Origin of the sequence: Enterobacter sp. Sphag1F (assembly GCF_014193275.1) — a bacterium.
GTDB lineage: Bacteria > Pseudomonadota > Gammaproteobacteria > Enterobacterales > Enterobacteriaceae > Pantoea > Pantoea symbiotica.
In genome coordinates this window covers 286171-480923 of sequence record NZ_JACHZD010000005.1, presented here as the reverse complement: position 1 = coordinate 480923, position 194753 = coordinate 286171, and the positions used below count along the sequence as shown (strand labels likewise).

The window sequence follows — 194753 nt, the reverse complement described above, 5'->3', positions numbered from 1 at the left end:
CGGCGGGTTTGGCTGTTGAGTAGCGCTGGACTGTGGCTGAGCTGTGGACACCGGGATGCAGAATGACGTCAGTAAAAACGTTGATGCGATCATGGCACAGATGTTTTTGGTATGCATAAGACTTCCTTGTTTACGCTAATCGGTATGAGAGTATCAGGCACCGCGCCCGGTCGCGAGTTGTGAATGCATTTGTATAATGGTCAGTCACCGACGGTAAGGTCCGCTTTTCGCTCATAACGGACCTTAACCGGATTGACCGTAACGTTGTAAGCCAGAAACTGACACCGATCAAAAAATGATAATCTAACTATTGTTTAGCTTGTGAATCCTCTTGATATTCATAGGCCTATCCCATAAACCAGATATGAGAGCTTCCCCTCTTAACATCTGAAGGATAGATATCATGGGTCTTAAACCTGGTCCAAAACCAATAGCTAAATCGACAGGAAAGCCTGATCAACGTCGACGTGATAACAAAGACACTCCCGGAAATACCCCAGGATTAAAACCGAGTAAATCAACTGGGAAATAATAATCTGGGATGGAGGTAAAAATATCCCCCTCCTATTCCATCATGGATGAACACACCCGCACTTTAAAACCTCCCCACTTACACCGCTCTTCACTAAGCCACGACATTCACTCTTCCCCAAAAAATTCTTAATCGCCTCCTCAATAACCCGCACACTCAACGCCTCAGAATCAACAATCATCCGTAACCCATGCCCATATGCGAACCCCGGCAGAAACTGATACCCACAAACAACCTTCGGCGGTTCATCATGTGCTATTTCCCGCTCACGCTTTTCGATAAACTGCCACAGCGTCAGCCCTCTAAAAATCGCATAGGTCTGTTTTTTTCGGTGTACAAGGGTATGGCTGATGATTTTGCCTGTGCTGTTTACGTTAGGTGTTGTTTCGTATCGCGCCTCTTCTTCTTGTTCGTGCTGACTAAGCATTGCCCAAGCTTCATTGAATGCCAGGTCGTGCACCGCATCCTGAAACGCCAGTTTGGCTGTGATGATTTCAGCGTTCCAGAGGTCGGCAGGATCGCAGCCAACAAAATAGATGTAACTCCATGCCCAAATGTGGTCGGGTTTATCTTCGAAGTGCTGGATATCGCAATCATCATGAAACACCCCGCCGCAGCGATGACGTTCACGATAAATACGGTTTTTGAGCTCGAGGACTTTTTTGCGACGCTGACGACGAGAAAGAGAAATGAAGGGTCGATGTTTGTTGAAAGAAGACATGTAAATTCCTGAACCGGCAACGCTAATGCGGCTGGAAGTAGTCCAGCCGCACAGCCTAACAAAAGCCGAGGCTAAGAAATAGTCGTTGTTGAGAGAACATATAATAGTTCGCCACCACAATTACACCCTTCGTCCGCATGCGATGCGACAGAGTTGCTACTGATCACCGCGAACTGCGCGTCCCTTGCTGCAGCCTCGTACTCGCATACAGCACTTTTGTGCCAAAGCAGACGCTTACAGTCTCAACCTTTTTTTAATTCATTGGGAACAGGTCGAATATGCAAGTTCATTCTGGTGAATACAGAGCCCCAGTCTGTTGAAAAACATTCAACAATGAATGTGCTGTAATCATGCTGTGAAGAACTTAAATGACAATAACAGTGAGAACCAGCATGTCTACACCAAAAAGAACCGTATTTGTTACTGGAGCAAACGGCTACATCGGCAACGCAATCGCCAAGGCATTTAACCGAGCAGGTTGGAAAACATATGGTCTTATCAGAAATGAAAAAGATGCACCCGACCTCGCCTTAAATGAAATACATCCAGTGATTGGTTCCCCTGCCGATCTAACGTTTCTGAAACAAACAGAGGGCGTGGTGTTCGATGTAATCATTTCCAATACCGAAGACTGGAGCGACATGAGCGGACACCTGAAACAGATCAAAACCATGATCGAAAAGATTGCTGAAATGAGCCACTCTGCCGGTGTCCGCTCCCTGGTCATGTTCACTAGTGGCTGTAAAGATTATGGAATGATGGATAAAAAGCATGGCGATGAGGGTCTGGCACCTCACACAGAAAGTAGCCCGATGAATACCCCCGCACAGCTGCTGCCTCGCGAACAATACGGTACTTACCTGCTTGAGCAAAAGAATGCCATTTATGATGCAGTCGTTCTTCGTCCCACCATTGTTTACGGCCACTCTTCCAGCCATTACGGCCCTTTATTTGAACTTGCATCCCAAAGTGAAAAAACGCTGAAGTTGATTGCCGATCCGAATGCCATCATGCACTCGTTACACGTTGATGACTGCGCTCAGGCTTACGTCATGCTAGCAGAGTATTCAGACCGTCGAAAAATCGCTCAACAAGCCTACAACATCTCAAATCAGCATTACGAAACCGCGCAACAGATTGGTGAGGCGCTTGCTGCATCCTATGGTCTTGAACTCGAATTTGAAGCACCGATAGAGGAAATTGATATCACTACCGTTCATGGTTTGGCTAATTTCTGGCAATGGGTAGGTTCAGATAAGATCCGTCAGGATGTGGGTTGGCAAGAAACAAAAACTACTTTCATTGACGGTATTAATGAATATCGTCTGGCATATGAAGCCCGTCAAATGCCATAAATCATTAAGTGGATAGACCAGGAAATTAATGTTAATGAAGATTGCGTAAAAGGATTATACGCAATCCCAACTGACTTTATATTTTCGCCTCAACAAGACTATCAATAAACAGCCTCACCTTTGGTGACATAAACTTTCTTGTTGGATAAAGCACCAAAACAGGCATCCATTCAGGTTCTGACTCCTCTAAAATCCTGACAAGTCTGCCGTCTTCAACAGCTTTTCTGAGGAGGAATTCGGGCAACTGAGCAATACCGAATCCGGCAACTGCGGCATCCCTAAGCGCTTCACCAGCATCAAATCTGACTCTGCAGGAAGTTTCCATTTGTATTTCCTCCCCCCTATCGTTTCTTAGTTGCCATGGGAGCAGTTTACCGTGTTGTGAGAAGTGGATCCCCTGGTGCTGTTTTATCTCTGCCAAGGTTCTGGGTATACCATTTTCTTCAAGGTACGATGGCGATGCACAGAGACTCAAACGCTGGCGTGCAATCACTCTGGAGACAAGATCTTCATTGATATTGTATCCCCCTAACCGTACTGCGAGGTCGAATCCGTCAGCGATTAAATCAATCGTACGATCGCTGAAACTGACCTCAGCATCCACCCTGGGCCAGCGATGAAGATACTTTGAGAGTACCGGCATGACCTCACTTCTGCCAAAAGCGGAAGGAAGCGTCATGCGTAATATACCCCTGGGCTCGTTTCGCCTTGAGGACATATCTTCAAGGGAATCTTCCAGGTATTCTATGGTTTTAGCGCACCGTTCAAGCAGTATACGACCTTCATCGGTCAGCACGATGGTTCGCGTTGTTCGCTGGAAAAGTCGGGTGTCTGTGCTCTGTTCGAGCCGGGCAATAGCCTTAGCAACAGCAGAACGCGTTAATTTGAGTCTGACCGCTGCTGCAGAAAAACTTCCAAGCTCAGCCGCTGCGATAAAAATTCTCAAGACATTCAGGTCAGTCATCGTTAAAAAACGCCTCACTATTGTTGAGTACCATTCTTCAATCATAACTTTTACCCACAATTGTGGATAATAAGTTCTACAGTATTGACCCGACGTGTTGACGATAATCAGCCAGCCACTTCTAACAGGAAGGGAAGTTTTTAGGCGAGGAGAGTCTGACTGGTATTCTGGTTTTATTTAGTGCCCGTAGATAAACCAGCCCACATGAACGCTTATGGTACTTTCTGCATTTAACTCTGCTGACATGGCGAAGAACTTCCGCCAAGTGCCAACAGAAAATTTTCCTATCATAAACATAGATTTGGTTAAAAAATAGTACCGCAATACTCGCAAACTAAGCCCTGATCATTCTTATAACCTGGCTAAGTGGCTTTATATTATTTTTGTATCGCAGTGTATCAACCTGCTGGACACATACACCCCGTTGCACAACCCGCAATTTTGAACATATCACCTGTACATTGCCGTGTTCTTCTTTACGCATCAAATAACTGCGTGGAGATATCCGATGTTAACCCGATTACTGATTTCATCATTGCTGATGGGCGCTTCGGCGACCTGTGCCTGGGCCGACAGGCTTGGCGACCTGAGCGCCAACGATGTTTTGGGGCCGGCTGCCGTCGCGCCGCTGGAAAACCCTCAGCCTCCGGCAAAATTGATTGTTGACGCGCCACTCGCTGGTCCGCTGCGCAAAGGGGCGGTTTTCATTCAGTACCGGGCAGAGAATCTGCGCATCGAGCCAGTATTTGGTCCCGATGCGCTGAAAATCACCCCGCGCATTGGGCATATTCACGTGATCGTTGATGACAATCCGTGGCACTGGGCAGATACGAGCGGTGAGCCCGTCATTCTGGTCGGGCTGCCCGCCGGAAAGCACAAGGTGACCCTTATTCTTGCCGATCCAACCCATAAACCACTCGACAGCAAAACCGTCACTTTCATCGTCCCCTTACAAGCCGGGCATCACTGACAGATTAAGGAACACTGCTATGAACTCATTAATTCGCAAGTCACTGCTTGCCGCACTGGCTATAAGCGTCGGAAGCTCAGCCTTCGCTGCCTCGTCAGAAACCAACTATGCCGCCGCATTCAGCCAAATTCATCAGGTAAAAGCCGGCGTGCTCAATGTGGGTTATGCAGATATTGGCCCACGCGATGGGCAAACAATTATTTTGCTGCACGGCTGGCCCTATGACATCCAGAGTTATGCCTCCGTGGCGCCGAAGCTGGCAGCCAGGGGCTATAGGGTTATCGTACCCTGGCTTCGTGGCTACGGCAGCACGCGCTTTTTGTCAGACAGCACCCCGCGCAACGGCCAGCCTTCGGCAATGGCTGCTGATGTGGTGGCGCTGATGGATGAGCTCAACATCAGACAGGCTGTTTTTGGCGGATTTGACTGGGGCGCACGAACGGCTGATATCGTCGCCGCACTGTGGCCAGAGCGGGTGAAATCACTTGTATCCGTCAGCGGCTACCTGATCAGTAGCCAGGAGCTGGGCAAAAAACCTCTGCCGCCGAAGGCGGAACTACAGTGGTGGTATCAATTCTATTTTGCCACCGAGCGGGGCCAGCAGGGCTATGCGCAAAACACGCATGATTTTGCCCGCCTGATTTGGCAGCAGGCTTCACCAGGCTGGAAATTCAGCGAGACGACCTTTAATCAGTCCGCTAAAGCGCTGGACAATCCAGATCAGGTTGCCATCACAATCAGCAATTATCGCTGGCGTATGGGTCTGGAAAAAGGCGAGCAAAAGTATGATGCTTATGAGAAAAAGCTGGCGACTCTGCCGGTAATTACTGTGCCAACGATTACCATCGAGGGCGATAATAACGGCGCGCCTCACCCCGCACCTGAAGCATACCGGGCAAAGTTCAGCGGAAAATATGAACACCGGACCTTCACCGGTAATATCGGACACAATCCACCGGCTGAAGATCCGGAGGACTTTGTCAAAGCGATCACGGATGCCGCAGCCATGTAACGGCGTCTTTATTCACGGGACCGGTTCTCACCAGCCGGTCTGTTTGCGTATATCGCAAGAAGGAGAATGCTTTGGAGCACACCGATCACATTCTGGTCGTCGACGATGACCGCGATATACGCGTTCTGGTCACCACTTACCTCGAAAAGTCCGGCTATCGCGCAACCGGTGCCGCTAACGGGCGTGAAATGCGCGCTGTGTTGACGTCGCAGCATATCGATTTAGTCGTGCTGGATATCATGATGCCCGGAGACGACGGCCTGACGCTGTGCCGCCAGTTACGCAGCGACACTCAGCGTAATCTGCCGGTGCTGATGCTGACCGCGCGCAGCGAGGACACCGATCGGATTCTCGGACTTGAGATGGGCGCGGATGACTATCTTGTTAAACCTTTTGTGGCGCGCGAACTACTGGCGCGTATTAAAGCGATCCTGCGGCGCACCCGGGCGCTGCCGCCAAATTTACAGATTACAGAAGCCGGACGCCTTATTGCCTTTGGCGAGTGGCAACTTGATACCTCTTCGCGCCATCTGATTGACAGCAGTGGCGTCATCGTGGCACTGAGCGGTGCCGAGTACCGCCTGCTACGCGTATTTCTTGACCATCCCCATCGCGTGCTCAACCGCGATCAGCTTCTCAATCTGACCCAGGGACGCGATGCCGAGCTCTTCGAACGTTCTATCGATCTGCTTGTCAGCCGACTGCGTCAGCGGCTGCGTGAGGATGCGCGCGAGCCGGCTTATATCAAAACAGTGCGCAGTGAAGGTTATGTGCTGGCCGCGCCGGTAGTAATAAAAGAGGCGTATGAATGAAGCTGTGGCCGCGATCGCTGCTGTCGCGCCTGCTGATTATTGTCCTTGGCGGACTGCTGCTGGCTAATACCTCCACGCTAATCAGCCTGATGATAGAACGCATGAGTAGTGCCAAAACCGTCATGCTGGGTAACCTTGAATATGATGTTGCGACCAGCGTGGCCATTCTGGATCGATTACCCGCAGCGGAGCGACCTCTGTGGCTGGCGAAGCTGGCACGCGCTAATTACCGATACGAGCTGTCGCCAGGCGAACCAGGCCCCTATCCCACCAGCTGGCGATCACTCGGCGCGGTACGCTCCTTGCAGGAGACACTTGCCGGACGTTACCAGATGAGCATCCACGCCATTCCAGGCACGCGCGAGCATATTCAGGTACATTTGACGCTGCATGATGGCGCACCGCTGACGCTCGACCTCTGGCCACGCATGCCTGCCATTGCACGCTGGCTGCCGCTGGTGCTGACAGGTCAGCTGCTGCTGCTACTTTTCTGCGCCTGGCTGGCTGTACGGCAGGTCGTGCGGCCTTTTGTGCGCTTCACGCAGGCAGTCAATGCGCTGAAGCCGACCGGCAGTACTCAGATGATGGCAGAGAGCGGGCCGGCGGAAGTGCAGCAAGCGGCACGCGCATTTAATGCCATGCAGACGCGAATTCAGGATCACCTTAAAGAGCGCGCGCAGATTCTTGCAGCAATTTCTCACGACCTGCAAACCCCCATCACCCGCATGAAGCTGCGCGTGGAAATGGCAGAACAGCTGGAACTGCGCGAAAAGTTGCTAAGCGATCTCGATAATATGAGCCAGCTGGTGCGCGAAGGTATCGCTTATGCGCGCTCTTCTGATGTACGGGAGGAGAAACGCCAGAAAGTCAGCCTGAATGCGTTTCTCGACAGCGTTGCCTGCGACTATCAGGATGTAGGAAAAATGGTTTCCTTTGTGCCCTGCAGTGGGCAGGACACCTTTGCCGTCCGGCCGCAGGCGTTGCACCGTGTCATGACCAACCTTATTGATAATGCCCTCAAATTCGGCAGCGAAGCGGAGATTCAGCTATGCGCCCCCCACGAGGAGAGCATCACCATTCACGTTCTGGATAACGGGCCTGGCATACCCGACGATGAACTGAAAGCGGTGCTGGAGCCTTTTTACCGCGTGGAAAGTTCGCGCAACCGTCACACCGGCGGAACCGGACTCGGGCTGGCAATTGCCAGCCAGCTGGTCGGCCAGATGTCCGGCACGCTAAATCTGAGCAATCGTCCAGAGGGTGGGCTTGACGCGTGCGTCACGCTGCGACAAACCGATTTGTAGCCTTTTGTATCCCACGGGCGGTTACACATACAATCCGACAAAACCGGTATTAGCGGAAACAGGCTGAACACATGCGGTGGGTTTAATGAAGGTACTGCCAGCAGGCAGATATTCATCCACCTTTGTGAAGTTTCCTATGAAAGCAATTGTCAGGTTTTTCTCTGTGGGCCTGCTGGCCCTCTCTGGCGCTCAGTTGGCATACGCCAGCGAACTCCACTCTGTCGTGCTTGTGCACGGCGCCTTTGCTGACGGTAGCAGCTGGGATCGCGTGATTCCGAAGCTTCAGGCCAAAAACTACGAGGTAATTGCCGTACAGCTGCCGCTGACGTCCCTGCAGGATGACATTGCCGCCACGCAGCGCGCAATAGCATGGGCCAAAGGCGATGTTGTGCTGGCTGGACATTCCTGGGGCGGCACCGTTATTACCGAAGCGGGCAACGATAAAAAGGTTAAAGCGCTGGTCTATGTCGCTGCTTTCGCGCCGGACAAGGGCCAGACGACCGCAGATCTCGCCGGCACTTATCCGGCTCCTCCGGGTAGCGCGAGTCTGGCAAAATCCGCTGATGGCTTTCTCTATCTGCCGCCAAAGGCGCTGGCCCATGATTTTGCGCCGGATGTGCCTCCCGCGCAGCAAAAGCTTATGTCGGTCACCCAGGGGCCGATCCGAGCCGCCGCATTTGGTGACAAGGTGACGCAGGCGGCCTGGTCGCAGAAGCCGAGCTGGTATCTGGTCAGCACGCAGGACCGGATGATCAATCCCGCTCTGGAACGCGCCATGGCGCACAAAATCCATGCGCATACGCGAGAGGTGACATCCAGCCACGTCTCAATGGTAAGCCATCCGGACGACGTGGCGCGCATCATCACTGCTGCCGTACAGGCTAAGTAAGGAGCTGACTATGTCACTGTTTATTGCTTTTCTGGCCGGCATGCTGACGCTGCTTAGTCCCTGCACCCTGCCGGTGATTCCGTTTGTGTTCGCCAGCGTGCGCGGTCGTAAAGGCCAGCTGCTGGCGCTGCTGAGCGGTATGGTCATTATGTTCACTGCTGTGGCGTTGCTGGCGGGAGTAGCCAGCCAGTGGGTCACCCGCGTAACCGCAACCGGACGCTGGGTTGCTCTGCTGTTTCTGACCCTGACAGCGCTGACGCTGCTTTCTTCACGCATAGCGCAGTTCATTACCCGACCATTTGTCGCGTTGGGTAACAACCTCAACAGCGCCAGCAACCGCAGCAGCGGCCTGTTCGCGGCCCTGCTGGCAGGTCTGGCAACCGGCCTGCTCTGGTCGCCATGTGCCGGACCGGTACTTGGTGCCATACTCAGTCTGGCCGTTGTGGCAAAAAATCCGGTATCGATTAGTCTGCTGCTTGCCGCCTACGGCAGCGGCGCAGCCGTCATGCTGGGGCTGATCTGGTTAGCCGGACGCAGTTTGGTCACGCGGCTTCGCCCCGGACTGGCCTTTACAGCACGTCTGCGTCAGGGAGCTGGCATTCTGATGTTGGCATCAGTCGCGCTGATCGGCAGTGGTTCCGTGAGCCTGCTGCAAAGCGCGCCAGCCTTTGCACAGAATCTTGAGCAGAAGATGAGTCATTGGATGACCAAACCGGAAACAATGGTTCGCCTGGAACCCGTGACGCTGCCGCAAACCAGCAGTGCTCTGCCCTCTCTGGATGGGGGAACTGCGTGGCTGAACGGCTCGCCGCTCACGCCTGAAAAACTGAGAGGCAAAGTGGTGCTGGTGGATTTCTGGACCTATGACTGCATCAACTGCCAGCACACGTTGCCGCATGTCCGCGACTGGGCGAACAAATATCAGGCACAGGGACTGGTGGTGATTGGCGTGCATACGCCAGAGTATCCTTGGGAGCGCAATGAGAAAGCCGTGAGTCGTGCTATCAGGCAGTGGCAGTTGCCATATCCCGTGGTGGCAGATAATGATTATGCTATCTGGAATCGCTTTGGTAACCAGTACTGGCCTGCGCACTATCTTTTCGATGCGCATGGTCAGCTGCGCTATACCAGCTTTGGCGAAGGAAACTACGCAGAGCAGGAGAAGGTTATTGAACAACTGCTGAAAGATGCCCGGGCATAGAGAGAGTGAAACCTCAGGCCTCCACGTTCTAAATGATCGGCGCTATGACAAAGGTCGCCATGAACGGCGACCTGTTTTCCATTGATTATAAAGATTTTTCTTTTTAAGCTGTTACGCCAGCGTCACGGCACGAGGTTCTAGAAAAGCGGTAATCCCCCACTGCCCCATTTCGCGGCCGATGCCCGAGTTCCGGAAGCCACCAAATGGCGCACGCGGCTCATGCGCCAGCGTATTAATCATGACGCGTCCGGCAAGTATCTGCTCGCCCACTTGCCGAGCATGACCCACATCCTGCCCAATCACCAGCGCTGAAAGACCGTAGTCAGTGTCATTAGCAATAGCAATCGCTTCCGCTTCATCCTGGTAAGCAATAATGGACAGCACCGGACCAAAAATCTCGTCACGGGCAATTTGCATATTGTTGGTCACATCGCTGAACAGCGTGGGTTTAACATACCAGCCATCGTGCAGACCTTCAGGACGTCCGGTGCCGCCTGCCAGCAGGCGCGCGCCCTCTTGTTCTCCCAGCGTGATATAGCGCTGCACGCGCTGCCATTGTTTCTCATTCACCATTGGACCAATAGAGGTGTCAGACTCAGCCGGATCGCCGGATCGATGTTTACTGACCGCTGCCGTCAGCGCCTGTTCAAACTCTGCTTTACGCTGCGCCGGTACAAGGATCCGCGTTCCGGCAATACAGGCCTGACCACTATTAATAAATCCGGCCTGAACGGCCAATTCAGCAGCAGTGGCCGCATCTGCATCCGGCAGGATGAGCGTAGGTGACTTTCCGCCCAGTTCCAGCGTGACGCGCTTGAAGGTTTCAGCCGCACTGCGCAGGATGGCCTTACCGCTGGCGGTTGAGCCGGTGAAAGAGATTTTCGCCACGTCTGGGCTGGTGCTGATAGCTTGCCCTGCCGTGTCTCCGCGACCGGTGACAATATTGAACACGCCGTCAGGCAGACCAGCCCGATGCAGCGCCCGGGCTAACACATCCGTCTGCAGGACGCTAAATTCGCTGGGCTTGATCACGGTGGTGCAGCCTGCCGCTACAGCCGTGGCCAGCTTGTGACAGATAAAACCAGCATTGCTGTTCCAGGGAGTGATCAATCCTGCCACGCCCAGCGGCAGCATCTGAACGGTGGCACGCCCCGCCTGCTGCGTAAACGGATATTTCTTTAATTCTTCGATGACATGTCGAATCACCTGTGCAGGGTAACTAGCCATCCATTGCGAGCGCGATGATGGGGCGCCATACTCGAGCAAAATTGCCTCGTGCAGCTCAGCCTCTGCCGCTTTCACAGACGCGTACATCTGTTCGAGCAGGGTGATTCGATCCGCTACATGGGTTTCGGCAAACGCTGGAAAGGCGGCATGAGCAGCGCATATGGCGCGTTCCGCGTCGCAGCTATTTGCGAGGCGAGCTTTCCCGATTACGCTGCCGTCGGCGGGATTGATAATATCGATCCATTCATTGCCATCAGGCGTGACGAAATTGCCGTTGATATAGATATGTTCGATGATGTGCACGGTTGAGCTCCTGAAAGGTTTGCGTTCAGGAAAAGTAACATGTCCCTCTGGTGGCGATAATCCGCCTTCCCCTGCAAGGGGTATTGCGTAAAACGGAATAATTCATGAGCCGTACAGGTATCACCGAACTGGAAATAGTGCTGTCTGTGGCGCGTCGCGGCACCTTCAAAGCGGCGGCCAGTGAACTTGAGATATCCCCTTCAGCTGTAACCAATGCCGTGGCAGGTTTGGAAAGAAAGCTGGGGGTACGCTTGTTTAACCGCACCACCCGCAGCGTGGCGCTTACTGAGCCGGGACGGCGCTATTTAGAACGAATAGCCCCGGCGCTGGAAATAATCCGCATTGCGGCAGACGAAATCAGCAGTGAAGCCAGTGATCCAGCGGGAGTACTGCGCCTTAACGTACCACCGGATAGTGGCTTGCTATGGTACGACGAGATACTGCTGCCATTTTTGCAGCGCTATCCGCGTATCCGCGCAGATATTTACAGTCAGAAAGAGCAGGTCGATATTGTCGCCGAGGGCTTCGACGCCGGCGTCCGGCTGACAGAAGATGTACCTGTCGATATGGTTGCGATCAAACTGACCCAGGCATTACGCATGATTGTGGTAGCCGCGCCGGATTACCTTGCGCAAACGCCATTGCCACTCACTCCTGATGCACTCAGTCAGCATCAGCTCCTGTGCATGCGCATGTCTGACGGCAGCATTTATCGCTGGGAGCTTATCTCCGGCGAGCACCGATACGTCTTGCAGGGCGAGCCGCGCTTCGCCGTCAGCGATGCAGCCTCTTTGCATAGCGCTGCACTCGCTGGCTTAGGCATTGCTTGTGTTGCAGAACGACACGTTGCTGAAGATGTGCGAGCGGGCAGACTGATACATCTGTTGCCTGAGTGGCAGGTGAATCTTGGGGAGTTATGCCTTTACTATCCCGGTCACCGACTTGTGCCACCAGCAATCAAGGCACTGACAGAGTTCGTTTGCAGACTTAGCAACGCTTAAACGGCGCCGCTGCGATCTTGGAGAGGCCATATATGAAATCTCAAAGCCGATAGAGTTAATAATTTATTGTTAGGGATAACTCATAAAATAAACAGCCTTTGATTCAATCATCTCTAATCATTATATCTTATCAAACCTCGGGAGTTGAATGATGCGTTTATATTTATGCTATTTAATCACCCCCTAACGATTAGATAATGAACATCTAAATTTATTCAAATATTATTTTTTAGAATTCCCCCCAGCATAACTTTAAACATTACCAGCGAAACGGCACCCAATGCAAAAACTTAAGAAAAAAATACTGTCTCACCCATTTTCACTACGACAAAACCTTTATCCTGCCCACCTGGATCCAGGTCTTCTTTGTGCCAAAAGCGGACGTTGCTGAAATTGTAGTTGTATATCCGATAATATTTTCAGATGCCACTTTTTTTCATAATAGTTTGTGCTCCAAAAATCATATAAAAGAACCAAAGCTGAAAATGACTACGCCTACCATTTAATGCGACGTCCAACAGTGCAAGAAAGACGCATTGGATCTGCTCGGTTAGAACGTAACCTTAATAAGTGGCTTACGAAGCGGCTTCCCTTCGAGATGAGCATAGCGTGGATCGGTTTTTGCTTCATCGGAGAGTCTGACCCAGCCCGTCTCAATTTGCATATGGCCTTTATCAAGAAGCTTGTGTAAATCTGCGGCAAGGCAGACGCCATTTTCTACTCTTGAAGAACCCCCACTCGCGTAGCTGATAATATGTGCCGCTTCAAGCGCGAGCCGTGTACCTGAAATCGCGCATTGATTTTCCCAGTTGGTCAGAACTGCGCACCTGAATCGTCCCTGAACTTGCCTAACTTCAGCTCGGGTATATTTTTTATGACCGGAATAATGAGGTACGTCGAGCTTTTCCCGCTCAAGTTCACTCTTGTACTCAAGCCAAATCTCGCCATCATCCATTTCGTCAAGTTCATCGTCCGTCCAGCCAGCGCTTTGCAGTTTCTTACGTGCAGCTGCGTAATCACTCACGGATTTATCAGAGAGATCCTTACGTCGCTCAAGCACAACGGTATATTTTCCTCTCTGGACGGGGAGTGTTCGATCGCCAATTTGCATCGACTCACCGCCTGAATTTGCGATTAAGTTCGCTCTCCAGGCGGCATGAAAGATGCGTTCACCTACGTGTTTGTTCGCTGCACCTGCACTGCTGAATCGCTCACCATCAACGTAAAACCAGTATCTTCTTTTACGCATCCTGTCGGCTTGTTCTGGTGTGTATCGCCGCGTCATAATGGTCTTCCTGAATAGTTAAAAGTTGGTATTGAGCTCACTATCTGGTCTAAATTTTTAGGGCAATGAACTGCCAATCAGTGAAGTATTTCGCAATACTACATCATCGAATAAACGTCCGCTCCTCGCTCATAGCTACTGGTCATAGCTGCTCAAAAACCAAGCTTAACGTAGGATTTTTTCCGTTTTCCAAGCGGGCCCCAGAAAGGCAAAGAAAATTGGGGCAAAGCCCCCCTATAGTTACGCAAATGATTCAACTAACGATAACTGAAACAATTGTTCGTATGAGACAATTTCCGCAAGAACATCTTCAGGTAGATCATCACGAGAATCTGGTACTACTCTCCAAGCCTCATATCTCATGTCCCATTGATGCGTAGACGCGTCCCAGTCGGCCAAAATGCGGTGATCCCAGTCAACAATGGCGTAGTAATACTCTTCTTCACCCTCAACACCTACCTAGAAGCGGGTAATCCAGAGTCGAGGATGTCCTACGACATGTAAAAAGCTGACTACATCTAAAGCTTTTTTGATGCTATTTTTTTGATTTTTCATAGTTCAATATCCATATTATTTTACATATTCACATCTAACTCCAGTCGGATGTGAGACACTTTACGTCGACAAGGACTGAGAACAATAAAGCTCTTTATCCTTATCTTCTTCAAGATGACCACAGCTAGAATAGAACAACAAAACTCTACGTTTCATTTGTTTAAAACAATTCAAGCATGGGGGGGATCTGCTTCCCATTAAACTCACTGCCAAAAGCGGACGTTGATGGCCAACTTAATGTGTTTCATCGCCTTGTATGAAAACGGCGATGGTCTGGCGATCAGTAAAATTCGATCACTTCACCGAAATGCCAATAAACATCTGATTAAGAAAATATTTAATTATTTATGCATCGATTTCTCGGTGGGTAAAATAGTGAAGGAAGCCTCAAAATCACAAAAAAGATCACATACCTTGATAAAGCTTCTACTCTTATCAAAAGAGTAAGTGACTACTATTCAATCAAGCCTCTCACTTAATGATTTCAGTTGAGGTCATTTATGCGTAACAATCAGATTTTCTTGAATATTTTTTTTAGTTTGAGTTTAGTTCCCACATGCCCTGTGCTAGCTGATGGGTTTGATGCATTCAATGCGCAACTAAAAAGCGTCACTTTTAATGATGTTATCAATGCAAAAAAATATAAAGAGCCAGAGGCAGGTAGAATATTTAAAGTAGAAACAATGGGTAAACTGACTGGCCCAAGATCTGACTTAAAAATATCAACCGAAGCTAAGAAACTTATTATTTATTTCGAAGTCACTGGGAAGAGTAATTATGATAAAAAACTCCAAAACCCAACCTGGCCGGGTGGAGCATCAGGTGCAACTGTAGGTTTCGGGTATGACATAGGATATAGCAGTGAAAAATCTATATATGACGCCTGGATTAATTACATTCCAGAGGAAACAATAAAAGGGCTTATGGCATGCGCAGGAAAAAAAGGGGAAGATGGAAGGCTATGCACTAATAAAATAAAAAAATTAACTATTAATTGGGATTCAGCCAGTAAACAATTTGAATACTACCTCCCATTTTTAATAGCTCAAACAAAATCAACATTTAAAAACTTTGAGTTACTGCCACCATCCGCTCGTGGCGCGTTAGCATCGCTAGTATATAATAGAGGTGCGGATACCAGCAACACACAGAGACGCAAAGAGATGTATAATATAGCTATTTTAATGAGCAAGAAGGAGTATTCAAAAATACCAGAGCAAATAGAGTCAATGAAAAAATTATGGCCCGAAACTAAAGGGCTATTAATAAGGAGGGAGCTCGAGGCTGAGTTATTTAGAATTGGAATAAAAAATAATGAATAGGATATTTATTGTATTTTTTATTCTGACTTCATCATTTAATCTCTTTCAAACATCAGCATCTTTCGCCACGCCAGGCAATGCATTTGTAATGAATGAAGGCTTTAGGCTTGAAAAGCTTAAAGATTTTGGCAGGGATAATAACTTTATAAAAGAGACTCCAGAAGAGTTGTTTGACTCATCTAGACTTAACAGTCCTTCAGGGAAATGGGGAGGGGGCTGTCCAACCTGCATTCCTTCAAACCCTGAGAAAGCATTAAATACCATGTTCAATAAAATAGAACCAAAAGATATTCCGGTATGCACTGCTTATCTCAGGGCCTTAATGATCGGCAAGCCAATGATAAATAAAGGAAAGGAGTGCGAACCCATATTGAAAGTAACATTAAGTAGTAAAGGTACATTAGATTCTCCATTAAAAAACAAAACTCACTTATGTAGTACTGCTGTTGACGCATTAAGAATTCCGAGAAAGTTTACAGGTGATACTTATTCATCCGGAAACTTTCTGAATTCATTTCAAAGTTTATGCATATCAAACTCCAAACAAAATGATAAGTCCATGGCGGCAAAATGTATAGAAACATATAACGACTATGTAAGTAGTTGCTTATCAGCATCAATTAAAGTGGTCGACCATCGAATAGTTGATAGAATAGGACTATTTTTATTTGCTAATGGTGATTCCAAGAGCACTCCAGCATGCACGGGGACAATAATAGATAAAAACTTAGTAATCACAGCCAGACATTGCTTTATGGCCCATAATTACAATGAAGATGGCAAATTACAATCAGGAAACAAATATCTTAAATTTGTTCCAAACATTCATTTACTATCAGGAGAAGATGCTGACAAATACGATGGAGAACTTTCAGGAGAGCTAACCCCAGACGGCATAAAGACCATAGAACTAATACATGAACAACCCTCATTAGGAGATGATGTCATAGTCGTTGTGTTGAAAAACCCAGTAATACTAGAAAACCCAGAATTGAAAGTTAAAATTGCCGAACACATTGACGCACAGACATATCTTACGATAATTGGATACCAGGATTTAGCAACAAGAAACGATTTGCTACATGGAATAATCAACAAAGAAGAAAAACCATATTATTACTTTAAAAACATAATGATGGACAACTCACTCTTATGTTTCAAAGGTGCAGATGAAGTTGGAGGATTTCAACATTACTGTCAAACAATGTCAGGGATGAGTGGAGCACCATTGTTCATAGGAAATTTAGAGGATGTCTCTTCAGTGGGATTTATAACTATTGCTGGTGTTTTATCTGGGGGTAATGATACTTCAGATGTTGATGTAGAAGAACAAGGTGCACCTAACAAAGCAGCTATGGTTAATGAACAGTTGCTAGATGCACTATATATGAACTCTAGAATAATGCCTTAGGCTTCCCCCACAAACACGCTCACCAATGAGATCATGTAATGCCCTGAACAGGTAAAAATCAAGAATTTCTGTCAGGTACGTCCTGACCTGCTCCCCGCCGATTCATACATAATGCTGTTAGTCATGTCCGCTTTTCGCTCTTAGCAGCTCTCCTGGCTCCCATGTTCACTAAAGGATCTGTTTTAATCATGGCTGTCTGATCATCCCCCATGAAACCCATCTGAAATTGCATAATCCATGCTGGTGGGGATTGTGAAATCCTGACGCCCTGAAGCGCGCTTAGCCTCTCTCTTCCGACCTTTCCCGATAAACCTGCCAGCTTCGTCCTCCACTAATTCTGGGTGTGAAGTGCGCAAATGCAAACATCGCATCAAGTGGTTAATGTTAGAACTTCCGATTAGTGCCAGGAGCGGACGTTTCCAGCACCTGCGAGCACTAATCGGTGGAGAGTAAATCTCACCACATAATAATTCAGATGCGCCGTTATCTTCATGGCCGTTTTTCAGGATTCTGGCCGGTAAAAAGGTGCCGGAAACGACCCGATCGCGTCAGGATCGCGCTGAGGGCGCGGCGGTGCAGGAAAGAAGTGTTATGGTATATGCTTGCTGGACACCTGAGCGCTACAGCTGACAGTCTGTAGTCTGGTAAACTGACAAACTACAGGGAGTGTTATGACAAGCAAAGCTATCTACGTTGTTCACAGTCCAAGCCCCATGCTGGGACGATCTCCGCTGCAAAGAGGTTATTTCCCGTTCACGCTTACCGAAAAGTTTATTAAATCCCTTCAACGGGAGCTGGATAAGTTCGGCGCGGATTACCGGGTTATTGCTGACGATACCGAGTCAGATATTGAGGTTCTGATAACGCGCGATCCTGTACTTCTCGTCTGCGCTCCGGGACTTCGTTATCAGTTTTACCATCAGGGCTTCGACAAACGAAAAATCGTCTGGTTAGGCGTCATGGAATATTGCTCGGCAGACCCCCGCTCTGTGCTCAGGGTGCTTGCGGAGCTGGCTTCTGCCGATTCATAACAGAGGTGTTATGTCTAATGTGGCAGAACTTCCCGGTCGCCATAATTTTAACGTCCGTTCTTCGCTCATAGCTGCCGTACGAGTTCCCATTTTTCATCAAGTAAAACCGGTTTACTCGCGGTTGTCTGATCATCCCCCATGAAACCCATGCGGGATGGCGTAATCCATGCTGGTTGGAATTGTAAAGTCCTGACGGCGTTTAGCATGCTTAGCCTCCCTCTTCCGCCCCTTTCCAATAAACCGTGCCAGCTTCGTCTCCCACTGCTTCTGAGTGTGCAGTGCGCCCTCTTCCATCCAGTAATTTACAAACTCGCTCAGCTCATAGATCGATGCGTCAGAATCAAGCTCGATGCCGATATGCCGGGCATGTTTGAGAAACTGGCTTGAGGTTGTCCAGTGTGGGTCAAGCCTGAATTTAGCCTGCTCAGTTGATTGTGCATTGCCTGCTGCCGTTGAGCCATGTGCGGCACGTTTGCGAGTTACACAAGTGGCGGAGTTTCCTGTTCTCAGGATCGTCACGCTCTGGGTCACGTTGTGCATGGCGTCGAAGGCACAACCGCTGGGCCGGGTTGTAAGTGGGGAGGACTTGCTCACCCAGGGGGCTGGGAAGTTAGTCAGCCAATCAGGGGTCAACGTGATTTTGCTGTTGGGGTCGAAGTTATCCACAGGCCATAAAATTTTCTCGCGCGCGATGTGTGTTGTTTTAGGTTTTGATTTTAAGGTTTTAGATCTTAAAAAACTAAAACGGGTGCGCGCGCGCGAAGGTTTAACACGCGTGAGCCCGCAAGGAACGTTTCGCGTTACGCCAGAATTACCAGGCGTTACGCTACTGGTGACGCTCTGAGTGACGCCAGAATCACCGGGCGTTACGCTACTGGTGACGCTCTGAGTGATGCCAGAATTACCGGGCGTTACGCTGCCGGTGACGCTCTGAGTGATGCCAGAATTACCGGGCGTTACGCTACTGGTGACGCTCTGAGTGATGCCAGAATTACCGGGCGTTACGCTGCCGGTGACGCTCTGCGTTACGCCAGAATCACCGGGCGTTACGCTACTGGTGATGCTTTGCGTTACGCCGGAATCACCGGGCGTTACGCTGCCGGTGACGCTCTGCGTTACGCCAGAATCAGCTGGCGTTACGCTACTGGTGACGCTCTGCGTTACGCCAGAATCACCGGGCGTTACGCTGTTGGTGACGCCCGGCTTATCACATGAATCACTGATCGATATGTCTGATGCCCAGGATGGCCGGCCATGCTTATCAGTTGTTTTATGTTGGGGATAGCAGTAACCAACGTGCGTCGTTTTGCCATCGACAGTAATTGAACCTAATTTCAGCAGCCTTCCCTCCTCGTCATAAACCTCATCATGCTTTATGACGACAGTCTGATTTTTAAAACGTGAGCTATTAGCAAGTTCAGCAGCAGCCCGCCTTCCCTCAACTATCCAGTTCCTGACCTTAAGCCTCATACGGTAGCGCTGCTGCCTCAATGCAGCCTGAGATTTTTTGCCTTCAATCTTTTGTTGCTCCCCTTTCATTTCCGGAAGCGCCAGGCAGTTTCTCCGCTTGTCATACTTAACCAAATTTACTTTCTGCATTGCCTGACCGAAACCGGGATGGTTCACGACAGCATCGATGTATGAGAGATCAGCATCAGGTATCACACCGTTTCGGGCATGATGTTTCGCAACAGACCAGAACTTAAGCAGACCAGCCACAGTGATATCGCGTTTATCACGAATACTGCCCTCCGGCTTTAAACGGTGAATGCCCTCACTTACTGAGCGAGGGGGAATCAGGAGATGCTGTGCCATCAAATGCACTTTGGGATGGGATGAGATAACTTCTGGCGACTTCATTTTTTTGGCGAACATTTCCTGACCCTTAACTCAAATCGCAGCCGTTTACTTGCACGGTTGCTGCTGACATAATTGGGATGGTTTCTGACGAAACTGTTCTGCATTAAACCCCGGTACTGTTAGCGCAGTCCGGGGTTTTCTCTTTTGTGCGCTCCAGTTCGCACTCGGCAAACTGTATGGCCACGGTGAGAAGCCATCGATACTGTTCCAGTGGCACTTTCATCTCTCCCCTCAACACGAAATCCTCCACCCCACTTGCTGCCAGCGTTTCCATGATTTCAGGGTATTTCTCTGTTCGTCTCAGCACTGTTGAATCGGCTACGTTAAGTCGTTTAGCAACCTCTGTTTGACGGGTTCGTAGCAAGGCTTTGTGAGCCTGGGCAAGAAGATGACGACCATGCACACTCAATCCATTTGATTTGCGTGTTTTTGTTAGTTCCATTGAATAATTTCCTTAGATATTGAGAATTTGGAGTTGGGCGCCCGATTGGTGCCCGGAAAATTTACTCAGCTAACAATTGAGCCTGACTTTCTGCCAATAATCGTTTGGCAGCAAATCGCCCTAAGGTAAGTTGCTCAATTTTTTCTGCATAGCTGGTCTTACCGTAAAATTCAGTTTTTGGAAGCGATCCTTTTTTCAGCCATTTGTAAACAGCCCTCGGACTAATACCGCAGGCGGCTGCAACTTCCGCTACTCCAGCTGACTTTATTGCATGATTAAGTTCAGACATAAAACCTCCATTTAGTACTTTAGGTTCACTTTAAGTTGAACTGTAAGTTTTATCAAGTCGGTTATTATCGTACTCATGGTACAAAGTGATAAAATTAGACAAGAGTTCTCTAAGAGACTCGTGCAAGCACTGAATGAAGCAAACTATCCGCCGCATGGACGGGGGATGAAGCTTGCCCGAGAGCTGGGCGTTTCTTCGAAAGCGGTAAGTAAATGGATGTCAGGCGAATCATTGCCACGACCAGCCATGATGCTTTCATTGGCTAAGGTTTTACGCGTTGACCCTTTATACCTACAGCACGGTGAAATGGCTCAGGCCGGTGAGTTAAGACTATATAAAGCCCTGACAAGAGGGAGTTTCCCTCTTATTGATTGGTCAGACATTGAAAACTTCAGGAATATTGACCAAACCGACTTCGTCAGATTTAGACGTTATGCAAGCGGTTCAATCTTGGATACTGATGAGGGGTATTGGCTAATAGTCGAGGATGATTCAATGACTTCGCCTGTAGGGCTTTGTGTACCTCAAGCTAGTATGATTCTGGTTGAAACTAAGAGAGAGCCAACTAATGGCGACCTCGTAATTGCTCAAATACCCGCTGCTAAGAAAGCAACATTCAAAAAACTTGTAATAGACGAAGGCACCAATCATAGATACCTCAAATCTCTGAATAGTAGCTATGGGGTCGTAGAAATAGATGATAGCTGCAAATTTTTAGGGGTGGTCGTTGAGAGCAGATTGAGCTTTGTCACTCCAGATCCTGCCGATGTCACTTACATTTGATTTCAACAAGTAGTAAAGCAAAAAAATAACCTTCGAATTATCATAATGTTGAACCGAAAATAGCTTAAATTTAAATACAAAGCCCACCTTTTGGTTGATTAATCTCGTACTTTTAGTTCATTATAATCTTATTCACTGAACGGCACAGTAAAGTCGGGCGGGAGGAGCACAGGAGTGCGATATCCCGAAGTGGCAAAACCCAACCTACTCGCAACAAACGAGATGGCGCTAGCCAGTGCCATGTCCTTTGTTGGAGAAGGAAGCATGAAACGCACTACCGTTGTATGCCCGCTTTGCAACAGACGCTTCGACCCTCGAACTCCATTAACCCACATCAAGACTTATCACCGGCATGCCAGTGATTTTGATCTGGCCAGGATTCGTGATGTTCGACGCAGCTGTTTCGGGCAAAGCAAACCTCTCAAGCAAAAATCATCCTGCCTTTCGATTTACGTGATGAAAACCGGCAAGCCTTGATTATTGCTAATCAAAAAAATCATTACAGAGGTGAGATGAAATAAACGAATGGATGAATTTTTTCAGTAAAACGAACAACGATTAGATTATAAATTCTACGTCAGGAAGTAATTCTGACTCCTCGTCTAGTCACTTCGCGGTTGCGATTTAGCCCAGTTTGCCGGGCGTGAGTTATCAGACCGCATACCTGCATTCCTTTGAACCTTTCCCGCCTTGTGCGGGAATTTTTTTATCCGGGTTAAACGAACTACCAGATTTGAAAACCACCCGCTGTTTCTGACAAGCGATATTTGTTAGTTATCCCCCCCGTTATCTGAGCCTGAACAGGCTTATCATCTAAGGAGCACCTATGAAACATCGTGAAGCAGCAGTCAGCATTAAACAAACCGTTTTAATGGTCGTACGTGAGATGAGTAGCTCAGCGGGTTATATTTATAAGTATGAAGCAGAAGGTAAAGTGACCAGGGAAGATTCGGAGGAGTACATGGAAAAAGTGCAGGCCGCGCTTGACTATATCATCAGTGAATTTCTTGAACCTGTTTATGCATTACACCCGGACTTACGTCCCAAATGCTGTGGGTGTGAAAAGTCGCCTGAGCCTGAATAAGAGCATTGCGTTTATTCAGGTTAATGAGCTCTGCTACTCGTTATAAATAACGTGCGATGTATTTCGCCTGGCATCTCACGATCTGAAAGTATCACAAACACCATTCAGTCCCATCGTATGGTAATAATAATCCTGAACACGTTTATCCCGCCATCGGCGGGATTTTTTTTGGGAAGAGTATCCGAACATGTTTCATTCGTACTTAATGGGGAAGCGGTCTTACATTCTGGTACAACTTGTGAAAGGGCACTTTCTGCATTTTGTATTCATTTTTACATTGAGGGCAGTAATGAATAAAAAAGCCGGCATGCTGGCTGCGCTCTGGCTTCGGCTGAAGTATCGATACCTTGCTGCTGCTGTAGCAGTGAGCACAAAGATAGTGATGCTGAACATCCTGGTCGGCAGGTTTCTTAGATCGATATACCGTCGTTCCTCCGTCCGTGGTGTGAAGTTCATAGCTGGCAGCCTGCAAAGCAAACATCTCGATTTTTTTATTTTCTTCGCGAAGTTCCATTGTGATTTGTCTCTTTGCCTGGTAAAGACCCGACAACTCTGCATTGAGCATCTGTAATTCAGTGATCTTATCAGATAGCTGGCCCAGCAACTCTCCCTGATCAGGTACGCGAGAATCACCTCGCCTGAAGTAGTGAAAAGCAGGCTCTTAAAAGCATCACCTCATCAATAACAACTGGAAAAGGTAAAGAGTATGGAAAGCATTATCATGAAAATAAAAGATAAGCATGTGCTGGCCAAGGACGCTCTTGGTTCCGGACAGATGCCGCTAAATAAACGAATGCAAATTGTGCAAATCTGGTGCGAGGTTGCCAGTCCGGAGAACGTGATGCGACTGATAAGCCATATTGAGAGTGGCGGCTATGTATCACCGCCAAATAATGATAATTGCCGTGAAGGTGGCAACTTACCTACTTAGTGGACAGATACCAGGATCGCTCCTTTGATTCAGTTACCAATACCCAGTTGCTCTGACTGATTGCACTCGCCACAACCCTTACTTCATCTCTTATCTGTGTGGCTGTATATGATTTTGACGCAACGTATTCTGCTGTGGGCAGGTTAAACCATTGTCCATCATCTGAGATAACCTCTCTGGAATAACCCCGAGCGCCCATTGATTCATGTAGCTTTTCATAATCATCAGATGTTGCGCCATGCAACTCCACGCGAACTGTAAATTCAGCCATATGCTCTTCCTTATTAACTGTGCAGGATGAATTTATCAATTTCCTTTGACTGTGCAAAGCAGGGAACCACCTCGCCTGATGTGGTTAAAAGCAGGCATTTATCCCCTTCCAGTACTTATCTCGCCCATCCGGAGTAAACAATGATTTATCAATACCGATATGGCTGGCACATTTTCACCGCCAGTTCTCTCAGGCGTACACTAGTCTTCGTCAGGTTCAGAGAAGGCATTCGCTGGGTGTTCATTCAGAAACTTGCGGCGTCATGCGCTGATGAATGGGTGGCCAACCATGAATAAACACAAGGTACCAGAACGCGTCAACATCCGGGCACGCTGTCTCCTCAGGCAATGGCGTCTGGGACAAATCAAACCAAGACGCACTATCCGGCATGGCTATCTTTCCATCTGCGTGACTCCTTCCTGGCGTCTTCTCTCCAAAAACGGAGGGAGAAAATGGTTATTACTGAGCCACGCCGATTATGACAAAGAAATCTGAGAAGGAATCAAACATGCATGACCTGTCAATTGTAACTCGTCCAGTAAAAACGCCTAAGAACTCAATGACAGAAGAGGAATTATTGGCGCTACTTCAGGAACATAACGTCTGGCTTCAGTCCGCAGGCGAAGAAGGAAAAAGGTTAGTACTTAGCCACAGTGACTTATCTGATCACAACTTTTATAACACCAACCTTGAGAAGAGTATCTTTAATAAATGCAATCTCAGCGACTGTAATTTCCGCCGGGCAAAACTACGTCATGCTGCAATGAATGGATGCAATCTGGAGAGATCTGATTTTACTCACGTAAAGTTTGATTACGCGTCATTGAGCCATTCCAGTTTATTTTGCACCGACTTTCATGATGCTAATTTACGCCTTGCTGATGTAACGGGAACAAAGCTGAAAGGCGCCCATTTATTCGGGACCCGCTTACCTGCAAATACATGGCTTATTATGGGTGAGGAATACAGTATTCAAATTACGCATGGCGTCACATTAAGTGCTGGCTGTCAGACGCACTCAATCGAAGACTGGCGACGATTCAGACAAAAAGAAATTGAATCGATGGACGGCGAACGTGCAATTAAATTCTATCCGAGACTCCTGGATATTCTGGACTTTTATACGGGAACAGGTGAAAGACCAGACTGGCTTTGATCCCCACCATCTATTCGCCCTGTTATTACACGGAGTTGACCCTGTGAAAATCACGTACATCACAAATGGCGAACAATCCATGCTCGTCATTAAATCCTGCATATTTTCTTTGCTTAAGCATGCGCGTGTAGCTAATGCAGCCCTCAACGCGGCATCCGAAGCAAACGTATCGACAACGGGTGTGTTTTGTCTGAAAACAATTATTTCTGGCAAAACATCATCCATCTATGAAGCCCGCGCGGCAGCAAGGCGGGAAGAGTTTAAATGAATGTTTTGCATCTATGTCTTACTTACCCTGAACAACCCGATGAACCTGCTGAGTCTTCATTACGTGGACACACTCCGCTCAGGCGCGCTGGTCAGTTCCGCTACACACACACCAGAACGCAGCCCCGTTAGCAAAGTTCTCATTCGCCCGTTCTCCTTTTACTCAGGAAGAACATGTCAGCCCATCACCTTTTACCCGTTAATCAATGGAGTAACACCATGAACCTTTCACAACTTGAAATCATACTGCGTGCCCACAAAATCTGGGTCCGCTCAGAGGGTCAGAAAGGAAAGCGTGCCGATCTGAGTTTTATGGACCTGAGAGGCGCGCCTCTCGATAACGCTGACCTGACCCGCGCCATTATGATTGGCGCAAATTTACAGGGAGCCAGTCTGAACAACACTCTGCTTTGCCGGGCTTTTATGCCGTTCGCTGACCTATCTGGCACTACTTTATTAAACACAGACTTCAGCCATGCAAAGTTAATGGCTGCCAATCTGCGTGATGCGGACATGCGTACAGCCAGGCTGGAAGGTGCTGATTTGCAGGGTGCTATGACCGGAGGAACCCGGTTACCGGACAGCAGTACGAAAGCCAGTCTGAAAATGGTCGTGATTGAAATCCTTGTTATCAGGCGCTAAGTGAAATCCAGAACTGACCTCTTTTAGCCTCGCTTAGCCTTTTCTCAGCAATACCTCTCTCCAGTCCCACTTACAGGAACCTCACCATGATGAACAAAAACATCAGGGGCGATGCCGCCTGCGCACGTCCTTTTCACCCCATCCATTCTGTCGAGTTCAGCCGAAAGAACATTCTGAGCAGTGCCAGCTTTAGCCGTCGTCCTCCCAAACCGCTACTGCAGGTTCTGACTGACAGACTGACCGAAATCATTCTTCAGGAGGGCAAGCCATGATGCCATTCATTGAGCTCGAGCGCAGAAAAGAACAGCTCGATGCGGAAGAACAGGATGCCATTCGAAAAGAGCAGTGGATAGACGACGAAGCCGCACGCCTTCTGACCTTCTTTCCTGACACGCTTGATGAATTCAGGGCTTCCCTGCTTCATCCACTCGCCAGCAAATGCTGTTTCGGCGGTAAAGCGAATGAAGAGTATCGGGACTTCATTCTTAACCTTGCTTACCACCAGGCAAATGAAAACTATGACCTGCAGGTATTACTGAAATGGGAGGAGCCATGCCAGTAAAACCCGGCGTGTATCACAACATCAGTAATGAAGACTACCACGCAGGCCCGGGGGTCAGTAAGTCGCAGCTTGATGATGTGGCGCTGAACCCTGCCATCTACAAATGGCGTAAGGATGCGCCTGTCGATCCTGAAAAAACAGCCGCACTGGATATGGGTAGCGCCCTGCATTGCATGCTGCTGGAACCCGGTGAATTTGATAAGCGCTATATCGTGGCCCCCGCTTTCAACCGCCGCACAAATCAGGGCAAGGCTGAAGAGCAGACATTCCTGGACGATGCCAGCAGGATGAATATGACCGTTCTGGATGCTGAACAGGGACGAAAGCTCCTGCTGATGCGAGACAGTGCAATGGCTCACCCCGCAGCCAGTTACTTTTTGAAAGACGAGGGGTATTGCGAATCTTCAATCTACTGGCGAGACAGTGAAACCGATGAGCTATGTCGAATCCGTCCCGACAAATATCTGGCCAACCGCGCTGTCATCCTTGATGTAAAGAAGGTCGCCGACATGTCTCGTTTTTCCCGTCACATCGAAGAATTCCGGTATCACGTGCAGGCCGCAATGTACTGCGAGGGTTTCTACCGTTGCTTCCAGGAATACCCTCAGTTCGTCTTTATTGCGGTGAGCGAAACCATCGATTGCGGGCGTTACCCCGTTCGGACGTTCGAACTGCATGACGATGATATGCATTCAGGCATGAAACTCTTTCGCCAGAATCTCGACACCTTCCACCACTGCCGCCTCAATGATTACTGGGGCGGCATTGAGACAATCCAGCGCCCGGTATGGGCACGCAGACAGGAGAATCAGTGATGCAGAATAAACCAGTGGACCCCACGTCAGAAAACACCAGCACGGCAGCCACAATTTTCAGCCCGGATGCACTGGATAAGCTTGTGCGTTTCGCCGAGATTATGGCCGGCAGCCGGGTGACTGTACCTGCGCACCTCGCCGGAAAAGCCTCAGACTGCCTCGCCGTCACAATGCAGGCGGTGCAGTGGCGCATGAACCCGTTTGCTGTGGCCCAGAAAACCTTCATGGTTAACGGCGTGCTGGGTTATGAAGCTCAGCTGGTTAACGCCGTCATCTCGACAATGGCCCCTACACGCGATCGGATTCAGTATGCCTGGTTTGGTCCGTGGGAAAAGGTCATCGGCAAATTCACTGAAAAAACGTCATCAAAGGGAAATAAGTACACGGCTCCCGGATGGACACTGGACGATGAATCCGGTTGTGGCGTTCGTGTCTGGGCAACGATGAAGAATGAGGAACAGCCACGCGAGCTGGAAATCCTTTTAACGCAGGCGCAGGTGCGCAACTCCACACTGTGGGCAAGTGACCCCAAACAACAACTGGCTTATCTCGCCGTCAAACGGTGGGCGCGACTGCATTGCCCCGATGTCATCCTGGGCGTTTATACAACCGATGAAATTGACACTGCTCCCACAGTTGAGCGAGATATTACTCCCGCTAAATCCACATTGACCGACTTGAACGCACTGATCAATCAGTCCAGGCAGCAAGCCGAGGCGTTAACTGAACACAGTGATGTTGAAGATAAAGCATCAGATGTTGACCAAAGCGCATCCGATACGCCAGCAACAGCGCCACCGCCCACCCCAGCTACACAGCATTCCGTAGTTACAGCTTCTGAGCAAAAATCAGCACAGTGTTCTGCCGGGAAAGCGAAAGTTTTCGACAACGATCAGGATGATCATCAACGGACTCCCGGTAAGCTGCTGACCGATTTCTGTGAGGCTGCGATGAACGCCAAGACCGTCAGTGCGCTGGCCCGGTGTTATGCCTATGCATCAAAGGTATTGGCTGCAACGCCCGAATTGCTGGAGAAAGCGACCGATGTCTTTCTGGTAAGGAAAGCAGAAATTGAAGAAGCAGCCAGTCTGAAATAACGTTGTGAACACAGGTGTAAAAATGAGCCAGGGAATGAGTGTAAAAAGAAATGTTCGTAACATCCGGTATTATTATGTCGCTGAAGCAGCAGCCATTGCGGAAAGTTTTGGTGAATATGAAAGAGCCGGGAAACTCTGGCTGAAAGCATCCCGGCTTTCCAGAAGGCAAATCAATGCTGAATGGTCAGAACATCGCAGCCAGTTTTGCCATAGCGTTTTACGTAATGGCTGGTCTTAAAAATGGTCTTATATTTCATTTTGCCAACACCAGGGAAAAATACAGTTTCAGAATTTATTCACTTTTCTGACTTCATCCATTATGAAATCAATGTTAAGTTCATCGCACCCAACATTAAGTACAAGATTAATAATATATGGAATATTTAAATCCCTGACTGGAAATAAAATCATTGGAGCTAAAATATTTTTGAGGCAAAAAGAAAACATGAATAAAAAAATCCTGCGTTATATTGATGACCATCTCAGTCATGCGTCATCCCCACCTGGAGAACAAATTGTATATGTTCTTGCAAAGCTCTCTTTAACATCATCTCCCGTTGCCTGGATGGTCAGGCACGTAAGGAATGAAAAGGATTTTCTTTTTACAACTCATCAGGCTGCGATGGAACATCTCGACATGCACGGTGATGGAAACGACTATATCAGTCCTTTATTTGCAACTGCCAGAGTAGATATGTGTAAAGGGGTGTTCCAGCACCTTCTGCTCACACCGCTATCGGAAAAAGAGGATTAATTAACCAGGGCAGCACTTTTTACCTGTTTTTTAACATTCACTTTTAGCACCCCTCTATTCATGACATCCATATAAGCACCATGGATTAACATATTAACTAGCTAAAGAGATAAAAATGAAAAACCGAATATTCATCACCTCGCTTCTTGCCTTTATAAATTTACCTGCACCTTCTTACGCAAGCTTTTGCATTGCTGACACTTGCTTTGAAGATCTCGCTGACCTCAAAAAGCAGTTTATAGCCCTACAGAAAACCATCATTAAGACCCATTCAGATGTACTTAATCACAATGAACAACTCCCTGTTATAAAGAAAGATATCAAGGGAAACAAGGAAGACATTAATAAAAACAGCTCAGATATAAAATCGATCAAAGATGACACATTCAAAAACAAGGCCACTAACGAACAAAACAAAAAAGAAATCCTGAACAACAAGAAAGGGGTATTGAACAACAAAGTTAAAATTGAAGAAGTTCATAGAGAAACTCAGAACAATTCGAATTCATTTAATCAGTTGACTGGCGAGATTGATGAGTTCAGGCAACTGACAAACAACAGATTTCAGAAGATTGATAAAACTGTCGCAAAAAATCATAAAAAGGCTATGGCTGGCATCAGTGCTGCAATGGCAATGAATGCCATACCTTTCGTTAATGGCAAGGATGTCAGCGTTGGAGTGGGATCTGGCTCTTATGGTGGCCAGGGCTCACTGGCTATAGGTTCTCAATTCCAAATGACCGAGATTATGAGAAGTAGCACCTATCTGAGTTATGACAGTAACAGGAATCTGGGCATTGCCGCCGGGATATCGATTGGCTGGTAAACGGAGACATAAATCAGCAGTCCTTCAGGAACACATTTCCCGGAGACATTTTCAAGCCAAAGGCCTCATCCTGAAATGAGGCCTTTGGCTTGAAAAATATAAAGGGGAGTGAAAATAAAAACCCCAAAATTGACAGCCATGTTTTGAACCCTACTAAAAAACGTCGACGCTGTAATCGAGCGCCTTATTACTTCTCAAAAAAATAACGACAATAAAACAATTCACCACCACACAATGTATTTTTTTAGCCGATCAGCCAGAAATCTGATAGCGAAAAACATCGCATTTTTTACCCCCCCCCCCTCTTCTCCTCGATCCTAAATAACAGAAGAAATCATTATGAAACCAAATCAATTACTAATGGTTTTAACAACAACCATGTTCATTTTTCCACCAGCACACGCCGATGTGAGAATTTTCCATCCCGGTAAACACAAGACAGATGTCAGTAGTATGAAAGAGGATATCGAACACAACCGTGACCAAATTTTCACTGATGGCATTAAGCTTAACTCTCTGGAATTGAAAGTTAATGATCAGGAGTTGAAAATAAATTATAACAAACAACAAATAGATGAACACAAACAGGGTATTGATAAAAACAAAAGTGACATTAATACCAACAAAGAAAAAATCGAAGAACAGCAAAAGATAATTAACAACAACGAATTGCACACCATCATTAATGACATAAAAATAAAATATGACGAGAAAAAAATACTCCTAAACACTGAAAAGATCACCAATAACAACAAAAGAATATCTGACGCATATGGCCTGATATCAGAAAATACAACGAAAATTAATCAACTCGACTTAAATCAACAACGGTTTGAAACGAAGACCGAACATAGATTTGCTGCCATGGATAAACGCATCGGTAACTACCATCACAAAGCAATGGCTGGTGTAAGTTCCGCTATGTCAATGTCGGCCATACCTTTCGTTGAGGGCAAACGTTTTAGTTTTGGTTTCGGGGCGGGTTCTTATGGTGGCCAGGGGGCAGTATCATTCGGATCACAATTCAGACTGAGTGAACAAATCAGGAGCAGCGCATATATGAGTTATGACAGCAATAAAAGCATTGGCGTCGCGGCAGGCATATCTTTTGGTTGGTAGTATCAGGCTCAAGTCAGAGAGATGCTCGACAAAATTCGTCAGAGCTCGATTCTAAATACAGGCTGTATGCTGCTTTAATAATTCGCACAATCACGCCACGGGATCATCTATCTCTTCCAATAGCTCATCTCCCTGATTATGGATATTCCCAACTTTCTTGCTAACCGGATGCCAGGAGAAATCCTTCTCCGGCACTGCAGCATCGGCAGCAATCTCCAGCGCGCGCTCGGGTGTAGTTTCTTGACTGAGCCATTCACGAACAGCATCAGTAGTAAGCACTAGCGGGCGCCGATCGTGAATGTCGACCATGCCCCTGTTGCTGGGTGACGTGACGATGACGAAGCCCTCTTTATCGTGACCTTTGCTATATGGCGCTTTACCAATGGCAGCGAAGAACAGCGGCGTTTTCTTCTTGTGGTAGATGAAATATGGCTGCTTATTGCTGCCGTCCTTTTTCCATTCATACCAGCCGTCAGCCGGCACAATGGCCCGGCCGTTATTCCAGAGTGGTTTAAACATACGGCCGGTAGCTGCGGTTTCGCCGCGTGCATTGATGAGCGGTTGTTTATCCCACCACTCTGGCCCGTAGCCCCAGTAGATCGGATCGAGATGCAGCTCTTCGTCACGTTCATTAAGCAACAGCACCTTCGTGCCAGGAGCGACGTTAAACCGCCCGATCGGTTCCGGGTCATACTGGATTTCGTCAGCCTTCAGGCCGAGCGATTCAAAGTATTCATCTCTGCTGCTGTACTGCGCAAATCGACCACACATAGGCACCTCCTTTTTAAGGATAGCGCGGTATAATCAAGTGAGGAGGACAACTGCATGTCTCAAAACCTGGCAACACGCAGCAGAGAAGAACGCGATCGTATCAACGTTGATTTAGCCGCGTCTGGCGTTGCATATAAAGAGCGCATGAACATGCCCGTAGTTCCACATGAAGCAGAAATGCAGCAACCTGCAGATTTGCGTGAGTACTTCAAAGAGCGCCTGCAGCATTACAGGAATGTCGCGCTACAGTTTCCGCGTGGCAGTGACCCGGTTTATCAGAAGGAGGACGGGCAAAAGTGAATGATATTATGTTATTCGGTGCCGGGCATCATGGAAAGAAAGAACAAGTCGCGCCCGGAGTGGAAAAGGTAACTTTTGGATCCAGTATAGAACCTCACCAATCCCAAGCTCGTTTATCTTTCAGTAGCTATAACGCTACATTTATTGTTAAAACTGTCTATCAAGAAAGGGGCGGTTATTTGATTGGTGTCTGTGGGGATGAGCCATCTGATGAAGATATAGTGAAAGCTATTTTTAAATACCACCCCAAGCCTATTGGTTAATAAATATTGATTCAAGTCGACCTGCTCCAGCAGGTTTTTTTACGCCCAAAATTTGGAGAAATACCATGCAAATCGACATTAGCGAAAAATACGTCCTAACCGCTGACCAGTATCAGAACATCATCCGCGAGAAGAAAATCACCAAGGAAGGCGATAACGCTGGTAAGGAATGGCAGCAACTGGTCGGCTACTACACAAAGTTAAGTCAGGCCATTCACGCGCTGATTCACCTCGACGTGAGGCTTGAAGATGTGCAGTCGCTGCAGGCGATGGAGCAGCACATTAACCGTGTAGCGCTACAGTGTGAAAAAGCGTTTATGCAAACCGCCGAGTAATGTAACCTTCCGCCGATTTTGCATGATTGGTTACAGGAAGATTAAGTAGTGTCAGAAAAAGAAATAACATACCCGGACATTGCAAATGCAATGGTCGATGCGGCTGATAAAAACTCAGATACACCCCTCACATTCAAAGCTCGCCAGACTGATGAAAATCGTCATGCGCTGGATGTGATGGAAGAGATTTTAGCCAGCAGGTTGCCGCAAAGAGGCATGACATATACCCGGCAGTTATCGCCAGAAGGCGAAGTGATATTCCAGATTAAATGATGGACAAATGAACCTGCTGCGGCAGGTTTTATCCTCACGCAGACAATTGGGCGATATAACCCATAAATCACAACTTAACAGCCCCTGGCAGAGAAGAGCGTGACAAGACAACGTCGATTTTTTCCGCGTCTCGAGTTGCGTTCAAAGAGCGCATGAATATGCCCGTCGTTCCACATGAAGCAGAAATGCAGCAACCTGTAAATTTGTGAGAGTACTTCAAAGAGCGCCTGCAGCCTTACAGGAATGTCGCGCTACAGTTTCCGCGTGGCAGTGACCCGTTTTATCAGAAGGATGCGGATAAATGACGATCGTCTTTGTGCCTTCGCTTATTGCCTTGCTGCTATCTAAAGCGGATGAGAAAGGCTCGCCTCTAACTGAGTTGGAGGTATTAGGTATCAGGGATAACGCCACCGCCATTTCCGTGGACGCTTAAGCGGCTTTGAGTATGTCAGAGAGTCGTGGCTACAGGGATATCGACCCAGAAAACTGCTGGGCAGAATGGTTAGCTTTCATGAGTGAAGGCTAAAGTTTTACCGACAGGAGTCGATGAAATTTCCACGGGGATCGGACCCGGTAAATATGAAGGATGAAAAATAAGCTGTGAAATGGATTTTATTTACGGGAGCATTTCTCTCGATGTCTGCGGCAGCAGACGACAAAGCATTCGGAACGCCAGAAACTCGTTGTTTGAATGACCATACAATTCCCTTCATTAATTCAACCATACCCGCTAAAGAAGTTGTGGATGATGCCTACGTACAGTGCAAACCTGAACTTGATGAATGGATGAAATTGCAAGAGCCGCTACCTGATGACATGAAAAACAGCATGCGCAAAGAGTTGTATGACTTTTACATCAGGATGATTGAAATACGAAGAAAGTATGAAGCCAGTAAAACCGCAAAAACCGCCCAATGAGGCGGTTTTTTATTGCCTACAGGAAATCGAAATGACACATCCAGATCCGATAGATGCAGCATCAGAACTTGAGCTTCAGATGATTGAATTAGCGCTGGCTTACCGGCCGCGTGTGACGGCAATGTTCACCGGTAAATGCCTCTGGTGTGATGAGCCAGTCGACAAGGGCCATTATTGTGACACCGAATGCCGCAGCGATCATGAGAAGGAACTTCGCGCAATTAAGCACAGGAGAGCAAATGAAAATTAGTTCCCTGAAACCTGGTGATACGGCCTGGCAGCTGTATCGGCATAAGATGGGTAATACAACCATTAGCACACTCTCTGTTTGGCGGGTCAGCGTGAAAGAGGTACATGAGGAACACGTTATCGCCTCGGTTAATGGGAATGCACCCCGAAAATATCGGGAGCGTGATGTAGCAAAATGGAAGAAAAAGGAGCCGGTACTGATTCGCAGTCGTATGGGCTACTCCCGCCTCGCCACTAAAGCCGAGAAAGAAGCACTGAAATCCGGGTAGTCAATTAACATCGATAATTATTATCGCGCCTTGCGTGCGAATTTTCATTTATGAACGCTTAAAAACAGACATCATTTTTCAGAATATTTTTCCTGATAGATACTTTAAAGAAATGACTCTTCCACTTCGTGGTAACCGATTAAATTTTTAACCGGAGAATATAATGTCTCGCATGATTAAGTTATCTGCCTGGGCGGAAGAGGAATTCGGCAATCCGATTCCGGGCTCCGCTACACTCAGCAAATATGCCAGGAATGGAATGATATTTCCGCCTCCGGTAAAAGTTGGAAATATCTGGCGCGTTGAACGCTCTGCGCGATTCATCGGTGTACAGTCCAGTCCTGAAATCAGGCAAAGTGATAACGTGAGATTGAAAAGGATATTAGAGGATGGCCAGGCCACGTAAATATAATGTCATCATCCCTAATCTGTCCTGTTTTACTGATGCCAGAACAAAACGCGTTTACTGGCGATATAAGCATCCTGTCACAGGTAAATTTCATGGTTTAGGCACCGATGAAGCGGAAGCAAAAGCCGTCGCAATTGAAGCTAACTCCAGATTATCTGAGAATCAGATGCGTCATCTCATCAAAGCGAGGAATAAACTGGCGGAAAGCCTGAACACGTCAATAACGACTTCAGGCTGGTCAGAAAAATATCTTCAGTTGCAAACACGACGCGTTAAGTCAGGCGAGTTAAAAACGAAGACGATTCAGCAGAAGAAACTGGTGCTCGACGTTCTGGTGCCAGAAATCGGTATGAAGCCTCTTGATCAAGTCACAGTGAAAGACATCAACGCCTTGATGGAGCCTTACCTCGAACGAAATAAAAACAGTATGGCGCTTCTTGTAAGAACGATTTGTATTGATTTCTTTAAGGAGGCGCAACGCGCAGGTGAAGTCAGCCCGGGCTTTAACCCAGCGTTATCGACCCGTACACCCAGGGCAAAAGTTATGAGAGCCAGACTTGATTTACCTACGTGGAAAAAGATTTATGCCCATGCAGAAAAACCCCGGTATATGCAACGCGCCATGTTGCTTGCTGTAGTTTCAGGGCAGCGCATCAGTGATATTTCGAAAATGCGGTTTTCCGATGTGTGGGATGATCATCTGCACATCGTTCAGCAGAAAACAGGCGCACGCATAGCACTGCCACTTTCATTACACTGTAATGCGCTGGGTATCAGCTTGCGCGAAATCATCGGACAATGTCGTGACAGAATTCTGAGCCCCTACCTGCTTCATCATCGCGACGACAAAGGCCCCTCTAAAAGAGGCGAACAGGTTAAACCGCACTCTTTGCGAGATAATTTTCGGCTGGCAAGAGAAGCATCAGGATTAATGTGGGAGGAAGGCCAGGCCCCCTCTTTCCATGAGCAGCGCTCTCTGTCTGAGCGGCTTTACAGAGCTCAGGGCATCGATACGCAAACACTTCTGGGGCACTCAAATCAGGCAATGACAGACAAATATAACGATGAGCGAAGCAGTGAATGGAAGAAGCTGATCTTTTGACTCAAATTAGTTGCGCACATATTTAAACGGATGTCCGCCATGAGCGAACAGCGGACATTTTCCTTATTGAGGACATGACAACACAATCACACTCGTTGACTTGAATTATATTTCCATTATTCTGGAAATATAGATTTAAGGAGGCATCATGGACATGAATACCGCAGCCAGCGCATTAAAAGAACTCGGCCATCCCACGCGATTGGCCGTCTATAAAGCGCTGGTTAAAGCCGGACACGGCGGGCTGCCGGTCGGCGATTTACAGAAGCTGCTGGATATTCCTGCATCCACGCTGAGCCATCATCTTTCCGCGCTGATGTCTGTCGGGCTTATCCGGCAAGATCGACAGGGGCGAACACTTTTTTGTCTCCCACAGTATGAGCGGCTTGAGCAACTGCTGGCCTTTCTCGTCGAAGAGTGCTGTAGCGGAGAAGGTGGATGTGGCTTCAACCTGCCAACACAGTTAACTGAGAAAACAGAATGAACCTGACGGATATGACGCTACCCAATATCGATGCTGACCTGTTTGATGCACCGGTGACGACCGAAAAGCTGCTGGCAACAGAGCCCACTCATGCGCCGCGTATACTGATGCTGTACGGTTCTGTACGTGAACGCTCGTTTAGTCGGTTCGCCACTGAAGAAGCGGCTCGACTGCTGACGGCGATGGGCGCTGAAGTCAGGATTTTTAATCCATCCGGCTTACCACTTCCCGATGATGCCCCCGAAACGCATCCTAAGGTTGCCGAGCTACGCGAGCTGGTGCTGTGGTCAGAAGGCATGGTGTGGTGTTCACCAGAGCGTCACGGCGCGATGACCGGCGTGATGAAAGCGCAGATTGACTGGATACCGCTGTCAACAGGCGCGGTGCGCCCGTCGCAGGGGAAAACGCTGGCGGTGATGCAGGTCAGCGGCGGCTCTCAGTCTTTTAACGCGGTCAACCAGATGCGCATTCTGGGACGCTGGATGCGCATGATTACCATCCCTAATCAGTCTTCCGTGGCAAAAGCCTGGACAGAATTCGATGAAGCGGGCCGGATGAAGCCGTCGGCCTATTACGAGCGTATCGTGGACGTGATGGAAGAACTGATGAAGTTCACCGTGTTGACGCGTGGGCGCAGCGACTATCTTACCGATCGCTACAGCGAGAGAAAGGAGAGCGCGGAGCAGCTCTCAGCCAGGGTTAACCAGCGCAGCATCTGATAAAACCGGCGTTTCGCCGGTTTTTCTTTTCATCCTTTCTAATTACTGGCTGACGCGTTTACCGTCCGCACCAATCACCACTTCGCCATCTTCTTTAGTAAACGGACCTTTCTGCGGATCAGGCAGAATGTACAGCACGACTTCTGAAGGGCGGCAAAGCTTTGTTCCAAGCGGCGTTACCACTATCGGGCGATTAATCAGGATCGGGTGAGCCAGCATGGCGTCCAGCAGCTCTTCATCTGAGAAGCTGTCGCTGGCGAGGCCCAGTTGTTCATACGGGTCACTATTTTTACGCAGCAGCGCCCGTACGCCGGTACCCATCGCTTCAATCAGCGCTTCAAGCGTTTCACGCGTCGGCGGGGTTTCAAGGTAATGGATTACGTTGGGTTCTGCGCCGCTGTTGCGGATCAGCGCCAGCGTATTACGCGAAGTGCCGCAGGCGGGATTGTGATAAATGGTGATGTCAGACATGGTAAAACCTCGTGTAAGGGGGCCGCATGCGCCGCCCCGGATTATCGTCAGATCGACAGACGCAGCGCGAGCGCGGCAAGCGTAACGGTCAGCACCGGCAGCGTCATAACGATGCCGACCCGGAAGTAGTAACCCCAGCTGATGCGGATGTTTTTCTGTGACAGCACGTGCAGCCACAGGAGTGTTGCCAGGCTGCCAATTGGCGTGATTTTGGGCCCAAGATCGCAGCCGATAATGTTGGCGTAAATCATGGCCTCACGCACGATACCCTGTGCCGAACTGGCATCAATGGAAAGCGCGCCTATCAGCACCGTGGGCATGTTGTTCATGACGGATGAGAAGAGGGCGGTGAGATACCCGGTTCCCATCGCCGCCCCCCAGACACCCGAATCGGAGAAATCGTTGAGCAGCGTGGTCAGATACTCCGTCAGACCTGCATTACGTAATCCATAGACCACCAGGTACATGCCCAGTGAAAACACCACTATCTGCCAGGGCGCATTGCGCAGCACCTTGCGGGTATCAATCACGTGGCCGCGCCGCGCGACCAGCCAGAGGATCAGTGCGCCGACAGCCGCAACCAGGCTGACTGGAACGCCGAGCGGTTCCAGCGCAAAGAAGCCAGCCAATAGCAAAAGGAGCACCACCCATCCGGTGCGAAACGTGCTGATATCACGAATGGCCTCACGTGGCGCTTTGAGCTTCGCCTCGTCATACTTTGCCGGGATTTCCTTTCGGAAAAACAGGTGCAGCATAACGAGTGTCGCCAGCACCGAAGCAATGTTGACCGGCACCATAACCGACGCGTAATCACTGAATCCCAGATGGAAAAAGTCCGCCGAAACGATATTGACCAGGTTGGACACGATAAGTGGCAGGCTCGACGTATCCGCGATAAAACCCGCAGCCATGACGAACGCCAGCGTCGCACTACGGCTGAACCCGAGCGCCAGCAGCATGGCAATCACGATCGGCGTCAGTATCAGCGCCGCACCATCATTTGCAAACAGCGCTGCTACTGCTGCGCCCAGCAGCACGATATACGTGAAAAGCAGCTTTCCGCTGCCGCCACCCCAGCGTGCTACGTGCAGCGCTGCCCACTCAAAAAATCCTGACTCATCCAGTAGCAGGCTGATGATGATCACCGCAATGAACGTGGCCGTGGCGTTCCAGACGATCTGCCAGACCACGGGAATATCACCGATATGTACCACGCCCGTAATCAGCGCCAGTGCGGCCCCGGCCACCGCACTCCATCCAATACTGAGCCCGCGGGGTTGCCAGATAACGAAGATCAGGGTGAGAACAAAGATTGCGCCTGCCAGCAGCATGCTGCCTCCGTGTTTAATGATTAAATGGGGATACACATATGAATAAACAGATATGTTAAAATAAATTTTTTTAAAGGCAGACAGCTCTGCCGTTAGTGGTCGCATGGTCAAGCAGCGCATTATCCGCCAAGTCACGAATTTCGTCACGCTGACTCAGCCAGGCTTGTTCAATGACAGAAGCCGCCCAAGCTGGCATGTGTGGCGACAGGCGATAGTGGATCCACTTACCGTCGCGACGATCGCTGAGTAATCCACTGGAACGCAACATTGCAAGGTGACGGGAAATTTTGGGTTGTGGAAGTTTTAATGCCACTGATAGTTCACACACGCAGAGCTCACCCTTTTCCTTCAGCAGTAGCACCACCGTCAGGCGCGTTTCATCTGAAAGGTTTTTGAACAGTTGTAGTGGTGTCAGAGATAACATGTTGATTGCAGATCCAGGATAGTGCAAAGGGTATAAGGATTAGGATAGAACAGGAACACATTCGATAAAAGAAATATGTTTAGACCCACGGATATTACATGACGAATGACGAATTTGGCCTACACCGAGATACTGAATGCACAGTAATGTTAACAACGTCCGCTCCTGGCACTAAGCGGCCTTCCCCACTTTATTTTGATCTGCCATCTAATAAGAACACCCAGGCTCAAAGCCAGCTCATTTTTTAACCAGTTTTGCAGAAGAGTTTTGCTGGAGTTTTGCAGAAGACCTCTGAAGGCGATTTTCACCGACCAGGCTCATTATCGATGCCAGCGCCCTGCCCGGCACGTCATAGCGAGTGCCGCCACACTTCTGGCATTTTTCACTGGAAAGTGCCGCTTTTCGCCACTATTATCAGCTTACTTATTCACCCACTGATAACTAAGGAGGATTACTATGCTGCTGTGTGAATTGTTTCTTTACTCACACTTTTATAGTAATTGGCCGCGTTCAGGCATTTCCGCACTTGTGCTGCGATAATCCGTCCTGAGCGAAGTTCACTGAAAATCTAATCCCTTCCTCCGGCTTACCGGGTTGTCGTCAGCGATTTCTGACGTCGGGCCTTTTTGCGCCTGCAACTTATGAGTAAGCACATGAGCACACTATTATCTGCCCACGCTGTTGGTTTTGATAACGCCTTCGGCACGCTGTTTCACGATATCCATTTCAGCCTGAAAAAAGGCGATCGCATCGGTTTGCTGGGTGATAACGGCACCGGTAAAAGTACCTTATTGAAAATCCTCAGTGGCGATCTGGAACCTAGCCACGGCAGCGTTACGCCGGCTAATCACTGTTTACTGGCGCGCATCGAGCAGCATCTGCCTGCAGAACTGCATAATGATTCGCTGCTGGATGGCGTAATGGCGCGACTGCCGGAACAAGCCGATCGCTGGCGCGCCGAAGCGCTGCTAGGCAGCCTGGGTTTCACGGCTGAGCAACAAGCGCAAACCGCCGCGACCTTAAGCGGTGGTCAGCATATGCGCCTGCTGCTGGCGCGCGCGCTGATCCTGCAACCGGATCTGCTGCTGCTCGATGAACCCAGCAACCACCTCGATCTGCCAACGCTGTTGTGGCTGGAGAATTTCCTTAACGGCTGGAGCGGCAGCTTCGTACTGGTTTCCCATGACAGCACCCTGCTCGATCGGGTGACCAACTGCAGCTGGATTCTGCGCGATCGCGGTCTGCAATTCTTCCGTCTGCCCTGCAGCGCGGCGCGTCAGGCGCTGGATGAGCAGGATGAAGCGGATGCGCAGCGTCATCAGGCTGAGCAAAGGGAGATTGAGCGCGTCGAGAAAAGCGCCAAACGTCTGGCGATTTGGGGCCGCACTTACGATAACGAAGGGTTGTCGCGCAAGGCGCAGCAGATGGAGAAGCGCGCCGGTTGGTTGAAAGAGGCACAAACCACGCTGAGCGAAGGATCGCTGTGGCGGCTGCAACTGCAAGGTGAAGCGCTGGATGCCGATCGCGTTTTAGCGTTGCCGGAGATGTCGATTCATCCAGCCGAAGATGCACCTGCGCTGTTTTCACTGCCGATGCTGCAGGTGAAAAGTGGCGATCGCGTAGCGATTGTTGGCCGCAACGGTTGTGGTAAATCGTCGCTGCTACGGCATTTGTGGGGTGAATATCAACACACAGATAGCCCGCTGTTTCATCCTCGCGCGCGCCTCGGCTATTACGATCAAAGTCTGCATCAGCTGCATGATGAGGAAACGCTGAGTGACGCGCTGGCGCATTTTGCTCCGCTCAGCGATGAGCAGCGCAAGATGGCGCTAATCGGCGCAGGTTTTACGTATCTGCGTCATCATCAGTTGATTGGCTCACTCAGCGGCGGCGAGCGTTCGCGCTTGCTGTTTGTTGGGCTGACGCTGGCGCGTTATTCGCTGCTGCTGCTCGATGAGCCCACCAACCATCTGGATATGGTGGGCAAAGAGGAGCTGGCAGAAGCGCTCAACCAGTTCGACGGCGCGGTGTTGCTGGTGTCGCACGATCGTCAATTAATCGCCAACAGCTGCAACCGTTTCTGGCTGATTGAAGATCAAAAACTCAGCGAATGGCACGATTTTGACGCGGTGACCGAGCGCATGCGTGCTGAGCAGGCAATAGCAACGTCTGATTCTGTCGCACCTGCTGCAACGGCAACAGCGTGGGATGAAGATGCGTTGCTGCTGGCGCTGCTGGAGGTAGAAAGCAAGTTGGATGAGGATCTGGCGCGCAAGCCGAAGCATCAGAAACCCGCGTTGCAGGCGCAGTGGCGTGAGGAGATTGCGTTGCTGAAAGCCAAGCTGGAGCTGTAATGAAAGGGTCGCCATGAATGGCGACCCTACGCCAGCATTGCCTGTATTAATGCCTGCGCGGTCTTTTTCAACTGCTGCGCAGGATTTCGGCCAATCAGTACATATTGATATCCCGCTTTGTGCCACCACACCACATTCATTCCCTGCCGTTTTTCCTGTACCAAATCGGTGGTTTGCTGATGATCTTCGCGCGAAATACACAGCGCCATTGGGCCGTAGCTGCTGTGATTCCAGGCAATCTGCGTAATCAGCGCATCGTCATAACGCAGCATGCGCACACTCTTCAGCGTCGCTTCCGGCAGCGTTAACTGCGCTGGCGTGAAATGCAGATCGAGATCGCGCGCGGTACGCGCCAGCGATTGCTGCAACACCAGCGGTGAACTGTCGACGTCGGCCAGCGTTTCCGCGCTGTACAGCGACATATATTGTGCTTCCAGCTCGCGGATCTTTTCGCTTTCGCCCTGCTCAGCTTTGATTGCCGGTCGCGCCAGAAAACCGATACTGCTGCCCACCAGCAAAAAACTCACCGAAGCGGCGATCAGCGCGCGGCGGCTGACCTGCGGCGCGGACGGCGTCGTTGCCAGCAGATGCGCTAAGCGCGGTGCCATGCGCTCAAGCGGTGCGTCATCCAGCATTGGCGCAAAGGCCTCAGCAAAAGGTTGATTGCTCTTCATCAACTCGGCAGTGCGTGCCGACAGCGCTTCGCTGCGCTTGAGTTCATTCTCAAACGCCAGCGCTTCATCCGCGCGCATCTCGCCATCCAGCCAGGCGACGATGGCCTCGTCCGCATAAGGCGAACTAAAACGTGCAGCCTTCACAAACGTTTCTCCTGTCCAGCCAGGCGCAAAGTGGCTGCGCTGGCTAAGGTAGTGCGCGCCGCCGCAAGGCGACTCATGATGGTGCCAATCGGCACCGCCAGCGTATCGGCGGCTTCCTGATAGGTGAATCCTTCGACGTAAACCAGGAACACCGCGTTGCGCTGCGCTTCGGGCAACTGACTCACCCGCTGCATCACTTTGGCGTATTGCTGACGTTGCTCATCATGCTGTTGCTGATCCGCCGCGACGAGTTCGTCGCTGTCGACAAAGCCTTGCCCGAGGCGCACCCGCTGCGCGCGCAATTCATTGATCCACACCGAATGCAGCACGCTAAACAGCCAGCGATCGATACGCGTGCCGGGCGTGTACTGGGCGCTGCGTTCCAGCGCCCGGACGCAAGTGGATTGCACCAGTTCTTCGGCGACATCGCGGTTGCGTGACAACACCATGGCGTAGCGCCACAGGCGGGCCAGATGCGCCGCTAAATGCTGGCGGACTTCAGTGCTAGTGATGTTTTCGTCCTCTAAGTGCGGCGTTCATCAGGCTTCCGGATGGCCCTGAATCGCGGCGTTGAGATCGCGGTACTCTTCGCAATCCACGCCACACAGCGATTTAATGATGGTGAGCTGCTCTTTTGCCAGATCCGGCCGCCCTTTGATCATCCAGGCTTCGCCTAAATATTCGCGCACTTTGGCATATTTCGGATCGAGCGCGATCGATTTTTGGTAATAGGCCATGCCTTCGTCGGTTTTACCCAGTTTACGCGTGGCATACCCGCGATAGTTCCAGGCTTCTTTGGTGTTCTGATTATGCAGCGTATCCAGCAAGTTGATCGCCGCTTGATACTCGCCCTTTTTCGCCAGGTGATAAGCGTAATTGGTTTTGTCGCTGTCACTCAGCATGCTGGTTTTCTCCGGCACGCAGGATTTAGATTTGCTGTCGTAAACCTGGCCTTTCGGGCAATCCGGCGTCTTTTTGTCGCTGTCATCATCACCCATTGCCAGTGCAGCAGGCGTATGCAGCGTCATCAGCAGTACGGGCAGCGCTAACCAGCGAAACTTCATCATCGTATTCATCGTAGATCCTCATGGCGTGTCATGGATGGAACTCAGTGCTGAGGCAAACAGTGACTCAGATACGCTGTAAACAACTCAGCCGCCATTTCTATTCGGAAAAATTTAAAGTTTTTTTCAGCATGAGAATTTTCTCCAGTTTATTCCCTGAAGTGATTATGATTCTCACTTCATAAAAGGGACGCTTATGCTCAATATCTCGAAAAAGTGGCTATTCGCCACGCTCGCTGCCGTCATTCTCCTGCTGTTGGTCTGGCACTACGCCGGTTCACGCAACAAACCTAACGCGGTGGTCACTGCCGAGGTGCGCCAGGGCAATATCGAAAACGTGATTGCCGCCACCGGCAAAATGGATGCGATTGAACGCGTTAACGTCGGTGCGCAGGTTTCTGGTCAGGTTAAAAAGCTCTATATCAAAGCGGGCGATAGCGTCAGCAAAGGCCAGCTGATTGCCGAGATTGACGACCAGCCACAGCGCAGCGATTTACGTAATGCGCAAGCGGCGCTGAGCGTGGCGCAGGCCGATCTGGAAACCCGCGAAGCTGCGCTGGTTCGACAGCAAGCGCAATATCAACGCTTGCAGCAGATGATTAAAACCAATGCGATCTCGCGTCAGGATTTTGATACCGCCGAAGAAGACTGGCGCAGTGCACGCGCAGAGCTGACGGCGCAAAAAGCGCGCGTGATTCAGGCGCAAATTGAGGTAGATAAAAAGCAGCTCGATCTCGGCTATACCCGCATCATGGCGCCCATGGACGGTACGGTCATCGCCATTGTCACGAAGCAAGGCCAAACGGTGAACGCGGTGCAAACGGCACCGACCATCGCCAAGCTGGCGCAGCTCGGTACCATGACGATTAAAGTGCAGATCTCCGAAGCTGACATCAACAATGTGCAGCCCGGCCAGCAAGCGTGGTTCACCACCTTCTCCAATCCTGACAAACGCTACAACGCCACGCTGCGCAGCCTCGAACTGGCACCGGAATCGGTAATGAAAGATGACGCGCTGATGGGCAATAGCGAGAGCTCCTCGAGCAGCAGCACCAATGCGGCCGTTTACTACAACGCCCTGCTTGATGTGCCAAACCCGGACAACGCGCTACGCATCTCAATGACCGCGCAGGTCAATCTCATCCGTGATGCGGTGAAAGATGCGTTGCTGGTGCCGGTGCAGGCGACGAAGAAAGATGCTGACGGCAAAACCTATGTGGAAATCCCGGATCAGGATAACCAACCGGTGAAACGCATGATCACCACCGGCATCACTGATAGCGTTGATATTCAGGTGCTGAGCGGCTTAAAAGCCGGCGAGAAAGTGATCCTTGCCACGCAGACGGCGGGCGCTGACAAGGTGGTGATGTGAATATCATCGAACTGAAAAACATTCAGCGCAGCTATGTTAACGGTTCGCAATCTCTGCATGTGCTGAAAGACATTAACCTGAGTATCGCCAGCGGCGAACTGGTGGCGATTATCGGGCCGTCTGGTTCGGGTAAATCAACGCTGCTAAACATTCTCGGCTGTCTTGATGCGCCGGATAGCGGCGACTATTTAATTGGTGGTCAGAACACCGCCACGCTGTCGCCGGATGCGCTGGCGAAAGTACGTCGCGAACACATCGGCTTTATCTTCCAGCGCTATCATCTGATGCCGGATCTTAGCGCCCTGAGCAATGTTGAAATCCCGTCTATTTACGCCAATCTGCAGGGCAAAGCGCGGCTGCAGCGCGCGGCGGATCTGCTGGCACGTTTAGGTTTGCAGGGCCGCGAGCATCATAAGCCGGGCGAATTGTCCGGCGGCCAGCAGCAGCGCGTCAGTATTGCGCGCGCACTGATTAACGGTGCCGAAATCATTCTTGCCGATGAACCGACCGGCGCGCTGGATTCGCACTCCGGCGAAGAGGTGCTGCGCATCCTGCACGATCTCAATCGCGAAGGTCACACGGTGATCATCGTGACGCATGACATGAAAGTGGCGCAGCACGCCGATCGCATTATTGAGATTCAGGACGGCGAGATTTTTGCCGACAGCGGCCGCAAACCAGATGCAACGCGCGCACAATATGCTCCCGCCGCGCGCAAAAGTCAGAGCAAATTGCGCGGCTTTCTCGACCGCTTACGTGAGTCATTGCGTATGGCGCTGAATGCCATGAACGCGCATCGGCTGCGCACCGCGCTGACCATGACCGGGATTATTTTTGGCATCGCGGCGGTGGTTACCGTGGTGGCGCTCGGCCAGGGCGCACGGCAAAAAACGCTGGAGAGTATTTCCGGGCTCGGCACTAACGTAGTGTCGATTTATGCCGGCGGTGATTTCGTTGAGGATGAAGCGCATCCGGTGCTGACGCTGGTCATGTCGGATGCCGACGTGATTGGGCGTCAGCAGTTTGTTGCGGCGGTCAGTCCGGAGATGATCGCCAATCAGCCGATTCGCTATCTCTCCAACTCCTCAAAAACCTCGGTGTACGGCGTCGGCAAAGAGTACTTCCAGATTCAGGGCATCAAACTGCTGGAAGGCAGCAACTTCAGCGATGAACGTCACGCGCGTCAGGAGATCATCATTGATACCAACACGCGCAACAAACTGTTCGGCGAAAACGGCGACAGCCCGATTGGCAAAATGATCGTGTTGGGTTCGGTGCCGGTGCGGGTGATTGGCGTGGCGGATAATAACGATGGTATGTCGCCCAATCGCCTCAGCGTGTGGCTGCCGTGGAGCACCGTGATGTATCGCATCAGCGGGCAAACCGCGCTCACCAGCATCAGCATTAAACTCAAGGACGATGTGGTAAGCGGCCCGGCGGTGGAATCGCTGACGCAACTATTGACCGCGCGTCACGGCACCAAAGATTTCCTGGTGTTCAATCGCGACAAATATCGTAAAGCGATTGAAGACGCCGCCGCAACGTTAACGTTGCTGATTCTTCTGGTCGCCTCGATTGCGCTGATGATTGGCAGCATCGGCGTGATGAACATCATGCTGGTGTCGGTAACGGAGCGTACCCATGAAATCGGCGTGCGCATGGCGGTGGGCGCGCGACGCGGCGACATCATGCAGCAGTTTATGATCGAAGCGGTTTTAGTCTGTCTGGTGGGCGGATCGCTCGGCGTCGCGCTGGCGCTGGTGATTGGACCGATTATCAGCCTGCTGGCGGGCGGTATGATTACGGCGATCTTCTCGTGGCAATCGGCGGGCGCAGCCTTTGCCTGCTCCACCATCATCGGCATGATTTTTGGTTATCTGCCGGCGCGCAAAGCCGCACGCATGGATCCGGTAGCAGCGTTAGCCAGCGAATAACATATAAAATCGCACGTTTTGTAGGGTCGCCATTCATGGCGACCTTCCCCCATCCCACTCAAATCACATCAGCATCGGCAACGTCGCAGTCGCCGTTTGCTGGCTCGCCGCCAGATAGCGTGCATCGTGCGTCATCAACTCGTTAATCAGCACTTCCACCAGCAGCATCGCGCCCACTTTGCCGCTCAACGCACCGGCGTTGAACGGGCCTTCCGGCCGTGCGGCCACCAGCAGCATATCGGCTAAGCTGCCCATCGGGCTGCGCAACGTATTACTCAGCATCAGCACGCGGGCGTTTTGCTTTTTCGCCACCTTCACCACATGCATCACATCTTTGGTTGAACCGGATGCAGAGATGGCGATCACCAAATCGCCCTCTTTTAGCGTCGAGGCATTCATTGCCGCGCGATGCATATCACCAAACAGCTGTGCCGATTTACCTAAGCGCAACAGGCGATAGTGCAAATACTCACCGGTAATCGCGCTGGCCGCCACGCCGTAGATTTGGATGGTGTTGGCCTGATGCAGCACTTCTACCGCGAGCTGTAACACCTCGCGGTTGATGAATTTCCCGGTATCCCGCAGCGCCTGCACCGTTTCCTCCACCAGCATGTCGATGCTGTCACCGCTGGCAATCGCGGCGGGCTGATTGTGTTGCACATCCAGCGCCAGCGCCATTTTGAATTCGGTATAGCCTTTGCAGCCGAGATGACGACACAGCCGCGTCACGCTCGCTTCGCTGGTATCGGTCTCACGCGCCAGTTCGGTGATGGTGAGATACAGCACTTTCTGCGGGTCGGTGAGGATGAAATCGCCCAGCTTTTGCAGCGTCGGACTGTAGCCCGGCAAACCCTGGCGCAGGTGCAGCAAGATGTTTTCATTGTCCGTCATGGCGGTCTCTCTGGTTCACGGCATTAATGGCGCACAGTGTGCAGCAGATTAGGGCATAAGTGAAAGCTATCACAATAATGATGGAAATTTTCACCTGATGAATTAAATTGTGGTAATAATTTTTACCACAACATCACTTCAGGGATAAAAATTTATGTCATCCATCTTCAGCGGTGCCTCCTCAGGAGGTTGGTTCGAAAAAGCCCAGCGTTTTGGCAAGTCGTTCATGTTACCGATCGCCGTGCTACCGGCAGCCGGGTTACTGCTGGGCATTGGCGGCGCACTCTCTAATCCCAATACCATCAAAGCCTATCCGTTCCTCGATGTAGCCTGGCTGCAAGGTGTGTTCACCATTATGGCGAGCGCCGGTTCGGTGGTGTTTGCCAACCTCGCGGTATTGTTTGCGGTTGGCGTAGCGGTAGGATTGGCTAAGAGCGACAAAGGCACCGCTGGATTGGCCTCGCTGCTGGCTTATCTGGTGATGAACGCCACCATTAATGCGCTGCTGACGCTAACCGGCGTGCTGGCGCAGGGCAACCTTAGCGTGGTAGGACAAGGTATGGCGCTTGGCATTCAGACGCTGGAAACCGGCGTATTTGGCGGCGTGGTGATCGGGCTGGTGACGGCCATGCTGCATAATCGCTACAACAAAATCGCCTTGCCGCAGTTCCTTGGTTTCTTTGGTGGCTCGCGCTTCGTGCCAATTATCAGTTCCCTGGTCGCCATTCTGGTGGGCGCAGCGATGACAATTGTCTGGCCGCATTTCCAGAAACTGATTTTTGGCCTGGGCGGATTGGTGGATGCCACCGGCTATTTCGGCACCTTTATCTACGGCTTCGTGCTGCGCATGCTTGGCCCATTCGGCCTGCATCACATCTTCTATTTGCCGTTCTGGACCACCGCGCTCGGCGGCAGCGAAGTGGTCAACGGACATCTGGTGGAAGGCACGCAGCGCATCTTCTTCGCCCAGCTTGCCGATCCCAATACCCAGCAATTCTACGTTGGCACCGCGCGCTTTATGTCCGGGCGCTTCATCACCATGATGTTTGGCCTAATCGGCGCGTGTCTGGCGATGTATCACACCGCCAAACCGGAAAACCGCCAACGCGTGGCGGGATTGCTGCTATCGGCGGCGCTGACCTCTTTCCTTACCGGCATCACCGAACCAATTGAGTTCTCGTTCCTGTTTGTTGCGCCGGTGCTGTATGTCATCCACGCGCTGTTTGATGGGCTGGCATTTATGATCGCCCACATCCTGCACATCACCATTGGCCAAACCTTCTCCGGCGGCCTGATCGATTTCATTCTGTTCGGCGTATTACAGGGCGAAGCTAAAACCCACTGGTGGTATGTCCCGCTGGTTGGCGTGCCGTGGTTCCTGCTCTATTACTTTACTTTCCGCCTGCTGATCACCCGCTTCAATTTCAAAACGCCGGGCCGTGAAGATGCCAGCATTGAAACAGCGCCGATGGTCGCCGGAGAACGTCCTTTACAGGTCATCGCGGCTTTAGGCGGCAAGCAGAACATCGCCGAACTGGATTGCTGCGCCACGCGTCTGCGCATCACGCTGATCGACAGCAGCAAGCTCGATGAAAACGCATTGAAAGCCACCGGCGCACGCGCCGTGATCCAACGTGGCAAGGGCGTGCAGGTAATTTATGGCCCGCATGTCACCATTATCAAAAATGAAGTAGAGGAGTTACTCGCGCTATGAAAGCACCGATGCTGGCCCAGATTAAGGGAAAACTGGTGGTCTCGTGTCAGGCTCTGGAAGATGAGCCGTTACACAGCCCGTTTATTATGTCGCGCATGGCGTTGGCGGCAATGGAAGGCGGCGCAGCAGCGATTCGCGCCAACAGCCTGATCGACGTGCAGCAGATTATGCAAACTGTGGATTTGCCGATTATCGCCATTATTAAACGCGACTATCCCGGCAGCGATGTGTATATCACCGCGACGCTGCGGGAAGTGGATGAGTTGATGGTGGCGAATCCGGCGATGATTGCGCTGGATGCCACGCTGCACACGCGTCCTGGCGATTTGCAACTGCCGGCATTGGTGGCAGCGATTCGCCAGCGCTATCCGCAACTGCTGCTGATGGCTGATATCGCGACGGTGGAAGAAGCGTGCAAGGCAGCGGAATTAGGTTTCGATTGCGTTGGCACCACGCTGCACGGTTACACCGCAGAAACGCAAGGTTGTTATCTGGCTGCCGATGACAGCCGCTTCCTGCGTGATGTTTTAGCTGCGGTAACGGTGCCGGTGATTGCCGAAGGGAATGTTGAAACCCCGGAAATGGCGGCGCATTGTCTGGCGCTGGGCGCACATGCGGTGGTGGTCGGCGGCGCGATTACGCGTCCACAGCAGATAACGCGCCGCTTTGTGAATGCCATCAGTTAAGCGTAAAACGGTCGCCAGGAATGGCGACCTTACGGATGTTTGGAAAGGTTTTTGTAGGGTGCGCACCGATACGTCGCCAGCCACAGCAATTAATCATTAAGGGTTCACGTTCAGCGTGAACCCTTTTTTCTGCTGAACTGCCTTTCTTCCACGAAAAAAACCAAACCGTTCAAGGTTATCCACAATCCCCGTGCGTAGAGTCGGCGTTATCCTGTGGATAAAACTCGCCTCGCGCCATACAGCGCCCGATGCGCGCATACGGTTACTTTTCGCACGATTATGAAATCATGTAGTGACCGAGCGCCCCACTTTCCCCATGGCAAAAACGTTTACTGCCGCTAACAGCGCGGCGGCAGCAAAGGCGCTGACGAAACCGCCGGGCAGATACGCCATAAAGGCCGCGAGAAACTGGCCGGAAAAAATCGCCATCGATAAACGCGCCAGCTGGCGGCCGCGTTCCTGCGGCTGGCTGATCTCCACCGTCATATGGTTAACCAGCGGAATCGACAGACCAAATCCCATGCCCAGCAAAATGCCGCCCGGAATAAACAGCACCATGTTTGGCGCAGCGGCAAACTCCAGATGCGCCAGCAGATAACAGACAAACGCCATCACTAAGGTTGAATAACTGCCAAAGCGCTGCGACACGTCGGGCATGATGGCGGCGGCAAGCACCGCCACCAGCGAGACGAAAGAGAGAAAATAACCAATGTGCGCGGCATCAATGCCCATCGCGGCAAAACGTTGCGGCAACATGATCACGGCGGTGAAAAAACACATCATCGAGCAGAGTGCGGCGAGTAAAACCGGACGCAGCGCGCGATCGCTGTTTCCCGCCTTCTCATCTACAGATTCCGATGCCGCCAACTGCGGCGGGCGTGGCACGGTGATCAACACCATCAGCAACATCAGCCAGGCAAACAGATAAAGCCCATACGGCCAGCGCCAGCTGATCGACGCCAGAATACCGCCAATAAACAGAAACAGTACGCCACCCAGTTCGATAGACATCCCTTGCCGCGCCATCATTTTCAGCCGCGCTTCACCGCTGTAAAAACGGGCGATCAAGCTGGTACCCGCCGCCATTACGATTGCGGTGGCGCAGCCGAGTAAAAGACGATCGATGATCTGCGGTAGCGCGCCAGGCAACCACGCGCCTGCGACGCCGAAAAGTCCGTAGCAAAACAGTCCGATGAGCAGAAGTGAATAAGCGCTCCAGCGATCGATAGCACGTCCCGCTAACGGACCCGCCAGTACCACGCCAAGCGACGGCAGCGTGACCAGCCAGCTTGCCAAATGCGCGACGCCAAGTTGCGCAGCGATTTCGCTGAGTCCGGGAACAATCACGCAGCCCACCATAATCGTCAGGCAACTGACCGCTAATAAGGTAATTGCGCCGGTAGGTTTGAGGGATGACACATCAACTCCTGATATCCACATAATGGACATAAACACCGAATAGTGGACGACAGTGTTAGAGGAATCGGTGGCGCTGTCAATCACCGCACGCCATCGTGCTATAGTGTTGCCAGCTCAAACGCACGGAATCCTCTAAAAATGAGTGTGGAAACAGAAACTAACGGATCACAGGTGATCGCGCGCGCCGCCACGATTTTGCGCGCGCTGGAAGATCGTCCGGCGGGATTAACGATGTCGGCGTTGGCGAAAATCACTGCATTACCGCGCACCACCGTGCATCGGCTGGTGACCTCGCTGATCGCTCAACAGCTGTTGTTGCAGGATAGCGATGGCATCAAATTGGGTCCGGCGCTGGCTCGTCTCGCGGCATCGGCGCATACCGATATCATCGCGCTGGCACAACCGGCAATGGCGACACTCGGCCGTCGTACGCGTGAAACCGTCGATCTCTGCGTCTGGCGCGGTAGCCATACCGTGTTGGTGAGTCAGTGTGTTTCGGATCAGGAGTTGCGGGTGGCATCGCCGGTGAGCACCGCGTTTCCCTCGCACTGTGCGGCACACGGCAAAGCGTTACTGGCGGAGCAATCTGAAGAGGCGCTGGCAAGCTTGCTGCCACAGCTGAAAGAGGTGCGCACCGAGAAAACGCAGCAAGAAGCAAAGTCGCTGCTGAAAGATATCGCCGCCACGCGAAAGCAAGGTTATGCCATTGATCGTGAAGAGCATGCGCGCGGGGTTTGCGGCATCAGCGTGGCGCTGCAAACCGGAGCGGGTGAACGCTATGCTTTAGCGATTGCCGCACCGGCATTGCGTTTTGATGAGCAGTTCGCGCATTTGCTGGCGTCACTGCTGCAGGCAAAAGCCGAGATTGAAGCGCTAGTGGCGCGTTAAACCGAATCTTCTTTTTCGATCACTAACACGCGCGCTTCACCTTGCGGGTGCGCAACATGCTCGGTGCCGATGCTGGCGAAAAAAATGTCGCCGGTATTGAGCAGCACTTTCTTCACCTCGCCCGCTTCGCGGTAATGCATCTCTACCGCGCCATCCAGTACCGCAAACACTTCTTCGCCATCATTGATGTGCCATTTGTAAGGTTGATTGGTCCAGTGCAGACGCACGCTGGTGCCGCCGAAGTTGGCGATGTCTAACGCATCCCAGGCTTTAGCAGGTGAGAAGTTTTTGCTGACGTAGATTTTCATGCGATATCCGTGTAAAGGAGAACTGGGTTGATGATACACAGAGCGCAGGCGGACGGCGGGACACACGCAGGCCATTTACGGACATGCAGATACAACAAAGCCGCCCGGAGGCGGCCTTAACACAACGGCTTGTGCGACTAACTTATTTATACAGCTCTGCAGTCATGTGTACGCGGTTGTTAGTGTTGGCGCTGGTGATTTTGTACTGTGCGCCCTGCTCTTGAGCCTGAGCTGCGATTTTCGCTTCTGCGCCATCCAGAGTTGAAGACTGAACTGAAACGCTCTGTGCAAAGCTAGCAGCAGACATCATTGAAAGAGCAGCAACGGCGGCGATAGACAGTGTTTTGATAGTTTTCATGGTCATAATCCTTAGGGGTTTAAATAGAAGACTGTGTGCCTTCGATGAGAATAATAATAACTGAAGTTATCGTTTCAATATTAACCATTAGTGCGATCACGATAACTTACGTAACTATACAGTTTCCGGCGCTTTGTCGACAAAAAAGGCCGCCCGTAGGCGACCTGTTCTGGCACATCCGTATGCAACCATCCGTTATTTGTAAAGTTCTGCAGTCATATGTACGACGTTACCGTTGCTTGCTTCCAGAATTTTGTATTGCTCACCATTCTGTTTAGCCTGTGCAGCGATTTTGGCTTCAGCACCATCCAGCGTCAGAGAAGTAGCTGAAACGGTCTGTGCGAAGCTAGCGGCAGACATCAGTGAAAGAGCGGCAGCAGCGGCGATGGTCAGAGTTTTGATAGTTTTCATGGTCGTATTCCTTTGGTTGTTTGATTTGAAGGCTGTGCGCCTTCGATGGAAACAATAATAACCATTGAAACTATTATCAGATTAACTATTAGTGCGATCACAGTTAATCAACTCATTATCACTACGCCAGCTCGAGCTCTGTGATAACCCTTTTCACTTCCGCCACATCCGCCGCCGAAAGCGAACGCAGTGGGCGCGGCAGGCAATCATACTCAGCAAGCCCCAGCGCGCTGGCCGCCGCAGCGATGACGCGAATACTGCCGCCGTGTTGGGTAAACAGCGCCCAAAGCGATGCCAGCCGCTGTCCTTGTTCGGCTACCGCCGCAAAATCGCCCGCCATCGCCGCATCTGTCATTGCTTTAGCGGTGCGCGGGAACAGTCCGCCGCACACTGAATACCACACTTCACAACCGGCGATTAGGCCTGCTGCGGCAAAGGCATCGCCGCTGACGCCAATGGTGACGTCTTGCGGTAATTGATCACGCAAAGCCTTTACCCGTTGCGTAGCCGCTGCAATATCGGCGGGCACGCCGGGAATTTTGATGGAAGCGATATGCGGCAGCGTGGCGATACGCGCATGCAGCGCATCGGAGAAGACAAAGTGGCTGGTACCGGGATTGTCATAAATGCACACCGGCTGCGAAACGTGGCGCGTGACATCCTGATACAGGCCAAACACTTCGTCATCAGTGAGTTTCTGATAGGAAACGGCGGGCAGCAGCAAGGTGCTGGCGCCAGCCTGTTGCGCATCCTCGGCAAGTCGCAGCACTTCGTCGGTGCTCACCGCGCCAATGCTGACCATCACCGGAATAGCGTCCGCATGCTGCACCGCCAGCGTCGCAATACGCTTGCGCTGTTCGCGCGTGAAATAGGCGTAGCTGCCGGTGGATCCCAGCACGCCAAGCGAATCGACCTTTGCTGCCGTGAGCCGCGCAAGAATATTAAGAAAAGCTTTCTCATCAATTCCAGAAGCATTCAGCGGAGTCAGGGGAAATGCACTCAATCCTTTAAACATAGCCAGCGCCTTATTCGTCATTAACAGGGGAAAACAGCTTAACCTGCACTGTTATAAGCCATCAGAAATAAAAATGCCCTCTTACGAGGGCATGAATTATCGCTACAGCTAGGGGATTATTTCAGCGCGATGCGTGCAATCTGATCCTGGCCTTTGGTTGAGGAGTCTTTATTAAACTCCGCTTTCAACGTTACATATAGCGTGTTGTTGTCTGGGCCAATCAGCAGGCTGTTTGGATTGTTATCAAACGACCAGCTGTTTTTTACCGCGTACGTGGTGGCATCCAACTGCAGCACTTTCTTCGATTCGCGCTGGCTGATGTAGATCTCATTACGTTTGGCGTTGAATTTGATAGCCAGCGCATCGCCTTCAATACGCTTGATCACTTTGCCAGTGCGCTCATCAAACACCAGCGTGGTTTTGCCTTTCGAATCGTCGGTGACGAACAGGCGACCTGTTGCCGGATCTTCCGCCATATTCAGGAACAAGTACTCTTTACCGTCGCCCGCCGTCCAGCGCTTCTCAATTTTGTGCGTGCGTGGATTGATTACCAGAATCTCGCCCGCGCCGTTGGTCGCATAAATGCGCTCAGTCAGCGGAGAATAGATGATGCCGGTTACCCATTTGCCTGCATTTTTGATGGTGGCTTTCAGCTTGAATGTTCTCACGTCAACCACCGAGATGTACCCCGGATCGGCCACGCGACCAACATACAGCTCGTTGCCGTGCCACAGCACTTCACGCGCGCCCGCCGGATAACCTTCTTTATCTTTCTTGCCTGGGAAGACTAAACGTTCCAGCACTTTGCCGCTTTGCGCATCCACTTTCGAGATGGCGCCATCCAGCGAGTTGGTGGTGTAGAACACGCTGCCCGCTTCGTCGATCGCCGTACCGAAGTTTTTCAGATCGGTATGCGTCACGCCTTTGGTTTCCAGCGTGTTTGGGTCGAGACGATAAATCACACCGCCGTTCACGTCTTTAAAGCTCTGCGCGCTGGCAACGTATAACGCTTTCGCAGCAGGCGAGTACGCCATTTCATACAGGCCATCGCCCAAGGTGCGCTGGGTCAGAGAAGTATCAACTGGCTTGGCAGCGGCGGCTGGCGCTTCGGCTTTTTTAGCCGGAGCCTGGCAAGCGGTCAGGCTGAAAGCAGCGACGATCGCTGCAGCTAAGGCGGCTTTGCGCGGGCTAAATAACGATTTCATGCTCAACTCCATCAATGGATGAACGGCTCCGTTGCGCGCGTGCGCATACGGAAAATACAAGAAGAATGAGAATCATACGCATTAGCATAAACTTAGCAACTTTCTCGACGATCTTCCGTACTTTGCCGTGAATACCGGCTTGCTAGTCGCACACCTTTCTTAGCCAAAAAACGTCCTGATATTGCCTTAAAAAAATGAAAACGTTAGCAATTAACAGGTTATTTTTACTCGTAAGACCTTGATACATAGCCCACTTACAGATTATTACAATTGCAGTTGAAACCTTCGGCGGATTCTTTAAAGCAAATGATTATCATTGGCTTTCTCAATAAATGCGCAGTGGCGGTTTGCGTGCCTTCTCTTCCGCCCTTCCCGGCTGATAAGTAACGACGCAAACAATAAAAAACGAAGCAAAACAGCTTCCTATAACACAGGTTTCTACAGGAAATTTTATGTCTGGCATCAGGAAAACCTTTAACGTCTCACTGCTGGCGGTGACGATTCATGCCCTGCTTACGCCGAACATGGCGCAGGCAGCAAGCGATACGCAGCAGGATTTGGTGGTCGATGCATCCGCAACCGGCGGCAGCGATAACAACGAAAAGCAGGATTACGCGGTAAAAACCACGCGGGCGGGCACCAAATTGTTGCTAACGCCACGCGATGTGCCGCAGTCGATCAGCGTGGTGACGCAGCAGCGCATGCAGGATCAGAACCTGCAATCGGTGAACGATGTGCTGACCAACGCCACCGGCATCTCAACCAACCTGATCGACAGCGAGCGCTCGGAATACTATTCGCGCGGCTTTAAAGTCACCAACTTCTCTTTCGATGGCATTCCCACGTCGATTAATGACAACTGGAACTATGGCGATGCCGCCTCGGATACCGCCATTTACGATCGTATTGAGATCGTACGCGGTGCCACCGGATTGATGACCGGCGCGGGAAGCCCGTCAGCATCGATCAACATGGTGCGCAAACACGCCGACAGCAAAACCTTCACCGGCTCGGTCAGCGCCAGCTACGGCAGCTGGAACAAACAGCGTTATGTTGCCGATCTCTCTGCGCCGTTGAATCAGGATGGCAGCCTGCGCGGCCGCGTAGTGACCGGTTACAGCGATGAAGACAGCTGGCTCGATCGTTACCACAAAACCAAAAAGTTCCTTTACGGCGTGATCGATGCCGATATCACCGAGCACACCACGCTGTCGCTGGGCTACGACTACGAAGATGCCAACACCGGCAATCCAACGTGGGGCGGCTTGCCGATGTTCTACAGCAACAATGCCACCACACATTACGATCGCAGCCTCAACTCCGCCGCCAACTGGGCACGCTACAACACCAATTCGCGCAAAGTGTTCGCCGACATCGATCATAATTTCGATAACGGCTGGAACATCCACGTCAACGGCACGCACGCGGAGAATACCTTTAACGATAAGTTGCTGTATGTCATGGGCAGCCCTGATCAGGACAGCGGCGAAGGCACCACCGGCTACGGCAGCATGGATCGCGGCAAACGCCAGATGGATTCCTTCGACGGCTACGCCAGCGGCCCGTTTGAGCTGCTAGGGCGTCAGCACCAGTTGATGGCGGGCGTAAGCTACAGCCGCCAGCACAACGCCACTTACAGCCAGGATGGCGTTACCGACCTGGAAAACTATGATATCGCCTCAGGCGACATGGGCATTTTCAACAACAACTGGAACGGCAACATCGCCGAGCCGCAATGGCAAGGTTGGTATCAGAATGCCGACGATACCATTCGCCAGAAATCCGCTTACACCGCCGCGCGCTTCTCGCTGGCCGATCCGCTGTCGCTGATTATTGGTGCACGCTATACGCAGTGGAGCACCAACGGCAGCAGCGGCGATATGACGAAAAATAACACCACGCCGTACGCTGGTTTGGTGTACGACATCAACGATACATGGTCGGCGTACGGCAGCTATACCTCGATCTTCCTGCCGCAAACCTACCGCGATACCAGCGGCAAATACCTGTCGCCAGTTACCGGTAAAAGCTATGAAACCGGCCTGAAGTCCGCCTGGTATGATGGTCGATTAACCGCGACCGTGGCGGTATTCCGTATTGAACAAGACAACGTTGGTCAGGCGATTGCTGGCGTCTACTTGAGCGGCAACGAACAGGCTTATGCGCCCGCCAAAGGTGCAGTGAGTAAAGGTGCGGAGTTTGAGCTGAACGGTGCGCTAACCGATAATCTGCAGCTAACGTTCGGTGCCACACGCTACGTGGCGCGGGATAAAGATGGACGTTTCAACAGCTATCAGCCGCAAACTTCCTTCAAACTGTTCACCCGTTATCAGCTACCAATGTTGCCGGATCTGACGGTTGGCGGCGGCATCAACTGGCAGAACCGCGTGTTTGAAGATGCCACCAATGCCAGCGGCGATACCGTGCGCGTTTATCAGGGCAGCATTCCACTGGCATCGCTGTTTGCGCGCTATCAGGTGACTAAGCAGGTGGCGGTGCAGGCGAACGTCGATAACCTGTTTGATCGCGAATATTACAGCTACATGAACAGCTATGTTTATGGCGCGCCGCGCAGTGTTTCGATGAGCGTTTCATACCAGTTTTAATTAAACCGTAGGGTCGCCATTCATGGCGACCCATTCAACCCTTCGCACATTTATGCGGACCCATCAAACCTTATTTTTATAATTGAAACTGATCTGCGAATTCTGTTCTTTCGGCAAACGGCGCGCCTCTAAATAAACCGATTTCCAGTACGGATTATTTAGCGAAGAGCGCATCACGCCCTGGCTCACCGACGCGTGCAGGAATTGATGATCGGTGTCATAAAAGCCGACGTGCAGCTCGCGCTTAATGCGGAAGAACACTAAATCACCGGGTTGCAGATGCGCCTGATCCACCGGTTTGCCCATAGCAATTAACTCTTTGGTGGTGACGCGATCCATCGGAATATTGAAGCGATCCTTCAGCGTGCGCCAGACAAATCCTGAGCAATCGACGCCGGTTAATTGCGTACCGCCCCACTGATATTTAGTCCCTTCCCACGAATGCATTTGATCGTGCAGCGCGGCAATCACCGGAATTAAATCGGGCTGTTTGCCACCGTCTGCCGAGGTATCCACGCTGTCCTCTGCAGGCGCATGCGAAGACTTAGAAGAACAACCGGCCAGAGTAAAAAGAAACAGGCAGGCGATAACTTTGCTGGCGGCAGAATTGATCATGTGTAGGTGTTTTCGCTGAGGGAGACAGTGGTTAGAGATTTATACCGTAAAAAAGTTGCAGAAATAAATAGGCGTGCGGTGAAATCTTTTATTTGCCGGTTGTTTTTACCTAAGTTTACGCAACGGTAACATCTTGTATTTGAGTTAAAAATCTATTTCCCGCGCTGCGCTTTTTCTGCGCAGGAGAATATTTGCTCTCCTGCACAGAATGACATCAATTTCGACTTACAGCTGTACGTTTAATACTTGCCGGAGAAATTGGCGCTAATACGCTGCGCCAGATAATCCTTCGCGGAAATAGGCGGATATTTTTTCTCCGGTCCTTCAATAATCACGTCTTCGTTCGCCTGGCAGAAAAACGCCAGGCTGTAGCGTGCCGGCACCGATTCACCCGGCAGCGGATTGCTGACACGATGGAAATTCGACGGCAACTTGTCGTCACTCCAGCGCATCAACATATCGCCGATATTACAGGTAATTAAGCCTTCCAGCGGCGCGATCGGCGTCCAGATTTGCTCCTCCATCTCTTTGCCCGGACACACTTGCAAACCGCCCTGCCCATCACGCTGGAACAGCAAGGTCAGGCAATCGAAATCGGTATGCGCACCCGCGCGCCAAGGACCATCTGGCTCACCGCTGATGGCAAAGTAGTGCAGCATCCGCAGCGTGCTTTGGTAGGTTTCGCGCGAGGGCTCATGCGCTTTGGCAAAGAAGTCGTCGGGGAATCCCAGCTTCAGGGCAAAACAGGAGAGCAAGCGCATGCCCACTTCCCAGCACTGACGCTCGAATTTCAGTACATCATGTTGGAAGCCGGGCAAAGTGGCATCATCCGGCCATAAGCCTTCCATACGCGGTCGCGTCACCTGATACGACTCTTTTTGGTCCGGTTTACCGGTGGAGGGACGAATCTGCGCGCGGTATTCCCAGCCGGCATTGCGGCTGAGTGGATGGCGCGCTTTGTCACTTTGTGGCAGCGCAAAAAAGCGCTTGGCGTTAGCAAAAGCCGCATTGATGTCGTCGAGGGGAATACCGTGGCCGGAAACCTGGAAGAAGCCAATTTCAGTGGCGGCTTGCCACAACTGATCGGCTATTTCAGCTTTACGTTGGTCGAAATCGGAGAGATCGATGATGCGCACATCACGCGCCGCTTCCACGCCGCGCGCGCCCATCCGCGATTCTTTTGCCAGTTCATGCATGTCATAAGTGGTCTTTTCCATTGGTGCACCTCGTTATTGAGCGATAACGGATGACCCACCCGCTGTGTGGCAGTCATCCCCGCGCCTGCTTAACGTGCAGGCGATCGAGCAATGACCCACCGGGTGAAACCACGGTTGACAGCTTCTACTCATTTTCAGTCAAGCAAAGCCTGTGCCAGCTCACGGAACTAAGTAAGATCAACAAGTTAAGCCATCTTGCACATCATGCCTGCACAACGGCGGTGCAAAAATGGGCGCCTTGCATCATCAACGATCAGCGGATGACGCAAAATCTCAACACATTTCAGATTAAACTCAATATTTTCATCGTGTTACATGAATGGCATGCGCTTTGCTAAATCCTTATTGAGTATAAGCGGTCAGCGTGACAGCAGATTCACGCAGGACATTGCTCTACAGCATTAGCTGTACCTCGTCAGGGGACGATGCGAATCACGCATCGTGAGCACGCCATGCGCCGCAACGCCCCTGATGACGACAACAAACTCAACGTTTATTGGGGGTTTTATGACAATGTCGCGTTTCCGTTTCTCGTTATTCGCTGCTCTGCTGAGCACCTCTGCCCTGTCGCACGCCGCCGACAAACTGGTATTACAAACCACCTGGGTCGCACAGGCTGAACAAGGCGGTTATTACCAGGCGCTCGCCACTGGCATCTATAAAAAATTCGGGCTGGATGTTGAGGTGCGCTCCGGCGGGCCGCAGTTGAATAACATGACGCTGCTGCTGGCGAATCGTGCTGATGTCATCGTCAGCTACGATCTGCAAGTGCTGCAGGGCGTTGAGCGCAACTTCCCGCTGAAAGCCATCGCCGCGCCGTTTCAGTTTGATCCGCAAGGCATAGTCACGCATGGCGATGTGAAGTCACTGGAACAACTAAAAGGTAAAACCGTGCTGGTATCAGCCAGCGGACAAGCCAGCTGGTGGCCGTGGCTGAAAGGCAAATATCAGCTGCAGGATGGTCAGGCGCGCCCTTACACCTTCAACATGCAACCCTTCCTCGCCGACAAAAATACCGCGCAGCAAGCTTACGCCACCTCCGAAGTGCAGCAAATCAAACAGGTGCAGCCGGACAGCAAATTCTATCTGTTTGCCGATTATGGCTATCCAGCGTACGGCGGCATTCTGGTGACGCGCGACGATTTACTGCAAAAAGAGCCGGACGTCATGAAACGTTTTGTTGCGGCATCGATGGAAGGCTGGCGATCCTACCTCGCCAATCCGGCTGCCGGTAATGCGCTGATCAAAAAAGAGAACCCGCAGATGACCGACGCGATTCTCGCCTTCGGCGTGTCGCAAATGAAAGCACTGCATCTGATTGACGGCGGTGATGCGGCGAAACAAGGTCTAGGTGTGATGACGGATAAGCGCTGGCAGGCAACGCGTGACTTTATGGTCAACGCCGGTCTGCTCAAAGCCTCCACCGACTGGCAGAGCGCATTTAGCACGCAGTTTGTCGCGGCCAACGCGGAGTGAGTTGCTCATGAGCCAACTGTTAATCAAACACTGCGCCGCGATTCTGACCGGCGACAAACAGCAACCGCGCAGCAGTGCGCGCGATATTCGCATCCGCGATGGCCTGATTACGGAGATGGGCGAGCTCGACGCTGCCGCTGATGAAACCGTGATCGACGCCCGCGACTGTGTGGTCTATCCCGGCTGGGTCAACACGCATCATCATCTGTTTCAATCGCTGCTCAAAGGCGAACCGCAAGGTCTCAATCTCAGCCTCGGCGGCTGGCTGGCCGCGACGCCGTACCGCTTTCGCGGCGCTTTCGATGAACAGACGTTTCGCATCGCCGCGCGTGTCGGTTTGGTTGAGCTGGTGCGTTCTGGCTGCACCACCATTGCCGACCATCACTATCTCTATTGGCCTGATATGCCGTTTGATGGCGCAGCAATCCTGTTCGATGAAGCTGACAAGCTGGGCGTGCGCTTCGTGCTGTGTCGCGGCGGTGCTACGCAAAGCCGTGGCTTAGAGAGCGACTTGCCCACCGCGCTGCGCCCGGAAAGCTTTGACAGCATGATGGCCGATGTCGATCGGCTGGTGGCGCGCTATCACCAACCGCAGGATAGCGCGATGCGCCGCATTGTGATGGCGCCGACCACCACGCTGCACTCCACCACGCCGCAGGAACTGCGCGAGAGCGCGCGCCTGGCACGTCAACTCGGCATTCGTCTGCACAGCCATCTGTCGGAAACCGTTGATTACCTCGACGCCGCACGCGCAAAGTTTGGTATGACGCCGCTGCAATTTTGCGCCGAACACGACTGGATCGGCAACGACGTGTGGTTTGCGCATCTGGTGAAACTGCTGCCGGAAGAGATCGCCATGCTGGGTGCGGCGGGCAGCGGTATCGCGCACTGCCCGCAAAGTAACGCGCGTCTCGGTAGCGGCATTGCCGATTTGGTGGCGATGGAGCAGGCGGGCGTAAAAATCTCGATTGGCGTCGATGGCGCAGCCTCGAATGAGGCGGCGGATATGCAAAGCGAAACCCACGCAGCCTGGCAGCTTCAGCGCGCACGCAAAGGCATGCTGGCACAGCCGCGCTATGCCGGTGGCACCTTTGAAGGCGGTGGCGATGCCGCCAGCATCGAAGATGTGGTGCGCTGGGGCACATCCGGTGGCGCGCAGGTTTTGGGCTTGAACACCGGCCGTCTTGCGCCCGGCATGGCCGCCGATATCGCCGTCTATCGGCTCGACGATCCGCGCTATTTTGGCCTGCACGATCCCGCCATTGGCCCGGTGGCCAGCGGCGGACGCGCCAGTTTAAAAGCGCTGATCTGCGCAGGAAAAGTGCTGATGCAGGAGGATGTGATTGCCGGAGTGGATTTGGCGGAACTGGGCCGCGACGCTGCGCAAGCGGTAAAAACCTTACAGCAGCGCGCGGCGATGTAACAGCGTTAAGCCGCTGCGTCTTTCTTGCGCAGCGGTGATTCTGGCAGGAACAGCGACAGCACAAAGGCCAGCAGCATCACGCCCGCCGCCATTTGAAAGGCTGAGTGCACCGCATCGCCAAACACCTGCAAATAGGCTTGCTGCACATCATACGGCAAACGATGCACCGCTTGCGGATCGAGCGCGCGCGGCAGCTCTTTGCCCTGCTCCACCAGCGTGGTCAGGCCCGATTTCAGCACCTGACTGAACACCGCGCCAAACAGCGCCACGCCAATCGAGCCACCCACCGAGCGGAACAGCGTGACCGACGACGTCGCGACACCGATACGATCGGGCGTCACGGTGTTCTGCACCGCCAGCACCAGCACCTGCATCACCATGCCCATTCCCATCCCTAGCACGCAGGCAAACAGGTAGATATGCCACAGCGGCGCATCGATGGTCAGCGTGGTGAGCAGCGCCATACCGATGGTCGCCAGCAAAGTACCAAAAATCGGGAACAGCCGATATTTACCGGTGCGGCTAATAATGCGTCCACTGACGATGGAGGTGATCAGCAATCCGCCCATTAGCGGCAGCAGTTGCAAACCGGCTTCGGTGGGCGTGGAGCCTTTTACCACTTGCAGATAGAGCGGTAAAAACGTCACGCTGCCAAACAGCGACATGCCGACAATAAACGCCATCAAACTGGCGAGCGAGAAGCTGCGATTGCGGAACAGCGACAGCGGAATAATCGGTTCCCAGGCGCGGCGCTCCTCATAAATAAAGCCGATTACGCCAATCACCCCAAAGGCCAGAATGCACCACAGCAGCGGATCGGACCATTCACGTAATGTGCCGCCTTCGCTGGTGAACAGCGTAATGCCCACCAGCGCCAGGCTGAGAAACACCGCGCCCGGATAGTCGATTTCATGCGGCTTGCGCTTGTTGTCGGTCCTGAACACCGCATTAATGATCACCAGCGCAAACAATCCGAGCGGCAAATTGATGTAGAAAATCCAGCGCCACGACGCATGCTGCACGATAAAACCGCCCAGCAGCGGACCAATCACGGTGGCTAAACCAAATACGCCGCCAAACAGGCCCTGATATTTACCGCGATCTTGCGGCGGAATCACATCGGCGACCGCCGCCATGCTCACCACCATCAAACCGCCGCCGCCTAAGCCTTGCAGAGCGCGGGTGAAGATCAGCTGCTCCATATTCTGCGCCAGGCCGCACAGCGCCGAGCCGATCAGGAATAGAATCACCGAGATTTGCAACACCGTTTTACGACCAAACAGATCGCCAAACTTGCCGTACAGCGGCACGACAATGGTAGAAGCCAGCATATAAGCGGTGACGATCCACGACAGGCGATCGAGCCCGCCCAGTTCGCCGACGATAGTCGGTAATGCAGTGGAGACGATGGTTTGATCCAGCGCCGCCAGCAGCATCACCAGTAATAAAGCGCTCATCAGCAGGCGTACGGAAGGAGGATTCTCCTGCCCGCCGCCCGACTGAGGCGCGAGTGTTTGGGGTTTCATAACAGACACCAATTGAAATTAATTAAATACACAATTAATATTGATCGCAGTCTGACACGAATCAAGTGAGCGAGTAAAGATGACCGCACGAAAAGTCCCTGCTGACGAAATGGCCAACGCAGCTAAACCTCGCCGTCCTGGCCGCCCACGCGGTGGCGCAATCAACGTGCAGCAGCGCGAACTGCTGCTCGACATCACCTTAGCGCTGTATGCCGAAAACGGCATCGGCGAAACCTCGCTCAACGCGATTGCGCGCAAAGCGGGCGTTAGTCCGGCGATGCTCAATTACTATTTCCAGTCACGGGAATCGCTGCTGGATATCGTGGTTGAGGAGCGGTTTTTGCCATTACGCCAGCGCCTGGTAGCGCACTTTATGGATGACCCGCGTGACCCTGTCACTACATTCAGCGCTTTTATCCGTGAAGTGGCGGATATCGTCACCACGCACAACTGGTTCGCGCCGCTGTGGATGCAGGAAGTGATGCAAGGTGAAGGTGGTTTAGGGCAGCACATTAAAAAACGCTTTGGTCACGGCGAACGCGATCAGGTGAAAAAACTGATTGAGGGCTGGCAGCAGCAAGGATTACTCAACCCCGATCTAGAGCCGCAACTGCTGATGACCTCAATTCTGAGTTTGGTGCTGGTGCCCTTCACCCGCTTTGCCAACGACCCCGCTTATCACCGTGAAATCATTGTGCAGCATACGCTGAGTTTGTTTTGCAAGGGCATTCAGCCAACCCCGTAAGGTCGCCATTCATGGCGGTATTCTCGTCACTTAAGCGTCTTTCGGTCACCATAAATGGCGACCCTACAAAGGATTGGCGCGTTTTTCGTAGGGTGCGCATTCATGCGCACCTGCATACATAGGCAAATTAATGCTTAACTGAGCGGCATTACGCCATGAATGGCGAACTGGAGTTAAGCAGATTTTATCCTCTGCAAAGGATAATCCCGACTTTCACTTCGACTCCAAATGAGAATAAGCAATGATTTACGGTCCACGCCAAATTACAAATCACGACAGACTGATTCGCCAAAAAAACCAATGGATGCAAAGTGATTTGGCGAAAAAATTCGGCATCAAGCGATCCTCCCTGGCTCGCCTGCAAAAATAATTTTTCACTCACCGAAACTTTCCTCTCTGCTCCAGCGAACTGAATTACTGAGACATCCAAATCGGAACTCCCATTCATCGCAGGAGCAGAAAATGAAACGCATCAAATCCCTCGTATGTACCCTGACCATGACCGCCGCACTGGGTCTGTCTGCCTTCAACGCCGGTGCCGCACTGCCGGTAGGCGCGAAAGCACCGAACTTTGAACTGCAGGGCGCGTTAGCCGGTAAGCCGTTGACCTTTTCACTGCAAAACGCCTTAAAGAAAGGCCCGGTGGTACTCTATTTCTTCCCGGCTGCATTTAGCGCAGGCTGCACCATTGAAGCGCACGATTTCGCTGAAGCCACCGATAGCTTCGCCAAAATGGGCGCAACTGTGGTGGGTGTAACCGCCGGTAATACCGATCAGGTCAGCGATTTCTCCAAACTTGAGTGCCGCGATAAATTCACCGTTGCCGCCGATCCAGGTGCGAAAGTGGCGGCACAGTATCAAACCACCATGCAGATGAAAGGCAAAACGCTGTCCGATCGTACTTCGTATGTGATCGCGCCCGATGGCAACATTCTGCTGAGTTACACTGACAGAAACCCGGACACGCACATTGAAAAAGCGATGGCCGCCGTTAAGCAATACGACGCATCTCACCCGCAAACTAACTAAGCAAAGAGGCCAGCGATGTTAACCGCCATGCTGGCCGCCTTCATCGGCGGCATCATTCTGAACTTAATGCCCTGCGTATTTCCGGTGATCTCGCTGAAAGCGCTCGGCCTGTTGCGCCATACCGATAACGCCGCCAGCGCGCGTCGTGAAGGAATGGGCTTTTTACTTGGCGTTGTGGTGACCATGATGGCGCTGGCGGGCATCCTGCTGGCGGCACGCGCCGGTGGCGCGGCGGTTGGCTGGGGTTTCCAGCTGCAATCGCCGCTGGTGATCGCCTTGCTTTCACTGGTTATCCTCGCCGCCGCGCTCAATCTGCTCGGTGTGTTTGAAGTGGGCTTATCGGTACAACGCGTTGGATCGGTTGACGTCGGTCGCGGTGCCTTTACGCGCTCAGCGTTGACCGGTGCGCTGGCCATTATCGTCGCCACGCCGTGCGCCGCACCTTTTATGGCGAGCGCCATCGGCTATGCATTGGTGCAGCCGCCCGCCGTTGCCTTAGTGATCTTCTTTGCGCTGGCCATCGGCTTCGCCGCGCCGTTCACGCTGGTATCGCTGTTCCCGGCGTTGGCTAAATTCCTGCCGCGTCCCGGCGCATGGATGGATGTGTTAAAACGCGGCCTGGCGTTCCCGATGTTTGGTGCTTACGCCTGGCTGGTTTGGGTGCTGGCGCAGCAAGCGGGAAGCGCGGCGCTGGCAACCTTACTGGCCGCCTCGGTGATAGTGGCCTTCGCCGGCTGGCTGTACGGCATGGCGCAACATCGCCACTTTGCCGGGAAAAGTCACAAGGTGCTGTATGCCGTTACGGCGGTGCTGATCATCGCCGTAATCGCACCGCTTCCTGGCCTTATCAAACCCGGCGCAGGTCTGGCAGGCGATCAGCTGACGGCAGAAGTTACCAAAGCCAAATGGACGCCGCAGGCGGTTGAAGCGCAGCGCGGTCACGGTAAAGCGATATTTGTCGATTTCACTGCGTCCTGGTGCATCACCTGTCAGGTGAATGAGAAAACCTCACTCTCAACTCAGGCCGTGAAAGATGCCATCGCCAAAACTGGCACGCTGTACATGGTGGCAGATTCCACTAAATTTAATCCGGACGTGGATGACACCATGAGCGAGTTCGGTCAGGGCGGATTACCGATGTATCTGGTTTACCCTGCCGATGGCGGACCGCCGAAAGTGCTGCCGCAGGTGCTGACACCGAGTATTGTGGTCAACGCGCTGAACCAGGCGAGCAAGAAGGCGTAAGAACAACAAGGCGGATTATGCAAACAAGCGATAGCGCGCGCGAAAGTTGGCCCACGCTAATGGAACAGGCGCAGGCGGGCGATCAGCTCGCCTACACCCGACTGCTGAAAGCGCTGGTGCCGGTGATTCGTGCGCAAACACGCAAACAGATCGCCGATAATGCACTGGTAGAAGATGTGATTCAGGATGTGCTACTGACGGTGCATCGGGTGCGTCACACCTATGATCCTGCCTACCCTTTCTTACCCTGGCTGATGGCGATTATCTCGGCGCGCGTCATTGATGCGCTGCGGCGACGCGGTCGCCATCAGCAGTGGGAAATTAACGACGACGCGATGCCGGAAGTGGCTAGCCCGCCCGACGCCCCGCAGCAGGACTCGCAGGAAGAGCTGGCCGGCTACCTGCGCCAGCTGCCCTCGCGTCAGCGCGACATTGTCGAACATGTTCATCTGCGCGAAATGAGCCTGACGGAAGCAGCCGCGCATAACAATTTAAGTGTTGCAGCGGTGAAATCGCTGTTGCACCGCGCGCTGACCAATCTGCGCCGTTTTGGAGCCAATCATGACCGATCATGAACTGTTAATTGAAAAACTCGGGCGCGAGATGCGGCCCGTCAAACCGCTGCGATCCACCAGCTGGCGCGTCATCACCTGGCTGCTGCTGGCGTTACCTTGTGGCATCGCCGCCAGCTTTTTGGTGCAGCGCAGCTTCACCGACTGGGCGCAGCCCGGCGCGTTGCAGGCAATTCTGCAGCTGGTGCTGGCGTTTATCCTCGGCACGCTGGCGATCCGTAGCGCCTTCAATATGAGCATCGCCGGACGTCGCAGTATCAGCTGGAAAGCGCTGCTGCCGATTGGCTTGTTGTGGCTTGGCATGAGTATCAGCCAGATTCCCGGTGAGGTGCCAATCGAACATGACAACGACAGCGCGCGCTGCTTTACCTTTCTGCTGGTGGTGAGCACACCGATGATGGCGCTGATGATCGCCAGCCTGCGCCGCACCCGTGCACTGCATCCGGTGCGCAGTTTGGCGATGGCCGGCTTGGGCGTTTCCTGCATGGCAGTGACGCTGCTGGCGTTTTGTCATCCGGTGCATCTGCATCCGCTAGATTTTGTCATGCATCTGGCGGCGATAGTTACGATAGTGGCGTTAACCGTGCTGGTCGGGAGACGTTGGGTAACGTTGCGTTAAATACGGATTAAAACGGGGGATTTAAAATCCCCCATTTTAATCATCGACCCGCCAGTTGCTGAACTTCCTGCCAAACACCATCATCAACCGGAATCCCTTCAACCCTATTACGCTCACGGGTAGCGCGTTGACGCTGACCGGGCCATGTGACGTGATTGAATCCCTCCGCAACCTCAGATCCATTCACATACTGCTGAATAGTCTCAGCCAGTTGATCGCTGAAATCTCTGCCGCTGAGTTGCGCCGGGTCGAAGACCATAAAGATCTGGCTGGCTCCGGTGCAACTGCCTTGCTGGATAGTGTCAATTTCGGCGGTACAACTTCCTCCTGAAAGTAGAGCGGCCATCGCATCCAGCAAAATCGCCAGGCCGGATCCTTTCCAGTAGCCCGTTGGCAGAATACGCATTGATTGCTCGATAGGCGCAGGATCGCTGGTCAGGTTTCCCTGCTGATCAAATCCGCCAGGATACGGCAATTGTTCCCCGTTCAAACGCGTTACCTGCAGCTTGCCATATGAATACTGCGACATCGCCATATCCAGCACTAGCGGCCCTTGTTTCCCGGGTACCGCCATCACAAACGGATTATTGCCGAGTCGGGTATTTTTACCGCCCCACGCAGGCATGCAAGATTCGGTGTTGGTCCAGCAAATTGCGGCCATTCCCTGTTCTGCCGCACGCCATCCATAGGTGCCACCCCGCATCCAATGCGTCGTGTTACGCATCGCTACCAGCCCCATGCCATTTTCACGCGCTAACTCAGTCGCGCGGTCAACGGCCAGAATGGCATTGGTAATGCCCGGCCCGCGCTGCCCATCCCACACTTCCATCACGGCCAAACTCTTGACGCGTTCCGGTACGGCGTTCGCATCAACCCAACCTTTCTTCAAATAATCAACGAAGCGTGCGACCCGATTCAGGCCATGCGACGGAATGCCGTCGCAGCTGGTTTCGGTATGAATTCGCGCGCACAACGCCGCTTGTTTCGCCGCTAGCCCGGCGTTTAATAACGCCTGCTCAATCGTAGACTGCATAGTTTCAAAGGTGATGCGTGTCATGTTGCTGGTTTCCTTTAGCAGTAAGGTTTTCTGCGCGTGGATCGATGCGCTTCATAATGTCGTTTTTGCCCCATAAACTGGCCCACGGCCAGCCGGTTAGTCTTTCTGCGACCGCGCGCGTTTCGGCGGAGGCTTCGGCGGGATTTCCGCCTGCATGGCGGCGTTGAATCTCAGCAATCAGCAGGGCGTGATTGTGGCGGTTCAAACTAAAGCCACGGGCGCTAAAGAGTCCGACAGTCAGGAAAATTAGCGCACCAATGCCAAATACCAGTGCGATGCCGTGAATGGCTTCGGGAGGCTGACTTACTGCGCCTTTACCCGCAAAACCATAGGATTGCAGTACCAGCCCGACAATAAATAGCGCTACTGCCTGCACAGCTTTGCGCACGAAGGTCATCACGCCAGCAAAGATGCCTTCACGACGCTGGCCAGTTAGCATTTCATCGACGTCCGGAATAAAGCTGTAGATATTCCAGCACACGTATTGGGTACCTGAACGCCCCATTCCCATAACAATCGCTGCGCCCCAAACCATCCACATCTCCGCGCTAATGCCAAACGCATAGAAGCTGATGAACAGCGCCACGCTGACGAGCATCAGGTATTGCGCCAGCTTGTAAGCCGCGCCATTACCAATATGAATACAGAAAGGGATCCAGGCAGCGATGCAGAAGAATTGCACCACCGACATAAAGGTCATGCTGTTGGCGGCATCAATAGCACTGTGACCCAGCACAAAAATGATGTAATACGCCAACACTGCGCCAAGCACATCAAGCGCCACATAAGCTCCGAGATACATGCCAACGTGCTGACGGAAGGTGCGCACCTGGAAAGTTGAGAGCAGCGAGCGGAACAGCGCTTTCATGTCACGTTTGAACTCAACCGGCGCGGGCTTCTCGGTGATCTCGATGGCGCGTTCCCAAGTGAAGAAGTAGAGCCCAAAAATTACGATGGCGAACAGCGTGGCAAAGATAACTGCCATATACAGGAACGAGGAGGAGGCGTTATCACCCAGCACAGCAATAATTGCGCCCGGCAGCCAGGCGGCAAGAATGCCGGCTCCCATTGAGAAGAACATGCGCACGCCAGTCAGACGTGAGCGCACATGGAAATCGTGAGCCATTTCCGCCGCAAGGGTTTCGTAAGGCACGATGACCAGTGTGTAGCAGGCATAAAAAAGGATGTAAGTAGCGAGATAATAGGCGAATCCCATGTCGCTGACCCACATGATGATGTAACTGAAAAACACCAGCGGTGCGCCAATCAGGAAGAAAAAGCCGCGACGACCGAAACGCTGCCCAAGCCGGTTACGCCAGAAGTTGTCGGTTACGTATCCCATCAGCGGATCAAAAAATGCATCTAGCAAGCGCGCAAAAGCAATAACTGCACCTGCTTCTGCTGGGCTTAATCCGCCATAGGTGGTGTAGAAATACATCAGCCACAGGCCAAGAATCGTAAAACTTCCGCCACCAAAAACATCGCCGCCGCCATAGGCCAGCATGTTTCTTAATTTGATAGGTTTCTCTTCCGAACGGTTAATCATCAGCAGCACCTTGTCAGGAGTTATGCCATAAGAATTGACCCTTGATTAACTGCCATACAAGAATGTTTCTGGTATTTTGTGATGACTAACAAAAATTCAGCTGATGAATACGGCTAAATTGTGACCGCAGAGACGTTTCGAAAATTCTAATGAATATGCAGGGTGACGTTGAAATGGATACGAATTATGGGGCCAATAAAAAACGTAATGAGTTGCTTCAGGTTGTAAATGTTTCGCTTCTAAACTATACAATAATAGCAACTCATCTTTTTTCTCTAACCCAAGGATCAGTATGAAAAAGTTAATGTTAGGCTTAGTCATTAGCGCTTTATCATTCAGCTCATTTGCCGCGCAACTGATGACCAAGGTCGAGTTTGAAAAAGTAAAAGATCAGTATGTCGAGGTTGGCAATATTTCCACTTCAGGAGAAATGGATGCTGCCAGTGCCAAAGAAGAGCTGTCTAAAATGGCAGATGAGAAAGGCGGCGACATTTATATCGTGACGTCCGCGAATACCAACAACAAAATTTATGGTACTGCAATCGTCTACAAGAAAAAGTAATTTAAAAACTGCCTCAGCATGAATATGACTTATGCTGGGGCAGTCCTTTTCAAATGCAATAACCTTAACGTAGGGTCGCCATTCATGGCGACCGATGCAAGCTTGACTAACAAGCATTAAATAATATCTGTTTTATTAATGGTCAAGATAGAGATAATGAACCCAGCTGGTCATGCGTAACAAAACCTTACGCATTACTGAAACATGCGAAAAGTGATCGGAATAAACAGCAACCTGCGCAAAAATACCATCCGGCAATGCATCGACTGCCGCATCAGGATCCAATTCAACCACTGCCAGCACGCCATCAGAACCGGGATCGATCGTCAAAGATTGCAAGGTTCCCTGAGCCTGATAAGTACCGCCCGAAACCACCGGAATAATTCTCAGCAGTTTTGCGCTAAATACTTGCCCCGGCAGCGCATTAAATACCACTTCCGCTTCATCACCGGGCGTTAGACGCAACAATGAATTTTGTCGAAACTGGGCAATAACCTGACGCTTCTGTTCAGGTATAAAAATCATCACTGGGCGCAATGGCAATGATGAGGCGAAAGAACCGGGACGAATTAACACCTGCGTTACGTATCCATCACTCGGCGCACGAATAATCGTTTGATCAAGGTTATATTGCGCCTCTGCTAATTGGGCTCTGAGGCTGACAATCTGCGATTGCTCGCCGCCGACCATGCTATCCAACTGGCTTTTTATCTGCCTTTGCTCAGCAACCGATCCTTTTACCAAAGCATCCTGTGCAAGATAGTTTTGCCTTGCATCATCAATATCTTGTTCAGAAAATGGATTTACGCGGGCTTTACTGCCGGAAAGATAACGCTGGTAATTTTTGTATAACCGGTCTCTTTTCGCACTCACATTTGAGGTATTCGCCAGGGATTCCTCTAATTGTCCACGTAATACCTGAATATTATGGATGGCAGTGACGAGGTCAGCATTCAACCTGTCGACGCGCGCTTTAAACAAGGTTTGATCAAGGCGGAAAAGCATATCCCCCTTTTTAATCCGCATATTTTGTTTGTCAGTGACTTCGGTGACAATACCGGTCACTTGCGGTGTCACAGGGATGGCGATAACGGCTTTTTGTGCCAGCGAAGTATAGGGATGATTATAATTCATTAACAATATCAGGCCGCTGACCAGCACAATACCGCCCAATGCTGCTGTTGGGACTGTCCATTTATTTACCGGTATTCTGAATATTTTGAAAACGGCCCATGCCAGGGCGACATAGGTCAATATAATCAGTAAGTCCATATGTCACCCCTTCGGAGAATCCCGGTCTGCCGTCACCTTTTGTTCCAATGCCGTTATGCGGTGTTCCAGTGACGCGTTCCTACCTTCCATTCCCCAGCCTCGATCTGGCCGGTAAAGCGTGGCCCAAATCCATAAGAATGGCCATAAGACGTGGAGTGTAAACAGGCTAACCCAACCCGCGACGTGTATTGCATCCGCGTGTGGATGATTACGTGATTTTGCAATGAGATAAGGGATATCGTGGAGCACAATTATCCCGTAAAAGATGACAAGAAAAACAAACACCAAAACCCCAAGTGCAAAGTAGTTAAGAAACATACCAGCCTCGAATTTAAAAGATGCGTAAAGATCAATATAGACCGCATTATTTTTCCTGAACATTTAATTAGAAAAATAATTTATTCAGCGCTCAAAATAAATAGCAGGCTATGGATTTAACGTGTACAAGATAATTTATATTGTACAACTTAAATTGCAAAGGTGAGGATAGTGATGATAGGAATAAAATCAGCTGAATGAGCATGTTAATGAATAAAAAATCATTAATTACTTATAGGGATATAAACTAATCATAGGCAGGATGTGACTTACGTTATTTATATTTTTACCTCAACGCTTTTAGCGCAGGCTTTGCGATCAATACCGGATGTTATGTATATAGGTGCGCATGAATGCGCACCCTACAAAAAACGCGCCAAACCTTTGTAGGGTCGCCATTCATGGCGACCATTTTACACTTAACTGACGTGCATCAGCCCCGGCAAGCCGCCATTTTCTATCAACCGAACGTTACTGCGGAATCACCTTCTCCGCTTTCAACCGATCAAACAGCTGAGTGAATGAATCCAGCGTTGAACGATAACCGGTGAAGCCCGCTTTGCGGCTCTTGCTCATGTCGGTGAAGGCTTCCATCGGACGGCCCAAATCTGCGTCGGTGTGCCACCATGATGCCAGTTTAGTGATATCGGCCTCACGCAACTGATAACGCGCCGCCACTTCGCGCCACGCTTCAGCGGCATCCTGCATGCGCCCTTCCAGCGGCATCATCTGCACCGGATACGCTGCTGCTTCCACGCCAAAATAGGCCGCCAGACGTGGCCACAGCCAGTTCCAGCGGAACACATCGCCGTTCACCGCGTTGAAGTCCTGATTGGCCGCTTCTGCCGCAGTCGCGGCCCACAGCAGCTGTTCCGCCAGTAAACCGGCATCGGTGACATCGGACACACCATTCCACTGCTCGGGCGAACCTGGGAAAATAAACGGCAAACCTTGCTCGCGGCACAGCGTGGCGTACACCGCCAGCGTCTGGCCCATATTCATCGCGTTACCCAGCGCAAAACCGACGATAGAGTGTGGACGGTGCACGCTCCAGCGATAGCCATATTTCTCCGCACCGGCAAACACTTCATCTTCCTGCGCGTAGTAGAAGTTATCGACCGGCTGACGTCCCTGCTCTTCGCGGAATGGCGTTACCGGCACTGCGCCTTTGCCATAGGCTTCGAATGGGCCGAGATAATGCTTCAGGCCAGTCACCAGCGCCACATGCGCGCCATTCAGACGCTCGCCCAGCGCTTCAATCACGTTACGCACCATGCCGCCATTCACGCGGATATTCTCTTTTTCATTTTCCTGGCGCGACCAAACGCTGAAGAACAACGCATCCGGCTTCTCTTCCGCCAGCGCAGCACGCACCGCATCGGCATCCGTCAGATCGGCGGTCAGGCTGCGGCAACCTTCAGGCACAGCGCCACGTCCGCGTGATAAACCGCTCACCTGCCAACCTTCGCGCTGCAATTTTTCTGCCAGCGCACGTCCAATCACGCCGCTGATGCCAACAATCAATGCCTGCTTTTGCATTTCAATTCTCCTCAGTTTCAGTAATGATGAGTTTAATAGAGAATTAAATTCCCATCTCTGGCATTAATTCACGGCATTCACAACCTGAGTTCACGAATCCATGCACGATCAGCGCCTGAAAGATATCGTTCCCTTTGTTGCCAGCGTCGAGAGCGGCAGCTTTGCCGCCGCCGCTGAACGCTTGCATCTTACCGGTTCCGCGGTGAGTAAAAGCGTAACACGGCTTGAAACCCGTCTCGGCTCGCGGCTGCTGGAGCGCACCACCCGCAGCCTGAAACTCACCGATGCCGGCAACGCCTATTACCAAACCTGTTTGCGCATTATGGAGGAACTGGCAGAAGCCGAAGCGGTGCTGGCGGCGCAGCGCACCATTCCTTCCGGACGTTTACGCTTAGCGGTGCCGAACACCTATGGTCGCCTTGGCGTGATGCCGCTGCTGATTCCGTTTTGTCGCCAGCATCCGGATGTGGAGCTCAATCTGACGTTTTCGGATCGCTTTATCGATCTGTTTGATGAAGGGATTGATGTTGCGGTGCGCATTGGTGGCTCGCCGGATCTGCCCGCCTCGCTGGGCTGTCGTCAGATGGGCCGCGAACGCATGGTGTTTTGCGCGTCACCCGATTATCTGGCGCGCGTGGGTCGGCCCAACAGCGAAGCCGAATTATTGCAGCATCAGGCGATTATGTATGAACGCGTTGATGGCAGCACCAAGCCGTGGCTGTTTACTACGGAAGATGGCTATCCGCACTGGCGCAACCTGCCGCACCGCATGGCGCTGGGTGATGTGGATGCGCAGATGCAGGCGCTGTGTGCCGGATTAGGCGTGGCGCAGATGCCATCGTGGCTGGTGCGTGAACCGCTGGCGCGCGGCGAGCTGGAGATTATTCTACCCGAGCAACAGCCGGACGGTTTGGCCTTAACGCTGATCTGGCCGCGCCGCAAGCAGCTGCTACCGAAAGTGGATGCGCTGCTGGCGGCGTTGGGAGGATTACAGATCCGCTAAATCGCGGCCATTTAAACGGTGCGCATAAATGCGCACCCTACGAAAACCCCACATCACCGTCATGCAGATAACGCGCCGTAGGGTCGCCATTTATGGCGACCTGGCCAAACACCGCACCTAACGGTGATTCAACCTGCGCGACAACCTGTCGCCAAAAAACTGCAGCACTGTCACCAACGCCACCAGCACCACAATCACCGTCAGCATCACCTGCATATCAAAACGCTGATAACCGTAGCGATACGCCAAATCCCCCAACCCACCCGCGCCAATCGCACCTGCCATTGCCGAGGCGTTAATCATCGTCACCAGCGTAATGGTAAACCCGCTGACAATACCGGGCCGCGCTTCGGGCAGCAGCACATGCCAGATAATATGCCAGCGATGAAAACCCATCGCCTGCGCCGCTTCGGTCAGCCCTTTATCCACTTCGCGCAGGCTCACCTCGGCGATGCGCGCAAAGAACGGCGTCGCCGCCAATGTCAGCGGCACCACCGCCGCCCACACGCCGTAGGTAGTCCCGACGATCCAGCGGGTAAACGGAATCAGCGCCACCATCAGAATTAAAAACGGGATCGAGCGGAACAGGTTCACCACCCAACCCAGCACGCGATTCAGCAGCGGGCTGGGGAACAGATCGCCGCGTCCGGTTACCACCAGAATCACCGCCATCGGCAATCCGAGCGCCAGCGCCAGCAGCGACGACACGCCGACCATCAGCAGCGTATCCAGCAGCCCAATCCACAAACGATCAATAGCCAGTGACATAGCCCGGAATCTCCAGTTGGTCCGCAATCGGGGTTAACAGCGTCTGCGCGGCGTCCGCGTCGTGCTGTGAGTCGAGCAGCAACATCATTTGTCCGGTCGGTTTGCTGTCCACCCATTCCACCGCGCTATAAATAAGCGTCAGCTCCCCGCCAACTCGCGCACTCAGCGCCGCCAAATCCGGCTGCGCGCCTTGTCCGGTGTAGCGCAAACGCACCAGCAAGCGTGAATCGCCATGCTGACGCGCCGGCGTCAACAGCGGTTGAATCGCTTCCGGCAACGCGCTGAACTGCGGGTTAAGCAGCTGTCGCGTGGTCTCTTGCTGCGGATCGCTATACACCTGCCACACCGGCCCGCGCTCAATGATTTCGCCCTGATCGATCACCGCCACCTGATGACAGAGATCGTGCACCACATCCATTTCATGGGTAATCAGCACGATAGTGATGTGCCGCTGTTGATTGATCTTTTTCAGCAGCGCCAGAATCGAGCGCGTGGTTTCCGGATCGAGCGCCGACGTGGCTTCATCACACAGCAGCAGCTCAGGATCGTGCACCAGCGCGCGCGCGATGCCGACGCGCTGCTTCTGCCCGCCGGACAATTGTGCAGGCCAGGCGTGCTGGCGCTGCTCAAGGCCCACCAGCGCCAGCAGCTCATCCACTTTGCGCCGCCGCTGCGCCACAGGAACGCCTGCCACTTTCATCGGCAGCTCAATGTTTTCCCGCACCGTTTTTGCCGATAGCAAATTGAAGTGCTGGAAAATCATGCCGGTACCGCGTCGCCAATCCACCAGCTGACGATCGCTCAGCGTGCCGAGATCGATCCCGTCAATCACTACCTGACCACGAGTGGGATTTTCCAGCCGATTGAGGCAGCGGATCAGCGTCGATTTACCCGCGCCGCTGCGCCCAATGATGCCGAAAATCTCACCGCGCTTAACCTGCAGATCGACTTCTTTCAGCGCATCCTGAGTCTGTCCGGGATAACGTTTACTCAGGCCACGAATCTGCACGTGGATTTTCCCTGCCGTCTCAGCCGTCGGTGACAGCAACGCATCGCGCTCGCCGGGTAGCGTCAGGCTAACCATGCTTACTGGCTCCAGCCCGGCTGATACAGCTTGCCGTAGAAGTCATCAAGTTTGGCGCGCACCACCGGCGAATGTTGATAGATATCAACGAACTTCGCCAGGCGCGGATCGTTCTGATGACCATCGCGGATCACGAATTGAATCACGTATTCCGGATGCTCCAGCCCATCGAACAGTAGCGCGTTGTTCGGATCGATGGTCTTCGACAGACGCAGATAGTGCGGATAACCCTGCGCTAAATCGACTTCATCCAGCGAACGCGACAGCTGCACCGCTTCCACTTCGATAATCTTCAGATGCTTCGGATTGCTGACAATGTCATCCACGGTAGATTTGAGGCCCGCGCCGGGTTTCAAGGTAATCAGCTTGGCTTTTTGCAGCAGCAGCAGGCCGCGCGCGCCATTAATCGGATCGTTGGCAATCGCCACCGTGCCGCCATCGGGAATCTGGTCAATTGCGGTATGTTTTTTCGAATAGAGCCCGATGTTATTGATGATCGCTGGCGCGAACGGCACCAGATGGAATCCGCCCTGCTGATTGGCGTTCTCAAGGAACGGTTTGTGCTGGAACAGGTTCACATCGATATCACCGTTTTCCACGCTGACGTTCGGCGCGGTCCAGTCGGTGAATTCCACCAGCTCAACGTTTAACCCTTGTTTCTTCGCCTCGGCAACGGCGGTTTCCAGCGGCGGTGCAAAGGCGGCGGTAGTGCCAACTTTCAGCGGGCCGCTGTAGTTTTCGGCGGCGACGGCGCTAAACGCCAGCAGTGCGACGCTGGCAGCCAGCGCAAAATGACGTGCAATGTTCATATCAGATCCCTGAGGTTAAATTAACGAAGGTTAACGCCGTCGCGCCAGCGCGCCGCCGGATGGCGATCGGGCAAGCGGTCTTGCTGTTGAAAAATTTTCTGCCGTAGCGAACCGGGCTGATACGCGGTCTTGAAGCGGCCGCGCTGCTGTAATTCCGGCACCACCAGATCGATAAAATCGCGGTAGCTCTGCGGATTGAGAATGCGCGTCAGGTTAAAGCCGTCGATATCGCCTTCATCGATCCAAGTAATCAACGCATCCGCGACCTGGCTCGGATTGCCGACGATCAGCGGATAGCGGCTGCCCATCGCGTGCTGCTCCAGCAAACGACGGCGCGTCCAGCCGCTGAAGGCTTTGCTCACTGATTCAATGGCACGCGTGTCGCCAGTCTGAATCGGCTCATCGAGTTCGAACGCTGCCAAATCCAGGCCAATCGAGCTGGAGAAATGCGCGATACCGGCTTCCGGGCTGGCGTATTCGAGATAGTTTTTATGCTTCTCCTGCGCTTCGCGTTCGGTTGGCGCGACAATCACGCTGACGCCCATAAAAATGCGCAGATCGTCAGGATGGCGTCCGGCAGCCACCGCTGCCTGGCGCAGGCGTGTCGATTGCTCGCGCATTGCGGCAGGTGACGCGGCATTGACAAAGCTGCACTCGGCGTGACGTCCGGCGAACTGCACGCCGCGCGCCGAGGAACCGGCCTGAAACAGCAGCGGCGTACGCTGCGGCGACGGGCTGCTCAGGTGAAAACCCTGCACCTGATAAAACTCGCCCTGATGATTGATTTGATGGATTTTGCTGGCATCGGCGTAGCGCCGATGGGCTTTATCCTGCACCAGCGCATCATCCTGCCAGCTGCCTTCCCACAGCTTGTAAGTGACATCGAGAAACTCATCGGCCTGATCGTAGCGGCGGTCGTGCGCCAGCAGCTGTTGCTGGCCCATGGCACGCGCGGCGCTGTCGAGATAACCGGTGACGATGTTCCAGCCGATACGCCCTTTGGTCAGGTGATCGAGCGTGGAAAGGCGGCGTGCAAAGGGATACGGCGCTTCATAACTCAGGTTGGCGGTAACGCCAAAACCCAGATGCTGCGTGACACTGGCCATGCCGGAAATCAGCATCAGCGGATCGTTGACCGGCAGCTGAATCGACTCTTTAGCGGTCAGGCCAATGCCTTGTTGATAGACGTCATACACGCCGAGAATGTCGGCGATAAACAGCCCATCAAACAGCCCGCGCTCCAGCAACCGCGCCAGATCCAGCCAGTGATCCAGCGAGTTGAAATCCACCGAACGATCCTGTGGATGCGTCCACATACCGTGATGAATGTGCCCAACGCAGTTCATATTGAAGGCGTTAAGCAGAATCTGTTTTTGATTCATATCGTCCCCCGACGCGGCGGCAACACGCCATTCAGCAGGTAGTTGCCGATTGCCGGATATTTCCAGCGCACCGGATCGTGCAAGGTGTGGGTGCGCGCATTGCGCCAGTGGCGGTCAAAGTTGTGTTCGCGCAGGCTGGAACGCGATCCGCCGAGTTCAAACAGCAGATTGCTGGCCTCCAGCGACACTTCCGTGGTCCAGGCGCGCGCCTTCGCCACTTCCACCGACGCCAGCGCCACGTTTTCGGCACTGGGATCGCGCTGCGCGACGTCAACCGCATCACCCGCAATCGCCAGCAGTGCATCGCCGGCGCTCAGACGTGCGGCCAGACGACCGGTGCGATCGAGCGTCAACGGATCGTCGCTGGCGCGTTCTACACCGCTGTCCGGCCACGGACGTGCACGTTGACGCAGGAAATCGAGCATGTCTTCAAACGCCGCCCGCGCAATGCCCTGATCGATAGCGGCATGCATAATCTGCGCGAATGGCCCAACGGTGCTCGGACGCTCAAAAGCGGTCTGGAACGGCACCACATCTTCCGGCGCAATGGCTACGTCACGAAACTGCACGCTGCCGCTGCCGGTGGTGCGCTGACCAAAGCCGCTCCAGTCATCAATCACGTTGACGCCATGCTGATGGCGCGGCACAAACACCAGTTGCTCTTTGCCGTCGTCGGCAATCGCCAGCGTCGGAATACGGTCGGCATACAGCGCACCGGTGCAGTAAAACTTGTTGCCGTTGAGGCGCAATCCTTCGGCCTGCTGCGAAACCGCCGTAGAACGTTGATGTGCGGCAGGCGAACTGAATTCCGCCAGCGCATTACCGTGATGCACACCTGCCAGCACTTCGGCGTAGAGCCGCTGTTTCTGCGCCTCGCTGCCGTTGATGCGCAGCACTTCCAGCGCGTAAAAATGGTTCTGCGGCACCTGACCAATCGAACCGTCGGCGGCGCTCAATATCACGAAAATCCCGGCCAGTTCGGCGGTAGAAATCTCGATGCCGCCAAAGTCACGCGGCACGGTGATAGCACCGAGTCCGGATTGAAACAGCTGCTGCAACTCGGTGTGCGGCAATTCACGTTCGCGGTCGCGCTGGGCTGAACCGGCACGAAAACGTTCCGCCAGTTCCTGCGCCACCTGCAACGCCTGCTGGGCATGAGTAATGCGCGTCGCGCGCTGTTTAGGCGATACCTGCGTCATGGTTGCTCCTTAAATCCACGCATGACGCGCAGGCAGCGCATCATTGAGGTAATAGTTGCCGATTGCGTGGGTTTTCCAGCGCACCGGATCGTGCAGCGTGTGGGTGCGCGCATTGCGCCAATGACGATCGAGTCCGTGGCGCAGCAAAGTGCCGCGACTGCCGCCCCATTCCAGTAGTTTCTCGCTAGCACGCAGCGCTACTTCGGTGGTCAAAACTTTGGCTTCCGCTACCGCAATTGAAGCGAACGCGCAGTTTTCGGCGGTCAGCGCCTGCTGATCAATGCTGTCTAGCACGCGGGCGGCACGCGTCAGCAGTGCGTTGGCGGCGCTCAGTTCGGTGCTGATGCGGCCCACATCGGCGAGGATGTAGGGATCGTCGGCATTGCGGCTGACATTGGCATCCACCCAAGGTCGCGAGCTGCTACGCACAAACTCCAGCGCCTCATCTAGCGCGCCTTGCGCAATGCCCGCATCTATCGCCGCCTGAATCAGCTGGGAAACCGCACCGCGCAGCGTCGGTTTTTCGGCTGCGGGCAGCGACATCAATAACGCCGGATCTACCGCAACCTGCTGCAATTTCACCGTGCCGCTGGCGGTGGTGCGCTGGCCGATACCCGACCAGTCATCAACAATCTCCACGCCCGATGCTGGCAGCGGAATAAAGGCCATCTTCGGCTGCTGATCGTGCATTGCGGTGGTGACCAGAATGTCGGCGAACAACGCGCCGGTAGAGTAAAACTTCTCGCCGGTGAGCTGCAGGCCCTGTGACGTTGTCACCAGCTGTGCCTGCACATCACGTGTGTGTTTGGTGTTTTTCTCCGGCCCGCCGTTGCCAAGACGCTTGCCCTGCACCACCGCGCTCAGCAACTGCTGCTGTTGCGCCGCCGAACCTTCACCGAGGATGAACTGAATCAAACCAAAGTGGTTTTGCGGGATTTGCCCCAGCGAGGGATCGCTGGCGGAGATCAGACGAAACACCTCGGCCATGGTTTGGTACGACAAACCTGCACCGCCAAATTCGCGTGGCACACTGATGCTGCCAAGTCCCAACGCGGTGAATTGGTTGAGCAGCGCGATGGGATAGATGCGTTGCTGATCGCGTTCGACTGCGCCGCCTTTCGCCTGCTCGGCCAGATGGCGTGCGGCAGCGATGGCTTGTTCATCGCTGTTTATTACCGCCGCGCGGTTAATAATCTCGTCACTGTTTTGCGTCATAGCTGATTTCACTTTTACTGCACAGCGAAGTGTAAGCCTGCACTGAAAAACTCAGCAGGCCGTGGAATGAATAACGGATTGAAAGCGATGATAATCAGCGGGGTTAAAACAAGTAAATAGCGCGGTTATGCTATATCCGGCAATGCGTTGCCATTATTAAGCTATGGATTTAATTAAGCGCAACAACAGGCTAGCGGCGGCGCTGCGGGCAATTAGCGAGTATAAAAAAGCGTCGTGTAATTCTTAAGATCAAATAACGCAATCAAAATTTAAATAATGCATATAACGTAGGGTCGCCATTTATGGCGACCTTGTGGAATTGTGCGAAATTTTATAAGGTCGCCATAAATGGCGACCCTACGTTTTTATATTTGTGCATCAAATTGCGCGGCGGCGAAACTGCGGGTGAATTCGTTTTTCGCGCTGTGCGGAATCTGCACGCTATCAATCAACTTCGCCAGCTGATAGGTTTGCACCGTCTCATTTTGCGTCAGCTGCTGGGAATAATTCGCGGTCAAATCGCCTTTCTTATTCTGCGTCACCGAAGTCTGGCTGCGCTCTTCGTCATCAATCAAATGGTACTTATAGTTTTGCGACGACTTCTGTTCGGTCAATTTCACCGCCGAGGCAGAATCCAGCGCGGTGTGGAAGCTGGCCTTCAGTTTAAACAGCGTTTGCTGGGTCAAATCCTGGGTATCGCCATGCGTCTGCGAAGCGGTTTTTTGCGCCACGTTCAGTGAGAAGGTGTCTTGCTCTTCTGGCTTATATGGATTTCCGGAAACCGGCGTCTGCTGATACGTAGCCGAGAAATCCGCCAGCCCGCTGATCGCGCCGTTTTTCGCCGCGTTAGCATCAATTGACTTCACGCGCTGGGTATTGATGCTTTCCGCCGCTTTACCTTCGGTGGTATTGAGTGCGCGGAAGCTGTCTTTAAACAGCGCCAGCATGTCACTATCGCCATGGCCGCGCGAAGCTGCCTGATCGAATTTGCTGCTCCACTGATCCAGTGCCGCAGCCTGCTGCGCCGCGCTGCCCGCCTGTGTCAGTTTCGACACATCAGTATCAAGTTTGATGCTGACATCGCCGTTATGGAAGCCAAGCCAGCGCTCCTGATCGTCGGCATGCAAATTCAGCGACTGCGTGACATTATTGCCATTCCGCAGATCGGTCTTCAAATCGACGCTTTTCAGCACTGAACTATCAAACTTCATCAGATCGCTGATATCGAGCTTGGTGGTGCTGCCATCCAGACCATCCAGCGCTTTCTGCAAGCCCGCAGACAGTTGCCCCATCGCCGCCGCTTCATCGTTGCTCAGCTGGCCGCCGCTGGTTTTTAGCTCCACCACCAAGCCGCCCTGCTGACGCGTCATCTGCAAACTCACCTGCACGCCAGATTGCGTGGTGATGGTCAGTGCCAACGCACTTTGGCTGCTGCTCTGCGCGCCGCTCACCGCTTCGGTTGCTGGCACGCTCAAGGTCACGTCGCCGCGATTGCTGGCCAGATTATTCAGTAAGGTGCTGCCGAGACCGTTCATGCCGACGCCGCTGGCATGCGCGGCACCGTTGAGCTGCGCTTGCAGGCTGCTGGTGACATCGACGGAACTCTTGACCTGGGCGGGCTCGATTTTGTAAATAGCAGCGATGGCGTCACTCGCCTCGCTGAAGGTGACTTTGGTGGACGCTTGCGCCGTCAGGGCGTTTTGCGCGGATTTGTTGTTCACCGCCGGCGTCACCACCGCATTCGATGCGATTAAATTTCTCAGTACGCTGCTGCCAATCCCATTTAGCATGAAAATAATCCTCGTTGTGTACTATTCCTGAGTGTTATCGGCGTATTAATGAGCAGCTTTAGCAACGTTTACAATATTCGGTCGCCATAAATGGCGCCCCTACAAGTTCAGTGCGGTTTTTGTAGGGTCGCCATTCATGGCGACCTTCTCACCACAACCTCCCAACCTGTCATTCCAGACATATCATCTGTCCGCCTAAACACAGCCGCACTTCACGCAGTGACTTACGTTATTCATCAACACATCTCTCACTCACGAGGTAAGGTCACGATGAATAACCTGCATTACAAAAGCTTGCTGGAAATTGGCCGCTTGATTCAGTCGGGCGAAATCTCTTCGGTGGAGGTCACACAAACCCTGCTGACGCGCATCGATACGCTCGATCGCGACTTACACAGCTACTTCTACGTGATGCGCGACAGCGCGCTGCAACAGGCGGCTGAAGCCGACGCCGAAATTGCACAAGGCAAAATGCGCGGTCCGCTACACGGCGTACCCATCGCGCTTAAAGATCTGATCTGGACCAAAGATGCGCCCACCAGCCACGGCATGATCATCCACAAAGATCGTTACCCAACTGAAGACTCCACCGTGGTGGAACGCTTCCGCGCGGCAGGTGCGGTGATTCTCGGCAAGCTGACGCAAACCGAAAGCGCCTTCGCCGATCACCATCCTGACATCGCCCGCCCCAATAATCCGTGGGGCAGCGCGCTGTGGACCGGCGTCTCCTCCAGCGGCTCCGGCGTCGCCACTGCCGCAGGTTTATGCTTCGGCTCGATTGGCACCGATACCGGCGGCTCGATTCGTTTTCCCTCCAACGCCAACGGCCTGACCGGCATTAAACCGACGTGGAGTCGCGTCACGCGTCACGGTGCCTGTGAACTGGCGGCATCACTTGATCATATCGGCCCGATGGCGCGTAACGCCGCCGATGCCGCCGCCATGTTGCAGGCGATTGCCGGTCGCGATGACAAAGATCCCACCTCCAGCAGCGAACCGGTGCCGGATTATCTGGCGTTGATGACGCGCGGCATTAGCAAGATGCGCATCGGCGTAGATAAAAGCTGGGCGCTGGAGAAGGTCGACGAGGAGACGCGCGCCGCGCTGCAATCGGCGATCGCCACCTTGAGCTCGCTCGGCGCGACGCTGGTGGATATCACCTTGCCCGATACCGAAAAAGCCGCCGCCGAGTGGAGCGCACTCTGCGCCGTGGAAACCGCGCTGGCGCATGAAGAGACCTATCCGGCGCAGAAAGATCAATACGGTCCCGGCCTGGCTGGCCTGTTGGATCTCGGTCACAGCGTCACCGCGCTGGAGTATCAACGCTTGCTGCTCAGCCGTGCGGCGCTGCGCGGCGATATCTCCGCACTGTTCACCCAGGTTGATCTGATTCTGGCACCGGCCACCGCGTATGCCGGATTGACCTGGGACACCATGACCCGTTTTGGTACCGATCAGGCACTGTTTAACGGCGTACTGCGCTATACCAGTGCATTTGACGCCAGCGGACATCCCACCATCACCTTGCCGTGCGGCAAAACCGCCAGCGGCGCGCCGATTGGCTTCCAGCTGGTCGCGGCACATTTCGCCGAAACCACCATGATTCAGGGCGCGTGGGCCTTCCAGCAGGTCACCGACTGGCACAAACAGCATCCTGCGTTGTAAATCCGCCGCCTTTACCGCCCCGACTCCAACGGGGCGGTCATTTCACCCGCTCATGGCCTGAAACTTGCTTTAACTCCCTGACTTCCGCCCTTTTCGCCATGTTTAGGGGATGCTGATATGAAAGAGCTTTTCACCACCGACGATCTCGATAACCGCCATCGCTTCGATGCCTGGCGTGATGCGGTGTGTTCGCGTCTGATCAAAGCCGAAGCGCGCCAGATGCACTCAGGCACCTTTTCCGGCAGCTTTGCCTATTCGATGCTCGGTCACATGGATATTGCCAATCACGTTTCCCACACCGCGCTGATGTGGCAACGCACGCCGGAGTGCATCCGTCGCCATCCTAATCACGATTTCTATCTGGGCTACGTTTGCGCGGGCAGCGGCACGCTGCGGCAGAATGGCAACCAATCACGCGTCAGCGCGGGCGACGTGGTGATTTACGATGCCGCGACGCCGTTTGATTTTGCCATGGAGAATGTGGCGATCAATATCGTGCATCTGCCACGTCACATCATGGAGAAGGAAGCGCCTGCCACCGCCAAACTGGCGGGCAAAACGCTGGACCTTACGCGCCCTGGCATGGCTTCGCTCAAGCTGCTTTTACAGGAAGCGTTCGTGTTTAATCCCGACCGTGAAAACCCGTTTCTGGCCGAACAGTTCGCCAATACGCTGCTGAATATGATTTCGGTCAGCGTCAATTTGCAGCACAGCGAAGAGGCGCTGAAACCGGATCTGTATTCGCGCGTGGTGAGTTTCCTGCGTCACAATCTGCAGGAGCCGGAGCTGTCGGTGGCGCAGATTGCCAATGCGCATCACGTCTCGCCGCGCACTATCAGCCGGGTGTTTGCCGCCCACGGCACCACGCCGATGAACTTCCTCTGGCAGGAGCGTTTGCAGGCGTGTCATCGCGTTCTGGCCGAAGGCAAAGCGCGCAATATCACCCAAGTGGCGTTGGATCACGGCTTCAGCGATATGTCGCACTTCAGCCTGGCATTTCGTAAAGCCTTTGGTTACACGCCCAGCAGCCTGTTACGGCAGCCGGACGCGCCGCTACTTTTGTAGCGAGGTGATCACGCGCTCGGCGGTGTATTCCATACTGCTGCGCGTGTTCATCGCTTCGCTGCGCATCAAGCGATACGCCCCCGATTCATCCAGCCCGAAGGTTTGCATCAGCACGCCTTTGGCCTGCGCTAATCTTTCCCCGCGCGCTTTACGCGCCTGCTGCACCGCGCGCAACCGCTGGTGATGACGCACGGTTTGTAGCGTGCCGATCATCTGCACAATCAAGGCAAACGGATTCAGTTCACGCTCGGCGATGGCATTCGGCTGGAGTTGCAGCAGCAGCGGAAACAGCCGCGCGTTGTGGCTATCCGCCAGTGCGATGATGGGAAGATCCCGTTCGCGCGCGCTGTTAAACAGAGTGGATAAAGGCTGCTGCTGATGCACATCGATCGCCACCAGCAGCAGCTGCGTATCCGCAGGGATTGATGCAGCAGGCGGCCAGCTGTGTTGCGCGTGACAGCCCAACTGCGTTAGCGAGGCGCAAAACGCGCGCACGCTCTGTGAATCAGGATGGAAAATATGCAGCCGGACACCAGAAAGCGTTGCCAGTAATGATTGTTCAGTCATGGTTCACCCTATGCGCATCCCGAATGAGGAAGCCTCACAGTAAGCGAGTGGCTGAATCCGTGCTTTGCTGATGCTGCCGGGTGCTGTGTCAGGGCGGACAAGGATGCGGTGCGGTATGAAGCAAGGTCACCATGAATGGTGACCCTACAAAACCGAAGGTGCGCATTCATGCGCACTTTTTTAATTAGTGCTCAAACATGAAACCCTAAAAACTGCTCTGCCACGCTGGCGCTCGACTGGGTTTTCGGATCGATCCTTTGCACAATCTGCCCCTTCTCAATCACATGAATCTGGTCAGAGAGCGCATAGAGAAACTCGATATCCTGCTCCACCAGAATGATCGAAATATCCATCTCGTGGCGCAGCCGCCGCAGCGTCTCAATGATCTCCTCGCAGATATTCGGTTGAATCCCTTCCGTTGGCTCATCCAGCAGCACCAGCTGCGGCTGGCCGCACAGGCAGCGCGCCAATGCCAGCAACTGCTGCTCGCCGCCCGATAGCGCACCGCCCGGCTGCGCCAGCAGGCGTTTCAGGCGCGGAAAATATTCCAGCATCTGCTCGATAATCTGCCCGGCGCGGGAGAAGTGTTTCACGCAGCCCATGCGCAGATTCTCCTCGACCGTCAGCTGCGGGAAAATCTGTCGCCCTTGTGGTACAAAACCGATGCCCGCCACCGCCCGCTGGTGCGCCTGATAACCGGTAATATCGATGCCGTTCAGCGCGATGCGGCCTTGCCAGGCTGGCAGTTCGCCCATAATGGTGCGTAGCAGCGTGGTTTTGCCCATGCCGTTGCGGCCCAGCACGCCAGTGAACGACTTTGCGCCGACAAACAGCTCGGATAAGTTCAGCACCGGAATCTTGTTGTAGCCCGAAACCATCTCTTTTATTTCAAGCATGTTTAATCTCCAGATTGCCGAGATACGCCTCTTTCACCAGCGAATTTTGTGTCACTTCGCGGAAGCTGCCTTCCGCCAGCACCGCGCCCTGGTTAAACACCGTCACCTGCTGCGCAATCATGCTGATGAACTCCATGTCGTGTTCCACCACCACCACCGTGCTCTGCTGATTAATCGCCTTGATCAACTGTGCGGTTTTGCGCACTTCCTGATGCGTCATGCCCGCCGCCGGTTCATCCAGCAGCACCAACTGCGGTTTGGAGATCAGGATCATCCCCAGTTCCACCCATTGCCGCTGACCATGCGCTAACTCAAAGAGCACCGCATGTTGCAGATCGACCAGGCCGATATCCTCCAGCACCTGTTCAATCGCCGCTGGCAGCGCCGCGTTCGCCAGCTTATTGGCCGCTGCCTGCCACAAGTTTTCCCGCACGCTTAAACCTTCGAACACGCTCGGCACCTGGGTTTTGATGCCAATCCCCAAACGCGCGATCTCCCACGGTCGTTTGCCGGAGATCACCTGTTCGCGATAGCGACACTCGCCGCGCGTCGGCGTCACCTGGCCGCTCAGCATCTTGAAGAAGGTGCTTTTGCCTGCGCCGTTGGGGCCAATCAGGCAGCGCAATTCACCTTCACGTAAGGTGAAATCCACCTCTTTCACCGCATGTACGCCGCCAAAACTGACGCCCATTTTGCGGGTTTCCAGTAACACGTTGGTTGTCATTGTTTCACCTCACTGACCTGCGCACGGCTGGCGGGCGCGGCGGTGGAACGCTTGCGCCGCCACAGGCGCTGCAGCGTCGGCAAAATACCGCCCGGAATCAGCAACACAAACACCGCCAGGATTACGCCGAGCACTAAATTGACATCCACGGTTTGCTGCGCGCCCAGCCGCGTCACCATCCATTGCAACAGCACGCAGCTGATCACCGGCCCAAGTAGCGTGCCGCGTCCACCGACAATCACCCAGATGATGATCTGCGCCGACTGACTGATGCTGAACACGCCAGGACTGACAAACGCGCCCCAGTTGACGTACAAACAACCCGCCAGTCCGGCAATTGCCGCGCCGATGGCAAAGGTCGCCAGCTTATGCGCCGGCACGTTGTAGCCGAGCAAGCCGGCGCGCTGCTCGTTCTCACGAATCGCCACCACGGTTTTGCCAAAGCGGCTCAGCAGCACGAACTTCAGCAAGGCGTAGCAGAGAGCCAGACAACCGGCAGTGACCATAAAGATCGCCTCGGGCGATAAGATGGCATCCGGCTGGAACGGCAGGTTGAGCGTCGGCACCGAGGGAATGCCGTTAAAGCCGCCCAGCAGCGCTTCGCCGATGTGATATTCGCTGCCGGAGGTGGAGTTAACCCAGTTAAACAGCACCAGACTCACCGCCAGCGTGATAGCGCCGAGATAGACATCGCTGACGCCGCCATAAAAAATCACATAGCCGAGTAGCAGCGAGAACAGCGTTGGCAATAGCACCGCCATCACCACTGCCCAGGTTGAATCGCCCCAGTTGATGGCGCAAATCGCATAGGTATAAGCGCCTAAACCAAAAAACGCCGCCTGGCCGAAGCACAGAATGCCGCCATAGCCCCAGATGAACGCCAGGCTGAGCGACAACAAGCCCATCACCAGAAACACCGTCAATGACAGCAAGGTGTAGAGCTCGATCGCGCCTGACAGCCACAGCGCCACCAGCACCATCGCCAGTGAGGTGACGACAATCTGGATCTTTTCCGAGAAGAATTTCATTACAGCGATCTCCTGAAGAAGCGCCCGGTGATGCCCTGCGGCAGCAAGCGCAGCAGCACAATGGCGCTCAGCAATAGCGCGACTGCACCAAACACCGGCGTGGAGAAGTAGGTCACCAACTGCGAAATGGTGCCGAACAGCGTGGAGGCGGAGAGCGTACCGGCGATGATGGCGCTGCCACCGCCAATCACCGTGATAAAGGCTTTGGCGATAAAGCTGACGCCAATTGTTGGGATCACGCCGGTAATCGGCGCTAATAGCGCGCCACCCAAACCCGACAGCGCCGCGCCGAGCCCAAACGTCAGGCTATAGATCTTGCCCGGATTGCTGCCGAGCGCCGCCGCCATGCGCGCATTCTGCATGGTGGCGCGTGCGCACAAACCTAAGGTGGTAAAGCGCAGCAGCAGCCACAGCGCGCCGAGCAAGCCGACCGCAAACACAATCATGAACAGCGAATAACCGCTGGTGCTGTAATTGCCAATGCTGACGCTGGGCAGCGGCGAACTGATACCCAGCGTGGTGTTGCCGAATAGCATGGTGGCGGCACCGATCAATGCCAGACTCAGCCCCCATGTCGCCAGCATGGTGTCGATCATCCGTCCGTAAAGATGACGGATAATCACGCGCTCAATCACCGCGCCAAACACGCCCACGGTGAGCGGCGCGATCACCAGCATTGAGATCCAGATCGGCACGCCCCACTGATTGGTGGCCAGAATGGCGCTGTAGCCGCCCAACATCATGAATTCGCCGTGCGCCATATTGACAATTTTCATCATGCCGAACACCACCGCCAGCCCAACGCTCATGATCACCAGCACGGCGATGGCATTGAGCACTTCAATGGCGTAGATAATGAACAGATCCATAGCGGCTCCTGTTACAGCTCAATTTGATACTGTTTGGTATCGCGCGGATTTTTCTTCAGATCGCACACCATAGCGGTATCCACCGGCGCTTGATCGGTGAAGGTTTCCAGAATTTTCATCTGATGGTTTTCCACTTCGGCGATATGCACATCCAACGAACAGTGATGAGTGGCGGGATCGACGCTCAGCTTGCCACTCGGCGAGGTCAGCGTGACGCCAGACTCCAGCGCTTCGATCACCTTCATGCGATCGATATCGCCCGCTTTGCGCACCCCTTCCGCCCAGATCAGCATGCCCTGGTAAGCGCCCATCGCGAGGTCGCTGATGTACGGCGTGTTGGCGCCGTAGCGCGCATGGAATCGCTCGACGAACGCTTTGTTTTCCGGCGAGGAGATTTCCTGCATATAGTTGGCGGCCACCAGAATGCCGTTGCTCTCTTCCGGTGACAGAATGATGTGTTCGTTGCCGCCGCCAAATACCGTGGAGGCAATCGGGATCTTGCCGCTCATACCGGCGGCATGCCACTGGCGATAGAAGGAGATGTGCGCGCCACCGACCAGCGCTGACCACACCATGTCGGGTTTGGCGCTCTGGATTTTGGAGATCGCTGCGCCAAAATCGGTGACATCCAGCGGGAAGAATTCAACCGCCATCACTTCGCCGCCGTTATCGTGCACCGACTTTTTCACCCACGCCGAAACGATCTGCCCGTAGTTATAATCCGCCGCCAGCACGTAGACTTTTTTGCCCCACTTCTTCACCGCATAAGGCACCAGTTTTTCCACGGTTTGCGCCGGCGTAGAACCGGAAGAGAAGTAATTACGATCGCATACGCCGCCTTCATATTGCGCCGGATAAAAATAGAGCGAACGAAAACGATCCAGCACCGGACGAATAACCTCGCGCGAAGCCGAGGTAATGCCGCCGTGCACCACCGCCACTTTATCTTTCAGCGCCGCCTGCTGCGCATATTGCGCATAAAGCTGCATGTTGGATTGCGCATCATAATTAATCACCTGCAGCGGGCGACCTAATAAACCGCCCGCTGTGTTGATCTCTTCCGCCGCTAAATTAATCGCGTTCGACATTGGCTTGCCGTAGATATCGAGCCCGCCAGATAAGTCGAGAATACTGGCGATTTTAATCGCGTCTTTGCTGTCGGCGGCGAAAGAGAATTTAGGCGCAACGCCCGCCGCCAAACCTAACGCCGAAACTGCTGAACCCTGGATAAATGAACGACGACTAATAGCCATAGCAACCTCTTGAAAAGAGAAGGATCAAATAGGAGTGTTTCCGGGAGGCCGGAGAGAATAAAAGCGATCGGCAGACGGCGCTGTCTGCGTTAACAAGAGGGTTGCCACATCGTTGGGGCGTTATTTTGTATTAAGCAAGAAGTGGGCCAAATAATTAACAGGCCGTAGATTGCCGTATTTCGGTGATTAATTACGACGTTTCAGAAAAATATGCGCACGGTTAAATGGCAATAAGCACTCATATGGTGCACGGTCGCCATAAATGGCGACCCTACAAAACTCAATTAAAAAACTTAATATCCGTCGGCGTGGCGATCTTCGCCACTTCACCTGCGGCTTTTAACGCACCGGTCTCAGCATCGAAATGGAACATCGTAATGTTATTGGTGAACACGTTCGCCACATAGAGGTATTTGCCGCTGGCATCAAAGGCGAAAGCACGCGGTTCAATGCCATCCGCTTTGTAGCGCACCGGCGTTCCCAGTGAACCATCCTGCGCAATTTTAAACACCACTAAGCTGTTATCCGAGCCGCGATTAGCCGCAATCACAAACTTACCATTCGGACTGAGGATAATGCCGCCGCCGCTGCGATACTCGGCGCTGCTGTTTTCCGTGTTCAGTTTGACCTTCGCCTGCTGCTCCAGACGATCGTCCTTGACCGCAAACACCACCACTTCACCGGCCATTTCGGTGGTGACATAAGCGTGTTTGCCATCCGGGGAAAACACCATGTGGCGCGGGCCAGAACCGGCCGGGAAGGTGACATCGCGTGAAGTATCGGCTGCCAGCGGCTGAGTTTTGCCCGCGTGATAGGCATAAGCGTGCAGTTTGTCACCGCCGAGATCCGCGGCGTAAAGGTATTTGCCATCATGCGTGAAGGTGGTGGAGTGCGCGTGGCCGCTATCCTGACGATCTTTCACCGCACCGCTTCCGCTGGCAAACGGGAAATTCTGCGCCTGCTCGCCGAGCGAACCGTCGTGATGAATCGGGAATACCGCCACGCTGGCGCCGCCTTTAGCCACCGAATAGTTGGCGACAAACAAGAACTTACCGTCCGGGCTGATGGTGGCATGCGTCGGCTGCTGGCCGTGGCTATCCACCGCGTTAATCACGCGAACCTTGCCGCTGTGATCGATCGCCAGCGCAGTAACCGCACCGGCGTTCTCTTCATTGGTGGTGTAGGCAAAACGGCCATCATGCGATTTCACAATCCACGATGGGCTTTTCATTTTGATGAAATCGAGCGGCGTCAGCGAGCCGTCGCTATTGACCTTCAAACGGTACAAGCCTTCGCTGGGATGACCCGGATTTTGCACTAATGGCGCATCCGGGATGCTGGTCCATGTGCCCACTAAGGCCGTTTGGTTGTGATGTTCCGCTGCAGTTGCCATTGCACTTCCCGCTAATGTGAAAACAGCTAGCGATAATGCCACGCTTAGACGTGACGCCAAACCGCCAGACACGGATTTATTGTGATTTTTCATTGTGGTACCCACCATAATCGGAATGTTCTTTATAGAAAGCGTTAGTCGCGTTGGATTTTTTATTGTGATTGCGGTCGATGATGCAGGCCGCTTTACGACTATAGTGGGATTGCTTTGATTCGCGCCGAACGGGCGTGATCGTGTTCACATTATCGGGGATTTATCCGCCGTTAGAGCACGATTTCCTCCAAACCTGTCAGCCGAAAGACCTCAAATGCGTAATTCTTATTATTACTGCGTTTTACCGGCATGCTTTAATACAGCTCTCTTTTCAGGCCAGGGATGCTGACGTTGCTATGCTGCAGTTTTCAAATGGTTTTCTGCTGAGTTTGTCGTTGTGCCTTGATATCGGTCTCGCCAATATCGCCATGATCACGCTGGCGATGCAACGCGGCTATTTTCACGGTTTTTGGTTGGGGATTGGCACCTGCATCGGTGACTTAATCTATGCGCTGCTGGCGCTGGCGGGTATGGCGATTGTGTTGCAGTTCACCGCCGTACGTTGGGTGCTGTGGATTGGCGGCGGTGTGCTGTTGCTGTGGTTTGCCGGAAAAATGCTGTATGCAGCGTTGCAGAAGCAGGCTGCACTGCCGGAAACCGAACAGCAGCCCTATCGATCGCTGCTGCGCGAGTTTAGTCGTGGCGTGATGCTGGCGATGTCATCGCCGACCGCGATTTTGTGGTTTGCCAGCGTCGGCGGTGCGTTGATTTCCCGCATGGGACACGGCAGCGCGGCGGCCACCTCATCGTTCCTCGGCGGCTTCTTTATTGCGGGCGTGGTGTGGACCTGCGTGCTGTGCCTGGTCGGCAGCATGGGCGGCAAGCTGCTGGGGCAGCGTTTGCTGAAGTATTCCTATCTCGCTTCCGCGTTGATTTTTGTTTATTTCGCGATCTATGTGATTTGGTCGGGTTATCGGGAATTTATTCTGGTTTGATGGGAGGTCGCCATAAATGGCGACCCTACGACGATTCTGCGCGTTTTTGTAGGGTCGCCATTCATGGCGACCGCAACCAACATCACAATCCGGCAATCCGCTTCAAATCCGCTTCCGCACCCGGTGCAACCGCCAGCACTTGCGCGCCTTTCAGCAAACGCTCGCCTTCGGTATTAAACGGGTGATACCAGCCGCCCGCCTCTTTCACCAGGCAATAACCGGCCAGACAATCCCACGCATGCATATACGGTTCGTAATAACCGACTACGCGCCCGGCCGCGACCCACGCCAGCATCAAGGCACCCGATCCAATGCGGATAAAATTCCCGCCGGCCGCCAGCAGCGATGCGAGGATTTTCCCCACTTCATCCGGGCTAACGTGGCTGTTGGCACCAAATCCGGTGACATGATTTTGCAGCGTGCGACTGGCATCCACCTGCAAGCGCTTGCCGTTGAGCGTCGCACCCTGACCAAGAGCGGCGACGTAACATTCCTGATAAGTGGGCGCGAAAATCACACCAATCACCGGCACGCCGTCGTGCAGCACCGCAACGGACACGCACCAGTTCGGCATGCCGTTAAGGAACGGACTGGTGCCGTCGATCGGATCAACCACCCACGTATAACCCGATGAACCGTCCTGCAATCCGTACTCTTCGCCGAGGAAACCGTCGTCGGCAAACTGCGCGCGAATCTGCTGGTCGATCATCTGTTCCACTTCGCGGTCAGCGCGGGACACTACATCCTGCAAATCGTATTTGGTCTCCACCACTAAAGTGTCGCGCTGATGGAAATACTCCAGCGCCTTCGCGCCGCCGGCGCGTGCCACCTTCTCCGCTAAAATCAGGCGCGATAACAGCGGGTCATTGTCTAATTCACTCATCATCCATCCTCAAATTAACCGGCAATCAGGGCTAAACCCTGAGGTTTAAAATCAATCACAACGTTCGATGCCAGCGGCAGCTGCTGCTCCATCTCGGCATCGACAATAAACAGCGAACCCAATTCGGTAGCGACTTCATATTCGATATGGTCGCCGAGCCACGTGCTGTGCGTCACTTCGCCGCGCAGTGCGCCCGCGCCTTCACCGCGCAAGGTGATGAACTGCGGTCGCACCGAAAGCTGCGCCGCGCCGGTTTTCAAACCGTTGCCGCGCACGCGGTAGCGCTGGCTGCCGAGTCGCACCAGCGCTTCGCTGCCATCAAGCTGCTCTACTTCGCACGGCAGAATATTGGCCTCGCCCATAAAGTCGGCGATAAACACCGAATTCGGCGCGTGATAGAGACTTTCCGGCGCGCCCTGCTGGGCAATATCACCCTCTTTCATGACAATAATCTTATCGGAGACCGCCAGCGCCTCTTCCTGATCGTGCGTGACGTACACCGCCGTGAAGCCGAGCCGCTGTTGTAGATCGCGGATATCGGTACGCACGCGGCGACGCAAACGCTCATCGAGATTCGAGAGCGGCTCATCCAGCAGCAGCACCTGCGGCTCCAGCACCAGCGCGCGCGCCACCGCAATGCGCTGTTGCTGCCCGCCGGAAAGCTCCGAAGGCAGGCGCTGGCCCTGATGTTCGAGGCCCACCAGCTTGAGCCCTTCACGCGCGCGGTCCTGCGCTTCACGCTTATTCATGCCCGACGACTGCAAGCCATACATGATGTTGTCGAGCGCGCTCATGTGCGGGAACAGCGCGTAAGACTGAAACACCATCGCCACGTCACGCTCGTTGGCAGGCAGGTTGGTGACATCTTTGCCGCCAATCAAAATACGCCCGGCAGTGGGATGCTCCAGCCCGGCCAGCAGCCGCAGCGTGGTGGTTTTGCCGCAGCCGGACGGGCCCAGCAGCGTCACCAGCGTGCCGGGTTCCACCGTCAGCGAGAGATCGGGAATCGCATCAAAACCTGCAAAGCGTTTCGAGACGTGTTCAAACACCACAGATCCAGCGGTTACGCGTGTCATACGGCTCTCTCCTGGGTTAAGGACGTTGAAGCTGGCGGAATTGTTATATCGACCGGACGGGCCACGCGGCGCAGACGCCGTTCGCCCACCAGCCACTGGAACATGCCGATGATCGCTAGCATCACCACAATCAAGACGGTTGAGTAAGCAATCGCCACACCGTATTCGCCGTTTTCTACCAGCCCGACGATGTAAGAGGTTGCCATGTTGTATTGCGCGCTCACGAGGAAGATCACCGCACTGATTGAGGTAATGGCACGCACGAAGGCGTAAACCAGCGCGGCGCTGATCGCCGGTTTCAGCAGCGGCAGCACCACTTTGCGCAGCGTGCGGAAGCTGTTAGCGCCGAGCGTCAGTGAAGCTTCATCCAGACTTTTATCCAGCTGACTCATCGCCGCGATGCCGCCGCGCACGCCAACCGGCATGTTGCGGAACACAAAGCAGGCGACGAGGATCATCGCGGTACCGGTGATCTCCAGCGGCGGCAGGTTATACGCCATCACATAACTTACGCCTATCACCGTGCCGGGAATGGCGAAGCTCAGCATCAGCAGGAACTCGAAGGTCTGACGACCGGCGAACTTCTGACGCACAATCAGCCATGCGGTAAGCAGGCCGACAATCGCCGTTAGCGGTGCGGCAATCAGCGCGATCTCCAGCGTGGTCCAGAACGAGTTCCACGCCACACCGCTCCACAGCAGATGCCCATCGCTGAAACTGACGCCGAAGGCGCGCACGTAATGCTCGATGGTCAGCGCATCATTCAATCCCCACGACTGCACAAAGCCGCCGACCACAATCATGCCGTAGATCACAAGCGTGAACAGGCCCCACGGAATCACCATGCCGTACACGCCAAAGCGCAGCGCGCGCGGCAACTGCACATGTTTGCCGCCGTCGCCTTTACCGGTGACGGTGGCAAAGTTCTTGCCGCCGAGCCACCAGCGCTGCAGCACAAAGGCTGTCAGCGTGAAGCACAGCAGAATCATCGCCAGCACCGCTGCGCGGCTCGGATCGTTCTGCGCGCCGACCACCGAGAAGAAGATTTCAGTGGAGAGCACGCCGTGGCTACCGCCCAGCACCATCGGGTTACCGAAATCGGCCATGCTTTCGATAAAACTAATCAGAAAAGCGTTGGCTAAACCCGGCGCCATCAGCGGCAACGAGACGCGCGTGAAGGTACGCCAGCGATTGGCGCGCAACGTTTGTGACGCCTCCTCCAGCGACGGACTGACACCTTCCACCACGCCAATCAGTACCAGAAACGCAATCGGCGTGAACGATAAAACCTGCGCGATCCAGATGCCGGTTAAGCCATACAGCCAGCGGCCCGGTTCGATGCCAAACAGCGCCGCCAGATGTTCCGTCACCACGCCGGAGCGGCCAAACAGCAGGATCAGCGCCAGGCCAATTACAAACGGTGGCGTAATGATCGGCAGAATGGTCAGCATGCGCAGCGCTTTCTTGAACGGCAGCGGCGTGCGCGTGGCGGCTAATGCAAACGCTAAACCCAGCAGCGTTGAACCGGCGGCGGTCATCAGTGCCAGCCACAATGTGCGCCACGCGGTGCCGCAGGTGCCGCCCGACATACAGGACAGGCTCCAGATCGACGGGTCCTGAATGTTGCTGATTAAGCCATCCGGTTTGAAGCTGCCGTCCACGTCCTGCACCGACACCACAAACATGCTGAGGACCGGATAGAGCACGAAGATGCTGACCAGCGCGGTGAGCAGCACCAGCGACGCCACCACAAAGGCATCACCTTTCATTACGCCGCGTTCGGCTAGCGCGAAGGAAAACAGCAGCAGGAAAGTGGTCAGCAACAGCAGCGCACCCGCGCCCATCGCCGGTTGCCCCGATGCGAGCGCGCCGAAGCGATTTTCCAGCCACAGCCAGCTCCAGCCGCTGTAGCCAATGGCGTGGCCTTCAATGATGAGGAACAGTACGCCAAGTGCGCTGAACAGCAGCAGCAAACGGCTGCGCGCCTGCGCAGGCAGGATGCCGCAGCCGGCGCACAGCGCGAACAGCGCGATGGCGATGGCAAGCCAAGGATGTTCACCCACTTGCCACAGCGCGGGCGCGTTGGCGCTGTCGCTCCACAGGCTGGTTAACCAGCCGCTGCTGAAGAAACCGGCTTCCAGGCTGAACCACGGCAGCAGCAGTAACGCCACTGCGCCGATGATCAGCGCGCCTGTCAGACGGCGATTATTTGCATTCATCACATACCTCGAATTCGGGTTTTTGTGCGGTGCTTTATAAGGTCGCCATAAATGGCGACCCTACGGGGTTTTGTGCGGTGCTTAACCAGGTCGCCATGAATGGCGACCCTACGGGATTCATCGGGTTTTGTAGGGTCGTCATTTATGGCGACCGTCCCACAAACCGCACCGTTCTCACTGCGCGCTGGCACCGATCTCTTTATCCCAACGTCCCAACAACGCTTTACGTTTGGCCGAATCGCCGTAAGTCTTGAAGTCGTAATCGATCAGTTTGATGTTCTCGAAGCGCGGCGCGTACTCAGAAATCTCCGCGTTGCGATTCGATGGCAGCTGGAAGGATTTGGCCTCTTTCATATGTGATTGCGCTTCAGAGCTCAGCGCCCAGTCGTACCAGACTTTGGCGTTAGCGAGGTTGCGCGCCCCTTTGACAATCGACATCGAGCCAATCTCATAACCGGTGCCTTCGCACGGCGCGACGGTCTTGATCGGGAAACCGTCCACTTCCATCGCCACCGCATCGTGCATAAACACGATGCCGACGGTGGTTTCGCCACGCGCAGCCGATTTCACCGGCGCGGAGCCCGATTTGGTGTACTGCGAAATATTGGCGTTAAGCTTTTTCAGGTAATCAAAGGCCTTATCCTCACCCATGATCTGCACCAGCGTCGCCAGCGTGTTGTAGGCGGTACCCGACGAGTTCGGGTTGGCGATCTGAATTTCGCCTTTGAAGCTTGGGTCCAGCAGATCGGCCCAGCATTTCGGCTCTTTCAGCTTTTTCGACTCCAGCAGTTTGGTGTTGTAGCCCCAGCCGAGCGCGCCAGCATAAATGCCCACCGTGCGGTAATTGGAGTTTTCCGCCTGCTTCTGCGCCCAATCCTGTTGCTGATCGAGCAGCGGCGATTTGTACGGCTGCGTCAGCCCCTCTTCCGCCGCCTGCATATGCGGATCACCGGTGCCCGCCCACCAGATATCGGTGCGCGGATTACGTGCTTCGCTGCGCAGCCGTGCATAGGCTTCGCCCGCCGAGAGGCGCACCATGCTGACTTTGATATCCGGATGCGCCTTGCTGAAGATGTTGGTCATGTGCTCGCACACCACCACATCGGCAGAACAGACCATATTCAGATTGCCCGCCGCCGAAGCGGCAAACGGCAGTGCAGTGCAACAGAGGGATAGCGCGATGGCCATTGAGGTGACTCGCATAGTGTTCTCCTGGATTGTAGGGTTAGTGCTTCATTGGCACCTTTTCTTGCACGTGTGTGCAAAGTAGTAATGAACAAGAAATGTCCTGTCAAACACCACGCTGCGCAATTGTTAGTCGATGTCACAAAAATGCAACAAATGAGATCTAAAGCGGTTTGCACAGCTTTGCAATCTGAGGCAGACTCAGTGGTAGCCAGATTGTGAAGAGGTGTTGAGCATGCAGCATGAGAAAGCGGTGGTCAGTGCGCAGGATGTCGCTGAGCGCGCGGGCGTTTCGCGCTCGGCGGTGTCGCGCGCGTTTACGCCGGGCGCCAGCGTGTCACCGGCAACGCGTGAACGGGTGATGAAGGCGGCGGAAGAGTTGGGTTATCACGTCAATCATCTGGCGCGTGGTCTGGTAAGCAATCGCAGCAGTATTGTCTGCCTGATCGTCTCGGAAATTGCCACGCCCTATCGCGCCAGTCTGGTGCGCTGGCTGACGCAGTTTCTGCAGGAAGCAGGCAAAGTGGCGATGCTGATCAACACCGATCGCTCGGACAACAGCGTTTCAGCGGCGCTGCAGCAGGCGATTAATTTCCGCGCCGATGCCTCGATCATTCTCTCCGGCATGCCGGATCGCACCATCACGCGTCAGTGTTATAAGCACGGCCAGCGCATCATTTTGATCAACCGCGATGAAGCGCTGCCTGGTTCGCTCAGCATTAATCTTGATGCGGAGAGCGCCGCGCAAACCGCGGTGATGGCGTTTCAGCGCGCCGGTTGCCAGCATCTGGCATTTGCCAATTCGCTGGCGGGTACGCCGAGCCTGAAAAAACGTGAAGACACCTTTGTCGCGACTGCGGAACGTGCGGGATTAAGCGTGACGGTGGAACGCTTTGGCACCACATCGTATGAAAGTGGCCAAATTCTGGCGCACCGCTTGCTAACGCGTCATCAGCGGCCGGACGGCGTGTTTTGCGTCACCGATTTGGTGGCCTGCGGGTTTATGGATGAAGCGCGCCACCGCTTTGCCCTGCGCGTGCCGGAAGATCTCTGTTTAATCGGCTACGACAACATCGCGCAGGCCGGCTGGTCCTCCTACAATCTCACTACCTTTTCGCAGCCGGTTGAGCAGTTCGCGCAGGATGCAGTGAAGTGGCTGATACAAACCGAGCAGGATGAAACCGGCTTCACGCCGCAAGGCGAACAGCAACACGATAGCCTGCTGTATCAGGCCGATGTGGTGTGGCGCGGTTCGGTACGCGGCGGCTGACAAACGTCTTTTACCACGCCGCGCAGCCAACGATGCGCGGCATCATTTTCCAGTCGCGGATGCCACAGCTGTGATACGGTCATTTCCGGCGTGGTGAACGGCAGTTCAAACATCGCTAAGGCGTTGCTGTTTTTGATTAGCGGATGATGCAGAAACAGCGAACGCGGCACTAACGCGACCAGATCCGATTCCTGCGCCAACGCCACCGCGCTGGAAAATGCCGGTACCAGCGCCGCGACCTTGCGTGTCAATCCGGCCTGCTGCAGCGCATCATGAATCGGCCCACCCAATTCACCGCGCCTTGACGCCACGATATGACCAAAGGCGGCGAACTGGGCGATATCCAGCTGCTGCGTGAGCGGATGTCCGGCGCGCACCACGCCAACAAAGTCATCGCGAAACAGCGCCTGCAAACGAATCTCCGGGCCCATATTGCCCAGCACGCCAATCTCCAAATCAATGTTGCCTTCGCGCAAATCGCGCGCACTTTTCTCTGGCTTAGGCACAAAACTGAGCCACGCGTGCGGCGCTTGTTCAGCCACGGCAGCGATCAATGCGCTGCCAAAAGCTTCGACGAATCCCTCATTGGTGCGCAAGGTAAAACAGCGATCCAGCTGACGCAAATCCAGCGACTGCGCCGTCGGGCTTAATACCGCGCGCGCTTCACGCACCGTGTGATGCGTGCGCTCGCGGATCGCTTCGGCATAAGGTGTCAGCACCATTTGGCGTCCAGCGCGCACTAACAGCGCATCGCCGGTGGTGGCGCGTAAGCGTCCGAGCGTGCGACTCATCGCCGATTCGCTTAAGCCCAGGCGACGCGCAGCGCCAATCACGCTGCCTTCAATCAGCAGCGCATCCAAAGCAATTAACAGGTTGAGATCGGCATCATTCATGCGGTTTATCCTCGCCGATTCGACGAATCGAGACAAGGCGTTTGGTGCAGGTTAATACTGTCAATGCTGCGCGTTCAGCCTGCCCTCACCCGGCGCTACACTCTATCCATCGTAAACACTGAGGAGAAAATCATGAAAATTTTACTGATTGGCGCATCGCGTGGACTGGGTTTGGCGCTGGCGGAAACCATGCTGCAGCGCGGTTATCAGGTGGTCGCCACCGGACGTGAAAACTCGACCGGGAATTTACAGCAACTGGCCGACCGCTTCCCCGCACAGCTCAGGGTAGAAAGCGTGGATATCAATGAACCCGAACAGGTCAAAGCGCTGCATACGCGGCTGGCGGATCGCCAGTTCGATATGCTGTTCCTCAACGCAGGCGTGAAAAATGACGACCGCGAAACCATCGCAGATGTCTCAACCGAGGAGTTTACCCGCGTGATGGTGACCAACGCGCTGAGCCCGCTGCGGGTGATTGAGACCTTCAAAGATTGCGTCACGGCCAGCGGCACCATCGCCGTAATGTCATCCGGTCAGGGCAGTTTGACCAACAACACCAACGGCAATTACGAGGTGTATCGCGGCAGCAAAGCGGCGCTGAATATGTTTATGCGCAGTTTTGCTGCGCGCAGTGGCGGCGAACGCACATTATTGCTGATGGCGCCCGGCTGGGTGCGCACCGATATGGGCGGCCCGGAAGCGCGCCTGACCATTGAGGAGAGCATCCCGAATCTGCTGAATACCATGGAAAGCTACGCCGGACGGCGCGGGATTCATTATCTGGATTATTTAGGACGCGTGGTGCCGTGGTAAGCGAGCAGGTCGGCATAACGGTCGCCATAAATGGCGACCCTACGAGATTACTGCTGCCCTAATGTAGGGTCGCCATTCATGGCGACCTTATCAAAGCTTACTCATTATCAACCCACGCAACACATCCCGCAGCCAGCTATTAGCGGCATCTTCGCTGCGCGCGTTGTGCCACAGCAGCGACACTTCATAATCCGGCATGCTCACCGGCACGGGCGCTGCGCTCAGGTCATATAACGCGCACCAGGACGTCACCAAACCCTGCGGCACCGTAGCGAACAGCGGCAGACGCTTCAGCAGCATTGGCAGCGCGGAGAAGTGCGGCGTCACATAACGCACGCGCCGCGCCATTCCATGCTGTTGCAACTGCCGATCCAGCGCGCTTTCACTTACTCCGCGATACGACACCAGCGCGTGCTCGTAACTGACAAACTGCTGCAGCGTCAGCGGCGCATCGAGTTGAATCTGATCGCGGTGCCAAACCGTGCTGAAACCCGCACGCAGGATCTTCTCACGCGTAAGATCGCGGCTGGTTTCGTTGCCGACCGTCATCACCACATCCGCTTGCTGCTGCTCCATCAGCGGAATCGCCTGCCACGGATCGGTGGCAATGACTTTCACATCAACCTTCGGCGCCACGCGCGCCAGTTCTGCCAGCAAATCCGGCATCAGCCAATGTTCCAGCCAATCGCTCATGCCAATGCGAAAACTGTAGCTATCTTCTGCCGCGTTAAAGGGCTGCTGCGTGAAGATCACGCGATGCAGATCCTGCATCAGCGGCGCGAACTGATGCACCAATTGCTCGGCGCGTGGCGTTGGCGTCATGCCGTTTGAGGCGCGGACAAACAGCGGATCGTCAAACATCTCGCGCAGACGCTTTAACGCCGCGCTGACTGCCGGTTGTCCGAGATAGAGCCGATTTGCCGCCTGCGTGACGCTGCGCACCTCGTACATCACCAGCAACACCACCAGCAAATTCAGGTCGATGCGCGCAAAATCATTTTCATTGATGCTTTGCATGATTTTAATCGATTTAAATAATGATCGTGCCGCCAGTATAGTGAGGCTTCTTCGCTGCAACCAGGCAATAAGGAGCACCTCATGACGATTCGCGTCGGCGATTGCCGGATTACCAAAGTGAGCGAACAAACCGCTGTCTTCCCGCTGGGCGTGCTGTTTACGCCGCATCGCGCGGAAATGAGTGATGAATTAGCAGAGCAGCCCGCCGAGATGTCGATTCACAGCTGGGTGGTGCGCACCGGCGAACACACCATCATCATCGATACCGCCACCGGCAACGGCCGCAATCGCGATAACAAACCGCTGTTTCATCAGCTAAATACGCCGTATGCCGAAAATCTGGCGCGCGCGGGCGTTGATCCGGCGGAGGTGACGCTGGTGCTGATGACACATATTCATACCGATCACGTTGGCTGGAACACCCATCAACAAGACGGTGAATGGCAGCCGATGTTCCCGAATGCGCGCTATATCTGCTCGGCGCGGGAACTGGCACATTGCCAGCAGAATCCGGCGGCGCAGGAACTCTATCGCGATAGCATTCTGCCGCTGATCGCGAGCGAACAGCTGGAGACCATCAACGTGCAGGATTCCCCGCTGTTTGCTGGCGTGCTGCGCTATCTCTCCACGCCCGGTCACAGCGGCGATCATGCATCGATCGTGCTGGAAAGCGCCGGTGAATCGGCCATCTTTGCTGGCGACGTGATGCACAATGCCATCCAGTTTCAATATCCGCACTGGAACTCGCTGTTTTGCGAGGATAAAGCGCTGGCCGTCACTTCAAGGCAACGCGTGGTGGACTGGTGCGCACAACATCAGGCAATCTGGTTCAGCACCCACTTTAATGGCAGCTCGTGCGGACGCGTCACGCGCGACGGGCAATGGATTCCGCTGGAGGTTTAACCTGATGCAATACGCCAATTATCTCACCGCTTCGATTAACGATTTACAGCAGGCGCTGACCCAGCGCACGGTGAGCGCTCGCCAGTTAACGACGTTCGCGCTGCAACGCATTGCCGAGGTGGATCAACCGCGCTACAACGCCATTACCTGGCTGTTTGCCGATCAGGCGTTAGCGGCGGCGGACGCCAGCGATGTGCGTCGTCAGCGTGGAGAAGTGGCGGGACCTCTGGAAGGGATTCCAGTGCTGATCAAAGACAATATTGAAGTGCAAGGCTGGCCGACCAGCGCCGGTTCGGTGCTGCTGCGTGAGGTTATCGCCAGCGATGATGCGCCGTTGGTTACCCAACTGAGAGATGCAGGCGCGATACTGATCGGAAAAACCGCCATGCATGAGCTGGCGGCAGGCATTACCGGCGCGTCATCGTTGAGCGGTTTTACCCACAATGCGTGGGTTGAAGGCCGCTCGCCGGGCGGATCGAGCAGTGGTTCCGCCGTGGCGGTCGCGGCCGGCTATGTGCCGCTGGCGATCGGCAGCGATACCGCCGGTTCGGTGCGCATTCCAGCTGCCTTTAACGCATTGTTTGGACTGCGCATGACGCGCGGCGCCATCAGCACCGACGGTATCGTGCCGTTGTCGCCAACCCAGGATATTCCCGGCCCGCTGGCGCGTTCGGCGGCGGATCTGCGTTTAGCCTCTGAGATTTTGAGCGGCCAACAGTTCGCGGAGAGCGATGAGCCGCTGCGCATCGGCATCTGGCTGGAAGGTTTTGCTGCCGATGAAGACGAGATTAATCAGGCGGTGCGCGCGGCGCTGGTGGATTTCGCGCCGCGTGAGGTGAGTTATCCGCAGCTGGAGACATTGGCGGCTGACGCCAATATCATCGGCTACGAATTTGCCGGTGCGCTTGCGGCGTATCTGGCGGATAAACCGCAGGCGCAGAGCCGCACGCTGGCGGAAGTGGTGGCATCAAAGCGTTACCATCCGCAGCTGGAAACGGTGTTTACCACGCGGGCGCAGCATCCGGGCGTGGAGAGTGAAGGTTATCAGCAGGTACAGCTGCGTCAGCGCGAACTGTATCTGCAGCTGGCTGAATTTTTCGCCGCGCAGCAGATCAATCTGCTGGCTTATCCTGTGGTGCGCCGTGCGCCGGTTAAGCACGGCGAGATGCAGGAAGGCAGCAACGCGCTAATTTCAGCAGTGACCGGCGCGCCGGCGATCAGCATTCCGGCAGGATTCAGCGCCGAAGGTTTGCCGATTGGGCTGGAGCTGCTGGCGCTGCGCGGGCGGGAAGATTTGTTGCTGAGCGCGGCGGATAGGTTTGTTTGATAGCGTCGCCCTCACCCTAGCCCTCTCCCTGAGGGAGAGGGAATGATTAGGTGGAGCGAATGATCAGCCACCAAGCCGCACATTCGGTTCCCTCTCCCGCCTGCGGGAGAGGGTTAGGGTGAGGGAAAACCCGCACTAACCGTGCAACGCCAATCCCTTAATCGCCTTATCCACCGCTTTCTTCGGACCGCGCAGCGCAATGCCGACCAGATTCAAATTATCGGCATCCTCTGCCATAAACACTTCGCGGTTCGCCGCGTCGTGGCCGGTGGAGAACATCGCTTCCACGTAAGGAATAATGGTTAACTCACGCTCCAGCCCCTGACGATGCGCGCGCTGCAAACCGGCTAAATCCCCCGCAAACACCAGCATCGGCTGGCCCGCCATATTGCCGTAGTGACGCGCTTTGGCATCAACATAGGGTTCGCCCATCATCTCGGGTGCGGCGGACGCCACGCCGGTGGCGAGAAACGCCACCACATTCAGGCGCTGCCAGGTGGCTAAATCATCACGTACGATCAGGGCGATTTTGGTATCAAACATCTGCAACAACTCTCCAATGACAACGAAAACCTCATCATCTAAGAGCGGACGGGGAAGCGTATAGAACGTTTGTGCACTGACGCTGATAAGCGGCGGGCGTCATGCGATAGGCGCGCTGGAACCAGCGACCGAGATGACTTTGATCGGCAAATCCCACCTGCGCCGCAACGTTTACCGGTTCAATGCCCTGCGCCAGCAAGGTGCGTGCGCTGCGTAAGCGTAACCGAACCAGATAAGCATGCGGCGATTGGCCGAACGCCTGTTTGAACTGGCGCGTCAGGCGGAAACGATCAATGCCGGACAGGCGCGACAGCTCATCCAGTCCAATATCCTGCGCCATAAAATCGTGCAGATAGTCGCGCAGCAGCTGCATCTGACGCATCGCTTCGCTGTGCTGCACGCTGGGTTTGGTATCCAGATGGCGCGACAGCATAGTAAGCAAGTGATCGAGGCTTTGATCGCGCGCCAAACGCCCTTCGCCCTGATGCACCGCAAACCAGGCTTGCTGAATGGCGCTGGCTAACAGCGCATCGTCCGTCAACGTGTGGCGAAAAGCGCCTTCAATGTTCGACACATCGCCCAATCCGCGCCGCTGCATCATCTCCGCCACCCAACTCTGCGGCAGATAAAGCATTACGTAGGTGAAACCCTCGGCGTCCGGCGCGTGTCCATCGTGTACCGCGCCCGGTTCAATCAGGATCGCCCGGCCCGGCGTGCTGGTGTGTAGCGAACGGTGGCAGTTGAAGCGTTGTAAACCTTGCTGCGTCACGCCCACCAGCAGTTCGTCGTGATCGTGCGGATCGTATGCGTGTCCGCGAAAATGCGCGTTGACGCTTTCAATCCCGGTTTCATCGTCACGACGAAAATCAACCCAATCGTTATTGGCTGGCATAAGCATTCTCAGGCAGAGATATCAGGCATAGCCTAGCAGCCGAAACCACAGATAATCCAGCGGTAACAGCAACAGCACGCTAAGCAGAAAAATCAGCGCGCACAGCTGCAAACCGGCCTTCGCCGGAACATTGCCGAGTCCCATCGCCACCACCACCGGCGATGCCTGATACGGCAGCAGCGGCGTGGCGTAGGCAAACACCTGCAGCATGATTACGGTGAGCAGCGGAAAGCCGGACGCGTTCGCCAGCTCTTGCGCCATCGGCGTCACCATCGCCGGCACGCCGTTGGCGGTGAGCACAAAATTCAGCAGCGATACCAGCGCATTAAGCACCGCGAAATTGCTGAAGGATGGATGATCCTGCAGCGGCAATACGCTAAGCAGCGCGTTGGCGATCATCCGTCCCAGGCCGGAATCCACCACCAGCGTGGCGACGCCAAGAATCCCGGCAATGTAAATGCAGGTGCGGAAATTCACCCCGCTGGCGAAATCATCGCTGGTGATAAAACCCACGCGCGGCAGCAAACAGATGCAGGCTGCCGCCAATCCTACCCATGCAGCCGGTAAACCGTGCACGCTGTCGGTCATCCACAGTAGCAAGGTGATCGCCAGCAGGCCAATCAAGCGCCACTCGCTGCGGCTGAGCGCAGTTAAGCTGTCGCGTTGTTGCACCGCTTTAGGCTGAGCTCGAAACAGAAATAGCAGGCAAGCAATCAACAACAATCCTTTAGCGATGCCCACCACTGGCATGTGCAGCAACCACCACGGCAACCATTGCAGATGTAGCTGATACGCGCTCTCCGCCGCGCCGCTCAGCACCAGATTCGGCACATTGGCGGGCAAAATGCTGGCCGATAGCTGGAAAGTGCCAAATCCCACCGCCAGCGCCAGGCCAATACTGCCGCGGCTGCCCGCTTTGATTCCTGCGCGCTCGCCCATCGCCAGCACCACCGGCATCAGCAGCGCGATGCGTCCCATATTTGAGGGCATAACAAACGCCAGCAGATAAGTCAGTAGCACGGTGCCTGCAATCATGCGCGGCCAGCTTTGGCTGAGCGGCACCACCAGCCAGTTGGCCCAGCGCTGCGCCAGGCCGACTTTGCGGATCGCCGCGCCCAGCACAAAACCGCTGAGCACCAGCCAGAACGCTGACGAGGCAAAGCCACTGAACACGCTGCTGGCGGGAGCCAGCTTTAGCAACATCGCTGCCGCGAAAAACAGCAGCGCGGTGACGTATTCTGGCAAACGCGCGCTGGCCCACAGCAAAATGGTGATGCCGACCACCAGCGCGGTGAGCCAGAAATTGAGATCTGCGGTCATTGGTGAACTCCCTTTCTTTTTTAGGTCGCCATGAATGGTGACCATCCGAAAAAAGCGCCAATCATTTGTAGGGTCGCCATTTATGGTAACCATCCGAAAAAAGCGCCGATCATTTGTAGGGTCGCCATTTATGGTGACCATCCGAAAAAAGCGCCAATCATTTGTAGGGTCGCCATTTATGGTGACCATCCGAAAAAAGCGCCAATCATTTGTAGGGTCGCTATTTATGGTGACCATCCGAAAAAAGCGCCAATCATTTGTAGGGTCGCCATTTATGGTGACCGAAAGACGCTTAACTGACGAGTCTTAGGCCATAAATGGCGATCCTACAAGTTCGTGCGGGTTGCTGGTCGCCATAAATGGCGACCCTACGAGTGGGCTAGCTGCGTGAGCCAGCGGATCAGTGTGTCGCTGCCTGGTTGGCTAAGTGAGCGCTGCGGCCAGGCGAGGAAGTACGGTTTGCTAAGCGGCAGGCTAAGTGGATCGACGATCACCAAATCGCCGCGCGCCAGTTCGTCAGCAATCAAACGCCGCTGACCGAGCAGCAAGCCCGCGCCTGCCACGGCGGCATCAATCGCCAGCGAGGTGAGATTGAAACTGAACGATGGCTGCGGTGGTGGATCGTCAATGCCCTTCGCCTGAAACCAGCTGCGCCAGTCGGGTAAAAAGCGCCCTTCGTTGCCCCAGTCAAGGTGGATCAGCGGCGCATGCTGCAACACATCCTGCCCGGCAAAACGTTGCAGTAGCGCCGGGCTCGCCACCGGCAGTACCTCGTCGAGGAACAGCAACTGCTTGTCCAACTGCGGATAGCGATCTTCGCCGAAACAGATAACAAAATCGGCGGGCGTGGCGTTGAAATCCACCTGCGTATGCGTGCCGTGCAGTGCTAAATCGATCTCGGGACACTGCTCGCGCCACTGCGCAATATTCGGCAGCAGCCATTTTGAGGCCAGCGCTGGCAGCGAATAGAGTGTTAATCTTGGTGTCGACGCCGCATGACGCAGGTTTTGCTGGCCGAGATGCAGAATGTCAAACGCTTCGGTGACATAACGCAGATACTCTTTGCCCATTTCCGTCAGCATCACGCCGCTTTGCGTGCGCACAAACAGCGCGCTGCCCAACTGCTCTTCCAGCTGGCGAATTTGCTGGCTCACCGCAGCGGGCGTTAACGCCAGCTGCGCAGCCGCTTTCGCCAGGCTGCCGAGTTCCGCCGCCACTTTGAACGATTGAATGACGCTGATTTTGGGCAAACGCGGTGATGGCGCGGGCATTAAGGTTTCCTTAGCAAGGTGTTAAATTTTTATCGTTACGTATTAACATATCAGCGAGTTACAGTCTTTACACACCTGTAACACATGAGAAGTGAAACTATGTCTGCCTTGATTCGTTTCGAACTGCATCCGCTGGCCGATGCCGACTGGCGTCGCGCCTGCCGTGAGCAACTTAATCAGCACGGCGCTTTAGTTTTGCGTCAGTTCCTGCAGCCCGCCGCGCTGCAAGCCATCATTGCCGAAGGTGATGCGCAGCGCCATCTGGCGTATCACACCGCCAGCAAACACAACGTTTATCTGATGAAGAAAGATGAGGCTTTTAGCGCCGATCATCCGCGCAATCGCGATGTCATCAGCACCAAAGGCTGCATCACCGATGATGTGATTGCCGCCGATTCACCGCTGCGTCAGCTCTATAACGATGAACTGTTTAAAAGCTTCCTGTGCGATGTGTTGGGAGAAGAGGCGCTCTATCCTTATGCCGATCCGCTGTCGTCGATCAATCTGCATTACGCGCCCGACGGTCAGGAACTGGGCTGGCACTTTGATAACTCGTCATTTGCCATCACGCTGCTGGTGCAGAAGCCGCGCGCCGGCGCGGTGTTCCAGTACGTGAAGGATCTGCGCGATGCCGATGCCGGCGAGATGAATTTCGACGGCGTGGCGGCGGTGCTGGATCAGCGCCAGCCAGTAGACGCGCTGGCGATTGATGCCGGGGATTTGGTGCTATTCCGTGGCCGCAATTCGCTGCATCGCGTCACGCCAACCGAAGGCGATATCACCCGCATGCTGGCGGTGCTGGCGTACAACACCGAGCCGGGCATTGCGCTGTCGGAAACCGCCCGCATGACGTTTTACGGACGCTTATAAATCGATTAATGCCCGCCAGCCGCGCACGAAGATTTGCTGGGTGCGAAAGGCCACCAGCGCCCGCCAGTCAGCGTCGGCGGGCCAGAATCCTTCCACCAGTTCCTGCTTAATCGCCTGCCCGCTTTCACTGGCTGGATCGCCTTGCAGATGCAGCCAGTGATCGTCGCGCACGCGGCGATGCATCTCCTCGCCGGGATAAGTACCGCACTCCACCACCAGCGGCAAAATCTGTGTGTTCGGAAGCGAGGTCAGCAGGAATTGCGACACATATCCGGTGGCGGTCGCGGTGACGCCGGTTTCGCTGTCGCGTCCCGCGCCGGTGAACAGCAGCGTTAACCATTCGCCGTAAATCGCCTTGCCCCAGTCATGTGCGGCGAAGCGCTGCTCGGCAATCGACAGCAGCATCGGATGTCCCCATGCGCCCGCGCCGGTATGAAGATCGAAGCTGATGATGGTTTTGGCCTGCGACAAATGATGGGAGATGATGGTTTCCAGCGTGCGATACGACCAGCTTGGCTGTTGGCCGCCGTAAAAGAAACCGTCCGCCGCGCCATATTGCCCTGCTTCCACTACGCGTTTTACCGCCTGCCAACCGGCGCTGTTCAGCGTTTCCGCTAACAGCTTATCGGCGCTGGCGCGATCGCCATGATAAATGCCATGCCACGCGGCGTAATCAGGATTGGCGGGTGCGGGCTGTGAAAAATCGATGAAGTTGCGATTGAGGTCGATGTTGTCTTCATTGACGCGGCGTAAATGCGCCGCGCCCCACGGATTGAGCAGATGCAGCATCACGATGGCGGTGTCAGCGGGCAACGCCGTGAGGTTAAAGGTATCCAGCCAGGCAATTTGGCAATCGGATCCGTAATAGCCTTCCACGCCGTGCGTGCCGGAGATCACCAGCATCAAACGGGATGCGTTAGCATCGCCGATCACCGCTACATCGGTGAAAAGCTCCTCGCCTTGCGGGCCGGGTAACGGATGCGCGTATGACGTTAATGCACCGTTTTGCCGTTGGACGGCGGCGAGAAAGCGGGCGCGTTGGGTTGGGTAGTGAGGTAAGTTTTGCATGATTTTTTGAATGAGTGTGGGTGCGATTGGTGGGCGAGGTCGCCATAAATGGCGACCCTACGTGCATATGACTTTTACGGATAGACCTTAAATTTGAAGTACTTCTTCGCCAATTGATCGTAAGTGCCGTGGCTGTGCAGTTCCGCCAGCGCGGTGTTGATCAACTTCAGATTGGCCGCATCGTCTTTACGCAATCCAATGCCCACGCCATTGCCCAACACCTCTTTATCCACCAGCGTGGCGCTGATGACGTAGTCTTTGCCTGCTGGCGTATTTAGGAAACCTTGCTCTGCCGAAACCGCATTCGCCAGGCTGGCATCAAGACGTCCCGCCACCAAGTCCGGGTAAATCTCCATCTGATTAGGGTAAGAAACCACACTCACGCCTTTGGTTGCCCATTGCGCTTTGGCGTAGGTTTCCTGAATAGTGCCCTGCGCGACGCCAATTCTTTTGCCACGCAGCGCGTTAATGTCTCCCGTTAGCGGAGCGTTGGCCGGTGTGAGTAACGCGCTCGGCGTGACATAAAGCATATCGCTGAAAGCCACCTGCTCGCGGCGTTTCTCCGTCATCGACATCGCCGAAAGAATGGCATCAAACTTTCTCGCCTGCAGCGCCGGAATGCTGCCATCAAAACCAATCTGCACCCATTGGCACTTCACTTTCGCCTGAGCGCAAATGGCGTTACCGAGATCGATATCAAAGCCCTGCAGCGAACCGTCGCTGGCTTTGGATTCAAACGGCGGGAACGTAGGATCAACGCCGAAACGCAAGGTTTGCTTAGCAAAAGAAGCGTGGCTAAACGCGCTCAGTGAAAGCAGTAAGGCAAAGGACAAACTTTTCTTCATTGTTATCTCCGGCAGGTAGCTAAATTCACAACGTCATACAGAGTTAATAACATGGTGGACATGATCCCACTACAGAAATTACGGATTTGATGCAGAGGGAATACTTATTAAACAGAGGGGGTTAAGCGATTTTATCTTCGGCAGTAAAAGAATCTTAATGCCGAAGATGAACGTTTTGCGCAAACCAAACTTAGTTTGGATACACTTAATAACTTTGGCCACTGAAATATTGTCACGCGCAAGCGTATTCATTCCATGTATCACGGTAAATAATATTTCCTTCCGTGTACTTCCAGGTGATCGCCTCATAACGCAACTCTAATGTTTCAACATGAGTGTTGCTCTGACCATTTGGGGCAAGGTAAGGCGAAACTGTGGTTATTTTAACGTTATCCAAAATGATATTGAAATATTCGGACTCAATGCCTGATTCAAGAATTCGATACATCTTGATCGTAGCTTTTTTAAGTGTGCGCCCTTCACATACAGCGCGGTAAAGAATTGGTGTTGTCTTATCGAACTCTTTTACTATCACGATAGGTTGATGGACTCGCGTTGCGGTCAATTTCCCCCTATTTTGATCTACTGGGATGGTTATGCCGTGTGAAAATGATTTCAATTCGATAGAACCTAACCGCAGTGGGATTAAACAACTGCCAACAATAGGCGAGCCATTTTCATCTTCTAGCCATAAATGTGCGGGTGTCGACATATAATATCCTTATCGGTTAACAGTTTTTTTAAAACAACATCATTTTATGTAACGAGCCACGATGACCAGCGAGAATATAAAGAAAACCGCAATAGGCCAAACTGGACTTTCTGGAAAAAAATGAGCCTGGAGTAATGCAAAGGCAATGGTCAATATTGCCGGTCCGTATATCCATACCAACGACCGGCCTAATGAACGCATTGAGTTTTTTATAAATTTAATCATGGTTACCTAATCAACCGGGTAATGATATCTGCAATATTTTCTTCAGTTGCCCATTGGGCATCGAGGGCATTCGCGCGTTGCATTACGGGTTCGATTAGGAAATACATCATTTCCAGATTCTGTAAATAGAGCGCTGAATAATAAGCGGGATATTGAGTTTGAAGTCGGTGCGCACTATCTGCTGCCCTCTGAACAATGCCATATAAAGCTGCTGCTCCCACTAAACCGCCGGCTATTCGCCCTGTCAGCGCGCTGATCTCCATACTCAGGTTTAATCCCATGCGAACGGCGCTGGCTGCCGCCATAGCAAAACCAGCGTTAGTCAGTGAACTTGCAGCAATATGAACATTAACCGTCATGAGTTTTTTCTTTATGTATTCTAGTTGCTGTGCAGTTTTAAATTTTAGCAGCTCTTCAAAATATAATTTAAGCATCTCGTAGCCAATATCTCCGTGCCTGAGAAGCCGGTAAACGCCATCCCGAAAACGGATATCTTCATTTTTTTGCCGCAGGCACACATCGTTATATTCACCAGTGAAACAGGATGTGTAATACAACGCTCGTGTAGTACCAGCACCTATTGATTTGACCTGCTCCGCGACCTGTTTTCCGACGGCATTAACGGCATGGTCGAGTTTCATTGCGAGAATTTTATTGGCTTGAAGATAACTGATGACTTCACTGTTGTTATACATAACTTTTGCATCCTATATCCTTATAGTAACTGTGGTCTACGATACTGATTATCAAATTTTAGATCCACCTATTACGTTAGGTCATTTCTATATAACAAGTGCGCATGTCATTCTTTTGTCATAACTCGCTCACGCTGATGTCAGAGCCGATTGCATATCCTGATGGCCTACCTTCCTATCAGGAGCATTACGATGAAATTGAACAAACTTACCTTTGCAGCGGGCATGCTGCTGGCTATCACAGCGCATGCCTGAACAGGCGGCACTGGAACTGCAGCCGCTGGTGGCGGCTTTTAATCAGATGCTGAGTCGCCTTGAAATGGGCTATCAGCAGTTGAGTCAGGTTTCTGCCGATATGGCGCACGATCTGCGCACGCCGATTAGCACGCTGATCCGCCAAACCGAAGTAGCACGAGCCAGACGCGCAGCGTCGGCAATTATCAGGCGCTGCTCGGCTCCAATTACGAGGAGCTGGAAAGGCTGGCGAATCTGATGGCGAACGCCTTGCGCTATGGCGATCGAGATTCCACCGTGCGAGTTTTCAATCAGGGCAGCAGTTTAATGGTGGAAAATCAGGGTTCGGCGCTGAGTGCCGAACAGCAAGCGCGCATCTTTGATCGCTTCTGGCGCGCCGATGCATCACGTCATCAGGGCAGCAGCGGTTTGGGATTGTCGATTGTGCACAGCATTATGCGATTACATCAGGGACGTTGTGAGGTGCATAGCGAGCAGGGCGTGAACCGTTTTACGTTGCGGTTTCCATCGGTTGGGTGCGGCCATTGAAACGGTGCGCATAAATGCGCACCCTACGAAATCGCGACCGCAAATTTTAAATAAAGGTAAAAATCTCATCACGCGGCAAGCGTGATTTCGGCAATGCAGCGTTGAAATCCGCCTCGCTGCGATAGCCAAGCGACACCAGCACCACGCTGGTAAAGCCCTTCTCGCGCAGGCCCAGCGCCTGATCCAGTGCACGCTGGTCAAAACCTTCCATCGGCGTGGCATCAATCCCCAACATCGCCGCACCCAGTAGCAATCCACCCAGCGCCAGGTAAACCTGTTTTTCCATCCACTGCGGCACATCGCGCTGCTCGTAACGATGCATATCCACGTAGCTGCGACGGCTCTTATCCTGCCCCGCTTTGCCTTCTGGCTTGGCGAAACGCCCATCTTCCTCTTCCTGCGCTAGCACATTCTGTAAATGCGCTTCATCGAGATCGGTACGCATGCACAGCGCGATAACGTGCGAGGCGTTCAGCACTTTCGGGCTGTTGTAGACAAAGGCACCTTCAGTGGATTTGGCCATCTGCTCGCGACCGGCGGCGCTGGACGCCACCACAAAATGCCACGGCTGTGAGTTCACCGATGACGGGCTGTTGCGCAGCACGTTCAGCAGGGTTTCGATTTCATCCTGCGGCAGGCTTTTACCGCCCTCAAACGCTTTGACGGTGTGACGACGAACGACTGCATCATTGAGTGTCATGGTCTATTCCTTATGTTATTCAGATATAAAATGTTTTACGGTCGCCATAAATGACGACCCTACGGATGTTCGGTACTGTTTTGTAGGGTCGCCATTTATGGCGACCGCATCATTAAAACCCGCTCAACACAATCTTACCGCGTGCGCGACCGCTCTCGATCAGCGCATGCGCCTTGCGCAAATTGGCGGCATTAATAACGCCGTGATGTTCGCCAGCGGTGGTTTGCAGGGTTTGGTCATCAATCAGCTGGCTCACTCGCTGCAAAATCTCATGCTGGCGCTGCATATCGGCGGTATGGAACAGCGAACGGGTGAACATCAATTCCCAGTGCAGTGAAATCGCTTTGCGCTTCAGCGGCACCGCATCCAGCGTCTCGGGATCGTCGATCAGTGCCAGCTTGCCCTGCGGCGCGAGCGCATCAATCAGCTGATCGTAATAGCTGTCGGTGTGCGTCAGCGACGCGACATAGCGCACCTCTTTATGCCCAATCGCCGCCAGCTGTTCGCCCAACGGTTGAGAATGATCAATCACATGATGCGCGCCCAGCGAACGCACCCAATCCGCCGTTTCCGGGCGCGATGCGGTGCCGATCACCGTCAGCTTGGTTAGCTTGCTGGCAAGCTGCGTCAGCATGGAACCAACGCCGCCGCCTGCACCAATAATCAGCAGCGCGGCGTTGTCATCGGCCTGCACCTCGAGACGATCAAACAGCAGTTCCCACGCGGTCAGCGAGGTCAGCGGCAGCGCGGCGGCATCGGCGTTGTTCAGCGAACGCGGTTTGTGCCCGGCGATGCGTTCATCCACCAGCCCATATTCGGCATAGCTGCCGGCGCGAGTAATATCACCGGCGTAAAACACCTCGTCGCCCGGCTGGAACAGCGTGACGTCTGCGCCCACCGCTTCCACCACGCCCACCGCATCCCAACCCAGAATGCGCGGCTTATCGGTTGGCGCACCGGCGCGCACTTTGGTGTCGACCGGATTCACCGCGATAGCATGAATTTTTACCAGCAGATCGCGCGCGCCCGGCGTTGGCTTATCAACCTCCAGCTCATACAGCGCATTTTCATCGGAAATCGGTAAACCGTTTTGGCTATAAACAATGGCTTTCATCAGGCAGATCCTTATTCATCAGCAGGTTTGGTGAAGTGAATTCAGCATAGCGGGCCGCAGCGCAATGAAAAATGCCAGTTGCAGGTGAACACTTTCACTCTTAGAGTGAAAATCCCTGCCGACTACCACGATGAATAAGAAGATGATCCGACTGGAAGATGTCACCCTGTTTGTGCGTTCCGCCGTACTCGGCAGCTTTTCACGCGCGGCGCGCGAGGTGAATTTGCTGCCCGGACAGGTCAGCGCGGCGATCCAGCGGCTGGAGCGGGAACTGGATCGGCGCTTGTTCGCCCGTTCCACCCGCAGCCTGCGCTTAACCGCCGAAGGGGAAAAATATCTGCCTTATGCGCAGGAGATGCTGGCGCTGATGCATGCCGGTGCCGACAGCTTGCAGAGCGATGAAGATGCGCTGAGCGGCGAGCTGAAAATCGCGCTGCCATCAGATATTGGCCGCAATATTCTGCTGCCGCTGATCACTGACTTTTGCCGCGAACATCCGGCGCTGGCGGTGCGTCTCTCCTTTTCTGATCAGATCAGCGATGTGTTCCGCGATCCGGTGGATATCGCCATTCGCTACGGCAAGCTGGAAGACTGCAGCTACGTGGCCTTGCCGCTGGCAGAGGACAATCGCCGCGTGATGGTGGCATCGCCGGATTATCTTGATCGTCACGGTCGCCCGCAAATGCTGGAGGAGATCGCCCAGCATCATCATGGCCTGCTGTTTATTATGGGCGGCCACGTTTACGACAAATGGACATTTCCGCAGGATGGCATGCGCCGCCAGATCACGGTGAAAAGCCGCATGCTTTGTGATGACGCCGAAGTGGCGCGGCGCTGGGCCATTGCCGGTATGGGCATCGCCTATAAATCGTGGATTGATGTGTGTGACGATGTGCTGTCCGGCAGGCTGGAGCGCGTAATGCCGGAGATGCCGGGAGAAAGCACGCCACTGCACCTTATCTGCCCGCATCGTAAACAGTTTTCCCCAGCGATCCGCGCGCTGCATGAGGTGTTGCGTACTCCTCTGCGGGCGTTAACCGCGAAACTGTAATGCCAATCAATGCCGTAAATTGCGGGTTTTGTAGGGTCGCCATTTATGGCGACCTGCCACACAAACTATTTACTGCGGCTGGCTTCGGCGGTGAATTCATTCGCGGTGGCGAAGCCGCGTAAACCGCCGACCAGAACCGACATCAGCTGGGTGCCGACCTGTTTTTCCGTCAGCCCTACCGTGTCGAGCAAATCAAAGATTTCACGCGGATCGAACAGGATATTCCACAGGAACACCGCCTTATCGCCAATATCCGGCAGCTCCATCTCCTCCATCGCTTCACGCAACGCCGGGCGCAGCGCGTCCGCCTGCACTAACAGGTATTCCGCGCCTTCCCATAAACGTTCCAGATAGCCGCGCCGGTTACGCATCGGCACCATCGCCGCACCGCGCTCGCGCACCAGTTTGATCCAGTAACGGCTGACTTTTTCCAGCTTCAGTAAGCCGCTGCAGCTTTGCTCCAGACTGTAATCCAGCAGCAGTTGCCCCACGTCCTGACGATACGCATTCAGCACCTCTTCTACCGACGTAAACTGACGATAGGCGGTAGCCACGGAGACGCCCGCTTCTGCGGCGATTTCCGTCATGCTTATCGGGGTTTCGGAGCGCTCGAACAAGCGGGCAGCTGCCTGAATCAGATTTTTGCGGTTTCTTTCGGTATCACTGCGCATCGGTTTTCCCGTCATTGTGGGTGTGCTTCCTTAAACGTACTGATGTTACTTGAAACAGGCCAGGCCGCGCTTCAAACGGCGCACACCTTCAGTAATGGCTTCACTACTGGCAGCGTAAGAGAGGCGCAAATGCCCTTCGCCCGCTGCGCCAAATTCACTGCCAGGCCGCACCGCGATGCCCTGTTCGCGCAGCAACGAGACCATATCAATCGCCGGAATCGGCAACGAATAGGCCGGGAAGCAGTAAAACGCGCCTTCGGGTTCATTCAGTTTTAGCTCTGGAATGGCGGATAATCCTTCCATCATCAGCACGCGACGCTGGCGGTAGACATCATACATACGTTTTACGTCATCTTTACACTGCGTCAGCGCCACTAGCGCAGCACGCTGCACCGCGCTGTTCACCGATCCGTTCACCGTATTGTGTACGCGCGCGGCGGCGGCGATCATCTCCGCCGGTCCCGCCAGATAACCCACGCGCCAGCCGGTCATGGCATAACTTTTGGAGAAAGTCTGACAGAACAGCGTGCGTCCGGCAAAAGCGGGAATGTGCAGCACCGAGGTAAAGGGACGATCGGTAAACACCAGATCGCTATAAGCTTCATCGGCGATCACCAGCGTATCGTGCTGATTCACCAGTTGGCCGAGCGCTTCAATTTCGGCGCGACTGTGCACAATGCCGGTAGGATTGCCGGGATTGCAGAACACAAACAGTTTGGCGCCGTCGAGCGCGCTATCCAATCGATCCAGATCCCAGTGCAGATCCGCGCGGCACGGCATTGGCACGCAGATGCCGCCGGCCAAATTGACTAAATCCGCATACAGCGAATAGGTCGGATCGGGGATCACCACGCGATCGCCTGGATTGACGATGGAGAGAATAGCCGCCGCAAGACCGGCGGTGCCGCCGTGTGTGACCAGAATTTCACCGGCTTTCACCGCGTTGCCGCTCTGCGCGGACACCTCGTTCGCCAGCGCACTGCACAAGGCTTTGTCTCCGAGCAGCGGCGCGTAATGGGTGTAACCGGCTTGCAGTGCTTCAACCGCCGCTTGCACGATGCGCGGCGGCGTATCGAAATCCGGTTCACCCATCGCCAGAGAAACCATATCGCCGCTCGACGCAGGTTGCTGCACACGCAGTGAGGTGCGCTCTACACGTAATACCGCCTCGGCGGCTTTAAAATTTTGGCTCGACATAAGGATTCCTATTCCGATTTTTCACGTTCGGCCTGGCACGCTGCCGGGGCATTTTTCCAGCGGCTGATCTCCAGATCGCCGGAGAGATCGCGCAGAACCGTCGGCGCGACAATCAGTTCTTCCACCACGGTACGCGCCGGTAAGCTGGCGCACAGCAGAATGGCTTCGGCGACATCTTCCGGCTGCACCATGCCATCACGAATCGCCTGATCCGGCGGATTGGCGCGGTTATCCATGATCGGCGTGTTCACTTCACCCGGTAAAATGCAGGTTGAACGGATGCCGTCGTTGCGGAAAGTGTTGTGCAGATAGGTCATAAAGTTGCGCACCGCCGCTTTCGCTGCACCGTAAGCCGCGCCGCCCAGCAGATTTGGCCGCAGCGCCGCCAGTGAAGAGACGGTGATGATGGTGCCGTTTTTGCGCGCCAGCATGTCCGGCAGCAACGCCTGCGTCAGCAGAAATACCGCTTTCATGTTAACGTCCTGCACCTGATCCCACTCCTCTTCGGCAATCCAGCGCGCATTCAGCGTCTTGCTGGCGCTGCCGGCGTTGTTGACCAGAATATCGACGTGGCCCCGTTCGGCTATCGCCCACGCCACCAGCGCCTCGACCTCGTTTTTTTGCGCGATGTCCGCTGCATACGCCGAGACTTTACCGCCCTGCGCGATCAGGCTTGCCGCCACCTCATCCAGCACCGCCTGACGTCGTCCTACCAAAATCACCTGCGCACCGCGCGCGGCAAAACCGGCTGCCGCCGCTTTGCCAATTCCGCTGCCCGCGCCGGTAATCAGCACCACTTTTCCCGTTAATCTGTCCATGTTTTAGCCTCTTTTAAGGTCATGCAGGTTCACGCCGTAATCACGCAACGCGCCCGCTTCAGTGATGTAACCTTCCTGCACATCCCACAGGATGGCGTTGAGATCGCGCTCGGCCACCGGCATTTTGCCGCCGCCGCCCGGCATTTGAATGGTGACTTCGTCGCCAGGTAACACATCATGGCGCCCCACCGGTTTCGCCAGCGATGCGCCATTAATCGCCACAACGTTCGGCGCACCCGCCGCCGCGCCTAACACGCCCTCTGCCGCGTGTTTTTGCCGCGAATAGAACATGCTGTGTGAGAGCGGATATTTGCTGGTGTTGCGAATCACCATGCGCTGCGCCACGCCGCCGCGATAGCGTCCGGCACCGCCCGAATCGGGCACGATGGATTTCTGCAGGAACAGCAGCGGCGTGGCGGACTCAATCAACTCAACCGGCGTGGAGGACATGTTGCCGGGGAAACCGGTGACAATGCCGTCTGCGGCAGGACGCGCGCCGGTGCCACCGTTCACGCACAAGCTTTCGACAAAGCGTCGGCCGTCATCGAACTGTCCGGCGAACACGTCGCAGGTGACCGGCGCGCTGCCCGAGTGGCCCATCACGCGATCCGGCATGATATCGGCCAGCGCGGTGAAAATGGCGGCGTGCGCCATGTGTCCGACGCGGTTACGCATCTCCACCGCACAAGGTGGACGCGCATTGGCAATCGAGCCTTCCGGCGCGGTGACGGTGATGGATTTGAAGCAGCCTTCGTTATTCGGCAGATACGGCTCAAGCAGACATTTCAGCGGATAGACGCTGTAGGCATAGGTGAATGACATTGGGCAGTTGCTGCCAAACAGCGACTCCGCCGACGAACCGGCATAATCGATGGTGATGTTGCTGCCTTCCACAATCACTGCCACGTTGAGATGGATATCGCCTTCGTAGTCGCCAATATCCACCGCCGCTTCATAGCGACCATCCGGCACCGCCTCAATGGCTTTGCGCATGGCGATTTCGGTCAGCGAGTGAATCTTCTCCGCCAGCGGCGTCACCGATTCCAGTTGTAAGTCATCCATCAAGCCGAGTAAGCCGTTAGCGCCAATTTGGTTAGCCGCCAGCATGGCGTGCAGATCGCCTTCCACCTGATCCGGCGAGCGCACGTTGGCGAGGAACAGATCCAGCAACTGCTGGTTCACCTCGCCCGCGATCATCAGTTTGCTCGGCGGGATGAGAAATCCCTCTTCAAACATGTCGCGCGATGAGCCCATATTCAGCGAGCCGCCAATATCGGACATGTGCGCCGCCGCGCCGGTAAACGCCACCAGCTTGCCGGCGCGGAACACTGGCGTTACCACCGTGACGTCATTGAGATGGCCGGTGCCGAGCCAGGGATCGTTAGTGATCAGCGCATCGCCGGGTTTCAGCGTCTCCGCCGGGAATTTCGCCAGCAGATGACGCACCGTGGCGGGCAACGTGCCGATAAACACCGGTACGCTGGTTTTTGGTTGCGCCAGCGAGCTGCCGCTGGCGTCCATCAGCAGGCACGAGTAATCGCCCACTTCGCGGATGATGCTGGAGAACGCCATGTTAACCAGCGTGGCTGCCGCCTCTTCCGAAATGCTGACCAGCCGATCCCAGGTAATGCGCAGGCTAATCGGATCGTCGAGAAAACGCAGATGATCGTGGGTTGTCGCACTCATCAGTTCAGCTCCATCAAAATATTGCCTTGCGGGTCCAGCTGCGCGGATGCGCCGGGACCGACATAAATCGCGCACTCTTTTTCCTGCAGCAGCGCCGGACCGTGAATCGCTTCGCCGGTGATCAGTAAGCTGCGCGGGATGACGCGGCAGGTGCTGAAGCCCTGCTCGCGACCCAGATAGACCTGCAAGCTCTTTTCACGCGCGTCGGGTTCAGGATGGCTGAGTTGATCGGTGGTATTCAGCGCGGGTGGCGTGGTCTGCACGCGACCGCGCCAGTTAACCACCTCCACGCCTTGTCCCGGCAAGGTGCGACCAAAGCGCGCCAGATGGGCGGCTTCAAAACTGTCGATTAAGGCTTGCGCATCGCCTTGCGCAAGGAAGCTTTCCGGCAGCGTGACGGTGAGCTCCGATCCCTGGCCGACATAGCGCACGCCCGCAAGCTTCTGCTGAATCGCGGTATTCGGATCGGCGTTGGCCGCCGCCAGCGTGGTGATCGCCTCGTCAAAGCCTTCGGCGAACAGCGCCGCAATGCGTTTTACATCAATGCCGGGCTGCAGGCGGCAGCGATCGCTGCGTACAAAGTCAGCGCTGGGCGGCGCGGTCAATAAGCCGAAGGCCGAGTAAACGCCCGCTCCGTTCGGGAAGTAAACGCGTTTGACGCTGAGCTGTTTCGCCAGCGACCAGGCGTGGCTCGGGCCCGCGCCGCCAAACGCCAGCATGGTCATTTGTGATGGGCTGACGTTTTTCTCCACCGAATGGGTGCGCAGCGCTTCGGACATTTTGCTGTTAGCAACTTCGTGAATGCCCCATGCGGCGTCTTCAATACTCAGCCCCAGCGGCTCGGCGATGCGGCGAATTGCCTGGCGCGCGGCTTCCACGTCGAGCGGCATGCGACCACCGAGAAAGGCATCGGGATCGAGCAATCCCAGCACCAGATTGGCATCAGTAACCGTCGGCTGCTCGCCGCCGCGCGCGTAACAGGCCGGACCTGGCCAGGCGCTGGCACTTTCCGGGCCAATTTCCAGCAGGCCAAGGGAATCGACGCGCGCGATACTGCCGCCGCCCGCGCCAATCTCAATCATGTCCACCACCGGCAACTTCACCGGCAAACCGCTGCCTTTCAGCAGGCGATCCGCGCGCCCCACTTCGTAATCGATGGTGATGGAGGGTTCGCCATCGCGCACTACACATGCCTTGGCGGTGGTGCCGCCCATATCAAACGCCAGTACCTGACGTTCGGCGTTTTTACGCGCGAAGGCGGCGGTGGCAACGATGCCGCCTGCCGGGCCGGATTCAATGATGCGCGTGGGATAATCCGCCGCCACCTGCGGCGCCATCAGGCCGCCGTTCGATCCCATCACCAGCCAGTCGCAGGTGAAGCCGCCTTCGCGCAATTTGGTCTCCAGCCGCGCCATATAGCGGCGCGCTTTCGGCTGCACAAAGGCATTCATAGCGGTTAACACGCCGCGATCGTATTCGCGGATTTCCCGCGACACTTTGTGCGACACCGAGATGGATACGCCCGGCAGTTCGCGGCTGAAAATCGCTTCGATGCGATTCTCATGTTCCGGCCACGCATAGGCATGCATGCACAGTACGGCGACGGCTTCATAGCCTTGGTCGCGCAGCTCAGCGGCCAGCCGCACCACTTCGGCTTCGTCGAGCGGCATAATCACTTCGCCGCGTGCTGTCACGCGTTCGCTGATTTCGTACGACTGTGAACGCGGCAGCAGCGGCTGCGCCGGTGCGCCATTGAGATCGTAGATGTCATAACGGTATTCACGCCCCAGCACCAATACGTCACGGAAGCCGCGCGTCACCACAAAGGCGGTTTTCGCGCCACATCGCTCCAGCAGCGCGTTGATGGCCAGCGTAGTACCGTGTGTGATGGTGTGAATGTCGCTGGCTTTGAGCCCGGCCAACTCCACCAATTGGGTTAAGCCGGTGTACGCCCCTTCCGAAGGATCCTCCGGCGTGGTCAGGGTTTTATGCCGAATCGCCTCGCCAGAGATGTCATTCAACAGCACCAGATCGGTAAAAGTGCCGCCAATATCAAACCCTATCCGCCAGGGTGACGCGTTTTTCATAATGACCTCGAAATCCAGAATGTGGGCAGATTGCTACGGCTTTCACTCGGCAGCGAGTGGCTTACCGGCGGTTTCTTTCAGATACAGCGTGCTGATGAGCGTCAACGCGGCGGTGAAAATCACCATATAGCTGGGAATGCTGGCGATGCCGGTCAGGCCAATCAGCCACGTCATCAGTAATGGCGCGGAGCCGCCAAAGATCACCGTTGAGAGGTTGAAGCCGATGCTGTAGGCGCTGTAACGCACGTTGGTGGGGAACATTTCGGCCAGCGTCGCCTGAATCACACCGGCATGTCCGGCAAAGGCAAAGGCCAGCAGAACGGCTGCCATGCACGCCAGCGGGAACATACCGAGCGTCAGCAACCAGAAACAGGGCCACGCCAGCAGCGCCATCGCAATCGCCGACGCAACCAGCAGCGGCTTGCGTCCCAGACGATCCGACAGCCACGCCATCATCGGAATGGTGGCGATAATGGTGATCAACCCACACGCGGTGACCATCAAGCTTTGAATCTGCTGGAAGTGCATCACTTTATTCAGGTAGGTCGGCATGTAGACAAACAGGATGTAATAGCCCGGACCGTTGACCGCTGGCAGCGTGATCGCCAGTCCAATCGCTTTCAGATGGCGCTTTGAGGAAAGCACTTCACGCAGTGGATTGCGCACCACGCGCTTGTTGGCTTTTACCATCTGAAAATGGGGCGTGTCCTCAATGCGGGTGCGGATGTAGACGCCAATCAAGGCCATCGGAATCGCCAGCAGGAACGGCACGCGCCATACCCAGGCGGTCATCGCCTCCGTGCCGAACACGTTGATCAATCCGCTGATCAGCAGGCTGCCGAACAGTAACGCGATAAACGATCCCATCACCAGCGGCGACATCACCACCGCGCGGCGATGATCTTCGGCATATTCCGCCACGAACGAACCTGCTCCAGAGACTTCGCCACCGGCAGAGAAACCCTGCACGATGCGCAGCAAAATCAGCAGCGCCGGTGCCGCCCAGCCAATACTGGCGTAGCTTGGCAACAGGCCAATCGCCGCCGTCGCCAGCGAGATCATCAGCAGGAGAATCGCCAGCAGCTTCTGGCGGCCCATTCTATCGCCAAGATAGCCGCAAATGACGCCGCCGAACGGGCGCACAAAGAAGCTTACGGTGAAGCCGAGGTAGGTCAACATCAGGCCGGAATCGGTGGTGCTCATGTCACTGGCGGAAAACACCAGCACCAGTGAACTGACCAATAAGCCGTAAATGCCGTAGTCATACCACTCGACAAAGGATCCGACGCCGCCCGCCAGCGAGGCACGGCGAACGACGTTATTTTTGGTTGTTCCGTCCTTCGGCAAAGCGTAATCCATTGTTACCGCATGTGATTTCGTCATTGGTTTGCCCTGAAAGTGTGGTGAAAACATCCCCGGAATGCGCAAGCCTGCGGCTTATTTATACTGACGCGTTACTTCTGCCGTCATTTCTGCTTCACGGCGCGCCACTTCCTGTACCGCCGCCAATACCGCTTCCGCGCGCCAGAAGGGAATGATGATCACGCCGTCATCGTCGCCGACCACGATGTCACCCGCGCAGCACACCACGCCGCCAATGGCGACCGGTTCACCGATCACGCCCGGACCGTTTTTGAACGGACCCGCCGGCGTGGTGCCACGACAGAACGTGGGTAAACCGGTGGATTCAATCACGCTGCGATCGCGAACCGCGCCGTCGATAACCTGCGCCACCGCACCGGCATGCTGAAAGCGCTGCGTCAGCTGCTCGCCCACCAGCGCCCGATCAATGTGGCCCTGGCCGTTAATCATCATCACATCGCCCGGTTGGATGTAATCCAGCGCGCGGATCACTGCAGCGTTGTCGCCCGCCGTGACCTGAACCGGAAAGGCAAAGCCGACGAACGCCGTGTTGGAGGAGACCGGAACAATGCCGCCATCGCACATATTCAGTCTTTCCATCGCATCGCCAATGTTGGCAACCGGAAATTCGGCAAATGCCGCCAGCCATTTATTTTCCGGGCGCTGCCATGATGTCGAAATACGAACTTCAGCCGTTTCAAGAGCCATTATCGGTCACCTTTTAAAATGAAAAAGCATTATCAAGTGAGAAACTTTTATCACTTTAAAAATTAGGTGTGCAACGTCTTTTTTACATGAATATGACAGGTGCGAGATTTTAAATTAACGGAATTGTGCAGGATTCAATCAGAGGAAGTGCCATTAATATATTGATTATAAACAATATTTATGCCAACCCATTCAATGCGCGGAGCAGTCCGATATCGAAATAAATCGGATTATCCGCTGTTATAGTGTTTTCTTATGTCGATTTTATGAGGAGAAGCACAAATTAAGTGCATTATTTATTGAAACAGGCGATACGTGTCACAATTTGGTGCGGTAATTAATGCGGAGCCATAAGATAATTAATAAAGGCTTCGGTTTTCAGCGGTTAAATAATTGGATGCGATGTTACATTGCACTGTGGTGGTGCGCATAAATGCGCATCAGGTCGCCATAAATGGCGACCCTACGACAGCGGGTTTGTAGGGGCGCCATTTATGGCGACCGCATCACATCAACTTACCCTGAAAAATCGGTACCGATTCGAACAGATAGCCATCAAAGTCAGGTGCATCGGCATCGGATAACTCAAGCAGCGTGTTCTTGACGTTTTCCAGGTGCTGCCACATCGCCTGCCAGGAACCCATCACATCACGACGTCGCAGCGCCGCCAGAATGGTTTGATGATCGCCCAGCCACTTCAGGCGATAGGCGCGGGTTTCATACTGCGGTCGCAACTGCTGCCACAGCGGGCTGGCTTCGTGATGACGCCAGACGCTGGTAACCGTATCGAGCAGCATCTGATTTTGCGTCGCGCCCGCCAGCAACAGATGAAATAACTTGTCGTTATCCTGGCTGCTGTCGTTGAGCGCGATGGCGCGCTGCTCCTGCTCCAGCGTGCGGCGCAGGTTTTCAATATCGGCTTTGGTGGCCATTTTAGCGGCGAAGGCGGCGATATTGCTCTCCAGCAACTGACGCGCCTGCAACATCTCGAACGGGCCAACATCGCTGCGGAAAAAGGCCTCTTCCGCATCCTCGCTTTCCGAAGGAATACGCATCACGTAAACGCCGGAGCTTTGACGAATATCCACCGTGCCTTCCAGCTCCAGCATCAGCAACGCTTCACGCACGATGGTGCGGCTCACGCCCCAGGTTTCCGCCAACTGGCGCTCTGGCGGCAGTCGTGAGCCAACCGGGTAATGGCCATCGAGGATTTGCTGACGCAGATGCTGACCAATTTCCTGATACTGCTTTTTCTCTTGTGGCGCTTCGGCTTTTTCCACGCTCTCACCCTTTTGCATCATGGTGCATTCGGCCCGGCCGCGTCCTGTGCGAGCCGGAACCTGACTGCTATCTGGGCGCTAGTGTACCAAAGCCAGCGCCTGATCGAGTACCTTTGCACCATTCAACGTGCCGTAAGCCACGGTATCGATCACCGCAATCGGCAGCTGATAGCTGTCAGTCAGCTTTTTATTCTCCTCCAGCTTAAAGCGCACCTGCGGTCCCAGCAGCACCACCACCACGTCCTGACCGTAGTTTTGTAACTCTTCACGCAGGTTCTGTTCCGGGATGGCGTAGATCTGGAACTCAAGACCGCGCGCGACCGCCTCTTTCTCAATGCGGGTGACTAACATCGAAGTCGACATGCCTGCCGCGCAGGCCAGAATAATGCGTTTCATAGGTGGTCCTTATTTGGCTTCATCGTCAATGTTGAGGGTCAATTGCTGGGTATCGCGCAACTGACGGAACCAGTGCGCGGATTTCTTCATCCGCCGCTGCCGCTGGTTATCGAGGTCGATCTCAATCAGTCCGTAGCGATTTTTGAAGGCGTTCATCGGCGAAACGTTGTCGGTGAACGCCCACAACATGTAGCCCTGACAGTTGCTGCCCGCTTCACGCGCGCGCACCGCCTGGTAAAGATGTTCAGCAATAAAGTTGATGCGGTAGTCGTCCTGAATTTCCCCCTGCGCATCCTTAAATTGCGCTTCGTTCTCGATGCCCATGCCGCTCTCGGCCACAAACCACGGCAGATTGCCGTACTCCTCTTTCATACGTTGCGCCATATCGAAGACAATACGCGGCTGAATTTCCCAGCCGCGCGAGCTGTTCATGCGTCGGCCCGGCAGCTCAAAATGTTCGTAGTAAAAGGCCGGATGGAACGGCGTCTCAGGATGCCACGCGCGAGACGGCGCTTTTACGCGATGCGGATAGTAAAGATTCAGCCCCACCTCATCGACGGTGTTGGCGGCAATGATCGCCAGCTCTTCCTCGGTGACGTCCCACTGGACTTCATGTTTATCCAGCAGCTGCAACAATTCAGCCGGATAGACGCCTTTGATCGCCGGATCGAGAAATACCCGGTTGTAGAACAGATCGTAGATTTGCGCGGCCTTAACATCGTGCGCTGCCGACGAGCGCGGATAGGTCACTTCCGGATTGAGAATGGTGCCCACCGTGCCGGCATAACCCTGCTGGCGGAACAGTTTCACCACCTTCGCCGTGGCGAGATTTTTATGGTGATTCCACTGCATCCACTTATGCGTGTTCTGTTCATACGGCCAGCGCAACGCATCAAGATAGACGCGCGTCTGCACCACAATCGGCTCATTAAATACAAACCAGCGCGTCACTTTTCCGGCGTAGCGGGCAAACACTTTTTCGACATAGCGGATAAACAACTCCACCACATGTTTTGACTGCCAGCCGCCGTACTCTTCCAGCAACTGCAGTGGCAGTTCGTAATGTTCGAGGCACAGCATCAGTTCAATGCCCTGACGCTGCATCTCATCAATAAGCTGGTCGTAATAGGCCGCGTACTCCTCATCAACCACCGCGTTTTCATAATCGGTGAGAAAACGCGACCAGTTAATCGAGGTGCGATAGTGCGTCAGTCCCGCCGCTTTCATCAGCGCCACGTCTTCGCGGAAACGGTTGATAAAATCGGTCGCCACCGCCGGCCCATAACCGTTGTGCCAGACATGACGATCCTGCTGGTACCAGGCATCCAGATACGAATCCTGCCCGGCTTTTTTGCCGCTCCAGCCTTCGGTTTGCCAGGCCGATGCCGCCGCGCCGAGGATAAAGCCCTCTGGCAGCGCAATGGTGTGCTTACTCATCGAATCTCCTTAATTTTGTGCCAGCTCGGCCTGCAGATTTTTTGCTTCCGCCGCTTCGGCGCGACGTGCAGCCACTTTGACAAACGGCAGATAAATCAATACTGAAACCACGATGCAGATGATTTGCGTCACTACCGCGCCCATCGAACCGGCGGTAGAAAGCCATGCATTGATAATCGGCGGCGTAGTCCACGGAACCATCACCACCGCTTTACCGGCAAAGCCCATCACCGTGGCGAAATAGCCAATTGAACCGGTTACCAGCGGCGTGATGATGAAGGGAATAGCGAGAATGGGATTCAGCATGATCGGCATACCAAAAATTACCGGCTCATTGATGTTGAATAAGCCAGGTCCAAACGACAGCTTGGCAATTTCCCGCATCTCTTTGCGTTTGGTGGCAATCATCACCGCGGTTAACAGCCCAATCGTCAGGCCGGAACCACCGATGCTCATATACACATCCCAGAACGGCATGGTGATGATGTTCGGCGCTTCCTTGCCCTGCTCGAAGGCGTTCATGTTGACCAGAATCGCCCCCAGCAACAGCGGCTCACGAATCGGTTTCACCATTTGGTTACCGTGAATACCAATTACCCAAAACAGCTGGGCAACAAACATCAGTAGCAGAATGCCCCACAAGCTCTGCACCACCGATTCCAGCGGCTGCTGCACCACTTTGTACACCGCGTCGTACAGGTACATGCCGGTGATCTGATGGAAGATAAAGCCAAAGGTGGCGACCAGCGTGACGGTGATGATCGACGGAATCAGCGCAGAAAATGACGCGGCTACGTTCGGCGGCACGGTATCCGGCATTTTGATTTTTAGCCGTTCAACCTGCTCCAGCCGGCAGTAAATCTCCACCGACAGAATGGCGATAAACATACCGAGGAACAGACTTTTGGTATCGGAGAACTGTTTCGCCAGCACATCGGTGACCACATGCATCTGGCCATCTACCAGCATTTGCAGCGTGGTGGGCGTCACCGAGATGAAGCAGATGATCGCCAGCAGGCCGGGAAACAGCGTTTTGATGCCGTTAATGCGGCCCAGTTCGATACCAATCAGAAACACCGCGCCGATATTCAGAAAGCTCAGCGTGGCGTAGTTAATGCTGCTGGTGATCGGTTTTAAATCGGCGAGAAACGACAGCGCAGAGAAACTGGCGAGGCCATTTTTCGGATCCAGCACCATGTTGGAAATCAGCACCGAAAACGCGCCGACGATGATCACCGGCATCAGCGTAATGAACGAGGCTTTGATCGCCATGATGTAGCGGTAGCTATTGAATCGCGTGGCAAAGCTACCCAGCGAATCGATAAGACGTTCCTGTAGAGACATTGGTCAACCCTCAGCGGTATTAGGTGTTATGCATCAGCTTGATGGTTCGTGGCATACCAAAATGGCGATATTCGCGCTTAATTTCTGTGATCCTGCTCGCGGAACTCCTTTTTGGTATTCCGGTAGCATCGTTATCGCCAATTTGGCATGCCAATAAGTGAGACGGATATGGATTTTGAACAAACGATGATGGAGTTGCTGATCAATGCCGGTGAGGCGCGATCGCAAGCCATGATGGCAATCCAGCAGGCGCGCAAAGCCGACTGGCAAGGTGCCGATGAGGCCTTGGCGGCGTCAGATGAGGCCGCAAAAGCGGCGCATAAAATCCAGACCGCATTGATTGGCGCCGATGAAGGCTGCGGCAAAGTGCCGGTTACGCTGATTTTGGTGCATGCGCAGGATCATCTGATGACGGCGATGCTGTGCCGCGATCTGGCGGGTGAATTGGTGCTGTTACGGAAGGAGTTGCACGGTCAATAAGGCGCAACGGCAAAATAATTTATACGGCTATCAACCGTACGCGTTGACTCATCGAAGCGATAAGGTTTACATTGTTCGCATACGGTTATTAGCCGTACCAAGCTAACTGAAATGAAAGACTTCACTCACAATGCAACGCTGCATAAGTTTAAGGACTGACGTCAACAGGAGGCGTTTTTACTCTACGAGGCTCTCGCTATGCCAAAAACACCCGCACTATCCACCGATACGCGCGCCGTTAAAGATGCGCGCGTAGAGTTAAAAACCAGTTCAAATCTTAAAGAAGTTTTAAAGGAAGCGGCAACCGCTGCAGGATTAGATTTGAGTGCCTTTATCTTAAATGCGGCGCTTGAGCGTGCAGAAACCGTTTTGGATAATCAGCGACGTCGCCAGCTTTCTGAAGAGAGTTGGCAGCAAGTGAATCAGCTCATGTCTGAACCTGCAGCTCCGACGCTGGCGTTACAAGCGTTGATGCGAAGGAAAAGAGCAGATGGAAAATTCAAGGAATAACAGCGCTGACGTTATGGTATGCGCCTATCAGGCAGACATCACCTATCCCGGTAATAAACACTTCGATTGCGGCAACGCAATCATTAACGCCTTTGTACGCAACTCGCTTAAAAAAAGCGTAAAAGAGGGAAACTGTGCAGCGAAGGCGTTGATTGACGCTAACACCGGCGAACTGTTGGGAATTTGTACCTTCAGCGCCTATTCCCTGTTGAAACAAAAGCTCACACGCGTGGTGCCCGGTTCCATGCCAGCCGAAGTAGGCGTGGTGCGCCTGGTTATGTTGGGAATCGCAGTCAGGGAACAAAAGAAAGGTTATGGTCAGGATCTGCTGGGCGCATTTTTCGATCACGTCAAAATAATCCATGCCGCATTACCGGTAAAAGGCGTTTATCTTGACGCTGAACCACAAGCCGTGAATTTTTACACCCGCCTGGGATTTGTGGCATTGCATGAGCCGCCCAATGTATTTGGCGCAATCCCGATGTTTCTGGCAATTCAGCACATTCTCGCGGCGTAATCCATCATGATTAACAGAGGAACCTATGGCGCTGTCACATGAATTGATTCTGATCTACACCACCTATTTCGTTGCCACCGCCAGTCCTGGCCCGAGCAATATGGCGATTATGGGTACGGCGATGAAACAGGGACGCGGCGCGGCGCTGGCATTAGCCAGTGGCGTAATTGGCGGTTCGATGATGTGGGCGCTGCTGGCAGCCTGCGGCGTTCTTACCGTGCTGGCCACCTTTGCGCAGTTATTGATTGTGCTGAAGATTGGTGGCGGATTGTATCTGTTGTGGCTGGCATTTAAGGCAGGGAAATCGGCGCTGCGTAAGCCAGATGCCCGCGAATTCGCGCCGGGCAGCGAGAAAGCGCACTTCGGCAAAATGTTTCGTCAGGGCATTTTGATGCACGTCGGCAATCCTAAAGCGATTTTGACGTGGGTGGCGATTATGTCGGTGGCGTTAAAACCGGGTGCGGCGGCATCCACCTTGCCGATGATTATTGCAGGCTGTGCAGCGATTTGCGTGCTGGTGTTTGGCGGTTATGCGGTGTTGTTTTCCACTGCGGTGATGGCGGCATTTTACCGCCGCATCCGTCGTGGGCTGGATGCGCTGCTGGCTTGTTGCTTTACGGTTGCCGGGTTGAAGTTGGTGTTTAGCCGGAGTTGATGTGGGGAGGTCGCCATGAATGGCGTAATGCATGTCAGATAAGCAGCGCACTGACATCGCAGGGATTCCGCCCGCAAGCATCTGGTAGTTTCAGAATGTGTGAAGCAGGCGCGGATTGCTAAGGTCCGAAGGCGCGGACCTTAGCAATCCGCGCCTGCGCCGCCTGTGATGACAGTGTCCGCACGTATTCATGCGCACCAGGTCGCCATAAATGGCAACCCTACGGAATTTGTAGCGATGGCGAGTCAGGAAAATGCATTGCTGCTGCAGCGCGGGTGTTGAGGCGACATCCTAAACCGCTGAGGGAATGAGGGATTCCAGGGCGAGCCGCATGGATGCGGCGAGAGGTGGCGCTGAGCAGGAGCGAATCGCCGCCGGTCCGTCAGGAATCGTGAATGAGTGAAGGCACCGCGAAGCGGCGGGTTGGGCTGGCGCAAGGCCCGGGAGTGCAGAGGGCGCGGCCAGGCGCCCTTTGCTCGGTCGCAGCACGGAGATGCTGCAACTGCCTAAGCACATGGCGAACGAAAGTCGCTCTGTACTTAACTGATCGGCATTACGCCATTTATGGCGACCCTACGAAACCGTGCCGGTGCGCATTTATGCGCACCCACACATCACGAATTATTCGGCGGCGTGGCGTCGGTTTCGCTAAACGCGGGCTTCTGGCGCGTCACAGAATAAACCACGTTTTTCGGGCTGTTCGCATCGGTGGTGACGTCCACAGAGGCGATGGTCACTTTGCCAAAACCAAATAGCGTCTGCACGTAACCACCAATCTGGTGTTTACCTGGCGAAACACGAATCTCTCTCTTCTCACCCTTCTTCAGCAGACCCGCATCCTGACCATCTACCGTCACATAAATAGAAGATCCGTCATCGGTGCGCGTCACCACATGCGAAATGTTGATTACCGTTGGGCCGGTTTCGAATGGTGAAGGCGAATCGTTACTGTCGATTGGCGCGCCGGTTGCAGGCTGAGCGGCGGACGCGTCCGCAGTCGCAGTGCTGTCATGTGATGTACCCGTAACGGCGGCAAGGCGGGCGCAGCCGGTAAGCATGATTGTTGCCATCAAAGTGGCTAAAGTGAAGCGCGATAACATCGTGACGAAAAACCCCTGCTAAATGAGAAGCGTTCATTTTAACGCGCCTTGCAGAGTGATGACAGTCACACAAATACAGTATTTTCCGAAAACCGGCTAAGAAGTGTCTTAGTGGAAAGCGAGCCGCACGGAATGCAAAACGAAACGGCGGCCACGCAGGCCGCCTGTGGGAATTACCAGCTGTAGCTGACGGACGCTACGATGGTGCGACCGCTGCCGTAGAAGCAGGCGCTTTCGTTACTGCATGACGCCACGTAATGCTTATCCGCGATATTGTTGACGTTCAATTGCAACGTGGTACCGCGCAGCGAATTCGCCGCTTCGCCCAGCTCATACTTGGCCATCGCATCATACAAGGTGTAATGCGGTACTTTGTCGACGCCAATTTCGTCCGCTGGCGCGGTGCCGGTGTAACGCACGCCGCTGCCCAGCGTAAAGCCGCTCAGCACGCCATCGAGGAAGGTGTAGCTGCCCCACGCCGACGCCGCATGACGCGGAATGCTCGACGGTGAGTGGCCGATACGCTGAGTAATGCTGCTCTCTTTGGTCACCGCATCGGTATAGGTATAGGCCGCTAACAGTTTGATCTCGGGCGTAATCTGCGCGTGCGCTTCGGTTTCGATACCTTTCGAACGCACTTTACCAATCTGCTCGTTGTAGCCGGTCACGCTGTTATACGCAGTGATATTTTTCTGCGTGATATCAAACGCCGACACGGTAAACACCGCATCCCAACCGACCGGCTGATACTTCACGCCCACTTCGGTCTGTTCGCCGGTAGTCGGTTTGAACGGATCGGTGCCTGGCGCGCCGCTGTTGAGGTTTGGCTCGAACGAGGTGCTGTAGCTGACGTACGGTGAAATGCCGTTATCGAAGGCATACAACAGACCCGCACGGCCGGTGAACTTGTCGTCATTCTGCTGGGTTTGGCTGTTGTCGGTGCGATCCTGAGTGCGCACTTCGCTCCAGTCGTGACGTCCAGACAGCAGCAGGTTCCACTGATTCCACTCCAGCTGATCCTGCAAGTAAACGCCCACCTGATCGAGCTTCTTGCGCGTGCTGGTAGTCAACGTCAAATCGCTTTCATTGATGCTGATACGCGTTGGGTTGGCCCAGTCGAGGATGTATTGATCGCCGCTGTCGCGCCACAGTTTGTTATCCACATCGCTCCACTTGTAATCGAGCCCGCCGAGCACGGTGTGCGCGATGTTGCCGGTTTCAAAAGTGGCTTTCAGCTGGTTATCAAGACCCAGCTCTTTCGACTTGATCTTGTCATGCTGCGGACGACGGTTGATTGAGTGATCGTTATCCGCATCAAAGGTATACACCAGATATTTGTACGATTCGTCCATGTTGCTGTAGCGCAGATTCTGCGTGAAGCTCAGGTTGTCGTTGAGATTGTGCTCGAAGATATAGCCAATCGAGGTCTGTTCGCGTTTGGCTTCGTTGAAGCTCGGATCGCTGACGTTGAAATCGTAAGGAATAAAGCCCGCGCTGCTCTCTTTCAACGTGCCGCTGGCCGGCAGGAAGTTACGGTAACCCGCTTTCGGCTCGTTCTGGTACATGGTCAGCAGCGTAAAGCTGGTATCCGCGTTCGGCAGCCAGGTAATCGCTGGCGCAATCGCCATGCGCTGCTGTTTATTGTCCTTCACGAACTCATGTTTGGTGCTGGCGATACCGTTCAGGCGGTAGAACAGCGTGTTGTCATCGTTCAGCTTACCGCCGAAATCAAACGCCGCTTCACCCAAATACTGGTTGCCGGTGCTGAGCTGCACTTTGTGAATGCTCTGCGCGGTAGGACGCTTGCTGGTCATCGCCACGATGCCGCCTGGATTCACCTGACCGTACAACACCGACGCGGGGCCGTGGATCATCTCTACGCGCTCCAGCAACCAGGGATCGATCTGCCCCGCAGCGCCCGCCTGGCCGGATAAACCGTAGCTCAGGCCATCGAGGAATTTCGGCGCATAGCGGAAACCGCGCGCGATGATTTCATCGTTACGGTTGGAGTTACCGCGATAGTTGGTCAGCACGCCGCTGCTGTAGCTCAGCGCATCTGCAACGGAGGATGCAGCCTGATCGTCCATCTGCTCACGGGTAATCACCGAAATAGATTGCGGGGTTTTGCGCAGCGGCGTGGACGTTTTAGTGCCCGCCGCACTCTCTTTCGCCACATAACCCTGCAGCGGCGAGGTCACGCTTTCACGCGTGTCGGCGTTTACGGTAATGGTCTCTTCGGCGGCCACGCTGAAGGCAGCCGGTGCCACCAACAGAATTGAGGCCAGAGAAAGGTACAGAGGATTAAGTCTGAACTGACGTGCCACAGCAGGTATTGCTGAATTTCTTGCTTTAACGGACATAGTTGCCATCTCTATTTCAAACTGCCTTGTAGATGAAATAATCCGTTCAGTTGCCCTCGCCCAACGACAATGGCTGTAACGGATTGAAATATTACTCTCTTGCGTTATTTACGGTCCTAATCTCCCTGCGTGACGTCCTTCACAAAATAATCCACTGAAAATCCGAAGGTTTATTAGGCGCGAAAAATCATATTGCAAATGTAAATCGTTATCAATAGCATTTGCATTAGCTTTGGTTAAGTAAAGACAGTGAACAAAATGTGGAGATGGGTTGCAGGATGTTTCTAACAAGCGCAGAAAAAACGACGCAGACGTGGTTGCCCGCCGGGACAGTTGCGCAATGGTTGCAGCAGGCCGATTTGGGTAGCGAAGGCTGGTGGCAGCGGCTTTATACGGTCGGTACGCCGCTGGTGGAGCGTGACGAAAATGGTCAAACGACCATGCACTTCTTCTGGCGCGATCCCGAAGGACATTCCGCACTTTCTTCCACTGAACGGGTTTACGTCGATATTAACGGCGTCACCGATCACCACAGCGAAGCACCAGAAAGTCTGGTTCGCGTGAACGACAGCAACGTCTGGCATTGGTCGACCGCCATTGAATCTGACTGGCGCGGCAGTTACAGCCTGATCCCCGCCACCGCGCAGCAGTTGCCGCCGCTGTTTTGTGGCGATGATGCCGCCTGTCGCGCGCTACAGCGCAAGTGGTGGATTTCGCTGATGCCGCTGGCAATCCCCGACAAATTCAATCCCACGCCGCCGTTTCTCAGCAGCCGCCGCTTTGCTCTGAGCAACGCGCACATGCCGGATGCACCGGATCAATCCGCCTGGCGCGCGCTGGATGCTGGCATGGCGGAAACCTGGCCGGATACGCTGCAAACCTTGCAGTGGCACAGCGCGTTGCTCAACGTCACCCGCAACGTCTGGCTGTTCAGCACCGGAACAACCGCTCAGCCCGAACAGCGTCCGCTGGCGATCCTGCTCGACGGACAGAACTGGGTGTACGGCCAACCGATTTTCAGCGCGCTGGATCAGGTCACCGCCGATGGCGAACTGCCGCCCGCCTGCTGGCTGTTTATCGATGTCATCGACAGCCAACACCGCGAAGCCGAATTGCCGTGCAACGAAACCTTCTGGCAGGCGGTGCAGCAGGAATTGTTACCTCTGGCGCGCCAGCACGCGGCGTTCAGCAGCGACGCCGACCGCACGCTGGTGGCCGGGCAAAGCTATGGCGGACTTGCCGCGCTGTATGCCGGTTTGCACTGGCCGCAGCGTTTTGGTCGCATTCTCACGCAATCCGGCTCCTTCTGGTGGCCGCATCTGCAATACATCCGCGACTACGCCAACCGCGAGCAGCACGCGCCGGGTTTGCTGTTAGAGCGGCTGCAACAGGGCGAGTTACCGCCGGGCAAGCTGAAGATTTTCCAGGAAGTGGGCGATCGCGAGGAAGACATGGTGTACGTCAACCAGCAGATCGTCCCGGCGCTACAAGCCGCAGGCCATGAATTACATTTTCGCCGCTTCGCCGGAGGGCACGATGCGTTGTGCTGGCGTGGCGGTCTGATCGACGGCTGCCGCTGGCTGCTGGCCGATTTTCTCCCCACAACCTCACCTTCTGAAGGTAATAACCATGTCTGAACAACAGAATCCGTTTGATAACGACGCGCTCGATTTTCTGGTGCTGCTCAACGCGCGTCAGCAATACAGCCTGTGGCCGGCTTTTGCCCCGGTTCCGGCAGGCTGGCACAACGTAGCGGGACCGCTAACGCGCAGCGCCGCCATTGAGTTTATCGAAGCAAACTGGCACGACATGCGGCCAGCGACGCAACAGACGTCGTCTACCGCAGCCTAATTTTATTTTTTCATTTTCTTTCAATAATTTATTCCCAAAATCATTCGAGCTGCATCAAGGCGGCAAATGCGCGAATCCCCAGGAGCTTACTGAAGTAAGTGACTGGGGTGAACGCATGTAGCCAACGCGGCTGCAGCTTGAAGGATGACGGGAATTCGACAGGAATTGTCTCTTGGCAACGTTTAATCCGGCCCCTTCAGCGGCCTATCCACTGGTCGCGGCGCAGCCCGGCATTTGGATCGCTGACAGCATTGCGCAGCAGCGCAATCAATTTACCGTGGCGCACTACAGCGTGCTGCACGGCGACATCAATCGCGCGGCGCTGGACAGCGCTATACAGCAAGCGATGGCGGAAGCCGATACCGTGCAGGCGCGCTTCGCCCTGGATGAGCATGGCAATCCGGCGCAGTGGTTTGGTGCGCAAGCGCCGGTCGCGCCGGAATGGCATGATTTCAGCCAGCGCGCCGATGCCAGCAGCCAGGCACACAAACTGATGCAGGCGGATCTCGCCGCCGAGCTGCCCGCCGACGGTGACAAACCGCTCTATCGTCACGCGCTGATGCGCATCGGCGACGGCAGCTGGCTGTGGTATCAGCGCTATCACCATTTGCTGGTGGATGGCTTCAGTTTTGAAGCGCTGACCCAACGCGTCGCGGCGATCTACGCCGCCCTTTGCGCCGGAGCAACGCCCGCGCCATCGCCGTTTACGCCGTTCACCACGGTGATTGAAGAGATTCAGCAGTGGCAGGATTCGCCTGCTTTTGCGCGTTCCGCCAGCCACTGGCAAAGTTACGCGGCGGATCTGCCAGAGACGCTGACGCTGTCCAGCGAAAACCTGAGCGATCACGGCGACCGCCCGATCAGCTGTCAGGTGATGCTGCCGCAACTGGCCACGCTGCGTCAGCAGCAACAACTGGCCGATAACAGTGAAGGCGATATCGTCAGCGCGCTGTTGGTGGCCTATCTGGCCCGCTTCAGCAACAGCCAGCGTTTGTCGATTGGCTTCCCGTTTATGCGCCGCATGGGTTCGGCGGCGATCTCCACGCTCGGCCCGGTGGTCAATGTGTTGCCGCTGATTTTCAGCGTCAGCGATGAGATGACGTTGCCGATGCTGGTGCAGCAGGTGCAGGGCGAAATCCGCAAAGCGCGCCGCCATCAGCGCTATGAAGCGGAGCAGCTGCGCCGCGATCTCGGCCTGGTCGGCAGCAGCCAGGCGCTGTATGGCCCGGTGATTAACGTCAAGGTTTACCACGACGATCTGCAATTCGACGGCCAGCCCGCCCCAACGCACACGCTGGCGATGGGCCCGGTTGACGATCTGGAGTTTGAAGTCGGCTTCCGCGATGGCGCATTGCAGCTGACGCTGGTAGCAAACCCGCGCCGCTACGATGCGCAAACGCTACAACGTCATGCCGATCGCATCAGCCATCTGCTGACGCAGTTCGCGGCGGATGCCGACATGAGCCTGGGTGCGCTGTCATTACTCGCGCCGCAGGAACAGATCGATCTGCAACGCTGGTCGACCGGTCCCACCATCGTGCCGCCTGCCGATACCCGCACCATCGTCGATATCCTGTTACAAGCCGCTGAGCAATACGCCGAGCAAACTGCGGTGGTGTGCGGCGATCGCAGCCTGAGCTATCGCCAGCTCGCCGATCGCGCGATGCAACTGTCGCATCTGCTGATCGCACGCGGTTTACAAGCAGACGACGTAGTGGCGATTGGTATTCCGCGTTCAGTAGATTCACTGGTGGCGATGTTCGGCGTGCTGGCCAGCGGCGCGGCTTATATGCCGCTCGATCTCGACTATCCGCGCGAACGCCTGGCGCTGATGTGCGATGACGCACAGCCTAAGCTGCTGCTGACGCACTCCAGCACGCTGGCGCAAATGCCTGAGTTGCCGCATTTGTTGATTGACCAGATTGCGTTGAGCGATTATTCCACCGCACGCCCTGACACCAAACTGTGCGGCGACGATCTGGCCTACATGATTTACACCTCAGGTTCGACCGGTCGCCCGAAAGGCGTTATGAGCACCCATCAAGGTTTGCTCAATCTGTTTCTGTCGCACCGCGAGCATCTGTTCGGCCCGGCGATTGCGCGCTTCACCGCCAGCAGCCCGCGCCGCATGCGCGCCGGTCACACCGCCTCCTTCTCGTTCGATTCTTCGTGGGAACCGCTGTTCTGCATGCTGATGGGCTGCGAGCTGAATATCTTCGACGAAGAGCTGCGCCGCGATGCGTGGGGCCTGATTCAGCAGATGAACGCGGTGCCGGTTGACTTGCTGGATATCACGCCGTCGTTCTTCTCGCAGATGATCGACAGCGGCCTGCTGGAAGCCGATAACCATCGTCCCTCTTTTGTGATGATTGGCGGTGAAGCGGCCACGCCAACGCTGTGGAAGCTGATGCAGCAACAGCAGCAGATGGAGATCCATAACTATTATGGCCCGTCGGAATACACCATCGATACGCTGGGTGCCAGCGTCATGGCATCACCGCAGCCGGTGATTGGTCGTCCTGTGGGCAACAGCGAAGTCTATCTGCTGGATAACCAGCTGCGTCAGGTACCGATTGGCTGCGCTGGCGAGCTGTATATCGCCGGAACCGGCATCGCGCGCGGTTATCTGCGCCGCCCCGATCTCACTAGCGGACGCTTTGTCGCCAACCCGTTCCGCGATGGCGATGTGATGTACCGCAGCGGCGACCTGATGCGCTGGCGTCAGGATGGACAGCTGGCGTTTATTGGGCGTACCGATCACCAGATTAAAGTGCGCGGCTTCCGTGTTGAACTTGGTGAAGTGGAAAACGCGCTGGTGGCGCTGCCGGAAGTCAGCACCGCCGTGGTGATCGCCGAAGTAATGGGCGCCACGCATCGCCTGATTGGTTACTGCTCGGTGCAGGATGACGCGTTGCGCGCCGAAGCCGATCTCAATGCCCGTTTGCTGGCGCAGCTGGCCACGCAGCTGCCGGATTACATGGTGCCTGCGGTGTTGATGGTAATGGACGAGTTGCCGCTCAACGTTAATGGCAAGATTGATCGCCAGGCGCTGCCAAAGCCGCAACAGGCGCAGCAGAGCCAGAGTCGCGCCGCCAGCACGCCGCAGGAGCAGCTGATTTGCCACGCGATTGCCAGCCTGCTGGGGCTGGAGAGCGTTGGCGCGGAAGATGATTTCTTCGCGCTCGGCGGCGACAGCATATCTGCAATGGGGCTCAGCACCGCCGCACGCCGCGCCGGCTATTTGCTGCGTCCACGCGAAATCTTTGCCGAACGTACCGCTGCCCGCATGGCGCGTGATCTGCAGCCGCTGGCGCAGCACAACAGCGGCGCGCGCGTGGCGCAACAGGGTGCGATTGGTGGCTTGCCGATTCTGCACTGGTTCAATGCGCAAGCCGGTATCAATGCGCGCTTTGCGCACGGCGTGCTGCTGTCGGTGCCGCCGCAGTTGCAACTCGATCAGGTTGAACAGCTGATCGATCAGTTGGCGCAGGCACATCCGGCGCTCAACGCCTTCACGCGCGGCGATCAGCTGATTGTTGGCGAAGCGCTGGCGTCGCGTCCTGCTCGTACTCGTGCGCTTGAGGTGCAGGATCGCGACCGCGCAGCAGAACAGGCGTTTAGCGAAGATGCTGAGGCGCTCGATCCGGCAAACGGCGCGCTGCTTCGCGCCACGCTGCTACAACAAGACGGCATCAGCTGTGGTTTGGTGCTAACGCTGCATCACCTGATTGTTGATGGCGTCTCGTGGCGCGTATTGCTGGATGAGCTGCAACAGGCCGGTGACGCGCTGCTTAATAATACGCCGCTGGTGATCCCCGCCGAGGAAACCTCGCTACATGACTGGTCTGCCGCGCTGCTGGCGAACCTTTCGGCGCGCGCCAGCGAGTTACCGTTCTGGCAACAGATGCTGGCCGAACCGCTGCCACTTGTCGGTGATCGAGCAATTCAGCCCCGCGATCGCCAACAGCATCAACGCACGCTGCTGGATGCATCCACCACGCACGCGCTGCTTAACACGCTGCCGCAACACTATCGCGCCACCAGCGAAGAGCTGCTGCTGACGTTGCTGACGATGGCATTGCGCCAACTCAACGGCAGCGCACAGCAGCGCGTCACGCTGGAGTCGCATGGCCGTGCTGAACTGCATGCTCAGCAGGATCTGGCGCGCACCGTTGGCTGGCTAACGGCGGAATTCCCGCTGCTGCTGCCGTTGCCAGAAAATCCACACGCGCCGCTCAATGAGTGCGTACGCGCTGTAAAAGCGGTACTGCGTGCGGTGCCGGATCGCGGTATTGGCTACGGGCAACTGCGCTGGCTCGATGCCCATCGCGGCGTGACGCTGGAAAAACTGGCGGCACAACACGCGCCGCAGATGCTGTTTAACTACCTTGGACGCTTCACGCAGCGTAGCGGTGACTGGTCGCCACAGCGCACCGCGCAGCAGTTCCGCGACACCTTTGCGGTGCTGCAGGATGAAGCGCTGCCGCTGCAGCATGCGCTGGAACTCAACGTCTTCGTTGAGGAGCAGCCGAACGCGGCGCAACTGGCGCTGAACTGGAGCTGGGCGGACGGCGTGCTGAACGCCGAAGCGATTGCCGAATTACATCAGGCAATGGCCGCTGCCGCGCAGGCGCTGATAACATTGGCACAACAGCAGCCGCAGCAAGCTGCCAATACGCTGGTGGCCGCTGAGGTGGCGCTTGATGGCATCGATGATGCGTTGCTGCAACAGCTGCATGCGCGTCACGGCGCGTTCAGCCACGCGCTGCCGCTGTTGCCGCTGCAAAAAGGTCTGCTGTTCCACGCGCAAACCACCACGCAGCAAGGTAGCTATAACTCGTTAACCCGCCTGACAATCAGCGGCGACATCAGCGCCGCAGCGGTACAAACTGCGCTCGACGCGGTGTTACAGCGCCATCCGCAGCTGGCGGCGCGCTTCGATGCTGAACTCAGCCTGCAACCGCTGCAGCTGATACCTGAAACGGAATTGCACTGGCCGCTGACGCTGCATCAGCTAGCCGACGAAGATGACCTTGTAGCGCTGGAACATCAGGCGCTGGCGCAGGATCTGTTTAGCCAGCCGATCATGCTGCACGCCACATTGATCGCCCATCGCGATGGCATGCGCTGGACGCTGCTGCTCAACGCGCATCATCTGGTGGTGGATGGCTGGTCAACGCCAGTGATCCTCAACGATCTGCTCAGCGCGCTGCGCCAGCACACTTTACCCGCGCACAGCAGTAGCTACGCCGACATTGTGCGTCAGCTCAGCCAGCGCGACAGCCACGAAGCGCGTCAGCAGTGGCAGGAATGCCTGCAAGAGGTGCGTCCGACGCTGCTCTATCCGCAGGCCGCCGACAGCGCGGTCAACGAAAAGCGCATTACGCTGGATGCCACGCTGGAGCGGGAACTCTACGCGCTGTGCCGGGCGCGCGGCTTAACCCTGAATACCGTGATGCAGGGATTGTGGGGCTTGATGCTGTCGGTCGCCAGCGGCCAGCAAGACGTGGTGTTTGGCGCGCCGGTTTCTGGCCGTTTTGGCCAGATTGACGGCATCGATCAGCACGTTGGCCTGTTCAGTAACACGCTGCCGGTGCGCATGCGCTTAGATCATCAGCGTCCATTGCTGGCGCAGCTCGCCGATCATCAGGCGCAGCAAATCCAGCTGATTGAGCAGGATTGCCTCGGTCTCGCCGAGATCCAGCAGCTGGTCGGTGCCGGAACGCTGTTCGATACCTTGCTGGTGGTGGAGAACTATCCGGACAACCAAACGCTGCTGGACGCCAACGCCGCCGTGCGCTGCGAAGCAATTCACAATCGTGGTTACACGCACTATCCGCTGACGCTGCTGGTGCTGCCGGGCGAACAGCTGACGTTGCTGATGGAGTATCGCGACTGCGTCAGCGAGCCGGAACGTCTGGCCGAGCGGCTGCTATTGCTGCTGCAACAGCTGGTAAGCACCCCGGATCTGCCGCTGACGCAGTGGAAGCTGCAAACGCTGGCCGAGCAATCGCTGCTTGCCTGGGTAAACAACACCGGCGTGCAGCTGGAAAATGAAACCCTGCAGCAGGCGATTGCCCAGCAGGCGGCACGCACGCCGGATGCGCTGGCGCTGATGGATATGGAGCATCGTCTGAGCTACGGCGAAATGCAGCGTCAGGCCATGCTGCTGGCGGATCGCTTAATTGAAGCGGGCGTGATGCCGGGCGATATCGTTGCCGTGGCGTTGCCGCGCTCGGTGCGTCTCAGCATCGCGCTCACCGCCATCCTGCAGGCGGGTGCAGCCTATTTGCCATTGGATATCGGTTATCCCGATGAACGTTTGGCTTACATGGTGGAAGATGCGCGGCCGTGGGTTCTGATCACCGAATCCGCACTGGAAACCCGCTTCGCCACATTTGGCACGCTAATGATGTTTGATGGCTTAGCCGTTGAGCAGCTTCAGCCGCGTCACCCTTTGCCGCAGGCGGATGCTAATCGCCCGGCTTACGTGCTTTATACCTCGGGCTCAACCGGTAAACCGAAAGGCGTGGTGGTGAATCAACGCGCCATCGTCAATCGCCTGCGCTGGATGCAGGCCAGCTATCCGCTGCGCGCTGACGACGTGGTGTTGCAAAAGACGCCGTGCAGCTTTGATGTTTCGGTGTGGGAATTCTTCTGGCCGCTGATGACCGGTGCGCAGTTGATGATGGCACCGCCGGAAGCGCATCGCGATCCGCAGGCGCTGTGGCAGCTGATCGACGATTATCGCGTGACCACCCTGCACTTTGTGCCCTCGATGCTGGCGGCCTTTGTCGGCCATCTCGCCGCGCAAACCGAACGGGCTTGCCCGACGCTGCGCCGCGTATTCTGCAGCGGTGAAGCGCTGGCGTGCGACCTGGCGCGCAGCTATCAGGCGGTGATCGCTGCGCCGCTGCACAATCTGTATGGCCCAACCGAAGCCGCCGTCGATGTTACCTGGCAACCGGCCAGCGGCAGCGCGCTGGATGGCCTCAACGGGCCGGGCGTGCCGATTGGTCGTCCGGTGTGGAACACGCAGCTGCATATTCTCGATAGCCTGCTGCGACCGGTGCCGGTTGGCGTGCCGGGCGATCTCTATCTCAGCGGCGTGCAGTTGGCCGATGGCTATTTGCATCGCGCCGACCTCACGGCACAGCGCTTTGTCGCCGCGCCGTTTGCTGAAGGCGAGCGCATGTATCGCACCGGCGATATCGCCAGCTGGCGCGCCGACGGTGCGGTTGAGTATCTCGGTCGCAGCGACGACCAGCTGAAGATGCGCGGACAGCGTATCGAGCCGGGTGAAATCGAACAGGCGTTAGTGGCGCTGCCGGGCGTAGCGCAGGCAGTGGTCGCGGCGCGCGCGCTGACGCAACACTCGGCGCCGGGCGTCGATAACCGTCAGCTGCTCGGCTGGCTGGTGGCCGAAACGGGCGTGGCGCTGGATATCGACGCGGTGAAGCAGCAGCTGGGCGAACGTCTGCCGGCGCATATGCAGCCGGTCAGCTATTTGCTGCTCGACCATCTGCCACTCAGCGCCAACGGCAAGCTGGATCGCAAAGCGCTGCCGATGCCGCAGCTCAACGCGCGCAGCGGTCGCCTGCCGCACAGCGCCAATGAACGTCTGCTGGCGGATCTATTCCAGCAATTGCTCGGTTGCGACAGCGTATTTGCCGACGACGACTTCTTTGCGCTCGGTGGTCATTCGCTGCTGGCGATGCGTCTGGCGGCGGAACTGCGTCGTCGTGAGGTGCCGCCACTTAGCGTTGGGCAGATCATCGCCGCGCGCAGCGTGGAGAAACTGGCGGCACTGCTCGACGGCGGTGCCAACAGTGAAAGCGGTGGTAACGGCGAACTGCTGCCGCTGCGTGCCGGTTACGGCCCGACGCTGTTCTGCATCCACCCGGCATCCGGCTTCGCCTGGCAGTACAGCGCCCTGCTGCACTATCTCGACGGCGACTTCCCGATTGTCGGCCTGCAATCGCCGCGTCCACATGGTGTGATTGCTGCGTGTCACAGCGTGGAAGCGATGTGCGAACGCCATCTGCAGGCGATTCGCCAGCAGCAGCCAAGCGGACCTTATTTCCTGCTCGGCTATTCACTCGGCGGCACGCTGGCGCAAGGCATCGCGGCACGTTTGCAGGCGCAGGGTGAAACGGTGGCATTCCTCGGCCTGCTGGATACCTATCCGTCAGAAGGTCAGGACTGGCGCACGCCGGACGCCGACGAAGCAGAACAGGAAGTGGCGCGCGAGCAGGCCGAATTTATGGCTGCGACCGAAGATGAGCGCGATCCGCTGCTGCGTGAGGAGAAGGCGGCAATGTTTAGCACCATCGTCGCCAACTACAAAGACGCCGTGGCGCGCCTCGCCGAAGCGCGCACGCCGCGTTACGCCGGCAACGCCACGCTGTTTATGGCTGAGAAAACGCTGCCGCCGGATATGGATGTGCGCGCCAGTTGGGCACCGTTTGTTGATGAGTTAACCATTTTCCCGCTGGATTGCGAGCACGCCGATATTCTTTCGGCGGATTCGTTAAAGGTACTGGGACCGTTGATTAATCGTTTGTTGGCAGGTTGAGGTTAGATACGTTTTTGTAGGGTCGCCATTTATGGCGACCGGCAACAACCGCGCACCGTAGGGTCGCCATTAATGGCGACCTCGTTCAAATACACTGGAGAATCATGGCTAAGCCCTCGATATTCTTAGATTTCAGTTTGCTCAAAAACAACGCATCTTTCCGCGCGATATTCTGCGCGCGCATGCTCTCGGTATTCGCCCTTGGCATGCTGGCGGTTGGCGTGCCGGTGCAGATTCAGGCAATGACCGGCTCCACCCTGCAGGTCGGCGTGGCGGTAATGCTCGACGGCATCGGCATGTTCATCGGCCTGCTGCTCGGCGGCGTGCTCGCCGATCGCTACGATCGCCGCAAGCTAATCCTGTTCGCGCGTGGCACCTGCGGCATCGGCTTTGTGCTGCTCAGCCTCAATGCCTTCAGCCCAGCGCCGTCGTTGCTGGCGCTCTACTTCCTCGCTTTCTGGGATGGCTTCTTTGGCGCGCTTGGCATGACAGCGCTAATGGCGGTGATCCCATTAATCGTTGGACGTGAACATCTGGCAGAAGCCGGTGCGCTCAGCATGCTAACGGTGCGCCTCGGCGCGATTCTGTCGCCCGCGCTCGGCGGTATGATCATCGTCGCGGCGGGTGTCGGTTGGGCTTTTGCGGTCGCCGCGATTGGCACGCTGGCGACGCTGATTCCGCTGGTGCGTTTACCGTCGATGAAGCCCGAACAGCAGGAACCCGAACATCCGCTGCGCGCGCTGGCAAGCGGCATGCAGTTTGTCTGCCAGCATAAAGTGGTCGGCGCGGTAGTGCTGGTTGGCTTGCTGCTCAGTATGGTTGGCGCGGTGCGTATTCTGTTCCCGGCGCTGGCGCTGACCTATCACGCCGATGCGTCCGCATTAGGGTTGATGTACTCGGCGGTGCCGCTGGGTGCAATGATCGGTGCCTTTACCAGCGGCTGGGTGCGGCAGTTGGCGCGTCCCGGATTAGTGCTGATTGGCTGTGCGCTGCTGGCATTTGCCTGCATCGCCTCGCTCGGCCTTTACAGCCATCTGCTGCCCGCGCTGCTGGCGCTGGTGTGTTACGGCTACAGCAATGCCATCGCCTCGCTGTTGCAGTTTATGCTGACGCAGCATCACACGCCGGATGCGCTGCTGGGACGCGTCAACAGCCTCGGCACCGCGCAGGATGTCACCGGCGATTCTGTTGGGGCATTGGGTTTAGGTGCGCTGGCTCGTGCGCTGGCACCGCTCAGCAGCGTGCTGTGGTTTGGCGGATTGGCGGCGGGATTGCTGGTGCTGCTGTCGCTGGCGGCGCGCGGTCTGCGTACGGCGCGCCTCGGTGAACAACCGGACGCGCCGCAACCCGCCACCGCCGATGCTTAACGGCTAAACTGCCGCTCGATGCTGCTGAGCATATTGCTGGCGCTGTAGTAATCGAGGCGGAAAGTGTCATTACCTACGGCAAAGATGTCGTGCTGCTGCACCGCAGGAAGATGGGCGAGGAACGGATTCTTCGCCACCTGCGGCACGGTTTTCTCATCGGCAGCAAACAACAACAGCGTGTTGCCGGTGATGCCATCCGCCATGTTTTCCCCGTTCAGCTGAATTATGTCATTGCGCTTACCCATGCTGGTGCTGCCCTGAAAACTGGCGGGCAGCGCGGCCAGCGTGAAGCCCAAATCCTGCAATAGCGCGCCCTGCGCCGATGCTGGCGTCCACAAGTTCATTCCGCGTCCATCTTCGTAATAGACCAGCGCAGAGGTCGGCTGCGGCGGCAGCGTGATCTTGTGACGCACCGCGTCTACCCGTTGATCGAATTCTGCAATCACCTTTTTAGCATCGGCTTCATGGCCGGTAATCTCGCCCAGCTGCAAGGTCAATGCCTGCCAGCTCTTATCGCCGTAATCGACCACTAACACCGGGGCGATGGTTTGCAGTTGATCGTACAAGCGCAGCGCCGAATCGCCGCCGGTAGCAGCAATCACGATCAAATCTGGCGCTTCGGCGGCAATGGCTTCGGCGTTCGGCTGCGAGATGTAAAGCGGCTTAACCTGACGCGCTTTGGCCACCGCGCCCCATTGCGTGAAAAAGCCCTGCGCATCCGACACGCTGCTGCTGCGGCTGGTGGCACCGGAACCGACCAGCGGCGCGTTAATCGCCAGCAAGGTGCCACTCAGCGTGACGCTGGTAGAGACAATACGCTGCGGCGGCTGTTGCAGCGTGAACGGGCCTTTCGGTGTGGCGATAGTGCGCGGCCAATCGGCGCTGGCTTGTACATGGGTGCAGATGAAAAACAGGCTAAGCAGCAGAGAAAGAGCGGGGAAACGCATCAGGTTGTCCATCACTTGATAGTTGAGAATAAATATCATTATCAAAAATAAGTGCGGGTGCAAGGGAAATTCTTTATGTGAGAGCGGTCGCCATGAATGGCGACCCTACATATTCATGCGCACCTGGTTGAAATTATTGCAGTGAATATCGCGCCATCGGCGCCACATCCTTAATCACGCCATTGGCCTTCATATATTCACCAAACGCCTGATAACGTGCCTGATCAAATTCCGCACTGTGAGCGGCGAAATACGGCAGCGTTGCCTGCCACGCTTCGTGATTGAGCGGCGTATTCAGCTCGGGATATTGTTTAATAAACGCCTGCCACGCTTCCTGCGGATGCGCGCGCAGCCACGCCACACCTTCATCCAGACCACGTAAAAACGCCGGAATACGTTTGTCTTGAGCAGCGGTCTTCTGGTTCGCCACAATGATCAGCTCGTCATAAGCAGGCACGCCGTAATCTTCCGGCTTGAACACCGTTGGCTTGGCGCCTTTGTCTTTCAGATCCAGCAGCTCGTAGTTGCGGAAGATAGTCATCGCGCCATCAATCTTGTGCGTCAGCAGCGCGGAGGTGCCATCCATATTCAGGTTGATAAGCTTCACCGAGTCAGCATCAACGCCCTGTGATTTCAGCATATTACGGATCGCCACATCTTCGGTGCCTGGCACCGCATAACCGATAGTTTTGCCAGCGAAATCTTTCAGCGAGTGGATATCGCCTGACACCGTGGTCAGCGTATTCAGCGGCTGATTAATCAACGTGCCGACGCGGATCACCGGCACCTCTTTATCCACCAGCGTGTAGAGCTGCGGCTGGTAGCTGATGGCGAGATCGACTTTGCCCGCCGCCAGCAGCAATGGCACCGAAGCGGAATCGGCGGGCGCGATCATCTCCACATCCAGCCCCTCTTTCTTAAACGCACCGCTGTGCTGGGCAGCAAAAATCGCCGCGTGGTTGGGGTTGATAAACCAGTCGAGCAGCAGGCGAACTTTCTCCGCCGCCTGCACGTTAGCGGTCGCCAGCAGCAGCAACGCGGTCAATGCGATTCGTAGGGTATTCACGGTACTTCCTTATGTAGATTGCCAGAGGATTTTCTTACGCATCAGCGCCACGCTGCCCGAAAGCAGCAGCGCCAGAATCAGTAACAGCAGCAGTGCCGCGAAGCTGGTGGCGGTTTCCAGTCGCGCGTTGGATTGCATCATCAGATAGCCGAGCCCTTCGCTGGCGCCAACCCATTCGCCAATCACCACGCCAATCGGAGCCAAAACCACCGCCATTTGCAGGCCAGAGAAAAATTGCGGTAACGCGGCGGGCCAGCGCACACGCCAGAAGATGCGGAAGCGCGATGACGTGCTGGTTTGCGCCAGTTCCAGCCAGCCGCCCGGCGTGCGGCACAATCCATCGAACAGTGATAAGCACAGCGGGAAGAACAGAATCAAAGCTGCCACCACCACTTTCGAGGCGATACCAAAGCCGAGCCACAGCACCAGCAGTGGCGCGAGGGCAAATACCGGAATCGCCTGGCTGGCGGTGACCAGCGGAAACAGCATGCGACGCAGCAGCGGACTAGCCGCCATCAGCACCGCCAGCGTCACGCCCGCGCCAACGCCCAGCAGCAGCGCCAGCACAATTTCCGCCAGCGTATAAAGCGCGTGATGCCACAGCAGTTGACGATGCAGCCACAGCGCTTCGAGCACTGCCTGCGGCGCGGGCAGCAGGAAGGTTGGCACGCCGCTGTGACGCGCCAGCAGCCAGCCACACAGCAGCACCACGATCAGGTAGATCGCGCTAAACAATGTTTTCATGGGTATTCAGTCTGGTGAAGAGTTGAGCCTGCGCCTGCAGCACGTCGGGATGATCAAAGGGACGCGGCGCGTCACCGCCGGGAACCGGCCAGCTTTCGATGGCCAACGGCTGGCCTTGCAGCAGCAGAATGTCATCGGCCATGCGGCACGCTTCCAGCGGATCGTGCGTCACCAGCAGCACGGTTTTGCCCTGCAGTAATTCGGCAGTTAGCGTTTGCAGGCTGAGTTTAGTCATCACATCCAGTGTGGCGAAGGGTTCATCCATCAGCACCACGTCGCGCTGCGCATAAAGCGTGCGTGCCAGCGCCACGCGTTGCCGCATGCCGCCCGAAAGTTGCTGCGGCGGCGCATGCGCTACGTCACTGAGTTTTACTTGCTCGAGCAGCGCCAGCGCGCGCGCGCGATCGGGTTTTTCGCCGCTGAGCCGCGCCGACAGCATCACGTTGTCGAGCACCGTCAGCCATGGATAAAGCAGATCCTGCTGGCCCATCCACGCCACATTGCCGCTTAAGCCCTGCACCGCGCCCTGCTGCGGCTTGAGTAAACCGGCCACCAACCGCAGCAGCGTACTTTTGCCGATGCCACTGCGTCCCAGCATTACTGTGGTTTTGCCGCCGCGCAGTTGCAGATTCAGCCGCTGACACAGCGGTTTGTCCCCCCAGCTAAAACTCACATCGTTGAAGAAAATGTCCTGATTCATGGGCGATTGGCCGCCAGAATCGCCAGCCGATGAAATCCGCGCTGCGCCAGCGCGCTGGCGGCCTGCGCTGCACGGATGCCGCTGGCGCACACCAGCACGATGCGCTGCTGGGCGGGCGGCTGCCACGCCGCGATCGCCTGCGGCAAGATGCGCTCAACGCCATCCGTCACGCTGACCGGCGCTTCTTCACAGCTGCGCAGCTCGACAATGCAGTCATCGGCGGCAAGCTGTTGCGGGTCGATAAACGGCACCACATGTTCCGGCTCTTCCGCATCATCAAAGCGGAACTGGCGGAAATGCCAGTTCACGAAGTCGCAGTTCACCAGACAACCGAGCGGTGAAGGCTGCAATTCCAGCAGCACGCTGAGCGCCATCTGCGCCTGCATCGCGCCGAGCGTCGCCACCGCCGGGCCCATTACGCCGGCGGTGTTGCAGTTCGCCGCCGATGACGGCAAGCGCGGAAATACCGCGCGATAGCTCGGCGATCCGCCACAGAATCCACCGACGTAACCTTGCCTGCCCAACACCGAGGCGCTGATCAGCGGAATACCCGCCTTCATGCAGGCATCCGAAAGTTGATAGGTGACGGCAAAGTTATCGGCGGCATCGATCACCAGATCGCAGCCCGCGAGCGCCTGCTGCACATTGCTAGCGCTCAGCGACTGCTGCACTGCTTCTATCTGCACTTGCGGATTACGCTGTTGCAATGCCTGCTGCGCGCGCAGCACTTTGGGCTGGTCGATATCCTGCTCAGTAAACAGCGTTTGCCGATGCAGGTTATGCAGCGCCACCACATCGTCGTCATACAGCCGAATATGGCCGACACCCGCGCCCACCAACTGCGGCAATAACGTGGCGGCCAATCCGCCCGCGCCTGCCACCAGCACGCGTGCGTCGAGCAGTTTCTGCTGCCCTGCTTCGCCGATTTCCGGCAGCATCATCTGGCGTTGATAACGTTGCATATTTGCCTGCCTCAACTCAGATTTGCCAGGCCAAAGATCGGCGTGGACGCAGCGGCCATGTCGCGCTTCTCCATCAGTCCGGCGGCGCGTGCGGCTTGTCCGGCTTCAATCGCCAGTCGGAAGGCGTTGGCCATGCCGATCGGATCGCCCGCTTTGGCGACGGCGGTGTTGAGCAAAATGCCATCGAAGCCCATCTCCATCGCCTGCGCCGCCTGGGACGGCGCGCCAATGCCGGCATCAATGATCAGCGGAATGTCGCTGAACCACGCACGCATGGCGCGCAGGCCGTCGATATTACGCAAGCCCTGACCGGAACCAATCGGCGCGCCCCACGGCATCAACAGTTCGCAGCCCGCCGCCAGCAGCTTTTCGCCAACGATCAGATCTTCAGTGGTGTACGGAAACACCTGAAAACCCTCTGCGCTGAGGATGCGCGCGGCTTCAACCAGTGCGAAGGGATCGGGCTGCAGTGTGTCGGCGTGACCAATCACTTCCAGCTTGATCCACGCGGTGTTGAACAGTTCGCGCGCCATGTGCGCGGTGGTGACGGCTTCTTTCACCGTGTGACAACCGGCGGTATTCGGTAACACGCGGATGTTGAGGCCGGTCAGCAGTTCGCGGAAAGCCGCGCCCGCCGCGCCTTCGCGCCGCAAACTGACGGTGATGATATCGGTGCCGGAGGCGGCAATCGCCTGCTGCAAAATGGCGGGCGAAGGATAACCGGCGGTGCCAAGCAGGAAGCGTGATTGTGGGTCAAAATCGTAAAACATCGCTTAACCTCCCTGCATCGGTGACAGCACTTCAAGCTGGCAACCTTCATCCAGCAACTGCGTGTGGTACTGGCTTTTTGGCACAAACGCACCGTTGTAGGCGGTGGCGACGCAGGCCACGTCGATTTGCTGCTCGATCAGCAATTCGCTCAGGCTTTTTGCCTGCGTGCTGATGAGGCGGCCGTTAAGCTGAATGTTCATTTTTAAGTTCCCCAGAAAGACGCTGCATCAGCTGCTCTGCCAGCATCGGTGCCAGCAGAAAACCGTGGCGATACATGCCGTTGAGATAAAAGATGTGATTGTGATAGTGGATTTCCGGCAGATTCGCCGGATAAGCCGGACGCAGCCCACTGCCGCTTTCAATGACGCGCGCTTCGGCTAAGGCCGGATGGATGGCGTAGGCGGCGCTGAGCAACTCCATCATGGCGCGCGCGCTGATGGCACTGGCATCGTCGCTCTCGATCATGGTGGCGCCGAGCATAAAGTGGCCACCGCGACGCGGCACCAGATAGCAGGGAAAACGCGGATGCAGCAGACGAATCGGGCGGGAAAACTGCACTTCTTCGCTGTGCAGAATCAGCATTTCGCCGCGCACCGCACGCAGGCGCGGCAGTTCCGGCGCGGCGTGGATGCCGCGACAATCGATAATCTGGCCGCTCGGCGCGTGATTGTTGAATGGCACGCCGTGGGCGATCAGCTTGTCTCGCATCTCCTGCAACGCCAGACGCGGATCGAGATGCGCTTCCCCGGCGAAAAACAGACCGCGCGCAAAGCGCCCTTCCAGCGCCGGTTCGATATCGGCGGGATCGACCCATTGGTGCTGCTCGGTCATACGGGCGAAACGGTTGAGTTCCTGGCTATCGCGCGGCGGCGCAACCACCAACGTGCCCTGATGCTCGACGCAGCTAACGCGCTGTTGCCACCACGCGGCGGCGTGTTGTCCAAGGGTGATGACGTCGCGCGGCGCGCTTTCGGCTTCACACCAGGGCGCCAGCATGCCACCAGCAAACCACGATGCCGGGCGACGCGCATCATCGCCAATCACCTCGACGTCTTCACCGCGTTCCGCCAGCAAAGTAGCCACGCACAAGCCCGCCACGCCACAGCCGAGCACGCTCCAGCGGCTCACAGCGCCGGTTCCGGGATGTACAAAAAGGGGGAATTCACATCGGCCTCTCAGTGTTAGCTGAGACCCGCAGATACAGGAGAAGGGAAATGGCGCAACCATCGAGCTTGCCTGAGCGCCAGACAGCCCAAAGAACAAGGCTGTCAGTCTTCCTACGCCAGTATCAACTGGGTCAGGTTCAAAGGGTCGCTAAGCCGCGCAGTGCGCTATTAGCCTCTCAGTCTCTTTGGCGAGACTCCCCCGACGCGTCTATTTGTATTGCAGGCGATGGTCGCCGTCAAGCGCGGAATAACCAGATCGTTTACAGGGAAATAAGCAGCAAGGCATTTATCGCTACCTGGGCTTTGTGGATCACAAACGTAACATATGGTATACAAACACATTATTTTATGCGCAAGAACCAATTACAGGTGATGTCGGAATATCCATGAAGAATATTAAAATTGCATTTATTAAAGCCGGCTGGCACAAAGAAATTGTCCATAATGCCCTGGTGGGTTTTGAAAAAGAATTAGCCGATCAATCCGTAGAAGCAGAATTAAAAGTGCTTGAAGTGCCTGGCGCATTTGAAATGCCGCTGCTGGCTAAGCGTCTGGCCGAAACCGGCAAATACGATGCGATTGTCTGCGCCGCGCTGGTGGTTGACGGCGGTATCTATCGCCATGATTTCGTTGCCGCTGCGGTGGTTGATGGCCTGATGAATGTGCAGCTGACCACCAATGTGCCGGTGTTCTCCGTGTCATTAACGCCGCATAATTTCCAGCCGGTTGATGTTATCGAAAACTTCTATACCGAGCATTTTATTAAGAAAGGCAAAGAAGCGGCGCGCGCTGCGCTAGCTATTCACAATCTGTCGATTGATTGATGCATTAAAAAGGGAGCACCTCATCAGGCGCTCCCTTTTATTTAATATGACTTTCTACTGTTAATATTCAGAATAGTGCCAGCCTCGCTTCACTCAGTGTTTCACACTCATCAAATGATTTTCTTTCATAGGTCGGCGCGTTTCAGATGGATTGATATCGCACTCTTTCGGCAGTAACAGCGTAAAGATTCCCGCGATCACCAGCGAACCCGCCAGCCAGCAAATCGCCACATTTTGGCTATACAGCAGCGTCATGATCCCGACTAAGTACGGTCCGCAGAATCCACCCAGATTACCCAACCCATTGATTACGCCACGCGCGCTGCCCGCCACTTCCGGCGCAGCGATACGTCCGGGAATCGACCAGAATGGGCTGGTTGCCGCTTTGAGGAAGAAGCCGCACACCACCAGCGCGATATAGGCGGCGACGACGTTGTCATGCAGCACCACCGACGCCAGCAAGGCGGCGGCAAAGCAAAACAGCGACACCATCACCCACAAACGGCGCTTGCCGGTGCGATCGCTTAACCATGAAATGGCGTAGATGCCGAGCACCGTCGCCACAAAAGGAATCGCCGCCAGCAGGCCGACGCCCGTCATATTGGTGCCGGTGAGATTTTTCAGGATACTCGGCAACCACAGCGTGTAACCGTAATCGCCGGTTTGATAGAAGAAGTTGAGCGCCACCAATTTCATCAGGCCCGAATTGCGAAACACCGCTTTCAACGGCGCTTTGCTGACCGGTTCCTTCTTCAGATGCTGGGCCTTTTCGCGCGCCAGTTCGCGCAGCAAATATTCCTTTTCACGTGCCGGTAACCAGCGCGCCTCTTCAGGACGATCGGCGATCACCAGCCACCACACCAGCAGCACTACGGCGGAAAGCAGGCCTTCAATAATGAACAGCCAGCGCCAATCAAGCACATTGATGATGTAACCCGATATCGGCGCGGTGAACATGCCGCCTAACGGCGCGAACATCATGACAAAGGCGTTGGCGCGACCCAGCTCTTTTTCCGGGAACCAGTTGCTGACCATGGTTAACACCACCGGCAGCATGCCGCCTTCGGAAATCCCCAACACAAAACGCAGCGCCAGCAATTGATAGTGATTGGTGACAAAACCGGTGGCGATCGACACCACCATCCACGCGGTCAGCGACCAGGCAATAAAGCGTTTGCCGCTGCCATTTACCGCGATACGGCCGCCCGGCACCTGTAAAAACAGATAACCGATAAAGAAGATGCCGCTCACCACGCCGGCCATTTGGCTGGTGATCGCCAAATCCTGATCCATGCCGCCAGGCAGCGCAAAGCTGATATTGACGCGATCCATGAATGAGACAATGCAGGTGATGAGAATTGGGGCGATGACGCGATACCAGCGCGTTCCGGGGATTTTTTCTTGCATGCTGCCCTCTCCATGTTAAGCCGTGATGCTTAGGTTCATTGGCTAACTATTAAAGAGAGTATGGAAATAATTATTGCGATCTTAATCACTGCAATTAATGTTAAGAAAAAGTGTTACAACCGCTGTGATCGCACATAAAAAAAAGCAGCGCGATGGCTCGCACTGCTCTTTGTATTGTTTTTAATCATTAACGCTGCGGATGATTCACTTCCAGCGGACGCAGATCAAACACCAGCACTTCCGCATCATCACCATTAGCAAACTGCAGCGCGCTTTCGTTGCGAACGCGTGCGCCGTCGCCTTCTTTGAACTTCACGCCGTTCACTTCGATGCTGCCGCGTGCTACGTGAATGTAGGCGTAACGATCGGCATCCAGCGCGAGGGTTTGCTGCTCGACACCGTCAAAAAGGCCGGCATAAATGCGGATATCCTGACGCACGCTGAGCGAACCGTTTTCCCCTTCCGGCGAAATAATCAGGCGCAGCTGACCGCGTTTGTCACTTTCCGCCACTGAAATCTGCTGATAACCCGGAGGTGAATTACGTTCGCCAGGCACGATCCAGATCTGCAGGAAGTGCACGTTGTCCGTTTTCGAGTGGTTGAACTCGCTGTGTGTGACGCCGCTACCGGCGCTCATCAGTTGCACATCACCCGGCACAATCACCGAACCGGTGCCCATGGAATCTTTATGCTCCAGCGCACCTTCCAGCACATAGGAGATGATCTCCATGTTGTTGTGCGGATGCGCACCAAAGCCGCGACCTGGTGCCACGCGGTCATCATTAATCACCAGCAAGTCTGAGAAGCCGGTTTGTTTTGGATCCCAGTAACTGGCGAAAGAGAACGTATGATGCGAATTCAACCAACCGTGGTCACCCACTCCGCGTTGTTCTGACAGGCGTTGTTCAATCATGATCTGCTCCTCAAATTTGCTGTTGGGGGGCAATTGCCCTTCCCGTTGCAAACAAGTATACGTAAACTGATTTGCCTAACAATGCGTCATAATGACAATGACTGTCACAGATAAGTGGACAATATGCAGATTGAAGATCTCCGCATTTATGTAGCCGTGATCAAAGCCGGTAACTTCACCGCCGCCGCTGAACAGCTGATGCTGTCGAAGCAGTACGTCAGTCGCCGCATCGCCGCGCTGGAGGAGTCGCTCGGCGCGCGGTTGCTAAATCGCAACACGCGTAAGTTGTCGGTGACAGATAACGGCCAGCTGTTTGCGCAGCACGCGCAGCGCATTCTGGATGATGTGCAGGAAGCCGAGCTGGCGGTATCGGGCCGTCGTCAGGTACTACAAGGCAGCTTTCGCCTGAGCGTGCCGATGTCGTTTGGTATCAGCCATCTGTCGCCGTTTATTGCCGAGTTTCTTAGCCTGCATCCGGGCTTGCAGTTTCAGGTTGAGTTGGCGGATCGTCATGTCGATATGGTCGGCGAAGGATTTGATATGGCGATTCGCATCGGTACGCTGCCCGATTCGAGCCTGATCGCTAAGCGGCTGGGCGAGTTTCGCCGCGTGATCTGCGGCAGCCCATCATACCTGCAAGGCGCAGGCGCGCCGCGTACGCCGGAGGAGCTGAGCGAACATTTGTGTTTACGCTACGGACGCGAAAGCCAAACCGGCTGGGAACTGTTTAACGGCGACCAGCGCAAAGTGATTAGCGTGCATGGGCCGATGGTGAGTAATAACGGGGAAATGTTACGTGACGCGGCGGTTGCCGGGCTCGGGCTGATTCTGTTGCCGGAGTTTATTGTGGCGCCGGCGCTGGCAAGCGGTGAGCTGGTGACGGTATTAGAAGAGTGGCAACCGACCTCGCTGCATCTCAATGCACTCTATCCGCAGCATCGCCAGCGCAGTGAGATCAATCGGGTGTTTATGGCATTTTTGCAGCAGAAATTGGCTTAATTTGACCAGGTGCGCATAAATGCGCACCCTACAAAACCCAAAACCCTATAATCGCGCATCCCACGCTTTCGTAGGGTCGCCATTAATGGCGACCGCAACCTTTTAATGACTTTCGTGCGCAAAGGTAATCGACTTACGGCGTGCATCGCGCATCGCTACCGCATGAATCAACAGACCCAACACCGCCAAAATCGCGCCCACCCAACCGGTAGATTGCCATCCCAGACCGGCAGAAATAGTCACGCCGCCCAACCATGCGCCGAGCGCGTTGGCGAGGTTAAACGCCGAATGGTTCATCGCCGCCGCCATGGTTTGCGCGTCACCGGCAACATCCATTAAACGGATTTGCAGCACCGCCGCCAGCGCCACCATGGTGCCCACCAGCATCACGTTGATGGCGCCTGCCAGCGCATAGTGCGCGGCAAACACGAAGGCGCTGAGCACCAGAAATGACCAGATCAGTAGAATGCGGATGGTCTTTTCAATGCCGCGATCGGCCAGACGACCACCGGCGATGTTGCCGATAATCATGCCTAAACCAAACAGCGCCAGCACCGCCGGGATCCAGCTTACCGGCATCTGCGCCAGTTCGGTCATGGTTGGTTTCACGTAGCTAAACACCGAGAACAAACCGCCGCTGCCTACCGCGCCAATCGCCAACGTCAGCAATACCTGTTTGCGCGTTAGCGCCGACAATTCGCGCAGCGGGCTGGCATTCTTGTCGCCCGCCACGTTCGGCACCCACAACCAAATCAGCAGTAAGGTCACTACAGCCAGACCGCCGACAATGGCGAAGGCATCACGCCAGCCAAACCATTGGCCGATCGCCGTCACGGCCGGCACGCCAAGTAAGTTGGCGATGGTCAGGCCAAATAGCACCATCGATACCGCTTGCGCGCGTTTGCGCCGTTCCACCAAACCGGCTGCGACCAACGCTGCCACGCCGAAGAAGGTGCCGTGCGGAAAACCGGCGAGGAAACGCGCCAGCAGCATTGAGTAGTACCCCGGCGCAATGGCGCTCAGCAGGTTACCGGCGGCAAACAGGCCCATCAGCGTCATCAGGAAATTACGGCGTGAGGCGCGTGCGCCCAATACCGCCAGCAGCGGCGCACCAATTACCACGCCAAGTGCGTAGATACTGATGAGATGTCCGGCCGAGGGAATCGATACGTTAAGACCTTTGGCTGCATCGGGCAGCAGGCCCATGATAACGAATTCGCCGGTACCAATGGCAAAGCCGCCGGTGCCGAGCGCGAACAAGGCTTTTAACACGCTCTGACGCGGCAGCGATGCCTCATCCGGCAGCTGAGTAAGTTGGGGCTGTACTGATGACATGAGTTTTCCGAACCACAAGTGAAGAACTCAGTCAGGATCGTGGGCGCTTAACGCGACAGCCATCGTCGAGACCGAGAAGTATGAGCGGCGTATGATAGCGCAAAAATGTGTGAAGGGTTGGCGTTACGATGCGGCAGAGGTCGCCATAAATGGCGACCCTACCTTGTCTGACGTGCTAACAACGCCGCACCCATCATGCCGCCGTGATGCGCGAACTCGCCCGGCACAACTAAGCGATGCGCGGTGCGACGCAGCGCGTAGCCCTGCACCACCTCATCTAACGCCGCGATTAGCGGAGCCACTGAAGCCAATCCGCCGCCAACCGCCACGCGTGACGCGCCGGTGATGTTGATGCTGTACGCCAGCGGCTGACCGACAATTTGCAACCATGCCTGAATGGTTTGCTGCGCCTGCACATCCTGTTGCTGCCAGCGTTCAATAATTTCCACGCTGCTCGCCGTGCGGTCATGTAGCGTTTGATGCAGATTTTCCAGCCCGCGCGCGCCGCCGTAGCTGTCGAGACAGCCTTTTTGGCCGCACGGACACGCCTTGCGCGGCAGTCGACGCGTGACGCCATCGATCTCCACTTCGGTTAGCGTGATCGGCCCATGTCCCCATTCGCCGGTCAAACCGTTCTGCCCGGTGATGATGCGGCCATCCGCCACCAATCCGCCGCCAACGCCCGAACCGAGAATTGCGCCAAATACCACTTTGTGCCCTTTGCCCGCACCCGCCAGCGCTTCCGCCAGCGTGAAACAGTCGGCATCGTTATGCACAATCACCTCGCGTTGCAGGATCGCGCCCAGCTCGTTCGCCAAACTGCGCTGATGAAACGCGGGAATATTGCTGGCAAACATCTCGCCGGAATCCGGTGCCACAATGCCCGCCGTAGAAATCGCCACCGGACTGCTGGCAGTAAAATGCAGGTGATATTGGGCAATCATGCGACTCACCAGCGCTGTGAACTCGTCCCAGCTTGCCGCCGGGATTTTTTGCTGATCGAGAAGGGTTAATTCATCCTGCGCATTCATTACGCCTAACTTAATAAAAGAGCCGCCCAGATCGAGGCAAATCACCGCAGATTGTCTACTCATAAACGTTTATCCATCACATCACGCAAACCGTCGCCCAGCACATTGAAGCCCAGCACGGTAATCAAAATCGCCAATCCGGGGAAGAGAGACACATAAATATTCAGCCCGAGGAAGTTGCGCCCATCGCTCATCATGGTGCCCCACTCCGGCATCGGTGGCTGCACGCCTAAACCGAGGAATGACAGGCTAGCGGCAGACAGCACCACCGCGCCCGCCGTCAGCGTTGATTGCACAATCAGCGGGCCTATTGAGTTACGCAGAATGTAATGGGTAACGATGCGCGGATAGCGCACACCGAGCATATGCGCCGCTTCGATGTACTCCATGTTCTTCAGGCCCAGCGTCAGGTTGCGGCTCAGACGCGCATAGACCGGAATCGAGAACAGCGAGATGGCGATCAGCATATTGGTCAGCCCTTCACCGAGCACGCTAACGATCAGAATCGCCAGCACGATGCCGGGAAAGGCGAAGATGATATCCATCACCCACATGATCAGCGCATCAATTTTGCGTCCGGCTAAGCCGGAAATGATGCCGAGCGGAATGCCGATCACCATTGAGATGGCGACGCTGAGGCTCACCTCAAACAGCGTGATGCGCGCGCCGTAAATCACGCGCGAGAAAATGTCGCGGCCATAATCGTCGGTACCAAACCAGTGCGCGGCCGACGGCGCTTGCAAAGTATTCAGCAGATCCTGCTCCACCGGATCCCAATGCGTAATCAGCGGAGCCAGCGCGGCGGCCAGCACCACCAGCAGCACTAACGCACCGCCAATGGCAATCGACGGATTCGTCATCAAAATGCTAATCAGGTGTCGGTTGCGCGAGCGCGGCGGCAGCACGGAAGTTTCAATGCTGTTCATCAGTCGAACCTTATTTTTGGATTGAGCAGGCCAATCAGGATTTCACCGACCAGATTCATCAGCACCACGCCGGTAACCGCCACCAACGTCACGCCCTGAATCACTGGATAATCGCGGTAGCGCACCGAATCCACCAGCAAGCGGCCAATGCCCGGCCAGTTGAACACCGATTCGGTCACCACCGCGCCGCCAATCAGGCTGCCGAAGTTGAGCGCCACGATGGTGACAATCGGGATCAGCGCATTACGCAGCGCATGTTTCCAGTTAATGCTGGCGGAGGATAATCCCTTGGCTTTGGCAGTACGGATGTAATCCTGACTCAGCACATCCAGCATGCTGGAACGCGTCATGCGCGCGATCATCGCCATCGGCAAGATCGCCAGCGTGACAGTCGGCATGATGTAGTTTTTCCACGAATCGGCGCCCAGCAGCGGTAACCAACCCAGCTCAACGGCGAAGTAATTCATCGCCAGTAGCGCCAGCCAGAAGTTGGCAATCGACGCACCGGCAATGGTCAGCACCATCACGATTTGATCCGGAATGCGCTGACGATAGATGGCGCCGGTCATGCCCGCCGGCACACCAATTGCAATCGCCAGCAGATACGCCAGCGCCGCCAGCGATAAGGTGTACGGCAACCGCTCGCTGATCTCGGTCATCACCGGACGCTGCGACTGCAACGACAAGCCAAGGTTGCCGTGCAGCGCTTCCGCCGCGAATTTGACATATTGCAGCGGCAGCGGCTGATCGAGCCCCAGCCGCATGCGCATGCTGTCCACCGCTTCTTGCGGCGCTTCCGGTCCCGCCATCAGCCGCGCCGGATCGCCCGGCAGCGCGCGGATGGCGATAAACACGATAATCGATACGCCGAAAATGATTAACGGCAGCGAAAGCACCTTTTTTGCGACGTACGCTTTCATATCACATCAACCATTGGGTTATTGCTTCACCGCGTCGCGTACGACGATTTGTCCGCCCGGCTGCATCACCACGCCGCTGATATTTTTACGGGCGGCATAGAGATCGTCCTGATAGAACAGCAGCACCTGCGGCGCTAATCCGCTGATCTGTTTTTGCGCCTGGAAGTAGAGATCTTTGCGTTTAGCATCGTCGAGCGTCGATGCAGCGGTATCGATCAGATCATCGGTTTGCTTGTCGCTGAAGAAGCCCAGATTAGCCCCGCCCGGCGCAAAGCTGCTGGTGTGATAGAGCGGACGCAGCTGCAGATCCGAACCATACAAACCAGAAGACCAGGACGCCAGCACCGCATCGGTGCCCTGCGCGGCTTTCTCTTTGCCATCGGCAAACGCCGCTTTGGTCCACACGCCGCTCTCCATCTGGCGCACGTTAAGTTTCACGCCGATTTTGCTCCACATGCCCTGCAACACTTGTGCGGTGCGCGCATCCGGAGCCTGCACCGCAATCGACATCGGGAAACCGTCGGCGTAACCCGCCGCTTTCAGCAGATCTTTGGCTTTTTGCAGGTCATACGGATAGTCATGCAGCGCTTTGTCGTAGTTAGGATCGACCGGTGCCAGCGCGGAGTTCGCCGGTTGCGCATAACCAAACATGATGGCTTTCACCAGCCCCTGCTGGTCGGTGGCAAGGTTCAACGCCCGACGCACGCGCACATCACTCAGCGCTTTGCTTTGGGTGTTGAGATCGACCCAGAACACCGCCGCACCCGGCGACTGTTTGAGATTAACGTTGGCGTTATTTTTCAACATGCCAGCAAACTGCGGCGGCACCGGGTTAATAATATCGACCTGCCCCGATTGCAGCGCCATATTCATCACTGAAGGCTCGCTGCTCCACGTCCATTTAATTTCATCCGGACCGGAAGATTCCCCCCAATAGTCAGGATTCTTTTGTTCAAGTACATATTCGCCGGATTTATATTGCACCAGTTTATAAGGCCCGGTGCCGTCAGCTTTATTGTTGATGCTGCCGGCTTTATCCGCTGTTGGACTCACCATTAATCCCGGACCGGAGGCTAATACCGTTAAAAAGGCCGGATTGATTTTTTTCAGCTGAAACGTGACGGTGAGATCGTCTTTTTTCTTCACGTCCTGAATAAAGGTGCGAATTTTCCCACTACCGGCCAATCCGCGCTGCGTATTTAAATGACGCTGGAAGTTTTCCACTACCGCGTCGGCATTAAATGGCGTGCCGTCGTGGAATTTCACATTTGGACGCAGGGTGAAGGTCCAGTTAAGTCCGCTGTCATCGGATGTCCAGGATAATGCTAGCGCTGGACTGATTTTGCCGTCATCACCGAGACGCGTCAGGCCTTCGTACATCGGGTCCAGCACCGTGCCGGTAAAGGTCGCGGTTTGGTTGCCGGGGTCCATGCTGCGCGGCGGTTCGTTCTGCATGATCACCAGCTGGCTGGCAAAAACCGTGGCGCTCGCCATCGACGCCAATAAACAACCGGCCAGCGTCAGTACCTTGAAATGCTTGTGTTTGCTTTCCATGAAGGCCCTCAATGAATCATTGAAACGATCGGTGAATGAACATTTATTTGTTATGCAGTGATGCATTCCGGACGGTCGCCATTAATGGCGACCCTACGATCGCCAGGCGAGGTTTTCGTAAGGTGCGCATTAATGCGCACCGGTATATTGCCGTTAATTCCGTCCCGACAACTGTCGCATTGCGCTATATAAGCCACACTCACTAAACAAAAGCCAATAGGTTGGTTCATATAATTTACTTATAATCAGATCTGCATTCAGAAATTTAACTAAATATCGTTGTATTTGTTTTCTGTCCTTATTATTGTCAGCGCATAGTGCTAACGCCGTGAGAACCTCAATGCTCAATGCCCACCAGCAACAAATTCTGCGCTTACTTATTGCGTCGCATGGCATGAGCCGCACCGCGCTTGCGGAAAAAATGAAATTAAGCAAAGCCGCAATTAGCCCGCTGGTGAAAGAGATGCTGCAGGCTGGATTGCTGGAAGAGAGTGTTCCGGAATCCAGCGGCCAGGGTCGTCCATCGGTGTTATTAAAAATGCGTGCCGATAGCGCCTATTTTCTCGGTGCCTCGCTGCTTGGCGAGCGCGTAGTTTTAGTGCTGATTGATATGCACGGCCGCACGCTGGCCGCTACGCAAATGCCGTTGAATCTCGATCCGCCGCAGCTGGCAAAAATGATTGCGGCGGCGATTCCCGATCTGATTGCGCAGAAATCGATTTCGCAAGATCAGCTGATTGGGTTGGGCGTGACGCTGTCCGGATTTGTCGATGAACATCAGGCGATTTGCGTGCAGTCGGCGCTGCTGGGCTGGAAAAACGTGCCGCTGGCGGAACTGCTGAAACAGCAAACCGGGCTGGAAGTGTCGTTAGAAAACGATGCCAAAGCGTTAGCGGTGAGCGAGAAGATTTTCGGCGTGGCGAAAAAGGCGCGCAACTTTACCCTGATATCACACGGTGACGGCATTGGCTCGGCACACTTCTTTCAGGGCCAGCTGCACCGTGGCGCACACGGCGCTGCCGGTGAAATCGCCCACTGCACCATCGAACCCGGCGGACGTCCTTGCCGCTGCGGCAAACGCGGCTGCCTCGATACGCTGGCCTCGTTAACCGCCATCCGCGAAAGCGTGCGTGATAAAGCGCTGGAGAGTGAATCGATTGCCGAACTGGAAGCGCTGGCGGTGAAAGGCAACAGCGCGGCGATTGCCATTCTGCATCAGGCCGGCCACGCGCTGGGCTTGTCGATCGCCAATATCATCCAGATGAATGACCCCGAATTAATTGTGATTGCACATCAGCCCGATTCGTTTGATGGCTTGCTGAAAACCGTGGTGATGCAGGCAGTCGACAGCCATGTGCTGCCGTCGATCATCGGCAAAACGCCGATTTCAAGCATGGCAATCAACGAAGAGAGCTGGGCCAGAGCCGCAGCCAGTGTGGCGGCGTATCGTTTTATCATTCACTTACCCGACTAGCGGAGGCTGCTATGCGCATTGCTTTTGGTGGAATTCATACTGAGTGCAGCACTTATAATCCGGTGCTGAATTATGCCGACGACTTCCGCATCGTGCGCGGGGATGAACTCACCACCAATCCTTACTTCGCCTTTCTGCAGGATTATGATGCCGAATTTCTGCCCACCTTCCACGCGCGCGCCATCGCCGGTGGTCCGGTAGCGCGCATCACCTACGACGATTTTAAGCAGGATTTCCTGACACGCCTCGCGGCACATTTGCCGGTGGATGGCGTCTATCTCGCCATGCACGGCGCGGTTTATGTTGAAGGCATGGAAGATGCCGAAGGCGACTGGATCAGCGCCACGCGCGAGTTGGTCGGCGCGGATTGCCCGATCACCGTCAGCTACGATCTGCACGGCAACGTCACGCAGCGCATCATTGATGCCATCGATATGTTCTCGACTTACCGCACCGCGCCACACATTGATGTCGAAGAGACCATGCGCCGCTCGGTATCGATGCTGGTGAAAAGTCTGCATACCGGCGTCAAACCCGGCGTGGTGTGGGCACCGATTCCGGTGGTGTTACCCGGCGAGCGCACCAGCACTGAAGATGAACCGGCTAAAAGTTTGTACGCCCGCTTGCCCGCGATAAACCAGCTGGAGCACATTTGGGACGCCTCGCTGATGGTCGGTTACGTCTGGGCCGATGAACCGCGCGCCACGGCTGCCGCGATCATGACCGGCACCGATGCCGATGTGCTGGCGGAACAGGCGGCAAAACTGGCGCTGGCTTACTGGCAGGCGCGCGATGAATTCAGCTTTGGCTGCGTCACCGGCAGCATTGAAGAGTGCGTCAGCATGGCTATCGCCAGCGAAACCGCGCCGGTGATTCTGGCCGATTCCGGTGATAATCCGACCGGCGGCGGCGTTGGCGATCGCGCGGATGTGTTGGTGGAACTGATTCGCCGGGATGCGCAGGAGGTTATCGTCGCCGGTATTACCGATAAACCCGCCACCGATGAAGCATTTGCTGCCGGCGTTGGCGCAACCTTAACACTAACCATTGGCGCGTCTCTCGATCCGGCCGGTGGCAAAGTGCAGGCTGAATTTGTGGTGAAACATCTCAGCGACGATCCGCGTTCGCTGGCGAAACAGGCGCTGCTGCAAACCGGCGGCATTACGCTGGTGGTCGCCGATCGTCGCCGCCCGTATCACAACCTGGCGGATTTCGCCCTGCTCGGCCTCGATCCCGCTGCCGCTAAAATTGTGGTGGTGAAGTCGGGTTATCTGTCGCCGGAGCTGGCACCGCTAGCCAATCCAAACCTGATGGCGCTGTCAGAAGGCGTGGTCGATCAGTATGTGGAACGATTAACCCGCAAACGCAAATTGCAGCCCGCCTATCCATTTGATACGGATTTCAGCTTCCTGCCGGTAAGCAGTTTGTCCGCACGCTTTGTGAAAGCAAAATGAACATGCCAGCCTCCGCAGTCGAACCGGTGCTGCGCATCGAAAACCTGACCGTTGCCTTTCGCGTTGACGATCAATGGCGCGAAGTGGTGAAGAACCTGTCGCTCACCGTTAATGCCGGTGAAACGCTGGCGATTGTCGGTGAATCCGGTTCGGGGAAAAGCGTCACTTCGATGGCGATCATGCGCTTACTTAACATGCGCCACGCGCGCGTCAGCGGCAAAGTGCTGCTAAATGGCGTCGATCTGCTAACGCTGAGCGAATCCGCCATGCGAGATATTCGCGGTAATGCGGTGGCAATGATATTTCAGGAACCGATGACCAGCCTGAATCCGTCGTTCACCATCGGCAATCAAATTGCTGAGGCGCTGATCAATCACCGGAAAATCAGCAAACGTGCCGCGCGTGAAGAGACCATTCGTTTGCTGGAGAAAGTGCGCATTCCCAATGCGGCGAAACGCTTTAATGATTATCCGCACCATTTTTCCGGCGGCATGCGCCAGCGCGTGATGATTGCCATGGCGCTGGCGCTGCGACCCAAACTGCTGATTGCCGATGAACCAACTACTGCGCTCGACGTTACCATTCAGGGGCAAATTCTTGACCTGATTAAGACCTTGCAGGAAGAGGAAGGCACGGCGGTGCTGTTTATTACCCACGATATGGGCGTGGTAGCGGAAGTGTCGGATCGCACGCTGGTGATGTATCAAGGTGATGTGATGGAAACCGGTACAACTGCTGCGATTTTTTCCGCGCCCGCTGCCGATTATACCCGCACGCTGATTGCGACCGTGCCGCAGCTTGGCGCGATGCGTGGCATTGCTGGGCCACGTAAGTTTTCCTTTGATGAGCACCACGCGCCTGATGCCAGCCGCGTATCCACATCGCAGCAGCCGCTGCTGTCGGTGAAAAATCTCAGCACCCGTTTCAGCATTCACGAAGGTGTATTCAGCCGTAAAACCGGCGCGGTACATGCGGTGGAAAACATCTCGTTTGATTTGATGCCGGGCGAAACCTTGTCGCTGGTCGGCGAATCCGGTTGTGGAAAATCCACCACCGGACGTTCATTGACGCGCCTGGTTATGCCCGATGCTGGCGAAGTGGCGTTTGATGGATACGACGTACTGAATCTATCAACTCACGAGCTACGCACCTTGCGCCGCGCCATGCAGATGATTTTTCAGGACCCGTTCGCCAGCCTCAATCCGCGCATGTCTGTGCTGGAAGCACTCACCGAACCTTTCCTGCAACATCGCCTGGGCAGCAAAACCGAGGCGCGCGCGAAAGCCGCCTCGCTGATGGAGCGCGTCGGGTTATCCGCCAGCATGATGAAACGCTATCCACACGAATTTTCTGGCGGCCAGCGCCAGCGTATCTGCATTGCCCGTGCGTTGATGCTCGATCCGAAAATGATCATCGCCGATGAATCGGTGTCGGCGCTGGATGTGACGGTGAAGGCGCAAATCATCAATCTGCTGCTCGATCTGCAACAAAGCCTCGGCTTGTCGTATCTGTTTATTTCGCACGATATGGCGGTGGTCGAGCGCATCAGCCATCGTGTGGCGGTGATGCTGCTCGGTGAGATCGTCGAGATTGGACCGCGCGCGGCGATTTTTGAAAATCCACAGCATGACTACACTCGCAAACTGCTGTCGTCGGTGCCGGTGCCCGATCCGACGCGACGTCATGTGAAGCGGCAGATTGACATCAGCGAGCTGAAAAGCCCGGTGCGTGCGTTGGGATTTGTGCCTGAAACGCGGCGTTATCGCGAGGTGAGTGACGGGCATTGGGTGATGGAATAAGCGCTTTTGTAGGGTGCGCATTCATGCCCACCTGGTAGAAGGTCGCCATGAATGGCGACCCTACGCAGTTACAGCGCAAACATCTTTCCGCCGCTAAAACTCCAGTCTTCGGGCTGGGTTTGCTGAATAATGATCATTAAATCATTGGGATCAAGATTGAGGCGCTGCTGCAGGCGTTCACTCAGCATCTGATAAGTTACGCGCTTCTGTTCCGTGCTGCGCGATTTGCCTGCCACGATGTTCAGCAACACACAGCGATCGCTACGACCGCCGCTGAGATAATGGCGATCATAAATAAAACGCTGCGCCGCCAGCGATTCAATCACCTGGAAACGGTCGTCTGGCGGTACGTTGAACTCGGCGACCAGCACCTCATGCAACGTGTCCGATAAAGTTTGCAGATCGGCATCGCTCCAGCCTTCACGCACAGTAATTCGGGTCATCGGCATCAGTTGTTCTCCTGTTGCAGCAAAGCCAGCACGGTGACCGCAGCGGGCCAACCGGCGTAAAATGCCTGATGGGTAAATAACTCCACCAGCTCTTCACGACTAAGTCCGTTCTGCTGCGCAAATTCAAGATGCCACGGCAGTTGCTGCTCGCGGCCCAAAGCGCTGAGCGTGGCGAGCGTGATCAAACTGCGCTCACGCGGTGACAGCACTGCGCGCTGCCAGATATCGCCAAACAACACCTGCTGGGTTAACTCGGCTAACTTCGGTGCGGCCTGCTGTAAAGAATCGCGATCCAGTGACTTACTCATGATTTTCTCCGGCATTGAATAGGCAGCGATTGTGGCGCGCTGCTACAATCCTGAAAATCACATTATTCAGGACTTATAGTCCCGATTTTAAGGATGTTTATGGAGAAGATTCCGGTCTCGCTTGATAGCGATGCGCTGCGCAGCTTTGTGTTGGGAATCGAGTGCGGCAGCTTCGCGCTGGCGGCGCAGCAACTGTGCCGCTCGACGTCGGCGGTCAGCGCCCAGTTAAAAAAGCTGGAACAACAGTGCGGTATGGCGCTGGTGACCAAACGCGGTCGTCATCTGGCGCTCACGCCCGGCGGCGAAATTCTGCTGAGCTATGCGCGTCGTCTGCTCAGCCTGAATGATGAAGCATGGCGCGCGATGCGCGGCGAGTTGTTGCAGGGTGATGTGCGTATCGGCATGCAGGAAGATTTCGGTGAATCGCTGATGCCGGGCATTCTTGGCCCGTTTAGCCGCCAGCATCCGAGTGTGCGTATCAGCGCGCGCGTCGATCGCAATCAGCCGTTGTTGCAAGCGATGGCCGAACAAAGTCTCGATATGGCGCTACTTTGGCAAGGTGATAATTTACCTGCGCAAAGTGAGTTGCTGGGCCAGACGCCGCTGGCGTGGATTGGCGCGCAAGAGTTCGATATTCGCGGCTTGCTCGCGCGTGGTGAAGCTATACCGCTGGTGATGTTTGAAGCACCGTGTCTCATGCGGACACGTGCGCTGAGCGTGCTGGAACAGGCTGGGCTCGACTGGCGCGTGGTGTTTACCAGCCACAGTTTGAGTGGCGTGTGGGCGGCGGTGCAGGCTGGATTGGGGATCACCTTGCGTAGCCAGATTGGTTTACCTGCGGGATTGCATTCCCTGAACGCTCAACTGCCCGCCGTGGGAAGTATGGGTATCGCACTGTGGCAACATAATGCTAACGATGCCGCCCAGCAAATGCTGGCGCAGCTTACGCGACATGCGGTGGCGGGATATCTTCCGCTTATCAAACGGACATTAAAGTGAAACTGGGATAAAGCGGAGAGGTGCGGCCCATTCCTGCTAGTTTCCGCCCTGCACGCTTCAGTTAAATCAAACCTTCCGCGGCTATTTTGCAGGCAGAATGTTTCCCGCATTATTCTCTCATACACAACAGACAAAATACCGCTCGGCTATTAGGATGATGAGTGTGGAAATATTGCCAGGCGTGTTCCGGTGAATAAAAAGATCCCATAAAAACACGATTATCGTAGGCCGGCGCCATACGACAGCTTTCACGGTGCAAGTCACAGCAACCCTCGCTATCTTCCTGAGCAAAGACATAAAAATCCGTTGTAGTTAATTTCATCCGCGACACCTCGTGGGCAGAGATAAATACTAATGAATAAAAATCTTTAAAATCGCCCGTTGCGGATACTATTTTCGAAATTTTTAGCAACCAGCTCACAGTGAGCTGAAATTAATTATAGCCTGCGAGAAACCTGCTGTCTTTAATTAAAGAAAAAGAGATTATTTAAGCAGAGCGCAATAAAATTGAAATTTAAATAATTATATTTTAATTCCCCCTTTGTCGTTACGCTTAACAGGGCCAATATTTACTGTTAATGGCGGTAATTATTTATAAATATTCACTAAGATTTATCTTAAAAAAAAGATCTCCATTTTTGATCATTTAAACTTAAGTAAACTTAAATTTAAACGCCGGAGATAATACTATGTTCAGTTACACTATCCGTGTCGAATTGAAAGAACCCACCGCTGGCACGCAAATAGAACTGCTCTATGCGATGCTTGAGAATGGTTTTGCGCGCAGTTTAGTCTGTGAGAAAGGGTATGCGTACGTGTTACCCACCAATGAATACGTCTATGTAGGTAGCGAAAATATAAGGAGTTTAACTGACAGAATTGTCACTTTGGTGAGTGAATTTAGCGAAGATCCTTCGGTGATGATTACCCAATCTGCCGCGAGGTGCTGGTCAGGGCTGCGCGGCGTAAACCTCGCATGAAAGATAAGATAAACGCCCTCTCACGGCAAAGACGGCGTTTATCTGCTAATTTGAATAAACTTAAAATTTAATTAATTAGCCTGGATAAATACCGCGATCTTTACGTGCCAACAGAATACGTTCGCAGGCAACGATAAAAGCAGCAGTACGCAATGAGCAGCGCTTTTCAGCGGCCTTATCCCAAACGTGAACCATCGCTTCAGTCATGATGCGGTCCATACGCTGGTTAATCTCATCTTCGCTCCAGAAGAAGCTCGCCATATCCTGTACCCATTCGAAGTAACTCACCGTTACCCCGCCTGCGTTACAGATTACGTCTGGCACCACCTGCACGCCGCGACTCGCCAGCATATCATCCGCATCCGGATACGTTGGGCCGTTAGCCCCTTCCAGCACTAATTTGGCACTGATGATTTCAGCGCGCTCGCGGGTAATTTGCCCTTCCAGCGCAGCCGGGATCAGGATATCCATGGCGGTGGTCCAGAACTGCTCTCTGTCGATCTCACGCGCACCTGGGAAACCGGCAATCTGTTTATGTTCGATCTGCCACGCAGTCAGCGCCGCTAAATCAATGCCGCCTTCGTTGAGTAAGGTTGCGGTGTGATCCTGAATCACCACCACGCGCGCACCGGCTTCGGCGAACAGACGCGCCGCTTCGCTACCCACATTACCAAAGCCCTGCAACGCGACGCGTGCGCCTTCAATGGTGATGTTGGAGCGTTTTGCCACTTCGCGACCGGTAATAAATACGCCACGGCCCGTGGCTTTCTCACGGCCTAACGAGCCGCCAAGATGAATCGGTTTACCGGTGACCACGCCGGTAATGGTGGTGCCGTGGTTCATCGAGTAGGTATCCATCATCCACGCCATGACTTTGCCATTCGTACCGACGTCGGGCGCGGGAATATCTTTCTGCGGACCGATAATCAAACCGATTTCGCTGGTGTAGCGACGGGTTAAGCGCTCCAGTTCACCTTCAGACAGCGAGTGCGGATCGACACGGATACCACCTTTTGCGCCACCATAAGGCAGATTGACCGCCGCACATTTTATGGTCATCCAGGCTGACAGCGCCATCACTTCATTCAGGTCGACTGCAGGATGGTAACGTACGCCCCCTTTGCCCGGTCCGCGCGAGAGATTGTGCTGTACGCGATAGCCTTCAAAGTGGCGAATCGAGCCGTCATCCATCTGCACCGGGATGTCGACAATCAGTGCTCTTTTCGGATGACGCAGGGTTTCTATCCAGCGAGACAATTCACCAAGATGAGGCGCAACGCGGTCAATTTGGCTCAGGTAGGTAGTCCAGGGAGATGTACTGCTTTCAGAAGCGTAAGATAACTTTTCCATGAGAAGCCTGTAGGTTCAGAGTTATTTATATTGAAAAGACGTGGAAAGGTGATGCATTGCACTAGACGGAAAGTAATTTAACACCTTTTAAGAAAAGCGGGTTGCGTTGAATAAGGAGGATTTAACTTTTTCGATACAAAAATTCGCGAATGAGTGAATAAATAAGCATTAAAAAACCCCCTCCTATGACGCATAAATATGCGATATATATTCACTAAATTGCATAAAATTTGATTTTATTCCTATTTTTCAGTTCTTTGATGATCATCAAAAAGTGAATAAACTGTTATTTTTCCGCATTGACTTTGTTAACTCACGCCACCACGATGAGTAAAACCTAGCCGGAAACCTCCATCATGAATTAGCGTTTTATTAATTTCGTTTTTCTTTCATCTATTTAAACGTGCTTCTTTAAGGTTCAACCCCTTATTTGCCATTGATGCTTGCGGGCAGGCATCGTCATGCGTCTTTTTGCCAGACTGAAGGAATCATTGTGTCTAACAAACCTACACAAGGGCAGATTCAGCCTGCTCGGGCTCTCGACGCCCCGCAAAAACTGCAGCGAGGACTGAGCGAACGTCATATTCAGATGATCGCGCTGGGCGGATCGATCGGTACCGGGCTGTTTATGGGCGCGGGACGCAATATTGCGGTGGCCGGAACCTCGATATTAATCATCTACATTCTGGTCGGGTTCTTCAGCTATATGGTGATGCGGGCGATGGGCGAAGTGCTGCTTAGTCGGCTCGACTATCGCTCTTTTGCCGATTTTGTCGGTGATTACCTTGGGCCGAAAGCCAGCTTCTTTCTCGGTTGGTCTTATTGGCTAAGTTGGGTAGTGACCTGTATTGCGGATGTGGTGGTGTGCGGCGCGTATATGCAGTATTGGTTCCCGGAAATGTCGGCGTGGATACCCGCGTTGTTCACCCTCGGCATTCTGTGTCTGTTTAACATGTTGTCGGTGAAGGCTTTTGGTGAAGCTGAATTTTGGTTTGCGCTGATCAAAGTGATTACCATCATCGCGCTGATTCTCACCGGCGGATGGATGGTGTTTAGCGGCTGGACCTCGCCGGATGGCGTTAAAGCTTCGGTACATAACCTCACCGATCCCGCCGTGTTTATGCCGCATGGCATCACCGGTTTTCTTGCTGGTTTCCAAATCGCGATTTTCTCTTACACCGGCATTGAGCTGCTCGGCACCATGACGGCAGAAACGCGCGATCCCGAGAAAATTTTGCCGCGTGCAATTAACTCTCTGCCACTGCGGATTGTGATTTTCTACATGCTCTCGATGATGGTGATCATCGCGGTGACGTCATGGCAAGGCGTGTCGCCCGATACCAGCCCATTCGTAACGCTGTTTGCCAAAGCCGGATTGCCCGCTGCGGCGGCGATCATTAATTTCGTGGCGCTCACTTCGGCAATGTCCTCCGCCAACAGTGGCGTCTACTCCAGCACCCGCATGTTATATGGCTTGTCCGTCGAGAAGCATGCGCACTGGCAGTTCCGTATTCTGTCGCGCACCACGCGTATTCCGCTGCGCAGCCTGCTTTTTTCCTGTTTCTGCATGCTGAGCGGCACCTTGCTGCTGTTCCTGGTGCCGAATGTGACAACGCTGTTCACCATCGTTTCAACGCTGGCCGCGATTCTGGTGATCTACTGCTGGGGCATGATTCTGGTCTCATATCTGGTGTATCGCAGGCAGCGTCCAGACCTGCATCAAAAATCCAAATTTAAGATGCCCGGCGGCAGAGTGACGGCCTGGGGAACACTGATGTTCTTCCTGTTCTCGGTGGTGATCATGATATTTGATCCCGACACGCTCGCCGCATTAGCCGCTTCACCGGCGTGGTTTATTGCGCTGTGGCTGTGTTGGAAGATGAAGGAGAAGCGGAAAACGGCTGTGAAGGTAGCGGCCTGATCGGGCCGTTACTTCATCAGTACCTGAAATTGTGGATTGAACTCGTCGAAAATCGGCAGCGCGGCGGCACCTAACGCGGCAGTATCGCTGCCGGTCATACCAACTTTGACGCGTGTGCCGGTGAGGTAGCGACCGCGCACCGATTGATAGAGCGGCGGCAGGCGGCGAATAATCTTATCCAGCAGCACCGCAGGCATCATGCCGCCAATGATCACGCTTTCGGCATCGAAGATGCACTCCAGCAGATTAATCGCCTGACGTAGCGGCGTTAACACGGTATCGATCCATTTATCGAACAGCGCCGGATCGACTTCCAGCAAATCTTCCGGCAAAGCGGTCATCGGATCGAGCCCGCAAAACTCGTACGCCGCCTGCAAAGAGACGTAGCGTTCCAGACAGCCCTGATTACCGCAGTAACATTCGCGTCCGCCCGGCTCCACCACCACATGACCGACTTCACCGGCGTTATGCGCATGGCCGCTATAGACGTGGCCATCCATAATGATTCCCGCGCCCAACCCGGTGCCGATGTAGAGATAGACGAACGAATTGAGCTGTCGCGCCACGCCATGAAAGCGTTCGCCAATTGCCGCCACGGTGGCATCGTTTTCCAGCGTCACCGGCACGCCGCTCATCGCAGCGAGTTTGGTTTCAATATCCACCTGTTCCCAGCCGTGCAGCGTGGTTGGCCCCATCGAAGAGATGCCCTCAACACCGAATGGGCCGGGCATCACCACGCCAATGCCCAGCACTTTCTGCCAGCGATCGCCCAGCTGCGTTTTGATCTCGCTGAGCACCTCGGCGATGCGCGCTAATGTGGCATCCGGCTGCGGCTTTTGTACCAGAATAAGGCGGCGGAAGTGAATTTCGCCGGTGAGATCCACCAGCACAATCAGCAGTGTTTGATGATCAAGATGGATGCCGATCGAGAAGGCGCTGGCGGGATTAAGCGTCACCGGAATCGCCGGTTGACCGCGTCCCTGTTTGCGCGGCGCGCGGCTGGTAAGCAGTTCGGCCTGCTCCAGCTCCGCCACAATATTCGACACGGTTTGCGGCGTTAGAGCGGTGAGACGAGCCAGCTCGGCGCGGGTCAATTCGCCATGCAGGCGAATGGCTTCAATGATCACGCGGCGATTGTGCGCCCGTGCATGTTCCAGATTGGTTCCCGACGTTTTCACCTTGATCCCTTCCCTTTCGTCACCTGCGCTGCAAATAGCCGCATCAATATCTATGATCGGCCACACATTTTACAACCCTTTCGGGAAGGTGAATGGGATTAACGCCTTTACGGCAATGAACTGGCAAGGTTGTGTTGAGGGTTGGGGCTTGGGTTTCGATAATTTTAACCTTGGGTACCCATCCCGACTGTTATTTGATAAAGAACCAACTAGCCACGGCTACCACGCCCACTAACAACGATGCGAATACCGCGCCTGTTACGAATGAATGAGTTGTCGTTTGCTCTTCCTTACGGATGTCAATAAACCTGGCCAGCGCATGCTTTACATCCGGGGCATGTAATTCTTCAAACTGCTTCTCATAGCCTTTAGCCGTAAGATCGGAAGCGCCTGCTATATCAGATCTCTCCAGCGCGTTGATGTGATTACCCTTTTTAAAAAAACAGTACTCTGGCATGAGCTCCTCCGAGGAAAAAGTTGATGTCTGAAATAACATATCTGAGCAGGTATGACCGCGTCATCATGTCCGCATAATGTCCGCATAGTGCTATAAGCGGACATTGGCGATTTTTGCCGATGTCACCCGGCAAGTTTTTATTCTCATCAGCGCAACTACGAATGCTATTAATGACATTTTTGTCACAGGTGTTCTGAGGTTTCCTCATCTTAATCTCTTTCAGCCAAAGCATTATATTGAGCACGTAAACCTTGTCAGTGCATGCCCTTCTTTGCAGAGGTTGCTGCATCTGAAACTCAACATCAGTGGCCTTGCGCAAGGTCATCTCAGGCTGGAAATCATTATGAACACTGCTAAACGCTTAAATATTGTACGTGAATCACAGGCTTACTGGCGCATCATCATTAATAATCCTCCGCTTAACCTTTTTGATCCGTGGATGTTCGCTGAGCTGAACGTTCTTATGGACGATATTGAGAAAGATAAGGATCTTAAAGTGGTCGTTTTTGAAAGCGGCGATGAAGAGTTCTTTATGAACCATCATGACGTTGTCAGCCGCACCATTATTCCCGACCAGCCGGGTGCCGCCCCGTTTTTTAATCACTGGCCTACGTTTGTTACGCGTCTGGTGCAGTCTTCCGTTATCAGCATAGCCAAGGTGCGCGGACGTGCCCGGGCTCAGGGCTTTGAATTTGCGCTGGCCTGTGACATGCGTTTTGCATCAAAAGAGCGCGCAAAGTTTGCCCTGATTGAGGTAGGCGGCTCATCTATTCCCGGAGGTGGTGGTGTGGAATGGCTTTCCGCGCTTACGGGCCGTTCACGAGCACTGGAAATTGTCTGCGGTGCCGACGACTTTGATGCTGAGACTGGCGAGCGCTACGGCTTCGTTAACCGCGCCGTTCCTGACGCCGAGCTGGATGACTTCGTCGATGCCTTTGCTCGCCGTATGTCGCGGTTTGAAAAGAGAGCGCTGGAAACGGGGAAAAAAATGGTCAACGCACGCGCCGGAGTTCCGTCTGAAGGAGAGCTGTGGACATCTAACCACATTTTGCAGGGTGTGGATTCCTGGCCTGAAGCGCAAAAAGCTTTTACCCGACTCACCGCTGCCGGTTTCGGAGAGGTCGGCGATTTTGAACTTAACATGGGTGAACGTCTGGGCGACGAACCTGCAGCCTGAAAAAGTCCGCATAGCTGATATGGCGCTGTGTAATCGCGATCTGTTAGGTCGCGATACAAATTTTATCAGAACTGCCAGCGACAACTGTCTGCGCGGACAAATCCAGTGCGGCAGAAAGCATGTTTGTTCAGGAAGTTCTGACAACCCGTTTATTGTGAAGGAGTCTCTATGAGTGCTTACATTGTTTATGTCCGCGACCGCATTACCGATCCGGATGAGTTCAAAAAATATGAGGAAAGTGCTCCGGCCGCTTCGGTAGGACATCCCATTACACCACTGGCATTTTATGGCGCAGTTGAAACTCTGGAGGGCGCGCCGGTAGACGGTGCGGTCATTCTTGAATTTCCTACTGTTGCCGATGCCAGAGCGTCATATGAAAGCCCGCTCTATCAGGAGGCGCTTAAACACCGGCTGAAAGGGGCAGAATATCGGGTATTCATCGTCGAAGGCATTAAGGGATAAGTGGTGAGGTACGGCTGTATTTTCAAAGGCCGTACCCGACTTCCGCCAGTTAACAGCATCACCGCCAGCCTTTCCTGGCCGCTCTTTTCAGCATCGAGCGGACAACCATGCGATGAAAAGGCGCTATCAGTAAGATATACCCTTTCCCCAATGTGTTGTGACAACGCACAACTGACGTCACTACCACTTCTTGTTTATTTGATTCTCTGCATTTACGCACCAGAACAGAAGTCCTGAAATCAAGGTGAGTGTCATTTTCACCAATAACGAGTTCATGTGGCTCCACGGATATGACCGGAAAGAAATCAATATGTGCCGCTGCGCTGTCAATAAGCTTTTTGCGTAACTGAGATGAGGTCTGAATTCCGAATGGCTTTACGAAAGCATCCCGACAGCCGAGTAGCATTCTGAACCATAGAGGCGGCGTTTCCAGCAGAATACGCGCCAGGCTTTCGACTCCGGAAGGGGCATCTGATGGAAGAGTTATGGCAAACGCATCGGCCAGTTCGGGTGAAGTAAAAAGGCCAGCGATCCGGCTTTCAGACGGTAGGGTAACAGCACGAATGGTTTGCATAGCACTACCTCGCAGCCTTTATCAGAGTGAACCCCATCCGACAGCATAGCGGCTGTCCGGACGGGTTAACTTCGCAATGTTATATGATAAACCCGCCACTCATGCCAATCGCTGGCGCTTTATTACTTGCTCCTTCCAGCAGTCGCATTTATAGCGACTGTTCAGCTGAAAAGCGTGCGGATGATTCAGTGATTTGATCGATAAGCTGATGTTGACGCAACGCGTCCTCAAAAGTAGTCGCGTCATGAGTTCCCGTCGCTTTGTCCCGCGCGTAAGCCGCGTAGAGATAAGCTACATCCTGTGAGCTGGCATCAAGATGGGATACGGGTAAATATGCGTATGCCGCAGGCACCGCCAGGGTTTCAAACGTTTCAATGCCATTACGCATAATAGCAATCTCGTTGTCGTTTTCGTTTTCAAAGCCGCGCGCATTGGTGATACGCAAAACGCCTTCTGTTCCGGTAATGTCAATCTGAAGACCGGTACGGTGCTTCTGCCCTCCCTCTAACTGGATTGAGAACAACCCTCCGTGAGAAAGAGACCCAATTATCATTACCTCATTCGGGCTGGTATAAGGCACCTTCTCACCCGTTTCCGCGATCGTCGTAACCGGGAATTGGTTTTCCATCACTGCAGTGAGTTTTTGCGGAAAACCGACGCCGTGAAACAGCATATCGTTGAAGTGGCCGCCATAAATCGACAAGAGCTCTGTGAAGTTAGCTGCATCCAGCGCCCATTTAGCAAACTCCGGCATCACCTGACCAAAGGCGTTCACACCAACAGACATGCGTACGGCCCTAATCTGTCCGATAGCGTTCTGCTTCAGCAAATCATGCCAGTAGCGTGAGCTGGGTGAAAACCGGCGCTGCAGCCCCACAATATGCCTGCCCCCTCTTTCACGCGCCATTCTCATGACGTGTTCCGACTCCGCTGTGGAGGTGGAAAGCGGCCACTCACTGTAAACATCTTTACCTGCTTCAATCACCGCCCGCACCAAACGCCCGTGCTCAGGCGTGGGGGCCAGAACCACTACCAGATCAATGTCAGGATCGGCCAGCAAAGCCTCCGGGCTGCCGTAGGCCTTGCCAATATCAAACTGATTCGCGTAATTCTCTACCTTGTCTTTATTTCTGCCCGCCAGAGCCGCAACCTCGAAATTATCCAGCGCCTGCAGGGCCGGAATATGGCCGTAACGTGCCCAGCCGCCGGTACCGATGATGCCGACGCGAATTCTACCGTTATTCATCATGTCCTCTCATTATCTGGATACTGAAAAAGTTATCCCTGGGCGGCAGCAGATACGTCACGCCAGGCTTCCCAAGTCGTAATTTTTTGCTGGCTGGTTGCCGTCATGTCGGGCACTGCTGTTTGCCCCAGACCAAGTCGCACCGGCGGATTGGTGCTGTCAACCAGAGCAAGAATGGCTGGAGACGTTGCAGCCGGATCGCCATAAGCGTAGCCGCTTGCCATCTTAGCCAGCGATTCACGCACCGGCGCATAGGCGGGTATCTGCTCGGAATACTTAGCGGAAGAAGCGTTGCCAAAATCGGTGGCATAACCGGCTGGTTCGATCAGTGTTACGTTGATTCCAAAATTTTTAACTTCCTGGGAAAGTGCGTCGAACAGCCCTTCAACGGCAAATTTGGAGGCACTGTAAATTCCGAAAGTCGGCACGGAAAATACACCCAGCACACTAGAAACGGCCAGCAGGTGACCAAAACCCTGAGCTCTGAAAACAGGTAACGCTGCCTGAGTGATCCAGAGCACGCCAAAATAATTGGTTTCCATCTGTGCTCTCGCTTCTTCTTCACTTGCCTCTTCCACGGTTCCCTGATGGCCGTAACCCGCATTGTTCAGAACAATGTCCAGATGACCAAAGTGATGAGTTGCCAGGTTAACTGCAGCAAAAGTTGCACCACGATCTGTGACGTCAAGCGACAACGGTAATACGGCGTCACCGTACTTCTGCGAAAGATGATCAAGCGCATCCACATTTCGCGCAGTCACAGCCACCCGATCGCCGCGTTCGAGTGCTGCGGTTGCCCACAGCAAGCCAAAGCCTCTGGATGCCCCGGTAATGAACCAGACTTTACCGCTGTTTTCTGATGACATATTTGCCCACTCCTGAAAAGTTTTATGCGTCTGAACGCTGATGCGTTTAAAGACGAGCATCATTACGTTATCTATTGAGGCCACAGCACGCAGGTTGTTGCCTGTAGAAAGATACTAATCTGATTATCTGTTGAAATTAACGCAGTTGGCAGGCATAACATATGTGACAAAAGTGTCATCAATATCATTTACGAGAGAGTACGATGGAAAGCCTGAACGGTATGGAAGTGTTCGTTCATGTAGCACAAACCCGCAGCTTTATCGCCACCGGCCGCGTCAAAGGCATTTCATCCTCAGCAGTCAGCAAAAGTATCTCCAGGCTGGAAGACCGACTTGGTGTTCGTCTCTTTCAGCGCAGCACGCGTTCGGTGCATTTAACGCCTGAGGGTGAGGTGTTTCTGGAACGATGCCGCCGGATTTTTGATGAAATTCAGGCTGCTGAGGATGAACTGCTGTCTATGACCGAACAGCCGCGAGGCCGGCTCCGTATCGGACTTCCGTTGGCAGGAGGACTGATGTTACCGATGATCTCGGACTTTATGCAGAGATACCCGGAGATTGAGCTGGATCTCGACTTTTCCGATCGTCTCAGTGACGTCATCGATGAGGGAATGGATGTCGTTATCCGGGGGGGAGAACTCAATGACTCCCGCTTGATTTCACGACGGCTGGGTTCATTTCGTCTTTGCCTGGCGGGATCGGTAAGCTATTTCGGGAAGCACGGTGTTCCTGTTCGCCCAGACGATTTGGCTACCCATGCCTGCCTGCATTATCGCTACCCCAGTTCCGGAAAACTGGAACAGTGGCCGCTTAAACTTAAAACAGCAACCCTGGGTGGACACGCTCTACCTTCAACAATGATTTGTAGCAGTCTGGAAGCGTTACTGTTTCTGGTGGAAGAAGGACGGGGCATTGCCTGCCTGCCAGACTTTGCCATCAGGAATGGACTTTCTCATGGCCAGTTACAGACGGTACTGGACAGCTATATGTCCCGGATAACCACATTTCATGTTCTCTGGCCCAGCACCCGTCAAATGACGCCAAAAGTCCGCGTTTTCGTGGATTTCATTACAGAAGTATTTAATCAGTATTTGGTTAAAAAAAATAAATAGGATGATTACATCAGTCTGCCAGCTATAATTCGATATACATTAGATAAACATCCCCTGACGCCAGAACCGATGCATACTTTCATAGATTGAGTAAGAACGTCCGCTTTTCGCTCATAGCGGACTAAAGGTTATTTTGTTTAGCTGGATATCGAACGTTGTTTATCCAGCTACTCAGCGCTGCTAATGCTCGTTATCATGCTCGGCATGAATACCTAAAATCTGTTCTATCAGCATGAACATGCTCAGCATAACCAGCTACCACGAACGCTATTTTTCCGCTGTGGAATGCACGTTCATGTAGCAAGTCCCAACGCATCTGCACCTAAACAATGCATCCTGAAAAGAGTTATCGCCACCTTTTCACAATCGGCATGCTTCAAACCCATACAAATATCTATGATCACCCACACATTTTACAACCTGTTTACATGACAGCGGCAAAAATCAGTGCAAAGTAATGTCCAGTGGCAAACGAGATTTATGCCCTGGCACGTCAATTGCTTTAGCTAACCGATGTCAGCCGCAGCAACCTGACAACCTGTGCGCGTTATTAAATCCATCAAATTGATTTAATAAAACACCCTCTTTTTGCATCAAGGCGGAAAACACCATGAAAATCCGATTCAACCCAGTCATAAAAGGATGTTTTGCAGCGGTTCTGTTAGCCAGCGTGGGCAACGCAGCAGCAGCAACCACGTTGAATGCGCTGTTTATGACGCAGGCGGCGTATAGCGAAAATGATATCCGCGCTATGACGCAGGAGTTTCAGAAAGCGCACCCGGACGTGCAGGTTAATCTTGAGTTTGTACCGTACGAAGCGCTGCACGACAAAATTGTCGCGGCGCGTGGCGCGGGCGGTAACGGCTACGATGTGGTGCTGTTCGATGCCATCTGGCCGGCAGAATTCACCAAGTTTGATCTGTTGCAGGACGTCAGCAGCCGCATCAGCGCCGACGAAAAGGGGCAGATTTTCCCTGGCGCGATGAACACCGTTGAGTTCAAAGGCAAAACCCTCGGCATGCCGTGGATCCTCGACACCAAATATCTCTACTACAACAAAGCGATGCTGGAAAAAGCCGGTATCACTACGCCGCCGCAAACCTGGCAGCAGGTGATGGATGACGCACGCATCATCAAACAGAAGAACATCGTGAAATATCCGCTGGTGTGGAGCTGGTCGCAGGCCGAAGCGCTGGTATGCGATTACACCACGCTGGTGTCGGGTTTCGGTGGCAAATTCTATAACAACGACAAACTCGATTTCTCCTCCCCGGCCTCGCTGCAAGCGGTGAAGCTGATGAAAAGTTCGCTGGATGAAGGCTTGAGCAACCCGGCGTCACGCGAATATCTGGAAGAAGATGTGCGTAAAGCCTTCTCCAATGGCGATGCGGCTTTCGCGCTCAATTGGACCTACATGTACAACATGGCCAACGATCCGAAGCAAAGTAAGGTCGCCGGTCAGGTGGGCATCGTTCCTGCGCCAGGCGATGCGCCGGGTAAATTCGGTGCGGTGAACGGTTCGATGGGCTTGGGCATCACCAAAGGCAGCACCCACGCGGATCAGGCATGGCAATACATCAGCTACATGACTTCACAGCCGGTGCAGAACAAATACGCCACGCTGAGTCTGCCGATCTGGAAAAGCTCTTACCAGGATCCGGCGGTGCTGAAAAACCAGGAAAGCCTGATCGCGGCGGCGGATAAGTCGCTCAACGTGATGCTGTCGCGTCCGGAAACCGCCGACTATTCGCGTCTCTCCAACACGCTGCAGCAGCAATTGCAGCAGGTGTTGGTTGGCAGCGCAACGCCAGATGCCGCGCTGCAAGCGGTTGATAAGAGTGCGGCGCGTCTGCGCTAAGGGGCAACAATGCTGAGTTTGCGTCAACGCGAACAACGGCAGGCATGGGTGCTGCTGGCACCCATGCTGTTGGTGATGCTGTTGCTCACCGCATGGCCGCTGTTACGCACTATCTGGCTAAGTTTCACCGATGCCGCCCTGATTGGCAGCGGTGAAGCGCCGGGCTGGATTGGCTTTGAAAACTACCTGTTTGCGATCACCGATGCGGATTTTCGCAGCTCGCTGTGGCGCACGCTCTATTTCACCGTGGTATCTGTGGCGATTGAAGGCGTGATCGGTGTGTTGGTGGCACTATTGCTGAACCAGAAATTCGCCGGTCGCAACCTACTGCGCGTGCTGGTGATTCTGCCGTGGGCGCTGCCGACCATCGTTAACGCCATGATGTGGCGTCTGAACTTCAACCCGGATTACGGCAGCATCAACGCCCTGCTGACGCAGTTGGGCATTATTGATGGCTACCGCAGCTGGCTGGGATCGCCGGATTCGGCGCTCAACGCGGTGATGTTCGCCGATATCTGGAAGAACTATCCGCTGGTGACCTTGCTGGTGCTGGCGGCACTGCAATCGATTCCCGACGATCTGTTTGAAGCCGCAAGGTTGGATGGCGCGTCGGCGTGGCGGCGTTTTCGCGCCATCACTTTCCCGGCGATTGTTGGCCCGCTCAGCGTGGCGCTGGTTCTGCGCACCATCGACGCCTTCAAAATCTTCGACATCATATACGTGATGACACGCGGCGGGCCGGTCGATAGCACCAAAACCCTGAGTTTCTACGTTTATCAGGAGTCGTTTAGCTACTTGCGGGCCGGCAGCGGCGCGGCTTACGCCATGTTGATGACCTTGCTGTGCGCGGTGCTGATCACGCTTTACATGTTGTTACTGTGGCGCCAGCGCCGCAAAGGAAGCGCTCATGAAGGTTAAAATGCGCCATGTTGGCAAATACGCCGCCGCGCTGCTGGTGGCGTTCTCAGTGTTAGCGCCAATGGGCTGGCTGTTTTTGATGAGCGTCAGCGCCGCCAGCGATCTCACCCGCGTGCCGCTCGAGTGGCTACCGCGCCAGTGGGATTTCACCCGCTACGGCAAGTTGTTGTCGCTGGAGCCAGGCCAGCCCGGCGTGCTGTTCCTGCATGCGCTCGGCAACAGTTTGTTAGTCGCCACGGGCGCGACAATCATCTGCTTGCTGCTGGCGATTCCAGCGGCGTTCAGCTTCTCGCGCTATCGCGGGCGCGACGGCTGGCTGTTCGCCTCACTTGCCATCTATATGGTGCCGCCGGTGGCGTTCGTGCTACCGCTCTACTTCCTGTTGCAGCAGTTCGATCTGCTTAACACGCGGCCCGGTTTGATCATCGTCTACTGCTCGCTGATTCTGCCGTTCCTCACCTGGATGCTGAAAAACCAGTTCGATACGCTGCCGCAGGATATTGAACAGGCGGCGCGACTCGATGGCCTGCGCGTCTGGCAAGTGCTGCTGCGCATTACGTTGCCGCTGGCGAAGCCGGTGCTAGGTGCCGCCGCGCTGTTTGGCTGGCTACTGGCGTGGGACGAGTTTTTCTATGCGCTGCTGTTTACCAGCAATATCGCCGCACAAACCTTGCCGGTCACCATTGCCGGATTCACCGCCGGGCGCGCCACCGATGATGGCTTAATCGCTGCCGTCGGCATTCTGGCGTCGGTGCCACCGCTATTTATTGCCATCTGGCTGCAAAAGACGCTGGTCAGCGGCCTTGCCAGTGGCGGGAGTAAAGGATGATGGAACATAAACTCACCGCCACGCTGTATGTGGCGGGCAATATTAATGTCGATTTGATCATGGGCACGCTGGATAACTGGCCGCAGCGCGGTACCGAAGTGATGCTGAATCACAGCGAACTGCGTCCTGGCGGATCGGCGGGCAACTGCGCGCTGGCGCTGGAAGCGATGCAGGTGCGCCATCGCGCGGTGGCTAATCAGGGCGATGATGGCCTGAGCGCCTGGCTGGCGAGTCATTTTCCGCACAGCGCCGCGCACTGGACGCGCTACAGCTGCGAAACCTCGCTTACCGTTGGCGTAACGCATTCGGATCACGAGCGATCCTTCCTGAGTAATCTCGGCCATATCGTGCAACTCACCGCGCAGGATGTGCTGGATCAGCTGCCTGCTAAAGCGGCTGACGGCGATATCGTGTTGCTGTGCGGCACCTTTTTGTGCCTGCATCTGTATGACGAATATCCGGCGTTGCTGGCTGAGCTACAGCAGCGCGGCTTTATCACCGCTGTTGATACCGGCTGGCCGCCGCAGGGCTGGACGGACGAGGTGCGTCAGCAGGTCACGCAATGGCTGCCGCTGTGTGACTGGCTGCTGCTCAATGAAGTGGAAACGCTGGGATTGGCGGCGAAAGACGACTTGCCTGCCAGCGCGCACATGCTGGCGCAACAGCTGAGCGGACGCGGCGGCTGCGTAGTGAAATGCGGCCCGCAGGGCGCGCGTTGCTGGCAGGCTGAACATGCAGTGAGTCAGCCTGCGCGTCCGGTCACGGTGGTGGATACCATCGGCGCGGGCGACAGTTTTAACGCTGGATTCCTCACCGCCCTGCTGCATCAGCAAGATCTCAATACGGCTTTGCAATGGGGTATTTCGGTGGCGTCACTGGCTATCAGCACCTTGCCGCGTCGTTATCCCGACTGGCATCAACTGCAACTTTCCCAGGAGTTTTAAATTATGGCCAGTGTTGAACTCGTAAAAGTGGCCAAACGCTACGCAAAACAGTCGGTGCTTCATCCGCTCGATCTCACTATTCCTGACGGCAGTTTTACCGTGCTGGTGGGCCCATCCGGTTGCGGGAAGTCGACGTTGCTGCGTTTGCTGGCCGGGCTGGAGAGCTTGTCGGATGGCGCGATCCTGATGGATAAAGTGCAGATCAACGACCGCGATCCGGCCGACCGCGATATCGCCATGGTGTTTCAGAGCTATGCGCTCTATCCGCACTTAACCGTGGCGGAGAATCTGGCGTTTCACATGCAGGTGAAGAAGGTGAAGCGCGAGGAGCAGCAAACTAAAATTGCGCGCATCGCGGGGATTCTTGGTATTGATAAGCTGCTGCAACGCTATCCGCGCGCGTTGTCGGGCGGACAGCGTCAGCGTGTGGCGATGGGCCGCGCGATGGTGCGAAATCCCAAAGTATTCCTGTTCGATGAGCCGCTGTCGAACCTTGATGCGCAACTGCGCATGGAGTTGCGCGCCGAGATCAAATCGCTGCATCAGCGTTTCAAAACCACCATGGTTTATGTGACGCACGATCAGGTTGAGGCGATGACGCTGGCCGATCAAATCGTGGTGATGAAAGATGGCCGCATCGTGCAGCAAGGCGAGCCGCTGGCGATTTACGATCGTCCGGCGGATACCTTTGTAGCGCGCTTTATCGGCTCACCGCCAATGAATCTGTTACCGGCACAGTTGATCGACCGCGATGGCGTGCCCGGCGTGCAGTGTCAGGATCTGTGGCAGCCGCTGCCCGCGCGCTGGCAAGCGGCGGCGCGCGAGCATGCAGGCGCAGCCGTGACGCTCGGCGTACGCCCGCACGATCTGCTGGAAGCCAGCAGCAACGCCGCAGCGTTGGTGAAAGTGGTGGAGATCACCGGCGAATCCACTTTGCTGCATCTCGAATGGCACGGTCAGCCGTTGCACATGCAGATTTCTGGCCGTCACGCAGCGGTGAGCGGCGACAGCATTATGCTGGGCTTTAACGCTGAGAAGATTCATCTGTTTGATGCGGAAACGGGGATGCGTTTAATCGAATCGTGATCGTCTGTTTATAAGGTCGCCATAAATGGCGCCCCTACAAAACCCGTTGTCGTAGGGTCGCCATTTATGGCGACCACTCTAACAAATAAAAAAGCCACCCAATCTGGGTGGCGAAATACAATTAATCAGATGCATAACAACGATATTCGCGAACACTCATTCCATAAGTATTGCACGAGCGGTATTTTACCCTGTTGGCTAATTTATTCTGTCTTCACCGTTTAAAGATAATGTAAAACTCACCTCATCATTTAACGATTTAAATACAGCTACCAGGTTTTACCGATATTAAACTGGAACTGCTCCGACTTATCGCCCTCATATTTCTTAATTGGCAACGCATAAGAAAACACCAGCGGACCCAGCGGTGACTGCCATTGCAAAGCCACGCCGCTCGACACGCGAATCTGGCTGGGATCGCCATAATCAGGAATCCCCGCCGCTTTGGTGGCGGCAGTGTTCTGCCAGCCGGTATCCCATACGGTGCCTGCATCGACGAAGAATGAGGTACGCAGCGAATCGGCATAGCGCTCACTGATAAACGGCGTTGGCACAATCAGCTCTGCGCTCACCACCGCCATCGCATTACCGCCAACCGCATCATCCGATTTCTCCACTGGGCAAGCACCGTAACTGCTTTCACTGCCGCTGCAGCGGTAATAGGCGGCTTTTGGCCCGATGGTGTTGGAGGAGAATCCGCGTACTGTGCTAGAGCCGCCGGCATAGAAGTTGTCGTAGAACGGCACTTCTTTGCCGCCTAAGCCGTCGGCGTAACCGGCTTTACTGCGACCCATTAACACCCAGCGATGATCGCTGCTCAGCGGCAAGTAGCCGTTGGCGGTCAGCGTGCTTTTGTAATAGCTGTTGGTGGAACCTGGAATCGTCACTTTGGTGTTGAAACCGGCGCTCACGCCCGAGGTGGGGAAGAAGCCGCGGTCCAGTGAGTTGTAGCTCCAGCCAATATTCCAGAAGAAATCGTTGGCGGTAAATTTGTCTGCAACGGTGGCATCGTCATCGTCGTCATCGCTGGTGATGACTTTTGGATGAATGCCCTGCGAACCCAGATATCGCCACATTGCCACCTGCGGCGCCATATTGCTGACGCGGTTGTAGACGTAATCCAGCCCGCTGTTCACGCTGCTGTTTTCCCCGATCGGGAAGCTTAAGGTGCTGCCCGCGCCGAAGCTTTTCAGCGTGTATTCGGAAAGATCGTTATCTTCGGCACTGTAATCGTTATAGAACAGCTTGCCGCCCAGACTGACACCATCCACAGTGAAATAGGGATCGGTGACGGCGATTTCGACATAGGTTTGATAGCTGTTTTTCGTGCCGCTAAAACTTACGGTGTTGCCGGTTCCCATCCAGTTATCCTGGCTGACGCCAAGCTGATAGCTGATGCCGCTGTCGGTGCCGTAGCCCAATCCGACATTAAAGGTGCCGGTATTGCGCTCCTTCACTTTATACACCACGTCCACCTGATCCGGGCTGCCCGGCACGCGCTGTGTATCGACATCTACGCTCTCAAAATAGCCGGTACGATTAAGCCTTGCCTTGCCCTGCTCCACCTGATTACTCGCCAGCCACGCGCCTTCCATCTGACGCATTTCACGGCGCAGTACGGCATCTTTCGAAGTGTCGTTGCCCGAGAAACGCACCTGTCGCACCGAGAAGCGCCGCCCGGCATCGACATTCACGTGTAACTGTACGGTTTTATCGCTGTTGTTAATTTCCGATCGTGTATTCACCTGTGGAAACGCATAGCCGTAACGACCGAGCAGGCTTTTAATTGCCTCTTCGTTTTCAGTGATTTTTGCTCCGCTGTATAAGGTGCCCGCTGGCAACTGCGCCAGTTTTTCAATCTCGTCGGAATAGCCAGCCATATTTCCGGTTAGCGTTACGCCGCTAACATGGTAAACATCGCCTTCATGAATATTTATCGTAACGTAAATATGTTTTTTATCCGGCGTTAAACTGACCTGTGTGGAATCAAGATTAAAGCGCGCGTAACCGCGATCAAGATAATAACTGCGCAGCGTCTCTAAATCGCCCGAGAGTTTCTGCTTCTGATATTTCTGGTCGGCGATGAAATTCCACCACGGCACATCATCGCGCAGCTGGAAATGCGAAATCAGTTCATCCGATGAAAAAGCCTGGTTGCCCACAATATTGATCTGCTGAATTTTTGCTGACACGCCTTCGGTGAAAATGAACTTCAGATCGACGCGGTTGCGCGGCAACGGCGTGACGACTGCCTTGACGCTGGCAGTGTATTTTCCGGCGCTGTAGTAGAAATCTTCCAGCCCTTTTTCCATATCCGATAGCGTGGTGCGATCCAACGCTTCACCCACGCGCACGCCTGAGGCATCAAGGTTCTGCTTGAGCTGATCCTCTTTAATCGCTTTGTTACCAGAGAACGAGATGCTGGCAATCGCCGGGCGCTCTTTGACTTTAATTAGCAGCGCATCGCCATCACGCAGCACCTGCACATCTTCAAAATTGCCGGTGGCGAACAGCGCACGGATGGTGTTGCGAATATCATCATCATTGACGCGATCGCCAATACGCAGCGGCATATGCAGCAGGGCCGCGCCGGGTGCGACGCGCTGGAGCCCAGCAAAGTGAATATCCTTTAGGGTGAAATCATCTGCACCAAAGGCGGTGGTGGTTACCATGAAAAGTAACCCGGTTAACATCTTCTTCATCTGTTGTGAGCCTGCCGTTTTTCCTGTGCCTGAACCACATAAAAAACGGGCTGAACACGCGGTTCAGCCCGTTAACTGCGGCGATATGTTCCGGAAAAAAGACCGCTGAGCCAAAGGTAAATTCAGCGCGACTCACGGATTTTCGGTTGTTTTACAATAAGGTGGAAAGCTCCTGCTGAAATCTGCTCACAAGAATTACCCTTCCGCCGTTACCGGCTGAAACGTGCGGCGATTGAGGCTGGTGAAAATCACCAGCAATGCCATGATCACCAGCTCAACGCTGAGCGTGCCGGTGATCGCCGCCAGATGATTGCCGTGCGTGTAGATCTGTGTGAATACGCCGCCCAGCAGCATCGGGCCTAAACCCAGCGCCGACTGCTGTACCGTTGAAAGCACCGCGCTGCCCGCGCCCGCCTGATGATGCGGCACGCCGCTCATGCCAATACGGTAGAAGGTGCTGACAATAAACGACTGACCAAAGCCAATCAGCAATGTCGCGGGGATCAACGTGAAGATGCCGACCTGCGGCCAGGCGAATTGCAGCGTGGCGATCAGGGCCAGCAGCCCAACCATCTGAATGCCGCAGCCCATCAGCAAGGCGCCGCGCTTACCTAAACGCTCGACGATACGCGTCGATTGCATCGCCCCGATAAAATAGGCCACGCCCAGCGCGATAAACGCATTCCCGGACTGAAACGCTGTCAGCCCTAAACCGGCCTGCAGCGTCAACGCCACTGAGAACATAAAGCCGCTCCAGCAGGAGAAGAACAGCACCGCCAGCGTCAGGCCAAATCGCACGCTCGGCAGACGCAGCAGTGAAGGCGGCAGCAACGGCGCGCCGTTGGCCGCTTCCAGACGCAGCGAACTCTGGCGCAGACGATGCAGAAACAGCGGGAACAGCACCAGCAGCAAGATGCACGGCCACGACCAATGCAGCAGCGGACCGAGCGCCAGTGCCAGCATCAGGCAGCCAATCGCGCCCGCCAGCAGCAAGGTACCACTGACATCCACCGGCACGCGCTGGGTGTTCTGCGTTTCCGGCACAAAGCGGCGCGCGGTGATCAGCACAAACAGGCAAATCGGCAGATTGATCAGGAACACGCTGCGCCAGCCGTAACCGCCGATATCCGCTTTGATAAGAAAACCACCCAGCACCTGACCGATGATAAACGCCAGCCCGCCAATACCGCCGTACAAACCGATGGCGCGCGCATGCGCTCTGCCCTTCAACGTAATGTGCAGCGTGGCGAGAATTTGCGGCACGATAAAGGCCGCGCCCACGCCTTGCAGCGCGCGGGCAAACATCAACAGGCCAACGCTGTTTGCGATGCCGCATAATAAAGATGCAATACCAAAGATCCATACTCCGGCGAGGAACACGCGGCGGCGGCCATAATTGTCACCGAGGCGCCCGCCCATCGCCAAACAGATGGCAAAGGCGATGCCGTATACCGCGACGATCAGCGCCAGCTCGATTGCCGTGGCCTGTAGCGTGTGGGCCATCGCGTCTAACGCTACGTTAACGATAGAAAAATCAATCATGGGCAGCAGTTGCCCGGCAAGCAGGACCATCAATCCTGTGCGTTGAAGTTGCGATGTCTGCATCGGTTTTACCTTGTTTTTGCTGTCAGTACGGCATAGCATCACCTAACCATTAAACGGGTACCAGTTCTTGTTTATCATGGTATAAATACTACCCGTCTTGTCGAAGGATCTGCTTATGAGCCTGGCATCCGCGCCTGTTACCACCGAACAAAACAACCGCAAATTACTTGGTACTTTTCTGCGCACGCGCCGCGAAAACCTCGATCCCAATCGGCTCGGTTTGCCGCGCATGCGCCATCGCCGCACGCCGGGTTTACGCCGTGAAGAAGTCGCGCAGTTAGCGGATGTTGGCGTGACCTGGTATACGTGGCTGGAACAGGGGCGTGATATTAAAGCCTCGCCAAAAACCCTGACGGCGATTGCCAGCGCGTTGCAGTGCAACGATGTGGAAACGCAGCACCTGTTTTCGCTTGCCGGACATGCGTTACCTTCGGTACGCGTGGTAGCGGCCTGCTGCAAAATTGCCGCGCACAATCAACAGATGCTCGACGCTATCCAGTTACCGGCGATTATTGAAACGCCGCGCTTTGATATTCTCGGTTACAACGCTGCGTGGTGTGCCTTGATGGGCGTGGATTTAGCCGAGATCGCGCTGGAAGATCGCAACTGTATCTGGCTGGCATTCAATCATCCTGCATGGCGCAAAGCGCTGAATGATTGGGATGAAGTGATGCCGCAGATGGTGGCGATGTTTCGCGGGCAGATGGGCGAGCACCTTGGCGATCCGCACTGGGAAAGCTTTCTTGCCCGCCTGTTAAACAGTTCAGATGAGTTTGCGCACACCTGGCAGCGCTATGAATTGGGCCAGGTGGAGAATCGCGTGAAACGCTTTTACCGCGACGAAGTGGGTGAACTTACACTGCGGCAAAATAACTGGTGGTCAGCGTCGCGCAACGGCGATCGCCTGCTGGTGTATGTGCCGGACGATGAAACCAGCGCCGCGGCACTACAACAGTTGATCAATCCCTGATGTATTATGCCTTGCTCGTCAGCGCTGGAAGCGGCGTCTGCGGGCGGGCGCCTTTCTGGCTGGTTAACAGAATCTGACCCAACAAGCTGTCTTTGTTCACCACGCCATACTTCAGGTTGGTGTCGAGATATTTACGATCAAATCCCGTCAGTTTGGTCAGCGGCGGCAAGACGGCGGGCAGACGATCCACCATCAGCATGCGGCTCAGCTTCACCGGCCGCCACTCCACCAGACTTTGATACAGCAACGCGCTGGCCTCGCATTTACGTAGATAGAAGTTGTACTGATTATTCTCACGCAACGCCTGCTGCTGCGCAATATACACCACCAGATAATCCGGTGGCGTAATGCCCTGAACAATGGTTTCGTAATCGGGCAGTGCGAGCAGGCGACGGAAAAATTCGTCGGCGCCCACTTCGACAATCGGGCGGAAAAAATGCAGCCAGCTCGCAATAAAGGCGTTATTTTTCGGCGCGGCCAGGAACCAGGATTCAATCACCGGATAGGCTTTATCCAGCGTGGAACTGTCGCGGTAGAAGGCGATCAGGTCATAACGATCGTCAACATTCACCGCCAGCAATTCGTCCATTGTGCGATTGAGAATGATGGTGGCATCCATCCAGATTCCGCCATAGCGATGCAGCAGTTCCAGCCTGATGACGTCACTTTTATGGGAAGGACGCATATCCTGATGCACGAAGTGTAGATCGGGCAGATAGTGCTGGATATTCAGGTTATTGATGACCGTTACCAGATAACCGGGATTTTCACGCACGATCTTGTCGACAAAAATCTGCACTTCTTGCGGCAGCGTTTCGCTTTCCCAATACATCCAAATCTGACGCGGAATGGCCGCAGGTGCGGTCTGGCGCACAACCAAATTAATATCCTGCTCTGCGGCGGGATTGTAATCAGGCAGCGTTTGGCGTTTGGTCAGCTTTTTTTCCGCCAGTAAACCTAATGAGACCAGATGGGTTTTAAATTTATTCTTTTTCATCGTTTCTCCAGCAGCATAGCCGCCAGTTAACTACTTATTGCTGT

The 194753-nt window shown here is 54.5% G+C and carries 190 protein-coding genes, 2 pseudogenes and 1 riboswitch; of the genes and pseudogenes, 92 read left to right on the top strand and 100 right to left on the bottom strand.

The genetic code is table 11. The features are described 5' to 3' along the window. Positions 1–572 precede the first annotated feature (572 nt). On the bottom strand, positions 573–1253 hold the full coding sequence (locus FHW71_RS18350; RefSeq protein WP_179452295.1) for a hypothetical protein: 681 nt from the start codon (positions 1251–1253) through the stop codon (positions 573–575). 392 nt (positions 1254–1645) lie between these two features. Here FHW71_RS18350 and FHW71_RS18345 point away from each other — a divergent pair, with 392 nt between their 5' ends. Then, positions 1646–2608, top strand: coding sequence for an NAD(P)-dependent oxidoreductase (locus FHW71_RS18345; RefSeq protein WP_008102148.1), 963 nt, complete (start codon positions 1646–1648; stop codon positions 2606–2608). Positions 2609–2684: 76 nt separating this feature from the next. Here FHW71_RS18345 and FHW71_RS18340 read toward each other — a convergent pair whose 3' ends face one another. After that, a complete protein-coding gene (locus FHW71_RS18340) occupies positions 2685–3617 on the bottom strand; it encodes a LysR family transcriptional regulator (RefSeq protein ID WP_202948695.1) in 933 nt (310 codons plus the stop codon). 496 nt (positions 3618–4113) lie between these two features. Here FHW71_RS18340 and FHW71_RS18335 point away from each other — a divergent pair, with 496 nt between their 5' ends. The 6 genes from FHW71_RS18335 (at position 4114) to FHW71_RS18310 (ending at position 9760) form a co-directional block, all read left to right on the top strand. Beyond that, positions 4114–4542: a DUF6130 family protein gene (locus FHW71_RS18335; protein WP_085982345.1), complete on the top strand. Its 429-nt coding sequence runs from the start codon at positions 4114–4116 to the stop codon at positions 4540–4542. 19 nt (positions 4543–4561) lie between these two features. Then, positions 4562–5554: an alpha/beta hydrolase gene (locus tag FHW71_RS18330; protein WP_008102154.1), complete on the top strand. Its 993-nt coding sequence runs from the start codon at positions 4562–4564 to the stop codon at positions 5552–5554. Positions 5555–5625: 71 nt separating this feature from the next. Beyond that, positions 5626–6366, top strand: a complete 741-nt coding sequence (locus tag FHW71_RS18325; RefSeq protein WP_008102157.1) for a response regulator — start codon at positions 5626–5628, stop codon at positions 6364–6366. Then, complete coding sequence (locus tag FHW71_RS18320; RefSeq protein ID WP_008102159.1) at positions 6363–7670, top strand: ATP-binding protein; 1308 nt, start codon at positions 6363–6365, stop codon at positions 7668–7670. The genes FHW71_RS18325 and FHW71_RS18320 overlap by 4 nt, the downstream gene beginning before the upstream one ends. Positions 7671–7806: 136 nt before the next feature. Beyond that, a complete protein-coding gene (locus FHW71_RS18315; protein ID WP_008102160.1) occupies positions 7807–8559 on the top strand; it encodes an alpha/beta hydrolase in 753 nt (250 codons plus the stop codon). A gap of 10 nt (positions 8560–8569) precedes the next feature. Next, positions 8570–9760: a cytochrome c biogenesis protein/redoxin gene (locus FHW71_RS18310; RefSeq protein WP_008102162.1), complete on the top strand. Its 1191-nt coding sequence runs from the start codon at positions 8570–8572 to the stop codon at positions 9758–9760. A 111-nt stretch (positions 9761–9871) separates the two neighbouring features. Here FHW71_RS18310 and FHW71_RS18305 read toward each other — a convergent pair whose 3' ends face one another. Continuing rightward, positions 9872–11290 (bottom strand): aldehyde dehydrogenase family protein, encoded by a 1419-nt coding sequence (locus FHW71_RS18305; RefSeq protein WP_008102164.1) that lies wholly within the window; start codon positions 11288–11290, stop codon positions 9872–9874. Positions 11291–11394: 104 nt separating this feature from the next. Between FHW71_RS18305 and FHW71_RS18300 the strand changes: the two genes are divergently transcribed. After that, positions 11395–12291 (top strand): LysR family transcriptional regulator, encoded by an 897-nt coding sequence (locus FHW71_RS18300; protein WP_008102166.1) that lies wholly within the window; start codon positions 11395–11397, stop codon positions 12289–12291. 550 nt (positions 12292–12841) lie between these two features. Here FHW71_RS18300 and FHW71_RS18295 read toward each other — a convergent pair. Beyond that, positions 12842–13576: an HNH endonuclease signature motif containing protein gene (locus tag FHW71_RS18295; protein WP_008102168.1), complete on the bottom strand. Its 735-nt coding sequence runs from the start codon at positions 13574–13576 to the stop codon at positions 12842–12844. 1055 nt (positions 13577–14631) lie between these two features. Here FHW71_RS18295 and FHW71_RS18290 point away from each other — a divergent pair. From FHW71_RS18290 to FHW71_RS18280, 3 genes are all read left to right on the top strand, one after another. After that, positions 14632–15453 (top strand): hypothetical protein, encoded by an 822-nt coding sequence (locus FHW71_RS18290; RefSeq protein WP_008102173.1) that lies wholly within the window; start codon positions 14632–14634, stop codon positions 15451–15453. Positions 15454–15541: 88 nt separating this feature from the next. Then, entirely contained in the window at positions 15542–16864 is a 1323-nt protein-coding gene (locus tag FHW71_RS18285; RefSeq protein WP_157179233.1) for a trypsin-like serine protease, read from the top strand. A 671-nt stretch (positions 16865–17535) separates the two neighbouring features. Continuing rightward, the gene (locus FHW71_RS18280; protein ID WP_008102179.1) at positions 17536–17895 is read left to right on the top strand and encodes a hypothetical protein; all 360 of its coding nucleotides are present in this window, start codon (positions 17536–17538) and stop codon (positions 17893–17895) included. A 129-nt stretch (positions 17896–18024) separates the two neighbouring features. Here FHW71_RS18280 and FHW71_RS18275 read toward each other — a convergent pair whose 3' ends face one another. The 3 genes from FHW71_RS18275 to FHW71_RS18265 all read right to left on the bottom strand — a co-directional run bounded on the left by FHW71_RS18275 (position 18025) and on the right by FHW71_RS18265 (position 20486). Then, positions 18025–19770 carry a DnaT-like ssDNA-binding domain-containing protein gene (locus tag FHW71_RS18275; RefSeq protein WP_179452296.1) on the bottom strand — a complete coding sequence of 582 codons (1746 nt, stop codon included), beginning with the start codon at positions 19768–19770 and terminating at the stop codon, positions 18025–18027. Between the two features lie 88 nt (positions 19771–19858). Beyond that, positions 19859–20197: a hypothetical protein gene (locus FHW71_RS18270; RefSeq protein ID WP_179452297.1), complete on the bottom strand. Its 339-nt coding sequence runs from the start codon at positions 20195–20197 to the stop codon at positions 19859–19861. A gap of 61 nt (positions 20198–20258) precedes the next feature. Beyond that, entirely contained in the window at positions 20259–20486 is a 228-nt protein-coding gene (locus FHW71_RS18265) for a helix-turn-helix domain-containing protein (protein ID WP_179452298.1), read from the bottom strand. A 165-nt stretch (positions 20487–20651) separates the two neighbouring features. Between FHW71_RS18265 and FHW71_RS18260 the strand changes: the two genes are divergently transcribed. From FHW71_RS18260 to FHW71_RS18250, 3 genes are all read left to right on the top strand, one after another. Next, complete coding sequence (locus FHW71_RS18260; RefSeq protein WP_179452299.1) at positions 20652–21269, top strand: XRE family transcriptional regulator; 618 nt, start codon at positions 20652–20654, stop codon at positions 21267–21269. A 174-nt stretch (positions 21270–21443) separates the two neighbouring features. Continuing rightward, positions 21444–21746 carry a hypothetical protein gene (locus FHW71_RS18255; protein ID WP_179452300.1) on the top strand — a complete coding sequence of 101 codons (303 nt, stop codon included), beginning with the start codon at positions 21444–21446 and terminating at the stop codon, positions 21744–21746. Positions 21747–22095: 349 nt separating this feature from the next. Beyond that, positions 22096–22353 carry a hypothetical protein gene (locus FHW71_RS18250; protein ID WP_008109341.1) on the top strand — a complete coding sequence of 86 codons (258 nt, stop codon included), beginning with the start codon at positions 22096–22098 and terminating at the stop codon, positions 22351–22353. 202 nt (positions 22354–22555) lie between these two features. Here the strand turns inward: FHW71_RS18250 and FHW71_RS18245 are convergent, their stop codons facing one another. After that, positions 22556–22957: a hypothetical protein gene (locus FHW71_RS18245; protein WP_179452301.1), complete on the bottom strand. Its 402-nt coding sequence runs from the start codon at positions 22955–22957 to the stop codon at positions 22556–22558. Between the two features lie 102 nt (positions 22958–23059). Between FHW71_RS18245 and FHW71_RS18240 the strand changes: the two genes are divergently transcribed. Beyond that, positions 23060–23284 (top strand): hypothetical protein, encoded by a 225-nt coding sequence (locus FHW71_RS18240; RefSeq protein WP_008109339.1) that lies wholly within the window; start codon positions 23060–23062, stop codon positions 23282–23284. On the opposite strand, the gene FHW71_RS18235 is transcribed toward FHW71_RS18240, so the two are convergent. After that, on the bottom strand, positions 23277–23555 hold the full coding sequence (locus FHW71_RS18235) for a hypothetical protein (RefSeq protein ID WP_036649777.1): 279 nt from the start codon (positions 23553–23555) through the stop codon (positions 23277–23279). The genes FHW71_RS18240 and FHW71_RS18235 overlap by 8 nt on opposite strands. A 508-nt stretch (positions 23556–24063) precedes the next feature. Between FHW71_RS18235 and FHW71_RS18230 the strand changes: the two genes are divergently transcribed. The 11 genes from FHW71_RS18230 to FHW71_RS18180 all read left to right on the top strand — a co-directional run bounded on the left by FHW71_RS18230 (position 24064) and on the right by FHW71_RS18180 (position 30793). After that, positions 24064–24711, top strand: a complete 648-nt coding sequence (locus FHW71_RS18230; RefSeq protein WP_179452302.1) for a pentapeptide repeat-containing protein — start codon at positions 24064–24066, stop codon at positions 24709–24711. 43 nt (positions 24712–24754) lie between these two features. Then, positions 24755–24979 (top strand): hypothetical protein, encoded by a 225-nt coding sequence (locus FHW71_RS18225; protein ID WP_146001287.1) that lies wholly within the window; start codon positions 24755–24757, stop codon positions 24977–24979. A 173-nt stretch (positions 24980–25152) separates the two neighbouring features. Next, positions 25153–25620: a pentapeptide repeat-containing protein gene (locus tag FHW71_RS18220; RefSeq protein WP_081530094.1), complete on the top strand. Its 468-nt coding sequence runs from the start codon at positions 25153–25155 to the stop codon at positions 25618–25620. Positions 25621–25706: 86 nt separating this feature from the next. Then, positions 25707–25892: a hypothetical protein gene (locus tag FHW71_RS18215; protein ID WP_008109331.1), complete on the top strand. Its 186-nt coding sequence runs from the start codon at positions 25707–25709 to the stop codon at positions 25890–25892. Beyond that, entirely contained in the window at positions 25889–26182 is a 294-nt protein-coding gene (gene gamL, locus FHW71_RS18210; RefSeq protein WP_091003946.1) for a host nuclease inhibitor GamL, read from the top strand. Before FHW71_RS18215 ends, gamL begins: the two co-directional genes overlap by 4 nt. Next, complete coding sequence (locus FHW71_RS18205; protein WP_091003949.1) at positions 26173–26997, top strand: PD-(D/E)XK nuclease-like domain-containing protein; 825 nt, start codon at positions 26173–26175, stop codon at positions 26995–26997. Before gamL ends, FHW71_RS18205 begins: the two co-directional genes overlap by 10 nt. Next, complete coding sequence (locus tag FHW71_RS18200) at positions 26997–28094, top strand: RecT family recombinase (protein ID WP_179452303.1); 1098 nt, start codon at positions 26997–26999, stop codon at positions 28092–28094. The genes FHW71_RS18205 and FHW71_RS18200 overlap by 1 nt, the downstream gene beginning before the upstream one ends. A gap of 22 nt (positions 28095–28116) precedes the next feature. Next, the gene (locus FHW71_RS18195) at positions 28117–28332 is read left to right on the top strand and encodes an ANR family transcriptional regulator (protein ID WP_085982364.1); all 216 of its coding nucleotides are present in this window, start codon (positions 28117–28119) and stop codon (positions 28330–28332) included. Between the two features lie 90 nt (positions 28333–28422). Beyond that, the gene (locus tag FHW71_RS18190) at positions 28423–28848 is read left to right on the top strand and encodes a hypothetical protein (protein WP_179452304.1); all 426 of its coding nucleotides are present in this window, start codon (positions 28423–28425) and stop codon (positions 28846–28848) included. 115 nt (positions 28849–28963) lie between these two features. After that, complete coding sequence (locus FHW71_RS18185; protein ID WP_179452305.1) at positions 28964–29674, top strand: YadA-like family protein; 711 nt, start codon at positions 28964–28966, stop codon at positions 29672–29674. Between the two features lie 339 nt (positions 29675–30013). Continuing rightward, positions 30014–30793, top strand: a complete 780-nt coding sequence (locus FHW71_RS18180) for a YadA-like family protein (RefSeq protein ID WP_179452306.1) — start codon at positions 30014–30016, stop codon at positions 30791–30793. Between the two features lie 90 nt (positions 30794–30883). Here FHW71_RS18180 and FHW71_RS18175 read toward each other — a convergent pair whose 3' ends face one another. After that, positions 30884–31564 (bottom strand): SOS response-associated peptidase family protein, encoded by a 681-nt coding sequence (locus FHW71_RS18175; RefSeq protein WP_179452307.1) that lies wholly within the window; start codon positions 31562–31564, stop codon positions 30884–30886. 54 nt (positions 31565–31618) lie between these two features. Here FHW71_RS18175 and FHW71_RS18170 point away from each other — a divergent pair, with 54 nt between their 5' ends. From FHW71_RS18170 to arsH, 13 genes and pseudogenes are all read left to right on the top strand, one after another. Then, entirely contained in the window at positions 31619–31864 is a 246-nt protein-coding gene (locus FHW71_RS18170) for a DNA polymerase III subunit theta (protein ID WP_008109314.1), read from the top strand. After that, positions 31861–32127 (top strand): hypothetical protein, encoded by a 267-nt coding sequence (locus tag FHW71_RS18165; RefSeq protein ID WP_008109312.1) that lies wholly within the window; start codon positions 31861–31863, stop codon positions 32125–32127. Before FHW71_RS18170 ends, FHW71_RS18165 begins: the two co-directional genes overlap by 4 nt. A 65-nt stretch (positions 32128–32192) precedes the next feature. Beyond that, positions 32193–32462 carry a DUF5405 family protein gene (locus tag FHW71_RS18160; RefSeq protein WP_179452308.1) on the top strand — a complete coding sequence of 90 codons (270 nt, stop codon included), beginning with the start codon at positions 32193–32195 and terminating at the stop codon, positions 32460–32462. A 48-nt stretch (positions 32463–32510) separates the two neighbouring features. Next, the gene (locus FHW71_RS18155) at positions 32511–32735 is read left to right on the top strand and encodes a hypothetical protein (protein ID WP_008109308.1); all 225 of its coding nucleotides are present in this window, start codon (positions 32511–32513) and stop codon (positions 32733–32735) included. Positions 32736–32797: 62 nt separating this feature from the next. Then, positions 32798–33040 (top strand): annotated as a pseudogene (locus FHW71_RS24070) (DNA polymerase III subunit theta). Further along, positions 33037–33261, top strand: a pseudogene (locus tag FHW71_RS18145) (hypothetical protein). The pseudogenes FHW71_RS24070 and FHW71_RS18145 overlap by 4 nt, the downstream one beginning before the upstream one ends. Positions 33262–33335: 74 nt before the next feature. Further along, positions 33336–33653: a hypothetical protein gene (locus FHW71_RS18140; RefSeq protein ID WP_238541752.1), complete on the top strand. Its 318-nt coding sequence runs from the start codon at positions 33336–33338 to the stop codon at positions 33651–33653. Continuing rightward, complete coding sequence (locus FHW71_RS18135; protein WP_157179251.1) at positions 33619–33903, top strand: hypothetical protein; 285 nt, start codon at positions 33619–33621, stop codon at positions 33901–33903. Before FHW71_RS18140 ends, FHW71_RS18135 begins: the two co-directional genes overlap by 35 nt. Further along, a complete protein-coding gene (locus FHW71_RS18130; RefSeq protein ID WP_008109303.1) occupies positions 33893–34171 on the top strand; it encodes a hypothetical protein in 279 nt (92 codons plus the stop codon). Before FHW71_RS18135 ends, FHW71_RS18130 begins: the two co-directional genes overlap by 11 nt. Before the next feature lie 163 nt (positions 34172–34334). Then, positions 34335–34577: an excisionase gene (locus FHW71_RS18125; protein ID WP_008109302.1), complete on the top strand. Its 243-nt coding sequence runs from the start codon at positions 34335–34337 to the stop codon at positions 34575–34577. Further along, on the top strand, positions 34561–35682 hold the full coding sequence (locus tag FHW71_RS18120) for a phage integrase Arm DNA-binding domain-containing protein (RefSeq protein ID WP_008109301.1): 1122 nt from the start codon (positions 34561–34563) through the stop codon (positions 35680–35682). The genes FHW71_RS18125 and FHW71_RS18120 overlap by 17 nt, the downstream gene beginning before the upstream one ends. Before the next feature lie 148 nt (positions 35683–35830). Continuing rightward, positions 35831–36166 (top strand): metalloregulator ArsR/SmtB family transcription factor, encoded by a 336-nt coding sequence (locus FHW71_RS18115; RefSeq protein WP_008109300.1) that lies wholly within the window; start codon positions 35831–35833, stop codon positions 36164–36166. Then, positions 36163–36885, top strand: a complete 723-nt coding sequence (gene arsH, locus FHW71_RS18110) for an arsenical resistance protein ArsH (protein ID WP_008109299.1) — start codon at positions 36163–36165, stop codon at positions 36883–36885. Before FHW71_RS18115 ends, arsH begins: the two co-directional genes overlap by 4 nt. Before the next feature lie 42 nt (positions 36886–36927). Here the strand turns inward: arsH and arsC are convergent, their stop codons facing one another. The 3 genes from arsC to FHW71_RS18095 form a co-directional block, all read right to left on the bottom strand. Then, positions 36928–37356, bottom strand: coding sequence for an arsenate reductase (glutaredoxin) (arsC, locus tag FHW71_RS18105; protein WP_008109297.1), 429 nt, complete (start codon positions 37354–37356; stop codon positions 36928–36930). Positions 37357–37403: 47 nt separating this feature from the next. After that, positions 37404–38687, bottom strand: a complete 1284-nt coding sequence (locus FHW71_RS18100) for an arsenic transporter (RefSeq protein ID WP_008109295.1) — start codon at positions 38685–38687, stop codon at positions 37404–37406. A gap of 70 nt (positions 38688–38757) precedes the next feature. Next, complete coding sequence (locus FHW71_RS18095; RefSeq protein WP_008109293.1) at positions 38758–39111, bottom strand: metalloregulator ArsR/SmtB family transcription factor; 354 nt, start codon at positions 39109–39111, stop codon at positions 38758–38760. Between the two features lie 653 nt (positions 39112–39764). On the opposite strand from FHW71_RS18095, the gene FHW71_RS18090 reads away from it, so the two are divergent. Further along, entirely contained in the window at positions 39765–41465 is a 1701-nt protein-coding gene (locus tag FHW71_RS18090; protein ID WP_179452309.1) for an ATP-binding cassette domain-containing protein, read from the top strand. A gap of 26 nt (positions 41466–41491) precedes the next feature. Here FHW71_RS18090 and FHW71_RS18085 read toward each other — a convergent pair whose 3' ends face one another. From FHW71_RS18085 to FHW71_RS18075, 3 genes are all read right to left on the bottom strand, one after another. Next, entirely contained in the window at positions 41492–42283 is a 792-nt protein-coding gene (locus tag FHW71_RS18085; protein WP_179452310.1) for a hypothetical protein, read from the bottom strand. Further along, positions 42280–42732: a sigma-70 family RNA polymerase sigma factor gene (locus FHW71_RS18080; protein WP_286176330.1), complete on the bottom strand. Its 453-nt coding sequence runs from the start codon at positions 42730–42732 to the stop codon at positions 42280–42282. Before FHW71_RS18080 ends, FHW71_RS18085 begins: the two co-directional genes overlap by 4 nt. A gap of 90 nt (positions 42733–42822) precedes the next feature. After that, the gene (locus FHW71_RS18075; protein WP_179452311.1) at positions 42823–43359 is read right to left on the bottom strand and encodes a tetratricopeptide repeat protein; all 537 of its coding nucleotides are present in this window, start codon (positions 43357–43359) and stop codon (positions 42823–42825) included. 184 nt (positions 43360–43543) lie between these two features. On the opposite strand from FHW71_RS18075, the gene FHW71_RS18070 reads away from it, so the two are divergent. Next, complete coding sequence (locus FHW71_RS18070) at positions 43544–44719, top strand: efflux RND transporter periplasmic adaptor subunit (protein ID WP_179452312.1); 1176 nt, start codon at positions 43544–43546, stop codon at positions 44717–44719. Then, positions 44716–46653 (top strand): MacB family efflux pump subunit, encoded by a 1938-nt coding sequence (locus tag FHW71_RS18065; RefSeq protein WP_179452313.1) that lies wholly within the window; start codon positions 44716–44718, stop codon positions 46651–46653. The genes FHW71_RS18070 and FHW71_RS18065 overlap by 4 nt, the downstream gene beginning before the upstream one ends. A 63-nt stretch (positions 46654–46716) precedes the next feature. Here the strand turns inward: FHW71_RS18065 and FHW71_RS18060 are convergent, their stop codons facing one another. Then, positions 46717–47544, bottom strand: a complete 828-nt coding sequence (locus FHW71_RS18060) for a MurR/RpiR family transcriptional regulator (RefSeq protein WP_179452314.1) — start codon at positions 47542–47544, stop codon at positions 46717–46719. A 154-nt stretch (positions 47545–47698) separates the two neighbouring features. On the opposite strand from FHW71_RS18060, the gene FHW71_RS18055 reads away from it, so the two are divergent. Further along, positions 47699–49258, top strand: a complete 1560-nt coding sequence (locus FHW71_RS18055) for a PTS transporter subunit EIIC (protein ID WP_179452315.1) — start codon at positions 47699–47701, stop codon at positions 49256–49258. Further along, a complete protein-coding gene (locus tag FHW71_RS18050) occupies positions 49255–49944 on the top strand; it encodes an N-acetylmannosamine-6-phosphate 2-epimerase (protein WP_179452316.1) in 690 nt (229 codons plus the stop codon). The genes FHW71_RS18055 and FHW71_RS18050 overlap by 4 nt, the downstream gene beginning before the upstream one ends. A 285-nt stretch (positions 49945–50229) precedes the next feature. Here FHW71_RS18050 and FHW71_RS18045 read toward each other — a convergent pair whose 3' ends face one another. Beyond that, positions 50230–51363, bottom strand: a complete 1134-nt coding sequence (locus FHW71_RS18045) for an MFS transporter (RefSeq protein WP_179452317.1) — start codon at positions 51361–51363, stop codon at positions 50230–50232. Positions 51364–51501: 138 nt separating this feature from the next. Between FHW71_RS18045 and FHW71_RS18040 the strand changes: the two genes are divergently transcribed. Further along, the gene (locus tag FHW71_RS18040; protein WP_179452318.1) at positions 51502–52251 is read left to right on the top strand and encodes an IclR family transcriptional regulator; all 750 of its coding nucleotides are present in this window, start codon (positions 51502–51504) and stop codon (positions 52249–52251) included. Here FHW71_RS18040 and FHW71_RS18035 read toward each other — a convergent pair. The 5 genes from FHW71_RS18035 to FHW71_RS18015 form a co-directional block, all read right to left on the bottom strand. Beyond that, a complete protein-coding gene (locus FHW71_RS18035) occupies positions 52248–52559 on the bottom strand; it encodes a cupin domain-containing protein (RefSeq protein ID WP_179452319.1) in 312 nt (103 codons plus the stop codon). The two genes, FHW71_RS18040 and FHW71_RS18035, sit on opposite strands and share 4 nt — an antisense overlap. Positions 52560–52701: 142 nt before the next feature. After that, positions 52702–52917, bottom strand: a complete 216-nt coding sequence (locus FHW71_RS18030) for a YdgH/BhsA/McbA-like domain containing protein (protein WP_008101902.1) — start codon at positions 52915–52917, stop codon at positions 52702–52704. Between the two features lie 195 nt (positions 52918–53112). Continuing rightward, the gene (locus FHW71_RS18025; protein ID WP_007890154.1) at positions 53113–53328 is read right to left on the bottom strand and encodes a YdgH/BhsA/McbA-like domain containing protein; all 216 of its coding nucleotides are present in this window, start codon (positions 53326–53328) and stop codon (positions 53113–53115) included. 121 nt (positions 53329–53449) lie between these two features. Beyond that, on the bottom strand, positions 53450–54343 hold the full coding sequence (locus FHW71_RS18020; RefSeq protein ID WP_179452320.1) for a dihydrodipicolinate synthase family protein: 894 nt from the start codon (positions 54341–54343) through the stop codon (positions 53450–53452). 116 nt (positions 54344–54459) lie between these two features. Beyond that, a complete protein-coding gene (locus tag FHW71_RS18015) occupies positions 54460–55548 on the bottom strand; it encodes a YncE family protein (RefSeq protein WP_179452321.1) in 1089 nt (362 codons plus the stop codon). A 452-nt stretch (positions 55549–56000) separates the two neighbouring features. Here FHW71_RS18015 and fhuE point away from each other — a divergent pair, with 452 nt between their 5' ends. Further along, complete coding sequence (fhuE, locus tag FHW71_RS18010) at positions 56001–58154, top strand: ferric-rhodotorulic acid/ferric-coprogen receptor FhuE (RefSeq protein WP_179452322.1); 2154 nt, start codon at positions 56001–56003, stop codon at positions 58152–58154. A 63-nt stretch (positions 58155–58217) separates the two neighbouring features. Here the strand turns inward: fhuE and FHW71_RS18005 are convergent, their stop codons facing one another. Further along, complete coding sequence (locus FHW71_RS18005) at positions 58218–58769, bottom strand: NlpC/P60 family protein (protein WP_008101910.1); 552 nt, start codon at positions 58767–58769, stop codon at positions 58218–58220. A gap of 239 nt (positions 58770–59008) precedes the next feature. Then, positions 59009–59986 (bottom strand): isopenicillin N synthase family oxygenase, encoded by a 978-nt coding sequence (locus tag FHW71_RS18000; protein ID WP_179452323.1) that lies wholly within the window; start codon positions 59984–59986, stop codon positions 59009–59011. 29 nt (positions 59987–60015) lie between these two features. Here FHW71_RS18000 and FHW71_RS17995 point away from each other — a divergent pair, with 29 nt between their 5' ends. The 3 genes from FHW71_RS17995 (at position 60016) to FHW71_RS17985 (ending at position 62885) form a co-directional block, all read left to right on the top strand. After that, positions 60016–60324, top strand: coding sequence for a hypothetical protein (locus tag FHW71_RS17995; RefSeq protein ID WP_179452324.1), 309 nt, complete (start codon positions 60016–60018; stop codon positions 60322–60324). Between the two features lie 169 nt (positions 60325–60493). Then, positions 60494–61462 (top strand): ABC transporter substrate-binding protein, encoded by a 969-nt coding sequence (locus FHW71_RS17990; protein WP_179452325.1) that lies wholly within the window; start codon positions 60494–60496, stop codon positions 61460–61462. 7 nt (positions 61463–61469) lie between these two features. Then, the gene (locus tag FHW71_RS17985) at positions 61470–62885 is read left to right on the top strand and encodes an amidohydrolase family protein (RefSeq protein ID WP_179452326.1); all 1416 of its coding nucleotides are present in this window, start codon (positions 61470–61472) and stop codon (positions 62883–62885) included. A gap of 5 nt (positions 62886–62890) precedes the next feature. On the opposite strand, the gene FHW71_RS17980 is transcribed toward FHW71_RS17985, so the two are convergent. Then, positions 62891–64411, bottom strand: coding sequence for an MDR family MFS transporter (locus tag FHW71_RS17980; protein ID WP_179452327.1), 1521 nt, complete (start codon positions 64409–64411; stop codon positions 62891–62893). Positions 64412–64490: 79 nt separating this feature from the next. Between FHW71_RS17980 and FHW71_RS17975 the strand changes: the two genes are divergently transcribed. The 5 genes from FHW71_RS17975 (at position 64491) to FHW71_RS17955 (ending at position 68621) form a co-directional block, all read left to right on the top strand. After that, positions 64491–65156 (top strand): TetR/AcrR family transcriptional regulator, encoded by a 666-nt coding sequence (locus FHW71_RS17975; protein ID WP_008101920.1) that lies wholly within the window; start codon positions 64491–64493, stop codon positions 65154–65156. Between the two features lie 462 nt (positions 65157–65618). Further along, complete coding sequence (locus tag FHW71_RS17970) at positions 65619–66185, top strand: peroxiredoxin (protein ID WP_008101921.1); 567 nt, start codon at positions 65619–65621, stop codon at positions 66183–66185. A gap of 15 nt (positions 66186–66200) precedes the next feature. Beyond that, positions 66201–67430: a thioredoxin family protein gene (locus FHW71_RS17965; RefSeq protein WP_061719151.1), complete on the top strand. Its 1230-nt coding sequence runs from the start codon at positions 66201–66203 to the stop codon at positions 67428–67430. A 17-nt stretch (positions 67431–67447) separates the two neighbouring features. Next, the gene (locus FHW71_RS17960; protein WP_179452328.1) at positions 67448–68005 is read left to right on the top strand and encodes a sigma-70 family RNA polymerase sigma factor; all 558 of its coding nucleotides are present in this window, start codon (positions 67448–67450) and stop codon (positions 68003–68005) included. Next, the gene (locus tag FHW71_RS17955) at positions 67992–68621 is read left to right on the top strand and encodes an NrsF family protein (protein ID WP_179452329.1); all 630 of its coding nucleotides are present in this window, start codon (positions 67992–67994) and stop codon (positions 68619–68621) included. The genes FHW71_RS17960 and FHW71_RS17955 overlap by 14 nt, the downstream gene beginning before the upstream one ends. Positions 68622–68661: 40 nt before the next feature. Here the strand turns inward: FHW71_RS17955 and yiaK are convergent, their stop codons facing one another. Both yiaK and FHW71_RS17945 read right to left on the bottom strand, forming a co-directional pair. Further along, a complete protein-coding gene (yiaK, locus tag FHW71_RS17950; protein ID WP_179452330.1) occupies positions 68662–69678 on the bottom strand; it encodes a 3-dehydro-L-gulonate 2-dehydrogenase in 1017 nt (338 codons plus the stop codon). Continuing rightward, on the bottom strand, positions 69659–71224 hold the full coding sequence (locus tag FHW71_RS17945) for an MFS transporter (protein ID WP_179452331.1): 1566 nt from the start codon (positions 71222–71224) through the stop codon (positions 69659–69661). The genes yiaK and FHW71_RS17945 overlap by 20 nt, the downstream gene beginning before the upstream one ends. A 292-nt stretch (positions 71225–71516) precedes the next feature. On the opposite strand from FHW71_RS17945, the gene yahO reads away from it, so the two are divergent. After that, entirely contained in the window at positions 71517–71786 is a 270-nt protein-coding gene (gene yahO, locus FHW71_RS17940; RefSeq protein ID WP_154157509.1) for a DUF1471 family periplasmic protein YahO, read from the top strand. A gap of 135 nt (positions 71787–71921) precedes the next feature. Here the strand turns inward: yahO and FHW71_RS17935 are convergent, their stop codons facing one another. The 3 genes from FHW71_RS17935 to FHW71_RS17925 form a co-directional block, all read right to left on the bottom strand. Continuing rightward, complete coding sequence (locus FHW71_RS17935; protein WP_179452332.1) at positions 71922–73058, bottom strand: HlyD family secretion protein; 1137 nt, start codon at positions 73056–73058, stop codon at positions 71922–71924. A gap of 3 nt (positions 73059–73061) precedes the next feature. Beyond that, the gene (locus tag FHW71_RS17930; RefSeq protein ID WP_179452333.1) at positions 73062–73376 is read right to left on the bottom strand and encodes a DUF3302 domain-containing protein; all 315 of its coding nucleotides are present in this window, start codon (positions 73374–73376) and stop codon (positions 73062–73064) included. Between the two features lie 471 nt (positions 73377–73847). Next, a complete protein-coding gene (locus FHW71_RS17925) occupies positions 73848–74915 on the bottom strand; it encodes an SDR family oxidoreductase (protein ID WP_179452334.1) in 1068 nt (355 codons plus the stop codon). 100 nt (positions 74916–75015) lie between these two features. On the opposite strand from FHW71_RS17925, the gene FHW71_RS17920 reads away from it, so the two are divergent. After that, positions 75016–75918, top strand: coding sequence for a LysR family transcriptional regulator (locus FHW71_RS17920; RefSeq protein WP_179452335.1), 903 nt, complete (start codon positions 75016–75018; stop codon positions 75916–75918). 117 nt (positions 75919–76035) lie between these two features. On the opposite strand, the gene FHW71_RS17915 is transcribed toward FHW71_RS17920, so the two are convergent. The 7 genes from FHW71_RS17915 to FHW71_RS17885 all read right to left on the bottom strand — a co-directional run bounded on the left by FHW71_RS17915 (position 76036) and on the right by FHW71_RS17885 (position 84165). Then, complete coding sequence (locus FHW71_RS17915) at positions 76036–76686, bottom strand: methionine ABC transporter permease (RefSeq protein ID WP_061719142.1); 651 nt, start codon at positions 76684–76686, stop codon at positions 76036–76038. Next, entirely contained in the window at positions 76670–77770 is a 1101-nt protein-coding gene (locus tag FHW71_RS17910; protein ID WP_179452336.1) for an ATP-binding cassette domain-containing protein, read from the bottom strand. Before FHW71_RS17910 ends, FHW71_RS17915 begins: the two co-directional genes overlap by 17 nt. 2 nt (positions 77771–77772) lie before the next feature. Further along, on the bottom strand, positions 77773–78579 hold the full coding sequence (locus FHW71_RS17905; RefSeq protein ID WP_179452337.1) for a MetQ/NlpA family ABC transporter substrate-binding protein: 807 nt from the start codon (positions 78577–78579) through the stop codon (positions 77773–77775). Between the two features lie 20 nt (positions 78580–78599). Next, a complete protein-coding gene (locus FHW71_RS17900; protein ID WP_179452338.1) occupies positions 78600–79961 on the bottom strand; it encodes an LLM class flavin-dependent oxidoreductase in 1362 nt (453 codons plus the stop codon). Beyond that, complete coding sequence (locus FHW71_RS17895; RefSeq protein ID WP_179452339.1) at positions 79958–81160, bottom strand: SfnB family sulfur acquisition oxidoreductase; 1203 nt, start codon at positions 81158–81160, stop codon at positions 79958–79960. Before FHW71_RS17895 ends, FHW71_RS17900 begins: the two co-directional genes overlap by 4 nt. A 9-nt stretch (positions 81161–81169) precedes the next feature. Further along, positions 81170–82375, bottom strand: coding sequence for an SfnB family sulfur acquisition oxidoreductase (locus FHW71_RS17890; RefSeq protein ID WP_179452340.1), 1206 nt, complete (start codon positions 82373–82375; stop codon positions 81170–81172). Positions 82376–82740: 365 nt separating this feature from the next. Beyond that, the gene (locus FHW71_RS17885) at positions 82741–84165 is read right to left on the bottom strand and encodes a hypothetical protein (protein WP_179452341.1); all 1425 of its coding nucleotides are present in this window, start codon (positions 84163–84165) and stop codon (positions 82741–82743) included. Positions 84166–84435: 270 nt separating this feature from the next. Between FHW71_RS17885 and FHW71_RS17880 the strand changes: the two genes are divergently transcribed. Further along, positions 84436–85830: an amidase gene (locus tag FHW71_RS17880; RefSeq protein ID WP_179452342.1), complete on the top strand. Its 1395-nt coding sequence runs from the start codon at positions 84436–84438 to the stop codon at positions 85828–85830. Positions 85831–85947: 117 nt separating this feature from the next. Further along, the gene (locus FHW71_RS17875; protein ID WP_179452343.1) at positions 85948–86895 is read left to right on the top strand and encodes a helix-turn-helix domain-containing protein; all 948 of its coding nucleotides are present in this window, start codon (positions 85948–85950) and stop codon (positions 86893–86895) included. Here the strand turns inward: FHW71_RS17875 and FHW71_RS17870 are convergent. The 7 genes from FHW71_RS17870 to FHW71_RS17840 all read right to left on the bottom strand — a co-directional run bounded on the left by FHW71_RS17870 (position 86884) and on the right by FHW71_RS17840 (position 93625). Next, a complete protein-coding gene (locus FHW71_RS17870) occupies positions 86884–87462 on the bottom strand; it encodes an ANTAR domain-containing protein (RefSeq protein ID WP_179452344.1) in 579 nt (192 codons plus the stop codon). The two genes, FHW71_RS17875 and FHW71_RS17870, sit on opposite strands and share 12 nt — an antisense overlap. A 191-nt stretch (positions 87463–87653) precedes the next feature. Continuing rightward, positions 87654–88358: an ABC transporter ATP-binding protein gene (locus FHW71_RS17865; RefSeq protein WP_008109378.1), complete on the bottom strand. Its 705-nt coding sequence runs from the start codon at positions 88356–88358 to the stop codon at positions 87654–87656. Further along, positions 88351–89082 carry an ATP-binding cassette domain-containing protein gene (locus tag FHW71_RS17860; RefSeq protein ID WP_179452345.1) on the bottom strand — a complete coding sequence of 244 codons (732 nt, stop codon included), beginning with the start codon at positions 89080–89082 and terminating at the stop codon, positions 88351–88353. The genes FHW71_RS17865 and FHW71_RS17860 overlap by 8 nt, the downstream gene beginning before the upstream one ends. Next, complete coding sequence (locus tag FHW71_RS17855; RefSeq protein WP_179452346.1) at positions 89079–90110, bottom strand: branched-chain amino acid ABC transporter permease; 1032 nt, start codon at positions 90108–90110, stop codon at positions 89079–89081. The genes FHW71_RS17860 and FHW71_RS17855 overlap by 4 nt, the downstream gene beginning before the upstream one ends. Further along, positions 90110–90979, bottom strand: coding sequence for a branched-chain amino acid ABC transporter permease (locus tag FHW71_RS17850; protein WP_061719130.1), 870 nt, complete (start codon positions 90977–90979; stop codon positions 90110–90112). Before FHW71_RS17850 ends, FHW71_RS17855 begins: the two co-directional genes overlap by 1 nt. Positions 90980–90990: 11 nt before the next feature. Next, positions 90991–92232 (bottom strand): ABC transporter substrate-binding protein, encoded by a 1242-nt coding sequence (locus tag FHW71_RS17845; RefSeq protein WP_179452347.1) that lies wholly within the window; start codon positions 92230–92232, stop codon positions 90991–90993. 280 nt (positions 92233–92512) lie between these two features. Further along, entirely contained in the window at positions 92513–93625 is a 1113-nt protein-coding gene (locus FHW71_RS17840) for a lactonase family protein (RefSeq protein ID WP_179452348.1), read from the bottom strand. Positions 93626–94014: 389 nt separating this feature from the next. On the opposite strand from FHW71_RS17840, the gene FHW71_RS17835 reads away from it, so the two are divergent. After that, a complete protein-coding gene (locus tag FHW71_RS17835) occupies positions 94015–94653 on the top strand; it encodes a LysE family transporter (RefSeq protein WP_008109391.1) in 639 nt (212 codons plus the stop codon). 82 nt (positions 94654–94735) lie between these two features. Here the strand turns inward: FHW71_RS17835 and FHW71_RS17830 are convergent, their stop codons facing one another. The 4 genes from FHW71_RS17830 to FHW71_RS17815 form a co-directional block, all read right to left on the bottom strand. Next, positions 94736–95536: an inositol monophosphatase family protein gene (locus FHW71_RS17830; RefSeq protein ID WP_154183011.1), complete on the bottom strand. Its 801-nt coding sequence runs from the start codon at positions 95534–95536 to the stop codon at positions 94736–94738. Between the two features lie 14 nt (positions 95537–95550). Further along, on the bottom strand, positions 95551–96612 hold the full coding sequence (locus FHW71_RS17825; protein WP_179452349.1) for an ABC transporter ATP-binding protein: 1062 nt from the start codon (positions 96610–96612) through the stop codon (positions 95551–95553). Then, a complete protein-coding gene (locus tag FHW71_RS17820) occupies positions 96609–98831 on the bottom strand; it encodes an iron ABC transporter permease (RefSeq protein WP_179452350.1) in 2223 nt (740 codons plus the stop codon). The genes FHW71_RS17825 and FHW71_RS17820 overlap by 4 nt, the downstream gene beginning before the upstream one ends. A 174-nt stretch (positions 98832–99005) precedes the next feature. Further along, positions 99006–100034 carry an ABC transporter substrate-binding protein gene (locus tag FHW71_RS17815; protein WP_179452351.1) on the bottom strand — a complete coding sequence of 343 codons (1029 nt, stop codon included), beginning with the start codon at positions 100032–100034 and terminating at the stop codon, positions 99006–99008. Positions 100035–100251: 217 nt separating this feature from the next. On the opposite strand from FHW71_RS17815, the gene FHW71_RS17810 reads away from it, so the two are divergent. Continuing rightward, entirely contained in the window at positions 100252–101286 is a 1035-nt protein-coding gene (locus FHW71_RS17810) for a LacI family DNA-binding transcriptional regulator (protein WP_008109401.1), read from the top strand. Here FHW71_RS17810 and FHW71_RS17805 read toward each other — a convergent pair. Then, complete coding sequence (locus FHW71_RS17805; protein ID WP_179452352.1) at positions 101244–102179, bottom strand: LysR family transcriptional regulator; 936 nt, start codon at positions 102177–102179, stop codon at positions 101244–101246. The genes FHW71_RS17810 and FHW71_RS17805 overlap by 43 nt on opposite strands. A gap of 132 nt (positions 102180–102311) precedes the next feature. Here FHW71_RS17805 and FHW71_RS17800 point away from each other — a divergent pair, with 132 nt between their 5' ends. Continuing rightward, positions 102312–102992 (top strand): SDR family NAD(P)-dependent oxidoreductase, encoded by a 681-nt coding sequence (locus FHW71_RS17800; RefSeq protein WP_179452353.1) that lies wholly within the window; start codon positions 102312–102314, stop codon positions 102990–102992. A 90-nt stretch (positions 102993–103082) separates the two neighbouring features. Here FHW71_RS17800 and FHW71_RS17795 read toward each other — a convergent pair whose 3' ends face one another. Then, a complete protein-coding gene (locus tag FHW71_RS17795; RefSeq protein ID WP_179452354.1) occupies positions 103083–104009 on the bottom strand; it encodes a LysR family transcriptional regulator in 927 nt (308 codons plus the stop codon). An 81-nt stretch (positions 104010–104090) separates the two neighbouring features. On the opposite strand from FHW71_RS17795, the gene FHW71_RS17790 reads away from it, so the two are divergent. Together FHW71_RS17790 and FHW71_RS17785 are read left to right on the top strand one after the other, a co-directional pair. Continuing rightward, positions 104091–104912 carry an MBL fold metallo-hydrolase gene (locus tag FHW71_RS17790; protein WP_179452355.1) on the top strand — a complete coding sequence of 274 codons (822 nt, stop codon included), beginning with the start codon at positions 104091–104093 and terminating at the stop codon, positions 104910–104912. A gap of 4 nt (positions 104913–104916) precedes the next feature. Further along, positions 104917–106239: an amidase gene (locus FHW71_RS17785; RefSeq protein ID WP_179452356.1), complete on the top strand. Its 1323-nt coding sequence runs from the start codon at positions 104917–104919 to the stop codon at positions 106237–106239. A gap of 135 nt (positions 106240–106374) precedes the next feature. On the opposite strand, the gene FHW71_RS17780 is transcribed toward FHW71_RS17785, so the two are convergent. The 4 genes from FHW71_RS17780 to FHW71_RS17765 all read right to left on the bottom strand — a co-directional run bounded on the left by FHW71_RS17780 (position 106375) and on the right by FHW71_RS17765 (position 110265). Further along, a complete protein-coding gene (locus FHW71_RS17780; RefSeq protein WP_061719118.1) occupies positions 106375–106782 on the bottom strand; it encodes a DUF2000 family protein in 408 nt (135 codons plus the stop codon). A 34-nt stretch (positions 106783–106816) separates the two neighbouring features. Continuing rightward, complete coding sequence (locus FHW71_RS17775) at positions 106817–107674, bottom strand: AraC family transcriptional regulator (protein ID WP_061719117.1); 858 nt, start codon at positions 107672–107674, stop codon at positions 106817–106819. Positions 107675–107695: 21 nt separating this feature from the next. Beyond that, the gene (locus FHW71_RS17770) at positions 107696–108994 is read right to left on the bottom strand and encodes an SLC13 family permease (protein ID WP_179452357.1); all 1299 of its coding nucleotides are present in this window, start codon (positions 108992–108994) and stop codon (positions 107696–107698) included. A gap of 368 nt (positions 108995–109362) precedes the next feature. Beyond that, positions 109363–110265: a LysR substrate-binding domain-containing protein gene (locus FHW71_RS17765; protein WP_179452358.1), complete on the bottom strand. Its 903-nt coding sequence runs from the start codon at positions 110263–110265 to the stop codon at positions 109363–109365. Positions 110266–110364: 99 nt separating this feature from the next. Here FHW71_RS17765 and FHW71_RS17760 point away from each other — a divergent pair, with 99 nt between their 5' ends. Further along, positions 110365–111135: a 2OG-Fe(II) oxygenase gene (locus FHW71_RS17760; RefSeq protein WP_179452359.1), complete on the top strand. Its 771-nt coding sequence runs from the start codon at positions 110365–110367 to the stop codon at positions 111133–111135. On the opposite strand, the gene FHW71_RS17755 is transcribed toward FHW71_RS17760, so the two are convergent. The 4 genes from FHW71_RS17755 to FHW71_RS17740 all read right to left on the bottom strand — a co-directional run bounded on the left by FHW71_RS17755 (position 111130) and on the right by FHW71_RS17740 (position 114680). Continuing rightward, positions 111130–112203 carry a DUF2817 domain-containing protein gene (locus tag FHW71_RS17755; RefSeq protein WP_179452360.1) on the bottom strand — a complete coding sequence of 358 codons (1074 nt, stop codon included), beginning with the start codon at positions 112201–112203 and terminating at the stop codon, positions 111130–111132. The genes FHW71_RS17760 and FHW71_RS17755 overlap by 6 nt on opposite strands. Before the next feature lie 74 nt (positions 112204–112277). Continuing rightward, on the bottom strand, positions 112278–113048 hold the full coding sequence (locus FHW71_RS17750) for a transporter substrate-binding domain-containing protein (RefSeq protein ID WP_179452361.1): 771 nt from the start codon (positions 113046–113048) through the stop codon (positions 112278–112280). A 232-nt stretch (positions 113049–113280) separates the two neighbouring features. Further along, on the bottom strand, positions 113281–113760 hold the full coding sequence (gene tssD, locus FHW71_RS17745) for a type VI secretion system tube protein TssD (protein ID WP_179452362.1): 480 nt from the start codon (positions 113758–113760) through the stop codon (positions 113281–113283). 227 nt (positions 113761–113987) lie between these two features. Continuing rightward, positions 113988–114680 (bottom strand): hypothetical protein, encoded by a 693-nt coding sequence (locus FHW71_RS17740; RefSeq protein ID WP_179452363.1) that lies wholly within the window; start codon positions 114678–114680, stop codon positions 113988–113990. A 247-nt stretch (positions 114681–114927) separates the two neighbouring features. Here FHW71_RS17740 and FHW71_RS24065 point away from each other — a divergent pair, with 247 nt between their 5' ends. Together FHW71_RS24065 and FHW71_RS24060 are read left to right on the top strand one after the other, a co-directional pair. Then, positions 114928–115173: a hypothetical protein gene (locus tag FHW71_RS24065; protein ID WP_286176324.1), complete on the top strand. Its 246-nt coding sequence runs from the start codon at positions 114928–114930 to the stop codon at positions 115171–115173. After that, on the top strand, positions 115173–115463 hold the full coding sequence (locus tag FHW71_RS24060) for an ATP-binding protein (RefSeq protein WP_286176323.1): 291 nt from the start codon (positions 115173–115175) through the stop codon (positions 115461–115463). Before FHW71_RS24065 ends, FHW71_RS24060 begins: the two co-directional genes overlap by 1 nt. A 46-nt stretch (positions 115464–115509) precedes the next feature. Here FHW71_RS24060 and nfsB read toward each other — a convergent pair whose 3' ends face one another. Both nfsB and FHW71_RS17725 read right to left on the bottom strand, forming a co-directional pair. Then, positions 115510–116163: an oxygen-insensitive NAD(P)H nitroreductase gene (gene nfsB, locus FHW71_RS17730; protein ID WP_179452364.1), complete on the bottom strand. Its 654-nt coding sequence runs from the start codon at positions 116161–116163 to the stop codon at positions 115510–115512. A 112-nt stretch (positions 116164–116275) separates the two neighbouring features. Beyond that, on the bottom strand, positions 116276–117277 hold the full coding sequence (locus tag FHW71_RS17725; protein ID WP_179452365.1) for a zinc-binding alcohol dehydrogenase family protein: 1002 nt from the start codon (positions 117275–117277) through the stop codon (positions 116276–116278). A gap of 142 nt (positions 117278–117419) precedes the next feature. Here FHW71_RS17725 and FHW71_RS17720 point away from each other — a divergent pair, with 142 nt between their 5' ends. Next, positions 117420–118328 (top strand): LysR family transcriptional regulator, encoded by a 909-nt coding sequence (locus tag FHW71_RS17720; protein WP_179452581.1) that lies wholly within the window; start codon positions 117420–117422, stop codon positions 118326–118328. A 65-nt stretch (positions 118329–118393) separates the two neighbouring features. Here FHW71_RS17720 and FHW71_RS17715 read toward each other — a convergent pair whose 3' ends face one another. The 11 genes from FHW71_RS17715 to FHW71_RS17665 form a co-directional block, all read right to left on the bottom strand. After that, complete coding sequence (locus tag FHW71_RS17715) at positions 118394–119014, bottom strand: TetR/AcrR family transcriptional regulator (RefSeq protein ID WP_008110124.1); 621 nt, start codon at positions 119012–119014, stop codon at positions 118394–118396. A gap of 30 nt (positions 119015–119044) precedes the next feature. Beyond that, positions 119045–120196 (bottom strand): aminotransferase class I/II-fold pyridoxal phosphate-dependent enzyme, encoded by a 1152-nt coding sequence (locus FHW71_RS17710; protein WP_179452366.1) that lies wholly within the window; start codon positions 120194–120196, stop codon positions 119045–119047. An 8-nt stretch (positions 120197–120204) separates the two neighbouring features. Next, positions 120205–121014 (bottom strand): SDR family oxidoreductase, encoded by an 810-nt coding sequence (locus FHW71_RS17705; RefSeq protein WP_179452367.1) that lies wholly within the window; start codon positions 121012–121014, stop codon positions 120205–120207. A gap of 3 nt (positions 121015–121017) precedes the next feature. Next, positions 121018–122700, bottom strand: a complete 1683-nt coding sequence (locus tag FHW71_RS17700; RefSeq protein ID WP_179452368.1) for a hydantoinase B/oxoprolinase family protein — start codon at positions 122698–122700, stop codon at positions 121018–121020. Next, complete coding sequence (locus tag FHW71_RS17695; RefSeq protein WP_179452369.1) at positions 122700–124787, bottom strand: hydantoinase/oxoprolinase family protein; 2088 nt, start codon at positions 124785–124787, stop codon at positions 122700–122702. Before FHW71_RS17695 ends, FHW71_RS17700 begins: the two co-directional genes overlap by 1 nt. Before the next feature lie 42 nt (positions 124788–124829). Further along, positions 124830–126170 carry an MFS transporter gene (locus FHW71_RS17690; protein WP_154183053.1) on the bottom strand — a complete coding sequence of 447 codons (1341 nt, stop codon included), beginning with the start codon at positions 126168–126170 and terminating at the stop codon, positions 124830–124832. Between the two features lie 54 nt (positions 126171–126224). Continuing rightward, positions 126225–126857, bottom strand: a complete 633-nt coding sequence (locus tag FHW71_RS17685) for an RraA family protein (RefSeq protein WP_154156555.1) — start codon at positions 126855–126857, stop codon at positions 126225–126227. Between the two features lie 506 nt (positions 126858–127363). After that, positions 127364–128137 carry an FCD domain-containing protein gene (locus FHW71_RS17680; RefSeq protein WP_036650080.1) on the bottom strand — a complete coding sequence of 258 codons (774 nt, stop codon included), beginning with the start codon at positions 128135–128137 and terminating at the stop codon, positions 127364–127366. A 78-nt stretch (positions 128138–128215) separates the two neighbouring features. Beyond that, positions 128216–128533: a PTS sugar transporter subunit IIB gene (locus FHW71_RS17675; protein WP_176973433.1), complete on the bottom strand. Its 318-nt coding sequence runs from the start codon at positions 128531–128533 to the stop codon at positions 128216–128218. A 9-nt stretch (positions 128534–128542) separates the two neighbouring features. Beyond that, complete coding sequence (locus tag FHW71_RS17670) at positions 128543–129970, bottom strand: glycoside hydrolase family 1 protein (protein WP_179452370.1); 1428 nt, start codon at positions 129968–129970, stop codon at positions 128543–128545. Between the two features lie 9 nt (positions 129971–129979). After that, the gene (locus tag FHW71_RS17665; protein ID WP_061719102.1) at positions 129980–131314 is read right to left on the bottom strand and encodes a PTS transporter subunit EIIC; all 1335 of its coding nucleotides are present in this window, start codon (positions 131312–131314) and stop codon (positions 129980–129982) included. A 168-nt stretch (positions 131315–131482) separates the two neighbouring features. Here FHW71_RS17665 and FHW71_RS17660 point away from each other — a divergent pair, with 168 nt between their 5' ends. The 4 genes from FHW71_RS17660 to FHW71_RS17645 all read left to right on the top strand — a co-directional run bounded on the left by FHW71_RS17660 (position 131483) and on the right by FHW71_RS17645 (position 133476). Then, complete coding sequence (locus tag FHW71_RS17660) at positions 131483–131794, top strand: PTS lactose/cellobiose transporter subunit IIA (protein WP_154156559.1); 312 nt, start codon at positions 131483–131485, stop codon at positions 131792–131794. 198 nt (positions 131795–131992) lie between these two features. After that, a complete protein-coding gene (locus FHW71_RS17655; RefSeq protein WP_179452371.1) occupies positions 131993–132304 on the top strand; it encodes a DUF1778 domain-containing protein in 312 nt (103 codons plus the stop codon). Further along, a complete protein-coding gene (locus FHW71_RS17650; RefSeq protein ID WP_179452372.1) occupies positions 132285–132821 on the top strand; it encodes a GNAT family N-acetyltransferase in 537 nt (178 codons plus the stop codon). Before FHW71_RS17655 ends, FHW71_RS17650 begins: the two co-directional genes overlap by 20 nt. Before the next feature lie 25 nt (positions 132822–132846). Further along, positions 132847–133476 carry a LysE family translocator gene (locus tag FHW71_RS17645; protein WP_154190931.1) on the top strand — a complete coding sequence of 210 codons (630 nt, stop codon included), beginning with the start codon at positions 132847–132849 and terminating at the stop codon, positions 133474–133476. Between the two features lie 614 nt (positions 133477–134090). Here FHW71_RS17645 and FHW71_RS17640 read toward each other — a convergent pair. Both FHW71_RS17640 and FHW71_RS17635 read right to left on the bottom strand, forming a co-directional pair. After that, entirely contained in the window at positions 134091–134576 is a 486-nt protein-coding gene (locus tag FHW71_RS17640; protein WP_179452373.1) for a hypothetical protein, read from the bottom strand. Between the two features lie 173 nt (positions 134577–134749). Then, entirely contained in the window at positions 134750–136936 is a 2187-nt protein-coding gene (locus FHW71_RS17635) for a TonB-dependent siderophore receptor (protein WP_179452374.1), read from the bottom strand. Between the two features lie 278 nt (positions 136937–137214). Here FHW71_RS17635 and fes point away from each other — a divergent pair, with 278 nt between their 5' ends. From fes to entS, 4 genes are all read left to right on the top strand, one after another. Continuing rightward, complete coding sequence (gene fes / locus FHW71_RS17630; protein WP_179452375.1) at positions 137215–138573, top strand: enterochelin esterase; 1359 nt, start codon at positions 137215–137217, stop codon at positions 138571–138573. Continuing rightward, on the top strand, positions 138566–138787 hold the full coding sequence (locus FHW71_RS17625; protein WP_008110791.1) for an MbtH family protein: 222 nt from the start codon (positions 138566–138568) through the stop codon (positions 138785–138787). Before fes ends, FHW71_RS17625 begins: the two co-directional genes overlap by 8 nt. Before the next feature lie 172 nt (positions 138788–138959). Continuing rightward, entirely contained in the window at positions 138960–147362 is an 8403-nt protein-coding gene (locus FHW71_RS17620; RefSeq protein ID WP_179452376.1) for a non-ribosomal peptide synthetase, read from the top strand. 104 nt (positions 147363–147466) lie between these two features. Beyond that, positions 147467–148729 (top strand): enterobactin transporter EntS, encoded by a 1263-nt coding sequence (gene entS, locus FHW71_RS17615; protein ID WP_179452377.1) that lies wholly within the window; start codon positions 147467–147469, stop codon positions 148727–148729. On the opposite strand, the gene fepB is transcribed toward entS, so the two are convergent. From fepB to FHW71_RS17575, 8 genes are all read right to left on the bottom strand, one after another. After that, on the bottom strand, positions 148726–149676 hold the full coding sequence (gene fepB, locus FHW71_RS17610; RefSeq protein WP_286176320.1) for a Fe2+-enterobactin ABC transporter substrate-binding protein: 951 nt from the start codon (positions 149674–149676) through the stop codon (positions 148726–148728). The two genes, entS and fepB, sit on opposite strands and share 4 nt — an antisense overlap. Positions 149677–149809: 133 nt before the next feature. Continuing rightward, positions 149810–150742: an ABC transporter substrate-binding protein gene (locus FHW71_RS17605; RefSeq protein ID WP_179452378.1), complete on the bottom strand. Its 933-nt coding sequence runs from the start codon at positions 150740–150742 to the stop codon at positions 149810–149812. Positions 150743–150751: 9 nt separating this feature from the next. After that, positions 150752–151486, bottom strand: coding sequence for an ABC transporter permease (locus tag FHW71_RS17600; protein WP_179452379.1), 735 nt, complete (start codon positions 151484–151486; stop codon positions 150752–150754). Further along, positions 151470–152186, bottom strand: a complete 717-nt coding sequence (locus FHW71_RS17595) for an ABC transporter ATP-binding protein (RefSeq protein WP_179452380.1) — start codon at positions 152184–152186, stop codon at positions 151470–151472. The genes FHW71_RS17600 and FHW71_RS17595 overlap by 17 nt, the downstream gene beginning before the upstream one ends. Next, positions 152183–153148 (bottom strand): HesA/MoeB/ThiF family protein, encoded by a 966-nt coding sequence (locus FHW71_RS17590; protein ID WP_179452381.1) that lies wholly within the window; start codon positions 153146–153148, stop codon positions 152183–152185. Before FHW71_RS17590 ends, FHW71_RS17595 begins: the two co-directional genes overlap by 4 nt. 11 nt (positions 153149–153159) lie before the next feature. Further along, the gene (locus tag FHW71_RS17585) at positions 153160–153918 is read right to left on the bottom strand and encodes a thiazole synthase (RefSeq protein ID WP_008110718.1); all 759 of its coding nucleotides are present in this window, start codon (positions 153916–153918) and stop codon (positions 153160–153162) included. Between the two features lie 3 nt (positions 153919–153921). Beyond that, positions 153922–154119, bottom strand: a complete 198-nt coding sequence (gene thiS, locus FHW71_RS17580) for a sulfur carrier protein ThiS (RefSeq protein ID WP_179452382.1) — start codon at positions 154117–154119, stop codon at positions 153922–153924. Continuing rightward, a complete protein-coding gene (locus tag FHW71_RS17575) occupies positions 154103–155047 on the bottom strand; it encodes an FAD-dependent oxidoreductase (protein WP_179452383.1) in 945 nt (314 codons plus the stop codon). Before FHW71_RS17575 ends, thiS begins: the two co-directional genes overlap by 17 nt. A gap of 129 nt (positions 155048–155176) precedes the next feature. Next, a riboswitch (TPP riboswitch) is annotated at positions 155177–155296 on the bottom strand. Between the two features lie 175 nt (positions 155297–155471). Between FHW71_RS17575 and FHW71_RS17570 the strand changes: the two genes are divergently transcribed. Further along, complete coding sequence (locus FHW71_RS17570) at positions 155472–155909, top strand: 6,7-dimethyl-8-ribityllumazine synthase (protein ID WP_061719087.1); 438 nt, start codon at positions 155472–155474, stop codon at positions 155907–155909. Between the two features lie 93 nt (positions 155910–156002). On the opposite strand, the gene FHW71_RS17565 is transcribed toward FHW71_RS17570, so the two are convergent. Both FHW71_RS17565 and FHW71_RS17560 read right to left on the bottom strand, forming a co-directional pair. Then, complete coding sequence (locus tag FHW71_RS17565) at positions 156003–157316, bottom strand: MFS transporter (protein WP_179452384.1); 1314 nt, start codon at positions 157314–157316, stop codon at positions 156003–156005. Positions 157317–157503: 187 nt separating this feature from the next. Further along, positions 157504–158229: a pirin family protein gene (locus FHW71_RS17560; RefSeq protein WP_179452385.1), complete on the bottom strand. Its 726-nt coding sequence runs from the start codon at positions 158227–158229 to the stop codon at positions 157504–157506. 123 nt (positions 158230–158352) lie between these two features. Between FHW71_RS17560 and FHW71_RS17555 the strand changes: the two genes are divergently transcribed. After that, positions 158353–159228, top strand: coding sequence for a LysR family transcriptional regulator (locus FHW71_RS17555; RefSeq protein ID WP_061719084.1), 876 nt, complete (start codon positions 158353–158355; stop codon positions 159226–159228). A gap of 102 nt (positions 159229–159330) precedes the next feature. Here FHW71_RS17555 and FHW71_RS17550 read toward each other — a convergent pair whose 3' ends face one another. The 5 genes from FHW71_RS17550 to FHW71_RS17530 form a co-directional block, all read right to left on the bottom strand. Beyond that, positions 159331–160563: an MFS transporter gene (locus FHW71_RS17550; RefSeq protein ID WP_008110705.1), complete on the bottom strand. Its 1233-nt coding sequence runs from the start codon at positions 160561–160563 to the stop codon at positions 159331–159333. 158 nt (positions 160564–160721) lie between these two features. Continuing rightward, on the bottom strand, positions 160722–161657 hold the full coding sequence (locus FHW71_RS17545; RefSeq protein ID WP_179452386.1) for an ROK family protein: 936 nt from the start codon (positions 161655–161657) through the stop codon (positions 160722–160724). Continuing rightward, the gene (locus tag FHW71_RS17540) at positions 161654–162520 is read right to left on the bottom strand and encodes an ABC transporter permease (protein ID WP_179452387.1); all 867 of its coding nucleotides are present in this window, start codon (positions 162518–162520) and stop codon (positions 161654–161656) included. Before FHW71_RS17540 ends, FHW71_RS17545 begins: the two co-directional genes overlap by 4 nt. Beyond that, positions 162520–163440, bottom strand: coding sequence for an ABC transporter permease (locus FHW71_RS17535; protein WP_179452388.1), 921 nt, complete (start codon positions 163438–163440; stop codon positions 162520–162522). Before FHW71_RS17535 ends, FHW71_RS17540 begins: the two co-directional genes overlap by 1 nt. Positions 163441–163458: 18 nt before the next feature. Further along, entirely contained in the window at positions 163459–164994 is a 1536-nt protein-coding gene (locus FHW71_RS17530; RefSeq protein ID WP_179452389.1) for an ABC transporter substrate-binding protein, read from the bottom strand. 340 nt (positions 164995–165334) lie between these two features. Between FHW71_RS17530 and FHW71_RS17525 the strand changes: the two genes are divergently transcribed. From FHW71_RS17525 to FHW71_RS17515, 3 genes are read left to right on the top strand one after another with little or no spacing between them, the layout of a single operon-like run. Continuing rightward, entirely contained in the window at positions 165335–166468 is a 1134-nt protein-coding gene (locus FHW71_RS17525; RefSeq protein ID WP_154183068.1) for an ROK family transcriptional regulator, read from the top strand. Positions 166469–166479: 11 nt separating this feature from the next. Continuing rightward, a complete protein-coding gene (locus FHW71_RS17520; RefSeq protein WP_179452390.1) occupies positions 166480–167922 on the top strand; it encodes a M81 family metallopeptidase in 1443 nt (480 codons plus the stop codon). After that, complete coding sequence (locus tag FHW71_RS17515; RefSeq protein WP_179452391.1) at positions 167919–169721, top strand: ABC transporter ATP-binding protein; 1803 nt, start codon at positions 167919–167921, stop codon at positions 169719–169721. Before FHW71_RS17520 ends, FHW71_RS17515 begins: the two co-directional genes overlap by 4 nt. Before the next feature lie 68 nt (positions 169722–169789). On the opposite strand, the gene FHW71_RS17510 is transcribed toward FHW71_RS17515, so the two are convergent. Continuing rightward, positions 169790–170170 (bottom strand): tautomerase family protein, encoded by a 381-nt coding sequence (locus tag FHW71_RS17510; RefSeq protein WP_179452392.1) that lies wholly within the window; start codon positions 170168–170170, stop codon positions 169790–169792. After that, the gene (locus FHW71_RS17505; RefSeq protein ID WP_179452393.1) at positions 170170–170478 is read right to left on the bottom strand and encodes a carboxymuconolactone decarboxylase family protein; all 309 of its coding nucleotides are present in this window, start codon (positions 170476–170478) and stop codon (positions 170170–170172) included. Before FHW71_RS17505 ends, FHW71_RS17510 begins: the two co-directional genes overlap by 1 nt. A gap of 99 nt (positions 170479–170577) precedes the next feature. Between FHW71_RS17505 and FHW71_RS17500 the strand changes: the two genes are divergently transcribed. Together FHW71_RS17500 and FHW71_RS17495 are read left to right on the top strand one after the other, a co-directional pair. Then, entirely contained in the window at positions 170578–171477 is a 900-nt protein-coding gene (locus FHW71_RS17500) for a LysR substrate-binding domain-containing protein (protein ID WP_179452394.1), read from the top strand. A 689-nt stretch (positions 171478–172166) separates the two neighbouring features. After that, the gene (locus tag FHW71_RS17495; RefSeq protein ID WP_008108088.1) at positions 172167–172457 is read left to right on the top strand and encodes a hypothetical protein; all 291 of its coding nucleotides are present in this window, start codon (positions 172167–172169) and stop codon (positions 172455–172457) included. Positions 172458–172532: 75 nt separating this feature from the next. Here FHW71_RS17495 and FHW71_RS17490 read toward each other — a convergent pair whose 3' ends face one another. Continuing rightward, entirely contained in the window at positions 172533–173807 is a 1275-nt protein-coding gene (locus tag FHW71_RS17490) for a Glu/Leu/Phe/Val dehydrogenase (RefSeq protein WP_179452395.1), read from the bottom strand. A gap of 520 nt (positions 173808–174327) precedes the next feature. Between FHW71_RS17490 and FHW71_RS17485 the strand changes: the two genes are divergently transcribed. Beyond that, positions 174328–175728 (top strand): amino acid permease, encoded by a 1401-nt coding sequence (locus FHW71_RS17485; protein ID WP_179452583.1) that lies wholly within the window; start codon positions 174328–174330, stop codon positions 175726–175728. 8 nt (positions 175729–175736) lie between these two features. Here FHW71_RS17485 and FHW71_RS17480 read toward each other — a convergent pair whose 3' ends face one another. Next, positions 175737–176906: an ROK family transcriptional regulator gene (locus FHW71_RS17480; protein ID WP_179452396.1), complete on the bottom strand. Its 1170-nt coding sequence runs from the start codon at positions 176904–176906 to the stop codon at positions 175737–175739. Between the two features lie 190 nt (positions 176907–177096). Then, complete coding sequence (locus FHW71_RS17475; protein WP_179452397.1) at positions 177097–177363, bottom strand: hypothetical protein; 267 nt, start codon at positions 177361–177363, stop codon at positions 177097–177099. Positions 177364–177466: 103 nt separating this feature from the next. On the opposite strand from FHW71_RS17475, the gene FHW71_RS17470 reads away from it, so the two are divergent. Both FHW71_RS17470 and FHW71_RS17465 read left to right on the top strand, forming a co-directional pair. Then, positions 177467–178540: an enoyl-CoA hydratase/isomerase family protein gene (locus FHW71_RS17470; protein WP_286176314.1), complete on the top strand. Its 1074-nt coding sequence runs from the start codon at positions 177467–177469 to the stop codon at positions 178538–178540. A gap of 168 nt (positions 178541–178708) precedes the next feature. Beyond that, positions 178709–179002, top strand: coding sequence for a DUF1330 domain-containing protein (locus FHW71_RS17465; RefSeq protein WP_179452398.1), 294 nt, complete (start codon positions 178709–178711; stop codon positions 179000–179002). Positions 179003–179060: 58 nt separating this feature from the next. On the opposite strand, the gene FHW71_RS17460 is transcribed toward FHW71_RS17465, so the two are convergent. The 3 genes from FHW71_RS17460 to FHW71_RS17450 all read right to left on the bottom strand — a co-directional run bounded on the left by FHW71_RS17460 (position 179061) and on the right by FHW71_RS17450 (position 181751). Next, positions 179061–179576, bottom strand: a complete 516-nt coding sequence (locus tag FHW71_RS17460) for a DUF2867 domain-containing protein (protein ID WP_179452399.1) — start codon at positions 179574–179576, stop codon at positions 179061–179063. A 148-nt stretch (positions 179577–179724) separates the two neighbouring features. Then, positions 179725–180825, bottom strand: a complete 1101-nt coding sequence (locus FHW71_RS17455; protein ID WP_218889399.1) for a Gfo/Idh/MocA family oxidoreductase — start codon at positions 180823–180825, stop codon at positions 179725–179727. Between the two features lie 29 nt (positions 180826–180854). Continuing rightward, on the bottom strand, positions 180855–181751 hold the full coding sequence (locus FHW71_RS17450; protein ID WP_218889401.1) for an SDR family NAD(P)-dependent oxidoreductase: 897 nt from the start codon (positions 181749–181751) through the stop codon (positions 180855–180857). A gap of 140 nt (positions 181752–181891) precedes the next feature. Here FHW71_RS17450 and FHW71_RS17445 point away from each other — a divergent pair, with 140 nt between their 5' ends. The 6 genes from FHW71_RS17445 to ugpC all read left to right on the top strand — a co-directional run bounded on the left by FHW71_RS17445 (position 181892) and on the right by ugpC (position 188435). Next, positions 181892–182800, top strand: a complete 909-nt coding sequence (locus FHW71_RS17445) for a LysR substrate-binding domain-containing protein (RefSeq protein ID WP_179452400.1) — start codon at positions 181892–181894, stop codon at positions 182798–182800. A 610-nt stretch (positions 182801–183410) separates the two neighbouring features. Next, positions 183411–184658: an extracellular solute-binding protein gene (locus FHW71_RS17440; RefSeq protein ID WP_061719064.1), complete on the top strand. Its 1248-nt coding sequence runs from the start codon at positions 183411–183413 to the stop codon at positions 184656–184658. A gap of 9 nt (positions 184659–184667) precedes the next feature. Then, positions 184668–185576, top strand: a complete 909-nt coding sequence (locus FHW71_RS17435; RefSeq protein WP_008108071.1) for a sugar ABC transporter permease — start codon at positions 184668–184670, stop codon at positions 185574–185576. Beyond that, the gene (locus tag FHW71_RS17430; protein WP_008108069.1) at positions 185566–186405 is read left to right on the top strand and encodes a carbohydrate ABC transporter permease; all 840 of its coding nucleotides are present in this window, start codon (positions 185566–185568) and stop codon (positions 186403–186405) included. The genes FHW71_RS17435 and FHW71_RS17430 overlap by 11 nt, the downstream gene beginning before the upstream one ends. After that, entirely contained in the window at positions 186405–187349 is a 945-nt protein-coding gene (locus FHW71_RS17425) for a carbohydrate kinase family protein (RefSeq protein ID WP_179452587.1), read from the top strand. Before FHW71_RS17430 ends, FHW71_RS17425 begins: the two co-directional genes overlap by 1 nt. A gap of 3 nt (positions 187350–187352) precedes the next feature. After that, positions 187353–188435 carry a sn-glycerol-3-phosphate ABC transporter ATP-binding protein UgpC gene (gene ugpC / locus FHW71_RS17420; protein WP_179452401.1) on the top strand — a complete coding sequence of 361 codons (1083 nt, stop codon included), beginning with the start codon at positions 187353–187355 and terminating at the stop codon, positions 188433–188435. Positions 188436–188704: 269 nt separating this feature from the next. On the opposite strand, the gene bamA is transcribed toward ugpC, so the two are convergent. After that, positions 188705–191137: an outer membrane protein assembly factor BamA gene (gene bamA / locus FHW71_RS17415; RefSeq protein WP_179452402.1), complete on the bottom strand. Its 2433-nt coding sequence runs from the start codon at positions 191135–191137 to the stop codon at positions 188705–188707. A 195-nt stretch (positions 191138–191332) separates the two neighbouring features. Next, a complete protein-coding gene (locus FHW71_RS17410) occupies positions 191333–192742 on the bottom strand; it encodes an MFS transporter (RefSeq protein WP_179452403.1) in 1410 nt (469 codons plus the stop codon). 115 nt (positions 192743–192857) lie between these two features. Between FHW71_RS17410 and FHW71_RS17405 the strand changes: the two genes are divergently transcribed. Next, complete coding sequence (locus FHW71_RS17405) at positions 192858–193712, top strand: helix-turn-helix transcriptional regulator (protein WP_179452404.1); 855 nt, start codon at positions 192858–192860, stop codon at positions 193710–193712. 4 nt (positions 193713–193716) lie between these two features. Here FHW71_RS17405 and FHW71_RS17400 read toward each other — a convergent pair whose 3' ends face one another. Then, positions 193717–194709 (bottom strand): capsular polysaccharide synthesis protein, encoded by a 993-nt coding sequence (locus FHW71_RS17400; protein ID WP_179452405.1) that lies wholly within the window; start codon positions 194707–194709, stop codon positions 193717–193719. Positions 194710–194753: the final 44 nt, after the last annotated feature.

Excerpts from the sequence above, each read along its gene's own strand:
- FHW71_RS17500 (WP_179452394.1), top strand. The coding sequence starts at position 170,578 with ATGGAGAAGATTCCGGTCTCGCTTGATAGCGATGCGCTGCGCAGCTTT.
- FHW71_RS18130 (WP_008109303.1), top strand. The coding sequence starts at position 33,893 with ATGAAAATTAGTTCCCTGAAACCTGGTGATACGGCCTGGCAGCTGTAT.
- FHW71_RS18000 (WP_179452323.1), bottom strand. The coding sequence starts at position 59,986 with ATGGAAAAGACCACTTATGACATGCATGAACTGGCAAAAGAATCGCGG.
- FHW71_RS17410 (WP_179452403.1), bottom strand. The coding sequence starts at position 192,742 with ATGCAGACATCGCAACTTCAACGCACAGGATTGATGGTCCTGCTTGCC.
- FHW71_RS17635 (WP_179452374.1), bottom strand. The coding sequence starts at position 136,936 with ATGTCCGTTAAAGCAAGAAATTCAGCAATACCTGCTGTGGCACGTCAG.
- FHW71_RS17565 (WP_179452384.1), bottom strand. The coding sequence starts at position 157,316 with ATGCAAGAAAAAATCCCCGGAACGCGCTGGTATCGCGTCATCGCCCCA.
- FHW71_RS17795 (WP_179452354.1), bottom strand. The coding sequence starts at position 104,009 with ATGCAAAGCATCAATGAAAATGATTTTGCGCGCATCGACCTGAATTTG.
- FHW71_RS18175 (WP_179452307.1), bottom strand. The coding sequence starts at position 31,564 with ATGTGTGGTCGATTTGCGCAGTACAGCAGCAGAGATGAATACTTTGAA.
- FHW71_RS18115 (WP_008109300.1), top strand. The coding sequence starts at position 35,831 with ATGGACATGAATACCGCAGCCAGCGCATTAAAAGAACTCGGCCATCCC.
- FHW71_RS17985 (WP_179452326.1), top strand. The coding sequence starts at position 61,470 with ATGAGCCAACTGTTAATCAAACACTGCGCCGCGATTCTGACCGGCGAC.
- FHW71_RS17775 (WP_061719117.1), bottom strand. The coding sequence starts at position 107,674 with ATGCCAGCCAATAACGATTGGGTTGATTTTCGTCGTGACGATGAAACC.
- FHW71_RS17460 (WP_179452399.1), bottom strand. The coding sequence starts at position 179,576 with ATGCAAACCATTCGTGCTGTTACCCTACCGTCTGAAAGCCGGATCGCT.
- FHW71_RS17715 (WP_008110124.1), bottom strand. The coding sequence starts at position 119,014 with ATGACGGGAAAACCGATGCGCAGTGATACCGAAAGAAACCGCAAAAAT.
- entS (WP_179452377.1), top strand. The coding sequence starts at position 147,467 with ATGGCTAAGCCCTCGATATTCTTAGATTTCAGTTTGCTCAAAAACAAC.
- FHW71_RS18015 (WP_179452321.1), bottom strand. The coding sequence starts at position 55,548 with ATGAAATCGTTATTTAGCCCGCGCAAAGCCGCCTTAGCTGCAGCGATC.
- FHW71_RS17540 (WP_179452387.1), bottom strand. The coding sequence starts at position 162,520 with ATGAACAGCATTGAAACTTCCGTGCTGCCGCCGCGCTCGCGCAACCGA.
- FHW71_RS17935 (WP_179452332.1), bottom strand. The coding sequence starts at position 73,058 with ATGGACTTACTGATTATATTGACCTATGTCGCCCTGGCATGGGCCGTT.
- FHW71_RS17720 (WP_179452581.1), top strand. The coding sequence starts at position 117,420 with ATGATCCGACTGGAAGATGTCACCCTGTTTGTGCGTTCCGCCGTACTC.
- FHW71_RS17445 (WP_179452400.1), top strand. The coding sequence starts at position 181,892 with ATGGAAAGCCTGAACGGTATGGAAGTGTTCGTTCATGTAGCACAAACC.
- FHW71_RS18270 (WP_179452297.1), bottom strand. The coding sequence starts at position 20,197 with ATGGAACTAACAAAAACACGCAAATCAAATGGATTGAGTGTGCATGGT.
- FHW71_RS17880 (WP_179452342.1), top strand. The coding sequence starts at position 84,436 with ATGAATAACCTGCATTACAAAAGCTTGCTGGAAATTGGCCGCTTGATT.
- FHW71_RS18240 (WP_008109339.1), top strand. The coding sequence starts at position 23,060 with ATGGAAAGCATTATCATGAAAATAAAAGATAAGCATGTGCTGGCCAAG.
- FHW71_RS17835 (WP_008109391.1), top strand. The coding sequence starts at position 94,015 with ATGCTGCAGTTTTCAAATGGTTTTCTGCTGAGTTTGTCGTTGTGCCTT.
- FHW71_RS18310 (WP_008102162.1), top strand. The coding sequence starts at position 8,570 with ATGTCACTGTTTATTGCTTTTCTGGCCGGCATGCTGACGCTGCTTAGT.
- bamA (WP_179452402.1), bottom strand. The coding sequence starts at position 191,137 with ATGAAGAAGATGTTAACCGGGTTACTTTTCATGGTAACCACCACCGCC.
- FHW71_RS17685 (WP_154156555.1), bottom strand. The coding sequence starts at position 126,857 with ATGGCTCTTGAAACGGCTGAAGTTCGTATTTCGACATCATGGCAGCGC.
- FHW71_RS18190 (WP_179452304.1), top strand. The coding sequence starts at position 28,423 with ATGTTAAGTTCATCGCACCCAACATTAAGTACAAGATTAATAATATAT.
- FHW71_RS18290 (WP_008102173.1), top strand. The coding sequence starts at position 14,632 with ATGCGTAACAATCAGATTTTCTTGAATATTTTTTTTAGTTTGAGTTTA.
- fepB (WP_286176320.1), bottom strand. The coding sequence starts at position 149,676 with ATGCGTTTCCCCGCTCTTTCTCTGCTGCTTAGCCTGTTTTTCATCTGC.
- FHW71_RS17550 (WP_008110705.1), bottom strand. The coding sequence starts at position 160,563 with ATGTCATCAGTACAGCCCCAACTTACTCAGCTGCCGGATGAGGCATCG.
- FHW71_RS17855 (WP_179452346.1), bottom strand. The coding sequence starts at position 90,110 with ATGAAATTCTTCTCGGAAAAGATCCAGATTGTCGTCACCTCACTGGCG.
- FHW71_RS17530 (WP_179452389.1), bottom strand. The coding sequence starts at position 164,994 with ATGGAAAGCAAACACAAGCATTTCAAGGTACTGACGCTGGCCGGTTGT.
- FHW71_RS17920 (WP_179452335.1), top strand. The coding sequence starts at position 75,016 with ATGCACGATCAGCGCCTGAAAGATATCGTTCCCTTTGTTGCCAGCGTC.
- FHW71_RS17840 (WP_179452348.1), bottom strand. The coding sequence starts at position 93,625 with ATGGCAACTGCAGCGGAACATCACAACCAAACGGCCTTAGTGGGCACA.
- FHW71_RS17525 (WP_154183068.1), top strand. The coding sequence starts at position 165,335 with ATGCTCAATGCCCACCAGCAACAAATTCTGCGCTTACTTATTGCGTCG.
- FHW71_RS17945 (WP_179452331.1), bottom strand. The coding sequence starts at position 71,224 with ATGATTAACCGTTCGGAAGAGAAACCTATCAAATTAAGAAACATGCTG.
- FHW71_RS18230 (WP_179452302.1), top strand. The coding sequence starts at position 24,064 with ATGCATGACCTGTCAATTGTAACTCGTCCAGTAAAAACGCCTAAGAAC.
- FHW71_RS17710 (WP_179452366.1), bottom strand. The coding sequence starts at position 120,196 with ATGTCGAGCCAAAATTTTAAAGCCGCCGAGGCGGTATTACGTGTAGAG.
- FHW71_RS17690 (WP_154183053.1), bottom strand. The coding sequence starts at position 126,170 with ATGACGAAATCACATGCGGTAACAATGGATTACGCTTTGCCGAAGGAC.
- FHW71_RS18055 (WP_179452315.1), top strand. The coding sequence starts at position 47,699 with ATGTCATCCATCTTCAGCGGTGCCTCCTCAGGAGGTTGGTTCGAAAAA.
- FHW71_RS17865 (WP_008109378.1), bottom strand. The coding sequence starts at position 88,358 with ATGCTTGAAATAAAAGAGATGGTTTCGGGCTACAACAAGATTCCGGTG.
- FHW71_RS17590 (WP_179452381.1), bottom strand. The coding sequence starts at position 153,148 with ATGCAACGTTATCAACGCCAGATGATGCTGCCGGAAATCGGCGAAGCA.
- FHW71_RS17705 (WP_179452367.1), bottom strand. The coding sequence starts at position 121,014 with ATGGACAGATTAACGGGAAAAGTGGTGCTGATTACCGGCGCGGGCAGC.
- FHW71_RS17510 (WP_179452392.1), bottom strand. The coding sequence starts at position 170,170 with ATGCCGATGACCCGAATTACTGTGCGTGAAGGCTGGAGCGATGCCGAT.
- FHW71_RS18160 (WP_179452308.1), top strand. The coding sequence starts at position 32,193 with ATGCAAATCGACATTAGCGAAAAATACGTCCTAACCGCTGACCAGTAT.
- FHW71_RS18330 (WP_008102154.1), top strand. The coding sequence starts at position 4,562 with ATGAACTCATTAATTCGCAAGTCACTGCTTGCCGCACTGGCTATAAGC.
- FHW71_RS18320 (WP_008102159.1), top strand. The coding sequence starts at position 6,363 with ATGAAGCTGTGGCCGCGATCGCTGCTGTCGCGCCTGCTGATTATTGTC.
- FHW71_RS17440 (WP_061719064.1), top strand. The coding sequence starts at position 183,411 with ATGAAAATCCGATTCAACCCAGTCATAAAAGGATGTTTTGCAGCGGTT.
- ugpC (WP_179452401.1), top strand. The coding sequence starts at position 187,353 with ATGGCCAGTGTTGAACTCGTAAAAGTGGCCAAACGCTACGCAAAACAG.
- FHW71_RS17965 (WP_061719151.1), top strand. The coding sequence starts at position 66,201 with ATGTTAACCGCCATGCTGGCCGCCTTCATCGGCGGCATCATTCTGAAC.
- FHW71_RS17790 (WP_179452355.1), top strand. The coding sequence starts at position 104,091 with ATGACGATTCGCGTCGGCGATTGCCGGATTACCAAAGTGAGCGAACAA.
- FHW71_RS18100 (WP_008109295.1), bottom strand. The coding sequence starts at position 38,687 with ATGCTGCTGGCAGGCGCAATCTTTGTTCTCACCCTGATCTTCGTTATC.
- FHW71_RS18040 (WP_179452318.1), top strand. The coding sequence starts at position 51,502 with ATGAGTGTGGAAACAGAAACTAACGGATCACAGGTGATCGCGCGCGCC.
- FHW71_RS17700 (WP_179452368.1), bottom strand. The coding sequence starts at position 122,700 with ATGAGTGCGACAACCCACGATCATCTGCGTTTTCTCGACGATCCGATT.
- FHW71_RS17930 (WP_179452333.1), bottom strand. The coding sequence starts at position 73,376 with ATGTTTCTTAACTACTTTGCACTTGGGGTTTTGGTGTTTGTTTTTCTT.
- FHW71_RS17595 (WP_179452380.1), bottom strand. The coding sequence starts at position 152,186 with ATGAATCAGGACATTTTCTTCAACGATGTGAGTTTTAGCTGGGGGGAC.
- FHW71_RS17960 (WP_179452328.1), top strand. The coding sequence starts at position 67,448 with ATGCAAACAAGCGATAGCGCGCGCGAAAGTTGGCCCACGCTAATGGAA.
- FHW71_RS17450 (WP_218889401.1), bottom strand. The coding sequence starts at position 181,751 with ATGATGCTCGTCTTTAAACGCATCAGCGTTCAGACGCATAAAACTTTT.
- FHW71_RS17875 (WP_179452343.1), top strand. The coding sequence starts at position 85,948 with ATGAAAGAGCTTTTCACCACCGACGATCTCGATAACCGCCATCGCTTC.
- FHW71_RS18050 (WP_179452316.1), top strand. The coding sequence starts at position 49,255 with ATGAAAGCACCGATGCTGGCCCAGATTAAGGGAAAACTGGTGGTCTCG.
- FHW71_RS17925 (WP_179452334.1), bottom strand. The coding sequence starts at position 74,915 with ATGCAAAAGCAGGCATTGATTGTTGGCATCAGCGGCGTGATTGGACGT.
- FHW71_RS17845 (WP_179452347.1), bottom strand. The coding sequence starts at position 92,232 with ATGGCTATTAGTCGTCGTTCATTTATCCAGGGTTCAGCAGTTTCGGCG.
- FHW71_RS17895 (WP_179452339.1), bottom strand. The coding sequence starts at position 81,160 with ATGACGCAGGTATCGCCTAAACAGCGCGCGACGCGCATTACTCATGCC.
- FHW71_RS17455 (WP_218889399.1), bottom strand. The coding sequence starts at position 180,825 with ATGATGAATAACGGTAGAATTCGCGTCGGCATCATCGGTACCGGCGGC.
- FHW71_RS17820 (WP_179452350.1), bottom strand. The coding sequence starts at position 98,831 with ATGAATGCAAATAATCGCCGTCTGACAGGCGCGCTGATCATCGGCGCA.
- FHW71_RS17815 (WP_179452351.1), bottom strand. The coding sequence starts at position 100,034 with ATGCGAGTCACCTCAATGGCCATCGCGCTATCCCTCTGTTGCACTGCA.
- FHW71_RS17465 (WP_179452398.1), top strand. The coding sequence starts at position 178,709 with ATGAGTGCTTACATTGTTTATGTCCGCGACCGCATTACCGATCCGGAT.
- FHW71_RS24065 (WP_286176324.1), top strand. The coding sequence starts at position 114,928 with ATGCCTGAACAGGCGGCACTGGAACTGCAGCCGCTGGTGGCGGCTTTT.
- FHW71_RS17885 (WP_179452341.1), bottom strand. The coding sequence starts at position 84,165 with ATGCTAAATGGGATTGGCAGCAGCGTACTGAGAAATTTAATCGCATCG.
- FHW71_RS18350 (WP_179452295.1), bottom strand. The coding sequence starts at position 1,253 with ATGTCTTCTTTCAACAAACATCGACCCTTCATTTCTCTTTCTCGTCGT.
- FHW71_RS17785 (WP_179452356.1), top strand. The coding sequence starts at position 104,917 with ATGCAATACGCCAATTATCTCACCGCTTCGATTAACGATTTACAGCAG.
- FHW71_RS18170 (WP_008109314.1), top strand. The coding sequence starts at position 31,619 with ATGTCTCAAAACCTGGCAACACGCAGCAGAGAAGAACGCGATCGTATC.
- FHW71_RS17765 (WP_179452358.1), bottom strand. The coding sequence starts at position 110,265 with ATGCCCGCGCCATCACCGCGTTTGCCCAAAATCAGCGTCATTCAATCG.
- FHW71_RS18220 (WP_081530094.1), top strand. The coding sequence starts at position 25,153 with ATGTCAGCCCATCACCTTTTACCCGTTAATCAATGGAGTAACACCATG.
- FHW71_RS17955 (WP_179452329.1), top strand. The coding sequence starts at position 67,992 with ATGACCGATCATGAACTGTTAATTGAAAAACTCGGGCGCGAGATGCGG.
- FHW71_RS17560 (WP_179452385.1), bottom strand. The coding sequence starts at position 158,229 with ATGATTGAACAACGCCTGTCAGAACAACGCGGAGTGGGTGACCACGGT.
- yiaK (WP_179452330.1), bottom strand. The coding sequence starts at position 69,678 with ATGACACGCATCACCTTTGAAACTATGCAGTCTACGATTGAGCAGGCG.
- FHW71_RS17475 (WP_179452397.1), bottom strand. The coding sequence starts at position 177,363 with ATGCCAGAGTACTGTTTTTTTAAAAAGGGTAATCACATCAACGCGCTG.
- FHW71_RS18070 (WP_179452312.1), top strand. The coding sequence starts at position 43,544 with ATGCTCAATATCTCGAAAAAGTGGCTATTCGCCACGCTCGCTGCCGTC.
- FHW71_RS18135 (WP_157179251.1), top strand. The coding sequence starts at position 33,619 with ATGAAGCCAGTAAAACCGCAAAAACCGCCCAATGAGGCGGTTTTTTAT.
- FHW71_RS18215 (WP_008109331.1), top strand. The coding sequence starts at position 25,707 with ATGATGAACAAAAACATCAGGGGCGATGCCGCCTGCGCACGTCCTTTT.
- FHW71_RS17780 (WP_061719118.1), bottom strand. The coding sequence starts at position 106,782 with ATGTTTGATACCAAAATCGCCCTGATCGTACGTGATGATTTAGCCACC.
- FHW71_RS17505 (WP_179452393.1), bottom strand. The coding sequence starts at position 170,478 with ATGAGTAAGTCACTGGATCGCGATTCTTTACAGCAGGCCGCACCGAAG.
- arsC (WP_008109297.1), bottom strand. The coding sequence starts at position 37,356 with ATGTCTGACATCACCATTTATCACAATCCCGCCTGCGGCACTTCGCGT.
- FHW71_RS18295 (WP_008102168.1), bottom strand. The coding sequence starts at position 13,576 with ATGACGCGGCGATACACACCAGAACAAGCCGACAGGATGCGTAAAAGA.
- FHW71_RS18180 (WP_179452306.1), top strand. The coding sequence starts at position 30,014 with ATGAAACCAAATCAATTACTAATGGTTTTAACAACAACCATGTTCATT.
- thiS (WP_179452382.1), bottom strand. The coding sequence starts at position 154,119 with ATGAACATTCAGCTTAACGGCCGCCTCATCAGCACGCAGGCAAAAAGC.
- FHW71_RS17555 (WP_061719084.1), top strand. The coding sequence starts at position 158,353 with ATGCAGATTGAAGATCTCCGCATTTATGTAGCCGTGATCAAAGCCGGT.
- FHW71_RS17435 (WP_008108071.1), top strand. The coding sequence starts at position 184,668 with ATGCTGAGTTTGCGTCAACGCGAACAACGGCAGGCATGGGTGCTGCTG.
- FHW71_RS17725 (WP_179452365.1), bottom strand. The coding sequence starts at position 117,277 with ATGAAAGCCATTGTTTATAGCCAAAACGGTTTACCGATTTCCGATGAA.
- FHW71_RS18020 (WP_179452320.1), bottom strand. The coding sequence starts at position 54,343 with ATGTTTAAAGGATTGAGTGCATTTCCCCTGACTCCGCTGAATGCTTCT.
- FHW71_RS18250 (WP_008109341.1), top strand. The coding sequence starts at position 22,096 with ATGAAACATCGTGAAGCAGCAGTCAGCATTAAACAAACCGTTTTAATG.
- FHW71_RS18285 (WP_157179233.1), top strand. The coding sequence starts at position 15,542 with ATGAATGAAGGCTTTAGGCTTGAAAAGCTTAAAGATTTTGGCAGGGAT.
- FHW71_RS18265 (WP_179452298.1), bottom strand. The coding sequence starts at position 20,486 with ATGTCTGAACTTAATCATGCAATAAAGTCAGCTGGAGTAGCGGAAGTT.
- FHW71_RS17660 (WP_154156559.1), top strand. The coding sequence starts at position 131,483 with ATGGATTTTGAACAAACGATGATGGAGTTGCTGATCAATGCCGGTGAG.
- FHW71_RS18275 (WP_179452296.1), bottom strand. The coding sequence starts at position 19,770 with ATGTTCGCCAAAAAAATGAAGTCGCCAGAAGTTATCTCATCCCATCCC.
- FHW71_RS18060 (WP_179452314.1), bottom strand. The coding sequence starts at position 47,544 with ATGACGGACAATGAAAACATCTTGCTGCACCTGCGCCAGGGTTTGCCG.
- tssD (WP_179452362.1), bottom strand. The coding sequence starts at position 113,760 with ATGTCGACACCCGCACATTTATGGCTAGAAGATGAAAATGGCTCGCCT.
- FHW71_RS17975 (WP_008101920.1), top strand. The coding sequence starts at position 64,491 with ATGACCGCACGAAAAGTCCCTGCTGACGAAATGGCCAACGCAGCTAAA.
- FHW71_RS17830 (WP_154183011.1), bottom strand. The coding sequence starts at position 95,536 with ATGAGTGAATTAGACAATGACCCGCTGTTATCGCGCCTGATTTTAGCG.
- FHW71_RS18035 (WP_179452319.1), bottom strand. The coding sequence starts at position 52,559 with ATGAAAATCTACGTCAGCAAAAACTTCTCACCTGCTAAAGCCTGGGAT.
- FHW71_RS18315 (WP_008102160.1), top strand. The coding sequence starts at position 7,807 with ATGAAAGCAATTGTCAGGTTTTTCTCTGTGGGCCTGCTGGCCCTCTCT.
- FHW71_RS17515 (WP_179452391.1), top strand. The coding sequence starts at position 167,919 with ATGAACATGCCAGCCTCCGCAGTCGAACCGGTGCTGCGCATCGAAAAC.
- FHW71_RS17970 (WP_008101921.1), top strand. The coding sequence starts at position 65,619 with ATGAAACGCATCAAATCCCTCGTATGTACCCTGACCATGACCGCCGCA.
- FHW71_RS17490 (WP_179452395.1), bottom strand. The coding sequence starts at position 173,807 with ATGGAAAAGTTATCTTACGCTTCTGAAAGCAGTACATCTCCCTGGACT.
- FHW71_RS17655 (WP_179452371.1), top strand. The coding sequence starts at position 131,993 with ATGCCAAAAACACCCGCACTATCCACCGATACGCGCGCCGTTAAAGAT.
- FHW71_RS18340 (WP_202948695.1), bottom strand. The coding sequence starts at position 3,617 with ATGATTGAAGAATGGTACTCAACAATAGTGAGGCGTTTTTTAACGATG.
- FHW71_RS17995 (WP_179452324.1), top strand. The coding sequence starts at position 60,016 with ATGACCCACCCGCTGTGTGGCAGTCATCCCCGCGCCTGCTTAACGTGC.
- FHW71_RS18005 (WP_008101910.1), bottom strand. The coding sequence starts at position 58,769 with ATGATCAATTCTGCCGCCAGCAAAGTTATCGCCTGCCTGTTTCTTTTT.
- FHW71_RS17980 (WP_179452327.1), bottom strand. The coding sequence starts at position 64,411 with ATGAAACCCCAAACACTCGCGCCTCAGTCGGGCGGCGGGCAGGAGAAT.
- FHW71_RS17900 (WP_179452338.1), bottom strand. The coding sequence starts at position 79,961 with ATGAATCAAAAACAGATTCTGCTTAACGCCTTCAATATGAACTGCGTT.
- fhuE (WP_179452322.1), top strand. The coding sequence starts at position 56,001 with ATGTCTGGCATCAGGAAAACCTTTAACGTCTCACTGCTGGCGGTGACG.
- arsH (WP_008109299.1), top strand. The coding sequence starts at position 36,163 with ATGAACCTGACGGATATGACGCTACCCAATATCGATGCTGACCTGTTT.
- FHW71_RS18185 (WP_179452305.1), top strand. The coding sequence starts at position 28,964 with ATGAAAAACCGAATATTCATCACCTCGCTTCTTGCCTTTATAAATTTA.
- FHW71_RS17430 (WP_008108069.1), top strand. The coding sequence starts at position 185,566 with ATGAAGGTTAAAATGCGCCATGTTGGCAAATACGCCGCCGCGCTGCTG.
- FHW71_RS17425 (WP_179452587.1), top strand. The coding sequence starts at position 186,405 with ATGGAACATAAACTCACCGCCACGCTGTATGTGGCGGGCAATATTAAT.
- FHW71_RS17850 (WP_061719130.1), bottom strand. The coding sequence starts at position 90,979 with ATGGATCTGTTCATTATCTACGCCATTGAAGTGCTCAATGCCATCGCC.
- FHW71_RS18205 (WP_091003949.1), top strand. The coding sequence starts at position 26,173 with ATGCCAGTAAAACCCGGCGTGTATCACAACATCAGTAATGAAGACTAC.
- FHW71_RS17770 (WP_179452357.1), bottom strand. The coding sequence starts at position 108,994 with ATGACCGCAGATCTCAATTTCTGGCTCACCGCGCTGGTGGTCGGCATC.
- FHW71_RS24060 (WP_286176323.1), top strand. The coding sequence starts at position 115,173 with ATGGCGAACGCCTTGCGCTATGGCGATCGAGATTCCACCGTGCGAGTT.
- FHW71_RS17755 (WP_179452360.1), bottom strand. The coding sequence starts at position 112,203 with ATGCAAAACTTACCTCACTACCCAACCCAACGCGCCCGCTTTCTCGCC.
- FHW71_RS18030 (WP_008101902.1), bottom strand. The coding sequence starts at position 52,917 with ATGAAAACTATCAAAACACTGTCTATCGCCGCCGTTGCTGCTCTTTCA.
- FHW71_RS18025 (WP_007890154.1), bottom strand. The coding sequence starts at position 53,328 with ATGAAAACTATCAAAACTCTGACCATCGCCGCTGCTGCCGCTCTTTCA.
- FHW71_RS17675 (WP_176973433.1), bottom strand. The coding sequence starts at position 128,533 with ATGAAACGCATTATTCTGGCCTGCGCGGCAGGCATGTCGACTTCGATG.
- FHW71_RS17915 (WP_061719142.1), bottom strand. The coding sequence starts at position 76,686 with ATGTCACTGGCTATTGATCGTTTGTGGATTGGGCTGCTGGATACGCTG.
- FHW71_RS17600 (WP_179452379.1), bottom strand. The coding sequence starts at position 151,486 with ATGAAAACATTGTTTAGCGCGATCTACCTGATCGTGGTGCTGCTGTGT.
- FHW71_RS18345 (WP_008102148.1), top strand. The coding sequence starts at position 1,646 with ATGTCTACACCAAAAAGAACCGTATTTGTTACTGGAGCAAACGGCTAC.
- yahO (WP_154157509.1), top strand. The coding sequence starts at position 71,517 with ATGAAAAAGTTAATGTTAGGCTTAGTCATTAGCGCTTTATCATTCAGC.
- FHW71_RS17695 (WP_179452369.1), bottom strand. The coding sequence starts at position 124,787 with ATGAAAAACGCGTCACCCTGGCGGATAGGGTTTGATATTGGCGGCACT.
- FHW71_RS17520 (WP_179452390.1), top strand. The coding sequence starts at position 166,480 with ATGCGCATTGCTTTTGGTGGAATTCATACTGAGTGCAGCACTTATAAT.
- FHW71_RS17495 (WP_008108088.1), top strand. The coding sequence starts at position 172,167 with ATGTTCAGTTACACTATCCGTGTCGAATTGAAAGAACCCACCGCTGGC.
- FHW71_RS17625 (WP_008110791.1), top strand. The coding sequence starts at position 138,566 with ATGTCTGAACAACAGAATCCGTTTGATAACGACGCGCTCGATTTTCTG.
- gamL (WP_091003946.1), top strand. The coding sequence starts at position 25,889 with ATGATGCCATTCATTGAGCTCGAGCGCAGAAAAGAACAGCTCGATGCG.
- FHW71_RS17535 (WP_179452388.1), bottom strand. The coding sequence starts at position 163,440 with ATGAAAGCGTACGTCGCAAAAAAGGTGCTTTCGCTGCCGTTAATCATT.
- FHW71_RS17825 (WP_179452349.1), bottom strand. The coding sequence starts at position 96,612 with ATGACACGCGTAACCGCTGGATCTGTGGTGTTTGAACACGTCTCGAAA.
- FHW71_RS17805 (WP_179452352.1), bottom strand. The coding sequence starts at position 102,179 with ATGAATGATGCCGATCTCAACCTGTTAATTGCTTTGGATGCGCTGCTG.
- FHW71_RS17570 (WP_061719087.1), top strand. The coding sequence starts at position 155,472 with ATGAAGAATATTAAAATTGCATTTATTAAAGCCGGCTGGCACAAAGAA.
- FHW71_RS17585 (WP_008110718.1), bottom strand. The coding sequence starts at position 153,918 with ATGTTTTACGATTTTGACCCACAATCACGCTTCCTGCTTGGCACCGCC.
- FHW71_RS17905 (WP_179452337.1), bottom strand. The coding sequence starts at position 78,579 with ATGAACATTGCACGTCATTTTGCGCTGGCTGCCAGCGTCGCACTGCTG.
- FHW71_RS18080 (WP_286176330.1), bottom strand. The coding sequence starts at position 42,732 with ATGGTGTTGTCACGCAACCGCGATGTCGCCGAAGAACTGGTGCAATCC.
- FHW71_RS17645 (WP_154190931.1), top strand. The coding sequence starts at position 132,847 with ATGGCGCTGTCACATGAATTGATTCTGATCTACACCACCTATTTCGTT.
- FHW71_RS17870 (WP_179452344.1), bottom strand. The coding sequence starts at position 87,462 with ATGACTGAACAATCATTACTGGCAACGCTTTCTGGTGTCCGGCTGCAT.
- FHW71_RS17750 (WP_179452361.1), bottom strand. The coding sequence starts at position 113,048 with ATGAAGAAAAGTTTGTCCTTTGCCTTACTGCTTTCACTGAGCGCGTTT.
- FHW71_RS17990 (WP_179452325.1), top strand. The coding sequence starts at position 60,494 with ATGACAATGTCGCGTTTCCGTTTCTCGTTATTCGCTGCTCTGCTGAGC.
- FHW71_RS18335 (WP_085982345.1), top strand. The coding sequence starts at position 4,114 with ATGGGCGCTTCGGCGACCTGTGCCTGGGCCGACAGGCTTGGCGACCTG.
- FHW71_RS17545 (WP_179452386.1), bottom strand. The coding sequence starts at position 161,657 with ATGAGTAGACAATCTGCGGTGATTTGCCTCGATCTGGGCGGCTCTTTT.
- FHW71_RS18300 (WP_008102166.1), top strand. The coding sequence starts at position 11,395 with ATGAGCCGTACAGGTATCACCGAACTGGAAATAGTGCTGTCTGTGGCG.
- FHW71_RS17890 (WP_179452340.1), bottom strand. The coding sequence starts at position 82,375 with ATGACGCAAAACAGTGACGAGATTATTAACCGCGCGGCGGTAATAAAC.
- FHW71_RS18120 (WP_008109301.1), top strand. The coding sequence starts at position 34,561 with ATGGCCAGGCCACGTAAATATAATGTCATCATCCCTAATCTGTCCTGT.
- FHW71_RS17760 (WP_179452359.1), top strand. The coding sequence starts at position 110,365 with ATGTCTGCCTTGATTCGTTTCGAACTGCATCCGCTGGCCGATGCCGAC.
- FHW71_RS18195 (WP_085982364.1), top strand. The coding sequence starts at position 28,117 with ATGAGCCAGGGAATGAGTGTAAAAAGAAATGTTCGTAACATCCGGTAT.
- FHW71_RS18090 (WP_179452309.1), top strand. The coding sequence starts at position 39,765 with ATGAGCACACTATTATCTGCCCACGCTGTTGGTTTTGATAACGCCTTC.
- FHW71_RS18260 (WP_179452299.1), top strand. The coding sequence starts at position 20,652 with ATGAAGCTTGCCCGAGAGCTGGGCGTTTCTTCGAAAGCGGTAAGTAAA.
- FHW71_RS18235 (WP_036649777.1), bottom strand. The coding sequence starts at position 23,555 with ATGGCTGAATTTACAGTTCGCGTGGAGTTGCATGGCGCAACATCTGAT.
- FHW71_RS17910 (WP_179452336.1), bottom strand. The coding sequence starts at position 77,770 with ATGGTTAGCCTGACGCTACCCGGCGAGCGCGATGCGTTGCTGTCACCG.
- fes (WP_179452375.1), top strand. The coding sequence starts at position 137,215 with ATGTTTCTAACAAGCGCAGAAAAAACGACGCAGACGTGGTTGCCCGCC.
- FHW71_RS18125 (WP_008109302.1), top strand. The coding sequence starts at position 34,335 with ATGTCTCGCATGATTAAGTTATCTGCCTGGGCGGAAGAGGAATTCGGC.
- FHW71_RS18280 (WP_008102179.1), top strand. The coding sequence starts at position 17,536 with ATGACAAGCAAAGCTATCTACGTTGTTCACAGTCCAAGCCCCATGCTG.
- FHW71_RS17810 (WP_008109401.1), top strand. The coding sequence starts at position 100,252 with ATGCAGCATGAGAAAGCGGTGGTCAGTGCGCAGGATGTCGCTGAGCGC.
- FHW71_RS18200 (WP_179452303.1), top strand. The coding sequence starts at position 26,997 with ATGCAGAATAAACCAGTGGACCCCACGTCAGAAAACACCAGCACGGCA.
- FHW71_RS17665 (WP_061719102.1), bottom strand. The coding sequence starts at position 131,314 with ATGTCTCTACAGGAACGTCTTATCGATTCGCTGGGTAGCTTTGCCACG.
- FHW71_RS18095 (WP_008109293.1), bottom strand. The coding sequence starts at position 39,111 with ATGTTATCTCTGACACCACTACAACTGTTCAAAAACCTTTCAGATGAA.
- FHW71_RS17405 (WP_179452404.1), top strand. The coding sequence starts at position 192,858 with ATGAGCCTGGCATCCGCGCCTGTTACCACCGAACAAAACAACCGCAAA.
- FHW71_RS18075 (WP_179452311.1), bottom strand. The coding sequence starts at position 43,359 with ATGAATACGATGATGAAGTTTCGCTGGTTAGCGCTGCCCGTACTGCTG.
- FHW71_RS17640 (WP_179452373.1), bottom strand. The coding sequence starts at position 134,576 with ATGTTATCGCGCTTCACTTTAGCCACTTTGATGGCAACAATCATGCTT.
- nfsB (WP_179452364.1), bottom strand. The coding sequence starts at position 116,163 with ATGACACTCAATGATGCAGTCGTTCGTCGTCACACCGTCAAAGCGTTT.
- FHW71_RS17800 (WP_179452353.1), top strand. The coding sequence starts at position 102,312 with ATGAAAATTTTACTGATTGGCGCATCGCGTGGACTGGGTTTGGCGCTG.
- FHW71_RS17860 (WP_179452345.1), bottom strand. The coding sequence starts at position 89,082 with ATGACAACCAACGTGTTACTGGAAACCCGCAAAATGGGCGTCAGTTTT.
- FHW71_RS17400 (WP_179452405.1), bottom strand. The coding sequence starts at position 194,709 with ATGAAAAAGAATAAATTTAAAACCCATCTGGTCTCATTAGGTTTACTG.
- FHW71_RS17650 (WP_179452372.1), top strand. The coding sequence starts at position 132,285 with ATGGAAAATTCAAGGAATAACAGCGCTGACGTTATGGTATGCGCCTAT.
- FHW71_RS17740 (WP_179452363.1), bottom strand. The coding sequence starts at position 114,680 with ATGTATAACAACAGTGAAGTCATCAGTTATCTTCAAGCCAATAAAATT.
- FHW71_RS17670 (WP_179452370.1), bottom strand. The coding sequence starts at position 129,970 with ATGAGTAAGCACACCATTGCGCTGCCAGAGGGCTTTATCCTCGGCGCG.